This window comes from Aequorivita sp. Q41, from assembly GCF_039831855.1.
In the GTDB taxonomy this organism is placed as follows: Bacteria; Bacteroidota; Bacteroidia; order Flavobacteriales; family Flavobacteriaceae; genus Aequorivita.
The window spans coordinates 57,672-288,357 of record NZ_JBDPMS010000001.1; the positions used below are offsets into that span (position 1 = coordinate 57,672).

Here is a 230,686-nt window from a genome sequence, read left to right on the forward strand (position 1 = left end):
CCATACAACCCGCTCATTTTGATGGAAGAATAGAAAAATTATACGTGAAATCTTTAGGTGAAAAAGTAACTAAAGGGCAAGCTATTGCGCAAATATATGCTGCCAATTTGGTAGCTGCACAACAAGAGTTAATTACTACCTATAGCTTAAGAGAGTCACAACCACAGTTATACAAAGCGGTACAAAACAAATTTAAAAACTGGAAAATTCACGGAGCGCAGTTAGATGAAGTTATAAAATCGGGAAATGTAAAAACAAGTTTTACAATTTACTCACATGTTTCGGGTGTCGTTACTGAAATAGCAGTAAGTGAAGGCGCTCATATTATGGACGGGAAACCCATTTTTAAAGTTTCAGATCTATCAACAGTTTGGGCTAACTTTGATGTGTACGAAAATCAAATCAGCTTGTTTAAAAAAGGGCAAGATATTGCCATAACTACCAATGCATATCCAAACCAAGAATTTAAAGGGAACGTAAATTTTATTGACCCTATTTTAGACACCAAAACTAGAACCGTAAAATTAAGAGTAGTACTTACTAATAAAGAAAAAAAATTTAAACCAGGAATGTTTGTAGAAGGTAAAATTGAAGGAATTTCTTCAACCGAAAAGCAAGTGTTATCAATTCCTTCAACAGCTGTTTTATGGACCGGTGAACGCGCTGTGGTGTATGTAAAAACAAATCCTGAAGAAGCAATCTTCGAAATGCGTGAAATAAAACTAGGTGCTAAAATTGGTGAAAATTATCAGGTTTTAGAGGGTTTAAATAAGGATGATGTAATTGTAACCAACGGTACCTTTACAGTCGATGCAGCGGCACAACTGCAAGGTAAAAAATCGATGATGAATAAGGATGGTGGCAAAATTGCAACGGGGCATGAAGGCCATATTGGAATGGAGAATTCTACTCCTGCAAATAATAAAAAATCTTTTAACAGTAATAAAAGAGTACAAGTGTCGAATGATTTTCAATACCAATTGAAAAAAGTATTTAATGATTACATCAACCTAAAAGATGCTTTGGTTCAAGAAAATTCAAAAGATGCTGCTCAAATATCTAAAGCTCTCTTAAATAACCTAACCAAAGTAGATATGAAATTATTAACGGATACAGAAGTACATAACCACTGGATGAACATTGAAAAAGAAATAAAAACGGCGGCAACTTCTATTTTGAATACTTCAGAAATTACAAATCAAAGAAATCATTTTAAGCAACTTTCAGCTCACTTAGCAAATGCGATTGAAGTTTTTGGAATTAATGAAAAAGTATTTCATCAATTTTGTCCAATGGCAGATAATAACAAAGGCGCCTATTGGTTAAGCAGAGATAAAAAAGTACTCAATCCTTATTTTGGTGATGCTATGATTGCTTGTGGAGAGGTGAAACAGCTAATAGAATAATATAAACTACTTAGAGATTTTAACAAACAAAAAAAGACTGTTTAAAAAGACAGTCTTTTTTTGTTCTTGTAAAAGAAATTAAGATGGAGGCATGGTTGGACGAACCTCAATTTTACTAGGCAACGTACGCGGATTCATTTTTAATAAATCTATAACAAGCTTTCCAATATCTTCTTTTTGAATTTTCCAAGCATCGTTACCGTCTGGTTCATTTCCATTAAAATGTGTTGAAACGGAACCTGGCATAATGGTAGAAACTTTAATTCCGTAATTTCGCAAATCGAGCATTGCAGCTTGGGTGAACCCTGTAAGTCCAAACTTACTGGCATTATAAGCGCTTCCGCCTTTAAAAAAATTTGTTCCCGCCAAACTAGAAATACTTATAAAGTATCCTTTATTTTTTTTCAACTGATCTAAACTTGCTCTCAAAGAGTAAAATGGCCCCGAAAGATTTGTATCAATTGTTTCTTGCCATTGCTCAATACTAAGTTCTTCAACAGAACCAAAATGACCCAATCCAGCATTTGCAATTACAACATCTAAGCCTCCAAATTTCTCTATCGCAATATTTGCTGCATTTTGTTGGCTTTCATAATTACGAACATCTGCCTCCAACCCTATTGCAAACGCACTGTCGTTGCTATTTGCGTTTAATTGTTTCGCTGCTGCTTCGGCAGTTTCTTTTGTTCTTCCAGTAATGGCTACGTTGATGCCTTCTTTAAGCAAAGCAGCCGCTATTCCATAACCTATTCCTTTTGTTCCGCCAGTTACTAATGCGGATTTTGTTCCTAAATCATTCATTATTTTATTTTTTTTCAAAGTTACAAATAGCGATTCCTAATGTTATTAAATTCTACTTAAATTTGAAGTATGAAATTAATAGCAGTCCTTTTTTTTAGTTTGTTATTTTTTAATTTTTCTTCCGAAGAAAAAATTCAAGAACCCCTTGTAAGTCTTGAAGACCTTTCTACTGAATTTAGGTATGAAATTCGCTACGCAACGCCAAATAACTTTATTGGAGAAACACTTTATGACTGCGCAAAATGTTTACTCCGCCCCGAAGTAGCAGAAGCACTCTTGCAAGCCAACCAATACTTCTGTGAAAAAGGGTACCGTATAAAAATTTATGACTGTTATCGCCCCCTGGATGTTCAAAAAAAAATGTGGGAAAAAGTTCCACGCCCAACCTACGTAGGCAATCCTTACGGTAAAGGTTCCATCCACAATAAAGGCGCGGCAGTAGATATTAGTTTAGAAACGCTAGATGGTTGTTATGTAGAAATGGGGAGCGATTATGATTATTTTGGCAGGGAAGCACATATTGATAACTATAATTTTTCAAAAGAAATACTCGCAAACAGAAAACTTTTATTTGAAGGAATGCGAAACGTAGGCTTTAATACCATACGGACAGAATGGTGGCATTTTAGTTATAGAAAAAATTGGAGCTATAAAACATTAAATGTTCCCTTACCTTGCAATTAGAACTTCTCTTTTTATTAAACTAATCATTAAAAATTTTCCTAAAATATTTCATAAAAAATAGGCTTAAACAACGCATGGTGTATCTTTGCAAAAAAAATATGCTTGTGGAAATTTCAGTACGAATATTTAGATTAATTAGCACCTTGGAGGCCATTTCATTTCTTGTATTATTAGGAATAGCAATGCCTTTAAAGTATATTTGGGAGATGCCTCAAATGGTGGAAATTGTAGGAATGGCACATGGTGTGCTTTTTGTCTTATATGTTGGGGGCGCCATATATATGTACCGAAAATTAAAATGGTCCATTTTAGACCTTTTTATTGTTGTTATGTGTTCAATACTTCCTTTCGGACCTTTTTACGTAGAAAAAAAATACCTATAAATGAACGAAGATTTACTTCAAGCATATAGCTGCATATTACAAGAATACCTTGTTGGTGAAGGCATGCACTTGCAGTGGGCAATCTTTATAAATGTAGTTGTAAACTGCATTATTGTTCTTGTCTGTGTTTATATTCTTGATATAATTTTTAGAAAGTTTATAGTAGAAGCTTTTAAAGCTTTCAGCAACAAAACAAAAACTACATTCGATGATTATCTTGTGAAAAGTAATTTTCCAAGGTTTGTAGCCCATATTTTACCACTTGGAATTTTATGGCATTTAGTGCCAATCATTTTTATTGAATCGCCTTTTATGACCAATTTTTTATTGGTTGCAACTAAAGTTTTATCTGTAGTACTTTTTGTCTATATTTTTAGAAGTATTCTACGAAGCACGCGTAATTTCCTAGAAGAAAACGAACGGTTTAAAGACAAGCCAATGGAAAGCTATGTGCAAGTAATGATGATTTTTGCATGGGGAATTGGCGTCTTCTTGATCATTCAACTTCTTACCGGGTTTTCCATTGCTAGCCTAACAACTTTGGGAGCGGCTTCCGCCGTAATTCTTCTCATTTTTAAAGATACCATTCTTGGTTTTGTAGCGAGTATCCAAGTTTCGGTGAATGATATAGTTCGTATTGGCGATTGGATAACCTTTAGCAAATTTGGAGCAGATGGGTATGTTACTGAAATAAACCTCGCTACCGTTCGTGTTCAAAATTTTGATAATACTTTTACAACAATTCCTACCTATAGTTTGATTGCAGATTCCTTTCAAAACTGGCGTGGAATGCAAGAGAGTAAAGGGCGAAGAATTAAGCGTTCTATTTTTATTAAACAATCTTCAATCAAATTTCTAGCTGTAGAAGATGTTGAAAAACTTAAAGAAATACAGCTTATAAAACCTTATTTGGAGCACCGCCAAAGAGATGTAGATAAATTTAATCGAACTCATGAAGCAGATAAAGGTTTATTGATAAATGGAAGAAACCAAACAAATTTGGGCGTTTTTCGTCATTATGCTGATGCCTTTTTGAATGAAAATTCAGCAATAAACAAAGATTTATTTTTAATGGTTCGCCATTTGGCCCCAACTGAGAAAGGGATTCCTCTTGAAATTTTTTGTTTTAGTTATGATAAAAGATGGGAAAATTATGAACATATTCAAGCAGATATCTTCGATCATTTATTAGCTGCTATTCCTTATTTTGGCTTAGAAATTTTTGAACTACCTACAGGGAAAGATCTTCAAGCTTTGGCTTAATACTATTTTTCTAAACGGTCTTTAACGTACTCGGTTTCCGTTTTTCCATGTGCTGCTGGATTTCCATCACCATCCAAGCTCACCATTATAATTTTATCGATACTAATGATAACCTCACGCGTCATTTTGTTTCTAACTTCACAAGCGAGAGTTAATGACGTTCTACCAAAAGCAGATGGTTCAAGTCCAATTTCAATAATATCGCCTTTTTTTGCGGAGCTTCTAAAGTTTATTTCACTCATAAACTTTGTAACTGTTCGCGGATTTTCTAGCTGAATTATTGCATAAAGTGCTGCTTCTTCATCAATCCATTCTAATAACCTTCCTCCGAAAAGTGTTCCATTTGGGTTTAAATCTTCTGGTTTTATCCATTTACGTGTATGAAAGTTCATTTAAAATAGTGTATTTGGGTTATCCATTTGTGGAATATGAAGGTTGGTACCAAACCGTTCATTCGCTTTTTTTATAAAATGTGCTGAAAGCAAAGGGGATGCTTTTTCGAGGTTTTGATGAACAAAAAAATAAATGTTTTGCAACCCTTGCTCAATCCAAACTTCCAAACGATCTATCCAATCGTCAAGACGTGTATAATCTGATTTGTGATTTGCACCGTTGTAACGAATAAAAGCTGTTTGCGAAGTAAGCCGCATATGCAATAAATCTCTGCGTCCAGCAGAATCTACAATTGCATTTGTAATATTATACTTTTCAAGTATGTTATAAAGTTCATCTGCCACTTCCGTATTATTGAACCAATCTGTATGTCTAAATTCAATCGCAGGCTGTATATCTTGTGGCAACATTTTGAAAAAAGGCTCTAATCGATTCATATTTTTAGGCCCGAAATTACCCGGTAATTGCACAAAAGGCATTTCTAATTTTTCCTTTAAATTTGAAGAGTTTAGTATATATTCATTTAAAGTATCTTCACAATCTTGAAGCCTTTTCCAATGAGAAATTCCCTGAAAAAACTTTGGAAAAAACCTAAAATCAGCAGGTGTTTTTTCATACCAACCTGCAAAAACAGTTGCTGGAAAAATTCTATAAAAAGTAGCATTCAATTCAATGCTATTAAATTGTGTTGCATAATATTCCAACTCATCTTTGGTATCGCGAGGATAAAAACCTTTTAAATCTGTTTTGTTCCATTTTGCGCAACCAACATATAAGTTTGGCACTTCCACTTTTTTATACCTTGAAAGAACTTTTTTAGATCTTAAATGATCTTTGGGAAGTGTAAAGTCTATATTTTCAGGATTATCAACTTTTCCGAATTTCATAATGAATTATTCTTTCCTCGTAAAGATAATTTTAAAAGATGAAGCATAAAAAATATCGCCCATTAAAAAACCACTATTTATTGATATAAATTGTTTTTCGGTTTATAAATTCACGAATACCATGTTCACTCAACTCACGCCCATAACCGCTTTGTTTTATACCTCCAAAAGGTAATCGCGGGTCACTTTTAACAAGTTCATTTATAAAAACTGCGCCTTCATCAAACTGAAAAGCAAGCTTTTCAGCCGCTTCAATATTAGTTGTAAAAAGAGATACCCCCAATCCAAATTTTGAATTATTAGAAAGTGCCACCGCTTCTTCTATTGTTGTAAAGGTTGTTACGGATAATGCAGGTCCAAAAGTCTCTTCATTAAATACAGGCATTTTTTCAGTAACATTTGTGAGTACCGTTGGTTCAAAATAAGCCCCTTGTCGCTTACCTCCTATTTCAAGCTTAGCACCAGCTTTTATAGAGGCACTTACTTGCTTTTCAATTTCTTCTGCAAGGTCTTCGCGTGCCAAAACACCAACATAGGTTTCTTCATTCATTGGATCGCCAGCTTTTAGTTCCCGCACTTTTATAAGTAATTTCTTAATAAATTCTTCGGCAATAGCTGCGTCAACCAATACTCTTTTTCCTGCAATACAACTCTGTCCTGTATTTTGAAAACGAGCTTGAACACATGTATTAATTGTTTTGTCCATATCACAATCTTTCATCACCACCAACGCATTGCTTCCGCCCAATTCCAAAACTGTTTTTTTGAAATTTTTCCCCGCAATTGAAGCTACAGCTGCCCCTGCAGGACCACTTCCAGTTAATGTGACCGCTTTTATATTTTTATTTTCAATAATTCCTTCAATTGCGTTGCTTCCTACTAACAAAGTGGTAAAACAATTTTCAGGAAAACCTGCATCTTTAAAAACTTTTTCTATGTTTAAAGCACTTCCAAATACATTGGAAGCATGCTTTAAAACAGCTATATTACCGGCCATTAGTGCGGGTACTGCAAAACGAAATACTTGCCAAAACGGATAATTCCATGGCATAATTGCAAGAATAACACCCAAAGGCTCATAACTCACATAGCTTTTGTGCGCCGCTGTTTTAATGATTTCATGCTGAAGTTGCTTTTCTGAATTTTCAGCATAGTATTGGCATACCCACGCACATTTTTCTACTTCTGCAATTGCTTGAGAGATTGGCTTGCCCATCTCTAAAGTTATTGTTTTTGCATACTCCATTTTATTATCTTCAAGCGCTTTAGCCGCCGAAAGCATTAATTTTTTTCGTTTAGAAAATGATGTTTCGCGCCAGCTATAAAACCGTTTATTTGCCATGTTAATTAGCTGTGAGACTTCTTCCTCTGTGTGGTTTTTATAGGATTTCAATTTCGCGCTGGTATACGGATTAATTGAAGTGGTTACGGTCATTTTTTTCTTTTAAAAGTATTGAAAACATTAGGAACAACACAGTTGATTAAGATGATTTTAACGTGAAAATTGTTGAAAATAATCCCCCAAAACACTCGTTACCTTTATAAGTATTGTAATACATTTGTGAAAATTTTTAATGAAAGTCTGACAAAACTAATTATAAACTTATCTCTGAAATAACCACAGAGATTTCTGAATAAATAAAAATCATATGAAAAACACAGCACTTACACATATACACGAACAACTAGGCGCCAAAATGGTTCCTTTTGCAGGTTACAATATGCCTGTTTCATACGAAGGCGTTAATGCTGAACACGAAACAGTACGAAAAAGCGTTGGCGTTTTTGATGTTTCACATATGGGGGAGTTTTTAATAACGGGCCCTAATGCGCTCGACCTAATTCAGAAGGTATGTAGTAATGATGCTTCAAAACTTGTTGATGGACAAGCACAATACAGTTGTATTCCTAATGATACTGGTGGAATTGTTGACGATTTAATTATCTATAAACTAAAAGATGAAGAGTATTTACTGGTTGTAAATGCTTCAAATATTGATAAGGATTGGGGTTGGATTGAAAGTAAAAATACAATGAATGCCACTATGAGAAATCTTTCTGAAGATTATTCGCTGTTGGCAATACAAGGGCCAAAAGCTATTGAAGCAATGCAATCCTTAACCTCAGAAGATTTGAGCGCTATAAAATTTTACAATTTTAAAGTTTCAGATTTTGCAGGAATCGAGCATGTAATTATCAGCGCAACTGGATATACAGGAAGTGGTGGTTTTGAAATTTACTGTAAAAACAATGAAGTAGAACAAGTTTGGAATAAAGTTATGGAAGCTGGCAAAAAATTTGGAATTAAACCAATTGGACTTGCAGCACGTGACACACTTCGACTTGAAATGGGGTTTTGCCTATACGGAAATGATATAAACGATACTACTTCACCTCTAGAAGCTGGTCTGGGATGGATTACCAAATTCACTAAAGAGTTCACCAATTCAGAAAATTTGAAAAAACAGAAAGAAGAAGGTGTAAAAAGAAAACTTATTGGTTTTGAATTAAATGATCGTGGAATACCGCGTCATGATTATGAAATTGTAGATAAGGACGGTAAAAACATTGGTATCGTAACCAGCGGAACCATGGCGCCATCATTAAACAAAGGTATTGGAATGGGATATGTAACTATTGAAAATGCTACTACTGGGACTGAAATTTTTATCCAAATTAGAAACAAACCAGTAGCTGCAACGATTGTGAAAACTCCATTTTATAAAGGTTGATGCAGGAATACCAAGCTATTTTAGAGGAAATACATGCATCGCTTAAACGTATAGAAAATACAGGAGAAATTGCGAGCTATATTCCAGAATTGGCTACTATTTCTAAAGAAAAACTTGGAATTCATTTACAGCTAATTACTGGTGAAAACTATGCTGTTGGCGATGCTGCTGAAAAGTTTTCCATTCAAAGTATTTCAAAAGTATTTTCACTGGCGATGGCATTCCAGTTAGTAGGAAATAACCTGCTGGAGCGGGTAGACGTAGAACCTTCAGGGAACCCCTTTAATCATCTTTCGCTTTTAGAGCTAGAAAACGGAATTCCTAGAAACCCATTGATAAACTCGGGAGCCATTGTAATTGCTGATATTTTACTGTCAAACTTAAAAAACCCAAAAGAAGATTTTTTGGGCTTCGTGAGAAAATTAACGCATGATGATACCATTACCTACAATCAAAAAATAGCAGAATCGGAACGCATCACCGGTTTTAATAATTATGCTGCAGCAAATTTATTGAAGGCATACGGCAATCTTCACAATAAAGTTGAAGACGTTTTGGATTTTTATTTCCATCAATGTTCAATAATGATGGATTGTAAACAACTTACGAATGCATTTTTCGTATTTGCAAATAAAGGTAAGTGCTTAAAAAATATTCAACACTTAAATTCTAGCCAAGTAAAGCGTATAAACGCAATTATGCTTACTTGTGGCTTTTATGATGAAGCAGGCGAATTTGCATTTGAAGTCGGGTTACCAGGAAAAAGTGGTGTTGGTGGTGGTATTGTAGCACTTTTACCACATTGTTTTACAATTGCAACTTGGGCACCAGCTCTAAACCAAAAAGGAAATTCGTACTTAGGCATGCAGGCTTTGGAACAATTTACAACCAAAACAAAATTGTCCATTTTTTAAAATAGCAAGAAAGAGATTCATGGCGAAGAAAGAAGAAAAGCAGCGCGTTTTAATCTTGGGGGGCAGTGGCTTTATTGGCAATGCGCTTTATAAAGAGCTCCTCTCCTACTTTGAAACGCATTGTACATACTGCAAACAGCACGGAGCTTTTTCTGAAAATCAAGTATTTTATGATTACTCTGTTGAAGCAGATTCAATGCTTGTGTTATTGAATACGATAAAACCCACTGTTATAGTTTCTACCATAAATGGCGATTATAAAAATCTATTTGACGCACATCAACAACTGATAAATTATACGCTTCTCAACCCAAATTGTTCGGTTTTATACATATCTTCTTCAGAAGTATTTGACGGAAAAGTGAAGCATGCATCCTATGAAAATGATATAACTATCTCAAAAACTGCAGCGGGAAGGTTTAAAATTTCAATTGAAAAATTATTGCTGGAAACAATTCCTCAGCAAACCACAATTATAAGATTACCGATGGTTCTTGGTATAAATTCGCCTGAAATACTTCATCTACGTCAGTGTATTCGCCACAATGCAAATTTTGAAGTTTTCCCAAATTTGGTGCTTACAACCACCACAATAAGCAAAGTATGCCAACAAATACATTATATAATTAATAAATCACTTCGTGGAATTTTTCATTTGTCGAGTACAGATATGATTCACCACGAAGACCTTTTTCGGGAAATTGCTTCAAAAATGGGCGATAAAATGCCTATCTTTAAAAGTGTTTTTACAAGTAATGAAGACACTTATAACGCAATACTTACGAAAGAAAATAAATTACCAACTTCATATCAAATTTCTGTGATGGAGGTAATTGAGGCATCTAGCTTAAATGAGGAAATTGTATCAATTAAATAAAATAACTATGAAAGCTTTATCAGAAAAAGAAATAAACGAAAAATTAAAAGAAATTGAAGGTTGGGGGTATCATGAAGGCGCATTGCATACTGTTTTTGAATTTGATGATTTTAAGGAAGCTTTTTCAGCTATGACAAGAATTGCTTTTGAAGCCGAAAGACTTCAGCACCACCCAGAATGGAGCAATGTGTATAATTCATTAGAAATATATCTTTCTACGCACGATGCGGATGGTGTGACCGAGAAGGATTTTGAACTTGCAAAGATAATTGATACACTAATAGCGTAGAAATTACCGAGAAACGCTAGGTATTAAGTACTAAATTTTAAATAATTTAGGGTTTGGAATTTGGTTTTTTTTATATTTGATTCTTCTTTTAAAAAAGATACTAACAAATAGTAATAGACAATAATATATGGGAAGAGCTTTTGAATTCAGAAAAGCAAGAAAAATGAAGCGTTGGTCTGCAATGTCCAAGGCTTTTACACGCATTGGAAAAGATATTGTAATGGCTGTAAAAGAAGGCGGCCCCGATCCAGATGCAAACTCAAGGTTACGTGCCGTTATCCAAAATGCGAAGGCTGTAAACATGCCAAAAGACAATGTGGAACGTGCCATTAAGCGCGCAAGTGATAAAAGTTTAGGCGATTATAAAGAAGTGCTTTTTGAAGGCTATGCGCCACATGGTATCGCAATTTTAATAGAAACTGCAACCGATAACAACACCAGAACTGTTGCTAATATTCGCAGTTATTTCAATAAATGTGACGGCAGTATGGGTACTTCAGGCTCAGTATCTTTTATGTTCGACCATACGTGCAATTTCAGAATTAACCCTGAAGGTTTGGATATTGAGGAACTGGAACTTGAAATGATAGACCACGGAGTTGAGGAAATTTTTGAAGATGAAGATGGAATAATGATTTACGCTCCTTTTGAAAGTTTTGGTGCGATTCAGTCATATTTAGAAGAAAATAAAATTGAAATTCTTTCTTCTGGATTTGAACAAATTCCACAGGTTACAAAAAAATTGACTAAAGAAGAAGCTGCCGATGTTGAAAAACTCTTAGAAAAAATTGAAGAAGATGATGACGTGCAAAACGTATATCATACAATGGAGGAATCTTCGGAAGAGTAAAATTTACATATTTCATAAAAAAACGGCATCGTATTTACGATGCCGTTTTTTTATGAGTATTCAGATTTTTTCCCAACGACACCATCAAAATACGTGCGAAGAACTTTAGTGTCTATATCAATATTTCCTGTTGGAGAAAAAGCTTCATTAATTTTTATGGTCTTTTTTCCATAATCGAATGCTACGCAAATAATAGGTACATTGGCAGTCGTTGCGATATAGTAAAAACCCGTTTTCCATTTTAAAACTTTTTTTCGGGTGCCTTCGGGAGACATTGCCAAACGAAATTCTTTCTTATTTTTAAAAATTTCTGCAATTGCTTCTACTTTATTTTGCCCTGGCGTTCGGTCAAGTTTTTCTCCACCCGTCCAACGAAAATACCAACCAAAAGGCCATTTAAACAATTCCTTCTTGGCGATATAATTGATTTTCGTTTTTGTTAATCTACGCGTAAATAATCCAAGATAAAAATCGTGCCAACTGGTATGTGGCACAACGATAATCACTGCCTTTTTCACATTAGGATTAAAAGAGCCATCAATTTTCCAGCCCATCAATTTTTCAAAAACAAATTTTACAATTCCCATAAACCTGAATAGCTTTTAAACTACATTTTTAGATATAGCTCCTTTAGCTTTTCGTGTGTTATGATTGATTTCCAGTTGGCGCCTAGTGCATTTTCCCATAGTGGTACCATTCCTAAAGCCACACCTATCATTGTATCCATCTGTGTTTCTGAAATGTTTTTACAAATTTCTTGTGGAATTTCAATTTTATGTTTTAGCGTCATTTTTTTAAATAACAGCACATCTTTAGGATAAAATTCTTCCAAATGCTGAAAAACGATACAGTTACCAACACCGTGTTTCGTACCCAACACATACCCCAATCCATAACTCATAGCATGAGCAACCCCCACTTGGGAGTACGCGATGCTCATTCCGCCATGCCAGGAAGCCATCATTAATTTGGCACGTGATTCTTCTTCAGAAAGAGTGTCGTCTAAGAAAATTTCCATACATAGATCGTATGCTTTTTCGCCATAACTCTGACTAAAAGCATTTAAAAAAGTACCATTTAATGACTCTACGCAATGAATAAAGCAATCCATTCCTGTAAAAAACCATTGATTTTTTGAAACCCCTTTTGTCAGTTCTGGATCAAGAATTACTTGATCAAATGGTGTAAAGTCACTATTAATACCAAGTTTACGAACAGGACCTGTTAAAACGGTGGTCCGAGAAACTTCGGCACCAGTACCAGAAATTGTTGGAATACCTACGTGATAGACCGCTTTTTGTTTTACTAAATCCCAACCTTGATAATCGCTTGCACTACCCTTATTTGTAAGCATGATAGCCGTTGCTTTTGCCAAATCCATAACAGTGCCACCACCTATACCTATAATTCCAGCCGGTATAGTGGTAAATTCTGATTTTATACCTTTAACTAATGCATCTACTTGCGAGGTTCTTGGCTCATGAGCTGCTGAAATAAAAATTAACTTATCATTAAAACGAATTTTAATTCTATCAATGAACTCGGTATTTCCTTCAAAAACATCGTCTACCAAAAATATAAATGGCGCTTTTTCCTTTGCTTGTGAAGAAAGAATCGATGATAGTTGATTGAAACAGCCTTCACCAAACACTACTTTTGGCACCATTGGAAAATTCCGAAATTTATTATTTACAGTACTGTTAGGTGTATTTTGGGCTTTTAGTATTTCATTTGCTTTTGCAAGATCTTCTGGAGTATCAATCTCCACCCCAGTGGTATTAGAAATAGCCATCTTTATATTTTTGCCATATTCCAAATAACGAATGCATTCAATTTTTTCAACCGCTTCTAATGCGCGCATTGGCAAGCGGTAAAAATCCATAATAGCCTGCTTTCGAAACGCGTAAATTCCTTTGTGTTTATAATATTGAAGTGCTACATTTTTATCCCGTGGATATGGAATTGGAGAGCGCGAAAAATAAAGTGCAAAATTATCTTTATCAACAATTACCTTTACGGTATTGGGGTCATTAATTTCTTTCCAATCGTGAATTTCGGCCATTAAAGATGCTAAATCTATCTTTTCTGCATCAGGTTCATTAAAAACTGCCAATACTTTTTCCAAACCTTCGCGACTTGTAAATGGTTCGTCTCCTTGTACGTTTACCACTATATCTACATCCATATTTTCAACAGCTTCTGCAATACGGTCACTACCACAATCATGCTCCTTTAGGCTCATGATTGCCTTTCCGCCGTTTTGTTCTATTTCCTGAAAAATTACTTCACTATCTGTTACCACATATACTTCATCAAAAAGATTGGTGGCTTTTGCGGCTTCATAGGTTCGTACTATTACAGGTTTTCCTGCTAAATCCTGCATTAATTTTCCAGGAAATCTAGATGCGCCATAACGCGCGGGTATCATTGCTATTATTTTCAAGTCGTTTTTTTTATATGAATTCAAAAATAAGAAGATTAATTTCTTGGCAATCTTTTTTTCCGAAGCTTTTTATAAAATCTAAGTATCACAAAAAACAGAAAAATAACTAACACAAACGCTATAACGGGAACAAATATAGACGCAATTGCCATAACTATTGAGGTTCCAGTTTCCACCGTACTTATAACAGGATTAGCGATTCCGCCTGTTGTTACGGTAGATGTGAGTCGCGCAGCTGAAACATTCCCTTTTATTGCAGCCGCAGTTCCGCCCCCCGCTATTATAGCCAATGCCCAAGTTATAACTGGACTTAAATCTGTACTTGTAGCGACAACGACTGCCGTTCCAGCCACCGTTGCCAAGGGTAAAGCAATTGTATCCAGCATATTATCGAGCCAAGGAATATAATACCCAAAAATTTCGATGAGAGTGGCGACGCCCATCATTATAACTGCTGTAAGGCTTCCCACCCATTGCCAGCTTTCATTTAAAGGTATAATTTCATAATAACCCGCTAAACTTAAAATAAGTAATGGCAAAAAAACACGAAAACCTACTGCTGCAGCTAAGCCCACACCAAGAAATATACTTAGTATTATTTCAAATAGTTCCATATTTATTTATTGAGATGCTATAGTTGATGGTTATTTGATACTAATCTACAAAAAATTCATCCTTAAATCCTATTAAATAAAGTTTTTCCTGGGCTCGTGTTACCGCGGTATATAACCAACGAAGGTATTCTTTATCAATTCCGTTGGGAAGATAAGGTTGCTCCACAAAAACAGTATTCCATTGCCCTCCTTGCGATTTGTGGCATGTAATTGCATAGCTAAATTTTACCTGTAGTGCATTAAAATACTTATTGTTTTTTACAGCAAGAAACTTCTTATAGTTAGATTTTTCAGAAGCATAATCTTTCATTACTTCTTGATATAGGGTATTGGATTCTTCATATGAAAGTGAGGGGCTTTCAGAAGTAAGTGTATCTAAGAGTAGAACCGTTTCCAAGGGTTTCATAGTTGGGTAATCGACCATTCGTATTTTTACTTCTGCAAAACGAAACCCGTATAATTCCTTAAAAGCAAATATTTCTAAAACTTCCACTATATCACCATTAGCAATAAATCCAGCTTCGCTAAGATTATCCACCCAAAAATAATTGTTCTTTACTACCATTAAATAATCGCCTGCAGAAAGTTCCGATTCCTGAAAAAGAATACGTTGCCGGATGCTCTGGTTGTAAAGGTTGGCCCTTTTATTAGAACGCACTATAATAACAGTGTCTTCATTCCCTAAAGAAGAATAACAATCGTTGATGGCGTCCATAATTTCTTGTCCATCAGTAGGACGAATTATATCTGGAAAATGTATTCCTGAAAATTTAAAAGCTTCATAAAGCGCGTCGTCAAGGCGTTCCCGAATCCGCGTGGCATTTTCTAAAATACCACTGTCTTTTTGCTGCCTAACTACTTCATCCAATTCCAATGCTATTACATCCCGATTGTATTGCGTTTCTAGAAGTCTTGCGTCTAATGCTGGACTAATTGAAAGATGTACGGGTGGCAATTGCGCAGAATCTCCAATTAATAGTAACTTACAATTATGACCACTATAAACATACTGCATCAAATCGTCTAATAGGGAACCATTTTCAAAAAGCTTAGAATCCTGATTTATATCGGGAATCATCGAGGCTTCATCAACAATAAATATGGTGTCACGGTGTTTATTTACTTGAAGAGTAAAAGAAACAGTACCTGCTTTTCCGCTTTTTGGAAAATATATTTTTTTATGAATTGTATACGCTTGTTGCTTCGAATAATTGCTTATCACCTTTGCGGCTCTCCCTGTTGGGGCCAAAAGCACCGATTTTTTTTTTGCTTTTGAAAGGTTTTTAACCAAAGAACCTACGATAGTGGTTTTTCCAGTTCCCGCATATCCTTTGAGCAAAAAGGTTTCATTTTTGCTCGTACTTAGCGTAAATTTAGCCAATAATTGAAGGGCAATATCCTGCTTCGTAGTGGTGTTATGTGGAAAATCATTCTTTAAAAAACTGTAAAATTCTGATACATTCATCATTCGCTGCTGTCAATAAGGGTTTAAAGATAGGTATGATTTTTTCGCAATATACTTTTACGAACAAAAAAAAATTGTAGATTTGCGATAGACCTTTTAGTAAATCATCACTTAAATACAATTAATAATGAAATTAGTAATTCAGATTGTTCTTTGGATTGTCATAATCTTTTTAGGCTGGAAACTTTACAGCTCAGTTATGGGGCCAGTAAAATTTAACGAAATAAAAGAAGCGCGTTACGCCAAAGTAATTAAGAGTTTAAAAGATGTACAAGCTGCTGAACTTGCACATAAAGAAATTACCGGAAGTTTTACAGGTGATTGGGATAGCCTAGTGCGTTTTATTGACACTGCAAAATTTGCCATCACCCAAAGACGTGATACTAGCTACGCCGATGTTGCAAAAAATAAAGCCTATGGTATTGATCAAGGATATTTTATTGAAAAGTCTTTAATTGACACTTTAAGTTTTATGCCTGTTAAAGATTCGCTTTTCCAAGGTACCGATAGATACAAAAGAATGATGAATGTACCTATTGAAGGCATTGATGCAAAATTTGAACTTAAAGCAGGTAAAATTGAAAAGAACGATGCTGTTTATTCTGTTTTTGAAGCAAAAGTTTCTAAAGAAGCTATTCTTGGCGACTTAGACAAAGATCTTTTAGCGCAGGAAAAACAAGTGCAATCTGTAGATGGCGTTAACGGTCCAGATATTAAAGTAGGTTCTTTAGAGGACGTAAACACTACTGGAAACTGGCCAAAAATTTATGATTCTGCAAAAGACTAATAACATACACAATACTTTACAAAACAGACTGTCCGTTCAAGTTTCTTTGAACGGGCTTTCTTTTTTGGTAACAAATCCTGAAAAGACAGAAGTTCTATTCTTTATTGAAAAAAAATTAGATCACAGCACCACCCCAGAGGAGTTATTAATAGATGTTGAATCCATACTGGCAAATAACGAAATTCTAAACGAAAGCTTCTCAGTAGTATCCGTTATTTATGCTACACCAATTTACAGTCTTGTTCCAGCTCCAGTTTTCGATGAAACTAAAGCTAGTGAGTATTTAAAATTCAATTCAAAAATACTTGCAAACGATTATATTGCACACGATGTTTTACAACATTTAGACATTGTAGTGGTCTATGTTCCGTTTATGAACATCAATAATTTTTTCTTTGAAAAGTACGGTTCTTTTAATTACTACCATGCTACTTCAGTTTTACTAAAAACAATCCTGGAGCAAGAAAAATACTCACTTCCAAAAATGTATTTGCATTTTCAAAAGACCACCTTTGATTGTATTATTTTGAAAAATGGCACCTTAGAACTTTGCAACAGCTATACCTACAAAACTCCAGAAGATTTTATCTACTATACGCTTTTCTGTATGGAACAATTAAAACTGAACCCCGAGCACCTTCCTGTAGTACTTTGTGGAGAAATTGAAAAAGAAGATGCTAATTATAAAATTGCTTATAAATACATCCGAACTATAGAATTTGCAAATACAAATACTTCACAATTAAAAATTGATGCCGATGCTAATGCGCATTATCATTTTATTTTAAAAATGCACAAGTAATGCGAATAATTTCAGGAACATACAAAGGAAGACGATTAACTGCACCAAAAAACCTACCCGTTCGTCCCACAACAGATTTTGCAAAAGAAGCGCTTTTTAACATTCTGCGCGTGCGCTATTATTTTGATGAACTTACTGTTCTAGACCTTTTTAGTGGCACCGGAAATATTAGTTTTGAATTTGCCTCGCGCGGTGTTTCAAATATAACGTCGGTTGATGAAAATCACGGATGCATCCAATATATAAATAAAATTTCAGAAGAGTTTTCGTTTCCTATTCAAACAATAAAGGCAGATGTTTTTAAGTATTTAGAGAAGGCTTCAGGCGAATATGATGTGATTTTTGCTGACCCTCCGTATGATTTTGAAGTTGACCAACTTGAAAGTATTGTAAAAACTATTTTTGAAAAAAATATGTTGGAAGCAGAAGAAGGTGTCCTAGTAATTGAACATTCAAAAATGAATGACCTTTCGTCACTTGAACATTTTTCAGAAGCCAGAAAATACGGCGGCAATATTTTTAGTTTCTTTAGCTTGAAATAAAAATACTTCGCCTATACAAAGATCCATTTTAGGATTTTATACAATCATCCCAACTACTTCCTAAAAAAGTAATTCACAATTTTAGCTGCGAATTGGCAATAAATTTATAAAAAATGCAGGCCTATAAGCCGGGTTCTGTTACCGAAACTAGTTCGGCACCTTATCATTTATCTAGACGCTTTGTTGCCAAAACGCTCAATCTGCCTACCCTCCCGCATCGGGCGGGAACCCTCAAGCACAGGTTTACGTGGCATTTCACCGCATAGAGTTTACCTGGTTTCACTACAGCATTACCTGTACATTCTTTCTGTTGCACTTGTCCTAATTTCGAAACTAGTTCGAGACTGACGGCCGTTAGCCGCTATGCTTCCCTATGGTGCCCGGACTTTCCTTCCTAAAACTAGTTTAGAACGATAAGGCGGCCTGCTCTGCAAAAGTACTCCAATGTTAATAAATATGGGAAAATACAAACGTCTATTTTTTAAAAAACCATTGTACATCTTTATATTTGTTTCTACACTATGGAACACTTCATTGTATCTGCCAGAAAATATCGCCCCGCCGTTTTTAAAGACGTTGTAGGGCAACAGGCTATTACCAATACTTTGGAAAATGCTATAGAAAACAATCATCTTGCCCAAGCATTGCTTTTTACAGGCCCTCGTGGTGTCGGAAAAACCACATGTGCACGTATTCTTGCAAAAAAAATAAACCAAGATGGCAACGAAAAAGAAGGGGAGGATTTTGCGTTTAATATTTTTGAATTGGACGCAGCTTCTAATAACTCGGTTGATGATATTCGAAATTTAATCGATCAAGTTCGAATTCCACCACAGGTTGGAAAATACAAGGTTTATATTATTGATGAGGTACATATGCTCTCTTCTGCAGCTTTCAATGCATTTTTAAAAACCCTAGAAGAACCACCAAAACACGCCATTTTTATTTTAGCGACTACCGAAAAACACAAAATAATCCCAACCATACTTTCACGGTGCCAGATTTTTGATTTTAGAAGAATTGGGGTTCGTGATATTAAAGAGCATTTAGCTGAAGTTGCAAAAGCCGAAAACATTGAAGCCGAAGACGACGCCCTGCACATTATTGCTCAAAAAGCTGATGGTGCTTTGCGTGATGCCCTTTCCATTTTTGATCGAGTGGTTAGTTTTGCAGGAAAAAACCTTACCCGTGAAGCCGTTACCGAAAATCTTAATGTTTTAGACTATACTTGGTATTTTCAGCTTACAGATTTGCTTTTAGAAAACAACATTCCGCAAGTATTACTCACCTATAATGATATTCTTTCCAAAGGTTTTGATGGACATCATTTTATAATGGGGCTTGCCTCACATTTCAGGGATTTATTGGTTAGTAAAAATCAAGAAACCATTGCACTTTTAGAAGTCGGCGAACAAGTAAAGGCTATGTACTTTGAGCAATCACAGAAAACAAGTTCAGAGTTTTTAATTGATGGGATTGACATTGCAAACACAAGCGATTTAAGGTATAAAAACAGTCAAAACCAACGCCTGCTCGTCGAGCTTTGTTTAATGCAGCTTGCTTCCCTGACGTTTCAGGGCGAAAAAAAAAACTCCAATAGCGACGGGTATTTCGTAATACCCCCCTCCCATTTTAAAAGTGAAAAATATACTGTAGAAAAAATAACCTCTGCAGGAAGTGTGGAATCAAAACCTATCCTAAAGGTTGAAGAGTATAAGGTTAATAAACCTGCAGCACAAATTTCTACTGAAACTAGTTCTGGAGTAAATACTTTAACTGAAGAAAAGACAGTTAAAAAAATAGCGGCTGAAGTACCTCAAACACTCATTGAAAAGCCACAAATTCTTACGGAGCGAAATGCCAAAAAAGTTTCCGCACTCTCCATAAAAAGCATTCAAAAAAAGCAGGAAATAAAGCAAGAGTTGGTTGCAAATCAGCCGGATGTAGAAAACCTTCCTATGACTGAATTTTCTGAAAAAGAAATGCAAGCCGCTTGGAAAGAATACACTACGGCAATTGAAACGGACGGAAAATACAATCTACTTTCGCATTTAACGATGGGCGTTCCAAAATTGGAAGGTTCCATTATCCATTTAGAGTTTCCAAACCAAACCATCAAAACTGAAGTAGAACGCGCAAAGTATGAGCTACTTGGTTTTTTACGTGAAAAACTTCAAAATTACAACGTGGATTTAGACATAACCGTGAATGAAACCACCGAAAAACGATATGCATATACCACCCGTGAAAAATTTGAAAAAATGAAAGAAATGAATCCATTGATAGATAAGTTGCGAATGGAATTTGATTTAGATATATAGCCCCCCTAACTCCCAAAAAGGGAACGAAAATTTAAAAGAAGTTACACAATCAAAAATTTTTAATCTTTAATCGTTAATCAAAATGTTAGGCTTAAAACTACCTACAGACCCACGTTGGGTAAATATTGTTGAAAAAAACATAGAAGACATTCTTACCGATCACGCTTGGTGCGAGCAGAAAGCAGCTTCCACAGCGGTTTCTTTGATAGTTAGTTTTCCTGAATACACAGATTTAATACAAGAAATGATTGCTTTAGTGAAAGAAGAAATCAGTCATTTTAAGATGGTTCACGATAAAATTTTAGAAAACGGATGGGTTTTGGGGCGCGATAGAAAAGACGAATATGTATTACAAATTATACAGTTTTTTCCAAAAGGCGGAAGTAGAACGACACAACTTGTGCATAGATTATTATATGCAGCCTTAATTGAAGCCCGCAGCTGTGAGCGCTTTAGACTGCTTAGCGAGCAATTGGAAGATAAAGAACTTGCTGAATTTTATAGAAAACTAATGGTAAGTGAAGCAAATCATTACACCATGTTTCTCGGTTTTGCACGTCAATATGGCGATAGAAAAGAAGTGGATCAAAAATGGAGCGAACTACTTTCATTTGAAGCCAAAGTAATGAAAGACCTCGGTAAACACCAGTCTATACATGGCTAAGCTTGAAATTAATAAATACATCCTTTTTACTAGCAAATGCCCTAAATATACTTTTCAACTATTTTGTTATACTCATTAAAGTATTTTTGGCAGGATAAGTAAATTACTTCCTATAAAATACCTCAACAAACTTATAAGTACCGTTTTTTTTAAATTGAATCATATATACCTACATATAGGTATATGATTGATTATGCTATTAAAATACTTTTGCGAAAAATTATTTTAAACAAAAGCATAAACCAATGAAAAACACTTTGAAAGTCTTATGCCTACTAGTATTAATACTACTACTAGGATGTACAAAAGAGGATGAAAACCCAGATGAAACTATTTTAGGATCCACCGATTGCACAGAGTGGAACTATTTTAATTCAGGGTGTTTAAGCAGTTTACCTAATGGATCTGGTTCATTTGAGGCGGGCATAAGAAGTAATGCGTGTATTATTTCTGAAACAGATGATCTTATAACTGTAAAGGTAATAATTGAACCTACAAACGGAGGTATCAGTGATGATGAGGAGTATGAAGGAATTAAAATATTTTTCAGCAATGGAGAAAAAATCGAGCTCAGTAAAAGTGAGTTTAATAATGGGGGCGCGATTGAAAGAACAATTACTGCCATTAAAGTAACTTTAGATCCTTACCTTTTAAACAATTGGACTAGCGCAAGCGCTTCATTATTTGTTACCGCAGAATGTATAAAAACCGTTGTTCAAAATGAGAAAACAGTACAAGAATTAATTGATGAAGGAGTCTCTCTAGATGATATTAGAAAAGTATATGGATTTTATTATACAGATATCTATGGAAAAAAATATTTAGATGGCATCATAATACATTTAGGCATTAACACAAGTACTGGAGAAATTCTAGGAGGTACAGTTATGGCACCACAGGACCATTATGAAGAATTAAATTGGGATGATGCTATGGCAACATTTCCGGATTCAGCAGCACCTGGGTCACATGGAAAGTGGGCGATACCATGGTCAAAAGATTTTGAATATATGATTTTAAATATCGTGGCTAGTACTGAAACACATTCCATTTGGAATAGCCCAAGAGGTTATTATTGGACTCCAGAAATAGTTAATGACGGTTTTGGATCATCTGCAGTGGGATTCTATCCTGAGGGTGGAGGCCTTAGATTTGAAGCATTTAAATTCAGAGAACATAAAATTAGGCTAATAAAAACTTTCTAAAATAGTAAAGGATTTTTATATCCAATAAGCGATAGCACCTAAAAATAGCTGGATATGTTCCAGCTATTTTTAATATTCTATAGTACCTACGTAAAATGGGTACTTTATTTCAGATTTTTTTTAATTTATTTCGAGTTTCGCCGCAAGTTTTTCGTTATAAAGACTTTTAATTATTCCATCACTAAGTCCAATTTTAGGGACAAAAATGTTTTTGGCTTTACTCCATTTCATTGCAGAAAGATAAATACGCGTTGCGGGAACTACAACATCTGCGCGATCTGGATTCATATTTAGCTCGGTAATACGCTCATCGTAGCTAAAGGATTTTATGTATTCGTAATAAGAAGACAGGTAAAAATAGCTCAATGGTTTTCCTATTTTTTTTCCACTGCTTTTATAGATACTATTTATGTTACCACCACTACCAATCATAGAGATTTTATGATACTTCTTGGTCTCTTTTTTAATCCAAAGTTCCACATCTTGCCACATACTATCGCCCACACGATCTTCTAACAAACGTACTGTTCCAAGCTTAAAACTACGTGAAGCTACATTTTGACCGTTTGCGAACACAGTAAATTCCGTGCTTCCACCACCAACATCTACATATAGAAAAACTTTATCGTCCTGAATAAGGCTTTTTAAATCTGTAGAAGCAATAATAGCGGCCTCATCATTACCATCAATAATATTTATGGTTAGACCACTTTCTTTTTTAATTAACTCAGCTATTTCTTTTCCGTTGGAAGCCTCACGCATTGCTGAAGTAGCACATGCACGAAACCTTTTTATTCCATGGGTTTTCATTAATAATTTAAATGCCGTCATGGCATCAATCATACGCTTTGCATTACTTTCAGAAATTTTTCCTTCTAAAAAAACGTCTGCCCCCAAACGAATAGGAACACGTACCAAAGATGTTTTTTTAAACAAGGTGTCTTTTCCCTCTTCTTCAACCACCGTGGCAACAAGTAGACGAATGGCATTACTACCAATATCTACCGCACCGTATTTTTCAATATTCAACAAATTATTTTAGTTCTAGTTTATTTAAATAATAATCATACATTTTGAATTGCGATCTTACGGGTGGCTTGTTATTTTTTAAATAGGCATTATCATTTTTTATACTAAAAACACGTGCCTTTACATTATCACTCCATCCAATTTCAAAGTTTTCAAGAATCTCTTTTTTTATGTCTTCATCATAAATTGGACATGCAATTTCTACTCTATTGTCTAAATTTCTTCCCATAAAATCTGCGGAAGAAATATATATTTTTGGGTTTCCTGCATTTTCAAAAATATAGAGTCTAGGATGTTCTAGAAATTTACCTACAATACTAATTGCTTCAATGTTTTCACTCATTCCCTTTACTCCGGGAATCAGACAACAAATACCGCGAACAATCATTTTTATCTTTACCCCTGCGCGACTCGCTTCATATAGTTTATCAATCATTTTGAAATCGGATAGGCTATTTAATTTTAGCTTAATTCCGCTTGGAAGACCTGCTTTTTTATTCTTTATTTCCGTGTCAATTAATTGATAGAGTGCGTTACGAGTGTAATGTGGCGATACTATTAAATGATTGTACTTTTTTACGCGATAATTAACTTCAAAGAAATCAAAAACTTTATTAATTTCTTTACAAATTTTTTGGTTTGCCGTAAAAAGAGTGTAATCTGTATAAAGCCTTGCCGTAGATTCATTAAAGTTTCCAGTACTTAAAATTCCATAGCGTACCTTTTTATTATTTTCTATTCTTTCAACCAAACAAGTTTTACAGTGAACCTTTAGGCCTTTTACACCAAAAATTAGTCTGATATCTTCACTTTGCAGCAATTCTGCATATTCAATATTTGCTTCTTCGTCAAAACGTGCTTGCAGCTCTATTTGAACAGTAACATCTTTGCCATTTTTCTTCGCATTGATAAGCGAACTAGCAATATGCGATACTTCTGCCAAACGGTAAATGGTAATTTTAATTGATTTCACTTTTGGGTCTAGTGCCGCTTCACGTAAAAACTTAACCACATACATAAAAGTTTGATAAGGTGTGTGAAGCAAATAATCCTTTTCAGCAATCCTATCAAACAAACTTCCTTGTAAACTTAGACCTGCAATAGGCAAAGGTTCCTTTTTTTTATATTGAAGATCGGGTCTTCCCAAACGAGGGAAATTCATATAATCACGCCGATTGTGGTAACGGCCACCAGGAATAATACTATCGGTTTTGTCGATTCCCATTTTTTGAAGCAGGTATTGAAGCGTTCTTTTGTCGATACTTTTATCATATACAAAACGAACCGGATCGCCTGCACTTCTATTTTTTACACTTTTTGAAATTTTATCAATAAAACTTCGGCTTAAATCACTGTCAATATCTAGTTCGGCATCACGTGTAATTTTAATCATATGTGCCGAAATACTTTCATATTTAAATATGCTAAAAATATTATGCAAACAATGACGAATAAGGTCGTCTAAAATGATAACATATTGCTTTTCGCCCTCCTGTGGCAGTACCACAAAACGATCTATAGTACGCGGAATTTCTATAAGTGCATAGTTATGTTTTGCTTCAAAAGTATCGTCGTCATTACGCATTACCATTGTTACGGCCAGATAGGCAGCACTATCGCGCAAGTTGGGAAACTCATCCAATTCCCCAATCATAATCGTCATCATTGCAGGGCTAACTTGGCGCACAAAATATTCTGAAATAAACTTACTTTGCTCCCGAGTAATTTCAGTTTCGTTTATAATAAAAATATTTTCTTTACGAAGCTCTTTTTGAATATCGCTTAGAATGTTTAAGCTATATGCCTGCTGGTCAATAACTGTTTGAGTAATTTCTTCTAAAAGATCTTTTGCTGAAATACCACCCAAAAAATTACGTCCCAGCTTTCCAGCATCAACAATCCGTTTAATGGTTGCGTAGCGAACTTTAAAAAATTCATCAAGATTATTTGAGAAAATTCCTAAAAAGCGAAGTCGTTCCAATAAAGGCAATTTTTTATCTTTTGCCTCCTGTAACACACGCGCGTTAAACTGCAACCAGCTTAATTCCCGGTTGTTGTATTGGTTATGGACATGGGGATGGGCTACTATTTTTTCAGTCATTATTTAAGATCCCGTGGGAAAATTGTTTTTACGGTTTTACCCGTAGTTATAGAATTCCATTTTTTTTCGTCAAATTCAAGCATTACAAAGCCGCAAGTAGGAACATTTTCAATATAACGGTTTCCAAGCATATTTACAACAGAAGTAAGCGCATGATTATGCCCAACGATCATTATGCTTTCCAAATCATCATCCAAAGATTTAATAATTCGCATCACATTTTGCCCGCTAAAATCATATAAATCGTGGTTGGTTTCAAAATTTGCATCAGAAATATTTAATGTTTTTTTAAAAAATTGTGCGGTTTCAAAAGCACGTGTAGCATCACTACTTAGCATTTTTTGTGGGGGTTCTATCTCCGAATTTACTTTTTTCGAGACTAATCTTCCATCGCGTTCGCCTCTGTTTTTTAATGGGCGCTTATGGTCGTCAACATCGTGTTTCCAGGATGATTTTGCGTGTCTTACCAAGTAAAGTGTTTTCATTTTTTATCAATTGTTGTTTGACTTATAATTAGCTTATTATTTATGAAGCAGTAAATTCAATAAAAACATCAAGGTGCTAACCTTTCAATTAACCAATCATTGGTTTTTAAAGTATAACGAATCCTGTCGTGCAATCGATTGGGTCTTCCTTGCCAAAATTCAATTGAAATAGGTTTTACTAAAAACCCACCCCAATCATCGGGTTTTGGCACTTCTTTATTTTCGTATTTTTTTTCGAGTTCGGCTAAGTTTTTTTCTATAACTTCTCGAGAAGCTACAACTTCGCTCTGGTGCGAAACGGCTGCTCCCAACTGGCTTCCTTTTGGTCTGGAATGAAAATAATTGGTAGAATCTGCTTCTGAAGTTTTTTCTACAGTTCCTTTAATAATTATTTGGCGTTCCATATTTGGCCAAAAAAATGACAGCGACACCTTATTGTTATTAGCTATAGCCTTACCTTTTTCACTGTTGTAATTGGTGTAAAAATAAAAACCGTATTCATCATATTTTTTAAGAAGTACCACTCTTCCTTTCGGAAAACCATCTGTTCCAATTGTAGTGAGTGTCATTGCATTTACTTCATCCACACCCCCACTTTCTTTTACTTCAAAAAACCATTTCCGGAATTGTTGCATCGGGTTTTCATCTACAGAAACTTTAGAGAGTTCTCCTTTTTCGTAGGATTTTCGGTACTCATGGAGCTTTTCGGGCATAATTCATGTTTTACCGCAAGTTAAGTGTTTTAAATAATCTTTAAAACAGTGGATTATTAAATCTGTATTAAAATTTAAAAAGAAAAAACGGCACCATCTTCCGCTAATTTTACTGCATCAAAAACCTCTTGTGCTTCGTCTTTAAAGGGGTTTAGATTTCCATAACGTCCCGAATAATGGCCAAGAATCAAAGTACCTACTTTTGCTTTTCTAGCAATTACGGCCGCCTCTTTTGCGGTGCTATGCTTGGTTTTATCGCAAAGATGATGGTGCTCTTCCAAAAATGTAGCTTCATGATAAAGCACCGTAGCTCCTTCAATTTGAGGAACTATTTCAGGACTATATGCGGTATCGCTACAATAGGCGTAGGATTTTGCAGGAGGTGGATCGAAGGTTATTTCAGCATTCGAAATAAGTTTACCAGCATTGTTTTCAACATCAAAACCTTGTTTTATTTTATTGAAATAACTCAAATCGATATTGGCAGCTCGCGCAGCTTCAATATTTAATTTTCGGGCTTCTGGTTTTTCTCTAAAGAAAAAACCATTTGTATATACCCTATGCTTTAATGGAATGGTTGCTACCGTTAGTGTATCGTCTTCAAAAATAAGTTCAGGAGTTTTCTTTTCCAACTCATGAAAATACAACGGATAATTAGTGTACGCTTTTCCAAGTTTTAAAAGAAGTAAAATAGCTTCCTTTATCCCTTTTGGACCATATATATGAAGTTCTGCATCCCTTCCCAATAATAAAAAAGTTGAAATCAAGCCCGGCAAGCCAAAAAAGTGATCGCCATGCAAATGAGAGATAAATATATGTTTGATTCGAGAAAATTTGACTTTATACTTTCGTAGTTGCACCTGCGTACCTTCGCCACAATCTATCAAAAAAAGATGTCCTTTTATTTCCAAAACTTGTGCGGTAGGGTGTGCAGAAGCAGTTGGTGTAGCAGAATGACAACCTAAGATTGTTAGTTTCATAAATAAGTATTCAGTAAGCAGTTACAGTAGGCTGTATTTAAAAAATATGATTCCTGGACGTTTATTAAAAGCCCAGGTCTCTTTCTATTTCTTCCATTTCAATAATATCTTCCGCTTCTTGAAGGGTTGGCACTACAGTCATTTCAAAAGGAATATCATCAATTTCGATAGCATCATTCACGATAACAAAGGATTGTTTTGTTTTACGATGAAGGTTGGAAGTTTTTAAGAACATTAATAATTCTGGAAGTTCCATTGATTCGTAGTTTAAAAGGTTTAAAACTACATTTTGACCTTTATATTTTGAAGGCACTTGGGTTTCAATAAAGGAAGCAAAGTCCATTATATCGTTCTTTTCATCCTCAAGGACCACAAAATTGTTATGATTCTTAATCTTCATGATGTTTTATTTTAGAAGCCAATAAATAAATTACAGCCATCCGAATGGCCACCCCATTTTGTACTTGTTCTAAGATAATAGATTGTTTGCTGTCTGCGACATCACTTGTAATTTCAACACCACGGTTTATAGGGCCTGGGTGCATTACTACAATTTCTTTATTTAGCGAATCGAGCAAGTTTTTATTTAGGCCAAACTGCTGAGTGTATTCTCTAGTTGTGGGGAAATAACTAATATCCATCCGTTCGTTTTGAACGCGTAGCATATTCGCCACATCACACCATTCTAATGCTTTGCGAAGATTCGTTTCAACCGCCACATTTAATTTTTCTATGTGTTTTGGAAGAAGCGTTTTTGGGCCACATACTTTTACGGTAGCACCAAGTTTTTGAAGTGCAAAAATATTAGACAATGCTACACGCGAATGCAAAATATCTCCAACAATCACTACTTTCTTTCCAGCAACATCCCCTAATTTTTCACGTATGGAATAACTGTCTAGCAAGGCTTGGGTTGGGTGTTCGTGCGCCCCGTCTCCAGCATTAATTATACTTGCAGCAACATGTTTTGAAAGAAAAACGCCAGCTCCAGGATTGGGATGACGCATAACCACCATATCTACTTTCATTGAGAGAATGTTGTTTACCGTATCTATAAGCGTCTCGCCCTTAGTTACTGAAGAACTGGAGGAAGCAAAGTTTATAACATCTGCAGAAAGTCTTTTCTCTGCTAGTTCAAAAGATAATTTTGTTCGGGTACTATTTTCAAAAAAAAGATTGGCAATGGTAATATCGCGAAGTGAAGGGACTTTTTTAATTGGCCGATTAATAACTTCTTTGAAATGATCTGCCGTTTCGAAGATAAGTTGGATATCAGCTTCGGTTATATACTTTATTCCCAGTAAGTGGTTTACACTTAATTCGCTCATTTGTATTTCTTATATTTCCCCTTTTGACTTTGCCCTAGGCATAATCGCCGAGCAGAGTCGAAAGCGATATTAATTCTTGACTAAATATACAGCGTCTTCACCCTCATTTTCCTTCCAGCAAACTTTTACTTTTTCACCATTTATGGCATCTACTTGCCTTCCACGATAATCTGGTTGAATTGGTAAATGGCGACTAAAACGGCGGTCAATTAAGGTTAGAAGTTCAATTTCTAATGGTCTTCCAAAAGATTGCATTGCGGTTAAAGCAGACCGAATGCTTCGTCCTGTAAAAAGAACATCATCAATAAAAACCACTTTTTTATCTTCAACTATAAAATCGATATTGGTTTTATTAGCTTCAAGTGGTTTTTCACTTCTTCGGAAATCATCACGATAAAAAGTGATGTCTAAATATCCTAGCTTTATGTTTTTAATTTTATAATCCGTTTCCAGTAGGGTTTTCAGCCGTTTAGCCAAATAAACACCTCTAGGCTGAATGCCTATAAGAACAGTTTTTGAAAAGTCGTCGTGTTTTTCAATCAATTGGCAAGCCAAACGGTTAAGCGCAATGTTTATCTCGGTTGCGTTCAATAACACTTTTTGGCTCATAGAAGTTCTGAATTAGATTCAGAATACAAATTTAAAATAATTATTTTGAATTTACGATGCACGATGCACATATTACAGTATAAACATTAATCTTGCGTTAGAAAGTGCTATAATAGTGCATCATTTGAATTTCATCAATTTGGATATTAGAAACAAAAAAAACCTCTCCAAAAAAATGGAAAGGCTTCAAATTTAGGCTATTAAAAATATTATTCCTTTATTATCATTTTGTTGTAACTAGTTGTATCTCCTTTAAACACAACTTTTACAATATAGACACCATTTTTTAATGAGCTTATATCTACTAAAGGTGTCCCAGACAGACTGATATCTTTAATCAATCTTCCATCAAGACTATACACAGTTATTGTTTCCATAGCTAAATCTCCTTCATAGGAAATGGAAAGGATTCCATTTGTTGGATTGGGGTATAATGCAAATTTATTTGTGTTGAATGCTGTAATTGACATAGTTTCACATTCGCCCATTAATGCAAGTAGAGAGTTATTAAGATTGAGCCTTCCTCCAGTTGTTGTAATTCCTTCCAGTGAGGCATTGGGATCTACTCCCGCAAAAATATAGTCTCTAACATTCTTTGCGGCTTGTGCAGGATCTGATTTTGCTAAATCTGCAAAATTTTGGCAGGGTGCCGAATAGAGCAAAGCGATAGCTCCGGTTACGTGTGGGGTTGCACCAGAGGTACCTCCAAACCCGCCATAACTATTCCCGATTGCCGTAGTGTATGCTCCAGAACCATGTGCTCCCAGATCAATTGTCTCCAAACCATACCCTGCATTAGTGACTTTAGTATCTGTAATATCCATATTGGTTACGGTAATTAAATATTCACTCGGACATGCCGTTGGTAAATCGCCCACTTCGTCTATATTATAATTACCATTTGCGGTCGCAGCACAACTTAAAATTCCATTTTCCCCTAATGTATCGTATAAAGCACACCATAATGGCGCGTCATCCGGATTACCAAAATCGATACCCCAAGAAGCATTGGTAGACACAACAAAAGCTCCTTCTGCGCCATCAGTATTATTATAGAGCATTCTGGCTTCTAAGGCATAGCTATAGGCTTCAATTACTTTCGCTTCATTTGTATTGAAATCATTTTTAATAATCATGACCTTCACATCCCAATTAACACCTGTTACACCTATCTCGTTATTTCCTTTAGCCCCTATTATCCCCGCAACTGGGGTTCCATGTAACCCACCAGAAATATTATCATCGTTAGTAATGATACTCCACCCACGCGAATCATCTATATAATTATTGCCATCATCATCAATATTATTATTTGGAATTTCATTTTCATTAATCCAAAGATTGTCTTCAAAATCTTCATGATTTAAATCAATTCCATCATCTAAGACTGCTGCAACAATAACATCACCGTTCATTGTTGTTCCTCCAGTGGTTATATCCCAAGCTTCGTCTGCATCAATATCTTTATCATTATCTTGCCAGTATTGCCATTGATCTACAAACCCTTCATCGTTAGGGACAGTGATACGAGATTTTATTTTGTGATTTTTTTGTGCTACCAAAACATTTTCATTTCTATATAATTGAGCTATTGCCATACTTTCTGTCATTTCGGAAGGCACTAGCTGCAACAGCCAAATATTCATAGGTCGCGAAATAAGCTTTGCATCTGCAATAGCCACTTCAGGAATCTGATTTGTCAGTGATTCTATTGGAGCTTTTTCACGTAATTGAACAAGCACTTCATTTTGCTCAAACTCGGCTACTTGTGCATTGTTTATAAAAAAAGATGTCAGGGCAAGCGTAAATACGAATAATTTTTTCATGAGGTTTTAGTTTCTTAATTTAACATTTCTATTTTGTTGTGTTTCTTTTACCAAATCTGACTTTTTAAGCAATTCAATGAGTTCGATAGCTGTTATTTTTTCTGTACTAAACTCAAAAATGTAAATATGCATCGGTTTACTAACTACTTTTTTATAGTGTAAGCCATACATCGCATAATTTTCTTCCAAAGCCGACACTGAAGCATCATCAAACATCTGGACTAGAATCGTAGGAACTTCGCCGTCAAGAGTACTAGGGTTGCTTTTACAAGAAAATGTAAGAAAACTTAAAGGTATTATAAAAAAGAACGTGAATAAATAAAGCCTCATAAAGCACTGGATTCAAGTAAATTGAGGCTAAAGCTACAATAAAGTTTTTAAAAGATATATAAAAGCATTTAAATTATTATTTCTTTATTTCAGTTTTAATATTGGTAAGTTACATCCATAAAAAAAGCCTTTCGTTTCCGAAAGGCTTTTTTATAATTACAAATGAAGGGATTATTTTTTCCCGTCCATTTTATCTTTAAGCGCTTGTAGCGCAGAGTTAGCGTCCCCTAATGTTGGTTTTGCTTCTGCATCAGCTGCTTCTTGTTTTTTCACAGCTTCTTTTACAATTTTCGCTTCTTCTTCTTTATGAATACTCATGTGTGAAGCAACCACTTTCTTAAATTCTTTGTTGAATTCAATAATTTGGAATTCTGCTTCATCCCCTTTTTTCAACATAGAACCATCTTCTTTTTCAAGGTGACGGCTTGGTACGAAAGCAACGATATCGTCGTTGAATTTTATAGTAGCTCCTTTGTCTACTACTTCATCAATTGAAGCAGTGTGCTTAGTTCCTACAGCAAATTCCCCTTCGTATTTATCCCAAGGGTTTTCTTCAGTTTGTTTGTGACCTAAACTTAGTTTACGACCTTCAACATCCAATTCTAATACAATCACTTCTAGTTCATCACCAATGTTGGTAAATTCACTTGGGTGCTTGATTTTCTTAGTCCAAGAAAGATCGCTAATGTAGATAAGACCATCAATACCTTCTTCAAGCTCAACAAAAACACCGAAATTAGTGAAGTTGCGAACAATACCTTTATGGCGAGAGTTTACTGGGTATTTTTTAGTGATATCTGTCCATGGGTCTGGCGTCATTTGCTTGATACCTAAACTCATTTTACGCTCTTCTTTATCCATTGTAAGGATAATCGCTTCAACCTCATCCCCAACATTTACGAAATCTTGTGCGCTACGTAAGTGTGTAGACCAAGACATTTCGCTAACGTGGATAAGACCTTCAACACCTTCAGCAACTTCAATAAATGCACCGTAGTCTGCAATAACTACTACTTTACCTTTTACTTTATCACCAACTTTCAACTCTTCTCCAAGAGCTTCCCATGGGTGAGGGTTTAATTGCTTAAGGCCTAATTGGATACGTGTTTTATCTTCATCAAAATCAAGAATAACAACATTTAATTTCTGATCAAGTTCAACAATCTCATTTGGATGGTTGATACGCGACCACGAAAGGTCTGTAATATGAACAAGTCCATCAACGCCACCAAGATCAACAAATACTCCATATGAAGTGATGTTTTTAACAACACCTTCAAGTACTTGTCCTTTTTCAAGTTGCCCGATGATTTCTTTTTTCTGTTCTTCAATATCCGCTTCAATAAGTGCTTTATGTGAAACAACAACGTTTTTAAATTCGTGGTTAATTTTAACTACTTTGAATTCCATTGTTTTTCCAACGTAAACGTCGTAATCACGGATTGGCTTAACATCAATTTGCGAACCAGGTAAGAATGCTTCGATACCGAAAACATCTACGATCATACCACCTTTTGTACGGCATTTTACGTAACCATTTACGATTGTAGCTTCGTCATGGGCTGCATTTACGCGATCCCAAGCCTTAATCGTTCTCGCTTTACGGTGGCTTAGAATTAATTGACCTGTACTATCCTCACGAACATCGATCAATACTTCTACTTTGTCACCAACTTTTAAATCTGGATTGTAGCGGAATTCGTTTAAAGAAACAACACCTTCACTTTTTGCGTTAATGTCTATGATTGCATCACGATCTGTAATGTAAACCACTTTTCCTTCAACCACTTCGTCATCCAAAGTGTCTACGAAATTCGCAGCTACTAATTTTTCAAATTCTTCTAGCTTACCATCATCGATTGGGTCAATACCTTCCTCGTAATTGTGCCAGTTAAAATCTGCAAGAAATTTTTCAGGATTGCTTTCTTTAAGAGAAACTTCCTTTTGGGGTTTTGTAGCTTCCCCGTTTTGAGTTGCAGTATCTTCTACCTGCACTTCTTCTTTGTTTGCTTTATCAGCCATTTGTTTGTAAAAATTAATTTTCTAGACTCCAATTAATTGGAAGCTCAAAAATTAATACTTTGTATTCTGTGTTATTAAAAGAATTTTAAGCGACTATCCCACAGAAGGGTTTGTTTTTATTTTTTAATTCCTCTTATTCTTGACTCGTCGCTAAGAGGGGCGCAAAAATAAGGTTTTTCTTTTGAAAATCAAAAGGTTTGGAAACGGAAAGTATTTTTTTTTAGTTTTTCTAAAGAAATAAATTTACATAAGAATTTATTCCCCCTATTTTAAAACAAAAGTCCTTGCCCGCCATCATCCGTTTTAGCATTATCTTCGGGGTTTTCTTGGCTGGTGTTGTCTTTGTTTGAAGCTACATCTTCCTCATCAACCACATCCATTTGTTCTGCTTCAACTGCAGCTGGTGCTTCATAAGGCAGCGGTTCCATTGTGTTTATTTCTAAAACCTTTTCTTTAGTAAGTTGATTTCCCATCGCAGAAACACCCTTTATAGCAATAAACTCTTCTAAATTCAACTCCATATTTTCATCCCGATCTTGCCCTCTTTTCTTTGCGAAAACTACTTCTGCCATTGGGCGATACTCCGTAAAGATTTTTTCTAAATACGAATTTGGATGTTCTGTTATAATGGTTTCTTCTCGATCAGGATGTTCAATTAGAAAGCGTTTCACATAAAACAATTCTTTTTCACCTTCCCAATAAATGGCACTCAAGGGTTTTTTAGGGTCCCATTTTTCCAACACAATCATATCGTCATCAAAACGAAGTGCTAAATCTGGAATTACGGTCTTTACAACTCCTTTTTGGTTAACAATTAGCAGTCGGTCTTCTTTTCTAAATTCGCCTAAAAGCTCCCCTCTATCATCAACATTAAGACGTTGCACAGAATCGTCAAACCAAATTTTTCGCGGTTTTAAAGTGGAAAGCCCTTTTTCTTTTAATTCAATTTTCTTAATAGTGTATTTGGTAACGATATTTCCTTTAGAATTACGCCCTTTCACCAATTGATCCGCAAAATCAAGATCGAATTTTAGCTTTTTAATACTGCCGCTTTGGCGTAAATAAACCGTAACAACTTCTGCTTCCCCATTCTGGTTAGCAGTAAAATACAATACTTTAGAGCCTTTTGTTCCAGCAGACATATCATATTCCCGATCGCGCGTAGTTGATGTTACCGCAAAACGTTTTACATAATTTGCGCCACGAGCGCCATCGCGATAAATCATATTATAAATGGTGCGTTTGTCTTTTTTCTTAAAAACAGCTACGTGAATAATATTTTTACCAATAAAAGTCTTGGCATCTACTTTTGTAACCATCATTACTCCGTCTGCCGTGAAAACGATAATATCGTCAATATCACTACAATCGGTGACGTACTCATCACGTTTTAAACTTGTACCTACAAAGCCTTCCTCGCGGTTTACATATAATTTTGTGTTACGGATTACAACTTTTGTAGCTTCAATATCATCAAAGGTCCGTATTTCGGTTTTACGCTCTTTTCCTGTACCGTACTCTTTTTTTAGCCTTTTAAAGTAGTTGATTGCATATTCAATAAGATTTGCTAAATAATGTTTTACCGCTGCAATACTTTCTTCAAGCGAATCAATTTTTTGCTGTGCTTTATCAATGTCAAATTTTGAAATACGTTTGATTCTAATTTCAGTTAATCGAACAATATCCTCTTCAGTAACGGCGCGTTTCAGGTGTTTTATATGTGGCTGCAAGCCTTTATCGATTGCTGCAATTACACCTTCCCAGGTTTCCTGCTCTTCAATGTCGCGGTAAATTCTATTTTCAATAAAAATGCGTTCTAAGGAAGCAAAATGCCATTGTTCTTCCAGTTCATCTAGTTGAATTTGAAGTTCGTTTTTTAGCAACTCGACAGTTCGGTCGGTACTTCTTCGAAGCATTTCAGACACACCGATAAACAGCGGCCTGTTATTTTCAATTACACACCCTAGTGGCGAAATGGAAGATTCACAGGCAGTAAACGCATAAAGTGCATCAATGGTTTTATCTGGCGAAATACCGCTTGGCAAATGGATTTGAATTTCTACTTCGGCAGCCGTATTATCTTCAATTTTTTTAATTTTTATCTTCCCTTTATCATTGGCTTTCAAAATACTATCAATTAAAGAAGATGTATTTGTTCCGAAAGGGATTTCAGTAATTACAAGTGTATTTTTATCCAGTTGATTAATTCGTGCGCGGCTGCGGATTTTTCCCCCACGTAAACCATCATTATAATTGGCAACATCCATAATACCACCTGTAGGGAAATCAGGATAGATTTCAAATTTTTTGCCTTGCAAATGTTTTACTGAAGCGTCAAGTAATTCTATAAAATTATGCGGAAGAATTTTTGTTGAGAGTCCAACCGCAATTCCTTCCCCTCCTTGGTTTAAAAGCAATGGAAACTTAACCGGAAGATTAATGGGTTCTTTTCTACGGCCATCATACGAAGCTTGCCAGGTAGTAATTTTGGGATTGTAAACCACATCCAGTGCAAACTTAGAAAGTCGTGCTTCAATATATCGTGAAGCTGCAGCACTATCTCCTGTAAGAATATTCCCCCAGTTTCCTTGGGTATCAATTAACAAATCTTTTTGTCCAATCTGCACCATGGCATCTGCAATACTAGCATCCCCGTGTGGGTGATACTGCATGGTATGCCCAACAATATTTGCAACTTTATTGTAACGCCCATCATCCAAATCTTTTATAGACTGCATAATACGCCGCTGTACAGGCTTAAAACCATCCTCAATTGCAGGTACGGCACGCTCTAGAATTACATAACTAGCGTAATCCAAAAACCAGTCGCGGTACATGCCAGTTACCTTTTTTATAGTATCCCTAGAAGTATCGTCGTTTACGCCCAAATAATCTGGACCTTCGTTTTTTTGCTCTTCGTTAGTGTCAAGATCGTCACTCATTTGTTATCCTCTATTCAAAGTTTTTATTTTCTATTTTTTCACCTTTGCGACATATAGTTAAGTCAAAAAATTAGCAAAGACATAAAGTTATTTTTCAATCACATAAGCATAATTAGCGTCGCGCTGAATTTCCTTCCCATTTATATATAAAGCTTCAACCTCTAAAACATCATAACAGAATCCGTCATTATTTGCCAAAATTAGATTTAAAAAATCTATTTCTTGATCGGTTAGTTTCAATTGATAATCTTTATCAGACTCCATATCTGGATAGTAAAGCCTTATATAGGTTTCTTCATTGTTTTTAGGAAACAATAAATTAATTGTTTTATCACCTCGCGTTAAAGTTATTTCAGATGGGTTATAAATATTGTCTTCCCCAATCAAGGAATTCCCTGAAGCGTCCAAAATTCTAATATTAATAGCGGGTTCAGGCGGTTGGATTGTCTCGCAGTCATCATTTTTTTTTGAACATGATCCTAAAAAAAACAAACTAATAATTACGAAAAAGGTGCTTTTCATTATTTTATTTTTTTTATTTACATCCCTACTACCAACGGCTACTGAATACTCTTTTACTCCTCCACTCTATCCAACTCCACCTTCAAATTATCAATAATAAATTCTTGCCTATCGGGTGTGTTTTTCCCCATATAGAATGACAGCAGCTCTTCAATACTCATAGATTTATCGAGCATCACAGGATCTAAGCGAATGTCATTGCCAATAAAATGTACAAATTCATCTGGTGAAATTTCACCCAACCCTTTAAAACGAGTTATTTCTGGTTTTGGTTTTAATTTTTCTATGGCGCTTTTACGTTCTTCTTCGGAATAGCAATAAATAGTTTCCTTTTTATTCCGAACACGAAATAAAGGTGTTTGTAATATATACAAATGCCCTTCCTTAATTAATTCAGGGAAAAACTGAAGAAAAAATGTTATTAAAAGCAAGCGAATATGCATTCCATCTACATCGGCATCTGTTGCAATTACAATATTATTGTAACGTAAGTCCTCCATCGAATCCTCAATATTTAATGCTGCCTGCAAAAGATTGAATTCTTCATTTTCATAAACAATTTTCTTGGTCATACCATAGGTATTCAACGGTTTTCCACGCAATGAAAAAACAGCCTGTGTGTTTACATCGCGACTCTTGGTAATACTTCCACTCGCAGAATCTCCCTCAGTTATAAACAGCGTTGACTCCAGGTTTCGTTCATTTTTTATATCTGCCAAATGCACGCGACAATCGCGTAATTTTTTATTGTGAAGATTGGCTTTTTTAGCACGGTCTTTTGCTAGTTTGCGAATTCCACTTAACTCTTTTCGCTCGCGCTCCGCTTGAACAATTTTACGTTGAATAGCCTCTGCAGTTTCTGGATTTTTATGAAGGTAATTATCCAGTTGTGTTTTTACGAAGTCATTTATAAAAGTTCGAACCGTTGGCAAATCGCCTCCCATATCAGTTGAACCGAGTTTTGTTTTTGTTTGACTTTCAAAAACAGGCTCCGTAACCTTGATACTAATTGCGGTTACAATAGATTTTCGCACATCACTGGCGTCATAATTTTTATTGTAAAATTCACGTACAGTTTTCACCAAAGCTTCTCTAAAAGCAGCTAAATGCGTTCCTCCTTGGGTTGTATTTTGACCGTTTACAAAACTGTGATATTCCTCACTATATTGCGTTTTACTGTGCGTCATCGCTATTTCGATGTCTTCACCTCGAAGGTGAATTATTGGATACGCACTGTCTTCTTCCGTAATGGTTTCTTGTAAAAGGTCTTTTAAACCGTTTTCAGAATAGAACTTTTCACCGTTAAAATCTATGGTCAGCCCCGGATTGAGGTAAACATAATTTTTAAGCATTTTTTGTACATATTCTGTACGGAATTTAAAATTTTTGAAAATACTTTCGTCAGGAATAAAAACTACTTTCGTCCCTTTTCTTTTGGTAGTTTCTTCAATCGCTAAATCGTTTTTAAGCTCTCCAAGTGAAAACTCTGCGGCTTTCATTTGATTTTCACGAATCGATTCAACCTTAAAAAAAGAAGAAAGCGCATTCACGGCTTTTGTTCCAACCCCATTCAAACCCACAGATTTCTTAAAAGCACGACTGTCGTATTTTCCTCCTGTATTCATTTTTGAAACAACATCAATCACTTTCCCTAATGGAATTCCACGCCCATAATCGCGTACTTTTACCTCTTTATCTTTTATGCGTACCTCAATCGTCTTACCGGTACCCATAACAAATTCATCAATACAATTATCGATAATTTCTTTCAAAAGAATATAAATTCCATCGTCGGATGAAGAACCATCGCCTAGTTTTCCAATGTACATTCCAGGGCGCATCCGGATATGCTCTTTCCAGTCGAGCGAGCGTATGTTGTCTTCGGTATATTGCGTTTCTGCCATAAAAATCGGTGTAGGGTTGCTAATATAAAATAACGTGAGCACTTGTGAAAACAATACTTTGGAAAGTAATTAACAATAAAAAGGAGCGTATTGTTAGTAATTGTTTCTCCGTTACCTATATGCAAATATCACTACAATTTAAAGAAATGTCAAGTAATTAGTTTTAATAGTTAAAATCTTTTAAACTCCATTAATCAAAGCCATAATTCAAAACCTCATAAGGGAGTAAAATGAAAGAAATACAAACCTAAATGAACCCCTAAACTTTTTTGAATGAAGCGTTAAAACCCTTAAGAGACGGCTTCTTTTCCAATAAATTTATAAACTATGGAAAAAATAGCTTTATTATTCGCATTCATTTTTGGGGCGCATTTATATGCACAAAAAAAACACCAACCAACATTTTTTTAAGAGTCAAAACAATATCGATTCCGTGTCTTTCACACACACTGCTAAGAACCAAAATCAATTATTTTTAAATAAAAACACCTCCCCAACAAGCAATATAGTAGAAAAAAGAAATACCACGTTCACCGCCAAAACAGACTCGCCTTATGAATGGAAATGGGTTCGTGATGGTATTTGAACTGGTACTGGATTAGCAGGGGCAGCAATTGGCCTTGGTATTATAAAAAACAAAAACGATTTAACTGATGCGGAATTCGCAAAGTATCAAGGAGAAAACCTTCAAAAAACCATTGATGAAATAAATTTTGTTGATAGGTGGGCCGCAGGAAACCACTCTACAAAAGCTAGCAACCTAAGCGATATTCCATTTGCAGTTTCATTTGCCGCACCTTTTACACTTCTTATTGATGACAAAATTAATAATCACTCAGGACAGTTTTTAGGACTTTATCTAAAAACGCTCGCCACAACCGCAACCATGTACTCATTAACCGCAGGACTTCTAAACAGATCACGACCTTATGTATATGATGATAGCAGAGAAACAAGTATTGAAAAAAGAAAGAAAAATAACGGACAGCGCTCTTTTTATGCGGGCCATGTAGCAGCTTCTGCTTCAGCCACTTTTTTAACAGCTAAAATTTATAGTGATTACCACCCAGAAGCTTCTGCAAAAGCATGGATTTGGCCTGGCGCCGCTGCAATTCCAGCCAGGGTTTCCTATTTAAGAATTGAAGCCGAACAACATTTTTTAACAGATGTTACCATGGGTTATATAGTCGGGGCCGCCACAGGAATTATAATCCCTGAGCTTCACAAAAACGACAATGAAAACTTGCAAATATACCCAACCACAGGAATGAGCTTTAACGGTGATGAATATAACGCGATGGCTATAAGCTTACATTTTTAAAAGAAGTATTGACAAAAAATGTCCCTAACTATGGGACATTTTTTTATACATTAAATCTAAAATGCATTACATCTCCGTCATTAACGACGTATTCTTTACCTTCCACGCCCATCTTGCCTGCTTCTTTTACTTTAGCTTCGCTACCGTAGGTTTCGTAATCATTATATTTAATTACTTCAGCACGAATAAAACCTTTTTCAAAATCTGTATGAATAACCCCTGCTGCTTGTGGTGCTGTTGCCCCAACTGGAATAGTCCATGCACGCACTTCTTTTACCCCAGCGGTAAAATAAGTTTGAAGCTTAAGCAATTTGTATGCGCTTCGTATTAATTTTGCTGAACCAGCTTCTTCAAGACCTAAATCTTCAAGGAACATTTGGCGTTCTTCAAAAGTTTCTAGTTCAGTAATGTCAGCTTCTGTTCCCACTGCAAGCACCAAAACTTCTGCATTTTCACTAGCAACAGCTTCTTTAACTTTTTCTACGTAGGCATTTCCATTGGCGGCAGATCCTTCATCTACATTGCAAACATATAACACAGGTTTGTCTGTAATAAACTGTGCATTTACAATAAACTCTTCCCGCTCGCTTTCAGACAACTCTATAGCACGAACAGAAATCCCTGCCTCAAGACCAGCCTTAACCTTTAGTAAAGCCGCTTCTTCTTTTTGAGCTTCTTTATTTCCTGTTCTCGCGGCGCGTTTTACTTTCTCAAGCTTTTTGTCGACTGTTTCCAAATCTTTCAACTGAAGCTCAATATCGATAGTTTCTTTATCGCGGATTGGGTTTACATTACCATCCACATGCACTATATTGTCATTGTCAAAGCAACGTAATACATGAAGAATAGCATCTGTTTCACGTATATTACTCAAAAATTGATTTCCAAGCCCCTCCCCTTTACTTGCCCCTTTTACAAGACCAGCTATATCTACAATTTCAACTGTTGCAGGCAAAACACGCTCTGGTTTCACCAATTCCTCAAGTTTTAACAACCGTGGATCTGGAACATTTACAACACCTACATTAGGCTCGATTGTACAAAATGGAAAATTTGCGCTTTGCGCCTTTGCATTAGATAAACAATTGAAAAGAGTTGATTTCCCAACGTTTGGCAATCCTACAATACCTGCTTTCATTAAACTATTTTTTTTAGAGTGCAAATATACATCTTCAAAATTGACTTTTATTATTGATTTTACATGCTTTTTAGAAAAAAATTTGTGTTTTATTTCACTTAAAATTCACAATAACTTAACTATAATATTGTTAAATTTACACTTCAATCTATAAATATCCGATGATTATGAAAAAAATACTTATGAGTTTTGCTGTTATGATTTTTACAATCACAGGCTTTCAAGCCCAAGAAAGCAAAACAGTTAAAGAAGAGTCTACAATTAAACGTGTAGTTACAAAAGAAGGCAGCGATGTTAAAATCAAGGAAATTAAAAGCACCCTTACCGAAACTGGCGAGGTAATCGTAGCTGGAAACGATGAAACAAATCAAGAATTTAGTGAAACTACTTCACAAGACAGCAATGAAAAAGTTGTAGATGAAATAAATATTGATAAAAAAAATAAAGCCATGGTTGCTATTAAAAAAGAGCAACAACAAATGCAATTGGAAAGTTCCATAAAAGCTCAAAAAGAAGCAGCAGCTGCGGCGGCAGAAAAAATTCGTCAAGAAAAACTGCAACAACAACAAAAAGAACTTGAAGCGAGACGTGCTGCGTTAACTAAAAGGCCAGATGGAATGGCTAAATTAAAGAAAGAGTAAGCATACTTCTCCTCATAAATTTTAAAAATCCGTTCACTTAACAAGTGAGCGGATTTTTTTTTACAAAACAGAATTCTTAAAATAATATATTAAAGCAGTAACTTTAACAAAAAGTATAACACTAAAACCAAAAACAAATGAAAAAAATTACACTTTTATTAGTTCTGATTTGTGGGGTTTCTTTTTCGCAAATTACTGTAACAGGAAATATAACAGATGCTTCTGGCATTCCACTTTCTTTTGTTAATGTTGTAGAAAAAGGCACTACAAACGGAACAACATCATCTATCGATGGCGATTTTAAAATTGATGTTGCTGAAAACGCAACATTAACGTTTAGCTATGTAGGTTTCAATACGCAAGAAATTGAAGTAAATGGACAAACAACGATCTCTATAACACTTTCGGAAGGAGAATCATTAGAGGATGTAATGCTTGTTGGCTCGAGAAGCCCAAAAAGAACCGCTGTAAATACCGCCGTTCCTATTGATGTAATTGATGTGGAAGCCACAACATTGCAGTTAGGGAAAGTTGAAATAAACGAGCTTTTACAATATGCAGCACCTTCCTTTAACGCAAGCAAGCAATCTGGTTCTGATGGAGCAGACCATATTGACCCTGCATCCTTACGCGGTTTAGGACCCGACCAAACCTTAGTTTTAATAAATGGTAAAAGAAGGCATCAATCTTCCTTAATCAATGTTTTTGGCACACGTGGCCGCGGAAATACCGGTACAGACTTAAATGCAATTCCTGCAACTTCTATTAAAAGAATTGAAGTACTTCGCGATGGTGCTTCGGCACAATATGGTAGTGATGCAATTGCCGGTGTAATAAATATTGTATTAAAAGACAATATAGACAAGCTATCGGGAAGTGTTTCATACGGAGCATATAGTACCAATGCAGATGTAGATACAAGCGCATTTACCGATGATGCCTATGGATTATGGAATACAGACGGGTATCGCCTAGACACTAAAAAGGATGGAAACGCCATCGGAAAAGATAAAAGTTTTGATGGAGGGGCTGTTAAATTTGGAGCCAATTACGGTTTTGCGATTGGTGAAAACGGTGGTTATGCAAACTTTACAACCGAATATATTGCTAAAAACAAAACATTACGCCCTACGTTCGATTTTAGAAAAGGATTTGGGGAAGCCGCTATTGAAGGCTTCAATCTAATGGGAAATGTTGGAATCCCAGTTAACGAAAACACAGAAGTGTATGCTTTTGGAGGAAGAAACTACAGAGATACAGATGCCTACGCCTTTACTAGAAATGGCGGAAATAGAGTTGTTGAATCAATTTTTCCAAATGGCTACACGCCGCGTATAACTTCAATAATTACAGATAATTCAGTTGTTGCTGGGGTTAAAACCAAAACCGCTTCTGGTTGGAATGTAGATATTAGTAATGCGTATGGGATTAATAATTTTCACTACTATATTAAAGGAACTTTAAACGCTTCGTTAGTAGACCTTTCACCAACAGAATTTGACGCTGGCGGACACAGCCTTTCGCAAAACACTGTAAACCTAGATTTTTCGAAATACTATGAAAATGTTTTAAGCGGTATGAACTTAGCTTTTGGCGCCGAATACAGAACCGAAAACTTTATAATTTTTGCGGGTGAAGAGGGCTCCTATGCAACATACGATGTTAATGGCGTGCCCGTAAACGCAAATACTCCTGAAGAAGATATTGTAATCTATAGAGACTCGGACGGAAACCCTATATTAGATGATGGCAATACACAAATAAGACCAGGCGGTTCTCAAGGTTTTCCTGGATATGGCCCTGCAAATGAAGTTGACAGAAGCAGATCAAACATTTCTGTATATGCAGATGGCGAGCTAGATATTAGTGAAGCATTTTTAGTAAGTGCTGCTGCTCGTTTTGAAAATTACAGCGATTTTGGAAGTACACTAAATGGAAAACTAGCAATGCGCTACAAAGCAACCGACAATATAAATGTTAGAGGTTCTGTAAGTACTGGTTTTAGAGCTCCGTCATTGGCACAGATATATTATAATTTACGTTTCACCAATTTTATTGGCGGTGTAGCTAGCGATCAATTATTATCACCAAACAACAGCCCGGTGACTGCTGCTTTCGGAATTGGCGCTTTAAAAGAAGAAATTTCTACAAATGCAAGTTTTGGTTTTACCACAAATTTCTCAAAATTTACTGCAACCGCAGATTTGTACTATATAGATGTAAAAGACAGAATTGTTTTAACAGGAAATTTTCCTGCCCCACAGATAGAAAATGTAGATTCTGCACAGTTTTTTGCAAATGGTGTCGACACTGAAACCACTGGTCTTGATATCGTTTTAACCTATAAGGAAGATTTTAATGATAATAGTATTGGGGTTTCACTTTTGGGGAATTTCAACAATATGGTCATTAAAGAGGTGAAAAATGGTAATCTGGATGAACAAACATTTTTTGGGGAACGCGATAAAGCATTTTTATTGGCTTCTGCCCCAGAAAGCAAATTGGTTGGAAACTTAACTTATGAAAGAAAATGGTTTAGCACAGGGTTTACTGTAACCAGATTTAGCGAAGTTGCACTTCTAGATTTTCAAATGTTTGAAGATCCAGCAGATTACGGAGGGTTTGAAAACCAAGTAATCACAGCTACCGACACGTATACCGCTAAATATGTAACCGATTTAAATTTAGGTTTTGAACTTTCAGAAAACTTAAAATTAAATATTGGCTCAAACAACTTATTTAATGTTTATCCAGACCAACAAGACGACTGGACAGAAGGCGGTGGCTATTGGGATTCTGTACAAATGGGTTTTGGTGGATCCTTCTATTATGCACGAATAAATTATAATTTTTAAAAAGTTCTTTCATATTAAAAATCCTCCTACAAAAAATGTCTTGTAGGAGGATTTTTTATTTGTAGCATTTAATAAACACTACTCCGTATGCATAAATGCCTGTTTTCCTAATAACACCTCTTCTGTTTCTACATTATCTTCATCGGGCACACAACAGTCCACAGGGCATACAGCCGCACATTGGGGTTCTTCATGAAAACCTTTGCATTCAGTACATTTGTCTGCTACAATATAATAAATTTCATCACTTACAGGCTCTTGTGCTTCGTTTGCATCTACTGCTTTTCCGTTGGGAAGTATAACATTTCCATCTAGATCGGTCCCATCGGCATAACGCCAATCATCAGCACCTTCATAAATAGCAGTGTTTGGGCATTCAGGTTCACATGCGCCGCAGTTTATACATTCATCGGTTATAATAATTGCCATAGGTTATACTTTTTCTAACTTTGTGCAAATTTAATGCCTAGAAAGGGCAACACCAAAATAACTATGCAATTAAAACAAAGAATTAACGCTTTTACCCAATTAGGAAAGTTTCTCCTTGAAATCAATAACGAAAAAGACACTGAAATCAACTTGGTTTTAAAGCGCGCCGAAAATGAAAACGGTTGGTTTACTCAGGAAAATATAAATTTCGCATTAAATAGTTGGAGTAAAGCACTTACAGAAACGAACCTACAACACTGGTTTTCAAGCTACTCTTTTGCAGAATCGCAACCAAAAACCATTGCAGTTATTATGGCGGGAAATATTCCGTTGGTTGGTTTTCATGATTTTCTTTCAGTTTTAATTTCAGGAAATAAAATCTTGGCGAAGCTTTCTTCAAACGATAAAACGTTGCTTCCTTTTTTGGCCAGTCAATTAATAAAAATTGAACCTGAATTCAAAAATTATATTGAATTTACAGAAGGAAAACTCGAAAATTTTGATGCTGTTATCGCTACAGGAAGTAACAATACCGCTCGTTATTTTGAATATTATTTTGGAAAATACCCGAATATTATTCGGAAAAACAGAAATTCAGTGGCAGTTTTAACTGGAAATGAAACTAAAGAAGAGTTAAAAAATCTTGCTGACGATATTTTTAGGTATTTCGGGCTAGGCTGTAGAAATGTTTCAAAACTATACATTCCGGAGAAGTATGATTTTGAACCATTTTTTAAAGCAATGTTTCATTGGAAAGAAATAATCCACAACCACAAATACATCAATAATTACGATTACAACAAAGCGGTTTATTTAATGGATAGCTTTCCGCTTTTAGACAACGAATTTATGTTGCTAAAAGAAGACAATGGCTTCTCCTCGCCTATTTCAGTGGTTTTTCATGAAAGCTATACATCTTTGGAAGCTATTAAACAAGAAATTGAACATAAGTCAGGCAACATTCAATGTGTAGTTTCAAAAGCTGGAATTGCAGAGGAAATACCTTTCGGAAAAGCGCAAAACCCACAATTATGGGATTATGCCGATGGGGTAGATACGGTTGATTTCTTGTTGAAACTTAAATGATAAATTATTTATAATTGTTATCGTTTTAGAAGCATAATTTACATCTTTGTAAGATAAAATTCCACAAAAAATGAAGAAACATAATTTTAGTGCAGGCCCTTGCATTTTACCACAATCTGTTTTACAAAAATCTGCTGAAGCGGTATTAAATTTCAACAATTCAAACCTTTCGCTGATAGAAATTTCGCACCGAAGCAAAGATTTTGTTGAAGTAATGGAAACAGCAAAAAGTTTAGCGCTTGAACACTTAGGGCTTCAAAACAAAGGCTATCAAGCATTGTTTCTTCAAGGGGGTGCCAGTCTTCAGTTTTTAATGACAGCTTTCAATCTTTTGGAAAATAAAGCAGCTTATTTAAATACTGGAACTTGGAGTGATAAAGCAATAAAAGAAGCTAGATTATTAGGGGACGTTGTAGAAGTTGCTTCTTCAAAAAACGACAATTTTAACTTCATTCCTAAAAATTATACAATCCCAAGTGATGCAGATTATTTTCACTGCACCAGCAACAATACTATTTACGGCTCACAAATGCAGGATTTTCCAGAAACTGAAATCCCCTTGATTTGCGATATGAGTAGTGATATTTTTTCACGTCAGCTAGATTTTTCAAAGTTTAGTTTAATCTATGCTGGCGCACAAAAAAATATGGGTCCAGCAGGAACAACTTTGGTTATTATAAAAGAAGCTGTTCTTGGAAAAGTGTCTCGCACCATTCCATCTATGCTAAATTATAAAGTGCATATAGAAAAGGAGAGTATGTTTAATACTCCAGCGGTTTTCCCTGTATATGTTTCTATGTTAACACTGCAATGGCTAAAAGATCTAGGTGGAATTTCAGTAATTGAAAAAATAAACAATCAAAAAGCGGAACTGCTATACAATGAGATTGACAGAAACCCTTTATTTGAAGGATTTATAGCCAACAAAGAAGACCGTTCAAAAATGAATGCGACCTTTACCATTACTAATGACGAACTTAAAGCCAGTTTCGACGAACAATTAAAGCAGTCTGGAATAAATGGCCTTAATGGTCACCGCAGTGTTGGCGGTTACCGCGCTTCTATGTACAATGCATTGCCGCTTGAAAGCGTGCAGGTTTTGGTATCCATAATGCAAGCGGTAGAAAAAGGAGCATAAGCAAATTATACTAAAAATAACAATCAGTAAATTTTAAGATGAAAGTATTAGCAAACGACGGAATTTCAAACAGCGGAATAGAAAAGTTAGAGCAAGCAGGATTTGAAGTAATTACAGTGCACGTAGCACAGGAACAACTTCAAAACTATATAAACGAGCATAAAATTGAAGTGCTTTTGGTTCGAAGCGCAACTAAAGTTCGCAAAGATGTTATTGATAATTGTGCCTCACTAAAAATTATTGGTCGCGGCGGTGTCGGTATGGATAATATTGATGTTGAATATGCTCGAGAAAAAGGCTTAGAAGTAATAAACACACCTGCAGCTTCGTCTGCTTCAGTAGCTGAATTAGTATTTGCACACCTTTTTGGCGGTGTTCGTTTTCTTCATGACTCCAACAGAAATATGCCTTTGGAAGGTGATACAAGATTCAAAGAATTAAAGAAAAATTATGGCGGGGGCCGAGAATTACGAGGAAAAACCATTGGTATTATTGGTTTTGGAAGAATAGGTCGCGAAGTTGCTAAAATAGCTTTAGGCTGTGGAATGAAGGTAATTGCCAGCGATAGAAGTGTTGGCGAAGAAGCATTAACACTCGATTTTTACGACGGACAACAAGTAACTTTAAACATACAAAAAGAACCTGTTTCAGAATTAATAAAACACAGTGACTTTATTACACTGCATGTGCCTGCTCAAAATGGGTATGTAATTGGGGAAGCTGAAATCTCACAAATGAAAAAAGGCGTAGGTATTGTAAATGCAGCTCGAGGTGGGGTGCTTAATGAAAAAGCACTCTTAAATGGATTGGAAGATGGAAAAATATCATTTGCAGCATTAGATGTTTTTGAAAAAGAACCCACTCCTTCTTTAAAAGTACTTATGAACGATAGAATATCACTAACCCCACATATTGGTGCAGCTACAAATGAAGCCCAAGACAGAATTGGCACTGAGCTTGCTGAACAAATTATAAGTATTATGACGAATGCTTAACTTTTTTAACTACTTTGGTCACTTAACCGTAAATTTTTAACAAAATGGCTTCGATATTAGACTTATTAAATAGTGATCTTGGTAAACAATTAATTAGTGGTGCAAGTGCCCAAACTGGACAACCAGCAGATAAAACCGCAAATGTTTTAAGTATGGCACTACCCGTAATTTTGGGCGCAATGCAACGAAATGCCGCTACCCCTCAAGGGGCTAAAAGCTTAAATAATGCCCTGGAAGACACGCGTCATGATGGATCTATTTTAGGCCAATTAGGTGGGCTTTTAGGAGGTGGAAATGCAGATTCAAGCCTCCTTAATGATGGGGCTGGTATACTAAAGCATGTTCTGGGGGCTAACCAACAAAAAGTTGAACAAAACATAAGCAATACTAGTGGTGTAGACGCTGGGGCTGTTGCGCAAATTATAAAAATGGCCGCACCAATACTAATGGGGGTTCTAGGAAATCAAAAAAGAAAAGACAATGTTAGTGAAAATGGAATTGGTGATCTATTAGGCTCTGTATTGGGTAAAAACTCAAATCATGATCAGTCATTAATAGAAACACTTCTTGATGCTGACGGAGACGGAAGTATTATTGACGATGTAGCAGGAATGGTTTTGGGAGGAAACAAGAAAAAAGGTGGTATAGCAGGGATGCTAGGCGGATTATTTGGGAAATAAATTCTATAAACTATAAAATTCTTATAACCGCTTTATAAATTAAAAGCGGTTTTTTTTAAATGAAAGTTAAAAAATGTGCGCTTTCTTATACATTTCTTAACTTTGTTAAAATCCTTTGTATGAAATACTTCTTACTAGTTCTTTTTGCATCCTTTGCCATTTATAGCTGTGGTACTGGTACTACAGTAATTAATAGCAATTCCACTTCGGAAAACATAAAAAATGACACCATTAGAATTGCTAATGATAGTCTGGAGTATGAAATTATGATTATTGAACCAGGCTTTGAATCTTGGTTAATTTCACAACCCCCTCGCGGTTTTTATGGCCAGCCTAAATTGGAAGCTAAGAATAATATGTTTGTAACCGAATATAATTCCCGCGTTTTACAATCGAACCAGAGCGTTAAAAACTTATATACGGAACGGATAAATTATGATCCAACCGTAGATTATGGCTACGAAGTAAACTATTTACTCTACAATTACTTTGTATACTTTCAGGAGAAATACGATCAAAATTTTATTGGCGGAAGAAAGTGAAAAAACTAAAAAAACGTTGGAATATTGAAACCAACGGGCAACTTTTTATAATCTTATTAGTTTTTGCAATTACCGGAAGCTCTGCAGCAAAACTGGCCGTACCACTCACTGAATTTTTTGAAATAACAAAAGAGATGGGATGGTATATATATTGGCCATTTAGAATTTTAATTATTCTACCTATATATAAGTTGTTTTTGGTATTTTTCGGCTGGGTATTTGGAGAGTTTGCATTCTTTTGGGACTTTGAAAAAAAAATGCTCCGACGAATGGGTTTAGGGTTTTTGTTTAAAAAATGAACGTTTTAAAAAACGATATAATTAAAGGTATAAGTGCCACGATTTTTTCGCTTGCACTTTTATTCCCTATCTTCTTACAATTTTCTCATACCCTGGAAGGTCATGATCACGCAACTTGCACAGATTTTTCAACTCATATTCATGAGAAACAACTGGATTGCTCCGTTTGTGATTTTCATTTTTCAATTTTTAATTTTTCACCCGCACCATTACCAGAATTTTCGGGTATTGATGGTTTCAAAAACTCGGAAACCCACTATATCCTTCCTGAATTTGATCTAAGCGCTATATATCATTTCTTAAGAGGGCCTCCACAATTATCTTGATTTCGTAACATACATTTTAGCACACATTTTATTTCTAAATCAAGTACGCATGAAAAATATTCTATGTTTGTTTGCGGTATTGTCTCTATATACAGCAGCGAGCGCACAAAACTCCTTAATGGGAAAAATAACTTCAAATACTAATGAACCTATTTCTGCAACAATATATATTCCTCAATTAGAAAAAGGAACGGTAGCGGATTTTGATGGAAAGTATACATTAAACTCTATTCCCGATGGAAAATACAATGTGGTTGTTTCCTTATTAGGATACGCTACTTTTTCGAAAAAAATTAATTTTTTGAATAACCAAAACATTACAGAAAATTTTCAATTACAAGAAACCGCAGTAGAGATGGAGGAAGTAATTATTTCTACTCCATTTCATAAACTTCAGAGTGAAAATGTAATGAAAGTGGAACGTGTGTCTACCGAAAACCTAAATGCTTCTGGTGCAGTTACACTTGCGGATGGTATAAAAAATATTGCTGGTGTAGATCTTATTACAACAGGAACTGGAATTGGGAAACCAGTTATTCGTGGTTTAAGTTCCAACCGAGTTTTAACGTACACACAAGGAGTTCGTTTGGAAAACCAACAGTTTGGAGATGAACATGGGCTAGGAATTAATGAAGCAGGGGTTGAAAGTGTAGAGGTTATAAAAGGACCTGCATCCCTTTTATATGGAAGCGATGCTTTGGGTGGAGTCTTATACTTAAATCCTGAAAGATTTGCGCTTTCTGGGGAAACTCATGAAGATTTAAGCAGTAGTTATTTTTCAAATACCTTAGGAGCTTCTACTAATCTGGGAATTAAAACTTCGGGTGAAAAATTTAAGTTTTTAGCGCGTGGCGCCTATGCTGCTTTTAGCGACTATACTACTGGAGCAGATTATAGCGTAACTAATTCACGTTTTAATGAACGGGATCTAAAAACAGGGCTTCAATATGTAGGAACAAAATTTAAAACAACATTTCGGTATAATTACAATCGATCAAACATTGGTATTGCTGAAGAAGTTGGCGAACAAACCGATTCAAAGGATCTAGCACTTCCCTTTCAAGAGGTTGATAATCATATTTTAAGTCTTAATAATACGATTTTCTTTGATACAGCTAGTATAGACCTAAAAGTAGGGTATTTATACAATGACCGCCGTGAGTTTGAAGAGGAGGAAGATACTGCTGCCTTGCGTTTAAAATTAAGTACAATAAATTATGATGTAAAATATAATTTACCGCAATTAGGAAAATTCGAAACGATTATTGGTTTACAAGGTATGTTTCAGAACAATAAAAATGAAGGTGAAGAAATTTTAATTCCCGATGCAAATACTACTGATATTGGAATTTTAGCGACTTCACACTACCATTTAGAAAATGTAGCTTTACAAGCTGGAATACGTTTTGATTCACGAAAAATTGAAAGTGAAGCAGCTCGTGATCCTTTAGAAACAGATTTTATCCCTGCATTAAATAAAACTTTTACCAGCTTTACAGGAGCCATTGGTGCCAAATTAGATTTATTTGAAAATTTTTCAACAAGAATAAATTTAGCAAGTGGTTTTAGAGCACCCAACCTAGCAGAATTAACTTCAAATGGAGAACATGAAGGCACAAATAGGTATGAAAGAGGAAATCATGAACTTAAAAATGAACAGAACTTCCAAGCCGATGTATCCTTAGAATATAGAAATGAGCATGTTGAATTTTTCGCAAACGGTTTTTATAACTCTGTAAGCGATTATATTTTTATTTCACCAACAGCTGAAATAATAGATGGCTCACAAGTCTTTCAATACTTACAAGACAATGCTACACTTTATGGGGGCGAATTTGGTTTCCACCTACATCCGCATCCTATGGATTGGTTGCACATAGAAAGTAGTTTTGAAACGGTTACTGGAAAATTAAAAACTGATGAGTACCTACCGTTGATTCCTGCAAATTCTTTTAAAAATACATTTCGTGTGGAAGTAAAAGATGGAAAAACAAGAAAAAACAGCTTTGTTTTTGTGACTTTAGAAAACAAACTTAATCAAAAAAATGTGAGCAATTTTGAAACACCTACGGGAGGTTATTCACTATTAAGTGCTGGCATGGAAAGCACTTTTAATATTCAAAAACTACGTGTAAAGTTTGGTGTAAGCGGAACAAACCTTACCGATAAAGTATATATCTCACATTTATCACGATTTAAACCAGATGGTATTTTTAATATTGGTCGAAGTCTAAATGTAAATTTAAAACTGGAGATCTAAAAAAAGCCCCGATTGGGGCTTTTTTTTATTCATTAACTCTAATTTCAATGGTTTGTGGGTTTGGTTGTTTTTTCCAAACAAATGTATAGAGCCACATTAAAGTAAATGTTGGAATTACATCAGTAAAGGGTAAAATCTCTTCCATAAATACAAGAACTGAGGCTATTTTTCCTTCAGTACCTTTATACATATCGGTCATTTTTTTAGCAGCAAAAGGCGCCCATAGCATATCTAAAAATGGACCAACAACAGGTATTGCCATTGTTGCCATACCAACCACATCGTATATTATTCCTCGACGTAATAACTTATATTTTTCGTTTTTCATTTATTATCTTTTTAATTATAAACGCAAAAAACATTCCAAAAATTACGATAAGTCGCTGCTAATCAATTTAAGAAATTCATTTCTAGTCTCAATTGCTTCAAACTGACCTCGAAAGCCCGAAGTTGTTGTCACACTATTCTGCTTTTGTACACCCCGCATCATCATACACATATGCGAAGCTTCAATAACCACCGCTACTCCTTTTGGTTTTAATGTGGTATTTAAACATTCTAAAATATCATGTGTTAAGCGTTCCTGTACTTGCAATCTTCGGGCAAATACATCCACAACGCGCGGAATTTTACTCAACCCAACGATATGACCATCTGGAATATATGCTATATGCGCTTTTCCGAAGAAGGGCAAAATATGGTGTTCACAAAGGGAATAAAGTTCAATATCTTTAATAATAACCATATCGTTATACGATTCTGCAAACATTGCACTTTTTAAAATTTCAGCAGGATCTTGACTATGTCCAGATGTTAAAAATTGCATTGCTTTTGCAGCACGCTCAGGAGTTTTAACGATTCCCTCACGGGAAACATCTTCTCCTATAGAGCTTAAAATATTACTGTAATTAGCTATTAAATTGTCTGTTACAGGCTGATCGTATTCTTCAAAGTATCTAAATGACGCCATTATATTTCTATTTATTAATCTTAAAATTCAAAAATAAACACTTATCTATAAATAAAACAATATAACCAATTGGATTGTATTATAGCACTATAAATAGTATTTTCACGTTTTAAAATTTCGCTATGATCGAGGCACAAAACATCCACAAATATTATGACAATCTACATGTTTTAAAAGGTGTTGATCTTCATATAAAAAAAAGTGAAATTGTTTCAATTGTTGGTGCTTCAGGTGCTGGAAAGACTACATTACTTCAAATATTAGGAACTTTAGATTCTTTACACGATTCTAAAAGTAAATTACAAATAAATGAAGTGGATGTTGGTTCTCTTTCCGGAAAAAAATTGGCTAAATTTCGAAACGAAAATTTAGGCTTTATTTTTCAGTTTCACCAGTTATTACCAGAGTTTACTGCAATTGAAAATGTTTGCATTCCTGCTTTCATTAAAAACACACCCAAAGCTGAAGCGTTAAAAAGAGCAAAAGAGCTCCTCGCTTTTTTAGGGCTTTCTAGCCGTGAAAACCACAAACCAAACGAACTTTCTGGCGGAGAACAGCAGCGCGTGGCTGTTGCTAGAGCATTAATAAACAATCCTGCAATAATTCTAGCAGATGAACCAAGTGGAAATTTAGATACTGAAAGTGCTGAAAATCTTCATAATCTGTTTTTTAAGTTACGAAATGAGTTCGGACAAACTTTTGTCATTGTAACTCACAACGAAGATCTTGCAAATATGGCGGATCGGAAACTTGTGATGCAAGATGGAAAAATTGTGAAATAATTCATGAAGCAGTCTGAGCTAAAAGAATTCCTCGATGAAAAGGTTATACGTTACAATAACCCAAATTTTATTGAGTCCGACCCCATTCAAATTCCACATAAATTTTCGTTAAAAGAAGATATTGAAATTGCTGGTTTTCTAGTAGCTACTATTGCTTGGGGAAACAGAAAAAGTATTATAAAGAATGGGCATCGATTAATGGATGGTATGGATAATTCACCTTATGAGTATGTGATGAATTTTTCAGAAAACAATGCAACTGAATTGTTAGGTTTTGTACATCGTACTTTTAATAGTGATGATTTATTTTATTTTATAAAATCGCTTCAAAACATATACAGAAATCACGGTGGCTTGGAGGCCATTTTTGCTAAACAAGCAGAGAAGAATTCGATGCAGCCCGCAATTCATCAATTTAAGAAAATTTTTTTTGAGCTTCCCCACCTTCCTAGAACGCAAAAACACATTAGCGATCCGCTTAAAAATTCTGCAGCAAAAAGAATCAATATGTTTTTACGCTGGATGGTGCGTAACGACAACACAGGTGTCGATTTTGGCATTTGGAAAAGCATTTCACCATCGCAGCTTTCCTGCCCTTTAGATGTGCACAGTGGCAATGTGGCTCGAAAATTAAAATTACTTAATAGAAAACAAAACGACGGTAAAGCGTTAACAGAATTAGATGCATCATTACGGAAGTTTGACCCTAACGATCCTGTTAAATATGATTTTGCTCTTTTTGGTTTAGGTGTTTTTGAAGGCTTTTAAATACTATTTTAAAATGTCACATTTTTTTATCTTATTAATATTTATCTGGAAATTGTTGTACATTTACTCATAATTGTTAGACAAAAAGTTTAAATAAATCGATAATTTGATTAAACCAGCCCTCCCAATTGATGAAGAACAGCGTTTAGCAGCGGTGTATTCGTACAATTTACTGGATACTTTGCCTGAAAAAGATTTTGACAATATCACGCAATTAACTGCAAGTATATGTGATGTGCCAATATCTCTGGTGACTTTAATGGATGCCGATCGCAACTTTTTGAAATCACATTATGGTGTAAATTTTAGTGAAACCCCACGCGATATTTCTTTTTGTGGACATGCCATTTTGGATGAAAGTAATATTTTTATTATTGAAGATGCTAGAAAGGATCCTCGATTTAAAGACAATCCATTTGTTAAGGATATGCAAGCCGTATTTTATGCGGGCGTACGTTTGGTAAATGCTGATGGATATCCGCTAGGTACACTCTGCATATTCGACACAAAACCACGAACACTTTCTACTGCTCAGAAAAAAGCATTAGCAGCCTTGGCATATCAAGTTATTAATCTTTTTGAATCAAAAAAAAGAAATAGAATATTATTGGCTGTACAACAGGAATTAAAGGAACGCAACGAGGAACTTAAAAATTTCGCCGGGATTGTTTCCCATGATATGAAAATGCCTTTAGCAAATATGATTATTACTTCAGATATGCTTCGTTCAAAATATGGGCGCTTTTTAGATAAAGAAGGAAATGAATATTTAGATTATATAAAACAATCTTCTTTTACTTTAAGTGAATATATAACTGGGCTTTTAGAACATTATGAAAGCGACAATACCGCCTCACAGACTGTTGAGATTTTTGATAGCCACGACCTGCTGGAAGATATTATTGAATTGATGAACATCAATATTGATTGTGAAATAAACCTTCCCGATCAGAATATAGAAATGCATGCCAACAAAGCAGCATTAGAACAGATTTTCCTAAACTTAGTCGGTAATAGTTTAAAGTATAACGACAAAGAAAAAATTAAAATTGATATCGATTGTAGCGAAGAAAAAGGCTTCTATCATTTTAAAATCGCTGATAATGGTATGGGGATTCCAAAGGATAAAATGGAGCATGTTTTTAACCTTTTTACAACCTCGGGAACATTAGACCGAAATGGAAAAAAAGGAAATGGAATCGGTTTGTCTACCGTAAAAAAACTAATCAACAAACTCGATGGAGAAGTTGAGATTTCTTCAGAAGTAGGCAAAGGAACTACATTTCAGTTTTATATAAAAAAAGGGTAAACAATTACTATTACTCTACAATTACTTTTTTTCAATAAAAATGTACTAAAATTTGATTCATTTGGTTTTAAAGTTGGTGGTTACTATTTTTTAACCGCAGATTGCAAAAAAATTACATTTACGTTTACTGTCCAGAAATAGCTATTATTACGTTCCATTTTTTATCTTTGAAAAATATTTATAGGAATGCAGTTTAAACACCCAGAAATTCTTTACGCCCTTTTCCTGCTGCTCATCCCTATTTTTATTCATCTTTTTCAACTCCGGCGTTTCCAAAAAGTAGATTTTACCAATGTCGCTTTCCTAAAAAAAGTGATTATCCAGACTCGAAAGAGTTCCCAATTAAAAAAATGGCTCACCCTATTAATGCGTTTATTCGCGCTAGCGTGTATCATTTTTGCTTTTGCGCAACCTTTTACAGCTTCAAAAACAGCTTTAAATACTAAAAAAGAAACCGTTGTTTATATAGACAACTCTTTCAGTATGCAAGCCAAAGGTACTAAAGGCCCTATGTTGCAGCGGGTTTTGCAAGATTTATACGATAAAACTTCAAGTACTGAAAAATTAAGTTGGTTTACAAACAACGCTGAAAAGAAAAATGTTTCGGCACAAGATTTTAAAAATGAAGTGCTTTCCATTACATATACCCAAGAACAATTATCGCCAAGCCAAGTTTTATTGAAAGCCAATCAGCTGTTTTCAAAAGAAAAAGATGCTACAAAAAGGTTAATCTATTTATCTGATTTTCAACAGCAAGAAGCTTTTCCAAAAATCCCTAACGATTTACTTGTAGAAACAGTACAATTAAAACCTATAAAAGTTTCAAACATTGCAATAGATAGTGTCTCTATTGTGTCAAAAAAAGCTTCTACAACACAATTAAAAGTAAACTTTTCAAAATCTGGAGAGGTTAATACCGAAATCCCCATTTCGCTATTTAATAATAAAAAACTTGTTGCTAAAACTGCCGTAAATTTTTCAGAAAATACAAGCGGCACCATCACTTTTGATATAGATAACACGGAGGAGTTTATAGGAAAGTTGTCCTTAAACGAACCTAATTTACCTTATGACAATAGCTTGTTTTTTAGCATCAATAAGCCTGAAAAAATGAAAGTCTTGGCTATCAACGAAGCAGATGGTCGTTTTTTACAGCGTCTTTTTGAAAAAGAAGAATTTCAATTTACACAACAAACATTTAAAACACTAAACTACAATCAGATTCCAGAACAAAATTTTATTGTCCTTAATGAGCTAAAAGAAATTCCAGCCTCATTAATAACAGCTTTAAAATCTTTTAGCGATGAAGGCGGTAGCGTTTTTATTATTCCTGCTCAAGAAATAGATCTAAGTAGCTATAACAGTTTATTAGTAATAATGGGGCTTGGATCGCTTTCTGAGCCAACGATTCAAGAGAAAAAAATTACTAAAATCAATTTTTCTCATCCACTTTTTAAAGGTGTTTTTGAGCAAGAGGTAACAAATTTTCAATACCCGAAAGTAAATTCATTTTATTCAGTGCAAAGAAATGCAACACCTGCAATTAGTTTTGAAGACAATCAACCCTTTTTACTTCAAAAAAACAAAAGTTTCTTACTTACTGCCGCACTAAACACCGGAAACTCTAACTTTGTGAATTCGCCTTTGGTAGTTCCTACTATTTATAATATGGCGCTGCAAAGTTTAGCATTACCGCAATTGTATTATACAATTGGAGCACAAAACACCATTGCTATTCCTATAAAATTGGGACCTGATGAAATACTTACCATCAAGGATAGTACTTCGCAATTTATTCCGCTGCAACAAACAAAAGCAAATTATGTTTCCTTAACAACTATGGACTCCCCTAATCTATCTGGAAATTATCAAATAACGAAGGGAAATGAATTTCTTGAAAACATAAGTTTTAATTACAACCGAAACGAAAGTAAGCTGCACTATTTAAATTCAGAAGATTGGGAAGATGCGCAAGTGTATAAAAGCATAGACGATCTTTTTGAATCTATTGCAGAAGCCAATACCATCAATAGTTTTTGGAAATGGTTTGTTATTTTTGCATTGCTCTTTTTATTAATTGAAATGCTTATTTTAAAATTTCACAAATGAAGATATTACTGAAATCCGCCACCATTGTTGATGCTTCAAGCAAACACCATCTAAAGAAACGAGATGTTTTAATTGAAAATGGGAAAATTTCGAAGATTGCTGCAACCATTCCTTCATCAGAAAAGATAAAAGAGATTAAATTAAAAAACCTTCACATTTCTCAGGGTTGGTTTGACAGTAGCGTTTCCTTTGGTGAACCCGGTTTTGAAGAACGTGAAACCATTGAAAATGGATTAAAAACAGCTGCTCACAGTGGCTTTACGAGTGTAGCTGTAAACGCAAATAGTTTTCCAATTACAGACAGCAAAGGACATATTAAATTCATTAAAGCGAAAGCTGATGGCAATGCTGTAAACCTCTACCCTATTGGCGCGCTGACCGTTGGAAGTAAAAACACCGATTTAGCTGAATTATTTGATATGCAAAACGAAGGAGCTATATCATTTTACGATTATAAAAAACCGATTCAGAATGCTAATCTGCTGAAAATAGCCTTACAATACACCCAAAGTTTTAACGGTTTGGTACAATCCTTCCCTTTTGAAAAATCTGTAGCCACAAATGGAGTAGTTAACGAAGAAGCAAACAGCACACGATTGGGTTTAAAAGGAATTCCTGCACTTTCAGAAGAACTTCAAATAATACGAGATTTATATATTTTGGAATATACCGGCGGTAAACTTCATATTCCAACTATTTCAACAAAAAAATCTGTGGCGCTTATCCGTGACGCTAAGAAAAAAGGACTTAATATTACGTGTAGCGTTGCTATTTTCAACCTTGTGCTGACCGATAATGTTTTTGAAGGTTTTGATACAAATTATAAAATTCTTCCCCCCTTACGAACTCAAGAGGATGTAAAAGCATTGTTGAAAGGGCTAAAAGATGGAACTATAAACGGCGTTACCAGCGACCACAATCCAATTGATGTAGAAAATAAAAAAACTGAATTTGAGCATGCTCATTTTGGAAGTATTGGTCTGGAAAGCTGCTTTGGAGCTTTAAACAAGCTAGTGGGTTTTGAAGAATCGGTAAAAGCACTAACAGGGTTAAAAAATGCCTTTAATATTACTTCAGAAAAAATTGAAGAAGGCTCTACTGCCCAAATAACGCTTTTCAATCCTGATGAAAATTGGGAGTTTTCTGAAAAAGACATTGTATCTACTTCAAAAAACGCTGCCCTTTTAGGTACAAAACTTAAGGGAAAAGTGTACGGAATTATAGCAAACAACCAATTGGCATTAAATAAATAATGAAAAATTCTTCCCCAAGAAAATCTACCGCTTTAATAGCGTACACCCCATTTGTAGGCTTTTTGATAGCTTATTATATTAATAAGGATGAAAAGGAGCCTTTTACAACCTGGCATATAAAAAACATGTTTGGACTAACTATTTTATTTATTAGCTCGCTTATTGTGCAATCGCAAATAAGTTATATTGTTGGCGATATTTTATGGTTGCTTTGCTGTATTATATGGCTTTATTGTTGGGCAATGGCTTATTTCAGCAAAACGAAGGGGATTCCTTTTTTAAGTGAAAAATTCCAAGAATGGTTTACGTTTTTAGACTAAAGTATTGAGTATCTTTAACTGATTACAAAATACAAACCAAAATTTTAAACAAAATGGAAACAACAGACAATGGCAAATTAGTTGCTATCATCTCATATTTTAGTCTAATAGGCTGGATTATCGCCTTGATACTAAACAACGGAAACAAAACAGCATTAGGCTCTTTTCATATACGCCAAGCTTTAGGCATTATGTGTGTGGGTGTGCTTTTAACCATGCTAGCAAGCTTTGTTAGTATTCCACTTTTAAGCTGGATAGTTTGGGCTGGAGTTGTTGTACTTTGGATTTTAGGAATTATAAGCGCAATACAAGCTGAAATGAAGCCCGTTCCTGTATTGGGGGAGCAATTTCAAGAATGGTTTAAAGGACTTTAAATTTTAGAGAATTTTAACGAGACCTTTTATGCTGAAAATCGTTCAGTTTAAAAGGTCTTGTTTATTTTTGCAGACTATGGAAAAACAGACTTTGCTTTTAGAACATAATTACCGTCCAGCACACAATCCAACAGAAAATCCACCAGCTATAATTATGCTACATGGGTTTGGGAGTGATGAAAACGATTTGTTTTCTTTTGCAGCCGAATTGCCAAAAAAGTATGCAGTAATCTCACTAAAAGCTCCAATTAGGCTTGAACCCTACGGAAATGCTTGGTATAACATCTATTTTGATAATGATCAAGGCAAATTTAGTGATGATGAACAGGCAATTGCTTCAAGAGAACTGGTGTCTAAATGTATCGATGAAGTTATTGAAAAATATAAGGTAGCTAGCAACAACATTACACTTCTTGGGTTTAGTCAAGGTACAATTTTGAGTTTTTCAATAGCGCTTAGTTATCCTGAAAAAGTGAAAAATGTAATCGGCCTTAGTGGATATATAAATGAAGAAATATTAAAAGAAGGCTATTCTAACAACGATTTTAGTACGCTTAATATTTATACTTCTCACGGCAGTGTAGACCAAGTTATTCCAGTAGAATGGGCTAGAAAAACGAAACCTTTTCTTGATAATTTAAATATAAATTGCTCGTATTCAGAGTTTCCAGTTGGTCACGGTGTTGCCCCACAGAATTTTTTTGAACTAAAAGACTGGCTTGAAAAACACTAAAACAAAATACATTTAGCTTAAAAAGGCAAATTAGTTAGGATATAGAAATGAACTTATCGTTTTAAGCTCAAGCTTATTATTTTCAGTAAAATAATACTCCAAGATCATTTCTCCCCAATATTTTCCATCCGTAAATTCAGTAATAATCCATTTATGGTTTAAAAACTTCAACTTGTTTATTTTCATATCCCCTTCCATTCCTTCAAATGGCACTAATGGATTGTTTCCTTTCACAAAGTTGTATTCATAAATAGCATCAGAAACCATTGTTTCAACATCCTTAGCTTCATACCCCCTATTTTCTAAATACGTCATCGCATTATCGTTTCCTTGAAGTGTAAAATAATTTAAATCTGCAAGTGTAGTATGAAGCACTGCAATAGAATCACTTTCCTTTTGAACCGATTCTTGCAATCTTTCTATTTGATTTTCTTGCGCTTCAAAGATGCTCTTCTCGTTCATATATTGGTAAATTATAAAGAGTAAAGCGAAAAGAAACAGGTATAAAAATATTTTATTTCTCATAATTATATCGTTATTGTAAGTGTATCATAAGCCAAATGTACGTTTTTAGGAAGTCTTTTTTCTACTGCTTCATGAAACCCCATTACGTGGCTAATATGTGTAAAATAAGTTGTTTTAGGGCTAACTTTTTCAACAAAATCAAGTGCTTCAGAAATATTAAAATGCGAATAGTGCAATTTTTCGCGAAGGGCATTTATCACTAAAATTTTTGTGCCGCGTACTTTTTCAATTTCTTCTTCCGAAATTGTTTTTACATCTGTTAGATATGTAAAATCTTCTACTCGAAAACCTAAAACTGGAAGTTTATCGTGAAAAGCTTCAATAGGAATCACTTCTTTCCCCCCAATACTAAAAGGGGTGTTTTTATCAATTTCAATAGCTTCAATACTGGGGGCGCCAGGATATTTGTTTACAGTAGCAAAAATATACGCAAAACGCTCGCGAAGCGATTCAAAAACCCGCTTGTGCGCATAAAAAGGCATGTTTCCATGTTTAAAATTGAAGGGGCGAATATCGTCTAATCCTGCAGTATGGTCGCTGTGTTCATGGGTAAGCAGAATGCCGTCAACTTTTGATACATTTTCGCGTAACATCTGCTGGCGAAAATCGGGCCCACAATCAATTACAAAATTAAAACCATTCCAAGACAGTAAAACAGATACTCTTAAGCGTTTATCTTTAGGATCGGTGCTTTTACAGACCTCATGATCACTACCAATTACAGGGATTCCTTGAGAAGTTCCAGTGCCGAGAAAGGTAACGGTGAATGTTGATTTCATTCTTGCAAAAATACTGGTATTTTTTTTGTTTACCTATTGTATTTGCTACCTTTGTTACTAAGAAATTTATATAATTATTATGCCGGAAACCATATTAGGTGACAAGGAATTTGAAAATATTCCATCCATAAAAAGTAAGGCTTTACGAATCAACCTCAACGAAAACATTTACGGTACTTTTGCCGAAATTGGAGCTGGACAGGAAACTGTGCGTAATTTTTTTAGGGCTGGTGGTGCCTCAGGGACCATTGCAAAAACAATGTCTGCCTATGATAAAGACTTTAGCGATGCTATCTACGGCATTGAAGAAGACGGAAGGTATGTTACTGAAGCTAGGCTTATAAAAATGCTTTCGCATGAAATAAACTTGATTGAGGAACGTATAATTCGTAAAAAACACCCAAACAAACTTTTCTTTGCTTTTGCAAATACGGTAGCTACTATCGATTTTGCAAAACAGTATAAAGGCCATGGTTGGTTAGGTATTCGGTATCAAGTTGATCCAAAAGAACCGTATAATGAGATAACACTTCACGTTCGTTTTCATGAAAATGATGCGCAACTGCAACAAGTTACTTTGGGGATACTTGGAGTAAATTTAATTTATGGCGCATTTTATAAATACGATCAACCAAAAAAATTGCTTCGTTATTTGTATGACCACATCGATAAAGATAAAATTGAAATAGACACTGTAAATTTTTCTGGACCTCGTTTTCAAGGTGTCGACAACCGTTTAATGAGCCTTCAGCTTATTAAAAATGGAATGACGGATGCTGTTATGTTTGGTCCTGATGGCCATAATATACTTCCTGCACGAATTCTTTATAAGAAAAATATTCTTGCCCTTCGCGGAAGCTTTAGACCTGTAACCAAGGTAAATATTGACATGTTTGAACGTTCGTACGAAATGTTTCTCAATGAAAACAGAGTAGAAAAAGAACGTACTGAGGTTATTTTTGAAATTACCTTATCAAACCTTCGTGCAGAAGGAGAAATTGATGAAGAGGACTTTATGGATCGCGCAAAATTACTTTGCTCCCTTGGTCATACTGTAATGATTTCAAATTTTCAAGAATATTACAAACTGGTGGAATACTTTTCACGATATACAAAAATGCGAATGGGCTTAGCAATGGGCGTAAATAATCTCGTTGATGTTTTTGACGAAAAATATTACCGTCATTTAAGTGGTGGAATTCTTGAGGCTTTTGGAAAACTTTTCTTTAAAGATTTGAAGGTATATCTATACCCAATGAAAGACCCAGAAACTGGAGAATATACCAATAGTGAAAATCTTAAAGTTCATCCGCGTATGAAAGAGTTGTATAAATTCTTCAAATACAACGGCAAAGTGGTTGATATTGATGAATACAATCCAGCTATCATGGATATTTTTTCCAGAGAGGTACTTGCCAAAATTGAAAATGGTGAAGAAGGCTGGGAGGAAATGCTACCAGCTGGAGTATCTGAAATTATAAAAAGTAAACATCTATTTGGGTGTAAACCTAAAGAAACGAAAGTAGGCTAGTTAAGTATTTGAGCAGCGTGCTCTTTGGTTTTTACTTTATCGATTACACGATCTACAATTCCGTTTTCATTAATTATAAAGGTTTTTCTATGAATTCCATTGAACTCTCTGCCCATAAATTTTTTTGGCCCCCAAACGCCAAAAGCATTAATAACTTCTTTGTTTTCATCTGCCAATAAAGGGAACGGAAAACTATATTTTTCTTTAAAGTTTTTCTGTCTTTTTTCGCTATCAGCACTCACGCCCAGCAACTCATACCCTTGCTGCTGTAATTCTTCATAATTATCGCGTAGGTTACATGCTTCAGTTGTACAACCTGGTGTACTCGCTTTTGGATAGAAAAAAACAATCCATTTTTTCCCTTTAAAATCTTCTGAAGAAATACTATTTCCATCCTGATCGTTTGCTCTAAAAGATGGAGCCTTATCTCCTACCTGTAATGTTTTCATAATCCTTATTTTTGCATAAAAATACTTAAAAATGACCAAGCAAGAAAAGGTAGTTTTTGTAATTGATACTTTAAATGAAATTTATCCTCAAATTCCAATTCCATTAGATCATAAAGACCCATACACATTGCTTATTGCTGTGCTACTTTCTGCTCAAAGCACAGACGTAAGGGTAAATAAAATAACGCCTTTACTTTTTGAAGTTGCAGACAACCCCTACGATATGGTAAAACTTTCTGTAGAAGAAATTCGGGAAATCATAAAACCCGTTGGGCTATCACCTATGAAATCTAAAGGAATTCATGGGCTGTCAAAAATACTTATAGAAAAATACAATGGAATCGTACCTGCAGATTTTGAAGCTTTAGAATCATTTCCTGCCGTTGGCCATAAAACGGCAAGCGTGGTTATGAGTCAAGCATTTAATGTTCCAGCTTTCCCTGTAGATACGCACATTCATAGATTAATGTACCGTTGGGGATTTACAAATGGTAAAAACGTAGTACAAACAGAAAAAGATGCAAAACGTTTGTTTCCAAAAGATTTATGGAATAGGCTTCACCTTCAAATTATTTGGTATGGAAGGCAATATTCTCCAGCGCGAGGCTGGGATTTGGAAAAGGATATTATTACCAAAACTATTGGTAGAAAAACGATTATTAACGACTATTTAATGAAGAAAAAATGAATTTTAGACCGAAGGGTTTAAAAATAAAAAACCCTGAAACGTTAATTTCAGGGTCTTTCCAAAGTTTAGTTTAGAAGCGCTTCAAACTTCAATTTATTATAATCTATAACACTTAAAGCCATTGAGTAATCCAGAAGAAATTTTATAGTTTCCTCTTTTGGAACAAGTTTTTTATTCACGTCGTCCACACGTGATGTTTCAGAGTAAAATTTTTGCATAGAGTTTTGTTATTTCGAGGTTTATTTTCAAATAACGTCGCAAAAATTATTTTATTGTATTAGTTTGTTAATATAATATTATGTTTATCAATTACTTTACGCAAGTTAATAAGTGCATAGCGCATTCTGCCCAGTGCAGTATTGATACTAACCCCTGTTTGCTCACTAATTTCCTTAAAACTCATGTCTTTATAAATTCGCATCATTAAGACTTCTTTTTGGTCATCTGGCAGTTCTTGAATCAATCTTCTTACATCGTTTTCAACCTGCCCTTTTATCATTTGCTTTTCAATATTTAAGGCATTATCGCTCAACACTGAGAATATATTAAAATCAGTATTGTTTTCAAATTTGGGCATGCGGTTGTTTTTTCTGAAGTGATCTATCACCAAATTATGAGCGATACGCATAACCCAAGGTAGAAATTTTCCTTCCTCATTGTACGCACCTCTTTTTAAAGTTCGAATAACTTTAATGAAAGTGTCTTGAAAAATGTCTTCAGAGACATCTCTATCAAATACTTTGGAGTAAATAAAACTGTAGATTCGTTGCTTATGGCGTATAATAAGTTCACCAAGTGCAGATTCATCACCGTTAATATAGGCGTTTACTAGAAACGCATCAGAGCTATTGCTTTGCTTCATATCAATACTTTTTTAAAAAATAAACAACTAGAGACTAGGTTGCTTGATTAAAATGTTTATTTGTTAAAAGTAAAGATCAGCTATAGGCAATATTTTTTTTAAATGACGTTAAGAGCCGTAAATATAACAACAAAGAAATCACAAATGCAAAAAAAAGGTTAAATTTTTCTATAAATTAATAATAATAAGCCCAAATGTGCTTTGATGAAACTGATATAGTATCTTTGCAAAAGCTATTAGAAAGGAGAGAAAAAAATTGAATACGGAAACAGTAGATACCAAAAAAAGCATCCTCATTCAAGGAGCTAAACTTCATAATCTTAAAAATATTTCGGTTGCCATTCCTCGCAATAAATTGGTCGTTATTACCGGTCTTTCTGGGAGTGGAAAATCTAGCCTTGCTTTCGATACACTGTATGCAGAAGGCCAAAGACGCTATGTAGAAAGCCTTTCCAGCTATGCACGACAGTTTTTAGGAAGGCTAGATAAACCAAAAGTAGACTCCATAAAAGGTATTGCGCCAGCCATTGCAATAGAGCAAAAAGTAAATGCTACAAACCCCAGATCTACAGTAGGTACCGCTACGGAGTTATACGATTATTTGAAATTACTTTACGCCCGAATCGGAAAAACCATTTCACCAGTTTCTGGGAAAGAAGTAAAAAAAGATACCACAACTGATGTTATAAATTTCATAAAAAACTTTCCTGACGGCGAAAAACTCCTTCTCCTCGCTCCTATCCATTTGGAAGAAGGACGGACTATGGAAAACAAAATAAAGGCCTTGGCGCAACAAGGATATGCTAGAGTAAAAATTGATGGCGAAGTAGTACGAATAGATGAAATTAATAAGAAATCTCTTCCAAAGAAAATTGATTTGGTTGTAGATCGTATCATCACAAAAGATGAAGAAGATTTTTACAACCGCCTTGCCGATGCTATTGAAATAGCTTTTTTTGAAGGAAAAGGAGAATTGTATATTGAAACCCTTTCTTCAAAAACAATTACGGAATTCAACAACCGCTTTGAAGCAGATGGCATGTTGTTTATGGAGCCAAATGTGCATCTTTTTAGCTTTAATAATCCGTATGGAGCGTGCCCTGTTTGTGAAGGTTATGGCGATGTTATTGGTATTGATGAAGACTTAGTAATTCCAAATACAGCACTTTCCATTTATGAAAACGCTATATTTCCGTGGCGTGGAGATAGTATGAGTTGGTATAGAGATCAGCTTGTAAACAATGCTTATAAATTTGATTTCCCAATTCACAAACCTTGGTTTCAGCTTACCGATGTGCAAAAACAATTGGTTTGGGAAGGAAATAGTTATTTTGAGGGATTGAATTCATTCTTTTCGTTTTTAGAATCCAAAAGCTATAAAATTCAAAATCGCGTAATGCTTTCCCGCTATCGTGGAAAAACAAAATGTGCCACTTGCAAAGGGATACGACTTCGTCCTGAAGCTGCTTATGTAAAAATTAACGGCACCGCAATTCAAGAATTGGTAGCACTACCTTTAGATAAAGCGGCTATTTTCTTTAAAAACCTTGAACTTCCAGAATATGAAGCGAATGTTGCCAAACGCCTTTTGCTTGAAATTAACAACAGAATCAGGTTTTTAAGAGATGTTGGTTTGGGTTATTTAACACTCAACAGAAAATCAAATACCCTTTCTGGAGGAGAATCGCAGCGTATTAACCTTGCAACCTCACTAGGAAGCAGTCTTGTGGGCTCTATGTATATTTTAGACGAACCCAGTATTGGTCTTCACCCAAAGGACACAGAAAGGCTTATCGTGGTTTTAAAAGCATTGCGAGATTTAGGCAATACGGTAATTGTGGTTGAACACGATGAAGATATTATGAAAGCAGCCGATGAAATTATAGACATTGGCCCCGAAGCGGGAACTTTTGGTGGCGAAGTGGTGGCACAAGGAAATTATGCCGAAATATTGCGTTCTGAATCCCTTACCGCGAAATACTTAAATGGGGAAATGGAAATTGAAGTCCCAAAAAAGCGACGTACTTCAAAAAACAAAATTACCATATCTGGGGCGCGACAGAATAATCTTAAAAATATAAATGTAAGCTTTCCACTTAATGTTTTTACAGCAGTAACAGGTGTTTCTGGAAGTGGAAAGAGTACTTTAGTTAAAAAAATTCTTTATCCTGCACTGATGCGGGAAATTGGCGGTTATGGTGAAAAGCCTGGGCAGTTTTCAGAAATAAAAGGAGATTTTGGCACTATCAAAAGTATTGAGTTTATCGACCAAAATCCTATTGGTCGTTCCAGCCGAAGTAATCCTGTTACTTATATAAAGGCATACGATGATATTCGGAATTTGTATGCTTCACAGAAACTTTCAGACATTCGTGCCTACAAAGCGAAACATTTCAGTTTTAATGTAGATGGCGGTCGCTGTGAAACCTGCAAAGGCGAAGGTGAAGTAACCATAGAAATGCAGTTTATGGCCGATGTGCATTTGGTGTGCGATACTTGCAATGGCAAACGCTTTAAAAAAGAAGTACTTGAAGTTACTTTTCAAAATAAAAATATAGACGACATCCTAACAATGACCGTTGATGATGCCGTGGCTTTCTTTGGGGAGCACAAGCAAAATAAGATTGCTGCAAAATTGCAACCATTACAAGATGTTGGCCTTGGCTATGTACAACTGGGGCAAAGCTCATCTACCCTTTCAGGCGGTGAGGCACAGCGTATAAAGCTTGCTTCGTTTTTAGTAAAAGGGACTTCAAAAGAAAAAACCGTTTTTATATTTGACGAACCAACAACTGGGCTTCACTTTCACGATATTAAAAAATTGCTCGCTTCCTTTTATGCCTTGTTAGATAGAGGTCACACTGTTATTGTGGTAGAGCACAATTTAGATTTAATAAAGTGTGCAGATCATATTATTGATTTGGGCCCTGAAGGTGGTGAAAACGGTGGACAAGTAATTGCTGAAGGCACTCCAGAAGAAATAGCCAAGAACAAAGAATCTTTTACTGCCGAATATTTGAGAGAGAAAATTTAATTTTATTCTTTTTGGCACAGTAATTGAAAATACACTACCAGAAAACAGATTTTAGTTTTTTTTGGTTGGTTTTAAAAATCCGTTGTAAGTGATTAAACACTGCAGCGGATTTTTTGTTGGCATACTACTTCTTCGAATATAATTTTCAAAGGAAAACCCTTTTCCATTTGTAATAAAATAGAAATTAAATTTTTAGCCATTTAAGTTTTGAAGCTTGGGTTTTATTTGGGTTTTGGTAGTTATTTTTTAAACCTTAACACTGTTAATCAGCACTTTAAAATTATGGCACGGTCGTTGGTTATTTATAAGCGTACACAACTTACCAAAAAATTGTAAGGCAAGTACAAACCTTTAAAATTTGAAACTTATGAAAAACATAGCATTTATTTTCAGCATTCTCTTAATGGGATTTTCAGCAAATGCAACTTCCATTGAAAACGAAAACAACAACCGAAGAGGTTATGACGGTAACGCATACATCTTTGTTGAAGGCGACGTAGAATTCTCCATCTTTCCTGATGGTCAATTTGACTTTGTATATGTAGGACCGCAATCAGGTTCCCGTGTTGCAATCAGCTCTCCTAATGTAAACATAAGTTTCAATTCTGGGTACGATTATGAAGCCTATGTGCAATACGATGATTATGGCGCAGTAATACAAATAGAAAGTGTACCTATCTATTATGATGAATACGGGCGTATAGCGCAAGCAGGAAATGTTGATATTCAATATAATGATAGACGTATTGTTCGCGTGGGTGGGTTGCATGTAGTTTATAACCACTATGGGTATTTTTCACACGTAACTGGAGCAATAAACTTTTTCAACCCATATTATGTGTATCGTCCTTGGCATGTGTATTATGCAAGACCTATTTATAGCCACTGTGTAGTTTACGATACTCCTTATAGAAGATATTACAACCCTATTCGTTATAGCTATCACCAACATGTGGTTTACTATAAGAATAGAAATCGTACAGCGTATCATAACGGTAGAAGAGATTTCTACAGACCAGGAAGTCGTGTTTACGATAAAAATGGAAGGGTTTCAGTAAACAAAAATTACAACCCAAACCGTACAAACACCATGATTGCTTCAACAGGTCGTAACAATACTTCTGTTCGAACTAACAATACACGAAACACGGTAACTAGAAATAATAATACCGCTGCAACAAATGTTCGTAACTCGGTTAACACCCGAAATAACACAACAACTAGCGTGAAGAACACACGCAGTGAAAATGTAGTACGCACAAATACTAGAAACAATACTAACACCCGAACTGTTTCAACAGGAAGAAGTTCTCAGACACAGCAAGTACGAAGCACTCCTTCAAATCAAAGAAGCAGCTCTGCAACACGAAATACAACTCAATCTCCAAAAAGAGAAGTTACGAGCCGTAGTAGTACCGTAAAAAGGTCTAGTACACCTACACGAAGCAGTAGTAAAGTAAGTACAAGTTCCTCCCGAGCTAACTCTAGTAGTACGAGTAGCAGAACAAGAGGTTAAAAATAGTTTTTTGGTTGGTTGGTTAAACCTTCGTGATTCGCCTAGGCGAAGATCGGAGGTTTACCTTTTTAGGGTGTGTATTAAAGCAGCCATTTGTTTCGTTAATGCGCGACGGCTATACTTTTCAATCCCTTCAGAAGAAATAATCAACTCTCCCTTTTTGAAATTTTCATAATAGTGAAGAATTTCAGCCTTTAACTCATTATTATCCCAATAACTAAAAAACTTCCCAGAATTTGTTTCTGTAATAATCCCTTCAATATCACTTTCCTTTGGTCCCAAAGCAATAATTGGGCGTTTAGCAGCCAAATATTCAAAAAGCTTTCCCGGAATTATAGCGCGTGTTTCTGCACTATTTATTTCTACCAAAAGTAAAACTTGACTTTGCTTTTGAAGTTTTAATGCTTCGGAATGTGACACATATCCTAAAAAACTACAATTAGATAGTAACTGAAAATCTTCAAGACTTTTCTTTAATTCTTCACTAACAGCACCAGCAAATTTTAACTGTAAATCGTTTTTAAACAAAGGATTTTCGCTACATAGTTCCGACAATACTTTCCATAAAACCTCAGGGTTTCGTTCACTAAGCAACGAACCTATATGTGAAATTGAAAAGGTGGAATCCATCACAAAATCGAATGGCTCGCTAGCATCAAACCCGTTTGTAATCACCGCTATTGGAGTTTCTGAAATCATTTCAAACTCCTTTTTAGTGGTTGGGCTGGTTACTGTAATTAGGTCTGCCGTTTTTAAAACAGACGCTTCAAGCATTTTATGTTTGCGTTCCGAAGTTTTACTTAATCGGAGTGATTTGTGATAGTGAATCGTTGTCCATGGATCTCGAAAATCTGCAAGCCATTTTAAACCTAATTCTTTTTGAAGTTGCATCCCTATTAGGTGTAAACTGTGTGGCGGACCCGTTGTAATTACTACGTCTAATGGGTTGTCTATAATATATTTTGAAAGAAATTTAACTGAAGGTTTTACCCATCCAATACGTGCATCGGGAATAAAAAAGTTGCCGCGTACATAAAGCATTAATTTTTCAATTGCCGAGATTTCCTTTTTTGAAATAATCCCACTGCTAATCTGTTTTGTCTTCTTTTTTGAAAAAAGCTTCGCGAAACGATAGGGTTCTGAAATTGGTTGTTTTATAATTTGAATATCGAAAGGAATTTCAGATGAAAAATTTTCATCAACCAAAGGGTAATTAGGGTTTTCTGGTACGTAAACAATTGGTTCTATACCAAATTCCCTAAAATATTTTACAAATTTTAACCATCGCTGTACGCCTGGGCCACCCGCTGGAGGCCAATAATATGTGATGATTAGCGCTTTCTTCATTATTCTTTAACTTCTTTTTTCAAAAAAGCAAAATACAATCCGCTCAATAAAATAAGAAGAAAGATAATACTGCTCACTAAAGAAATGGTGCTTCCTGTTTCAATTACTTTGGGCTCAAATTTAAACTCAATCTTGTTGTTTCCAGAAGGAACAATCATCGCTCTTAACACATAATTAGCACGGAAATATTCCGCAGGTTTTCCATTTATATATGCGTTCCACCCTTGTGGGTAATACACTTCAGAAAAAACAACCAATTGTTCGGTTTTAGTGGCAGCTTCATATACCAAGTGATTCGGCTGATAGCTAAAAAGCTCAATAGTTGCGGTGCTATCGCGTGCTATGTTTTTATTTGGAATTTTTGAAAGAAACGCTGTATTAATTACAGCAGTTTTTTTTGTGTTTAAACTATCTAAAAGTTGTATTTCTTCGTCTGCATTTGAAGCAGGCTGTACATTTTCAACAAACCAAGCATCGCCATTGGCATACGGATTTCGTTGTGAAACTGCGCCCCCATTTTTAGATTGAGTGATGATGTAGCGCACATTCATCATATTTAGAATTCCGATGTCTCCTTTGCTTATGTAAAACTCAAACAAATCTTGCATTCTACCTGGTTTTGCAGCATGATACCCCCCCAAAGCGTTGTGATAATAACTTGCGCGACCACTGTTAAACGCGTTTGATGTAGCATCATAAACACGATAATGACCTTTGTCTTCTAAAATCTGGGCATCTGCACCGTTTTTCTGAAAAGGTTCTTCAATAACTCTTGCTTGCACAAAATCGTCTTCGTTTACATAACGTCTATTAACCCCAACTAAATCTATCAAAACCAAAACTGTAAGTGCAGCAATTGCAAACCCATTTTTAAGCTTACCTATCATATAAAGCCATAAAACGGCGGCGGTGAGTGCAACAAAAATCAACGAGCGAATGGCATCTGATGTAAAAAGTGCCATTCTATCTTCGCGTATTGCTTCCAAAAATGGCAAGCCCATTTCATCTCTAAAATAACTATCATACGGACTCGCAAAATCGAATAACGAAGCTTTAAAAAGAATAAAAATAAGTGTAAGCCCACCAACAATTCCAGTAGCCCAAAGCAAGGCTTTTTTCTTTTCTTCTTCTTTATCAAACTTATTAAAAAACTGATGTAAACCTACAATGGCAAGAATTGGGAGAATAAGTTCAATTATAACCTGTATGGATGAAACTGCTCTAAATTTATTGTACATCGGGAAGTAATCAATAAAAAACTCTGAAAGTCCGCTAAAATTTTTTCCCCATGATAAAAGCAGTGTTAAAACAAAAGTTGAAACCACCCACCATTTCAATCGTCCGCGAATTAAAAACAAGGCCAAAACCGAAAGAAATATAACAATTGCCCCAATATAGGCGGGAGCACCAACAAAAGTTTGGTCGCCCCAATACATCGGAATCTGGCTTAATACTTGATTTGCTTCTTGCGAAGAAGCTCCCATTCGCATTAAACTTTCTACAGTTTTTGAATCTTTCGGAAATTCTTCTGAAGAACTTCCTCCCATAAATCGCGGAATAAACAGGTTAAAACTTTCCAGTTTTCCGTAGCTATATTCCGTTATATAATCAAAATCTAATCCGGTGTTGTAATCTTTTGGCGTGCCATCTGCGTTGATAGTCAGCTCTGTTTTTCCTCGTGTGGAGAAATCTGCATATTCCTTGGTTGCTAAAATATTTGTGGCATTTAAGCCAACGGCAATTAAAACACCAACAGCCATGATGCCAACAGCTTTAAAGTAATGTGGCAAGAGTTTTTTCTTAAAAGCATCTATTAAATAAACGATGCCAATAATAAGGACTAAAAGCATCAAATAATACGTCATCTGGAAGTGATTTGCCACCAATTCCAACGCCATTGAGACTGTTAGTAATACGAATCCCCACAAATATTTTCTTTGAAATGTGAGAAATATACCACTTAATACAAAAGGCATATACGCTATTGCGTGCGCTTTTGCATTGTGCCCTACGCCTAAAATAATTATTAAATAGGTTGAAAAACCAAATGCTAATGCCCCGAGAAAAGCTAGTTTATAATCTACTTTTAATACTAAAAACAATATGTACATTCCAATAAAATAAAGAAATAGATAATCTGCTGGGCGTGGCAAAAACCGAATGGCTAAATCGAGTTGTTTTATGTAATTATTTGGGTATTTCGCACCCAACTGATAGGTTGGCATTCCTCCAAAAGCTGCGTCAGTCCAATATGTTTCTTCGCCTGTAGCTTTCCGGAAATCGTTTTGCTGTTTAGCCATTCCAGTATATTGCACAATATCACTTTGGAATATTTTTTTCCCTTGTAAAACTGGATTAAAATATGCCAGAGAAGCAATGATAAATAAAATAAAAACAATTAAATGAGGAAGAATTTTTTTGTAGCTGGGGTGCATAAATTGGACTTAAAATTATGAAGAGGGGAAATTATGAAAAATAATTTAGAAAACTTGGTAAACATGATTAAAGGAAAACCAAAGCCGTTTTACCTAAAGTATTCAAAATAAACCCTGTTTAAAAAGCAAGTAATTTTTATTAATCGACTTCTTCAAACTCCACGTATTCACCAACTTTTTTGCTCGTACGGGAATGGGCTGCAGGGTTTTTATCAATTGTTATACTTCCTTCTTTTTCGTGCGAAGTATTCATATTTGGGTTATTTCCGAAGAATTGCTCAAACTGCTGTCCTGCTTTTTTCGAAATATAGCGCATTAAATAAGGTGTAGCGAGCTTAATTAAAAATTTAAGCCCGAAATATACCAGAAGAACGATTAATATCGTTTTTAGGAATGTCATCATAATAGTCAAATTCTTTCCAAAAATAAGGATTGATGCAGAAAAAGACGAATATTGACTATTAAATTATTGGTAAAATCTTATATCTTTGAACTAAACCCAACATTTCATGAATAGCAAACTTCCTTTTTTATTTCTGTTCTTTTTTATACCGTTTTTAAATGCTTCGGCACAGTATACCGAAATGATAAACACCAACCGTCCAGGTGGCTCTCAAGGAGCATTTTCCGTTGGCACAAATGTACTTCAAATAGAGTCTGGAATTAACTACGGAAAGGAAAAACACACCCTGTTAGAAACTGAATCAGATGGGTTGGGGATTGACTACTCTGTGAGATACGGTTTTTGGAAAGAACGATTAGAAATTAGCCTTATGGGTGAGTTTCAATCAAACAAAGTTGTGGATAATCGCTCCTCTACAGCAAGAGAGTACAGCTTATCTAACTTTAAAAGTAATACCGTCGGAGCTAAATATTTAATTTATGATCCTTATAGAAAACGTGAACTAAAAGGCCCTAATCTGTATAGCTGGAAAGCGAATAATAGAATACAATGGGCAGATTTAATTCCTGCAATTTCAGTGTATGCAGGGGCAAATTTCGATTTTGCAGACAATCCATTTACACCTGAAGCAGACAGTAGTGTTAGCCCTAAATTTATTCTTGCTACACAAAATAATTTTATAGGCGGATGGGTTTTAGTTACAAATATAATTGTTGACCGTATAACAACCGATTTTCCAACGTATGGCTATATAGTTACATTAACGCATGCTACCAATCGCTATTTTTCAGTTTTTGTGGAAAATCAAGGATTGAAAAGTGATTTCTATTCAGACCAACTTCTTCGTGGGGGCGCCGCAGCATTACTCAATGAAAATTTTCAAGTAGATCTTTCTTTAACGGTTAATTTTAAGGATACCCCTTCAAAATTTTATGGACGCGTAGGTGTTGCATACCGTTTTGACATGCATAATAAAGACGAATACTTGGAGGATGAGGCTACAAAAGAGCAAAAAGATAAAAAGGAAAAAGTAAAAGATGAAGACAAAAAACAAGACCGGTTGGACGAACTGGAAATAGAAGATAATGGCGAACAATAGCATTTTGAATATGATTACTATAAAACAGATTTCCTCAAAAAGTGATCTTAAAAAGTTTATCACTTTTCCTTTTAAATTATATAAAAACAGTGAATATTGGGTTCCTTCATTGACTAAAGATGAAATGGAAACACTGGACACCAAAAAAAATCCAGTATTTAAAAATGCTGAAGCATGGTATTATTTAGCTTATAAAAAGGATGAAATAGTTGGACGTATCGCCGTAATTATTAATCATCTGGAAATAAATGAACAAGGAAAAAAGAAAGTTCGTTTTGGTTGGTTGGACATGGTTGACGATATTGAAGTAACCAAAGCCTTATTAGAAAAAGCTTATGAAAAAGGGCGTGAACACAACTTAGAATACGCCGAAGGTCCTGTAGGCTACAGTAATATGGAAAAAGCTGGCGTACTAACAATGGGCTTTGAAGAAATGAATACTATGATTACTTGGTATCATTATCCTTACTACGCACAACATTTAGAGCAATTAGGCTACGAAAAACAAGCTACTTGGGTTGAATATAGACTTAAAATACCAGATTCTATTTTTGAAAAAGTGGCGAAGTTTTCAAAAATTGTACGAGATCGCTATAAACTTTCTGTAATTCGTTTTAAGGATAAAAAAGAAATTCTACCCTATGTAGATGCAATGTTTGGTTTGTTAAACAAGACTTATAATACACTACAAACGTTTGTTCCTATTCAGCAATACCAAATTGATTATTACAAAGAAAAATATTTTAGCTTTATACACCCAGATTATATTTGTTGTATAAAAGACGAAACTGGAAAGTTGATTGCGTTTTCCATTGTAATGCCTTCATTTTCGAAAGCCTTAAAGAAAGCAAACGGAAAGCTTTTTCCTTTTGGATGGACACATATCTTAAAAGCACAGAAAAAGAACGACACAGCCGCTTTTTATTTAATAGGAATAGATCCAGAATACCAAGGAAAAGGGGTTACAGCAATTATTTTTGAAGAAATGCAAAACCTGTTTAACGCAAAAGGTATTCACACAGTGGAAACCAATCCAGAGTTAAAGGAAAATACTGCAGTGCAATTGCTTTGGAAAGATTACAATCCGGTGCAACATAAAGAACGGAGTACATTTAAGAAAGATATTTAAATAAAAAAACCACCTAAAAAGGTGGTTTTTTTATTTAGTAAGTAAGCTGTAAGCTAAACACTTATTCTCCCATCGCTGCCGAAACAGCGGCTGAAAGACGCTTGTAAGTCCCGTTTTCTAAGCGCTCCCGGATTGCGGAAAAAGCTTCTAATGTTTCTTCTATATCTTGCATCGTATGCGTAGCCGTTGGTATCATTCTTAAAAGTATCAATCCCTTAGGAATTACTGGATACACAACTATAGAACAGAAGATTCCGTGGTTTTCACGTAAATCTTTCACCAAAGCCATTGCTTCTGGAATACTTCCTTTTAAATATACTGGAGTTACGCAGCTTTGAGTTGTTCCTATATCAAAACCTCTCTTTTTAAGCCCGCCCTGAAGTGCATTTACATTTTCCCAAAGCTTGTTTTTAAGTTCTGGCATGCTTCTAAGCATATCTAAACGCTTTAAAGCTCCTTCAACCAAAACCATTTGCAATGACTTTGCAAACATTTGCGATCGTAGGTTGTATTTAAGGTAATTTATTATTTCTTCATCCGCTGCAATAAAAGCGCCTGTACTTGCCATAGATTTTGCGAAAGTCGCAAAATAAATATCTATTCCGTCTTGTACCCCTTGCTCCTCACCTGCGCCAGCACCTGTTTTACCAAGTGTTCCAAAACCGTGTGCATCATCAACAAAGAAACGGAAGTTATATTTTTGTTTAAGTGCTATAATTTCTTTCAATCTTCCTTGCTCGCCACGCATTCCAAAAACTCCTTCCGAAATAAGTAAAATTCCACCACCTGTTTTCTCAGCAACTTTTGTGGCACGTTGCAAGTTTTTTTCGATACTTTCCATATCGTTGTGCTTATACGTAAAGCGTTGCCCTAAATGAAGACGAACCCCATCAATAATACAAGCATGAGCATCTACATCATACACAATAACATCGTCTTTTGAAACAAGGGCGTCTATGGTAGAAACCATTCCCTGATATCCAAAGTTTAACAAATATGCAGCCTCTTTACTTACGAATTCAGCAAGTTCTCTTTGAAGTTGTTCGTGAAGATCTGTGTGCCCACTCATCATTCTCGCACCCATTGGGTATGCAGAGCCCCATTTTACACCTGCTTCAGCATCTACCTTCCTAACTTCTGGATGGTTTGCTAGACCTAAATAATCATTGATACTCCAAGTTATTACTTCCTTGCCTTTAAATTTCATTCTATTGGAAATTGGACCTTCCAATTTTGGGAATACAAAATAGCCTTCCGCTTGTTCCGCCCATTTTCCTAACGGACCTTTATCTTTATAGATTTTATCAAATAAATCTTTCATCAACGTTTATTGTTAAAATTTTGGACAAAATTAATTAAATTATAATTAGATTTTGGATTTTGGACATTAGATTTTAAAATGCTGCAATCTTATTAAGAAAAAATCCCGAAAGCATATTGCTATCGGGATTTTTTTAATGGTGTGATCACTATTTTATTTTATGTACTCTATCTGATGTATTTCAGCAGTTTCAGAATCAAAGAAACCTTGCTGGTTCATCCATTCATCATTATAAATTTTACTCATATATCTAGAACCGTGGTCTGGAAAGATAACAACAATATTGCTTTTTTCACCAAATTCACCTTCTTCTTCCAGTTGTTTTAAACCTTGCATAGCCGCACCACTAGTATACCCAACAAATAAACCTTCAGTTTTAGCAAGCTCACGAGCAGTGTGTGCACTACTTTCATCGGTTACTTTTTCAAACTTGTCTATTATATTAAAATCTGTTGCCGTTGGAATCAAATTTTTCCCCAAACCTTCAATTCGGTACGGATAAATTTCATTAGCGTCAAATTCTTTTGTTTGGTGATATTTCTGAAGTACAGAACCATACGCATCGATTCCTATAACTTTAATGGTTGGATTTTGCTCTTTTAAAAATCGAGCTGTCCCAGAAATTGTTCCTCCAGTTCCGCTACAGGCAACCAAATGTGTGATTTTTCCTGCGGTTTGTTCCCAAATTTCAGGACCAGTAGTCTGATAATGGGCATCAATATTCAATTCATTAAAATATTGATTGATATATACAGAACCTTTAATTTCGCTATGAAGTCTTTTTGCTACTTCATAATACGAGCGTGGATCGTCGGCGCTAACATGTGCTGGGCATACATATACTTTGGCGCCCATTGTTTTTAGCATGTCTATTTTATCGGCAGATGATTTTGAACTTACTGCCAAAATGCAATCGTATCCTTTTATGATACTAACCATAGCTATACTAAAACCCGTATTACCACTTGTAGTTTCAATAATAGTATCGCCAGGCTTCAATATTCCTTTTCGTTCAGCTTCTTCAATTATATAAAGAGCAATACGGTCTTTGGTAGAATGACCTGGATTGAACGCTTCAACCTTTGCGAAATAATTACCCTTCATTTTCTGGGTAATTTTGTTAAGCTTTATCAACGGTGTGTTACCTATAAGTTCTAACACGTTATTGTGGGCTTTTATTTCTTCTTTCATAAAGAGGGAGTTCGTTTTAAAATGCCTTCAGTTTTAAACTGAAAATTTTAACCGCACAAAGGTAAGGAAATATTTTTATTACTCCTTAATTCCTTCTAAATCCAACAAAAAGGCATAATCCATAGCCACTTCCTTTAATGCCTCAAAACGCCCGGAAGCCCCGCCATGGCCAGCATCCATGTTTGTTTGCATTAAAAGAATATTTGTGTCGGTTTTTAATTCGCGAAGCTTTGCAACCCATTTTGCGGGTTCCCAGTATTGCACCTGACTGTCGTGTAAGCCTGTTGTAACAAGCATATTCGGGTAGTTTTTACTTTCTACATTATCGTATGGTGAATAACTTTTAATATAATTATAATATACAACATCATTTGGATTTCCCCATTCGTCATATTCACCAGTAGTTAATGGGATTGAATCGTCTAACATTGTAGTTACAACATCGACAAAGGGCACCGACGCAATAATACCATTATACAGCTGGGGCGCCATGTTTGCTATTGCTCCCATTAAAAGACCACCCGCAGAACCGCCAGAAGCATAAAGATGCTCTGAGGAGGTATAACCTTGTTCTATTAGATATTTTGAAGCATCTATAAAATCAGTAAATGTATTTTTCTTTTTAAGAAGTTTTCCATCCTCATACCATTGTCTGCCCATATATTCTCCACCACGAACATGCGCAATTGCAAAAATAAACCCGCGATCTAAAAGACTTAATCGTACCGTTGAAAAATATGGATCTATAGTTGCTCCATAAGAACCATATCCATAAATAAGCAACGGGTTTTTACCGTTTTTTTGTATTCCTTTTTTATAAATAACCGACATAGGTATTTTAGTACCATCAGCAGCTGTTGCCCATAAACGTTCCGTTTCGTAATTATCCTTATCAAATTTCCCACCTAACACCTCTGTTTCTTTAAGCACGGTTTTGGCTTGAGTTTCCATATTAAAATCAACAACTGAAGCCGGTGTATTTAATGAGTTATAACCATACCGAAGTGTTTTTGTATCGAACTCAGGGTTTTGGGTTGTAAAAGCAGTATAGGTTTCGTTATCAAAAGGAAGGTAATAATCTTCTTTATTGTCCCATTTTTTTATTCTGATTTGTGAAAGTCCGTTGCTTCTTTCACTTACCACTAAGAAATCTTTAAAAATATCAATATCTTCAAGTAACACATCGTCTCGGTGTGCAATCATATCTACCCAATTTTCTTTGGAAGTTTCCCCTTCCGAAGTTTTCATTAGCTTAAAATTGAGCGCTTTGTCTTTATTTGTCAATACATACCAATCATTTCCAAAGTGGGAGATACTATACTCCAATCCTCTTTCGCGAGTTTGAAATACTTTAAACTCAGCTGTTGGGTTATTAGCTTCTAGTACACGATATTCTGATGTAAGTGTGCTATATGAACCAATTACAAGGTATTTTCGCGATTTAGTTTTATACACGTAGGTTCCAAAGGTTTCGTCTTCCTCAGTATAAACAAGTTCATCAGTAATGGGGTCGGTACCCAAAGTATGACGGTAAATTCTATCGGCGCGAAGTGTTTTTTCGTCTTTTCGGGTATAAAAAAGTGTTTTATTATCACTTCCCCAGGTAGCTCCTCCCGTTGTTAGCGGAATTCGTTCAGGATATATCTCCCCTGTTTTAAGATTTTTTATATAAATATCATATTTTCTTCTACTTAAAGTATCTACCCCAAAAGATATCAAATTGTTGTCTTCAGAAACATTTAATCCTGAAAGGTTGTAATATGAATAGTCTTTTGCCATTTCATTTACATCAAAAAGAATTTCTTCTTCTGCTTCCAATGATCCTTTTTTGCGGGTATAAATTGGGTAATCTTTCCCAGTTTCATAACGAGTAATATAATAATAGCCGTTCAATTTGTAGGGAACAGAAGCATCATCTTCTTTTATGCGCGATTTCATTTCTTCAAAAAGGGCTGCTTTAAACTTTTCCGTATGCGCAGTCATTTTGTCGTAATACGCATTCTCTTCGTTTAAATAATCAATCACTTTTTTATCTTCAGGATTGTTAAGCCAGTAATAATTATCGATTCGAACATCGCCATGAGCTTTTAATTCTTTATAAATTTTTTCGGCTTTCGGAAGGTTTATTTTCATAGTATTTTTTGAAGTGTCCTGCGCATTTATTGAAGCGGCAAAAGTAAAACAAGCAATTGAAAGGAGGATAATTTTTTTCATAAAGAAGAATTGATTAGTTGCGCTGCAAATTAGTAAATTTGCCGGAAACTAAAATAAAAAAAATATGTTTGGAGATTTAATGGGAATGATGGGGAAATTAAAGGAAACCCAAGAGAAAGTAGCAGCCACAAAAAAAAGGCTAGACACTGTTTTAATTGATGAAGCTAGCAACGATGGACTTCTAAAAGTTACGCTTACTGCAAACCGAGAAATAAAGATTATTACTATTGCCGACAGCTTATTAGAAGACAAAGAACAATTGGAAGATTATTTGGTTCTAACGCTAAATAAAGCCATTGAAAAAGCTTCCAATATTCACGAAACCGAAGTTGCAGCAGTTGCAAAAGAAGGAATGCCAAACATTCCAGGAATGGATATGTTTAAGTAAATTTATTTTAGAAATTTATTAATAAACTTAAAATGGTTTTGGGTATCGCGTAAAGGGCTATACCCTTCCATTTCTCCCTTTTCTCTTCCTTTATTATCTAAAAATAGTAGTTTCGGGAAAACCTTTTTTGTATTGTATTTAGCAACCAACTCTTTGTTATAAGCCATTTGCTCTTCAGAAATAAGATCGATACGACGTGGATAATCTACAAGCACTAAGACCATATTAGCTGCTTTTTCAGTAAACTTAGGGTTCTCAAAAAAATCTTCTTTTAACATCTTGCAGGGAGCACACCAATCACTTCCTGTAAAATATAGTAAAATTGGTTTGTTGGAATCTTTAGCTATTTTCCGTGCCTCTTCTAAATTTGTCAACCAATTTAAATCACTAGTTTCCTGTGCAAAAGAAAAAAATGAAAACATAAGAAAGAAACAGAGATGGTAAGGCTTCATAAGTATAAGATTGTATATTTTTTAAATAGCATAATTAATGCCAAAGGTGTTATAAAAAAATAGAACCCCCAAAATGTATGGGGATTCTATCCATTTTAGTCCACTAAAATTTAATTAATTAGCCTAAATTCAGTTCTTCTATTCACTGCGTGCTCACGTTCCGTACAAGAAACCCCGTCGGCACATCTGTTTTTTAATCTATTTTCACCATAGCCATTAGCCACAAGTAAGCTTGAATTGATGCCATTTGATTGTAAATAAACGACAACGGCTTGAGCTCTTCTTTCAGATAAATCTTGATTTGATGCACTAGTACCTCTAGCGTCTGTATGCGAAGCTATTTCAAGTTTTACACCAGGGTTTTGAGCAAGTACAGGCATTAAGCGAGTGTCTATCAAAGATTTTGCTGCCGCAGTTAATGTAGCACTTCCTAGATTCCAATTTATTGGTAATGCTTGATACTCTACCAAGGCGCACTCTACTTCTCTCCAGCTTGTTAAGCCCCCCTTGTCTTTTAATACTTCTTTTGAAACCGTTTTGTATTCAGCAGCAACAAGTTCTTCAACTACTTGCGCGTCTTTCACCATAACAGTTTTAGTAATGGTTTCATAAACAGCAGGAATACGAACCTCTTCAACTCGTGCAGCCTCAATTACCACCTTTTTTGTATAGGAAGCATCTTTAGCTTCAATCGGACTTTTATTTGTTGATGCATCATTCGCTAAACGGACTACTGGCACCGTAGTGTATTCTGCTGGATACCCTTTATAACACCAATAACGGCAATCGTCTGGATTTGAAGATGCACAGTCTGGTGCCGGCGAGCCAAGCTCCCATTGTGCAAAAGCTGGTTTTATTTCAATTGTTTCCGCATCGTTAGAAAAAGTTGCGGGATTCACACTTAAAGTTGAAGCCCCTTGTTTTTTTACATAGGTTACCGTTTCAGTGCCCCATTTTTCAGGAATTACAATAAGTTTTTTACCTTCCTCTTTTACTAAAACACGTTCCGTTACTGTCTCATATTGTGCTGGAATTGTCTTTAATTTTTTGTAGGCCGGCTTTGTCATAACCTGCACTGTTTCGTTTACATAAACAGCTGGAGTGGTACAGCGCACATAACACTTCCCGGGTTCTGGGTTTGCGGGTAAATCTTGTGCGTAAGTTAGGCTTGCAGTTGAAATAAAAAACAAGCTAATACATAATTTTAATTTCATATAAATAGTGTTAAATAATAATTAATAATGTGTTATAACCACTTATAAGACCCCAGAAACACTAACAAGTCACTTATTTAACTGATTATATATCACTTTTAAAAAAATAGTTTCGAATCCTTTTTAATGAGAATCATTTTTCCGATATTTAAGCATTAATGATTAAAAACTTAAAACAATAAACCTATGTTTGAACTTAAAAAAAGCGGTGATAAGTATCACTTTGTGTTAAAAGCTAGTAATGGTCAGGTAATCCTTTCAAGCCAGATGTATGCTACAAAAGCTTCAGCTATGAATGGTATTGAGTCTGTTCAGAAAAACTGTGGTAAAGACGATAGTTTTGAATTAAAAACCGCCAAAAACGGAAAAATTCATTTCAATATTAAAGCCAGTAACGGACAAATTATTGGTAGCAGCCAAATGTATGCTGCTGAAAGTGGTGCTAAAAACGGTATTGAATCTGTTCGTAAAAATGCGCCAGGGGCTTCTGTAAAAGAAGTTGAATAAATTACACTATTTTATTTTCTATTAAAGTCCTCGGGATTCCGGGGATTTTTTTTTATCTTATTAATCATTTATAATTCAACCATATTAATTTAATGAGCATACTAAACAACTGGCGTATTATAGTGCTTCTCTGCCTTACATTAGGTCCTGCACCTTTCTTTCCTGAACCACATATTTCAGGGAAAATTAATTGGATAATAGGCGGAGCTAATGGCATGAAAGCCGCAGATTGGTTTGATGTACTACTTCATGGTTTTCCATTTATTTTACTGGGTAGATTACTAATTATAAAATTAAATCTTTTTAAAAAAAACTGATTTCTATAAAAAGGAGTTTGATACCAATTAAGCATTGTGAAACACACCCGATTTCGCTATTTTTGTAGCTCTAAAATTTAAACTAATGCAAACAGACCCAAAGACCAACGGCGAAATTCACTTTGATGATTTTAAGGAAACTGTCCTAAATGATTATAAAATAGCTGTAACCAGCCGTGAATGTAGTTTGTTAGGTCGCCGTGAAGTACTTACCGGAAAAGCAAAATTCGGAATTTTTGGTGATGGAAAAGAGGTGCCACAGCTTGCCTGGGCCAAAGCTTTTAAGAATGGTGATTGGAGAAGCGGATACTACAGAGACCAAACATTTATGATGGCAATTGGCAAACTTACTATTGAACAGTTTTTTGCTGGCCTATATGCCCATACAGATATAAAAGCAGACCCAATGAGTGCCGGAAGGCAAATGGGAGGCCATTTTGCCACCCACAGTCTAAACGAAGATGGAAGCTGGAAAAATCTTACTGCACAAAAAAATAGTAGCGCAGATATATCACCTACCGCTGGCCAAATGCCTCGTTTATTGGGATTGGCACAAGCTTCAAAAATATTTAGAAACGTAAAAGGGATTGAAAATAAAACCAATTTCTCTATCAATGGCAATGAAGTTGCTTGGGGAACCATCGGGAACGCGAGTACCAGTGAAGGGCTTTTTTGGGAGACTATAAATGCCGCTGGAGTATTGCAAGTACCAATGGTGATGAGCGTTTGGGATGATGAATACGGAATTTCTGTTCACGCAAAATACCAAACTACTAAAGAAAATATTTCAGAAGTACTTAAAGGATTTCAACGTACAGAAGATGAAAATGGATATGAAATTATCCGTGTAAAAGGTTGGGATTATCCAGATCTTGTTGAAGCTTATAGCCGTGCTTCACAAATAGCGCGAGAAGAACACGTACCTGTTTTAATTCACGTGCAACAATTAACACAACCACAAGGTCATAGTACCAGTGGTTCGCACGAACGTTACAAAAGTAAAGATCGCTTAGAATGGGAAGCAAGTTATGACTGTAACGTAAAAATGCGTGAATGGATTATTGCTAGCGATATTGCTTCAGAAGAAACACTTGTCGAAATAGAAAAAGCTATTAAAAAACAAGTTCGTGATGGAAAAAAAGCAGCTTGGGAAGCCTTTCTTGCGCCACAGAAAAAAGAACAAGAAGAAGCCGTTTTACTTTTAGGAAATCTAGCCGAGAATAGTTCAAATAAAAATTTTATTGAAAAATTAAAAAATGAACTTGCATCCGAAAAAGAACCTTTGCGAAGAAATATTGCTGCCTCAGCACGAAAAGCTTTACGTTATGTAGTAGGTGAAGAATCCTCAGAAAAGAAACAATTGCAAGATTGGTTGACTAATTATTTTGATACGATTCAACCAAAATATAGCTCCCACCTTTATTCCGAAGCAAACGAAAATGCAAAAACCATTCAGGAAGTTCTTCCTTCATACACCGATGATGCAGAAGAAGTTGATGGCCGTGTAATTATTCGAGACAATTTTGATGCAATTTTCAGCAAGTATCCAGAAGCTTTAATTTTTGGAGAAGATGCAGGAGAAATTGGCGATGTAAATCAAGGTTTGGAAGGCATGCAAGAAAAGTACGGGAAGCTAAGAGTTGCCGATGCAGGAATTCGTGAAGCCACTATTTTAGGGCAAGGAATTGGGATGGCCATGCGTGGTTTACGCCCTATAGCAGAAATACAATACCTTGATTATATTTTGTATTGCCTTCAGATAATGAGTGACGATTTGGTGACGGTGCGTTACCGTACTAACGGTACACAAAAAGCGCCATTGATTGTTCGTACACGTGGCCATAGACTGGAAGGTATTTGGCATAGTGGCTCACAGATGGGTGGTTTAATTCACCTTTTGCGAGGTATGTATTTACTTGTTCCAAGAAATATGACCAAAGCTGCTGGTTTTTACAATACATTACTGGAAACCGATGAACCTGCACTAGTTGTGGAATGTTTAAATGGATACCGTTTAAAGGAAAAAATGCCAAACAACCTAGGTGCGCTAAAAACTCCAATTGGGGTTGTAGAAACTATAAAAGAAGGAACAGACATTACCTTGGTTTCCTACGGAAGTACGATTCGTATTGTGGAAGAAGCTGCAAAAGAGCTACAACAAGCCGGTATTAATGCCGAAATTATCGATGTACAATCCCTTCTTCCTTTAGACTTAAACCATGATATCGTTAAAAGTGTAGCTAAAACCAATAGACTTTTAGTTATTGACGAAGACGTTCCGGGTGGGGCTTCTGCTTATATACTTCAAAATATTGTAGATGTTCAAGGCGGTTACAAACATCTTGACAGCAAACCACAAACACTTGCAGCCAAAGAACACCGACCTGCTTATGGTACAGATGGCGATTACTTTAGCAAGCCAAGTGTAGAAGACGTGTATGAAAAAGTATATGAAATTATGCACGAAGCAAATCCTTCGGAATTTCCGAAACTTAGATAAATTGGATTTGTATTTCAGTTAATCTAAATTTATATTTTATTTAAAAAATAGTAGGAAACTTTAAATTATTTATATTAAATTAGCAATTCATTAAAAAGAAAACAAGTTTATGTCATTTTTTAGCCTTAATAACAATAACCAGCTACCGTAACAAAAACTTGTCGCGATATATGGCCTGTCAAGTTTTTCTTGGCAGGCTTTTTTTTGGCTTTAACTGAACTGATTATTCAGTGTAGTCGAACATTTAAAAAAAACGAAATTTTATAAAAATAACAAACCTAAATTATAAAAACATGTGTGGAATTGTATGTGCTTTCAAACTCAAAGAACCTGTAGAAGACCTCAGGGTTCAAGTATTAACAATGGCTAAAAACATCCGTCATCGCGGGCCCGATTGGAGCGGAATATTTAGTAATGAAAATGCAATAATGGCACACGAACGTCTTGCTATTGTAGACCCTACATCTGGAAAACAACCGCTTTTAAGCAGTGATGGCAACTTGGTTCTAGCCGCCAACGGTGAGATATACAACCATATGGAACTTCGGAAGCAGTTAAAACATTATAATTTTCAAACTAAAAGTGATTGCGAAGTAATTTTACCTTTATATAAAGAAAAAGGAGCTGATTTTTTAGATGACATGAACGGCATCTTTGGCTTTGCGTTGTATGATGTTGAAAACGACACATATTTTGTGGCGCGCGACCATATGGGAATCATTCCATTATACATTGGTTGGGACCAACACGGTACTTTTTATGTAGCATCTGAATTAAAAGCATTGGAAGGCGTTTGCACCAAAATTGAGCTCTTTCCTCCTGGACATTATTTAGACAGCCGTGAAGGTGAATTGAAACGTTGGTACACACGCGATTGGATGGATTATGAAAATGTAAAAAACAATGCTACTGAAATCGCTGAACTTCGCAAAGCATTAGAAGCCGCAGTACATCGCCAACTTATGAGCGACGTGCCTTACGGGGTATTACTTTCTGGCGGCCTCGATAGCAGCATCACTTCAGCAATTGCAAAAAAATATGCCGAAAAACGTATTGAAAGCGAAGATACCGAAGGCGCTTGGTGGCCGCAATTACACAGCTTTGCCATTGGACTGGAAGGCAGTCCTGATCTAGCAGCTGCAAAAAAAGTGGCAGCCCACTTAAAGACTGTTCACCATGAAATAAAATTCACTATACAAGAAGGCATAGACGCCATTCGAGATGTAATTTATCATTTAGAAACCTACGATATTACTACAATTCGTGCTAGTACACCAATGTATTTAATGGCGCGTGCTATTAAAGCAATGGGAATAAAAATGGTGCTTAGCGGCGAAGGTTCTGATGAAATTTTTGGTGGCTATCTTTACTTTCACAAAGCACCCAATGCAGAAGAACTCCATAAAGAAACAGTACGCAAGCTAGATAAACTACATATGTATGATTGCCTACGTGCCAACAAATCGCTTGCTAGTTGGGGTATTGAAGGGCGCGTTCCCTTCTTAGACAAAGAGTTTATGGATGTTGCTATGCGCATCAACCCACAAGATAAAATGATTAATGGCGAGCGAATGGAAAAATGGATTTTACGAAAAGCTTTTGAAGACATGCTTCCCGAAAGCGTATGCTGGCGCCAAAAAGAACAATTTAGTGACGGCGTGGGTTATAGCTGGATAGATACTTTAAAAGAAATGGTAAATGAAAAAGTAACTGATGAGCAGTTAGCAAATGCCAAGTATAAATTTCCATTGCAAACTCCTACCAGCAAGGAAGAGTTTTATTATCGAAGTATTTTCGCTGAACATTTTCCTAGTGATACTGCTGCACTTTGCGTGCCTTCAGTTCCTTCGGTGGCGTGTAGTAGCCCAATTGCATTGGAATGGGATGCAAGTTTTAAAAACATGAATGATCCCAGTGGGCGGGCAGTACAACAGGTACATACAGATGCCTATGAGAAATAAGCGGTATTTTAAAGAGTTATTTTAAAAGTGCAATTAGTTTTCTAAAATAGTTTCTTGGAAAAACCACTTTAAATCAATAGTAAATTATTTCAGAAGACATCAAAAAAATTAATTTCATTGATGTCTTCTGTATTAAAACCCAACAAGAACACTCAAAACAAATAAAGCAACACTAAACAGTATAGATAGAAATGTAATTATGATATTCCTGTGTTTTATATGTTTAGACCATTTTTCATAGAATTCAAAATGTTTTAAATAGATATTCTTTCTAAAGACATGGAAGTAACAAATTAAATATGCTGGTATCATTAATAAAAAAAAGTGAAAGCTATTGATTTCATACGCTAATTGGAAAGTTTTTTTAACTAAGAAAAATGTACTAATAAAAACACTCCAAACCATTGAAATAAGCACCCCGCCAGCTAAACCAATATTTTCACCATAGTATTTATTAGCAGCAATATTATCTATGAATTCTTTTGCAGTAACTCCTTCTTTTTCCCACCCTTTTTTCACAAAAGGCATATTTAATAAATGCTTAGACATAATAATTTTATGAAAGCTAAAATGTAGTTTATTATACATTTTATATAAGCAGTAATGAAGAATATTTAAACTGTTTTGCAACTAAGTATTTATTTTAAGGCAACCACTTTTTATTAAAATTAGGTTTTCTTTTTTCTAGAAAAGCATCGCGACCTTCTTTTGCTTCGTCCGTCATATAGGCAAGTCGTGTTGCTTCGCCTGCAAATACTTGTTGCCCCACCATACCGTCATCAGTAAGGTTCATTGCAAACTTCAACATTTTTATAGAGGTTGGTGATTTTGCAAGTATTTCCTGAGCCCATTCGTAAGCCGTATCTTCAAGTGCATGATGAGGGATTACAGCGTTTACCATCCCCATTTCATAAGCTTCTTGTGCAGAATAATTTCTTCCAAGGAAAAAGATTTCGCGAGCGCGCTTCTGCCCTACCATTTTGGCTAAATATGCACTTCCGTAACCGCCATCAAAACTGGTAACATCGGCATCGGTTTGTTTAAAAATCGCGTGTTCTTTACTTGCTAAAGTCAAATCGCAAACTACATGCAAACTATGGCCGCCACCCACAGCCCATCCAGGAACCACACAAATAACAGCTTTCGGCATAAAACGGATTAATCGCTGCACATCTAAAATATTCAAACGGTGATAGCCATCTTCCCCTACATATCCTTGATGACCACGTGCTTTTTGATCGCCCCCACTACAAAAACTATAAACACCATCTTTTGAGGAAGGGCCTTCAGCGGAAAGTAAAACCACGCCAACAGAGGTGTCTTCCTGTGCGTTGTGAAAAGCATCTAGTAATTCGGCAGTCGTTTTAGGGCGGAATGCATTGCGCACATCGGGCCTATTAAAAGCAATTCGGGCTACGCCATCACATTTTTTGTATGTTATATCTGTATATTCTTTGACAGTTTTCCAGTTGATTGAAGACATAATTGTTATTTTTGTTTTCAAAGATAGAAGATATTGTTTAGTATTATTTTCTATTTCTTTTTAAATAATACTTCAGACAAACAATAATATCAAAAAATAATCAATGCGCAGCCTACTTTTTTCCCTCGCAACTCTTTTTACAATAACACTTTCTGCACAGGAAGCATACCAATTTACAACAATTACAGACCTTGAGGCAACGCCAGTAATTAGCCAAGGAATTACAGGCACTTGTTGGAGTTTTAGCAGTACTTCTTTTCTAGAAAGTGAAATCATCCGCCTGACGGGAAAAAAAATTGATCTAAGTGAAATGTACCAAGTGCGAAATACCTATCCTTTAAAAGCTGAAAATTTTATTATGCGCCAAGGAAAATCACAATTTAGTGAAGGGGGGTTAGCACACGATGTGATGAATTCTGTAGCTAAAAACGGATTGGTTCCAGAAGAAGCTTTTAGTGGTCTTTTTGCTGGAGAAACAGTATACAATCACGCAGAGATGGTTGCTGTTTTGGAGGCAATGCTAAAAACATATGTTGACAATCCCGGAAGAAAATTGAGCTCGAAATGGAGAACTGCAATTGACGCTGTTTTAGATATTTATTTAGGTAAAAACGTGGCTAGTTTTACATATGAAGGCAAGCAGTACACACCTGAATCATTTCTAAAAATGACTAAAATTGAACCAGCAGATTATATAACTATTACAAGTTTTACACACGCGCCCTTTTATTCACAATTTATCTTAAACATTCCAGACAACTGGAGTAACGGTAGCTTTTATAATGTTCCTTTAAACGAAATGATAGCTACGATAGACAATGCCCTTGAAAAAGGTTTTACTATAGAATTGGATTGCGATGTAAGTGAAAAAACATTTTCATCAAAAGACGGTGTTGCAGTTATTCCAGAAAACGCTGTAAATACTATAAAAGCATTGCAAGGGGTGTATCCAGAAAAAACAATTACTCAAGACTATCGTCAAGAAGAATTTGAAAATTACGACACTACAGATGATCATTTAATGCATATTACAGGGATGCTGCAAGATCAAAATGGCACAAAATACTATAAAGTAAAAAATAGTTGGGGTACTGATGAAACACGTGTAGCCAATGGTGGTTATGTATATTTTAGTGAAGCCTATATGCGTTTAAAGGCTATTAGTATTACGGTTCATAAAGATGCAGTACCTAAAAACACAACTAATAAATTAAAATTATAAGAAACAACCTCCAACTATACATTGACTACAAAATAGTTGGCGTAAATTTTGATATATTTGCAACAATGAAAAAGTTGTTATTTCTTCTTTTATTTTTTCCACTGATGGCATCGGCACAGTTTGATTTTGAGACCAATAAACTTAAATTAAATTTTGCTATCCTTCCAGAAGTTGAAAGTTTAATGAGCACATCGCTATCATCAGATTCAGGTTTTTTAGCAAGTAACACAAACAAGCTACCTTCTTTTAAACTAAGTAAGGACAACTATCGAGAACCTGTAAGTATGTTTGATGCAATGGCGACTACTGAGAATTATGTAACATCTGACATTGAAATTTCACTAGACCCTAAAGAATACGGTATTTATGGAGGCAATAGTAGTTATTCTGCAGATGCCTCAACCTCGGTTAAAAACATTTCGTATAAAGAATCTAGAGGGTATTTAAGGCCCGATCTTATGCCTTACAACTATGGGTTTTATCCTCGAAATAATAGAAGAAGTGGTTTTTATGTTGGTTATGGCATGTACCAAACGCCATCACAGTAATTCAATACCGTCTTCCTTAATTGTAATTTGCTTGTCTTTGTAAAGCGTGCCAATTGCTTTTTTAAAACTTTTCTTACTCATCCCCAATAGGTTTTTTATCGAGTCTGGATCAGATTTATCATGCAATGGTAAAAAACCTCCTGCAGCTTCCAATTCTTCACGAATAAAGTTGGCATTTGGCTCTATACTCTTGTAACCAGGAGTTTGAAGAACAATATCAATTTTATTATCCGGACGAATATTTTTAACAAACGCCTTCATTCTATCTCCAGTACGAATGTCTTCAAAAATATTTTCAATGTATATTAACCCTTTGTGAACACCGTTTACAATTACATTCGCTCCTTTTTCGGTAAGATGGGTTACCAAAATATCTACTTCTTCAAAAGCTTCAACCGTTAGTGTTTCATTTTGCAGGAAATGATTTGTTTTACTCGATCCAACCAGCCGGTTTGTTTTTTCGTCTATATAAAGATAAACGATATACCAATTTCCTTTTTTCATAGGACGCGCCTGTTCTTTGAATGGAACAAACAACTGTTTTTCTAATCCCCAGTCCATAAACGCTCCGTATTCAGTAACATCGCTACAGTGTAAGTAACCAAAGGTATTTAACTGTAGGAAGGGGTCTAGCGTTGTGGCAATAGGTCGCTCCTCATTATCAAGATATATAAAAACAGAAATTGAATCGCCAATTTCATAGGTTTCAGGCTTGTATTTATGTGGTAAAAGCACCACATTTTCTTCATCATCGCCCAAATATAACCCCGGTTCGGTTTCCCGAAGGATTTCTAGTGTATTGTATTCGCCCAGTTTTATCATAGCTGCAAAGATAATGCATATTCCTTAAAATATGTGGCACTTATACGTAGAGGTGAAATGTAAATTGTAAGGGATAAGGACACGTATATTTCTTTAAAACTCCCTCCATACTTTCAAATAAAATTTTTATTTGAAAACAATCTAAATTCTGCTATAAAGCACCTAGCTTAAACGCAATAGGGATTATTATTATAATGAAGTTGCATATAAAAATACGAAGTGGGAGGCTATATTTCACATAAAACCATATACCGAGGAAAAGGTTTTTTATAAAATAAACTTGAAATAATTTAGCAATACTTTATCATTCACCGTCGCTGGTGTGAAAATTTCCAATAATTTTTGTCCCTCATTTACAGCAAAAAAACTTTTTAATGTGCTTTCTAAATTCTCAATCGCACTAACACTTTCATACTCGAAACCATACATTTTAGCAATATGGGTGGCACTTAGGTTGTGTTTTGTTTCAAAATAAGTATCAAAAAGTGTGGAGTCCTTTTCTCCTGGAAGAATCCTAAAAATACCGCCACCACCATTATTTACTACAATTATTTTAAAGTCCTTCGGAATGTAATTATTCCAAAGGGCATTGCTATCATAGAAAAAGCTAAGGTCGCCTGTTAAAAAAACTGTAGGAAGTTTTGATGCATACCCCGCCCCAATCGCGGTGCTCATACTTCCGTCAATTCCACTAGTTCCACGGTTACAAAATACTTCAGCTGAAGGATGTATATTAAAAAGCTGTGCGTAGCGAATGGTAGCACTATTACTTAATTGCAACTGAATATTTGGTGGTAACTGTTGAAAAATCTCGCAAAAAACCCTAAAATCAGAATATGGAATTTCATTAACATACGCTGCATGACGTTGCAATCGATGTTTTTTAACCTTCAGCCAAGTGTTTTGGTATTCACTATTTAAAGGTATCGTCTTCGGAAGAAATTCAATAAAAAAATTATTTATAGCTGTTTTAAAATGTTGATTCAGTACAAAAAAAGTGTCGTATGCCTTTTTAAAATCTACATGCCAATGTTCCTTAGGAGGATACGTTCGCAAAAAAGCTTTTATCTTTTTTGAAACCACCATTCCCCCAAAAGTGAGTAAAATTTCCGGTTGAAGTTTTTTAAATTCTTCAGCTGTTAATGGCGCTATCAACTGATCTATCGCTGAGATAAAATTATCATGACAAAGGTTTGAAGTTGTTTCGGTAAGCACCAAAACACTTTTATCTTTAGCAAGTTGTTTTATAAAATGTGCTTCCAAACTATTTGGCGGAAGCGTACCAACAAGTACCATTTTTTTAGTGCTCTTGTTCCATTTCTCAACAAAAGGAGTTAAATCTTGATTAAAATTTTCAGCTACCCGTGGCGCTACATTTTGAGGCCAAACTGACTGTTCATTTACCGTTTGGTATAGCGGCTCTGTAAAGGGAATATTAATATGTACTGGCCCCTTAAGTTCTATAGCAGTATTAAGCGCAACGTTTATTTCGGTTTCATTATGTATCTGAAATTCATTTCCTTCCTTACAATTGGCGCTATAGAGAATATGATTTTCAAAAACATTTTCCTGTCTAATTGTTTGTCCGTCGCCAATATCAATAAAATTAGCTGGTCTATCTGCTGAAATAACCACCAGTGGAATATCACTATAAAATGCTTCTGAAACAGCGGGATAATAATTTAACAATGCAGAGCCTGAAGTACAAACAACAGCAACTGGTTTGTTTAGTTGTTGTGCCATGCCTAAGGCAAAAAATGCAGCACAACGTTCATCAACGACACTAAAGCACTTAAAATCGTCATGTGCTCCAAAACCAATAGTAAGTGGGGCATTTCGCGAACCAGGAGATATAACAATATGTTCAATATGCTTATCCAGGCATAATTGAATAAGTGTTTGTGAAAGGATTTTATTTGAAAATTTCATGTGGTGCAAAGGTATAAAGACACTAAAAATATTACAGCATTGGCTGAAGTACTTGTAGCATGGTTTGCATTTTATTTTGTGTTTCTTCCCATTCCTCGATGGATTGGGAGTCGTGTGTTATACCACCTCCGGCAAATACACTTGCGATATTACCTTCAATTTTCATGCAGCGAAGGTTTACCATTAATAAAGTAGAAGTTCCATTATTTGTTATTGGTCCAATAAAACCTGTGTAAAACGCTCTATTATAACCTTCATTTTCATTTAAAAACTCCTTCGCAAATTTCTTTGGCGTACCACAAACTGCAGGAGTAGGATGAAGTGCAGACGTAATAGATGTTAAGGTAGCTTTATTGGTTTTTAGTATTCCACTGATATCGGTACGTAAATGCAGTAGTTGCCCAGCGCGATGTGTATATGGGTTTGACACCTTTAAAACAGAAGTAACCTTTTGTAAATTGGTTGTTATTGAATCAGTAACCAACTGTTGCTCCTCCTGTTCTTTTTGCCCCCAAGCTGTATATGATTTATTTTTAAAAACTTGTGTACCTGCCAATGCCATTGTTTTAAATGAGTTATTATCAATTTCAACTAATGTTTCTGGAGTAGCGCCACACCATAACCCTGTATTTGGATGGTACCATATGTATTTAAAAGCTGTGGGATAAACCGAGAATAATTGCCGTATCAGTTTTTCAAGGGAAAAATTTTCTAATTCAAAATCTTTAAAGCGAGAGAGTACAATTTTTTCTGCATTCTTATTATTTATTGTTTCAATCGTTTTATCGAGAAGTTTAATGTATTTATTTCGCTCCTTAATATCATTTGGTATTACAACTGGACTTACTTTTTTTTCTTCAATTGGTATTTGTGTGTCAAAAATTTCTGAGTTTTTTTCAGGAATATAAAACGCTATATCTTTATAATCATAAGGAGCCAATATAAACCCATTTTCTGAAAGTTTTACAACCGTATGAACTGTATCGTCTTTTTGTAAAAAGAATTTCACACATTCACTTTGAGGCATAGAAAAAATTACAAAAGGCATTTTTTTTGCATAATGCTTCGAAACTTTTTTTATAATTAGCTCACAGTCCATTATTTTTTTCTTGGTAAAGAGAGTGTGGTAAGTTTTACAAGTGAAACAAGTTCATCTGCTTCATTTGTTATTTTTATTTGCCATAACTGTGTTGTTCTTCCCTTATGAACAATAGATGCATGGGCGTACACATAGCCCTCGGTAACACTCTTTACATGGTTTGCGGCTATTTCAATACCTCGGATACTAATTTCTTTTGAGTTTAGAAAAAAATAAGCCCCCGCGCTTCCAACGCTTTCTGCAAGTGCTACAGAAGCACCGCCATGCAACACACCATCAGGCTGGTGAACCCTTGGAGTTACCGGCATTCGTGCAATTAAAAAATCATCCCCAACTTCGGTAAATTCTATCTCTAGCGTTTCCATTAATGTGTTTTTACACATTTTTTTTGAAAGGGCTAAAATTTCATCTTTGGTATACTTCATTGTATTAATTTACATTTGTAAAAATACAAAATTGAAACCAACAAATGAGTACTGAAAAAGAAGCTTCCTACAAAACAATTAACAGCTATTCTACCCTTAATGATTTTACTGAAAAAACAAAAAATATCTGGATGGTTTTTCATGGCATGGGGTATTTAAGCAACTATTTTATCAGGTATTTTTCAGAATTAAATCCAGAAGAAAATTATATAATTGCCCCACAAGCACCCTCAAAATACTATCAAGACAAAGCGTTTAAGTATGTTGGTGCTTCTTGGTTAACACGTGAAAACACTAAGACTGAAATCCAAAATGTGCTACGGTATGTTGATGAAGTTTTTAAGAAAGAAACTTCTAAAGCCATGCCAAAACTCATTGTTTTAGGGTATTCGCAAGGAGTCTCCATTGCTACACGTTGGGTGGCAAGCAGGAAAATACAATGTGATACATTAATCCTTCATTCGGGTGGAATCCCCAATGAATTAAAACCTTCAGATTTTGAATTTTTAAAACAATCAACCTCAGTAATTTATAGTTATGGAGATAAAGACCAATACATTACAGAAGCTCGTAAAACCGAAGAACAATTAAAAGGCAGCAAACTCTTCAAAGACCGTCTAAACATTGAAGTTTTTGATGGTGTTCATGAAGTTAACAAAGAGTTTCTGATGCGTATTTCAAAAGAAAGTTAATGATACTATTCTCTCACTAACTTTTTACTTTTTTAGATAAAGTATTTTTTCGAACTAGGTCTAGTTACATATTCTTAATCTCTTTTCACTATATTTATAGCAATGGTATCACTTTCAACATATGCAACAGCAAAATTAGCAAACTATACATTACTATTATTTCTGCTGGTTGCCTGCCAGGATAACCCAACTCCTCAAAAAAAAGGTAAAGAGAAAACAAATACCGTAGGTACTTCACTTGTACTTTTAGGAACCATTCAGGATGCTGGCTCACCACATATTGGGTGCAATAAAAAATGTTGTAAAAATTTATTTCAACATCCCGACACCAATAGACAGGTAATTGCACTAGGGTTGTTTGACAATTCAACCAAAAAAAAATATTTATTTGATGCTACACCAGATATAACAACTCAGTTAAAAACATTAAAAACATTTGGGGCTCAAAGTGAAAATGAACTTGTGAGCGGTATTTTTTTAACCCACGCACATATTGGTCATTATACCGGCTTGATGTATTTAGGAAAAGAAGCAACAAATGCTAAAGAAACACCAGTGTATGCAATGCCTAAAATGAAGTTTTTTCTTGAAAATAATGGCCCGTGGAACCAACTTGTTACACTCAATAATATTGCTATAAATTCTTTAGAAAACGAAAAACCCGTACAACTTTCTAATGAATTACAGCTTACTCCTTTTCTTGTCCCGCATAGAGATGAATATTCTGAAACCGTTGGTTACCTTATAAAGGGACCAAATAAAAGTGCGTTATTTATTCCAGATATTGACAAGTGGGACAAATGGGACAAAAACATTAACGAAGAAATAAAAAAAGTAGATTATGCTTTTTTAGATGCTACCTTTTATAGTGGTGAAGAAATAAACAATCGTGATATTTCACAAATCCCGCATCCGTTTGTAATTGAAAGCTTAGAGCTTTTTAAAAATTTAGCTGCAAAAGAGAAAGATAAAATAATCTTTATTCATTTTAATCATACCAATCCATTGATTAATAGCAATAGTACTGAAGCAAAATCAGTTATTGAAAAAGGATTTAAGGTTGGTCGAATAGGTGACGTTTTTGAACTTTAAGCAAAATATACTGCTTATTATATGTTTAAGTAATTGTAAGAACCTAAAAAGTTAAAGTTTATTTACAGAAGGAAATTCATTTTTGAAACAAATAAAAAAACCGCAATCCATTAAGGTTGCGGTTTTTACATTATGCATGTGATACAACTTATTTCACTTCTTCGAAATCTACGTCTTCCACATCGCTGTTTTCTGCGCTGCCGCCTGTGCTTCCTTGCGCTGCTCCTGCTCCGGCATCACCCGTTGGGGCACCTTGCTGCTCTGCTTGGGCTTTGTACATTTCTTCAGAAGCCGTTTTCCAAGCTTCGTTTAGTTTATCTAAAGCGGGTTGAATTGTTTCAACTTCTTTAGTTTCATACGCTTTTTTCAATTCTTCCAAAGCTTCTTCAATTGGTTTCTTTTTATCATCAGATAATTTTTCACCAAATTCTTTAAGTTGCTTTTCTGTCTGGAAGATCATTCCATCCGCTTCGTTTAGTTTATCAACTTTTTCTTTCGCATTTTTATCGGTTTCAGCATTTGCTTCAGCATCTGCTTTCATCTTTTTAATTTCTTCTTCTGTAAGCCCAGAAGAAGCTTCAATACGAATGTCTTGCGTTTTGTTTGTAGCCTTATCGGTAGCACTTACTTTAATGATACCGTTGGCATCAATATCGAAGGTTACTTCAATTTGTGGCGTACCACGCTGCGCTGGTGGAATTCCGTCTAAATGGAAACGACCAATTGTTTTATTGTCGGTTGCCATTGGCCGTTCTCCTTGCAATACGTGAATTTCAACACTTGGTTGGTTATCTGCTGCAGTAGAGAATACCTGACTTTTCTTAGTAGGAATGGTTGTGTTTGCCTCAATCAATTTGGTCATTACACCGCCCATGGTTTCAATACCAAGGGAAAGTGGCGTTACATCTAAAAGCAATACATCTTTTACATCACCCGTTAATACACCACCTTGAATTGCAGCACCTACTGCCACAACTTCATCAGGGTTTACACCTTTACTAGGTTTTTTTCCGAAGAAATTTTCCACAGCTTCCTGAACTGCAGGAATACGTGTAGAACCTCCTACAAGAATTACTTCATCGATATCGTTTTTGCTTAATCCAGCAGCTTTCATTGCTTTTTCGCAAGGTGCGATTGTTCTTTTAACAAGGTCTTCAATCAATTGCTCAAATTTAGCACGTGTTAACGTTTTTACTAAGTGTTTTGGTCCGCTAGCAGTAGCTGTAACGTATGGCAAGTTGATCTCGGTTTGTGCAGAAGAAGACAATTCAATTTTTGCTTTTTCAGCAGCTTCTTTTAAACGTTGCAAGGCCATTGGGTCTTTGCGAAGATCAAAATCTTCTTCCGCTTTAAATTCGTCTGCCAACCAGTTGATTATTTTCTGATCTACATCATCACCTCCTAAGTGTGTATCTCCATCTGTTGAAAGCACTTCAAAAACACCATCACCCAATTCAAGAATACTAACATCATGCGTACCCCCACCAAAATCGAATACTACAATTTTCTGGTCAGTCCCTTTTTTATCAAGGCCGTATGCAAGTGCTGCTGCAGTAGGCTCGTTTATAATTCTTTCTACTTTAAGGCCTGCAATTTCACCAGCTTCTTTAGTTGCGTGACGCTGACTATCGTTAAAATAAGCAGGAACGGTAATTACCGCACGAGTAACGTCTTGTCCTAGATAATCTTCAGCAGTTTTCTTCATTTTTTGAAGAATCATCGCGCTTAATTCTTGTGGTGTGTACAAACGGCCGTCAATATCTACACGAGCGGTATCGTTATCGCCTTTTACAACTTTGTATGCCGCGTGTTCCGCTTCATTTTTAGATTCGGAATATTTATTTCCCATAAATCTTTTAATGGAGCTAATTGTTTTTGTAGGGTTTGTAACCGCTTGACGCTTTGCAGGATCACCTACTTTAATTTCGCCACCTTCCACAAATGCAATTACAGAAGGGGTTGTTCTTTTTCCTTCGGCATTAGGAATAACCGTTGGCTCGCTACCTTCCATTACGGCAACACAGGAGTTGGTTGTACCTAAGTCGATTCCAATTATTTTACTCATATCTATTGTTTATTGTTATTATTTATTTCTAAATTTTTTATTTACGGACTGTATAAGACAATGATTGTGCCAGCGAAAAGATTATGACATGATGGCAGAGATTCATTAAAAAGTAGCAATAGCAATAGTCAAGCACTAAATTTCAAATATCAATGCTCCTTCAATTATTTTTAGAATTTATCTTTAGAAGCTCCCCCCACTGCGTAGTATAGCGTGAGCTTCGTTCTTTTTTAATAAGTTCCCACTCACTAACGCGTGTTCCAACCAACCCTGAAGAAATAGTGGCTTTTCCAAACTTCTGATTGATGGCATCAAAGGTTTCTATAAGTCTGGGATTGTTCAACTTTGAAGGTTGATGAAACAGATTGCCTTGTATGTAATCCTGTGGAATAATTCCTGTAAGGTTCACCCCTACTTTTTTATAGCGATATCCCGGTTTATAAATTGCTATTAAAGCCTTTCGCGCAGCAGAAATAAGCTTAAACGTATCATTTGTTGGAATGTCCAGGGTAATTGTCAGGCTGTTTGAATATTGCTTATCTACGTTGCTATGATAATTGGTTACAATAAAAACCTGAATATGGGTAGCACAGGATTTTTGAGCACGTAGCACTTCACTTACTTCACTAATGTAATAGGCGCAAGCCTCTTCAATACGCTCTAAATCGGGCAATTTTATTCCGAAGGATTTTGCAGTTCCAATTCCCTTTTTGGGAGGTGGCTGGGTTACAAATTCAGTACACGATTCGCCTTTAAGCTCACGCCATGTACGCTCCCCTACCACAGTCATTTCTTTTCGAACCCATTGTAGCGGTAATTCCGTAAACTGAAAAGCATCAAAAACGCCTATATTTTTTAAGCGTTTAGCATGCTTGCTACCAATACCCCAAACATCACCAATTTTACACCATTTTAATGCTTCTATCCTTTTTTCTTCGGAGTCAATTACAAAGACATGATTGCTTTTTGCTATTTTCTTTGCCATTTTATTAGCAAGCTTAGACAGTCCCTTTGTCGGGGCAATTCCCACTCCGACTGGCAATCCTGTATTTTTAAAAATAGTATCCTTTATTTGATGTCCGTACTCTTCTAAAGCAATATTTTTAATTCCAGATACATCTGCAAAAGCCTCATCGATACTATACACTTCTACATTAGGAGAAAATGTCTCTAAAATATTCATTACTCGCTGCGACATTTCGCCATAGAGTGTATAATTGGAAGAAAAAAAATTCACTTTATGTGCTATTAACTGTTCTTTAATTTTAAAAACAGACTCAAACATGGGGATATCTGCAATGGCTTTAGCCTCTTTATTGGCGGCAATTACACAACCATCGTTATTACTGAGTACCACCACAGGTTTTCCCAAAAGATCGGGGCGAAAAACTTGCTCGCAGCAAGCGTAAAAACTATTACAATCTACCAAAGCAATCATCAAGCGTGATGAATTATATAAGTGATAATTCCCCATACAGTAAATTCTTCTTCAGAAAAACCACGTGGAATACGCTGTATTTTAAATTCTCCATCCTGAATAACCAACGCTAAAGCATCAAAGTTACGAGCTAAAGAGCGGTCAATAATCAACACATCTTTATCTAGAATAGTATGCTCTTTAAAAGCATCTCCATCAATCCTTACAAAAAATGTAGCATCCCTATTTACTATCAACTCTTGGTTTAAATCGATTGTTGGCTCTAAATAATGTGTAGCGGGGCTTGCAAAACCAGTTTGTTTTGAAACACCAGGTTTATGCCTGCTTTTTACCTTTGTGAGTTTCCCAGATGTGACTATTTCCATGATTCAAAAATAGGAATATTTCCTATTTTATGGAATAATTCCAGTAATAATTATTAACAATTAATCTATTCCGTTTAGCAGATTATCTTAAATTTTCTTAGGTTTGAGTCAAGATTGAATTTATGGAAAGTATTAGTGTTTTTGACATGTTAAAAATAGGTGTGGGCCCGTCAAGTTCGCACACATTAGGGCCTTGGCGCGCTGCATTAAGATGGATTGAAGAGCTTAAAGAAAAAAACCAGTTTGAAGATGTCGTGGGAATATCCGTAGACCTTTACGGTTCGTTATCGCTTACCGGAAAAGGGCATGCTACAGATATTGCTGTAATGCTAGGCCTTTCTGGTTTCGACCCAGTAACATTTCCTATTGAAAATATTGAAAAAGAAATTGAGTATATCAATTCTAAAAATACAATAAAACTAAACGGTGAATTGGAGGTTTCCTTTTTTCCGAAGGAAAACATTATTTTCAATCGCAAGTTTTTAGAGTTTCATCCCAACGGAATGACTTTTAGAGCAAGGCTAAAAGACGGTTCTAAAAAATCTTCTTCATTTTATTCTATTGGAGGTGGATTTACAGTAAAAAAAGAACGAAAACGCAAAAAAATAAAGCAAGAGAAATTTGCAAGATTTCCATTTCCTGTGGAAAAAGGCACAGAACTTCTTGCCTATTGCAAAGCGGAAGGAAAATCAATTTCAGAGCTAGTACTTGAAAACGAAAAATCGCTTAGAACCGAAGCTGAAATAAACGACAGTTTAAAGAAAATATGGGATGTAATGCTAGATTCTATGTACGTGGGGGCACATACCGAAGGCACTTTACCAGGAGGACTCAACGTAACGCGGAGAGCATTTGAGATGAATAAAAACCTTATAGGCAGCACTCAATACACAAATGCTGAAGAATGGACGGCTGCAATTAGAAATACAGAAGTTAAGTTTCGTCAGATTCTTAAATGGGTTTCCTGTTTTGCACTTGCCGTAAATGAAGTAAATGCATCCTTAGGCCGTGTAGTTACTGCCCCAACAAATGGAAGCGCAGGTGTAATTCCTGCTGTTATGATGTATTATATGGTAATTGAAAACCACGATGCAAACTTTGATGATGTCAAGAAGTTTTTACTCACAGCTGGCGAGATAGGAAGTATTTTCAAGAAAGGCGCAACTATTTCAGCAGCAATGGGTGGCTGTCAAGCAGAAATTGGCGTTTCATCCTCAATGGCTGCAGGCGCCCTCTGTGAATTAATGGGCGGTACTCCCGAACAATGCTTAATGGCTAGTGAAATAGCAATGGAACATCATCTTGGACTAACCTGCGATCCAATTGCTGGTTTGGTACAAATTCCGTGTATAGAACGCAACGCAATGGGCGCCATAAAAGCTATTAACGCCTGTGAAATGGCACTAGATAGCGATCCAAGCAAAGCGAAGGTTCCTTTAGATAAAGTGATAGCCACTATGTGGGAAACCGCAAAAGATATGACTTCTAAATATAAAGAAACCAGTGAAGGTGGCTTGGCGGTTCAAGTGAATATTAGTGATTGCTAACCCTTAATTACAACCATCTTTTCTTCGAGAATCGATGATGTGGATTATTTTCCAACCATCATCAAGTTTTGCCAATGTGAAGGAATTAGCACCACAATGCATTAAACTTCCATTGAACCAAAATTCATAAGGAATCCATATATGCGCTAAATTCCCATCAATTTCTACTTTATAACTTAACAAACGCTCTTCCCATTTCTGGTCTGCTGGGCGATTTGCTATATTATTTACAAAACCATCTGGATCATCGTTATTTATTTTATGGGTTCCTTTTTTATCTGTATATGCAGTTTGCATAACCATACCTTTTGCCATTACAGATTTCATTACAAGCGTATCTCCACTATGAAATCCTTCAAAAAAAGTATTGATTATATTCTTGGCATCTTCTTCAGAAAAAGCGTTTTGTGAAAATGAATTTATAGAAACAGTGAACAATAATAAAAAAACAAAAAACTTCATAAGTATATATTAAAAGTGTGAACTTCAAAATTAGTACTTTTATCCTTCAATTGTTACATATATGTCAACTGCAAAAAAAGAATATAAGCGTATCACCACGAAAACCTTGGTAGATATGAAGAAAAAAGGGGAAAAAATTTCCATGCTTACTGCCTATGATTTTACAATGGCGAAAATTGTAGATAGCGCCGGAATAGACGTAATTTTAGTAGGAGACTCCGCCAGTAATGTGATGGCTGGCCACGAAACTACGCTCCCAATAACCTTAGATCAAATGATTTATCATGCGGCTTCCGTAGTTCGTGCTATTGACCGTAGTTTGGTGGTGGTAGATTTACCCTTCGGAAGTTACCAAAGTGATCCTAAAGAAGCACTACGTTCTGCAATTAGAATTATGAAAGAAAGCGGGGGGCATGCCGTAAAACTTGAAGGTGGAAAAGAGATAAAAGAGTCTATAAAACGCATCTTAAACGCTGGAATTCCTGTGATGGGGCATTTGGGATTAACCCCGCAATCCATCTATAAATTTGGAACATACACCGTTCGCGCTAAAGAAGAAGAAGAAGCTGAAAAACTAATTGAAGATGCGCTTTTGCTTGAAAAAGCAGGGTGTTTTGCAATTGTTTTAGAAAAAGTACCCGCCAAACTTGCTAAAGAAGTTGCAGAAAAAATAAGCATTCCCGTGATTGGTATTGGCGCTGGAAGTGGCGTAGATGGTCAAGTTTTGGTAACACACGATATGCTTGGAATGACACATGAATTCAACCCGCGTTTTCTCCGTAGGTATCTAGACTTATATACTGACATGAAAAATGCGTTTAGTAAGTATAGCGAGGATATAAAACGTGGCGATTTTCCTAATGAAAGTGAACAATACTAAAGATATCAAGCACCAAACTCCAAATAAAACTCAAAAAGCAAATCCGCTATTAAGATGGACCGTCTTATAGACTTATAGACTTCTAAACTTTAATTTTTTAGCTTATTAATTCAAAAGCACATAGCACCAAAGACAATCTTCAGGTTTTATTTGAAGACAATCACCTAATTGTTATTAATAAACGTCCAGGCGATATTGTACAAGGCGATAAAACAGGCGACGCCCCACTTTCTGAAGTTGTAAAAGAATATATAGCTGAAAAATACAACAAGCCTGGCGCCGTTTTTTTGGGTGTGGTTCATCGTTTGGACCGTCCTACAAGTGGGATTGTTATGTTCGCAAGAACTTCTAAAGCCTTGACACGTTTAAACAAAATGTTTTCAGAAAGAGAAACAGAAAAAATATATTGGGCTGTTGTTAAAAATATCCCTCCCAAAACGGAAGATACGCTAGAACATTTTTTAAAGAGGAATACAAAACAAAACAAATCGTATGCGCATAGTAAAGAAGTACCAGATAGCAAAAAAGCAGTGCTTCATTACAAGCTTCTAAAAAAACTGGATAATTATTATTTAGTAGAAATTACTTTAGAAACCGGAAGGCATCATCAAATTCGCTCACAATTATCGGCAATTGGTTGTGCTATAAAAGGAGATTTAAAATATGGCTTTGACCGCAGTAATGCCGACGGAAGTATTCACCTTCACGCAAGAAAATTGACCCTACTTCACCCAGTACAAAAAGAGAAAATTAGCATTAAAGCTCCTACCCCCGAAGATGCCATTTGGAATGCATGTAATTAAGTTTTTACACCTTTAAAAGACAGCTATTTTTCGTGCAGTGCATTCAAGGCATATATTGCAAAGCTCCCTAACCAGTGACCGCCTTCATAACTATCACCCACTAGGTTTGGGTACGAATATGCTAGGTGTTCGTTAGCAGTATTTTTAAGATGATTGTATTTTGGAAACTCTTTTGCCAAGCCATAAAAAACCCATGCGCGACTAAAATTCAAACCATCCAAATGCACTAGTTTTCCATCGGTACGATCGCTAACCTCTCCTACATTTAAATGATAGTTTTTAGCTGCAAGTTGTGGTAAAAAAGTATCCATCCAAGTTAAAAATTCTTCCGAAGAGAGTACGCGACGCATAATATCTATTTCTTCCAAACAAGGAGAAAGGAAATCATAACCACTCGGTTCCCAATCAATTGGGCAGTTTACATCTGTAAAATAAAAATCGCGTGCCCGTTCATTAATTAATTGCTTTAACTCTATATCGTTTACAGCATTCGCATAATCGTATGCAAATGTGAGTCCGAAAGCAGTATTTGTATGTTCCCCAACGCGGATTGGATAGTTTAATTTTGGAAGGAATTCTTTATACCGAAACACAATAATGTCTGTTAATGGTTTTAGATTTTGTTCCAACTCTTTGGCCAGGGGGTCATCCCAGTTGTGAAGTGTTTCTGAAAGCTTCAATAACCACGCCCAACCATAGGTTCTTTCAAATGATTTATTTATGGGTTTTTCAAAATAAGCTACTTCAATTGCGACATTTTCGGCTGTAATTTTCTCTTTTAATATCTGCCGAACCGCTTCAGCCTTCTCCATATCTGGAAATTGCTGCACTAAGGTTACCATAGACCAATAGCCATGTACGGCGCTATGCCAATCAAAACATCCATAAAAAATAGGGTGTACCGAAGCTGGCTCCACTAGATCTGCTTTACTCTCTAAAGTTTCTCCTGGCTTATATGGATACGCTGTGCCCACACAATGTAATGGAAGCTCAATTAACTTATTTGCTGCTGCCAAGGTGAAGGTTGGTTCAGCAAAAGTTTTTATAGCAAGCTCCTCATTATTAATTGGTGTTTTAGATGTTTCAATTTGATTGTTGTTGCAACTAAAAAAAAGAAATGCAACACTAAAAAGCAAATAGTATTTAACCATAACATATAATTTCAACTAAAGGTAAAAATATAAAACTACGAATGCACGAATTAAATAATCAATTCGTGCATTCATGGTTAATTTTATAAGACAATTAAAATCTTATAATTTCACATCTTTAAGTTTTACTTCTTCCCCATTTTTATCGAGAAGTTTTACTTCATCAAAGCCCATTTTTTTGAATTGCGCATATTGAGTTGCAGCATCACCAACAACCACATAAGCCATTTTAGAGGCATCCAAATATTTATTTGCCAAAGCTTTATGCTGCTCTAGAGTCATGTTTTTAACTATTGCCTCTTCGTTTTCAATATAATTAGAAGGTAAATTATATTCATTTATTTCTTGTAACATTCCTAAAAGGGAACCTTGAGTTTCAAAGCGACGTGCATTCGATTTTATAAGTGCATTTTTAGTGAATTCAAGATCTTCAGGTGAAATTCCTTCTTTATACTTTGAAATTTCGTCTCTAAAAATCTGAACAGATTCGCCTGTTGTATTGGTTCTAACGCTTGAAGAAGCAGTAAAAGTTCCGGGTATTTTACTTCCGCTGAAATTAGTTCGTGCACCATAGGTATATCCTTTTTCTTCACGAAGAATTAAGTTTACATTTCCTGAAAAGGAACCTCCTAGTTTATAATTCATCACTTCTGCAGGATAGAAATCTTTATCCGTACGTGGCAATGCAATATACCCTATATCGATAACAGACTGCTTGGCGTTTGGGATATCTACAAAATATAAGGAAGCTTTATCGCGGTTATTTGCAACTGGATATTCTGGGATTATAACTTCTTTTGCAGCCCACTTTTCTTCCAAGCTCTTTAAATCTTTCAGTACATTATCTTTATCAATTTTTCCAACAACTTGGAATGTGCTTATTGAAGGTGAAAAGTTTTTGTTATAAAATGACTTTAAATCTTCCATTGAAATTTCTTTTACAGAATCAACGGTTCCATAGGTTGGATAGCTAAAAATATGATCTTCACCATAGAGCAATTTGCTGAAAACTCTATTTGCAACCACATTCGGGTTCGCATCTGAACGCTCTATTTCATTAATCGTTTTTGTTTTAATTCGCGCTAGTTCAGCTTCATCCCATCGTGGTTCCAGAAGTATTTCAGTAACCAAATCCATTGTTTTATTGAAATTTCGAGTTAAAGTATTTCCGCGAATTACAATAGATTCATCAGTTGTGTACATGCGTATACTTGCCCCCAAAAGGTCAATTGCTTCTTCTAATTGCTCTGGCGTTTTATTGGCGGTACCTTCCATCAGGATATCGCTCATTAAATTTGCAACCCCATTTTTTTTCATATCGTCTAGCAAGTGACCGCCTTCAACTACGAAACTAAAGTTTACTGTTGGAATTTCGTTTTGCTCAATTCCAGAAACTTTCAATCCGTTTGCTAAAGTTGCACTCCACATTTCAGGAATTTTCAATGCTGGTGTTTCCCCTTGAACTGGTGGTTTAGAACGGTCAAACTTAGAAGGCGTTTTAACTATTTCCGTTTTTGCTTCTTCCACCTTTTTAGTTACATTTTCTTTAATTTCTTCTTCAACAACTGCGGCTTTTTCAGAATTTTCAGCAATAAGTTCAACTTGTCCTTTAGGAACAAAGCTTGTCATTACATATGGCTTACCTTTTATGTATTTATTGTAAACCCGCAGTACATCGCCTTTTGTGACTTTTTTAATATTTTCAATATCTTGAGTAATAAAATCTGGATCGCCAGCAAAAACATTGTAATTAGCAAGTTGGAATGATTTTCCTAAAACACTGCTTATCCCGTTGTAAAATTGCGTTTCTAAGCCAGCTTTAATCCTTTCAATATCACGTTCGGTAACGCCATCTTTTTCAAACAGGGTAAAAGCTTCAGAAATACCTTTTTCAACCTCATCAAGATCAACACCATTGTTTGCAGTAACTTTTATTTGAAAATCGCCAGCCAATTCACTTGAATTATTATAAGCACGTGGCCCAGCGGTAAGGTCTTTTTCTTTTACTAATACTTTGTAAAGTGGGGCTTTTTTTCCTTCGGAAAGAATTTCCCCCAAGAAATCTAAGGCATACGCATCATCGGTGTATTGCTGTACAGTTGGCCAAACCATATTTAACTGTGGCGCAGTTGCAAAGTTATCTTCATGATACAATCTTTTTGTTTCTGTAAGTGTAACCAGTTGAGGTTTTAGCGGTTCCACTTCTTGACGACGTTGTATTTCACCAAAATATTTTTCAATCATTTTTTTGGCTTCGTCTGTATCAAAATCTCCAGCCAGAACTAAAGTGGCATTATTTGGACCATAAAATTGATCGTAAAACTCTTTTACATCTTCCACTGTTGCGTTTTGAAGATCTTCTAATTCACCTATAACCTGCCAGTTATATGGATGGCCTTCTGGATAAAGACTTTTGTCTATCACCCAACTCGTGTGCCCATATGGATTATTATCTACCCGTTGACGCTTTTCGTTTTGTACCACTTCCTGCTGGTTTTCAAAAGCTGCTTCTGTTACTGTATTTATTAGATACCCCATTCTGTCGCTTTCCAGCCACATTACAGTTTCCATTGCATTTTTTGGGACTATTTCGTAATAAACGGTACCATCTTTCCAAGTGCCACCATTCAACGTTCCTCCAGCATCTTGAATTGTTTTGAAGAATTGATCCTGTGGTACATTTTCAGATTCTTGAAAAAGCATGTGTTCAAACAAATGTGCGAATCCAGTTCTTCCTGTTTTTTCACGATTAGAACCAACACCATATTGAATGGCAAGTGAAACAATTGGGTCACTTTTATCTAGATGAAGAATAACATCGAGTCCGTTTTCGAGTTCATATTTTTCAAAGGGAACAGAGAGTTTTGCATTTTCATCTGCGCTGGCAGTTTTTTCTTTTTTGCATGAAACAGCAAATAGAGCAATGGAGATCAAGGCTACAAAGCTCACTTTAAGAGATTTTTTAAACATAATGGAATTTATTTTTAGAAAGCTTTAAAGATACTATGCGAAGCTGCTTTTATTCTTAAAAATAAGTTAAAACGACTTGGGGCTTCTGAAAATGAAACATTAACCAAACCACCCATCCCGATCCAAGCTTCTATATTGAATGGCTTCCGCAATGTGAGTGCCGTTTATTTTTTCGGAAACTTCCAAATCTGCAATGGTTCTAGATACTTTTAATATACGGTCATAAGCACGAGCGGAAAGATTTAAACGTTCCATGGCGGTTTTTAAAAGTTGAAGTGAAGTTTCGTCTAGCTTACAAAATTCACGAATCTGCTTTACCCCCATTTGAGCATTGTAATGCACATTTTCAAACATTAAGAAACGTTCAGTTTGAATTTTTCGAGCATTGGTTACTCGCTTACGAATAATAATACTAGATTCTCCACGACGTTCTTCGCTTAATTTTTCAAAAGGAACTGGTGTTACTTCTATATGAATATCAATACGATCCAATAACGGTCCTGAAATCTTACTTAGATACCGTTGCATTTCTGCAGGGGAAGACATTACTGGCGCATTTGGATCATTAAAGTAACCACCAGGACTTGGGTTCATACTAGCTACCAACATAAAACTGGAAGGATAAGTAACTGTAAATTTTGCACGCGAAATGGTTACATCTCGATCTTCAAGGGGCTGCCGTAATACCTCCAAAACACCACGTTTAAATTCAGGCAACTCATCTAAAAATAAAACCCCATTATGTGCCAAACTAATTTCGCCTGGCTGTGGGTATTGTCCCCCGCCAACAAGTGCCACGTCGCTAATAGTATGATGTGGACTTCTAAAAGGCCTTGAAGTCATAACCCCACTACGTTGCATAGTGCGACCAGCAACACTATGAATTTTGGTTGTTTCAAGACTTTCTTGTAGCGTCATTGGTGGCAAAATACTGGGCAAACGCTTAGCGAGCATTGTTTTTCCAGAACCAGGCGGACCTATTAAAATAATATTATGGCCACCTGCAGCTGCAATTTCCATGCATCTTTTTATGGACTCCTGCCCTTTTACATCTGCAAAATCAAATTCTGGATGCTCCAAATGGTTGTAAAATTCGGCTTCTATATCTACTTGGGTTTGTTCGAGCGCACTGTTTTCATTAAAAAAATTGATTACTTCTTTAATGTTATCAATTCCAAAAACTTCAATTCCTTCAACAATAGCTGCTTCTTTTGCATTTTGCTTCGGAAGTATAAAACCTTTAAAACCTTCTGCTTTTGCTTTTATAGAAATTGATAACGCGCCACGGATGGGTTGCAAGTTTCCGTCTAAAGACAATTCCCCCATAATAATATACTCAGAAAGTGGGTTTTGTTCTTTAATCTGACCCGTAGCCACAAGAATTCCCATTGCCAAAGTAAGGTCGTATGCAGAGCCTTCTTTTCGAAGGTCGGCAGGAGACATATTGAGAATCAATTTCTTCCCAGGAATTTTATACCCATTATTTTGAAGGGCGGCGGCTATCCGAAAATTGCTTTCGCGAATGGCATTGTCTGGCAATCCAACCAGGTGATATCCAATTCCATTATCAACATTTACTTCCACAGTAATTGTTGTGGCTTCTACCCCAAATACAGCACTTCCATAAACTTTTGTAAGCATAGAATTGAATATTTTAAAATGAGGGAGTCTAGTTTAAGAAAGGTACTACTTTTTATTAAAACAACACCCTCAAAACACAACTTAACAGACTAAAATACAATTATCTACAACAAATTCTTACAGATTCGACTTCACTAAACAAGCTAAAAAAAACTGCTCTTAAGGGTATAAAAATGATAAACTGCCTCCCTTTAATTTAGTTCATTTAGTAGCGGTTGAAATTAAAAGGTAAACAAAAAAATGTGAAATACTTATAATTTATATAAATTCAAAATAACGCTAAACTCTTCTTTTTAAGGAAACAAACGACTGTTCATCAATTGAAAACAACTATCCATAAATTTAGCGACAATAGATTCTCAAATAATATACTTATTTTGCTAACATGATAAAAGCAATTTTAATAGACGATGAGGAAAGAGCGCGTCGTGTGTTAAAAAATTTAATCGAAACCTATTGCACAGATATTCAAGTAGTAGCTGTATGTAGTAATATACCTGAAGCTGTTTTAAAAATAAATGAGTACCAGCCTGATGTTGTTTTCTGCGATATAGAAATGCCTGAATACACTGGTCTTGAATTACTTAATTTTTTCAATGAAATAAATTTTGAACTTATTTTTGCAACGGGTTATAGCGAGTTTGCCCTACAAGCATTTGAAGTTTCTGCTATCGATTATTTACTAAAGCCTATACAAATTGACAAGTTGGAGAATGCGGTTAAAAAATTAAAAGAGAAACTGCATAGCGCCACTATGCATGACCGTCTTGAGACTCTTAAGGAAAATTTAAAAGAGAATGTAATTCAACGCATTGCACTTCCTGTTTCTGATGGACTTATTTTTGTAGAACTCACCAAAATTTCATTACTAGATGCAGACGGAGCTTATACTAAAGTATGGCTTAAAGATGGCACCAATATACTAGTAAGTAAAAATTTAAAGTTTTTTGAAAACCTTCTTGGAAACCGAGAACAGTTCTTTAGAATACACCGTTCATCAATTGTAAATCTAAACTCCATAAAAAAATACAGTAAAGCTGAAAGTTATATCCTAATGGATAATAATACGGCAGTAAAAATTGCCCGCGACAAAAAATCTGAATTTGAAGACTACCTTACTGTTTTAAGACTTCGCTAAAAATGTAATAAATGACCAAACCTAACCTACCTACAAAATTATTCGTCCTACTTACATTAGTAGGATTTTATTTTTCCAACGCTCAGCAAATACCGACAGCTAAAATGTATTTCGGTAAAAAACTACAATTAGATAGCATTCCAAAAGACCAGTTACAAACAATTGATTCCATTCTAACTTTATATCATCAAGAAAAAAATGATACAATTAGGCTTACTATGTTTGATGAATTGCTTGGTAATAAGTTAAACGGAAAGCATTGGGTATTATTAAACGAAGCGCTGTATGATGAAGCTGAAAAGTTTGAGAAAAAAGCAATTACTAAAACATTACAAGATAAGGTTGATTATTACAAAGGAAATTCAATCTGGAATAGAGCTTATATTCATTATTTAAATGCTGAAAATGATGAAGCCAGAGAAAAATTGGCAAAAGCAGAGAAAATATTTTTAAGAATAGATGACAACTATGGTCTTTCCTATACCTACTACAACTATGGCATCATAGAAGCCGGGGAAGGAAATATAGATGAAGCCTTAATAAACTATAAGAAAGCTGCTACATATTTTAAAAAAAACAATGATTACGATGGCTTATCTACCGCATACACATTAATTGCTGGAGTAATGTCCGATCAAGAATATTATGATGCTGCCGAAAAAAATTATGACTTAGCAAATGAATATGCAGTTAGAGACGGAAGCGACATTCGCATTGGAAACATTCATGCCAATAAAGGTGGGTTGTATGTTTCACAAGAGTGTTTTGAAAAAGCTATTGCCAGTTATGATAGCGCAATAGTATATTTTAAAAAAGCAAATGAATATGTTGGAATAGCCTACGTGAACAGCCGCATATGTGATTTATATGGCGATAAGTTGAAAGATGATGAGAAAGCGCTTCCGTATTGCGAACATTCATTAGAGGAATCGGAACGTCTTGGCCACAATATCTTAGCGCTGATTAATAGCACATTGCTTGCTGAAATTTATCGAAAAAAGAAAGATTTTAAACAGGCTACTAAATTTGCAAATAAAGGGCTCGCTTTACTTCCTAAAACCAATGACATTAGGTATTCAAAAAACTTTTATAAAGTACTTGCCAATATATATAAAGATAAGGGAGATTATAAAAACGCACTAATCGCTAATCAAGAATATCATACTTTAAAAGACAGCATCTATAATGATGAAACTCGAAAAGTTTCGGTACAAACAAGTGTGGAACTTGAATATAAAAAGCAAAAAGAAATAGACGATTTAAAAAATCAACAAGAGCTAGCCTTAGCCGAAGCCGAAAAAAACCGAAGCCAGCTTATTTTATTATTCGGAGGTATTATTACACTTTTAATTCTTGGCTTTTCAATGTATACCTTTAAAAAACTACAAATAATTAAAACACAAAAACTAAAACTAGATGAAGCATATTCGCGGTTAGAAATAAGTAAGAAAAATGAGCTTGCCGTTTCAAGTTTAAAAGTTTTACAGTCTCAAATGAATCCCCATTTTATATTTAACGCGCTTAACTCGGTTCAAGATTTGGTTTTACTAAAAGACATTCGAAACTCGAATCGTTATTTAGGTAAGTTTAGTGATTTAATTCGAAAAATATTACTTTCTTCAAAAGAGCAATTTATTTCACTTACTGAAGAAATTGAAATCCTAAGCCTTTATCTCGATCTTGAAAAGCTTCGTTTTGGCGATGAGTTTTTAATTGATTTTAAGAATGAAATTTCAGAAGAAGAAAGCGAATTAATTAAACTTCCAGCGATGTTTATTCAACCTTATATTGAAAATGCAATTAAACACGGCCTTTTTCATAAACAAGGAACAAAAAAACTAGGGGTTTATTTTCTAAAAAAAGGTGCGAATATGCTAGAATGTACTATTGAAGATAATGGTATAGGGCAAGAGAAAGCCAAAATTATGAAGGAAAAAAACCTACACCTACACACCGGTTTTTCCACTGAAGCCATAAACGAGCGTATTCGACTCCTTAATGAGACCTTAGAACATAAAATAATCTTATCGATAACTGATTTATACAATGGCAAAGAACCTATAGGAACAAAAGTTACACTTCTATTTCCAATATAAATGAAGAGGATCTAATTTAAAAGCCAATGCATAAAGCATTGGCTTTTTTGTTTTATACCATTCATAAACTGAAACCTACGTTTCACAAAACTACTATTTCAGAAGCTTTTATGTTGCAGCATATTTGCCCCATCAATAACACGTAATTTAATTTTTTAAAAACAACAACAATGAAAACAAATGTAAAATTATCTGCAATCTTAGTAGTACTATGCCTCGGCTTCTCTTTCAATGCAAATGCGCAATTTTTAAAGAAATTGAAAAACAAAATTAACGAAGCCACGGCTACTTCAAAAACCAATAATAAAAAAGAAACTGCAGCTGCAGTTGTAGACAATCATACACACAGTGCTTGGCATGGAGAAAATGTGGGGCAGGTTAAATTTTATGGAAAAAGAATGGAAAAATCTTCAAGTGGTGATAGCGCTTCAGGTTTAGTAACCGAACACGTAGTAGGAGGACCAAACCCATTAAGTATGCGAGCGTATTTAGATAAGGATTTTAAAGCTTTATGTACTAGTTGCGATAATATGGATATCCGCTATACGATAGATGGTGTATCGTTCACTACCCGTCAATTACGTGAAGAAAATCCAGCAATTTATACAAGAATGGCTAGTGCTTTATCGTATTACGATTCAAAAAACTATGTATTAGGGAGTCCGCTTATTTCAGCCACAGGCTATTATCAGCAAGACTATACATTGCAAGAAGACACCTTTAGAATTTTACTAAACAAAGTTTCAGCAAAACTTATACCTGGAGCAACCATCCCTATGACAGTTGAAGTATTAGGCGAAAGCAGTAAAGTAACCCAACAAGAAGTTATGGCAAAAGGAACTATCAACTTAAAAGTTACAAGCCAATCAAATACACTTCAAGGCCCTGACTGCCGATGTGGAAAACAAGGGATGACAGACCCTAAATTAGTAAAAGATGTAAAAGAAGCATTTATGTTTCAATTTGATGATGTAAAGAAAGTACACGATGTAGTATTGTTAGAACGTAGTTTTAGACAAAATTATGACAACAGTTACCCTACAAAAAATGTAATTGCAAAAGGAATGGACGCAAACATCATTTATGAAGGAAACAACGGTATCATCATGAACATAAAGCGGTATATCTTTTTTAATAAAGAAGGAAACGGTTTTTCAGATAAAGTAAGCATTGGAAAACACACCTTTTTTGTTCCTATCTCACCCACATGTGTGAAATAATAAAAATATAACCTCTTAGTAAGTGTGGGATGTTTGGCCGGCTCTGTAACAAAATGTTGTTGTTACGGAGTTCGGTCTTTTTAATTTAGTATTAAAACGTACTAATTTTTGTTAGTAGATTAGCAGTTGAGGTATTTTTAATAGTATCAAAAGCAGTTGTTTCAAGTGCGGTTAAAGTTCCTTTAGCGACTGTTTTTCCTAGCTCTACACCCCACTGATCATAACTAAAGATATTCCAAATGATACCTTGTACAAAAAGCTTATGCTCATACATCGCAATTAAACTTCCAAGATTTTCTGGAGTCAATTTTTTTATTAAAATTGAATTTGTAGGTTTATTTCCTTCGAAATATTTAAATGAATTTTCTATCGGTTTAGAATGCGTGCCTTCCCATAATGCTTCTGTTTGAGCAACAAAATTTGCCATCAAAATTTGATGATTTTCTATAGTTCCGTATAAAGATTCACTAAATCCTACAAAATCGGTTGGAATCAACTTTGTTCCTTGATGCATCAATTGAAAATAGGCATGTTGCGAATTACTACCCACATTTCCCCATACAATTGTACCGGTCTCATAAGTTATTTTTGCCCCATTTCTATCAACACTTTTACCATTACTTTCCATCACAGCCTGTTGCAAATAGGGAACTAGTTTGTCTAAATATTGTGAATAAGCAACCACAGCTTCACTCTCTGCTTTAAAAAAATTATTATACCAAATGGAAAGTAACGCAAGAATTACGGGGATGTTTTTATCAAAATCGGTATTGTTAAAATGCTTATCCATTTCAAAAGCACCTTTTAGCATTTTTTCAAAATTATCAAAACCCACTGCACAGCAAATAGAAAGCCCCACGGAACTCCAAAGTGAAAACCTACCTCCTACCCAATCTTTCATCGGAAAAATGTTTTCTTTGGAAATACCAAATTCAATTGCCCCACTTTCATTGGCAGCTACTGCTACAAAGTGTTTTTGAATATCTTTTTCTCCCGTTTTTTTAAAAAACCAGTTTCTAATAAACGAGGCATTTGTAATGGTTTCCTGAGTTGTAAAGCTTTTAGATACAATTATAAAAAGTGTAGTTTCAGGATTTAAGCACTTTAAAGTTTCATGAACATGATCTCCATCAATATTCGCAACAAAATGCGTTTTTATATGATTTCGATAGTATTGAAGTGCTTCCACAACCATATCTGGCCCCAAATGACTTCCACCAATACCGATGTTTACAACATCTGTAATCGCTTTTCCAGAATATCCTTTATGTGCCCCACCGCTAATTGCTTCGGAAAAAACTTTCATTCTCTGAAGTGTAGTTTTTACCTCAGGTTTCATGTTTTCGAAATCACGCAGTGCAGTGTGTAGTACTGCTCTGTCTTCTGTTTTATTTATTTTTTTACCGGCAAATTGCTGTGTAATTGCCTCTTTTAATTTTACATCGTCAGCAAGTTTTAATAACAGCGAAATAGTTTTGTCTGTAATTCGATTTTTAGAATAATCTAAATAAAAATCCTGCCACGCAATACACAAGCGATTCGCTCTATCTGAGTCTTCTAAAAAAACACCCTGCATTTTTTGAGCTTTAATATCTTGAAAATGATTTTCAAGTGCTTTCCAAGCTTCGGTTTTTGTAGGATTAATTGAAGGTAAAGACATTTTTTAATTTACGATTTTAGATTTTGGAAATTTATTTTATAATGTTCAATTAGCCCATCAATGGGGCGTTGTACTATTTTCCCCAGTTGTAAATTGTTTTCCTTTAAACATTCTTTTACTATCGCTTCTGAAAAATGTGCGATTGAACCAATAAAATGAACTGGAACTTGATGTGCTTTTTCATAACAAAGTACCCTACATTTAATAAATGTTGAAATCCCTTCTTTTATGAGAGCGTAAAAATATGGGTTTATTTTTTCTTGGGTAAATATGAATTGCGCAAATGATGCCAAATATGCATTTGGATTTGGTTTTGTGTATAAATTCATTTTAACTTCATCAGCTTTCAAATTGAAAGATTTCTGAAATTCTAATGCAATTTCAGAAGGCATTTTACCGTAATAAAAATCGAGAAGCAATCTTTTTCCGTAGTAATTACCACTGGCTTCATCCATTAAAACATAACCTAAAGATGGAATTGGCGTATGTATTTTGGTTCCATCAAAATAGCAACTATTGCTACCCGTGCCCAAAATGCATACAATCCCTGGATTGGTGGTAACGGCATAAACTGCAGCTGACAAATCTTCAAAAACTTCTATTGTAGCATTCGGGAAAAGTGCTTCCAAAACTTCTTTCAAAATGACACGAGGCGTTTCAGTGCCACAGCCAGCTCCATAAAAATCTAATAGTTTAACTTCCTGAAAAACCCCTTTCAATTTTTCATTTGAAGCGATTCGAAAAATTAATTCTTCCCTCGGAACCACCGTCGGGTTCAAGCCTGAGGTATTGGTTTTAAAAACAATAGTACCCGAAGAATCCAACAATACCCAATCACATTTGGTGGAACCGCCATCGGTTATTAGAATCATATATTATAGTGTTGCGAAATGTGAGGCCAAATCTACTAATTTTGCAGAATAGCCATATTCATTATCATACCAAGCCACTAACTTAAAGAAATTATTATTAAGCGCCATACCAGCATTGGCATCAAAGGTACATGTATGCGGGTCTGACACAAAATCCTGCGAAACCACTTCGGCTTCAGTGTAGTTTACAATTCCTTTATATTCTTTTTCGGAAGCGTTCTTAAAAAGTTTTTTTATTTCATCATAAGTTGTAGGTTTTTCTGTGCGAACTGTTAAATCTACCACTGAAACATCTGTAGTTGGTACGCGAAAAGCCATTCCTGTTAACTTATCTTTCAACGCTGGAATTACTTTGGTGACAGCAACCGCCGCCCCCGTTGTAGTAGGAATGATATTGCTGAGTGCACTCCTACCTAATCTATAGTTTTTACGTGAAGGCTGATCAACAGTAGACTGCGTAGCTGTTACGGAGTGAACCGTTGTCATTAACCCTTCAACGATTCCGAGTTCATCATTTATAATTTTTGCTAAGGGTGCGAGGCAATTTGTAGTACACGATGCATTTGAAATTATGGTATCTGTAGCTTTTAGCTGTTTGTGGTTTACACCCATTACAAACATTGGGATTGTTTTTGAAGGAGCAGAAACTACTACCTTTTTAGCACCTGCTTTTAAGTGTGCTGACGCAGAATCCATTTCTTTGAAAATCCCAGTGCAATCAATTATAATAGTTGCTTGGACGGCCTCCCATTTCAAATTTTCAGGATTTTTTTCTGAAGTAACCCTTATTATAGTGCCATCTACAATTAAATTACCATCCTTAACTTCTATTGTTCCTGAATATTTTCCGTGTACGGAATCATATTCTAATAAATATGCCAGGTGTGCTACATCTAGTAAATCGTTTATGGCAACTACTTCTATATCTTTTCGTTGTAAAGCAATTCTAAAAGCTATTCGCCCGATGCGTCCAAAACCGTTTATCCCTATTCTCGTTTTCATATTTTTTTCTTTTAAATTGAAATGATATCCGCCACGCGAATTAAATCTACATCAATTTCGTTAGTTCCTTTCATCGTTTCAGAAAAAGGTACGGAGGTTACTTTGTTGTGAACAATCCCAATCATAACATTTTTTTCGTCCCCCAATAACGCATCGATAGCGCCAACTCCCAATCTGCTTGCAAGAACACGATCGTAACAACTAGGGGAACCGCCACGTTGAATATGACCTAAAACGGTGACTCTTACTTCATATTCTTTTAAATTCTCTTCAATATATGTAGCAAGTTCAAAAATATTTTTTCCAATTTGATCGCCCTCTGAAACAACAACTATACTCGAAGTTTTACCAGATTTTTTACTTCTACTTAAAGATTCTAACAAACGTTCACGCCCCATATTTTGCTCCGGAATTAATATTTCCTCTGCTCCTGCTCCTATGCCAGCATTTAAAGCAATATCACCCGCATCACGCCCCATAACTTCTACCAAAAAGAGTCGATTATGAGAATTTGCAGTATCGCGAATTTTATCGATGGCTTCAACGACTGTATTTAAAGCCGTATCATACCCAATGGTGAAATCTGTACCATTAATATCATTATCAATTGTTCCGGGAAGCCCAACAATTGGAAAATCAAATTCATTTATAAACACTGAAGCACCAGCAAAAGTACCATCCCCACCAATTACAACCATAGCATCAATGTTTTCATTAGTAAGGTTATCAAAGGCTTTTTTTCTACCTTGAGCAGTCATAAATTCTTTAGAACGTGCAGATTTTAAAAATGTGCCACCTCTGTTTATAATGTTTTTTACCGACCGCGCATCAAGTTTCTTAAAATCTCCTTCTATTAAACCCTGATAACCACGATAAATACCCACACATTCAACTGTGTGATATACACATGCACGCACCACAGCTCGAATCGCTGCATTCATTCCAGGGGCATCACCTCCACTAGTTAAAACACCTATTTTTTTTATTGATTTCATCTGTAGGAAATTATTAATGTTTTTTTAGCTGATAAATACAGTTTTTAGGTAAAAATACGTGTTAGTACGTATAGTATGGACCGTTTTCATGAGTTATATTTGAAAAATAGAATTAGTGGATAATGCATCTGAGTTTATTTTTTGTGGGGATAAAGAATATTCTATATGCACATTAAAGTTTACTAAGTTAGGTTTGTTAAAGGAATCCCGGCCATTGGTCGGGGTTTTATTTTATATCTATACTATTTTTTTTTCAAAACTGTAAATTCAATTGACGAATCATTATAAACGCGATGCGTTTGCTTTTTAAAGTCTGTTGCTTTCGCTTCAAAAATATTTGGCACAAAAGTTTGTGGGTTTAAATCAATCAATGGAAACCAGGTACTCTGCACTTGAACCTGAATTTTATGTCCTTTTTTAAATGTGTGATTTACATCTTGAAGCTTAATTGAAACGGCTGTTTTTTCATTTGGAATAAAGGCTTCAGGAATACTAAAACTATTTCTAAAACGCCCTCGCATTACTTCACTTCGAACCATCATAAAATAATTATCCATTTTTAAATATGCTTGGGTTTCAGGAAAATCTGCTGCATCACTTGGAAAAACATCTATCACTTTTACAACCCAATCCGCATCTGTTCCAGTTGTTGAAACCTTAAGCTTGGCTAAAATAGGACCTGCCATTGTTATATCTTCAGTTAGAATAGGAGTTTCAAAAACCAAAACATCTGGGCGACGTGCGGCAAAACGCTGATCGTCGGTCATATATTTTCGTGGTGTGAAGACCATTTTTATGTCTTCAGAATACGGGACTGGTTTTTTAGGATCGCTAACAAATTCTTCAAAAGTGAAGCTTTTTTCAGCATGCGTATTTAGACGTTGGTTATTTTGTAGGAAATAGCTTTTCTTTTCGGTGTTTTTTGGCGGCCATTGTTCGTATTGTTCCCATTGGTTTAAGCCTGTATCAAACATATAAGCTTCGGGTAATTTTACTGTAACCTGTGTATTGTTTTTTAAAAAATTATTAAAAAAAGTAGTCTCTATATTTTTTTGATATGTATGTGAAATACTATCTCCAAAGTACACATTTCCTATTGACTGCCGTTCACTATTTCTTGCCCAATCTCCATGGCTCCATGGCCCAAAAACTATAGTGTTATAATTAGAGCTATTCTTTTCTACAGCTTGATAGCTGTTAAATGGTCCATACAAATCTTCGGCATCAAAAAAACCACCAACAAACATTACTGCAGGTTTTACATTTTTTAAATGTTGAATTATTCCACGTGATTTCCAGAAATCATCATAATTAGGGTGGTCTTTTAACTGTTGCCAAAAAACATTGTCTTCTTTATAATAGGCGTCGAGGTTAGACAGTGGTCCTGCATCTAGGAAAAATTGATACTGATCTTCTGTTCCTAAATCAGGGAAATTAAACCAAGGCTTAGCTGTTGGCTGTGTTTTTTCATGACCAAACAAAGGTGTTACGCGCCAATAACTTAGCAAATAAGCGCCATTATGATGGAAATCATCAAAAAAGAAATCGCCAATACTCGCTTGTGGAGAAACTGCTTTTAAAGCGGGATGCGAATCTAAAAGCGAATACGTTGCATAAAAACCAGGATAACTAATACCCCAAATTCCGACATTTCCATTGTTATTAGGAATGTTTTTTACAAGCCAATCAATACTATCGTACGTATCACTTGCTTCATCGATTTGTTTTCCCTTTTTATTTGGAATATAAGCGCGCATATTATCATACACCCCTTCACTCATCCAGCGACCACGCACATCTTGATAAACCACGATATTTCCTTCCTTCATTAAAAATTCATTAGGAGCTATTTTTGTTCGAAAAGCATCTTCTCCATAAGGTTGGCAACTATAGGGTGTTCTCTGCAAAAGAATTGGGTATTCCTTTGAAGTATCTTTTGGTGCGTAAATTACCGTAAAAAGTTTGATGCCATCCCGCATTGTTATGGTAGTTTCTGTTTTATTGTAGTTTTCTTTTACGTAGTCTTCATTTTGTGCAAATGAAAAAAAGCTAATAAAAAACAAAACCCTTACTATTTTAAATACTTTCATCGTATTACATTTTCTTTATTGCTATTACTTAAAACTTGTTATTTTCAATATATTTTTTGTGCTGTCTGTTACTTTAAAACGATCATCCATTCGGTAGCCGAGTATCCAAACAATTTTTTCATTGCTTAAAAGTATCCAGATTTTATTTTTTTCACTTAAAGGGATTTTTTCATCTTTAAAAAATTTGCTTAATTTTTTTTTGCCTTTCATTCCAAATGGCTGAAAACGATCACCTTCTTTCCATTTTCTAAGCTTTAAGGGAAAGGTTAATTTTTCTAAAGCAACATAAATCAGGTTTTTTTCTGTTTCCCCGATACCTTCTGAAGGCTCTATTTTTAATGAAATTGGAGTTGAAATTCCTGCTTCGGAAACTAAAATTTCTTCCGCAGTATTTGGAGTTTTAATTTCAGAAAGTAATAATTGATCACGATTTTTTAGAAGTTGATGTGTTTTTGAAAACACCTGTTTCCCCGTTTGCGCATTAAGCAAACTTGAAATATCCTCCCACTCAGTAAATCCAAAACCATTTAAAAGCTCATACAGCAAAGCATCTGTATGCGGAAGTTCTTTAAGTTTTGGAATATTAATTATATAGAAGTCTGTTTCTTCCACAACCACAAGATTGTATACCAATGCCATATAATCTTCAATAAGATTATGAGAGGCTTGCAAGTGATTCTGTGTTTTTTGAAAATTCTTTAACAGCGATTCATTCGTTTCTTTGAATTTTGGAAGTACTTCCAAACGCAATTTATTCCTAAGATACTCTGTTTTTTTGTTACTACTATCTTCCCGCCATTTTAATTTATTATTATTGGCATATCTTAAAATTTGTTCTCTTGAAAAATTTAAAATAGGTCTAATTATGTTGTCATTTTTCTTAGGAATACCTGTTAAACCATTTAAACCTGTTCCCCGCGAAAGGTTGATAAAAAATGTTTCCAAATCGTCATCCTGATGATGCCCAGTTACCAAATAATCGTACCCAAAATTTTTTAAAACCTCATCAAACCAACTATATCGAAGTGTTCGCGCTGCCATTTGGGTAGATATTTTATGTTCTTCAGCAAATTTATAGGTATTGAATGTTTCTGCATAAACAGGAACCTCCATTTGTTTTGCCAATCCAATTACAAACATTTCATCGCCATCGCTTTCTTTTGCTCGGAGTGAAAAATTGCAATGTGCCAGCGCAATCTCATAACCAGTTTGTTTTAATAAGTGCGTCAACACAACACTGTCAACACCTCCACTACAAGCTACCAGTAGTTTTTTTCCGATGAGGAAGGGAAAATTATTTTCAATATTTTTTTTAAATGAAGAAATCAATTTAGTAATACTTTTATGAAAGATTAATTAAAATTCCAGCAATTACGGCAATCCCAAAGCTGAGCATGGTGCCTATCAAAACATATTCAGTTTTTAAAGTTTCATCATTTCTATACCGGAGAATCGATTTTGCTGCAATCAAAAAACCAACCGCAGCATATTGTAGGACAATTATAAAAGTTAGGGTTAAAATGCGTTCCAAAACACCGATTACCTTTCCGGCGTTTGGCATTTCATTATCACTACTAACATGTATTTCTGTGGCTTTAAACACTTCTTTTATAAAAATATTTGCAGGTTTTAAACAAATTAAATAGCCTGTAATAATCAGTGCGTATTTGAAATTAATGGCTATAGCCACCGATGGATCAATGCCTTGCCATTTGTTAAAAAGAAAAACCACCACTACCATTATACCTATATGAATGGCTTGATCTATAAAAAAAGCATATCGACCAAAATACTTGTTAGTGTTAAGATACTGTTTAAATCCATCTAAAATAAAATGAGTAATTGCTATGATTAATGCACCCACAAAAAAGTTTAACTGTAAGGAAAACAACCACGACAACAAAAAACAAGCCAACGCATGCCAATACAAAAAAGGACTTTTAAACCCAATTGTATTTTTCTGTTTTGCCAATTTATCGGTTTGAAAAAAGTAGTCTAAACAGAGGTGTGCAATAAACTGGAGCAGCAAAAATTCCTTTATTCCCATAACGTTAATTTGAAATTATAAATTTAAAATAGTTAACAGCCTCTTCAATGGCGTTCCAGCCTACACTTGTGGAATGTTGATTTACCGCCGATTGACCAATACCGAGTTGTTTTGCTATTCCCTCTTCTTGGTTGTTTAATAATTTAAGATATAAAACCTCGCATTGCCTTGAAGTTGCCTTACTCATTAAGACATCTAACAATGCCAGTAAAGGTTGAAAATTTTTATTTAATTCTTCCTTGTTTGAAGCAAAAAACAAGGTGTTTTTTATCACAATACGTTCTTTATTGTACGTAGTTTCGCCACTAATTTCACGCCCTGAAAAATAAATTGCCTCGCCATCAATTATGCCTTCATCAGGTTTGTAACGTGTAAGTTCGCCATAGCCAATAGCGAGCCGTATTCCATGAGTTTTAAACTGTTTAATTCTACTATCTGCTGTTTTGTAGGCTTTGGTTTTAATAGGAATCGCTTTCACAAAACTCTTTATAGCCAAGGCCACTTGTAGTCCTTCGGAAGGATTTGGCACAACACATTCCAAATAATCTCCTTTTATTACACGACCATACACATTAAACTCATGCTCTAAGTCGCTAAGTAAACTTTTTAATTTTTCCTCAACAAATTTTCTATCTTCACTTGTAAGACTAGTAGAAGAAACAATATCGCCAGATATAACTGAATAATTCATTTTACTTCAAGTTTATTCAAATGTACAAATTTATCAGCTTAAACACTAATAAATACAAAATATTAGCTTAAACACTAATAAAATAATTTTATAAGCTTAAAAACTAATATTTTGAATTCAATACTTCTCGCATTGCTTTTGCCTTAAGCAAACATTCTTCATATTCTTTTTCGGGAATGGAGTTAATGGTAATGGCGCTTCCCACGGAAAAACTGATATACCTTTTTTGGGCATTATACAAAATACTACGGATAACTACATTAAAGTCAAAATCGCCAGAAGGCGAAAAATAGCCGATTGCACCACTGTATAATCCGCGTTTCGCATCTTCTATATTTTCAATAATTTGCATTGCAGAAACTTTTGGCGCACCAGTCATACTTCCCATTGGGAATGTTTTTTTTAAAATAGTTACGCTAGAAATATCTTCAGGAACTGTGCACGAAATAGTAGAAATCATTTGGTGTACTTGCGCAAAAGAGTAAATACCGCAAAGTTCTTCAACCTTTACAGTTCCTTTTTCAGCAACTCGAGAAAGATCGTTTCGCACTAAATCTGAAATCATAATATTCTCGCTACGTTCTTTAGGGTCTGCGGCCAATTGCTGTGCCATTTTCACATCTTCTTCTTTATTTTCAAGACGTTTTGCGGTGCCTTTTATGGGTTGAGAAATAACAGTTTTGCCTAATTTTTTTAGATATCGTTCCGGGGAGGCGGAAAGTGCAAAGCAATTATTCAGCTTCAAAAAAACAGAAAAAGGTGGCTTTGAAATTTCATTAAGATGAAAAAAAGCATCCAAAGGATTGATTGATTCCGTTTCCGAATAAAACTCCTGACAAATATTTGCTTCGTAAATATCCCCGCGTTTTATATGTTCAAGCGTTTCGTTTACTTTTTGAATATAGCTGTCTTTTGAAGTGCGACTATGAATTTTTATGTGTTTCGTATCTTCATTTGAGTTTGACTGGCAAATCTGTTCTGAAATTAATTTCCAGTCTTCTTCAAGTTCATCTGCAATGAAGTTTAAATAATGAATTTCGATATGTGTTTCAGAAAACAGAAACAATCGCTTGGGTTGAAAGAAATATAAATCCGGAAAGTTTAAACCATCAAAATTATTAGATTGGAGCTGCTCTACATCATTTTTAAGATCGTAGGAAAGATACCCAAAAAGCCAATCTGCAGTTGTTTTTTGATATTCCTCCAATTTATTAAAAGCATTATGAGCATCCGTTTTTAATGCTGTAAATGCATCAACAGCTAGAATTGCTTGATAGGTTTGATGTGTTTGCGAATAGTTATTACCATCTAGCCACACAACCTCATCAAACTGCTGCGCCCAATGAAGGAAACGTTTTTTAGAGTCTTCGGTTAAAGAAAAAGGATATTTCTTTACCGTACGCATTATTGTTCTATTTGATGTGCAAAATTCTGAAGTACATCGGTAAAGCCAATTAATAAAACTTCATCCGTTATTGATTGGGTTTCTTCTGAATAATTTTCATAAAAAGAAGGAATACTGAAGCTTTCCACTACATTACCTCCATATCGAGGAAGGGTGTTTTTTGTATATTCTAAAGCAGAAGCGGCACCTCGTTTTCCTGGAGAGGTACTCATCAGTAATATTTTTTTGCCTTCTAAAAAGTTGCGATCTAAACGGGAAAGCCAGTCTAAGGTATTCTTAAAAAAAGCGGAAACCATACCATTGTGTTCGTTTACAGAAATAACAAGTGCATCGGCTTCGGTAATTTTATTATAAAGCATTTTAAGGTTTACGGAGAATCCTTTTTCGCGCTCTATGTCTTCGCTAAAAATGGGTAAATCGTAGTCTGTTAGTTTAATGGTTTGAGTGTTATACCCAACAAGTTGGAGTGCAGCAAAACTTACAAGCTTATGATTTATAGAGGTGCTGCTGTTGCTTCCAGCAAAGAATAGAATTTTTTTCATCGTTCAAAGTTATTGAAAAGGAAAGTATAAAAAAACCCGTATCAATTAATTTGATACGGGTTTTTTAAAAAATAGGTAGTTTATAGTTTTACTATACGTTTTACTATACTTGTGTTTTCAGTATTTATTTTGATAAAATACATTCCAGCAGCAAGGTTATTTAAAGAGAAGTTTGTTTCAACTCCAGCCTTATCAAGGTTTATTGTTTTAATGGTTCTACCGTTTATATCAGTTATAATAGCATTTTTTAATTGGATAGCTGTTTTGTTAGCCAATGTAATTTCTCCAGTTGTTGGGTTTGGATAAAGAGCTATACTGTTATAGAAATCATTAGTATCAACGCCTAATAGTTCATCCACTGTAACTATAAAGGTACATGAATTTTCATTTCCTTGATCATCAGTTGTAGTCAACGTAATAATTGTATCACCAACATCAACTAGTGTTCCTGCTATAGGATCTTGAGTAACACCAATAGAGGTTGTACATCTATTTGTTACTGTTGCATCTGCTGTATAATCTAGCAATGCATATTGTTCCCCTTGATTAACTTCTACTATAATATCTGCAGGACAGGTAATATCTGGCGCAGGCAAATCAAAAGCTTCAGTTCCATCATTTCTATTATTACTAGAACCTTGGCTTGCGCTATACCCCAAACCTCTTTTGGCAAATGCTTCCCAAATAATACATTCATTTGCACCTCCATAAATCGCTTGATCTGCAGCAAGAATAGCATCTCTTCCATCTACAAATCCTGGGCTCCCTGGTTGTAATTTTAATCCTTCTGTAATAATAGCTACAGCCATTGTGTTTCCTTTGTCTTGAGCTATATCGCCTGTAAACTCATAAGGGTTATCATTATACCCATGCACATCTATTAAGCCCCAGGCAACTTCCCAAAGCATTCCAGCCCAAACGGCACCTACAGCATGTGGCCCGATTGTGTTTTTTATAGAGTTATAGGTTTGAGGATTAATTGTCATGTCTGTACTGTAAGGAAAAGCTCTAATTCCATCACCATCAATTCCTTGTCCAAAAAGATAAGTTGCAACCCCACGTTTAGTAGCACCAGTATCGCCAGCCTTAATAGTAAATAGTGCTCCATAAAAATCGCCCCAGCCTTCGCCCATTTGTTCATTATTAAGCAATACATTTACATTTAATGCCCCTCCTGTTAATCTTTTAGAAGTACCATGTGAGTATTCATGAAATACCACCAATGCATCAAAATCACCATCTTTATCACCACATACATACATTTGCATTGTAGGGTTTCCACCATCTGCTGGTGTGCCAAAAAAGGCATTACATACTAAGCCCATTTGCGCTTGTGCATTCACAGAATCACTTCCATTGCCTCCGCTTCCATAATTATTTTCTTGAAAGTTACCTGCTGCTGCATCAAAGCCATAAAAATGCATAATATCATGGTAAACATTATTTAAATAAAACAAATTGGTTATTGATGCAGACTCATATTGATTTGCATTTGTATAAGTTTGTGAAAATGGGTAGCCTGAAAAATCTAAATCAGCCCCGCCATCAGGTTGAAAATTTGTGATATAATCAAAAGCGTTAACGTTATTACCTTTAGTTACCGTAAATTCTGCTCCAGGAGCACCATTAGTATCATGCCATCCAAAAGGTGAGGCAGTAGGGTTTGCAGGAGAGGTTACGATTGTTCTATCACCATAATAAGGACTTTCTAAAGGCAACTCAAACACCTCATAGCAAGTTGTACACGCAGCTGGTTTATTAGCTACAGTCTCTTTATAATTTGGAATATCGTATAAGTTATCATTAAAATTAGGTGTTTTAACATCTTCATTATGGTCGTGATCATGCCCTGTACTACAGTTTAATATCCAATTAACTTTATTAATAATAGTTCCCGTAGCAGCATCTACTTTTAAACTCCACCATTCGCCACTTTCGGGTTCAATATTTTTAATTGAAATATCCCAAGCTAGTACTACACTGTTATCTTCTGTAACAGCATACATTAGTTTTGCAGGAATAGGTAATGATGATATTCCACCATCACTTAATACAAACTCTTTCTTATTTCCTTTTATATTTTCTAACACAGTAATAGGTTTCACAATTTTATATCCTAACTGAGTTGCTGCAGAACGAATTGCTTGTTCAGGAGTTAATCCTGGACTAGCAGAACCAGATACTTTTTGTGCTACATTCTTTATAAAACTATTGTTTTTAGAAATTACCTGTCCATTAGGAAGGTAATGCACACCAGATGCGGTGCCGTATATTTCAAGGCCATTGAATTTTTGACTATAATACACATGCTCCACTCCACTAATAGCACTAGTATGATTAGAGCTTATTATCCAATTAGCATCTTGGGAAACCAGTTTATCTTGGACAGTAAGGTCATTTAATTGTTTATCAATTACTTTTGAATAGTTTTGAGCAACTACATTGCTACAAAAAAAGCATAGGAGTGTTATGGATAAAATCCATTTGGTTTGTTTCATGATTTTTAGTTTTTATCGCGCAAAGCGCATTTAATATGAGGTTTTGATTAATGTAAAAATAAATAAAAAAACGCTAAAAATATCATTTCAAACCATTCCTACAAAGCTTTAATGCTTGAAAAACAATTATTTACAACTCAAAGTCCAAAAGAAACATGTGTACAACCACCTATATATCTATAAATAAATAAAATGAAGTTTTATTCGAAAAAAAATGATATAAATATTAATTTCCTACAAATCAAACAATCATTTAAAAAAATTTAGCTATTAATATAGTACTTTTACTTTCGAAGAATATACCTATGGAACAACCCAACGACCTCATCGTAGCGATGCAAAACGGGAATGAGAAAGCCTTTTCCCGCTTATATACCATGTATAGTGAAGCTATTTATGGAATAATATACAGCATTGTATTAGATGAAAATGTTGCGGAAGAAGTGCTACAAGATGTATTTATAAAAGTATGGAATAATGCGAGTTCCTATACGGTAAACAAAGGGCGGTTTTTTACATGGTTATTAAACATTGCCAGAAATACAGCTATAGATCAAACCAGATCAAAAGCGTATAAAAACACTAAAAAAAACCTAAGTACCACAAACTTCGTAGATATACTATCGTCCTCGGATAGCTTAAACACAAAAACAAATGCAATTGGTCTCAAAAAATTTGTAGATGCCCTAAAACCTGCATGTATAAAAATAATTGACCTTTTATATTTTAAAGGGTACACACAAGCTGAAGCATCTAAAACTCTTGAAATACCCTTAGGAACTTTAAAAACAAGAAACCGAACCTGTATAAATGAATTACGGGTAATGGTACTAGGATAAAATTATGAATACTGAAGAAATTATAGCGTCAGGAAAACTAGAAATGTACGTCTGTGGAGCATTACCACATGAAGAAGCTATTGAAGTGGAAGCTGCGATTGCCAACAACGAAGCCGTAAGACGAGAAGTTGAGCAAATTGAAAAATCACTTATTCACTTAGCTGAAAATGTGGCGCCTCCCATGCACGCAATGACATGGACACAGATTTTAAACGCAATCAGAAACTATAAGAATATAGGCGATACTAAGGTAAAAACCCTTAATTGGGCAGCCATTACAGGTTGGGCAGCCGCTATATTATTTATGGGTGGTATATTATGGATGTTACAGCAGAATAATGATTTAAATAATTCACTACAAATAACTTCAACAGAAAACACCGTTTTAAAAGAAGATAAAAATGTTATTGAAAATCAATTAGTAGCTAACACTAAAATACTGGATGTATTAAGGTCTAAAGAATACCAAACCTATACACTTCCCGGAAATCAAGCCGTTGCTCCTGAAGCTTTTGCAAAAGTGTATCTAGATAAAAAAAACAACATAGCTTATATAGATGTTAAAGGTTTACCTACGCCACCTCCTGGAAAAGTTTACCAAGTATGGTCGTTAAAAATGGAGCCTCTTACACCAACAAGTGTAGGTTTAATTGCTGCCGAAAATGAAGCCGGCGAAAACGGAATTTATAAATTCGAAAATTTCCCAGACCCTGAAGCTTTTGGAATAACTTTAGAACCTGCCGGAGGAAGTAAAACACCTACCTTATCACAATTATATACCTTAGGAACAATAACCATTTAAAGAAAAGGTGTCTTAAAAGGCTTGAGCGTAAACTCATGTTTTTTAGTTAAACTCATTCATAAAATATTGAAAAAAAGTAACGCCCATCAAAATTATGACAGGCGCTCCAACTAACAAAAAAACTCTAAAAACCGGGGCTCCCGGTTTTAAAATATCTATCAATTATTTGATAGACACCCAACCTCATTAACACTTACGGAAAAAATAGCAGTTTGGTTTTCATTTTGTTATAACATTTCTATTTCTTTTGCTTTTAAAGGTCCCAATTCATAAAATGCTTCTAACAGTTCAGCTTTTAATGAATTTACCTCAGCATTCATACCATTTGCTTTATATATTAAAGCTGAATGAAAAAGCGCATTAGGCTCTGAAGTTTTTCCTGCAACAAACGTTTCAATTGTATTACGTGCAGCTTCTTTATTGCCAGATTTTAATTGAGCATATGCAAGCAATTGATACGTTTCTGGTGTAGCGCGATTTACAAGTTCTTTTTCGGCTAATTCAACTGCTTTTTTGGGATCCTTTTCTGCATAAATTGATATAAGGTAGGTAGTATACATTCCACCATAGGCCACATTGTCTGTAGCTTTTATAAATTTTTCATATTCATTGTTTGCTTTAGAAATATCGCCATCATATTCAGCCATTTCAGCTTTCAATAAATGATAATCAGGCACATTATGATTTACCTGTACGGAATCTAAAATACGATTTGCTTCCTTGGTATTTTTTTCAAGAGAATAAACCATCCATGCAAGTTGTTTTTTTACATAATGGTTGTCTGGTTGAATTGCCAATGTATTCAAATAATTTTTATACGAATCGTGAATACGCCCAGCATGACCATAAAAATCGCCAATATTGCTATAAACCCAAACCATTAAACTTTTGTCTTTTCGTGCTTCAGCAATTGTTTTAGCTTGTTCCATATATTTTATGGCTGCATCAAGATTTCCATTATGGTCGCTCCATTTTGCCAAACGAATTAAATAATTAAAATCTTTTGGAGCCTTTACTTTTCCCAACAGCGTATCTGCAAGCTGATAGTCGCCCAATTCCATCGCCACATCAAAAAGCATCATCTCCGTTTCTTTGTGATTATCTGGATAGGTATAAGCGCTATCCAATAAAACTTTTGCTTCCTTAAAACGGTGTTGTGAAATATAATTATGTGCTAAACTGCGCAAATAGGTATCTTTATTACGTGCTGAAACAGCGTATACCTTTTTAATTAATTGTTCTGAAGTTTTTAATTCTGAAATAGTTCCGCTAATTTCAAACATTCTTGCATGAAGGCTAGACATACGGGTCATTTCCATCAAGTTAGTTGAATCGTTATTGAATCTTTTCTCCCAAAATTCAAACTCAGATAAAAGGGCATCTTTTGAAGGATTGTTAGTGGTAATTAAATATGGGTTATAATCTTTACTATCGGTTATTTTTTCAGTCTTTTCTTGACATCCAATAAAAACAGCAAAAAATAATAAGAGTATTAAATTTTTCATTTTGAAGGTATTTGTGTTGGTCAAATTTTTCGTTTAAATATATTTTAAACAAAAAAAGAGAACGAAACGCTCTCTTTTTTGTATTAAAATTTTACGTATTAAAATGGTCCAGCCATATATGGGAATGACGCAGAGAACGAAGCATCATTGCCTGGCACTCCATCATTTGTTAAATTTGGATTTTCAGAGCCGTCAGGACCCCCAAAAATTAAAAGTAAGGATACATCGATCACATCATCACTTAAGGTTCTACCAGTCAATATTTCGGTTCCGTTAAAGTAAGTAGTTATCCCTGTTTCAGCTAACCATAATACATCGTTAGAAAGTACTGTTGTGAATTGTGCTGCAGTTAAACCTAAAGCATTGGTAGTATATCCAGAATTCAAAGCCAATAATTTTGCTTCAAATTTTTCTTGGAAAGCTACTTGCATTGCAGAAGGCACAGTAACATTAAATGCATCTTTAAATCCTTCTGATCCAAACACGGTATTTATACCAGGACGCCCCATTTGGTCTTCCTGTATGTAAGTTCCGCTAAAATCTAGCACTTCTCCACAAGGTGCACAAGCTGTGCCGCCGCAGTCAATTTCTGTTTCATCACCGTTTAAAATTCCATCGGTACAAGTTGGGTTCGTAATTATATTATCGTCATCATCGGTACATTGCACAAACAATACTGACGTAGTTATTGCAGCAAAAAGGTATATATATTTAAATGTTTTCATCTTTTTAAATTTTTAGTGTTAGCAATTTTATTGTTTTCTTTTAGCCTCTACCCATACATTATAGATAGGTGTACTTGCTGCAAACGGGTTTACACCTACAGTGCCCCCTGGCAGCATAGCCTTTGGAAATTCCACAACAATACTCAATACGTTTGTTCCTGCAAAAGTATCATCCCCAGGATTGTTAAAGCCTGTTGCGGTACCAGAAAGCACTGCGTTGTATTGGTTAAAGTCAAAGAAAAAAGGATCTTCTCTTGGTCCAGCAAAAAATTTCATGCCATTTAGTTCTGTTATTTGAACATCATCTTTTGTTGAAATCTTCACACTAATAGGATCAGTTGTAGCAATAGTGCTTTGTGTCCCTGTCATAGCTGGCGCCGATGGCCCGAAAAAATACATAGAATCACCACGCTTTATTGCCTGAATAACAAAATCTTCTTTAAGGTCATTATTCCTGTCAATATTGAATTCTATCAAAACCGTTTCATCAAATTCGGCTTGGTCTGTAGGTGTACCCGGAGGCAAAAGTCCTTGTACATTTGCTGCTAGCACAAAGTTATTACTGTTCTCGCCTTGAAAGGCGTAAAAGTCTGTAATATCTGCTGTTGTACCTGCAATTGCTGGGGCGTCAATGTGATCCGCAGATATTAAAAATACCGATAGTGCGGCTATGCCCAGTCCACCGATTAGTGCAAAAAGTTTTGAATTTTTCATCTTTTTTGTTAGTTTTTATTAATTATTTTTGTTTGTTCGCTATACTTACGTTTAAATGTAAGTGCATGGTTTTTCTATAAACGTTAATCTTTTGTTAATGCGGCTAAACCAGCGTTTGAACGCCTAAAATAATCATAAATATTTCAATGAACCCCTCTGCAGCCGATTGGATTTTAAAGTTTTTAAATCTTTTTGAAAAGAATGAATTAATTGATTCTTTTCAAACTAATTTAAAATTCTATGAAGCGCTTAAAAACACTGGGTTTATTTATGGTGTTTCCGTTGCTGCCTTACCAAAAAAATCGCTTGGCAACTTAAAACTTACTAAAGAAGAACTCACAAAAATAAATCTTTTTCATTCCTTACTTTTTCAATTTTATCAGCAAAATCCCGAATCCAGCACTACGGAAGCTATAACAGATATTCTTTCTTTTTACAGACATATAGAAAAAGGTAAAACAGGCTTTTTTCAAAAATTTACACTTTCACAAAGTCCTTCAAATACTTTAGAGCATATTCTATCGGCGCGCTTGCAAGAAACAAATTCGTTATTAAAGAAAAATACAATTTCACTGCTTACGCATGCACTTTTATATTTGGATGTTCTTGCTTATAAACAGTGGCAAAAAGAACCAAGCAATGCCAAAAACTATTACAAACAACAAGAAACAATTGTACTTACAGCTTGTTTTTATACATTAAAATCTAAAAAGAAAAAATCTAAATACGATAAGTTACTAATTGAGCTTTTCGAAACCTCATCTGAATATATAGTTGCCAAAACCGATGGTAGTTTTTCTACTTTTTTAGAGAGTTTAAACTATTTAAATATTACTGAAAACTCCTTGGAAAGAAAGTATATCTTAGATTTATGCTGTCTTACCATTTGGGAAGATTTAAAGCTTGATGATACCGAACATCAGTTTTTACAGCAATTAGTATTAACATTAAACTATTCCGAAGCAGATTTAAGCAAGAGTCTCGAAGGGCTTGCTGATTTTTCAAAAAAATATACTGAAAAGATACTCCTTTTTGAATATTCGCATCCCGTAAAGCAGTTTTACAAGCAATCTGCTTCGACTGTAAAATTATTAATTTTAAGAAATAAAGACCGTTTAGCACGCGAGCTGGAAGAAAGTGGCGAGCTGCTGGTGCTTTTAGGGCAATCTACGTTACGAGATTTATCGCCAGAAGAAAAAAACAAAGTTAAAGAGCAACTGTTGGACGTGTGTAAAAGCATTCCGTCGTTGACTATTTTTTTACTTCCTGGCGGGAGTGTTTTGCTTCCTTTATTAGTAAAATTTATTCCAAGATTACTGCCTTCTTCGTTTCAAGATAATAGAATTGAAATTAATAAGGAAAAAAAATAGTGCTATTCTAGCCACAGTTTAAAATCTTTCACCCGTTCACGTGCCACGATTACTTCTTGCTCCTTATAGCTATTCAATTTTAATTGAAGACGTGAGTTGGTATAAGAAATAATATCTTTTATAGCTTCAATATTTATATAGTATTTTCTGCTAATTCTAAAAAACAATTCTGGAGAGAGCTCCTGCTCTAATTGCTCTAAGGTAGTTTCTAACAAATAGTTACGCCCGTCTACAGTGTGTGCATAGGTGCCTTTATTTTCAGAATAAAAACACTCAATTTCATCTACAGAAATCATTTTTATATGCTGTCCAATTTTTGTTGTAAAACGTTTTTTATACGCTCTTTCTACAGGGTTTACTAGCAATTTTTTAATGTCCTCAAAATTAAACTGAACATTTTGAGTTGATGGGTTAAACGATTTATATTTTTCAACCGCGCTATATAATTCGTCCTCATCAATAGGTTTCAATAAATAATCAATACTATTCAATTTAAATGCTTGCAAAGCATATTCATCAAATGCAGTTGTAAATATAATGGCGCTATTAACTTCAACGGTGTCAAAAATTTCGAAAGAAAGTCCATCACTCAATTGAATGTCTAAAAAAATAAGGTCTGGATGTGGGTTATTTTGAAACCAATTTACAGCTTCTTCAACACTGTGGAGCATTTGGCTTACGCTAACATCTTGCTTTTCTAGCATACGTTGTAAATAACGCGCAGATGGTTTTTCGTCTTCAATTATTAATACATTCATTAATTGATGGTTACTGGTAAATTATTTTATGATTGATCTTCTTCTAAAAACTGCTTTAGCTTTTTCTCCTCCCAGTTTTTAAAAATATTATTTTTAAAATTCATAACAAAGAGCACATAGAGTGCGTGTGAAGCCAAACCTATACCCCAAAACATTGCGGTAATGTACATACTCCAGCGTGAAAAATGCAATGCTTTGTCATTAAAAACATTCGCAGAAACAAGAATGATTGCGGTATTGATTAGTAAATAAACCACCAAATGACTATAAAAACTTTTAAGGGTTTCTACTTTTTTCTTTGCTCTTAAATAAGCCAAACTTTTTTTGGTATCCATTTTTAGCGTTCGTTTTGTTCTTTAGTTGTGAATTTTTATAGTTGGTTTTCTTCCCAGTTTTTTATAAACTTCAACTTATATTTAAATGTTCTTGCAGCGTGAAATAACAAACCAATTCCCCAAAAAATAGGAACTATTAAGATGTTCCAATCTATCCATTCTATAAAGTTTTTATCTGTTGATTCGCTTATAAAAAACTCAAGCACCTGTCCTCTAACAATGAAAAGTGCAAAGTTTACTATACCGTAAACCAGTACATGCTTATAAAAACGTTTTAATGCTTCAACCCTTTTTTGAGCGCTCTCAAATTTTATGTTTTTTGAATAATTCATCTTAATTGGAGTTATTGTTGTTTTCTTCTTCTTCCATAAACTGCTTCATCTTTCTTTCTTCCCAATTTTTTCCTATAAAAGGTGTCCATCGAAAAGCTTTTAATGCTTGAAAAAAGATTCCGATTCCCCAACCAAATGCTGCCCATAAAAACCAAGGATGGCGAAGTTCATTTACATAATAATTTAATCCTGCCAAAGCACAAATAAATACTACATAAAAGATAAGGCTGGTGTAAAATTTCTTAATTTCAGCTACACGTTCTTTAGCTTTTAGATACTTATTTTCTTTATTTTCAAATTCCATTTTTCGGTTGTTTTTAAATTATAGGATAAAAATAATACAGCTTAGTTTCTTTTTAAAAATGAAGTCTCCCAATCGTAATTTGAAAGGGATGAACTGTAATTTAATCTTCCTTATCCATTAATTCACGGATTTTACGCTCCTCCCAATCTTTTCCAAAAAAAGGATTGTAATTAAATGTTTCAGCTGCATGGCCCATTACACCAAATCCCCATCCAACAATAGGAAACAATGCCCAAGGAAACCCAGCATTTGAAATGTAATTTAAGTAAATAAAGACAGGTACAAATAGTAAGTATATTGTAAGGTGAACATAAAATGCTTTTAATTTTTCCACCTTGGTTTTCGCTAGCGTATATTTTTTTTCTGAAATAAAAGTTTCTTGTGTATTCATAAACTTTATGTTTTGAGTCAAAACAGGAATCGTTACACTAAACTCCTTTCTGTTTTCTCGAATAAGTACGGGCTGGCTTGTTAATAGTGCATATCTATCACGAATATTCCGTAAACCTACCCCGGTACTTTCTTTTAAAACCTGTTTTGGCTGACTGTTATTGGTTATAATTAAGTTTCCATTTTCTTCAGTAATGGTAATATGAAGTTTTCTTGAAGGAGTAACTTGATTGTGTTTTACAGCATTTTCTAGCAAAAGCTGCAGCGATAAAGGCACTACCTTCGCTTGCGAATCTTTTAAAGTTGCAGGTGGAGTGTAAATAATACTATCCTCAAACCGAACTGTTAAAAGCGACATATACAACTCAGCAAATTTCAATTCTTCCTCCAATGTCACTAATTCTTTGTTTTTCTGCTCCAGCACATAGCGATATACTTTTGAAAGTGACGTAGTAAATCGCGTTGCTGCTTGAGGGTTTTCTTCAATTAAACTAACAAGTACATTCAAGCTATTAAAGAGAAAATGTGGATCGAGCTGATTTTTAAGCGCATCAAATTTAGCTGAAGCAGTACCAGCAATTATTTTTTGCTCTGTTACCTTACTTTCCTGCTTATTTCTATAATAATAAACCGAATAAAAAATAATGGTGACAACTATAGAAATGATAAACGATATATAATAATATTGGATCTTTTCTGAAGCTATAAACGTGGAAAAATCGCTGCCTTCAATAAGTACTTCCGTAAAAACGCGAATAAAAAATAGGCCTATAAGCGTAACTATAATTCCGCCAAAAAGTCCTTTTGTAAGGTTTTTCGCTTTAAAAACTTGGTTTGGAAACTGCTTCAACAAAAACCCAAAGTAATTTGCATTTAGCATATAAAGCACAACAGAATACAGTTGATTATAAAGAAAAAACGTAAGGAGTTCGCTCCCACTCTGAAACTCATAACCGTTAACATACTGAATTAAGCCCAGCACAATAAACACAAGTATTCCTACAAAAAAAGCTTTTCCTAAATCTTTTAAAATACGCATTACCATCGTTTAAATTATTGTTAATTAAGCATCAAGAATTTACTTTAAATAAATTCTTAAACTCATCTCAAAAAGGGACTATTTACAGCTTTCTGCCTGCACCTGTTTCGCTCTTTCTTCCCCATAGGTTGGGTAAAATTCTCCCGCTGGTTTAAAGGTAGCAAAAAGATCTATGGCACGCTGGATATCCTCACAGAAGGGGTCTAATGGCTGTCCAAAATATTTTGCGCCCCCCATATCCCATTCAGCTTTTGCCAAAATAATACGTGGGTTATTTGGAGCTAAGGCATTTGCTTTATTGTGAAGTGCAGCTGCTTTTGCAGAATATTTCATGCCGTATTGCTGCCCATCAAAAACAATCCAAGCGGTGTACCATTGTGCTTGAAGCACTAATAATTCAGGGTTGTCTTTTGAAATTGTTGTGGCATCGTTTATAAAATCCTGCGCCTTATCTAATTGTGCTTTTAATTTTACAGCATCTTTTTCAGAAAAACTATACATAATATTAATTTGAGCTACGTAATATGGTGGCAACCAATTATCAGGTTCAGCAGTGGCGATTCTTTCAAAAACATTTGCTGCCTCCCAAGGTTTGTTTTCTTCCCATAATTTGAAAGCTTTTTGCATTTCTATTTGGTATTTTGTAGGAACAGAATCTGTACTAGTAGCGGAAATTTCGGTTTGTGCTTGTAGCACCAAAGCAGTAAAAAACAAACTAAAATATGTAAGTATATGTTGCATGATTATTGTTTTATTGATTATTATTTTTAAAAATTTATGTTTTAGATCTGTATAAAGAATCACAGTATTTTAATTTCAATTGTTTTAATTTCACCTCCCCTTACTTCAAATTTTGCATCACTCCATTCTGGCGGACCAAATCTTGGCGGTACATTATTTGAATTTCCATAATCTTCTCTTGGGATAAACCCCATAAACATATCAAATTCATTATCATCATCTTCATCATGAAAAACAGAAATGGCATAAACTCCGTCTGGAATTCCGGTAAAAGAAACTTTTGATTGTTTATTAAGTATTGCTGGTGTTGCATATTTATATTCGTTTTCTAGAAAGTCATTTTCTGAATTATAAAGACCAATCATTGCTTTTCCTTTATCATTTGTGAAACCAGAGATGGAAACTTCAATAGTATTCTGTGCCTGAAGAACCATTGTAGCTGAAAAAATTAGTACTAAAGTGAGTATTGTTTTCATTTTATATAGTATTAAGTTTTATAATTATTCAAATTTCACCAAAGTTAGGCATACTTATAAAAGCAATGAACCCAACTGTTGCATTTAGCAACTGAATTGTAATTTTATAAATTATGCAATTGATTGTCTTTTCCGTCGTCGCTAATGGTCCAAAAGAATCCTACAAAAAAGAATTGATCAGCAGCTGGCTGAAGCGCTCGTCTCGCAAAATTTCCATTTACATCGGGTGTGTTTGCATATTGGTACCCATTAATATTATTAAAAGCGAAAGCGTTGTTTATTGAAAAATAAAGGATTTTCTGTTGTGAAAGCAAATACGCCCAGTTTAAACTTACATTATTATATCCTCTTGTTTTTTTCTGAAGAAATCCTGGTTCGTTTGCGTCGGTATAGGTTCTGCCGCTACCATATTGATAGCTAAAACCTACTTGACTTTTCCAATCGTCTATCCAATACTTCGCTACAGCTGAAAAATTATGTGTACTTGCAAAGCTAGGCGTGGCTTCCGTTGGATAGTTTTTATATTTTCGTTCGGTATCCAAATAGGAATAGCTCAGCCAATAATCTACATTTTTAATGCTTTTATTATCCCGCCAAAATAAATCAAGACCTTGGGCGTATCCATTTCCGTCATTCGAAAAAATAGAGGCTTCATTAGGTAACGCTTCCGAATATGTTACAAGATTATTATACTGCTTGCTATAAACTTCAGCTCGAAAAATTCGGTTGTTTGCAGCATATTGATAGTTCATAATGTAATGTTGGGTGTTTTGTGCTTTTAAGCTATTGGTGAACTTCAACACTTCCCTATTAGGTTGTTGGTAAAAATCTCCATATGCCAATGAAAGCTGGCTATTTTTTCCTGTTTTATATGCAAATGAAGCGCGTGGAGAAATTGTAAATTCGCTAAATAATTCGCTGTACTCTCCTCGAACACCAAGTTTTAAAGCTAGTTTTCTTGAGAAAATAATATCTGCTTCCGCAAAAGTTGCAGAAATAGCATTATTGAAACCTAATTCTGCTTGAAAGCTAGGCTCGTTATAGTTTTCGTTGAAATCAGTTAAAAACTGTTCTGCTCCAAAATTTAATTTAAAGTAATTACTAAAGCGTTTTTTTAATTTGAATTTAAGGTGGGCTGAATTTTCAACATCTTTAATTGTTGCTTCATCAATTCCAATTTTTGTTCGGCCGTACGTATAACTTCCTCCTACAAAAATTGTCCAATCTTTTTCAAGCATTTCACTAAAGCTGGCGTTTGTATAAAAGTTTTGGTTTTTAAGACTAAAAGTTACGCCTTCCGCTTGGTTGATGTCTTCTTGAGTTAATGAAAAGTTGGAAGTATCAAAAGCACCGTATACTTTTAGTAATCCATCGCCTATTTTTTGACGAAACACCGCTTCGCCTGAAGCTGTTTCAAAAGGCGTATGCCACTCATTTCTATCCGGAAAAATAGCATTGTAAGGAGCTAAGTTTATATAGGAAGTGTTTAAACTCAAAGAACTTTTCTCCCATTTTTTAGTATGCCCTAAACTCCCCCCTACGCTCATAATACCGATATCCGTTTTTTCTTGATCAGGCTCATTAATTGTATTTAAAAGCAAAACAGAAGATAGCGCCTGTCCGTATTCTGCTGAATACCCCCCCGTAGAAAATGTAATTCCATCAAACAAAAAAGGACTGTAGCGACCGCGTGTAGGAATGTTGTTTGTTGAGGGTGTATAAGGCGTAAAAACACGAATACCGTCAATAAAAATTTGGGTTTCATCAGCATCGCCTCCGCGAACAAAAAGGCGGCCGTCTTCAGCAACGGTTGTTGTACCTGGCAGCGTTTGTAATGCCCCCACAAAATCGCCCAAAGCGCTTGCCGTTGTTACAATATCTAAAGGTTTTAAAACTGAAATTTTACTATTATCGCCTGCAGAAAATGAGCCCGCAGCAATAGTTACTGTTTCTAACGAATTTACGTCTTCACGAAGTACAATTGTTAGCTTCTTCATTTCGGAAACTTCTTTGATAATTAACCTTGTTTCAAAAGAAACGTATGAAATGGTTAAGGTTTGTGTACCCGTTTCTGAGGTTTCAAATGTAAAAGTTCCGTTGTCAGTGGTTGAAGTTCCGTCGTAAGTGCCATCTAAATATACATTAGCACCAATAATCGGAATGCCTTTATTGTCTGTAACCGTTCCTGAAACTGTGTTTTGACCAAAAAAGAAAAAGGGTGAAAAAAGTGTGAAAAAAGTAATTGTAAAAATTTTCATTGATAGGTTGATTTTTAATTTCAATTCAAAGGTGCTCCGCTATGGTCTTTTTTCAGAAAAATAAAAACTGAATTGTCAGTATTTGCTTCTCAACTGTAAAAAATTAAGCAAAACCTCGTTTTCAAAAAAATCTGAAAAATTGTATCTTCGATAGTAAACAACCTACTATGACCGATTCTGAAAAAATAGATGCTTTTATAACAAAGCAAACAAAGTGGAAAGAAAAGCTGCAGTTGCTTCGCGAAGTTTTTCAAAAAACGGAATTAAAAGAAGAAGTAAAATGGGGAAAACCAACATACACCCTAAATGGAAAAATGGTTGCTGCTATGTCCGATTTTAAAAATCATATTGCCATTTGGTTTCATCAAGGCGTTTTTTTAAAGGACAAGAGTAATAAACTTATCAATGCACAAGAAGGGGTTACAAAAGCACTACGGCAGTGGCGATTTGAAGAAAGTGATGCCATAGATTCTAAACTTGTATTGGAGTATGTAGAAGAAGCAATAGCAAATTCGATAGCTGGAAAAGAATTAAAAAAAATGGTGAAAAAAGATATTTCCATTCCTGAAATTTTTAATAAAGCACTTTCAAAAGACCAAAACTTAAAGGAGCAATTTTATAAACTTACTCCAGGTAAGCAGCGTGAATATGCAGAACATATTGGAAATGCCAAACGTGAAATTACACAACAAAATCGCCTTGAAAAATGCACAGAAATGATTAAAAAAGGAATTGGACTTTATGATAAATATAAAAACTGTTAAGCTAAATATTGCTTTAAAATGCAGTCATTATTTTTTAAACGGTCGGATAATTAATCGTGCGGCTCGGTCATAATTTATATAGCTGTACGTCCAATTAAAAAAGGTAATCACTCTATTTCTAAAACCTACCAAAAACCAAAGGTGTACAAACATCCATAGAAACCAGGCAATAGCACCTCCAAAATGCATATTACCAATATCGACCACAGCTTTATTTCTTCCTACAGTGGCCATGGTTCCTTTATCAAAATATTTAAAGGCTTCCATTTTAGAACCTTTCAACATTTTAGCAAAATTTTTCCCTAGGTTTTTCCCTTGCTGAATTGCGGGTTGCGCCACTTGTGGATGTCCTTTAGGGTATTTTTCTGATTGCATTAAAGCAATATCGCCTAAGGCATAAATATTTTTAAACCCTTTTACTTTGTTGTATTCATCAACACGATATCGATTTGCACGTTCTATTAAAGCTTCGCCATTAATACCTTCAATTGGGGCGCCCGTTACTCCTGCTGCCCAAATAAAAGTAGCGGTTTCAAACTTTTTACCATCGTTGGTTGTTACCGTTTTCCCGTCATAATCGCTTATAAATGTTTTAAGGTGAACTTGCACGCCTAGGTTTTCAAGAAAACTTTGTGCCTTTTTAGAAACCTTTTCGCTCATTGGCGGTAATACTCTATCTAACCCTTCAATTAAATGAACGTTCATTTCAGTTTCATTAAGCGCTGGATAATCGTTTTCAAGAATTCCTTTTCTAAATTCCGCCAAAGCACCAGCAAGTTCCACACCCGTTGGACCTGCCCCAGCGATTACAAAATTTAAAAGCCTTTTACGTTCCGTTTCATTTGTTGTAATATCAGCTTTTTCGATATTTTGCAAAATCAAACTACGAATATTTAAAGCCTGAGGCACCGTTTTCATTGGCATGCTATTTTCTGCTATACTTTTGTTTCCAAAAAAGTTTGTCCGCGTACCAGTTGCAATAACCAAATAATCGTATGCTACCCCTCCAATCGATGTTGTAATGGTATTACTATCCGTATTGATATGCTCCACTTCCGCCATCCTAAAGTGAAAATCTTTGTTTTTTCTGAAAATTTTCCGAAGGGGATATGCTATGGAATCTGGCTCCAGTCCTGCTGTAGAAACTTGGTATAACAAAGGTTGAAAGGTGTGGTAATTATGCCTGTCAAAAAGCACTATTTGCGCTTTTTCCTTCTGAAGTTGTTTTATAAAGGAAATACCGGCAAATCCACCGCCGACAACAACTATTCGTGGGACACCAGTTTTAGGGATATTCATCTTTTAAAATTTATATAACAAAATTAGTCTTTGTAAAGGAAGTACACTTATTTTTTAGGATTTTTGTAACAAAGGGTTTGAATAGAACACTAATAAAAAAGCCAACAAAAAACCATTGAATAAAGAACTGGAACATAGTTTTGTAACCCAATTAGAGGAAAATCAAAACATTGTACATAAAATCTGTAGGTTATATACCAACGACAGTGACGCTCACAACGATCTGTTTCAGGAAATAACCATTCAGCTTTGGCGTGCATTTCCAAAATTTAGGGGAGATTCTAAGTTTAGCACTTGGATGTATCGCGTGGCTTTAAACACAGCCATTACACTTTATAGAAAGTCGAAGCGAAGTATAAAAACTCAAGATTTTGAAGGGGTAAGTTTTAAAATTTCTTCAGAAGATTATGACGATACGGTAGAGCAGCAACTAAAACTGATGTACAGTGCCGTAAAAGATTTAAACGATATAGACAAAGCCTTAGTTTTTCTTTATTTGGAAGATAAAAATTACAGGGAGATTTCTGAAACACTAGGTATTTCTGAAGTAAATGCAAGAGTAAAAATGAACAGGATAAAGGAAAAATTACGAACAATTTTAAATCCGTAACTCACTATGGATGAATTAGATTTATTAAAAAAGCAATGGCAAAGCCGGGAACAAGATCTCCCGAAACTTTCCTATGACGACATCTATAAAATGCTATTGAAAAAATCCTCTTCTATAGTAAAATGGATATTTTATATTAGCATAGCAGAGATACTATTCTGGACTATCCTTTCTTTTTTAGTGCCAGAATCTAGTACTAAATTTAGCGATGATATAGGTCTCCACGATATATTGATAGGTGTTAATATTATAAACTACACTGTTTTTGGTATTTTTATCATACTTTTTTACATAAACTATAGAAAAATATCCCTTACTGATTCTATAAAAGAATTAATGGCAAACATTATACGTACACGTAAAACAGTAAAATACTTTGTGATTTACAATATTACGACCTCTTTTTTAATAATCATTGGCATTAATTTGTATTACTTTTTAAACCAAGATATCGTATTTAAGTATATGTCTGAAGACTATGGGATAGCAAACATATCTCAAGATCAGTTTATGAGGTTGTTCTTTGTAATTCAAATCCTTTTTGGACTTGTTATGATAGCATTCATACTACTATTTTACAGACTTGTTTACGGAATCTTATTACGAAGACTTCATAAAAACTATAAAGAATTGGAGAAAATTGAAGGATAAAATAAGTAGTGAGTATAATACTATTTAATATTGAATATATATTAAAAGAAGCTATTTATGAGAAATACATGCAGAATACGGAATAATTAGTAGTGCCATTGTCGTTGTTTATTTAATTCTTCCTCACTTTGAATTTCTGTAGCTGGAATAACTTTTAAGAAAGATGGATGTTGCTCAATAGCATATTCCAACTTTTCTACAATTTGATCCATGGTGTCATTTTCGTAATCAATTTCTAAAGGAGGCTTAATTTCCATTGTTTGAAGAATCCCGCGTTTTTTAATTCGGATTCCTTTTTTATCGAAAGACCTTCTAAAGCCATCAATAACGATTGGCACTACCAAGGGTTTATTCATTTTTATAATATGCGCCGTTCCCCGTCTAATTGGCTTCCAAGGTTTTGTAGTTCCCTGCGGAAAAGTGATAACCCAACCATCATTCAACGCATTGGTAATATTGCTAACATCGCTCATTTTCACTTGTTTGTTAACTTCTTTCCCTTTTTCACGCCACGTACGTTCTATACTTACAGAACCTGCATAAGCTAGAATTTTAGGCAATAGCCCAGACTTCATTGTTTCTTTTGCAGCAACAAAATAAATATTAAGCTTTGGACGCCATAGATAGCCTACGTTTTTTATACTATCATCCCTCCCACTCAAACTAGCATTAAATACATGGAGCATAGCAGCAACATCTGCAAAATAGGTTTGGTGGTTGCTAACAAATAGCACATTTTTTTCAGGCAAGGTTTTCAAAATATCACTACCATGAATTTGTAGTTCGTTAAACCCCTTAAAACGTCTATGCGTTAAAACTCCAGCAATTCGAATTAACCAAAGCTTTAAAAAAAGTATATGTCCAAATGGATTTTTTTTGAAGAGATTCATTTATTAATGTTCAATTATCAATTGTAGTAAAGCCTTCATAATTATTCCAAATTTCCTATTTTGACTTTTAATTTTTCAGAAATTGGATTTTATTTTTTTTGAAATTTATGTGTTATTTAAAACCTACTGTCTAAATTTCTTACTAAGCAAATATAGTAAAATATGGTTTCAAAGTACTATTTTCAGTAATTCCCGCACTTCATTGAGCATCATCGCAGTAGCGCCCCAAACGATATGACCGTTCAAATTAAAAGCAGGTACTTCTATATTTGTAGCGTAGGAAGTAGTAAGTGTCTGTGTGGTAATATTAGCAGCATCCATAAAATCATCCAAATCAACTTCTATCAATGCTTCCACCTCTGCTTCTTGTGGTATAAATTGGGGGTTCGTTGTCGTAATTCCCAAAAAAGGGTGCACGAAAAAATTACTTGGTGGAATGTATATTTCTGTTAGTTTTTTTAAAACCGAAATAGTTTCTCTAGCCACACCTACCTCCTCTTCGGTTTCTCGTAAGGCAGCATCCTGAATGGAATCGTCATCATCTTCTAACTTCCCGCCAGGAAAACCAACTTGTGCAGAATGAACTCCTTTATAGGTTTTACGAAGAATTAAAATGAGCTGTGTTTTAGATGCTTCCGAAGGATAAAAAAGTACCATAACACCTGCTTGTTTTGCCGTGTTTTTTTCTCTGGCTTTGTTTTTAAGTTCCTGTAAACGCTCAATTGGCGCCATTTTATGCTGAATAGACTCCCCAGGAAGTTCCATTTTTGTTACTTTTACAATTCGTTTTTCAAAATCGTGAAAATTCATTTATGGGAAAATTGTTTATTTATTGCTTCGGAATTATTTTTCTCTTTGGAAGCTGTGAAGATAAGAAAAAGGAGAGCGAAACAGAAGGTAACACTTCAACAATACAAAGCAGCCAAAAAATTAAAAGTGATACTTTAACTCCAGCTACAAATCAAAAAAAAGATTCAACAAAATACCCAAAGCTTACAAACGAGAATTTAGTTTCTTTTTTAACCGAATACGGCAAAAATAACCCTGAAACAAAGGTTTTAATAACAACGCGTTTTGGTGCGATTGAAATAGAACTATACAAAGACACGCCACTGCATCGTGCAAATTTTATTTATTTAGTGAAGCAAGCATATTTTGAAGAAACTTTTTTTCATCGTGTGGTTCCAAACTTTATAATCCAAGCTGGCACAAGCGATTTGGTTTCAACTCCTAGAAAACGCGCCGCCCTCGGAAATGATTACTTACTTCCTGCCGAAATTATTCCAGGACGCGTTCATAAATATGGCAGCGTTTCGGGGGCAAAGGAATATCGAGAAAATCCCGATAATAGAACAGCTCCGTATGAATTTTTTATTTTCGTAGGCCCAAAAACGGCTACAACTCATTTAAACGGAAAATATACCATTTTCGGGAAAGTAACCAAAGGCATGGATGTGGTTGAAGAAATTTCGAAAGTAAAGGCAGACGCTGGCGATTGGCCTTTGAGTAATATTTATATTTCTGCCAAAGTAATTGAATAAACCGATTACTCCATTTCTTGCTTTGTATAAATATTAGGCAACGAAAGCCTAAATGAAACTGCCAACAAACGAACTATAATTACTATAGCCCCAGAAATTATTACAATAAAGTCTTCTTTTAAAGGCGTATTATGAAGTAGAAAATAAGCCGTAGCGCCTAAAATACAAGCTGTGGCATAAATCTCTTTCCTAAAAATAATTGGAATTTCATTACATAAAATATCGCGAAGCACCCCTCCAAAACAAGCAGTCATCGTTCCTAAAGCTACACAAATAACAGGTGGGAACCCCGAAGCTATTCCTTTTTCTACCCCCACAATAGTATAAAGCGCAATCCCAATAGTATCGAACAAAAAAAGTGATTTACGTATATACCCCAAACGTTTTCTAAAAACTACCGCAAAAATTGCCGACCCAACTATTACATACACATAGGTTAAGTTTCGCATCCAAGCTACAGGCACATCAATGAGGATATCACGCAAGGTTCCGCCACCAACAGCGGTTACAAAAGCAATTATTAAAATCCCAAACGGATCCAAACGTTTGTTAAGTGCTGTAAGTACTCCTGAAATTGCAAATGCAACGGTTCCTAAAATATCTATTAATAGAATTAACTTCACATGTTCTGGGTATAAAAATTATAATCTTTAATTACTTTATCGATAAATTTAATCGGAGTTTCTTCCAACTTCACTTCCATAACGTTCGAAACTCGATTGGCTAGTTTCAAAATAACATTATGGTTTCCATTGTAGCGAGCTTCCATAAATACATTTTTTATGGTTTGCATTTCTGAATCCGTAAAAACGGTAACCTGCGGATAGCGAGCCTCATAACCTTCAGGAATATCCATCAAAATGGTTTGCGAAAAACTTACGTTCTGTTTTTCAGTAATCACCGTGGTTGAAGCTGCCAAATCGCCTATACGCTGCCCTTTTCCATTTAATAAAATAGTAACTAGCGCCAAAGCACCGCTAGTGCCCGTAACATCTATAATTCGCAATAACCAGCGAAGCATAAAGTTTGAAAAAGCAGCTTTTGAGCCATCCGTTTTAACAACTCTCAATTTCATAACTGCTTTTCCTGGGCTTCTTCCCTGCCACAATGTTTCCCAAAGTAAATGATATAAAAAAATTGGCAAGCCAACTGTCATTCCAACAATCATATTAAAATCGTTAGACAGATTAATGTTTGTAAAAACTAGAATAATAAGGAAAACATAAACTCCCATTATCAATACATCAATAAGAAATGCAAGTATACGTTCGCCCACCCCCGCCACATTCTGAAGAATGTTCACATTTTGGGCGGTTTCTATTTGAAAATTATCCATTAAATATGTTTCTTTGAGCAAAAGTACTGCACATTATGCGTGAAGCCGCTTTTGCGAAGCAAAATAAAGATAAATGGTTGCAATTTGAAAATGTTCTTCGGAATAATATTCAAATGAATCCCGATGACCTCAGCTCGCTTTATATTGAAGTAACGGATCACCTAAGCTACGCCCGTACTTTTTACCCCAACAGCAACACGCTGAAATACTTAAACGGCCTATCTGTTTTAGCGCATCAAAAAATTTATAAAAGTAAACGCGAATCTCGAACACGTTTTATAACTTTTTATACAAAGGAATTCCCTTTATTTTTTGCGCAATACCACAAACAATTGCTAATTGCATTTATCGTATTTCTATTATTCTCAGTGGTTGGCGCTTATTCTGCAGCTACCGATGGAAACTTTGTTCGCTTAATTTTAGGCGATGCGTATGTAAACATGACCTTGGCAAATATTGACAAAGGCGACCCAATGGCGGTTTATAAAGAAATGGGAGCATTAAACATGTTTCTGGGCATTACAATAAACAATATTACGGTTGCACTTTATGCCTTTGTTTATGGCCTTTTTTTGAGTCTTGGCACACTTTACATTATCATGCGAAATGCAATTATGCTTGGCTCTTTTCAATATTTCTTTTATGAAAAAGGATTGCTTTGGGAATCTGCCCGAACCATTTGGATTCACGGTACTATTGAAATTTCTGTAATTATCATCGCGGCCTGTGCAGGGCTCGTTTTAGGAAATAGTATATTGTTTCCAGGTACCTATACGCGGCTGCAATCATTTGTGCGAGGCGCAAAAGATGGCCTTAAAATAATGCTGAGTACCGTTCCATTTTTTATAATCGCAGGTTTTCTTGAAGGTTTTGTAACCCGCCATACCGAAATGCCCGATTGGCTAGCAATACTAATTATAGGAAGCACGCTCTTTTTTATTATTTATTATTATGTGTTATTGCCTTTGAAATTGAAAAGAGAATTGAAAAAATTAGAAATTTAAAAACCCGATAGAAACACTATCCTCCATAGTATTACTAGAACCCATAAAATCAAAATATTAGCAAACAATGAACGAAACAATAAATTTTAAAAAACAACGCGAGCTTGGAAGCATACTAACAGATATTTTTAAGTTTATTCGTTTAAACTGGAAGCCCCTTTTTGGGATGATTTTTAAAGTTGCCGGTCCAGCCTTATTAATTATGATTTGCGCGTATGTGTACTATATGCAATCCATTATGGGTGGTTTGGGGCTTATGGAAAGCTTAGGCTCTGTAAGTATTTTTACAGCAAATGTTACCATTGCGATTTTTATTTTATTTATATCTGGAATTATTTTTTATGCACTTTTAAATGGCGTAGTACTGCATTTTATAAAATCGTATATCGCTAATTATGGTGTTGTTGTAAAAGAAGAAGTTAGTACAGGTGTCAAAAACGATTTTTGGAAATTAATCGGAACTAGTCTCCTAGTAGGTATTATTGTTGCTGTTGGCACCCTGTTTTGTGTTATTCCTGGTATCTATTTTGGTGTTGTCCTTTCCACAGCCTATACAATTGTGGTCTTTAATGAAAAAGGAGTCACTGATGCAATTAGTGATTGCTTCAACCTAATTAAAAACGAATGGTGGATTACCTTTGCTACTTTTTTGGTCGTTTTTCTTCTTTATTACTTTATAATGATCATTTTTCAAATACCTCAATACATCTATTTCTTTATAAAAGCAATATCAATGGGGGAAGAAATTTCAGCAGATCCGAGCCATATATTCGATTGGGTATATGTTAGTTTAACATCCATCGGGATGATTTTTCAATACTTGTTATATTCTATGATTGTTATTGCTAGCGCCTTTGTTTTTTTTAATTTAAACGAAAAGAAAAACTTTACAGGTACAATGGAAACCATAGAATCCATTGGGAAAAAGGAAAAATAATATGCTAAAAACATTTTTTCTTTTGTTGTTTTTATTTCGTGCGGGCTTAGGACATGCTATGCCTTTTCTGCAAGACAGTATTCCTGCGCACAAAATTGAAGAAATCCAATACGACAAAACGGAAAATCTAAATTCGCCTATTTTTGACCAACAAACTATTGAAGGTTTTAAAAAAGAAAAGGCTTTTGATTATTATGAAAAACCCGTAGAAGAAAACTGGTGGTCGCAATTTCAAAACTGGGTTTGGGAGCTCTGGTTAAAATTTTGGCACTGGCTTGTGGGCGATTTTGAAGCCGGAGGGTTTATCTCTTTTTTAGTTCACGTTGTACCGTATGCCATTCTTTTTGCTATTGTAGTATTTGTAGTTTGGCTATTTTACAAATTAAATCCCGGCGCAACTTTTTTTAAATCGAAAGAAAAACCCGCCGTTTTCTTTTCCGAAGAAGAGGAAATAATTAAATCAAAAAACATCAGAGAATTAATTGAAAAAGCATTGGAACAAAAAGAATATCGACTCGCTGTTCGGTATTATTATTTGTTGATACTAAAAAAATTAACAGATGCCGAGCTTATAAATTATGAATTTGATAAAACCAATAGCGATTATTTTGCCGAAATAACTTCAGAAAACATCAATACCGGTTTTCGCAAAGTTACGACGCTTTACGATTATATTTGGTATGGAAGCTTTACCGTTACCGAAACCGATTTTATAAAAGCACAACACACTTTCACCTCATTAGAAAATCAAATTCCAAAAACCGTTGACTAAACTTCAAAAAATATTTCTCTTCGGTTTCCTGCTTGTGCTGGCGGCATTGGTCTATACAGAAGCCTCCAAACCACAGCCTGTTAGTTGGTTTCCCAGTTATAGCAAAGAGGATAAAATTCCTTTGGGAACGTATGTTCTCAATGATTTGGTGAAGAAATCATTCAACGAAAACCTTTCTGAAAAAAACATACCTCCTTTTGAAGCTTTACAGGATAGCACCTTAAAAGGAACTTATTTCTTTGTAAATAACACCATTAATTTTGATAAAACCGAACTCGATTCATTGATTAGTTGGGCTAAAAAAGGAAATACCGTTTTTATAGCTGCAAATTATTTGGGAGGAAAACTTCTTGACACATTAAATTTAGAAACAAGCACCGAAGTAACTATTGAAAAAATTGGCAGCGAACCATTGCTGAAATTAGTAAATAAAAAATTCGCTTTGCAAAAACCTTTCCACATAAAAAAGGACCTTTCTGTTCGTTATTTTTCAAAAATAGATACAATTGCACAAACAGTATTGGGTGTTTCTGGCCGATTTATTGATTCATTAAAAATTAAAGAGCCTCGCATTAATTTTATAAAAGCCCCCTTGGGCGAAGGGCAATTTTTTATTCATTTACAACCCGAAATTTTTTCAAACTTTTTTCTGCTTTCTGAAGAAAATACCACACATACAACGCAGGTTCTCTCCTATCTTAACGACGGTAAAACTATTTATTGGGACAATCATTACAAATCTGGAAAGCGTGTAAATATTTCGCCTTTGCGGGTTTTGCTAAGTAATAAGAATTTTAAATGGGCGTATTATTTTCTGCTGATTGGCGCTTTGCTTTTTATCATTTTTGAAGGAAGAAGAAAGCAACGAAGCATCCCAATTGTACACCCCCTCACCAATAAAACATACGAATATACGCAGACGATTGCAGGGATGTATTTAGACAAAAAAGAGAATCATCTAATTGCCAAAAAACAAATTACGCTTTTTTTAGAGTTTATTCGTACCCGATTGCGTGTTCCCACCGAAAATAGCAACGAGCGCTTTTATAAAACGGTTGCCGAACGCAGTGGAAATACACCCGAAGACACCTTAAAACTGTTTACTTTTATTGAAAAAATAAACAATCAAAACAACACAAGCAAAGAAGAATTGTTGAAATTGTATCAAGAAATTAAAGAATTTAAAAAGAAAACCGATGGAAAATCCTGAAGAGCACAATGACGATTTACACTTTAACAACCGTATTCCACTAGACGAACTTAAACTTGCGGTTGACAGCATAAAAAAACAACTTGCCAAGATAATTATTGGGCAAGAAGATTTTGTAGAACTTCTTATTGTAAGTCTTTTGGCAAATGGCCACGTACTTATTGAAGGCGTTCCTGGAATTGCAAAAACCATAACCGCAAAACTTTTTGCAAAGACGTTGAAAACAGATTTTAGTCGCATTCAATTTACCCCCGATTTAATGCCGAGTGATGTTTTGGGAACTTCAGTGTTGAATATGAAAACTTCAGAATTTGAATTTAAAAAAGGGCCCATTTTTTCGAATGTAATCTTGATTGACGAAATAAACCGTGCTCCCGCAAAAACGCAAGCTGCACTTTTTGAAGTTATGGAGGAACGCCAAATCACAATGGATGGCGAACGACATATTATGGAATACCCTTTTGTTGTGCTTGCCACCCAAAACCCCGTTGAGCAAGAAGGAACTTATGCTTTACCTGAAGCACAATTGGATCGTTTTCTCTTTAAAATAAAAGTTGGCTACCCAAATTTAGAACAGGAAATAACCATCTTAAAAACCCATCACCAGCGTAAACAAGCAATTCCAGAAAACGTAATTGAAGGCGTATTAACTCCAGAGGCATTAAAAAAATTCCGCGCACAAGTACAGGATATTTTAATTGAAGATAAAATTTTTACTTATATCGCACAATTGGTAGATAAAACCCGAAACCATCCTCATTTATTTTTGGGTGGGTCTCCAAGAGCTTCGCTTGCTATTATGAATGCTTCAAAAGCATATGCAGCTATTAACGGGAGAGATTTTGTAACCCCAGATGATGTTAAAAAAACATTGGCTCCAGTTTTAAGACACCGAATTATCCTTTCGCCAGAACGCGAAATGGAAGGAATGACGCCCGAATCTGTGATAGATCTAATTTCACAATCCATCGAAATTCCAAGATAAGTGATTAAATTCCTAAAATCCTTCTACCTAACGCCACGGTTTTTTTACGTGATGGCGCTGCTATCAGTATTATTTTTATTTTCCTATTGGTGGGAATGGCTTTATGGAATTATTTGGATTTTGGTTATGGGGTTTGCTCTGTTTATCCTTCTTGAAATTACAATGCTTTTCAGTAAAAATGCATTGGAAGGCGAGCGGATTTTACCTGAAAAATTTTCAAATAGCGACATCAATCCTGTTTCTATACTTTTAGTAAATAAGTATCCTTTTAATATTCATGTGGGAATTATTGATGAATTGCCCATTCAGTTTCAAAAAAGAGATTTTTTAAAAAGTATTTTCATCACAGGAAAAAATAAAAATACGCTTCAGTATGAAGTAAGACCTGTGGAACGCGGCGAATATATTTTTGGAAATTTAAATTGTTACGTCTCTTCACTAATTGGATTGATACAAAGAAGATACACCTTCAACAATCAGCAGATGGTAAAGGTGTACCCATCATTTATTCAAATGAAAAAATATGATTTTTTGGCTATCGATAACAGGCTTTCACATATTGGTTTAAAGAAAATACGTCGCATAGGCCACACCATGGAATTTGAACAAATAAAAGAATATGTGGCTGGCGATGATGTGCGGACAGTGAATTGGAAAGCAACGGGAAAACATGCCCGGCTTATGGTAAACCAATATCAGGACGAAAAAATGCAGCCGGTATATTCAATTATCGATACAAGCCGTGTGATGAAAATGCCTTTCAACGGACTTAAATTATTAGATTATGCGCTAAACAGTTCGCTTGCTTTTTCAAACATTGCTTTAAAGAAAAACGATAAAGTTGGCTTATTAGATTTTTCAAATAAAGCGGAAAAATTTCTTCCAGCGCAAGCAAAAAAAACATATCTGAACAATATTCTTGAAACACTTTATAATATTGACACCAAGTTTTTAGATGCAGATTACGGCGTATTACAAGCAGTAGTAAAACGAAAAATTACACATAGAAGTTTATTAATGCTTTATACAAATTTTGAGCATATTGCTGCGCTTCATAGGCAGTTACCCTACTTACAAGCCATTGCAAAAAAACATGTTTTGGTTGTTATCTTTTTTGAAAACTCCGAATTAAAAGCCTTAACCAATTCTGAAGCGAAAAGTCTCCCAGAAATTGTAGACCAAACCATTGCCCAACAATTTGAGTTTGACAAAAAGCTCATGGTTCGTGAATTACAGCAACGCGGTATTCAAACCATCTTAACTGCACCAGAAGATTTAACCGTAAACACAATAAATAAATATCTGGAAATAAAGGCGAGAGGGCTTTTGTAACATTTCAGCGTAAAAAATCAACAGTTGAGGAATTCTTATTTAGTTTAGAAACGACATTTTAAGACATTTGATTTATAATAATAACCAAAAACTTAAAATCATGAAAACAATCATTATCTCAATTGGCCTTAGTTTTTTCTCCATTCTTTTAAATGCACAATCTGATAGTTCAACCGCTGAAACCGGAACAACAATTACTGTTTCTGTTCCATGTAAAAGTGACGAAGGAAATGTATTAATAGGTTTGTATAACGAAAACACTTTTTTAAAAGCTGCTCCAATAATGAGCTCTAGTGCTGAAATTATTGACGGAAAAGCCACCGCAACATTTAAAAACGTTACGCCTGGAAGCTACGGCATTTCTCTTTTTCAGGATAAGAATAATAATAAACGAATGGATTTTGATACAAATGGAATGCCTACCGAACCTTACGGTGTGTCAAATAATAACATGAGTTATGGACCACCTATGTGGCAAGATGCTAAATTTGAAGTAAGCAACCAGCCAGTTGAAATGGAGATTAGAATGTAAATATTACTGAAAATATATAGTTAAGAAATCCGGTTTTAAACCGGATTTCCTTTTTTTGAGATAAATTCATACAAAATATCAATAAATTTTTCTGATTAAAATTTACCTTTGCATAAATATAACTTACAATGACAATTACACAATTGAAATATGTTTTGGCTGTAGCTGAGCATCAAAATTTCACCAAGGCTGCTGAAAAAACATTTGTAACACAACCCACACTCAGTATGCAAATTCAAAAACTGGAAGACGAGCTTGAAATCTTGATTTTTGATAGAAGTAAAAAACCAATTGAACTTACTGGAGTTGGAAGAAAAATCGTGGAGCAAGCTAGAAATATTGTCAATGAATCGGAACGGATGCAGGATGTTGTAGATCAGGAAAAAGGATTTATAGGCGGTACCTTTAAGCTTGGAATAATCCCTACGGTGATGCCTACTTTATTACCTATGTTTTTAAAAAACTTCTCTAATCGGTACCCAAAAGTACAATTGAAAATTGAAGAATTAAATACGGATGAGATAATTGCTAAGATAAACGATGGCTATTTAGATGCAGCCATTGCTGCAACGCCTTTACAACACGAAAAAATTAAAGAACGCCCTTTATATTATGAACCTTTTGTAGGTTATATTCCATCAAACCATCGTTTGCATTCCAAAGAGAAGCTTGAATTAATGGATCTTGATATTGAAGATATACTTTTATTGGAAGACGGTCATTGTTTTCGAGATGGAATAATTAATCTTTGTAAGGCTACAAAAAATAGTGGAAGTGATAAATTTCAACTTGAAAGTGGCAGTTTTGAAACTCTTATAAAACTTTCAAACGAAGGAATGGGAATGACACTACTACCCTATTTACATACACTGGACATTCTTCCGTCGCAAACAGAGAACTTAAAATATTTTAAAGAACCTTCTCCAGCGCGAGAAGTAAGCCTTATTTACAGTAAAAGTGAACTTAAAATGCAAATTATAACTGCGCTACACGATATTATTTCAGGAGTAATACGTGGTGCTATTGCTTTTCAGGATGTAAAAATAATAAGTCCGATTAAAAAATAAATAACTATAAAACAACTAGTTATTAAAAATCCCTCTGATTTCTCAGAGGGATTTTTTTATGGATTTAAATAAATTAAACATTGATTTAATTGTGGTTTTTGCTTGATAAGTGAGTCTATCCACAGTTTAAGTTCCTCTATTTCATAAGGAAGTAATCTGGTTAACGCTTTTTTCAATTCTTTACAAAACAAATTGACGTCAAAACTTACTTTTGCAAGTACAGCTTTGGTATAATCAAACATTGCTCTTGCCATAGCTAATTGAGATTTAAATAAATTAGAATAACGTAGCTTTTTTCAATAGGCGAAGATTTTTTATTATTTTGAAATTTAAATATAATGAATAATTGTGAATAAACTCCAATTAAAGGAAGCTATAAGCTTGTTAAATATTTGTTAATGACCAGGTTGCCACCTTTTAAAAACATCTTAAATTATTGACAGTAATTCACTTAAGCTTTAGCGTCCATTCAAATTCAAACAAAGAAACCACTTCTCCAGCTGTATTTTTACCTTCTGCTTTTAGATTTACAGTTTGCCCATCTTTTGTTTTAATTGCAGTTTCAATTACCTTTTTTATTAGAACACCATCATTGCATTCAAAGGTAATTCTACCTCTCGCTTTCTTTAAAAATGTTGCTTTATTAGAGGCAACGAGCATTGATATATTTTGGTTACTCTCTTTAATACAAGACATTACCATTGCACCTGTGCTTAATTCGGCGGCCATACCTTGCACTGCCCAAAACATAGATTTAAACGGGTTTTGATTAATCCATCTATGTTTAACTGTTGTGGTACAAGTTTGCGCTGAGATGGTTTTTAACCGTACGCCAGTTAAATAAGCAGAGGGAAGTTTGAAAAATAAAAAAAGATTGATTTTACGTGGGCTGAGCTTCATTTTGAATATATAAACTACGAATATATTCAATAAATTGCTTACTTCCTAGTTGTTAAAAATATGTTAATTTTAGTACTATGCGTAACACACTACTATCTTTTAGACATATATTTGCATAAGAAAATAATAAGTTATGGAAACTACAGTCACACAAAATCAAAAAAACACAAGTGCATTTATTCATTTATCAACTTTTTTGAAATATTTTTTCCCGTTTTCTAATTATATAGCGCCCCTATTAATTTGGACTTTTAACAAGGACAAAGATTTTGTGGATGAGCATGGAAAGGAAGCAATCAACTTTCAATTAAGTATATTAATCTACTTTTTAGTATTAGGATTAATTTGCCTTCCCTTTTTCATTGTTTTCATCACAGATTTTATTTCAATAATTGAAACATTGGATCGTACTGGAGGAGATTTTTCAATAAGTAGCATTCAAAACATTTCCGGATATATGCTTCTGTTTGGGCTAGCAATTTTGCTGCTATTGGGATTGTTTATTTTTGAACTTTACGCAGTAATAAATGCATCGATTCACGCTTCACGCGGACAATTATATCAATATCCATTTTGCATACCTTTTATAAAAACCAACCTTAAAAACCCTATCAAAAATGAGCACATTAGTTAGTTACCTATTAGCTGCCATTTTACAGTTTATAGGCGTAAGCATGCCGAAGGAACAGGAAACTGTTAGCGCAATGACTCATCACCAATGCGAAGAAACCACAAACGTGCTTCCTTATTCATTTATCATCAATCACGAACAGGAATCAAAAACAAGTAAAAACGAATTATGAAAATCGAAAACACAAAAGCGCAAATGCGAAAAGGGGTTTTGGAGTTCTGTATCCTTTCCGTTCTAAAAGACGGTGAAGCTTATACTTCAGACATTCTTGAAACCTTAAAAGACGCAAAAATGCTTGTCGTGGAAGGTACAATCTACCCATTGCTTACAAGGCTTAAAAATGCGGGATTGCTTTCTTACCGTTGGGAAGAATCTACCAGCGGACCACCACGAAAGTATTATGAACTTACCGAAACAGGTAAATTATTTTTAACCGAATTGAACGATACCTGGGCAGAATTGCAACAGGCCGTTAACAAAGTAACCAGCGAAAAAAACACAAAATGAACAAGACAGTAAACATAAATTTGGCAGGCACTTCCTTTCATATAGACGAAGACGCCTTTGGGAAACTTTCGCGCTACCTAGACGCCATTCGCAAATCGCTAAAAGGTGCTGACGGAAGTGAAGAAATAATGCAGGACATTGAAGCCCGTATTGGCGAACTTTTTTCTGAGAAAATTGAAAACCCTACGCAAGTCGTAACACTAAAAACCCTAGACGAAGTAATTGCAGTTATGGGGCAGCCAGAAGACTACGAAGTAGATGATAAAATTTTTGAAGACGCACCTCCAAGTTCAAAAAAACAGGCACAATCACGTGGAAATGCTTCACATAAACAACTTTTTCGTGATATCGACACTAAATATATTGCAGGAGTTTCCTCTGGTTTAGGGCATTATGTAGGCGTAGACGCTATATGGATTCGTTTGTTATGGGTGCTGCTAGTTGTTGCCGGAATGGGATCGCCAGTGGTAGTTTATATATTACTTTGGATTTTGGTACCCGCTGCTGTAACAACTTCAGACAAATTGAAAATGACGGGCGAACCTGTAAATATTTCAAACATTGAACGAAAATTTAAAGAAGGTTTTGACAATGTTGCAGACCGCGTAAAAAATGTAGATTACGATAAATATGGTAACAAAATTAAAACTGGAGCTTCAGGTTTTTTTGACAGCTTGGGAAACGTAATCGTAAGCCTATTTAAAATATTTGCGAAGTTTATTGGAGTATTTATAATCATCGTTTCACTACTTACCATTATTGGACTTGTAGTTGGGTTTTTCACATTTGGCTCCATAGATTTTTGGGGAAATAATGAAATAGTTGAAAACTTTGCGATGATAGACACTACCAATGTACCTATGTGGGTATTGGCATTATTAGGACTTTTTGCAATAGGAATTCCTTTTTTCGCACTCTTTATCCTAGGGTTAAAGCTTCTGATTAGCAATTTGAAACCAATGAGCTCCACCCTAAAAATTTTATTGATTGTAGTTTGGGCTTTATCAATAATTGGGTTGACGGTTTTAGGAATTAAACAAGCAACAGAGCAAGCGTACGATGGTAACTTTATTGAAGAACGCGCTTTAAATGTACATACGGGCGATACTTTACAAATTTCAATGCGAGCAGACAAGCAATATACTTATGAAGTAAGCCGAAGAAACGGTTTAAAAATAAAGTATAACGCGGAGGATAAAAAGGTAATTTACTCGAATGATATTATTTTAAGAATTAAATCTACAAAGGATGCTATCGGTAAAATACTTATTGAAAAATCTGCTGAAGGCAACAATCATCTCGATGCAAAAAAACGCTCTGAAGCCATTGAATACAACTATTCATTTGAAAACAATAAATTAGATTTAGATGGATTTTTCATCACAGATACATCAAATAAATACCGTGCGCAGCAAATTGAAATAACAGTATATGTACCTGAAGGAACTATTATTCATTCAGAAGAAAGCACTACTTCTTATTACGGTTTCAACTCAGATTTTGCTGCATTGAGCGATTGGGATAATGATGCGCATCATTACAGAATTTTGAAAAATAATATTGAATGTCTTGATTGTAAAGTAAAAGAAGAGAACACTGAAGAAGTTGATTCCATAGAATCAATGGAATCTGAAACAACCTTAGACACTTTAAATACAATTAAAAACAAAAACTGGGAAGAAAAAGTAAAAGATGAATTCAAAAATAAAAATGCTTTTACAGAAACTTCTGATGAAATAATTACAGTAACCATTAATTAACAACCAAAATTATACACTATGAAAACAGTAAATATTATTGTACTATTTTGCCTTACTATATCTTTAAGTGCATGTCATTTCAACATTAATACAGGTGAAAATGGCAATGGCAATGTGGTAACAGAAGAGCGTAATGTAACTGAAGATTTCAACACTGTTAGAGGAAGTGCTGGGCTGGATGTATACCTAACGCAAGGCGACGAAAACAAAATTGTTGTGGAAGCTGATGAAAATCTTCTTCCCTATATTGAAACAAATATTGAAGCGGGTAAACTACATATTACTACTTCAGAAAATATTAGAAACTCAAAATCAAAAAAAGTATATGTAACCTATAAGGAACTTACTACTATTGAAGCTAGCAGCGGAGCAGATGTAACTGGAAATTCAGTTATAAAAAGTGAATTATTATCACTAAAAAGCAGCAGTGGTGCAGACTTACAAGTTGAAATTTTTGCAAGAGAAGTAATCGCAAAATGTAGTAGTGGGGCAGATATAGAAGTTAGCGGAAAAGCATCTTTATTAAACGCAGATGCATCTAGCGGAAGCGAAATTGATGCTGAGGATCTTTTGGTTATTAATTGCAATGCAGAAGCTTCTAGTGGCGCTGAAGTAACCGTCAATGTGAAGGAAAAGCTAGAATCTCACGTTAGTAGTGGTGGGCACATAAATTATTATGGTAATCCAATATCGGTAAATGCTAATGAAAGCCATTCGGGAAGTGTAAAGAAAATGTAAAGCTATCGACACTCTTTTTATTTTTAGTGAACCACCGAATTGCCAAAAAGGCTTAACAGAATCATAAACTTCTGTTAGGTCTTTTCTTATTTATAATAATTTTAAGAGTGTTTTTGCGTTATTCTTACAACTTTGAAGCAAACCCTTTAACAATTTAAACTATGAAAAAGATTTTATTATTATTTACAGCATTTGCATTTATAGCATGTAGTTCTGATGATGACGCTGGTGATGCAAACACAAATGAATTTCAACAAATAGAAACGACCCTCCCACAAGGAGAATGGAAAATAACTAGGTTGATTGATGGTGATTCTGATCATACCTCAGATTTTAATAGTTTCACCTTTACTTTTAAAGAAGATGGAACAGTAAATGCCACAAACGATCTTTATACAGAGCCAGGAACTTGGGCTTATGATAACTCTTCAAACAGTGGAGAAGAATTGGTATTACAATTTTCAGAAACGGAGCCGTTTGATGAAATTAATGATGATTGGGATATTGTTTCAATCAGTAGTTCAAAAATTGAGCTTACTGATATAAGTGGCGGCGATGGTGATGTTGAATTATTAACCTTTACGAAGCAATAAAAATTTAATTTTATAATAAACTAAAAGCCCCTCTCAAAATTTTGAGAGGGGCTTTCTAACTTCTTAAAAAGCATTATGCTGTAACTTCTGTTTCAATAGTAGCTAAGTAACGTTCTGCATCTAGCGCAGCCATACAACCGGTACCTGCTGCGGTTACTGCTTGGCGGTATTCTTTATCTTGAACATCCCCACTTGCAAAAACACCTGGCATATTTGTTTTGGTACTTTTTCCTTTGGTTATCAAATACCCGGTATCGTCCATATCTAACTGCCCTTTAAATATGTCTGTGTTTGGTTTATGGCCAATAGCAATAAATAGCCCTGTAATGGCTATTTCTTCTTTTTCACCTGTTTGGTTGTTCACCATTCTAAGCCCCTCAACAACTTGGTCACCTAAAACCTCATCAACTTCCGTATTGTAACGAACTTCCAAATTTTTAGTATTGTTTACTCTATGCTGCATTGCTTTAGAAGCTTTCATAAAATCTTTACGAACAAGCATGGTTACTTTATTACATATATTTGCTAAATAAGTAGCTTCTTCAGCTGCAGTATCTCCTGCTCCAACTATTGCAACATCTTGGTTTTTATAGAAAAATCCATCACAAACAGCGCACGCAGAAACACCCCCACCGCGTAACTTTTGTTCACTCGGTAAACCTAAATATTTGGCTGTTGCTCCTGTTGAAATAATAACCGTTTCAGCTTCAATTTGTGTGGTATTGTCTACGGTTATTTTGTGTAATCCTCCTACTACATCGCTAAACGCAACACTTGTAACCATTCCAATACGTACTTCTGTGCCAAAACGTTCGGCTTGTTGTTGCAATTGCACCATCATTGTAGGACCGTCAATTCCTTCAGGATATCCAGGGAAATTGTCAACTTCTGTAGTTGTTGTCAACTGTCCACCAGGCTCCATTCCTGTGTACATAATTGGTTTTAAATCTGCTCTTGCTGCATAAATTGCTGCAGTATACCCAGCAGGTCCTGAACCTATAATAAGGCATTTTATTCTTTCAATAGTTTCGCTCATGATATTTTGTTCAATAGTTTTTTTCGAATGGTAAAAATAATAACTTTCAAAGTAATGAAACTCTAAAAGTTATGAAGATTTATTATTGTTCTATTCTAATTTCTTATTTCAGACTTAAATTAATGTCTTTTCATAAAATTCTTTCTTGCTTAACTTTATAAATTGCTTATTTTTGATGTGCAATTTTTCGCATTGAATTTGCAACGAAATGCAGTCTAAAATTTACTTTTAGGATGTCGGAAAAAAGGTAAACTCTTACAATAAAAAAATATCGGGATGTGGCGCAGTCTGGTAGCGTACACGTCTGGGGGGCGTGGGGTCGCAAGTTCAAATCTTGTCATCCCGACATAAATAAAAAGTGATTCATAAAATTGAATCACTTTTTTATTAAGAAGAGCTAAGTTTTGATATAAAAAGATGTAAAAGGGTTAACTGAGACCCTGAATTTTAAGCTGAATTGCGACTTGCATTAATATTTCCATACAAAGACCTTACGACCAGTTTTTCATAAATTTGATTATTATCAGTATCTACATCCAAGTTTAACATTTGTAAGGCGTATTGTTGAATTAATAACAATGGTCTCACAATTTCTTCCCTAATCTCAATTGACGTTTTAGACCTTGACTCTGTTTCCATTAAAACAGTCAATTTTGTAATTTTTAAAATCGTCTCGATACTTAGCGAGTATTCATTATAAAGCAGTTGCCAAAACGCTCCATATTCTTTGTTTGATTGCATATAGCGTGTCAAATCAAAAAAACATTTTGTAAGAGACATCATGCAATTATCAATTAAGGTCTTAAATAAAGGGACTTCTGAATATAAATTTTGAAGTTCATTAATTCTTCCTTCTTCAATTATTTTTTTAAATGCTGTGCCAACACCAAAATATCCAGGAACGTTTTGTTTTAACTGAGACCAAGAACCTACATATGAAATTGCTCTTAAATCATTAAGCGTAAGCTTATTGAACTGATTTCTTTTTCCGGGACGACTACCTATTTTTGTTTTATCATAAAATTTTAAAGTAGTCATACTTTCTAAGTAGTCTAAAAACTTAGGATGCTGTTTCAATTTAAGATATTTATCATAACTCAATTCACTTAATTCTTCAAATAAGGCATAATTCTTTTCTGAAATTCGTGTTTTTTCATCCTTATTGAGACTGCTTAAACCAGATGAAATCATTTGTTCTGCGTTAAATGAAAATTTATCAGATGTGCCGTAGGTGCTCGTAATGGTTTGCCCTTGAATAGTTAATTGAATATCATTGTTGGCCATTTCAGGGCTTCGAGCAGCATAAAAGTTAAAAGTCTTCCCACCACCACGGGCTGGTGGCCCACCTCTACCGTCAAAGAAAGCTACTCTTAAATTGTATTTTTTGGTCAAAATAGATAGTTTTTGATTACACTTATAAATTGACCAATTCGCTTTTAAATAACCTCCATCTTTAGTGCCATCAGAAAAACCTAACATAACAGTCTGTTTCTTGCTTCTAGATTTTAAATGATCGAGGTAAGGTTTTAATTCATATAGCTCTTGCATCACTGCTTCACTTCCAGCCATCCCTTTCATTGTTTCAAAAAGAGGAACAAAATCAAACTTAATTTTTTCTGTTTTATGAATCCACCTAAACAGTCCATAAATATTCAATATGGCAAACAAATCTTCTGAGTTGCTAACAATATATCTGTGGCAGCCTAATTCACCATTTAGTTTTTGCAAATCTGGCAATTGCTTTATATTAAGTAGCGTATCCAGAATTACCCCATCAAACCTGCTGTAATCCGGTATTTCTACAAACTCTTTGGTGAGTAAACCAATCAACTCTTTTTCTTCCAGTTCTTCTATAGAATTATTGATTAGGCCATTTGCAATTAAAATTTGTCTTATACATGCTGTATGCACACTGCTGTCTTGCCTGATATCCAAGGAAGCAAAGTGATTTTTAAAGACTTTTACTTTTGTGATTATTTTTTGAAGTTCATCGAGATAGAGTCCCTCGTATTTAGCAATAAGAATGACCCGTATCTTTTCAAAAGTATTTAAGAGTATCTTGTAGTCTACAATTTCCTCTGGATTAAACATTGCCTTGTATAGGGACCCTAGTATTTCGGACAGTTCGTTTTCTATCTCCCTGAAAGTAAGCATGGACGCAAGCGACTTTACATCATGGTAGTAACATTTCATCAATGATATTCTCAATTCATCCACCACTTGCTTGGTATGTTTATGTGAAATATTTGGATTTCCATCCCTATCACCACAGGGCCAAAAACCAAGCATAACCAAATCATAATTATCAAGTCCCTGATATTTAGAGCTTAGCTTATACATAAGTCCACCAATGGCTTCGTAATATTCATACCTACAAATGTGAATGATACTTTTAGCTTCTTCGAAAGGAGTTGGAGAACTAGTGTTGATAAGGCTTGTAAGTCCCAATTGATGGAGCAAAGAATCTACTTTTTCAATATTATTGTTTTTTATTTGTTTTCTCAATTTTACAATTATATCTAAAACAGGGGGTCTGTAAAATTGGGTAGGATGAGCAGTTAGCACTATTCTTACAGAAATATCATTAAGTTTTTGTATCAACTTTTGGAATTCCTCATCCGTATTGCACTTTTTAACCAGTGTAGCTACTAAGACAGAGTCTTGATCTTCCAATTCATAAGGGGAAATGCAATCTTCAATACTGTCAAACAATACAATTTGCCGTTCCACATATTGTATGACTTTAAACATAAAATCGAACTTGTCAACAGCAATTAAATTTTTATAATCCTCATAAAACTGATCGACTATTGTAATCGGATCCTTCCCACTTTCTAAATGAATTTTTGCTGATTTTTCCAATATTGGTATTAAATCCCCAATTTGGTTTGCACCTTCATAACTTAGATTTAGGAAAAGTGCATTATAAATTTGGAACTGTTTTCTCAAATTAAAATTCATAAAAAAGTTTTTTTAATTGATTTTTGCCTCGTCTGAAATTTTCGTTTTTCAGAGTATGCTCAATATAAAAGGTGAAGGAAATGGAAAATTAAATTTCTTGAACCAAGCGAATCATCTGATTGGTAAAGCCCCATTCATTATCATACCAGGCCATTACTTTTACCAGATCTCCATCAACCACTCTGGTCATTTCTAAATCGACTGTTGCCGCAAATGTGCTCTTTATAATATCACTAGACACTAGCGGCTCTGAAGTAACTGCAACAACTTCATGATACCTTTGCGTTTTTGACTCTTCCGTAAGTATTGCATTTATTTCTGCTATTGAAGTTGGCCGTTCTGTTACAATAGTGATATCTGAAATTGAACCCACAGGTACAGGAACCCTAACGGCAACTCCGTCGAATTTCCCTTCGTATTGGGGTAATGCTTTGGTAGTAGCAATAGCTGCTCCAGTTGAGGATGGCGAAAGATTCATAGCCCCTGCCCTTCCCATTCTAAAATCTCTATTGGAAGGTCCATCCACAAGTGATTGTGAAGTAGTGTAGGCGTGAATGGTATTCAAAATTGCTTTTTTAATACCCACGCGGCGACCTAAAATCTCCATAATAGGACTGGTATTATTCGTAGTACAACTGGCACAAGAAAAGACGGTCATTTTTTCTTTGCTGTTATTTACTCCGTGAACAATCATAGGCGTGTCTTTTGTAGGACCTGAAATAATAACAAATTTAGATCCCGCTTGTATGTGTTTTTGCGCCCCTGCCATATTAGTAAAAAATCCTGTACTTTCTATAGTAACATCAATTTCCAACTCGGCCCAAGGCAATGACTCAGGATCTTTGATTGAAGTGTATTTTATTTTAACTCCATCAATAATAAGGGTATCGGCATCGTGAGTGATGGTTTTATCATACGTACCATAGATACTGTCATATTTTAAAGTATATGCTGCATTTTCAATACTCATTAAATCATTTATACCAACCACTTTTAAAGCTGGATTATCTGCGATTACTTTAAATGCTGCTCTACCTATTCTACCAAAACCGTTAATTGCAATTTTTTTCATTTTTTTCATTTTTTTCATTTTTTTTACATGACTCGTTGAAATAATGTTTTGAAAAACAAAACATCTATTAGATATTTAAAAATTTAACGATTGGGAATTCTAAAATTTATTCTTTTAATTCTGAAATTATTTTTAGGGAGAATTTAGTAAGCTCTTCAATACGTTGCAAGTCGTAATTACCATCCGCATCTTTTACAATCAGTTTTGACCCCATGCCAACACAGCTTACACCTGCACTAAACCATGCTGTTAAATTTTCTTTCGTTGGTGAAACACCACCGGTAGGCATAATACTTGTCCATTGACAGGGTCCTTTTATTGCTTTTACAAAATCAGGTCCATAGATACCTCCCGGGAATAATTTTACAATTTCACAACCAAGTTCTTCGGCTTTTGCAATTTCGCTTAACGATCCACAGCCTGGTGACCATAGCACTTTCCTTCGATTACAAACCAATGCAACATCTTCTCTTAAAACGGGGGTTATAATAAAACTGGCTCCTAAAGACATATATCTTGATGCAGATGCTGCATCTGTTATAGAACCAACTCCTAAAATCATATCTGGTAATTTCGAAATCGCGTATTTGTTTAATTCGCTAAAAACTTCTTCCGCAAAATCACCTCGGGCTGTAAATTCCAATAATCGTGCTCCGCTAGCATATAGAGTCTCTAATATTTTTTTACAATTGGAAATATCACTGTTATAAAACAAGGGGACTAACCCTGTTTTATTCATAGTGTTTACGACTTCAATTCTTGAGTATTTTGCCATTCTTTTTAGTTTATCTTGAGACTTCACCAAATGTGTCTCCACTTAATAATTTTTCAATTTCATTGAGCGTAATCAAATTGTAATCACCAGAAATTGTGTGTTTTAAACAACAAGCTGCAACAGCAATATTTAAAGCTTTTTGCTTGTCATTTTTATCATTTAATATTCCATAAATTAATCCACTCATAAATGCATCACCACTACCAACCCTGTCCACAACAGGGGTTACTTCCTTTACATCTGCACTATATAAGGTTTTGCGATCGTATAAGACACCTCCAATCCGTTGATGTGAAGCACTTACGGAATATCGCAATGTTGTAGCCACAATTTTCAGATTAGGACACAACTTAAAAAGTTGATCGTATAAAATTGGCAATGACGTTTCATTTTGATAGTTAGGGTTAACTTTATCTTTCCCTAACATAAAAAAGGCCGTGTCAATATCTCCTAAAATAATATTGCTATATTTTAAAAGCTCTGGCATTACTTGATTTGGCTCCTTACCGTATTGCCATAATTTATATCTATAATTTAAATCGGAAGAAATTGTAATCCCTAGTTTGTGTGCAACTTTCAATGCTTCTAAACACTCTTCTGCTGCAGTTTCTGAAATTGCAGGAGTAATTCCACTCCAGTGAAACCAATTAACGTCTTTTAAAACAGATTTCCAGTCTATAGACCCTTTTTGTATCGTTGCCATCGAGCTGTTTGCTCTATCATATACAACATTACTACTACGAGTTCCTGCTCCTGTTTCAAAATAATAGATTCCAAGCCGATCTCCGCCATAAATAACGTTTTTAGATTCAACGTTAAATTTACGCATCTCTTTTAAGGCACAGGCTCCGATTTCGTTATTCGGTAACCTCGTTACGAATTCTACAGGAATGCCATAATTTGCAAGGGATACAGCTACATTAAACTCACCTCCTCCATATGAGGCGGCAAAAGTTTTGGCTTGGGAAAACCTTAAATGACGCTCTGTAGAAAGTCTTAACATTATTTCGCCAAAGGTGACAACTTTATTCATTTTTTGAATTTTAGTACTATTATTCACTTTTTAAGAAGCCAAATAGGTTATTGTCCTTAGTGAATTAAAGACCTTATATCTATAACTATTTAAACTTTAAAATATAATTTTTAAATTCCGAGGGCTTGTCCGCCCCCCACTTGAATAGTTTCAGCTGTTATAAAACTTGCATCCGTACTCGCTAAAAATGAAACTACTGAAGCTACGTCTTCGGGTTGACCTAAACGTCCCAGCATTATACTATTTGCCCATGAAGCAAAAACCTCTGGTTTGGTTTCTTTTATTTGCGCGTGAAATGGGGTATCAATGGTACCGGGTGAAACTGCATTTACTCTAATCCCATATTCTGCTAAATCCTTTGCTAAAGCTCTAGTTATAGTATGAACACCTGCTTTGGATGTCCCGTAAACTCCAGCTCCTGGACCTCCTGCAGTCCATGCTGCATTTGAAGTATAATTAATTATAGAAGGATGTTCTCCTTTTTTAAGAAAGGGAATTGCAGTTCTTGAAGCAAAAAACACTGAATCAAGATTTAGTGCCATTACATTTCTATAAAATTCAGTCGTCATATCCTCAAATCTAGATCTTCCACCTAATCCTCCAGCATTGTTAACTAGCACATCTATTCTTCCATATTTTTCTCCTATTTCTTTTATGTTAGTTGTCACTTGTTCTTCATTTGTAACATCAAAGCCATAGTATTCAGCTGAAATTTCTTCAGCTTTAAGCTCTTCTACTCTTTTTGCACCAGCTTCGTTGTTAATACCGTTTAAAATTACAGTGTATCCATCTTTTCCTAATCTCTTCGCAACTTCAAAACCAATACCTCCTGTTGCTCCAGTTATTATTGCTACTTTTTTTCCCGTTTTATTCATAATTATTTTTTTTAATCGTGTTTTATAATTTTAATTTTCTTTATGCTCTACAATTTTTATTTTTCTAATTAAAATAAAAATAGCTAACACAGCGAGTACCACAGACACAGTAATAGCTATAAATGCAGAGGTATATGACCCTCCAGTTGTTATTCTACCAATAAACCAATTCATTATTATAGGGGAGAATGCAGCTATTGTTCCTGCTAATCCAGCTAGTGTTCCTACCGATGGTCCTTTAAATAAATCGCTTGACAAGGTTTGAATATTACCTATTGCAAATTGAAATCCAAAAAGAGCTATTCCTGCTAGATAAATAAATGTCATGTAGTTAGAATTATTTACAAATAGTATAATTGACACAAAACCAACTACAATCAAAAGGCTTCCTATAACTATACTAGCTTTTCTTCCTGCATCTACTGAAAAGCGTTTTATAATTTCTGCAGTAAAAAAGCCTCCTAATATTCCGCCAGCAGCAGCCATTAAATAAGAAACCCACATAGTCTTTCCTATTTCTTCAATGCCTAAACCAAATTTGTTGTGTAAATATATTGGCATCCAACCAGCAAAAAACCACCAAATAGGCTCAATGAAAAATCTACACAATAGAACTCCCCATGATTGCTTATAACTCAATACCTTTTTTACGCTTAAACTTTTTGCTCCTTCAACTTCAATATCATTATTTTTAATACGGTCATTTAATAATAAATTTCTTTCTTCTTCTGTAATCCAAGGATGTTTCTTTGGTTTAGATTTATTAATAATAAGCCAAGGTATTATCCAAAGTAACCCTATAACCCCTAATATTATATAGGTAGATTTCCAACCAAATTGCGCATACAAATAAACTATTACAACAGGCGCTATAACATTACCTATAGAAGCACCCGCATTAAATATGCCCTGCGCCAAAGCTCTTTGTTTTACAGGAAACCACTCTCCATTACTTTTCACTGCGCCAGGCCACAGTCCTGCTTCCCCAAGCCCAAGCAATCCCCGGAATATTGATAATGTAATTACGCCTCTTGCCAATGCATGAAATGCAGATGCAGCAGACCATACTACAATAGATACCACAAAACCTATTCTGGTTCCAATTTGATCGTATAATCTGCCGGATAAAAATTTACTTGCAGCATAAGTTATCATAAAGATATTCAGCATTAATGCGTAGTCAGATTTATCCATTCCTAAATCCTTCCCCATTTCTGGCCATAATAAAGCAAAAGCTGTCCTATCTATGTAATTTAATATGGTTGCAATAAAGATTAAACTAATAATCCACCATCTAAGTCCTTTTATTTTCATGTTTTTATTTAATTTGCCTCTCTAAATTATTATAATTGAGAAATTTATAAGACTAATAAACAATTAATAAAGTTTACTTGTGCTATAAAGTATAGGCAATTAGAAGCTTGTGTAGAAATTTGCATCTACTACATCTATATTAACCCTCCCTCCGATTTTTTATGATTAGAAAAAAGCGTGCAACTTAATTATCTAACCTTGTAATTATATATTGTAACAATATTTATATAGTTCCTTAAAATGTTCCTTCATTTTTTGTTTGGCCAATTGCGGGTTTTTATCCTTTATGGCTTCATAAATAAGGCGATGCTCTTCAATTCCTAAAATTGCTAATTCCTTATCGCAAACATGATATTTTCCAAAATTTGTAATAATTTCAGGGGTGATAGTTAACATAAATGTGTTCATGGTACTATTGCCACTGGCTTTTGCTATTGCCAAATGGAAAAGCAAATCTTCCTGAACTGCATCTTCACCCTTTACAACTTTCGCCGCATAGGCTTCCCAAGAATTCTTCATACTAACAAGGTCTTCTTCAGTCCTCCTCAATGCCGCTAATCTTGCAGTTTTTAACTCTAAAAGAATTCTCGTTTCAACTAATGATTTAAAATCAGGTGCTTCTAGCCGTAAAATTTCATCTATCATCCCGTTCAATGCAACAACACCTATGTTTGCAACGAAAGTTCCACTTTGTGGAATTGACTTTAATAATCCGTAAAACTCCAATTTTTGAATAGCAGCACGGATGGTACTTCTTTTAACTTCAAATTTATCTGAAAGCATACGCTCTGAAGGCAATTTATCTCCAGGTTCTAGATTTTTGTAATTGATAAGGTTTCTAATCTTATCGATAACCTTTTTCTGTACCGTAGGGTTATCTGCTAAATTTTGAATTTCAACGTTCATAATTTTTTATTTCAATAATTGGTTAACCACGTAAATGTTTTTAAAGTTATATAAAACTTTTAAAATACAGTATTATTAATCTATTACTTATTTTGCGAATCTTGGTTTTCAATTTTTAGAAAATTTAATAGCTAATTAAACAATTATTAATTGGAAACTCCTGAATTTTTTCAGTATTCTCTTTTTAAAACATTTGAGCTTCAACTAATGGTGGCAATTAATCACAAAATTTTAATATCCTGGATTTTGAGTAATTACCCCATCACTCGCAAGAATTTCTGAAATTGGAATTGGAAAAAAATAATAATTAGAATTTACAGTTTCTCCCATTTCGGTTTCTACAGTTCCTGTTCTTACCAAATCAAACCATCTATGGCCTTCAAAAGCCAACTCTAATCTTCTTTCATTATAAATAGCCTGTCTTACTAAAGCTTGAGTGTTAATAGTATTGGGATCTAATTTATCTAAGCCTGCTCTTTCTCTAATAGCGTCTAATAAAGGAAGTACTGTAGTTGCGGGAACACCATTTTCATTTAATGTTTCTGCATACAAAAGGATAACATCTGCCAACCTTATTTCTATCCAATCGTGTTCAGGGCCACCGACTTGAGGATATTTTGGAGAATTTAAAGCTACGTCATCCATATTTATGGCTCTTCGTAAATCTCCAGGACTTGCATCAAAAGCAGATATTAAACGAGAGTCTAATGGCTTAGGAGATTTCGTGTCATTACCTAAAAACCAAGACCAAAAATCAGAAAAGCCATATTCATCTTCTACAGAACTAGATACTTGATTAGCAAAAATAATTTCTGAATTCAAATCAGTAACAAAAATGTCTGCATAGTTTGCCTGTAAACTAATCCCGCCAGCAGCAGCACCATTTACAGCAGCAGCTAAATGTGGTTCTGCGCTAGCAAAATTACCCATATGCACATACACTTTACCCAATAAGCTTTGTGCTGCTAGTTTTGATGCCCTCCCATTTACATTTGTAACACCCAATGCACTTATTGCAGCTTGCAAATCTGGAACGATCACGTTGTTATAAACTTCCGTCATCGGTTTTCTTGTTAAATCAAACGTAGGGATATCGCCAATATCCGGTGAAGTTAGAATCACCGTAACATCGCCAAACGCCTGCACTAGTTTAAAATAAGACAGACCTCTTAGAAATTTAGCTTCACCAATTTGAGTAGGATCTTCTGAATTTTCAATTACGTTGTTCGCGCTTAATATCGATCTGTATAAAGCAGTATAAAAGGGACCAAAAAATTGATCTTCCATTGCCGTTAAACCTGGATCGTATTCATCAAATTCAGTATATGGAGATTCCAACATTAAAGCATTATCTGCCCTAAAGTCACCCATTATTGCCATTGGTGTAACAGCTCCTAGCTGATAGTAATATGCCGCATTCAAAACTCCCTCAAAATCTGTCAAAGAATCTGAACTGGCAATGTTTGGCGGAACTTCATCCAAATCAGTGCTACACGATATGTTTAACAACAATGATCCTAGAAATAATAGATATATATTTTTCATTTTTTCTTAATTTAAAAATTAACACTTAAACCAAACGTATAGCTTCGAACTATTGGACTTGCGCCTATCTGAGTACCATAGGTAGTAGGTCCTAAATAATCACTTTGCGAAGTGTTTACACCCTCTGGGTTATAGGAAGTATAATCATCACCCCAGAAATACAACAAATTAGTGGCCGCAACATATACCCTCGCCGAACTAATTCCAACTTTACCGGTCAATTCTGGATTAAGGCTATACCCTATTGTTAAGTTTCTTAAAGCTAAATAGGACGCATCTTGTAGCTGCGCATCAAGTTGATTATTTGAATCTAAATAGTGTTCTCCATTATGGTCTGCAATACCATCATTATTGAGATCAAAACTGTCTCTTAGTCTTCCGCCAAATTCTGAATTATAGTAAATAGGATCAACATTCCAAACATCACCCCCATAGGCTCCTTGAAATTGGAATGACATATCGAAGGCATTATATTTTATTGTACTATTGAAACCATAGTAAAAATCTGGTGTATTTTGTCCTATCTTCACTAAATCACCACCCTCTTCAACTGTTTTTGTCTTATCAATTATACCATCCCCGTTTTGATCTACAACATAATACGCTGAACTATTGATGCCAATGGCTCTAGTAGGATCTTCTATGTATTCATCTTCAACCATTCTAATGGTTTCTAATCCCCACATTTCACCAATTTCTCCACCTACATAATTTCTATACACGGGGCCTCTACCACTCTGTCCGTAAATTACTTGAGGCAATTCATCCAGACCACCTAAATCCGTAATTTCTGTTTTCACTGTAGATAGGTTAGCCCCAAAATCCCAAGTGAAATTTTCTTTTCTCAATATAGCTGCAGCAAGCTCAACTTCTAAACCAGAACTTCTTACATCTCCAGAATTAAGTCTTATTGAAGGGGTGCCAAAAACTTCAGATACACTTTGATTAATTAAGATGTCTTCAATATCAGATGTGTAATAATCTGCACTTAGCTTAAACCTATTCTTTATAAAACCTAAATCAATTCCATAATTAGTCTCTGTATTGGTTTGCCAAGTTAAATCTGAGTTTGCTATATCATCAGGGATTAGAAATCCTGTACCTAAAATCGTGGGTTGAGGATTCAAAAGACTCAATGAATTGTATGCCCCCAAATCTGAAGTAGATCCTAATGCCCCATAACTAAACCTTGGTTTTAAGGTGCTCAAGACGTCAAAGTCGTAAAAAGATTCTTTGTGTACATTCCATCCTAATGAAATGGCCGGGAAAGTTGCGTATCTTTTATTAGCTCCAAAACGAGAATCACCATCTCTTCTCAGTGAAGCTGATAGCAAATAACGATTGTCAAAGGCATAGCTAATTCTTCCAAAAAGGCTCCATCTATTAATAGTCTCATCTCTTTCCCTTACAATGATATCTTCTGGCTTTAAGAGGTTAAAATTTACAATATCGCTATACGGTACATTTGTACCTGCCAAAGCGGTACCTTTGAAATATATCTTTTGAAATTCAATTCCAGCTACTGCAGATATGGAGTGTTTACCTATTTCTTTAGTATAATTCAAAGTAGTTTCACTTAATGTTGAAGTTTGTTGCACAGTGGTTTCATCTAATGCAGTTTGATTACTACGTGCTTGGGAATCAAACTCAAGCCCTCTATAGAAATAGTCTTTGGTGTCTCTAATATCTGCTCCTAACACCGCTTTAATAGTTAACCCTTCTATGATTTTATATTGTAAAAAGGTAGTTACGTTTGCGAAATACGTTTTTTGATACCTGTCCGTATTGTCAAGCTTGGTTGCAGGGCCCGCATCACCAGTACCGCCTATACCATTCCCGCTTCTTCCGTAATGCCAGTCTTGCGCTGTATCGCCAGGTTGTAATGTGTAGATACTACTATTAAAAGGTGCATCCCCTCCTCTATAACCGTTGTCAAAAGGATCAAGACCTAATGCCTGTGCTTGTTGATCTAATGCTTGAACGAATGCAATAGACGCTGCTGTATGGTAAATAGGACTAATATTGTATGCTCTTAGAAGATCTCGCTGATCATGTCCTGCGATATCCCTATCGGCTGAAAACCCATTAAAACTTAATCCTGTTTTGAATCTTTCTCCTAGTTTAGCATCAATATTTAAACGCGCATTAAACCTTTCATAACCTTCAGTCCTTACTATACCTTCTGTGTTTTGATATCCCAATGAAGCAAAATAATTTGCATTTTCGGTACCTCCGCTATAGCTAAAGTCATGATTTGTACTATACCCATTTCCATAAAGCCAATCTTCCACCGCCAAAACATCTGGTGTATTTTTATAAGCATTTATCTTATAACTTACCATTTTTGGGTCTAAATCAGAAACATCAAACCTACCATTTGCTATACCAGTTTCCAATGCATCTCCCCATTCTCCTGCTGTCATATTTATTCTATCGCGTTTATATTTACTCGATATGCTTGCGTACGTATTATAGCTAAAACTAGACGTACCTTGGGTTCCTTTTTTTGTTGTAACCAAAATAACACCATTGGCACCCCTAGAACCATAAATAGCTGCTGAAGCGGCATCCTTTAGCACCTCTACACTTTGAATATCGTTTGGGTTAACAGTTGCCAAACTTCCAGAAATAGGATAACCATCAACAACAATAAGTGGATTTGAATTTCCATTAATTGATGAAGCAGCTCTAACTTGTATTTTAGGGTCAGCGCCAGGAGATCCATCTTGATTTTGAATTAATACACCCGCCAATTTACCTGCCAATGCCTCATCCACACGACTAGCTTGAATTGCTGCAAGATCGCCTCCTCCTACTTTAGCAACCGAACCTGTAACATGGCTCTTTTTTTGGGTTCCGTATCCCACAACAACAATTTCATCAAGTGTATTTTCATCTGCTGCTAAAGCAATATTTAAAGTAGTTTGATTCGTTATCCTTACCTCTTGTGTAACAAAACCTATATAAGAAATAGATAATACATCTCCATTTGAGACATTAAGTGTAAACAAGCCATCAAAATCTGTTATTGCACCTGTTGAAGTTCCGTTTACAATGACATTGGCTCCGGGAATGCCCATTTGATCGGCTGCTGAAACTACAGTCCCGGAGAGGGTGTAGTTATCTTGCGCAAAGATTACAATGCTACTGAAAAGCATTATAATCATGGTTAGCTTCGTTTTTAAGTTCATAATGAAATGTTTAAGTTTTAGATTGTTGATAAATCATAGGAACTTAAAAAAATAGAGCCTTTATAATAAACAAATTACTATTTTTGCGGCTCATGTTTTAGTTAGCTACTACGTGAAATATTACTTCCCTCCAAAGAAGTGATTTGTAAAAAAGGATAGGCGTGCACCTGTCCTTTTTTTTTGCTTATTGTGGGTTAACCGAACTGGTTAACCAAACTGGTTTACCAAATATATTAAACTTTTGCTAATACACAAAAAAAAAATCCCTTATTTTTTAATTACGACATAAAATCTTCACGGATTGGACTAAAGACATCTATTAAAATGCCTTTCTCCGTACAGATAGCTCCGTGCATTACGTGTGGGGGAATATAAACAGAGTCTCCTCCTTTTACTGTTTTGGTTATATCTCCTATGGAAAAATCAAATGAGCCACTCTCAACATAGGTTACTTGTGAGTGATGGTGTTCATGCTTATAGCCAATTCCCCCTTTGTCAAATTCTACTTTTACAAGCATAATCGTATCATCATAACCCATTATTTTTCTTTTTACACCTTCACCAACAACTTCCCATTCTTGGTTTTTGTCCAATAAGAATTCTTTACTTGATCCAAATGATTTCATAGTATTTTATATATTTAAGATTAGTCTATTTATAGATTTGTATATGCTTTTTACGAAATTTATTGCTGTGGCACACCTGGACCAACTGTTGCTTCCCTAAACCAAACTTCTGCGTAACAGCCATTTTCATATTGCTTAGCTATATCACCTCCATACGTTTCTGCACCTGCGCACCAAACCATATTTGCTTTCGGGTCTTTTCCATTGGTTTGGTTGTAAGCCCCTTGTTTAAAATAACCCAACTCCCCACTATAAGCAGTAGCACTTTCGGTTCCATCTTGCCCAATAGGCACGAATAATCTCCTCACCTGAGTTGGCAGGTCTGATTGATTTACATAGTCAGATTTTATTAGATTTTTAGTAAATGTTTTTGTTTGGTGATTTTCACTTTTAAAAGTGAGATACATAATACCTTTATATACATTTACTTCATAACTAAATTCTTCCCCTAATGCTATTCCATCTTTGGGTTCAGCGGGGTAGTCATTTTTACTTTTTCCAATCACAGACATATCGTGCCCCCATACTGCAGTTGAATAATCCCATCTACCAGAATTATCATTACCTGCTGTATTAATTTCATAGTTCCAAAATACCGATCCCTTATCCTGGCCAGGAAATTTCTTATAGAAAATTTTTAAGGGTTCATTTTCATGACCTTCTCCACTATGTATCTGCCCAACAACCACAGCGTAAGAAGCAGCTACTCTTGCATCACCAGATATAGATACTTGCATGACCTTGCAAGTGCCAGTTAGCCGCCCCCCTTCTTCTGGCGTCCATTCGCTTTTTTCTTGTAACTCTGTTCTTGTATTGCTAGAATTTGGAGAAGTTACGCCTGAATTTGGTGTTTTATATACCACCCACCGCCTTGTACCATCAATTACCGTATAAAAGAAGTCTTTGTCTTCAAATTCCGTAAGTTCTTCTACCGTCGTTCCATTACCCATTAGTATTTTAAATTTATCCATAAAAGAAATTACTTCATTTGGATAAACAATTTTCTGACTTAAGCCATCATTTGCTTCAAAATAACCTGCATTCGATATGGCGTGATCACTAATTTCGATACTTGCAGATTTAAACCAAACTTCAGCATAATTACCATCAGCATATTGCTTTTGAATATCACCACCATGGGTTTCGGCACCAGAACACCAAACCTTGTTTACTTTAGGGTCTTTACCGTTTGTTTGATTGTAACATCCTAGTTTGAAAAATAGACCTTCATTAGCATATCCATCTTCACGTTCTACCCCATCCTGACCAATAGGAACAAACAAATGTTGGGTTTGTTGCGGTATGCTTGAGCTCTTGGTGTATTCAGATTTGGTTAAGTTTTTAGTAAAAGTTTTAGTCTCATGCCCTTCACTAGTAAAGGTTAAATGCATTATGCCATCCTTAATTGCTACTTCATAACTAAATTCTTCCCCCAAAGTAATCCCATCATTTGGTTCGGGCGGATAAGTATCTTTAGTTGTGCCAACCACAGAAAAATCGTAGCCCCAAATAGGATACGAATAATCCCATCTTTTCGAATTATCATCCCCCGCAGTATTGATTTCATAATTCCAAAAGACAGAGCCTTTATCATGGCCCGGAAATTTCTTGTAAAAAATCTTTAAGGGCTCATTCTCATGACCGTCTGCACTATGAATCTGCCCTACAACTACAGCGTATGTTGATGCAACACTTGCATCGCCAGTGTTTGAAACATTCATAACTTTAAGGGTAGCATTCATTTTGGCATCGTTAGTTGGCAACCATTTTTTAAGTTGCGCCAGTTCGGTTCTAGTGTTGTTTGAAGTGCCATGGGTATTTCCGGCATTGGGTGTTTTATATACCACCCAATTTTCTTTACCCTCTTTAGTGGTATAAAAGAAATTTTTGTTTTCGTAGTTTATAGCCTGACCTGCATTTGTACCGTCACCTAAGATTAAGTTCCAATGCTGAAAAAATGGTATGACGTCATTTGCATTAGTCCCTATTACTGAATTTTCAGTGTTGTCTACAGAAGATTTTTTTTTGTTTTCAGCACAGCTCGAAATAAATAACAAGGCAACCATCACAAAAGGATAAAGGCTGAGGGAAGATTTATATATATTAGAATTCATAAGATAATAAGATATTAAAATATTTGGTTAACCAGATTGGTTTACCAAATATATGTGATTTTTAATTAAATCTCCAAATTTTTAGAATTAATCTTTTATAGAAAATTGAAATACCAAGCTTATGACACCTCACAAAACAAATAAAGGTTTTAGATTAAAACTATCTATGAGTAGTCATTGTTGTATATAGTAGAAAGGGATTATTTTTATTTAAAAAATAATTCAAAAATTAACAACTATTATAATGTGGTTAACAAAAAAAATTAGTATTAACATCAACAGAATAGCAAGTTAATATCTAGAATTTATTTACAGGCTTTAAAACCACGTAAACTCCTAATTACTCAGCAGTTTGACCAGCATCGTGGTTTTTGTGCGTTTCTTTTTCCTTCTTTAAAACCACCGTTCTATACGGAAATGGAATTTCTATTCCTTCATTATCAAATCGTTTTTTAATAGCTTCCAATAATTCGCAGCGCATATCGAAAGCTTCTGAATAATTACGTGCCCATGCCCAAGCACGAATTGTAACTGAAGAATCATTTAACGACGTAACAGAAACGCGAACTACTGGGTTTCCGTTTAAAATATCTGTAGGAGAACGGTTATCTAAAATCAATGGATGCTTTTGGGCTTCTTCTTGCATAATTTTTTTTGCAAGATCAATATTGCTATCATAAGCAACACCTATTTCAATTCGCTCACAGATTTTTAATTCCCCAAGGTTGTAATTAACCAATTTCTCTTTGTTAATGATAGCATTGGGAATAACAATCATTTTATTTTCAAAATTTCTAATTACTGTATGCCGAAGCGTAATATCTACAACCGTCCCAACCATGGTGTCTGTTACTTTAATAATATCGCCGATAATAAAAGGTTTGAATGAAATAATAAACACACCACCTACTAGATTTGACAAGGCTTCTTGTGAAGCAACACCTGCAATTAAAGCAATTACTCCCGCTCCCCCGAGTGCTGTTTTTGCAATTCCTTCTAAAGAAGGAAAAGCCAAAAGCGCAAAAAGAATTCCTGTTATATAAATTCCAAATACAGCGATATAACGCAAAAATTTAAAACTTGTAGGGTCTTCCGCGTTTTGAATTTTTCGATTTATACTTACTCGAAACCATAAGTTTGCCGAAGCGGCGCCAACGATCGTTACTATTGAAAGTATCCCCAAATAAAGTATCAGCTTAAAATTGTGCTTAAGTATATCATATTTATCTTCATTTACAATTAGTGAACTTAAGGCTATAACACCTAAAACTAACCATAAGGCATTCAAAATTCGTTTCACCCAATTTACTGCTTTAGGCTTCTCGTTTGGGTATTTTTTTAATTCTTGCTTAAGCAACCATTTATACAACAGATTGGTCAGAAACCGCAATAGAAGAACAGAAAGCACCACAATAAGTGCATAAATAAGCTGCGGACGATATGTTTCAAAAAATTCTCCCATAGTTTAATATATTACTACTGCATCAGTGTCGCTAATCAGTATAACATTCATATAAAAGCGCTGCTATTTCACCTAGAAAAAACAATCGCGTCTTGGTTCAAAAGTACTAAATGAAAACATCCAAATCCAAAATAACTTAACAGCTTCATGATACAAAGTTTATAGCCTGCTAATATTTTGCTACTTTGAATTTCCAGTTCCTTAAATTAATGATTATTCTTGTAAAGAATTTAATTCAAAAAAAACAATGACGATTGGAATCTATTGAAATTTTGGGATTCATAGGCGCACTTTTTGTTGGCGTTGTATTGGGTTTAATAGGCGGTGGCGGCTCTATTTTAACTGTTCCAGTAATGGTTTATCTATTTTCGCTAAACCCTGTTGTCGCAACTGCATATTCCCTTTTTGTTGTAGGAACTGCCGCATTGGTAGGTGCCATTAGAAATATTCCAAAAAAACGTGTGGATTTTAAAACCGCGCTTATTTTTGCTACTCCTGCATTTATTTCAGTTTATTTAACAAGGCGCTTTATAATTCCTGCCGTGCCTAATGAGTTATTTATAATCAATGATTTTGTGGTAACCAAAAACATTGGAATTATGATTTTCTTTGCTCTTGTGATGCTTTTAGCATCCATAACAATGATCCGCAACAAAAAACCAGAGCCCGAAATAAAGACACCCATTTCCTATAACTACCCAGAAATTATTATTCAAGCTATTATGCTTGGTTTTGTAACCGGTTCAATTGGTGCTGGAGGTGGTTTTTTAATTATTCCTGCCTTGGTGCTTTTAGCAAAATTACCCATGAAAAAAGCAGTTGCAACTTCGCTGCTTATTATTGCAATAAACTCCTTAGTTGGTTTTATAGGCGACGTTGAAACCTTAACAATTCAATGGGGTTTTCTATTGAAATTCACTGCGCTATCCGTAGCAGGTATCTTCCTTGGTATTTGGCTTAACAACTTTATTGATGGCAAAAAACTCAAAAAAGCATTTGGTTGGTTTGTCTTATTAATGGGAATTTATATCATTTTTAAAGAATTTTACGGCTAGTATCTTTTACAGCGGAATATTTCCATGCTTTCGGTTCGGTCTTGAAATGTCTTTTGTCTCTAGCATGCTAAATGCTTTCATTAGCTTTCTTCGTGTTTCCCGCGGTTGAATTACTTCATCTATAAATCCACGTTGTGCTGCTTTAAAAGGATTGGCAAATTTTTCAGCATATTCTGCTTCTTTTTCTGAAAGTTTTAAGGCTGAATCTGCTGCTGCTGCAATTTCTTTTCTAAAAATAATTTCACTCGCTCCCTTCGCTCCCATAACTGCTATTTCGGCAGTAGGCCAAGCATAATTAATATCTGCACCAATGTGCTTGCTATTCATAACATCGTAAGCACCACCATATGCTTTTCGGGTAATTACGGTAACCCGTGGCACAGTTGCTTCACTTAAAGCATATAGTAATTTTGCCCCATTCAAAATAATTCCATTCCATTCTTGATCGGTGCCTGGTAAAAACCCTGGAACGTCAACTAATACCAATAGTGGTATATTAAAACAATCGCAAAAACGTGTAAAACGTGCCGCCTTTTTTGAACTATCAACATCCAAAACCCCAGCCAAACTCATGGGTTGATTTGCAACAATCCCAATACTTCTACCTCCTAAACGCGCAAAACCAACAATAATATTATCGGCATAATCTCTATGCACTTCAAAAAAGGAATTTTCATCAATAATACCCCTTATAACTTCGTGCATATCATACGGTTTGTTAGCAGCATCTGGAATAATAGCCTCCAATGCATCACGAAATTCATCTTTTGCTTCAAAAGGAAGTTTCTCAGGTACAGCCTTATTATTCTGTGGCAGATAACTCAACAATGTTTTAATCTGTTCTAAACAAACAATATCGTTTGATGCCGTAAAATGTGTTACACCACTTTTAGTAGCGTGGGTTCGTGCACCACCCAATTCTTCTGAAGTTACGTTTTCATTGGTCACTGTTTTTACCACATTTGGCCCTGTAACAAACATATAGCTACTGTCTTGTACCATCAAGGTAAAATCTGTCATCGCTGGAGAATAAACTGCTCCACCAGCACAAGGCCCCATAATTGCAGAGATCTGCGGAACTACACCTGAAGCTTGTACGTTTCTATAAAAAATATCTGCATAACCACCCAAAGAGCGCACGCCTTCTTGTATTCGAGCACCACCAGAGTCGTTTAGCCCAATTACTGGCGCGCCAACACGAACTGCATGGTCCATAATTTTACATATTTTTTCGGCGTGAGTTTCAGAAAGTGCGCCTCCAAAAACAGTAAAGTCCTGTGCAAAAATGTATACCAAACGTCCGTTTATCGTTCCATAACCCGTAACCACACCATCGCCATAATACACCTCGTCTTGCATATTAAAATCGGTGGTACGGTGTGTGACCAAGATTCCCATTTCTTCAAAAGAACCTTCATCTAGTAAATATTCTACACGTTCGCGGGCAGTAAGTTTTTTCTTTTCGTGTTGTTTTGCAATTCGTTTTTCACCTCCGCCTTTTTTTGCTTCGGAAATTATTTCTTGCAGTTTTTTATTAGTATCGGTCATAGGTGTATCTGCTTTTTCTATGTGTTTCTGTGTCGTTGTGGTTACTTTTTCACCACGGAGACAGAGCGAACACGAAGGTTTTATTTTGGTAATCGTAGTTTTTTGGAATCTTTTAAATATTCTTTCAATGCGAAAAGTGCAGCTAACTTAGCTTCTTCTTGATTGATTGCTTTTAATTTTTCTTCGGAATAATATTTCTTTACAAAGTTGGTGTCAAAATTTCCACTTCGGAAAGTTTCATGCTCAAACACAAATTTCCCAAAAGGAAGCGTGGTGCTTACACCTTCAATTTCATATTCAGCAATGGCTTCAAGCATCAGCTGCATTGCTTCATTTCTATTTTTGCCGTAGGTAATCAATTTTGAAAGCATCGGGTCATACTGAATTGGCACGTCCATTCCTTCAGTAAACCCGTCGTCCACTCGAATATTTTTTCCACTCGGAGCGCGATACACCTCCAAAGTCCCAACGCTTGGCATAAAATTGTTTAACGGATCTTCTGCATATACACGCAGCTCAAAGGCATGTCCTGATATTTTCAAATCTTCCTGGCTGAAGGAAAGTTTTTCGTTATTTGCAATATTTATTTGCTGCTCCACCAAATCGAGCCCCGTTATCATTTCAGTCACCGGATGCTCCACTTGCAAGCGGGTATTCATTTCTAAGAAATAAAAATTGTGCTTTTCGTCCAAAAGAAACTCTACTGTTCCTGCGCCCACATAATCACAAGCTTTTGCCACTTTTACAGCTGCTTCCCCCATTTTTTTGCGCAATTCAGGTGTTAAAACAGCTGAGGGTGCTTCTTCAACAACTTTTTGATGCCGTCGTTGAATGCTACATTCTCTTTCAAAAAGATATACGGTATTCCCAAAATTATCAGCTAAAACTTGAATTTCTATATGTCTTGGAGAGCTGACAAATTTTTCAATAAACACCGAACCGTCACCAAATGCGTTTTCTGCTTCACTGATTGCACGTTTCATTTGGTCTTCAAATTCGTTGGCGTTTTCTACAATACGCATTCCTTTTCCGCCACCGCCAGCAGAGGCTTTTATTAAAATAGGGAAACCTATTTCTTTGGCAATTTCCTTTGCTGCACTTACATCTGTAATAGCTTCATCGGTTCCAGGAACCATTGGAATATCGTATTTTTTTACCGCATCTTTAGCCGCAAGTTTACTTCCCATAACGCGAATAGCGTATGATTTTGGCCCAATAAAAATCATTCCACTTTTTTCAACCTGTTCTCCAAAATCAGCGTTTTCACTTAAAAACCCATACCCAGGATGAATGGCGTCCACGTTCAATTGCTTAGCTACTTTTATTATTTTATCCCCAAGCAAGTACGACTCGTTTGAAGGTGGTGGTCCGAGACAAACAGCCTCATCTGCAAATTTTACATGCGGTGCATTTCTATCAGCTTCTGAATACACAGCAACTGTCTTAACCCCCATATTTCGGGCAGTTTTCATTATTCGTAATGCTATTTCACCACGATTGGCAATCAATATTTTTTTAATCATTTTTCTCGAATTCAATTAGCAATTTTCCTTTTTCCACCGTTTCGCCTTTGGCGACAGTAATAGATTTTACAATTCCATCACGAGGTGCAGTAAGTGTATTTTCCATTTTCATAGCTTCTAACACACAAAGAAAATCGCCTTTTTTAACTTCTTTTCCTTCGGAAACATTTACTTCTAAAATAATCCCCGGCATTGGCGCATGGATTTCATCTGCAACTGAAGCATTGCCCAATGAAAGCCCCATCTTCTTAATCAGCTGATCGAGCACAGTTTCAATTGCTACCTTATAAAGGTTGCCATTTACTTTTATTGTGTAGTTTCTATTGGGAAAATCATTTTCCAAAACCTCCACAGAAAAAGACTTTTGATTGTGAAGCAAATGTATTTTTGCCTCGGAAAGATTGGTTTGGTCAATAATATTGGCATCTTCTGGCTTGAATTGAAACTCATAACCTTCGTTCACCAAAAGGTGATAACTGTCTTCCATAAATTAAAATTTTGGTTAAAGATAAGGTTTGTTTAAGGTTTCGGCAAAAAGGAATTATGCTTGATTTAAGAAAATTTAATTCAAGTTAAGTATCTTTAGGCAGAAAGGAAATAGAATGAATAAACACATTTTTATAATTAGCACATTGGTCTTTTACATGTCTTGTGCGCAACCAAAAAAGAAAGAAGACATTGCGCTAAAAGCAGAACCACAATCGTATAAAATTGAAGCTGTTGTAAAAGGCTTGATCAATCCCTGGGGTATGGCCTGGCTTCCAGACGGAAGTATTTTGATTACTGAAAAAGATGGAAGATTAATCCATTTTAATGCAGGAGAACAAACCGAGATTGCAAATGCGCCAAACGTTTTTAATAGTGGTCAAGGGGGCTTATTGGATATTGAATTGCATCCCAATTACGCTAAAAATGGCTGGCTTTATATTACCTACGCTTCTGAAGAAGGAGCTGAAAATGGAGGGCATACCGCACTTATTCGCTGTAAACTAAAAAACAATTCGCTTACAAATATTGAAACGCTATACAAAGCGCAACCAAATACCGAAGCTGGGCAACATTTTGGTTCGCGCATTGAATTTGATAATGATGGGTATGTATATTTTTCCATAGGCGAAAGAGGCGAACGCGACCTAAATCCTCAAAATACAAAACGTGACGGCGGAAAAATTTACAGATTAAATGACGATGGCAGCATCCCTCCAGACAATCCATTTTACAACGAAGCAAACGCAAAAAAAGCAATTTTCACCTACGGAAATAGAAACCCACAAGGAATGGCAAAACATCCCGATACTGGAGAAATTTGGATGCATGAGCACGGCCCAAAAGGAGGTGATGAAATAAATATTATAAAAAAAGGTGCTAATTATGGCTGGCCATTAGTAACCTATGGTGTTAATTATAGCGGCACAAAAATCACTGATGAAGCTACAAGGGAAGGGATAGTATCGCCTATCTATTATTGGACTCCATCTATAGCTCCTTGTGGAATGGCATTTGTTACAGGCGATAAATATCCTAAATGGAAAGGAAAATTATTGGTAGGTTCTTTAAAGTTTGGATACGTAGAATTGCTTAGTCTAGAAGGCAACAAAGTAATTGGGCGTCAAAAAATAGCACAGGATATTGGGCGTGTTCGAAACGTAAAAATGGGACTAGATGGTTTGATTTATATTGCCGTTGAAGGGCAAGGAATTTTTAGATTAATTCCTGAGTAAATATAGCCACGAATACATGAAATAGTATAAAATAAACATTCATGTATTCGTGGGTAAGCTATTATTTTTTAGCTGCTTTTTTCTTTTTTCTAAAGAAATCGAATGCAAACCAACCTACTACAGCAATAATAAAATATAGTAGGTATGAAACTGGTTTTCCGCTTCCGCCAACAGTTGTAAAAAGACGTTCCCAACGTACTTTTTTATTAATTCCATCCCAACTCATCCAGACAAATACAGGTTTTCCAACAACATGATTAAACGGCACAAACCCCCATGTTCGGGCATCTTCACTGTTATTTCTGTTGTCCCCCATCATCCAGTAATAATCCATCTTGAAAGTATAATCTGTAATAACTTCCCCATTTAATAAAACTTCGGTGCCAGATTGAGTAATTTCATTTGTAATTCCAAGTTCGCTACCTTCATAAACTTCAATAACACGCTTGTATAGCGGTAATGTTTCTGGGGTAATAGAAACCGTTGCACCTTTCTTAGGGATGTATAAAGGACCAAAAAAGTCGTTATTCCAAGGATAATTCTGATTGTTTGGAAAAATCCCACGATCCCACTCACCTTTTCCGTTGTGTACGCGCGTAATTTCAACCACATTGGGGTTGTTTTTAAGCATATTTAATGATTCTTCTGAAATCGCGGAAAATCTATAAGAACTTGTTTTTGAATTATAACCATATCTATCAGTAATATCATAACGGTTATAAAGCATATCAGGATTTAAAGCACCATTCACTTTCACATCATACGAAAATTGAACTCTAGCTCGTTCTGGCAATTCGTTCTTTTTTCCATTTATAAAAACATAACCATCACGCACTTCCAAAGAATCACCAGGCAAGGCTACGCAACGTTTTACATAGTTCGATTTTTTATCGATTGGTTTGTAGTAATATTTTCCATCTCCATATTGCTGAAAAGCGTTCACTGTATCCACTGGCCAGTTAAAAACTACAATATCGTTGTGTTTTATATCTTGAAAACCAGGTATTCTAAAATATGGAATTTGAGGTTCAGTAAGATATGATTTTGCTTTTACCACAGGAATTGTATCATGCACCATCGGGAAAGCAACCGGTGTCATTGGTGTTCGTGCCCCGTAATGAAATTTGCTTACAAAAAGAAAATCGCCCACCAATAAGGTTTTTTCTAACGAAGAAGTTGGAATCGTAAACGGCTGCATAACATAGGTATGCACAATGGTTGCTGCAACCACAGCAAAAAGAATAGAGCTTACCCACTCCCCTGTTGAAGTGCGTGGTTTTAGGCTTCTATCTTTTATATGTGTAACGTTTTGGGTGTAGTTAATGTAATAGATATAAAGTCCAAGTGTTACAATTCCGAGGATGGTATCTGTCGTTGAATTTCGACCAAAACTCCGCAGGGTTTCCACCCAAATAACAGGAAACATAATAAGGTTTACAATTGGTATAAAGAGTAAAATAGTCCACCAACTTGGGCGGTTAATTATCTTCATTAATACAACGGAATTATAAACTGGCACCGCAGCTTCCCAAGTTTTTCTACCAGCAATTTGGTATAACTTCCATGTTCCTGCAAAATGGATTACCTGAACTATCAAAAAAAATATTAACCAACCTGTCCAACTCATATCCTTAATTTTCTATTGTTATTTTTTATTCTTTTATTGAAAGGAAATCTTCAATTCTTATTTTTTAATCCTCGATTCCTAAAACATCTTTCATTGTAAACACCCCTTTTTTGTTCTGCAACCATGCTGCGGCCAAGATTGCGCCTTTTGCAAAACCTTCGCGTGAATGTGCTTCGTGTGTAAAGGAAATAGTATCTATCGCAGAAGTATATGAAACTGTATGCGTTCCTTTTACGTCTTCTTCTCTTTTTGCGACGATGTTTAAACTATTTTCTTCGGAAGTGTTTAGCTTCCAGTCTTGTTTATCAATGTGTTTTAAAATGCCTTCTGCAATGGTAATTGCCGTTCCACTTGGTGCATCTTTCTTTTCAAGATGATGTATTTCTTCAACCGAAACATCAAATTCTTTCCAAGGCTTCATCAATTTTGCAGCGTATTCATTTATGCTAAAAAACAAATTTACTCCAACACTAAAATTGGACGCATAGATAAAACTTCCGTTACGCTTTTCACATAAGTTTAGCATTTCATCAAAATTTTCCAACCAGCCAGTTGTCCCGCAAACAATAGGGATTTCAGCATTTAATGCTTTTGAAATATTTTCAACTGCAACCTCAGGAGAAGAAAATTCTATTGCCACATCGGCATCTGCAAGAGTTCCTTCGGCTCCATTACTCATACTTTTATACACTACGGAATGACCACTTTCTACCGCCAGCTTTTCAATGATTTTACCCATTTTTCCGTAACCAAGTAAGGCTATTTTCATTTTAAAATTATTTAAAACGGTACGTTAGCGACATACCGTATTGTGGTTTTGCATTAAATTGATTATAATCGAAATTTGGTTGAAGTGAAAGGTCGTCACTAACCTCATACTGCTGTAAGTGCGCATCTACATTGGCATCAACAACATTTAAAAGATAAAAAGCTATTGTAACAATTATGCTAACATCTTTATTTCTCTGGGCAGATTTTTGGGCATTGATCAACCGATCATCAGAAATTCCTTGAAACTCATCATCCTCATAGCCGGCAAGTCTTCTTTTGTAGGCATTTCTAAAACGGTCATATTCCTCATCTTGTTGTTTATAAAAATAAACACCAGCAGCCATTCCAGCATAAATTATAGGGATTTTCCAGTATTTTTTATTGTATGCTTGTCCTAAACCAGGAACCACAGCAGAATAAAATGCAGCACGGGCGGGCGCCAACGGATTGTATTCTACTTTTGGCTTTAAGGAATCGTTCACCACAATAACTTTTACGTCTTTTTTTACGGTAAGCGAATCGGTTGTTTGCGCAAACAAAGGTATGGCAAAAATTAACAGAAAGATATATATGAAATTATTTTTCACTCTTGATTAGCTTCAAAATACGTTCGAAGTCTTCTTTATTTTTAAAAGGAACTACTAATTGTCCTTTACCAGATTTTGAAACTTTTACTTCCACAGAGGATTCAAAAAGATCTATCAACTCTTTTGTTGCTTTTTTTGCAAAAGGTGGTGTTTCATTTTTTTTAGGTGTAGCCTTTGGGTCTGGATTTTTAAAACTTCTCACTAAAGCTTCTGTATCTCGCACAGAAAGGTTTTGGCTTAAAATCTTTTCATAAATATCCAATTGGTCGCTTAAATCGTCAATATTAATTAAGGCACGACCGTGGCCCATACTTATAAAACCGTCACGCATTCCTGTTTGGATAATTGGATCCAGTTTTAATAAACGCAGGTAATTAGCGATTGTTGAACGATTTTTCCCTACTCTATCGCTTAATTCTTCTTGAGTTACGTTTATTTCTTCAATTAAACGTTGGTAGGAAAGGGCAATTTCAATAGGGTCTAAGTCTTGGCGTTGGATATTTTCAACCAAAGCCATTTCAAGTGATTCCTGATCATTTGCAATACGAATGTATGCAGGAATCGTTTCAAGACCTACCAATTTTGAAGCACGAAAACGACGTTCTCCACTTACCAATTGATATTTTCCAAAATCAAGCTTACGAACCGTTATTGGCTGAATTACACCAAGTTCTTTTATGGATGAAGCCAATTCGCGAAGCGAATCCTCATTAAAACTAGTACGTGGTTGAAAAGGGTTTACTTCAATACTTCCTAATTCCAGCTCCACAATACTACCAACTACTTTATCGGCATTTTTGTCTGCAACAGATTTTATATCATTTGAAGGGTCTTTCAACAGTGCTGAAAGTCCTCGTCCCAAGGCTTGTTTTTTGGTCGCTTTCGCCATTTATTTCTTTTCGTTTTTCTGAATTAATTCGTGCGCCAAACTTAAATAATTATCGGCTCCTTTGCTAGCAGCGTCATAACTGATAATGCTTTCCCCATAGCTAGGCGCTTCACTTAAACGTACATTCCGCTGAATGATTGTTTCAAAAACCATTTCATCAAAATGCTTTTTCACCTCATCAACCACTTGGTTTGAAAGGCGCAAACGTTGATCGTACATTGTTAGTAAAAGTCCTTCAATATCTAAGTTTTTATTATGGATTTTCTGAACACTTTTAATGGTGTTTAATAATTTTCCAAGCCCTTCTAAAGCAAAATATTCACATTGTATCGGGATGATTACAGAATCTGCTGCTGTTAACGCGTTTAAAGTTAATAAACCTAACGATGGCGCACAATCTATAAGAATATAATCGTAATCCTTTTTAAGATCTTCAATCGCTTTTTTGAGCATATACTCCCGGTTCTCCATATCTACCAATTCAATCTCAATAGCAACAAGGTCTATATGGGATGGAATTAAATCTAGGTTTGGTGAATTTGTAGCAACAATGGCGTCTTTTGCTGTTGCACTATGCTCAAGCAACTGATAGGTGCCTACCTCCACACTTTCTACATCTATGCCTAGGCCAGACGTAGCATTAGCCTGAGGATCAGCATCTATGAGTAAAACTTTTTTTTCCAACACACCCAGAGATGCGGCCAGATTAACTGAGGTCGTAGTCTTGCCTACGCCTCCTTTTTGATTTGCAATTGCAATAATTTTACCCATTAATTTACTTGGAATTTTAGCAGTTAAAAGTACGATTAATTATGTGGATAGAAAATGATTTTTGTTAACATCAAGTCAATAATTCCGCTTCATGGAAATCCTAATTTTCAAAATTTAAAACTCAAAGATAGAAACACTCCTTATTTATTAAAATTTCAAAATATATTTCTTATTGAATTATGGTGGCTTTTTAGTTTTTATTATTTAGACTTTTTTTCGCGAATCATCGCTTCCAACATATCCCACATTTGTTGTGGAACTTCTTCTAAGAGATTCATTTGCCCAGCTCCTTTTAGCCATTCGCCACCGTCTATAACAACAACTTCACCATTAATATACGATGAAAAATCAGAAACCAAATAGGCTGCCAAATTTGCCAATTCTTGATGTACTCCAACACGTTTAACAGGAACTTTTTTTGCTGGATTAAATTTTTCTTTTAACTCGCCTGGCAACAATCTATCCCATGCGCCTTTTGTAGGAAATGGCCCTGGTGCAATTGCGTTAAAGCGCATTCCGTATTTAGCCCATTCAACAGCCAAAGAGCGCGTCATTGCTAATACTCCCGCTTTTGCCGTAGCACTAGGCACTACATAAGCCGAGCCTGTAAATGCATAGGTAGTTACTATATTTAGCACCGTTTTATTGGTTTCTTTTTTCTCGATCCAATGTTTTCCAAAGGCAAGTGTGCAATTTTTTGTTCCCTTTAAAACAATATCTATAATGGTATCAAAAGCATTGGCAGAAAGCCTTTCTGTAGGAGATATAAAATTTCCCGCAGCGTTATTAAGCAGTACATCGACAGTTCCAAATTCAGCTATGGAAGCATTTACCATTGCTTCTACTTCTTCATAATTACGAACATCACATTGCACAGGAAGTACCTTCCCGCCAGTTGCACTTTCAAGTTCTTCTTTTACAGCTTGAAGTTTTTCAATATTTCTTGAAGTAATTACCACATTTGCACCTAGTTCTAAAAAATAGGTGGTCATTGCTTTACCGAGGCCGCTTCCTCCGCCAGTTACAACTATTGTTTTTCCTTTTAGCGCATCATCGCGGAGCATTTTTGAAGTGTAATTCATGGTTTTAATTTGAAATGTAAAAATACATATAATTAAACAAAATAATAATTGAATTAATAAACCTAATACTATTCATACTGCCACAACAATTTCTGTGCAGTGCCGTGATCACCGAGTTGATAAACACCTAAGGTTGCGGCTTTAAAGTTAATTGGTTTAAAAACGTTTTGCTTTAAACTGTCTAATAGTTTCAGGTGCGCAACACCGAGGCTTAGGTGTGGGTCGTAGTTTTTAAAACTGTATTTTTCAACAAATTCCGGAACATAACTCACTGTAAATTCACTGATAGGACTTCCGTCTGGGTTTTGCACAAAAGCAGCTTCCGAACCATTTTTAACAATAAACGGACTTAAAAGCTCAAGCGTTTTTTTGTGGAGTTGCATCAATGCTTCGGTTTTTGCCAATCTTAGCATAGCGAAACTCGCTTCTTGTTCTTCAGCATAATAAAAACTCTCTACCATAAGTGAATCTTGAGCTATGGTATTAAACAAGCCTGCTAAGACTTTACTAATTTCAGGTAAATCATTTTCATTAATAAAACATTGAAGAAGTGTAATATGTGGAATATGATTTTTATCAAGCTTGATTGTAGTTGTATTATTATTAAATATTGCTGTATTTAACTGAATAGCCTGAGCATACATTTCTTCTGAAGGAGTAAGAAGGACATCAACTGCAATTACTTTTTCTTTCTTCGGGGAACAAGCGAAAATCATTATACTAAGTAGTATAAAGCAATATACTGACTGGTAATTTCCAGAATAAATATCTTTTGTAGCGTGGGTAGTTAAGAGATTATGCTCCACGTTCATGATTTGGCCCATAGGATCAATTTTTAGTGAAAATAGGCTAAATGGAAATAGGTTGCAGATAAAAAAACAGTAAAAAACATTATTTATCCCTATTCAAAATCTTGTATTCTTCATAACAACCGCTAATGGCATCAAGGATTTGCAAATCGTTTGCAGTTCGAATAAAATCTTTTGAATAACTACATTTATTTAATATTTCGTCTATATCTATACGTTCCAGTTGCAACACCGCCATCAGTGTTTCACGATCATATTTGCTTTGAAGTAAGTTTCGTATTTCGTCATCTTCCTTCATTTTACGAAGTTTTTTCATCTGCCTCGGTCGTTTTCCGAAAACATGATATAAAAAATCTGCTGGGTTAAAAATAGAACTTAGCACCTTACTAACAGCCCCGGGTTGATTGCTTCCGCCTTCATAGCCTGTACTTAAGCCTGAAATCCTGTACCGATAATTATCATAAATAGGAATCAATTTTGCGTCAATTTCTACATAACCTGTTAATTCAACAGGTTTAATCACGACTTCTTCCAATGCAATACCCAGTTCGGTCATTTTTACCTTAATATCTCCAAATCGAAGCCAGTCATTTGTTACACGAACACGCAAAGATTTAAACCCTAAGTATGAAAAAAACAAGGTGTCATTTACCGCTGCACTTAATGTAAATTCCCCTTTTTCGTTAGTGGTTGTCCCTATAACTTGGTTCAGGTTTACAATGTTTACATTTTCTAGCAATTTATCGTCCGCATCATTCATTACGGTTCCCTTGATTATGTTTTGATCTTGAGCAAAGGAATTTAATGCGATAAAAAGAAAGGCAATAAGTAGGATACTATTTTTCATACAAGGTTTTAATATAAGGAAAAATTTCAGTGAAGTGAAAAGTTCCTTGCATTTTCAATTTTATTTAGGTTATTGTGTGTAGTTTAAGCATCAAATTCTCCTTTACACCACCAAACCACTCTTCTTTTAATATACTTAAAACGATACTGTCTCTTCTGCCATTTAATGCTGCGCAATTGCTTCGTAATATACCTTCAACAGTACAACCAATACTTTTCATAGCGGCGATACTGCGTGCATTGGTGGCATCTGCGCGAAACTCTACACGATCCAAACCTAGGGTTTCAAAAGCAAACTCTAACATCAATAACTTGCATTGTTTATTGAGACCTGTCGCTTGAAATTTCTTGCCATACCAAGTATAACCAAGTTGAACAGTATTGTGTTTTTTCTGAAAATCATAAAAACGGGTACTACCAGCAATTTCCTGTGTACGTTTATCAAAAACAATAAAAGGATAGGAAGTTTCTTCTTTTCTACTCTGAAGCGCAAAGGCTACATAGGTTTTTAGGTTTTCTAACCCATTGGCAGGTTGCAGTGAATATTTCCAAAGCTCAGGCTCATGCTCTGAAAAAAGGAGCAATTTATCAATATCTTGATGGTGCAACGGGCTGAGCCGAACACTATCGTTTTCTAATGTATATTCCTGCAGAAAGTTGAAGGTTTGCATATGCTTAAAAAAATACGGGCCTCTTTACTAAAGGCCCGTAAATATAATTATATAGACGTTAAAGTGATGCTAAAGTTTAAAAGGAGTATTCATTTTCTTTAAACAAAAGCGCTTTTAACTAAAAAAAAGTTAATCCCTTCTTCTACGTCTTCCCCCAGTTCCTTTTGTATCTGGACGGTCGCCACTTCTTCGGCTTTTACCTTTAAAAGCAGGTTTATCGCCACCAGTTGAACTACTGCTTCGTTTTTTGAAACCACCTTTTCGGTCCCCGCGATCCCCACGATCTCCTTTAAAGCCTCCACGATCACTTCTATCCCCTCTTCTTTTACCACGATCGCGTCCGCCGCCACCGCCGCCTCTATTTTTACGGCCAGTGTCTTTTGAAATTTCAATATTAATTTGTCTGCCATCAAGCTTAAAGTCTTTAAATATACCCATCACCAATTCTTGGTGGGTAGTATCTGTATTAAAGAATGAAAAGCTGTCTTTTACATCCACTTTATAAACATCATCTTTTCCTAATTGAAGTAAATCACGAAGGAAATCTTTTAAACTCATCCAGTCGAAATCGTCCTTATTACCAATGTTCACAAAATAACGCGTGCTATCTTTTGAATCTTCTTCTGAAAAATTACGTTCTCCAGAAATATTAAGATCTTTACTATTTTTATAGTAATTTAAGAAGCGTGTAAATTCAACTGAAAATACTTTTTTAATAAGTTCCTCTTTTGTGAAACCTTCTAAAACTTCATTGATATTTGGAAGATATGCGTCAATTTCGTGGTTTATCGGTGTGTCTTTTATATTATTTGCTAAGTGAAACATTTGCACTTCACAAATTTCCATTCCCGAAGGAATTTCTTTTGCAACGAATTGCTTTTGAATAATTTTTTCAATGCTTCTTATCTTTCTAACTTCACTTTTAGAAACAATAACTATTGAAACCCCAGTTTTACCAGCACGTCCAGTACGTCCGCTTCGGTGTGTGTAGGTTTCAATTTCGTCTGGTAATTGGTAATTTATAACGTGTGTAATATCGTCTACATCAATACCACGAGCCGCTACATCTGTTGCAACTAGCATTTGTATTTGGCGTGCACGGAATGATTTCATCACCAAATCTCGTTGGTTTTGACTTAAATCTCCGTGAATTGCTGCTGCATTATAGCCATCTTCAATAAGTTGTTCGGCAACTTTCTGGGTATCCCGTTTTGTTCTACAGAAAATTACTGAGAAAATATTTGGATTTGCATCTGCCAAACGCTTTAAGGCATTGTAACGGTCACGTGCGTTCACTAAATAATATTCATGCGTAACTTGGTCTGAACCCACGTTTTTAGTACCCACAGTAATTTCTACAGGCGTATGCATAAACTTTTTAGCTATTGTAGAAACCTCTTTCGGCATGGTAGCGCTAAATAGCCAGGTGCTTTTATCCTTTGGCGAATGAGAAAGAATTTCAGTAATATCTTCATAAAACCCCATGTTAAGCATTTCATCGGCTTCATCTAAAACGCAGTATTCAATTTTAGAAATATCTACCAACCCTCGGCCAATCATATCTTTCATTCGCCCCGGGGTAGCCACTATGATCTGTGACCCTTTTTTAATTTGGCGCGCTTGATCTGTAATACTTGCACCACCATAAATAGCAGTAACATTAAGCCCTGGCATATATTTACCGTAGCTTATCATTTCATTTGTAATTTGAAGACAAAGTTCGCGCGTTGGAGAAAGGATTAGCCCTTGAGTAGTGCGACTGTTTACGTCTATTTTTTGCAACATTGGAAAACCAAATGCTGCGGTTTTTCCAGTTCCTGTCTGTGCTAAGGAAACCATATCGGTTTCACGCTCTAAAAGAATTGGAATTGCTTTTTCTTGTACTTCCGAAGGAGTTTCAAAACCCATATCGGCGATGGCTTTAAGAAGATTTTCTTCTAAGCCGAGTGCTTTAAATGCTGTCATTTTATTTAATAAAGTTTTTATATGTGTGCTAATGGGAAGCTACTGGACATATAATAAACGGACAGCTTCACTATAACACTCCTCACCCTGAGGATTTTTCTTAAAAAAACCAAGTTATAAACTATGGCTTTTTCAAGGGCGCAAAAGTAAGCTAAAGTTTTCAGTTAGCAGCGGTTGTTGGCAGTTTTTTGTGAAATGTTTAAAAAGTTACCGTTTGCAGTGGCAGTCAGTAGTTTTGGTAATTAGTGAAAACCGCTAAGGAAACCTGCAATATGAAACCACACAAGCCTCAATAATCCGTGTTACCTTTAGCTATAAACTGCAGCTGAATACTGCCAACTTATTTAGAGAGATAATCGATCAACTTGCGCATAGCTTTTCCGCGATGGCCTATTTCACTTTTTTGCTGAAGTGTCATTTCTGCAAACGTTTTATCGAAACCTTTGGGTTGAAAAATTGGATCGTAGCCAAAACCTGAGTCGCCACGCAATTCTTTAATTATTTCCCCTTCACAAATACCTAAAAACATAACTTCTTCGTGGTCCAATGAAAGTGCAATGGCTGTTTTAAATCTTGCAGAACGATTTTCTTTATTTTCTAAATTAGAAAGTAATTTTTTAATATTTGCATTTGAATCGTGAGAAACACCCGCATATCGCGCACTATAAACCCCCGGCTCGTTGTTTAAAGATTGTACTTCTAAACCTGTATCGTCCGCAAAACAGTTTAAATTATAGGTATCACGCACGTAATTTGCCTTCAAAATAGCATTGTCTTCAATCGTTTCTCCAGTTTCTTCAATATCTTCATTACAGCCAATATCATCCAAACTCAACAATTCAATATGGTGTGGAAGCATTGCTTTTACTTCCGTAAATTTATTTTTATTATGGGTAGCGAAGACGAGTTTCATAATTGAGTATTGAGTATTAAAAATTTAGTCATTGGCTGTTTTTTCAGCAATATATCTTTCAATAATTTCACCTGAAGCTTTAATGGTTTTTTGAAGCCATTGCATTTCAATTTCAAATTTTTCTGTTTCGGAAAGTTGCCAATCAATATTTGTTTGCTTCATTCGTGAAACCACACTTTGCAGTATAATTGCCGCAGAAACGGAAATATTTAAACTTTCGGTAAAACCATACATCGGGATTTTTAAAAATCCGTCTGCTGCATTCATCACTGTATCACTCAATCCATCGGTTTCTTTTCCGAAGAAAAAAGCACTTTTTTTGGTAACATCAAAATCATGCAACATCGTAGAATTGGTGTGTGGCGTAGTCGCAATAATCTGATAACCTGAATTTTTTAAGTTTGAAATACAATCTTTTATGGAACTATATCTTTTAAAATCGACCCATTTTTGTGCGCCCATTGCAATTTCTTTATCAATCCGTTTGCTTACCTTTTCTTCAACCACATGCAAATCCTGGATTCCAAAAACATCGCAGGTTCGCATTACTGCACTGGTGTTATGAAGTTGATATACATCTTCTGTAACCACTGTAAAATGGCGTGTTCTATCTAAAAGCACTTTTTGAAAAAGATTTTTTCTACGCTCCGTCAGGTACGTTTGTAGGTATTGTAACAATGCTAAATCCAAAGAAAATAGTTAATTTTAAGCGAAGATAATCAATCGTACGCAGTTGGCAGTAATGGGTAGCAATGCAATGTTTAAAATATAAAAATGAAAATCGCAGTATTAACAGGCGCTGGCGTGAGCGCAGAAAGTGGTATAAATACTTTTAGAGATAGTAATGGCTTATGGGAAGGGCATGATGTTATGGAAGTTGCTTCTCCTGAAGGCTTTCAACGCAATCCTGCTTTGGTACTGGATTTTTACAACCAAAGAAGAAAACAACTCTTAACAGTGCAACCAAATTTAGCACATAAATCTTTAGCAGCACTTGAAAAAACACACGATGTAACAATTATCACACAAAATGTAGACGATTTGCATGAACGCGCTGGTAGCACTAACGTTATCCATCTTCACGGAGAATTACTAAAAGTACGGAGCACCTTTAATGAAGATCTGGTTTTAGATTGGAATAAAGATTTAAACATAGGCGATTGCTGTGAAAACAACCATCAGCTGCGTCCCCATATTGTTTGGTTTGGTGAAATGGTGCCGATGATTGAAAAAGCTGCTGAAATTGTGGCACAAGCAGATAGTATTATCATTGTGGGAACTTCCATGCAAGTATATCCTGCGGCTGGGTTGGTACAATATTCAAAAGAGAATACGCATATTTATTTTGTAGACCCAAAACCGTCAATTTCAGAAACCAAAAGAATCACTGTTTTTCCTGAAAATGCTTCAACTGGGGTTCCAAAAGTTGTAAAATTGATAGCTGAAATTGAGTAAAATGGCTCCGGAAAAATTATTTGAAAAACTAAACTACTTAAAAGCTTACCGAAAAAACCGCTTGGAAGCTGCACATTGGGTGCTTTCTAATCCAAAATGTTTACCCGCACTACTTGAATTTTGTTTTAAAAACGACGGCGATATAAATTTTAAAGCGGCTTGGGTTTTAGAGTTTGTATGCATTGATAAGATTCAATTATTACTTCCGCATCTTGATTATTTTTTTGAAAACCTTCCAAGAGTAACGCATGAATCTGCATTGCGTTCCTTGGCAAAAATATGTGAGCTATTGACTATTCGGTGTTACAAAAACAAAGATACTTTGGTGATAAACTCTTTAAATGAAAGTCATAAAAACATCATGACAGAGTGTTCTTTTGATTGGTTAATTACCAACAAAAAAGTAGCTTGCCAAGCACATGCTATGTTATCCCTTTATTATTTAGGAAATGAAATTAAATGGATTCACCCAGAACTAAAAGTAATACTACAGCAGCATATTCACCATCAAAGTGCTGGATATAAAGCTAGAGCAAAAAACATCTTAAAACATCTTTAATAGAAACATTTTCTACTTAGTTTAAGCACTCAAATTTTAAGCTGTAAAGACAAGTAAATTTGAAACAGCTAAAAGGTTCATTCATTTTTTTAAAATGAAAAAAAACACCTTAAGTGTTGATCGTAAAAACGTGAGATATTGACTACTTGAAGTTTTAGCTATTTTATTGCGTTACATCTTTAAGCAACCAATTTTCAAGCTCAACAGAAGTATCTTTAGTATGAAGCACACTGATATCGCCTGTAGTTTCGAATATTACAGCACGCACTTCTGAAAGTTTTAAAACATTTGCCTCCCGAAGTTTAGATCGTAAATCTGTTTCAGCAACACGTGCTTTTTTAAGATTTTGATAAAGAATTTTTTCACCATCCATTAAAAGCAAGGGTGTATTATCCACTAGTTTTTGAACAAAATCATACCTTCTCAACATTGCTACCGAAATCTGAAGTATATATACTATTGCCAAACCCACCACTCCCTGCAGCAAGCTAATTGATTGCGTCAAGGCTGTAGAAGCAATAATGGAGCCAATAGCTACAGTCATTGCAAAGTCAAAACTGCTCATTTTTGAAAAACTTCGTTTGCCGGCAAATCGTGTAAAAAATATAGTTGCCACATAAATACCCAGAACAGAGAGTACAATTAAAATTAATGAATTAGGGGATGCTTCAAATAGTTTTTCCATAGTTTTATATTTTTATTTTCATCTATTAAATTTATAGTATTCTAAAAAAGGGTGGGGGGTACCATCTATAGAACTTAATAGCGCCTCCATCCCCATTACACTGAAAGTAATTCCATTACCTCCAAAACCAAGTATATAATGTTCCTTAATTTCAGGCTTTGGCTTTCCAAAATAAGGCAATCCATCTTTAGTTTCACCAAAAGTACCCGCCCAAGAGTAATCAACTATAAAAGGTATGTCTGGAAAGCATTTTTCAAACCTTTTTTGCAGTTCTTTTTCCTTTTTAGGAAGCAGCGCATCCCTACGAATTGCATTTTTAAAATCGCGATCACCACCCCCCATTACAATTCGTCCATCTTCCGTACTTCGGAAGTATAAATACGGAGAATCTGTATTCCAATAAATTCTGTTTTTAAAAGCATTTGGTAATTTAGTAAATGCTTCTGAAGCCAATGCATATGTGCTTTTTAAGGATACAACAGCTTCTTTTAGTGTTGTTGTACTTTCATATCCAGTGCAGTGAACCACATCAATCGCTTGTATTGTATAATCATTTCGGGTAGATGCGATTATACTATCACCTTTAGATTTCACTTCTTTAATCTCGGTACGATCATAAATCTCCAATCCCTTTTCACTACAATATTTTAATATGTCGTTTGTTAATGTATATACATCCATTACAGCGCCAGAGTTAGATTCTATTGCTGCAAATGCCTTTAAACCAAGCTTTTCTAACGCATCTTTAGTTAACCATTTTACATCAAAACCATGGCTACGTCTTACTTCAAATTCATTTTTAAGAAACGAAATATCCTTCTTTGTTGAAGTGAAATACACACTTTTTTTAAATTCAAATCCACAGTTACTTTTCACTTTATCACAGATACTTTTTAGGTCGTTAATTGCTTTTTCACAATTTTGATAACTAGAAACTGCAGATGTTAAACCCACTTGTTTAATTAATTCGTGTAGAGGGATGTCAATTTCATATTGAAGCATGGAAGTACTCGCAGCGGTGCTACCGTTTGCTACATCACGACGATCTACCATAATAACCTTTTTCCCACTTTCTATAAGCTTAAAAGCCATAAGTGCCCCCGTGATTCCAGCTCCAATAATTAAAACATCAGTTGCGAGTGATTTTTGCAGAGATGGATAGCTTTCTAAAAGAGAATTTTTAACAAGCCAAAAGGGTTCATTTGAACGTATATCCATATTTTTTTTATTGAAAGTTAAGCAATATGTTAGTGGAGAAATATCATTTTAATAATATTTTATTACTTCAAACTTTAAAATGAAAAAAAATTAACAACTCCCGTTAAACCCTTCTTAATTAAGAATTTTATAAGAACTTTTCGCTGTTATGAAAAGTATCTTTATAACAAATAAAAAAACACAAACTATGAAAACTACAATTGAAAAAGCAAAAGAAAAAAACCATGATCAGCTGGTTAATAATCTTCAAGAGCTTTTAGAAAAAAATTATGACGCTGAAAAAGGGTTTTCTAAAGCTATGAAAGATGCTAAAAATCCTAGATTAAAAACCTTTTTACAACAACAGGCAGCGCAAAGAAGCCGTTTTACAAATGAGTTAACTCAAACTATTCGCAATCTTAATGAACACCCTAAAGAAAGCGGAAGTTTAACGGGAGATCTTCACCGAACTTGGATAGATATAAAAAGCGCTGTGTCAGGGAATGAAGACGAAGCTGTGCTCGAAGAATGTATTCGTGGTGAAAAAGCAAGTTGGGAAGAATATACCAATAAATTGAAAAATGAAAACTTCCCTCCAAATATCTCAGAGGTTGTACAAAGACACGCTTCTGAAATACACAATACATTAAGTAGGGTAAAAACGCTTGAAGATCTTGCCGAAGCAGAATAGTAGCAGAATGCAATGAAGAAGAAGATGAAGATGAAGATGAAGAAGAAGAAGAAGAAGGCAAAAAAAGCCCCAAAGTATTATGCTTTGGGGCTTTTTAAATTTTATAAATATACTATGCTACAACAGGGATCCCCGCATTTTTAATTGCTGCAAACCCACCTGCTACATCCGCCAAATTATGGATTCCACGACTTTTTAATATTGAGGCTGCTATAACTGAACGATATCCTCCAGCACAATGGATGTAAAATTTTTCATCACTTGGAAATTCATTTAAATAATCATTCAAAAACCCAAGCGGTGTATGTACTGCCTCAGAAAGATGCGCATTAGAGAATTCGCCATCATTACGAACATCAAAAACAGGAACATGATGCTCCAATTGTGCTTTTAAAACCTCAGCATTAACAGATTCTAAGGAGTCTATTTCTCTACCACTATTTTTCCAAGCTTCCACTCCCCCCTTTAAATACCCAAGGGTATTATCGAAACCTACTCTAGACAATCTTGTAACAGCTTCTTCTTCACGCCCTGGAGAAACCACCAAAAGAATTTTTTGGGATACATCTGCCAATAAAGCGCCCACCCATGGGGCAAAACCACCGTCCAAACCTATAAAAATAGATCGCGGAATATGGTTTTCTATAAACTCTGATTGATGGCGTACATCCAAAACAATTGCGCCAGTTTCATTCGCAATTTTCTCAAAAGTTTCTGGAGCTAAAGGTTTTGTGCCTTCCGTGATAACTTCATCAAAATTCGTGTAACCTTCACGATTCATTTTCACATTCATAGGAAAATAGGAAGGTGGAGGCGCCAAACCATCGGTAACTTCATTTATAAATTCTTCACGCGTCATGGTTGCTCGTAACGCATAGTTCATTTGCTTTTGGTTGCCCAAGGTGTCTACCGTTTCTTTCATCATGTTTTTTCCGCAGGCAGAACCAGCACCGTGCGCTGGATATACAACAACATCATCAGCTAAAACCATTATTTTATTCCGAAGGCTATCAAACAAAATACCCGCTAGGTCTTCTTGAGTGATTTCGTTAGATTTCTGTGCAAGATCTGGGCGGCCAACATCTCCTAAAAAAAGCGTGTCGCCACTAAAAATTGCATGATCCTTACCGTTTTCGTCTTTTAATAAATAGGTCGTACTTTCCATAGTATGCCCTGGTGTGTGTAGCGCGGTAATTGTAATAGCGCCAAGTTTAAACACCTGATTATCCTCTGCTATTATAGCTTTAAAGGTAGGATTTGCCTTTGGCCCATAAATTATGGGAGCCCCTGTTTGCTCTGACAGTGTAATATGCCCACTTACAAAATCTGCATGAAAATGAGTTTCAAAAATATATTTAATTGCTGCATTATCTTTTTGTGCACGCTCTAAATAAGGTTTGGTTTCTCGCAAAGGATCAATAATTGCTACTTCTCCATTGCTTTCTATATAATATGCGCCTTGTGAAAGGCATCCGGTATAAATTTGTTCTACCTTCATTGTTTGTCTGTTTTTAGCAAATATAAGAATTGTAATTTCTAATAATTCAAACTAACCACCCAAACCTGTTTTTTCACAAAACTTTTACATTAAGCCTTACAAGTTGTTTTATCTTTACACATTAACCACTAAAATTTTAATTATGAAAAAGATAGCTTTTATATTGGTTGCACTTTTAGTAGTTGCATCTTGTACTACCGAAAACAAGCAAGAAGATGTAGTTCGCGAGATTGCAAAAAAAGATGCCATTGAAAAATTACAGCTTCCCGAAGGAACAACTTTCAATAATGAAACTATTGAAGTTGTAGAAACTGAATCTGGAGATGCTTCAATTGGAGTACGTTATTTGGTGAAATTAACCATAAAATCACAAGATCGGGAAGGGAATGAAATTATAAATACACATATTTTCAATTATGAAAAAATTGGTGATCGTGGATTGAACCCTGAAGATTACGAACTTATCTCATTTGAATAACCTTATCTATTTTACTATATGAAGCTTTTATTATTAGTACTTTTTTCAAACTTTATTATTTCTTGCAACAGCACGCAAAACACAACGAAGCCCAAAAAAACAAATGTAGATTACGCCAATACAATAACCGCCCAAGAACTTAAAAAGCATTTATACATTTATGCAGGCGATGAAATGGAAGGCAGAATGACTGGAACAAAAGGACAGCAAATGGCTGCGGATTATATTCGTAATTTTTATAAAGCCGAAGGTATTTTGCCAGCACCTGGCACCACTAATTATTATCAAGAAATTCCGGGAAGTTTTTTCGATAGAAGAAAAAACGCACAGCCTTCTGAGAATGTTGCCGCATATATTAAAGGTTCCGAAAAACCGGACGAAGTTATTGTAATTTCTGCACATTTAGACCATGTAGGCATGGATGAGGATGGCAACGTTTTTAATGGAGCGGATGATGATGGCAGCGGAACAGTTTCTATTCTTGAAATTGCCCAAGCTTTTCAGCAAGCAGTAAAAGAAGGTAATGGGCCAAAACGTTCTATCCTATTTTTAAACGTTACTGGAGAAGAAATCGGGCTTTATGGGTCTCGTTATTATACCGAAAACCCTTTATTTCCATTAGAGAATACGGTTTGTAATTTAAATATTGATATGATTGGGAGAATAGACCCAGAGAAGAAAGACACCCCAAACTATCTTTATTTAATTGGAAGTAACAAATTAAGCCAAGAGCTTCAAGATGTTTCTACTGAGGTAAACAATACCTACACAAATTTAGAGTTGGATTATAAATTTGATGACCCTAATGATCCCAACCGTTTTTATTATCGAAGTGATCATTATAATTTCGCCAAAAATAATATTCCAATTATATTTTATTTCAACGGTGTCCATGCGGACTATCACAAAATAACGGATACCCCAGATAAAATTGAATACGATTTAATGGCAAAACGCGCTCAGTTAATATTTCTAACTGCTTGGGAAATTTCAAATCGTGACCAACGAATCTCATTAAACAAGTAATCCTCTCTCAAAAAAAATAGTCTTGGTTAACTAAAAATCCTTCTTGTGAAGGTTTTTTAGTTAAAACCACAAAAAAAGCCCCTCATTTCTGAGGGGCTTCTGCTTTTGGGTGGAAGACCGGGTTCGAACCGGCGACCTCTTGAACCACAATCAAGCGCTCTAACCAACTGAGCTACAACCACCATTTAATTTCAAAACAAAAATCGCTTTGAAAGCGGATGCAAATATAATTCAATTATTAAGGATGCGCAACAGTCAACTATACTTTTTAAATAAGATCAAACAAAGATTTTACAGCGAGGTATCTTTCCACGGTAAAACCTTCAGCATATTCAGTGCCAATCAGCCTTCCCAAGTCTTGTGCCCTATAGGTAATACTATCTCTAAAATTTGTTGAAGAGATAGGTGTAGCGGGTTCATTTGCTTCTTTTTTATGAAACTGACTCTCGTAAGCAAAAACAGCTTCCAGTTTTTTATCCATAAAGCCGGTTACGTCAACCACAAAATCTGGTTCAATATTTTTCCATTGAATGTAATGGTATACAAATTTAGGACGCCATGATTTTTGATTATTCCCTTCATAAATGGTTTCAATCTTTTGCAAGCCACTTAAAAAACAAGCATCACTTGCTAACTTGCTGCCTTTGCCATGGTCAATATGCCTATCGTCTATAGCATTACAAAGCACCACATCTGGGCGATACTTTCGCAGTATTTTAATTATTTCCAGCTGTGAAGCGGGGTTATTAACCAAAAAACCATCAGAAAACCCAAGGTTATGCCGAAACGCTACGCCTAAAATCTTGGCTGCATTTGCAGCTTCTTGATCTCGAATTTCAGCGGTCCCACGAGTTCCCAGCTCGCCACGGGTAAGATCTAGAATTCCTACCTTTTTACCATTGTTAATTTCCTTTGCCAAAGTTGCAGCACAGCCTAACTCTATATCATCCGGATGTGCGCCAATGGCGAGAATATCAATTTTCATACACTAAATTTTATGCTTTTTTTAATTTTGAAACTTTTTGAAAAGCTTCTTCTATATCTGTAATAATATCTTCCGACTCTTCTATTCCTAAAGAAAAACGTAGTAATCCATCACTAATATTTTGTCGTTTACGTTCTTCCACAGAAAGCAATGCATGTGACGTTTTGGCTGGCGAAAGAATCGTAGATTCCACTCCAGCCAAGCTCATAGATGGCTTTATGATTTTTAAAGCTTTCAAAAAACCATCCACATCCACCGCCTCTTTTAATTCAAAAGAAAGCATTCCTGTAAAGCCTTTCATTTGTTTTTTTGCAAGTTTATAATCTGGGTGATTTTTAAGTCCTGGATAATAGACTTTTGCAACCAAAGGATGTTGCGCTAACCACGTTGCTAGTTTTTTTGCGTTTTTATTCTGTGCTTTTACACGAAGCACCATTGTTTTCATACTTCGTTCTAACAGCCAAACGGTGTAATCGCTTAGACTTCCTCCTAGGTTTTTAGCGAGGTTCCAAATAATTTTAATATGCGCTTCACTAGCGGCAACAGCACCTGCCAAAATATCGCTATGTCCGCCCATATATTTTGTAGCGCTATGAATTATAATATCAATACCAAAATCTGCCGGTGTTTGATTTACAGGAGAGGCAAATGTATTGTCGATCATAGTTACAACACCATGTTGCTTCGCCAGTTTTGAAATCATCGCCAAATCAGTAATTCGCATTAACGGATTGGAAGGTGTTTCAATAAAAATAACTTTGGTATTTGACTGCATTTCTTTAGAAAAATCTTTTTCAGAAAACCCTTTAGCGAATGAATATTCTATTCCAAATTTATGAAATTCTTCAACCACAAAATTATACGTTCCACCATATAAAGTCTGTGGCAATACAACATGGTCGCCTTTATGCAAAAATGCAAGCATGGTGGTGCTTATTGCAGCCATCCCACTTCCAAAAATAAGTGCTGCATCACACTTTTCTAAGCGTGCAATTTTCTTAGAAAGCGCCTCTTGGTTTGGCGTATTAAAATACCGCGGATATCGTTTTACTGCAACCGCTTCATATGCATAACTACTAGACATAAATAGAGGAGATACTGCGCCTTTAAACTGTGTGTCCTCAACTTCGCCAACGTGAGTGCATATGGTGTTAATCCCTAATTTACCAGATTTCATAATTGCTTTTTTTGGAAGGACTAAGGTATAAATTATATTTAAGACGTTGGGAGTTTTAATCGCTACAACGCTTCTTTTTTCTATCTTTATAAAAAAAATAGCTATAAAATTTTTACAATGAAATTACTGCTTACCAACATAAAAGAATTACTCCAAGTTCGCGAAAATTGTCCCATAAAATTGAGTGGTGCACAAATGAAAGAACTCCCTACGCTTAAAAATGCATGGATTTATATAAATCAAGGCGTGATTGAAGATTATGGAACGATGGATAAAATGGGGCCTCACCAAGGCTTTAAAACTATTGATTGTAGCGGAAAAATAGTGCTTCCTACTTGGTGCGACAGCCACACACACCTTGTATATGCTGGAAACCGAGAGCAGGAATTTGTAGATAGAATAAACGGATTGAGTTATCAGGAAATCGCTGAAAAAGGAGGGGGAATAGTGAATAGCGCAAAAAAACTACAAGAAACTTCTGAAACAGATCTATACAATCAATCTGCTACACGATTAGAAGAAGTAATGCGCCTTGGTACTGGGGCCATAGAAATTAAAAGCGGTTATGGACTCACTACCGAAGCCGAACTAAAAATGCTTCGCGTGGCAAAAAAACTTTCTGAAAATTACCCAATCCCTATTAAAACTACTTTTCTAGGCGCGCATGCAATCCCGACAGCATACAAAAATAATAAAGACGGGTATCTCGATTTAATTTGCAATGAAATGCTTCCGAAAGTAGCGAAAGAAAACCTCGCTGAATATGTAGATATTTTTTGTGAAGATGGTTATTTTTCGGTAGCGGATATGGAGCGGATTCTTTCCGAAGGAAAAAAGCACAAACTCATTCCAAAGGTTCATGTAAACCAATTTAATAGTATTGGTGGAATTGCTTCCGCAATAAAACATAATGCATTGAGCGTGGACCATCTAGAAGTTTTAACTGATGCAGACCTTGAGGCATTAAAAAATACAGAAACCATGCCAGTTGCACTTCCCTCCTGCTCTTACTTTTTAAGTATTCCCTATACACCGGGCAGAAAAATGATAGATGCTGGATTGCCATTGGCACTTGCTACAGATTATAATCCAGGTTCTACACCCAGTGGAAACATGAATTTTGTTGTTGCCACAGCCTGTATAAAAATGAAATTAACACCTGAAGAGGCAATAAATGCCGCCACCATAAATGGTGCCTATGCAATGGGGTTAAGCAGTACCTATGGTAGTATTACCAAAGGAAAAATAGCCAACCTCATCATTACAAAACCGATTCCTTCGTATGGGTATTTGCCATATGCATTTGGCAGCAATTTGATTGATTCTGTAATTATTAAAGGCGAAGAAGTAAAATGAGTTTTGTAAAAGTATATTCTAAAGAAGATATTCTTCCATTGCTAAAAAAACGCGCTGGGGAAACCAAGTTTGGTGAAGAAATAGGCTTTGTAAAAACAGTTAAAGACTTAAAAAATCATCCTGCAAAATACGTACTTCTGGGAATTCCTGAAGATATTGGCGTTCGTGCAAATCATGGAAATCAAGGGACTTCAAAAGCATGGAAAGCTTCTTTAGGAAGTATTCTGAATATACAACACAACCCATTAACGGATGCTCAAAACATGCTTATATTGGGTGAAATTGATTGTGAAACTCAAATGAAGCAAGCCGAAAGTATTTCAAAAGAAGAAAACCATTATGTTGAAAAACTTGGCGAACTTGTTAGTCAGATTGATCATAAAGTCTGCGAAGTTATTAAAACAATCGTAGAAGCTAAAAAATTTCCAATAATTATTGGCGGTGGTCATAACAATAGTTACGGCATTATAAAAGGGGTTTCGCAAGCGCTACAAAACCCAATAAACTGTATCAATTTTGATGCACATACAGATTTTCGTTCTTTAGAACATCGGCATAGTGGCAACGGTTTTTCATATGCTTTTGAGGAAGGGTTTTTAGGTAACTATTTTATTTTTGGGCTTCATAGAAATTATACTTCTAAAGCGGTTTTTAACTCCATAGAAGAGCACTCTAAAAGAATAAAATTCAACCTTTTTGAAACGATTTCAATACGCAAAGAACTATCTTTTTTTGATGCATTACAAGAAGCAGAAAAGTGCTGCAGCAATGAGAATTTTGGCATTGAACTAGATCTAGATGCAATAGAATGTATGGGCAGCAGTGCAATTTCTCCCAGCGGATTTTCATTAAATGAAGCCCGGAATTTTGTTGCATATTTTTCAAAAAATTCAAATGCATCGTATCTTCATATTTGTGAAGGTTCACCAGAAGCAGAAATTTTTCCAAATCAAGTAGGGAAAGCAATTGCATATTTGGTGAGTGATGTTATTTCAGAAAAATATAATTTGTAAATGAAATTTTTTCTAAAAAATAATTTAAAAACAATCGAGTTAACTTGGCGAGTTTTTACTGCTTTCTACATGTTTCGATATGCGATGGTAAAACTAACTGGCGAGCAGTTTACATATGGTAAAAGCCTTTACAGCAAAACCATCAATGAATTATCTGGCTTAGATTTAACTTGGGTATTTTTTAGTTATTCGCAAGCATTTATAAGCATTATCGCTTTTTTTCAAATTATTGGAGGAATTCTACTATTGTTTAATAAAACAAAGTTAGTTGCCATTGTAATATTACTCCCTATTCTTGTAAATATCCTCTTAATCGATATATTCTATGCAGGTTACACAATACTAGAAGCAATACTAAACCTTTCTTTTTATATTTTAGTTTTGCTATTTGTTGGGTATAACGAACGCACACAAATCTCAAAAGCACTGAATATATTGCTTTTACCTTCAAAAAAAGCGTTAAACATCAAGACAAAAATCTATCAATTATTTTTTATTACTGTCGGTTGTATTCTAACATATATAATTATAAATTTTGTTATAAAAAAACTTCTCTTGGGAATTCAATTTCAATCAGAAATCTTTAATTAATTTATTTCTCTGATAAAATTTTAAAAATCACCTGGATGCGTTTGTAAAATTGAGCTTGTATTCTATTAATTATTCACGATATTTACAATCAGTGAATTACAATCTTTACTTAATAGTACAAACTTTTAAAATCTCCATGATGAAAAATTACACACTCCCTCCCCCAAAAATCACACTTTTACTCATCTTTTCCTTTTTTTTAATTCTGAGTTGTAAAAACAATTCAGAAGAAAAAACTATTAAAAAAGAGACTGGAAAAATGGAATACCCAGCAGAATGGATGTACAATCAACGCGCATATCCAAACAATTATATTAATAAGGATGCCTATAAAGAAGCGGTGCTTCAAACAAAACAAATTCTTGCCAACAGAGCTACTAAAGTTGCTGGGGAATGGGTGCTTGCAGGGCCCATAAATACAGGCGGAAGAATTACAGATGTAGCCATCGCACCAGATAACGACGATCATCTATATTTGGCCACTGCTTCTGGTGGTATTTATAGAAGTTATGACCGCGGGGTTAATTGGACACCTATTTTCGACGAAGTAACAAAACCTTCTATTGGTGATATTGCCATAGCTCCTTCAAATTCTCAAATAATCTATGCTGGGACAGGTGAAGCCAACGCAAGTGCTACCGATGGTGCTTTTTTTGGTGATGGAGTTTATAGAAGTGACGATGCGGGTGACACCTGGACAAATATCGGTCTCCCAGAAAGCAATCATATTGGTCGTATTGTAGTTGACCCCACGAATCCGGATCGGGTTTTTGTAGCTGCAGCTGGACAGTTGTATGGAAAAAATGTAGAACGAGGAGTTTATAGAACAACCAACGCAGGTACTAGTTGGGAACGTGTGCTCTTTGTAACCGACTCCACTGCTGCAATTGATGTCGCTATGAATACCGCAAATACAAACATACTATACGCAGCAATGTGGGAACGTACGCGTAAGCCATGGCAACGTGATTATGGCGGACTTTCTTCAGCAATTCATCGCTCTATGGATGGTGGAACTACTTGGACAGAGCTTGGAGCCGCTCATGGTTTACCTGCACCAAATGCTCAAACAGGTAGAATCGGTATTGCTGTTTCAGAATCTGAACCTTCAACAGTTTATGCGCGTTTTACAACAAATGAAATTACAAATGAATTTAATGGCCTTTATAAGTCCACTGATAATGGTAATAACTGGTCGCAAGTAACTTCCGCCGGAGCATTAAGTGGTATTGATTCAAGTTTTGGTTGGTATTTTGGAAATGTTCGTGTTAATCCGGAAGATGCAAATGAAGTATATGTTATTGGGTTTGAAGCGGTAAAATCTACCAATAGCGGAGCTACATGGCAAACACTTCCAGGAATGCACGTAGACCATCACGCTTTAGATTTTTCTCGAATTAACAATGACTTTATGTTGGCTGGAAATGATGGGGGTGCTTATTATTCTGTAAACGGAGGAACTAGTTGGACACACTTTAGGAATCTTCCTATTACACAATTTTATAATATTGAAGTAGATTACCAACACCCTGAACGACTTTACGGCGGCACACAAGACAATAACACAATACGAACAATCACAGGAGGCTTAGATGACTGGAATTCTATTTTGGGAGGTGATGGTTTTCATGTAAATGTAGACCCCATAGACAATAGATATGTCTATGCTGAATCTCAAAACGGAAACTTACGTCGCTCCACTAATGGCGGAACATCTTTTCAAAATGGAACAAATGGAATTAGCGGAGCAGACCGTGTTAACTGGAATACTCCTGTAATACTTTCGCCTTTTAACTCAGAAAAAATGTTTTACGGAAGTAATAGACTATACACCTCAACAAGAGCTGTTTCTTGGACGGCAATTAGCCCAGATTTAACGGATGGCCCTCACTCGAGCGGGGCTTTATCTTTCGGCACACTAACGGCAATTGCTGCTTCCTATAACAACCTAGATGTAATATATACAGGTAGTGATGACGGAAACGTAAACGTAACTTTTAATGGGGGTACTACTTGGACAAATATAAGTGCAGGACTACCTGATCAGTACATTACTTCAATAGCAATGGTTCCTAGTGACGATATGATTGCTTATGTAACTGTTTCTGGTTTTAGGTATTTAGACTATACGCCACGAGTTTTTAAAACGGAAGATGGTGGCCAAAATTGGACCGATATTTCTTCTAATCTTCCTAATATTCCAGTGAATGATATAATCACTTATCCAGCAGAAAACATGCTTTTTGTAGCTACCGATTTAAATGTTTGGTATTCTAAAGATGATGGTGCTAATTGGACGATATTAGGAGATAATCTCCCACTTACAACTGTGATGGACATTAAGCTGCATGAGCCTACCAAAACTATTTATGCAGGAACTTTTGGAAGGTCAATGCACAAATACGACCTAACTGACTTGTTGAGTGTTAAAGATAATGAACTAGCTGAAAATAGCATTAAAATGTATCCAAATCCAGCGACTTCAGAATTTACAATCTCCCACACACTTTCTTCGGAAGGAACGGTACAGTTGTTTGATATAACTGGAAAAAAGATAAAAGATTTATTTAATGGAGATTTTAGAAATTCTAAAAACATCAACGTAAAAACTGATGGAATTACGGCTGGCACTTACTTAGTGAAAGTAAGTAGCGGCAGCCAAGCTATTACTAAGAAATTAATAATTAAAAAATAAGGAATATTTATTGAACACAGTCGAAAATCAAATTCATTTCGACTGTGTTTATATAAATAGTTTACTGCTTTTCACAGATTACACCCCAAATTGGCAGAGCATTTTTAGAGGTGTTTATTTTTACATTTTCTTTGTCAAGAACCATAAAATGTGAGCTATCACCATAAGTAGCATCAAAAATAGCTGCAAGTGAAAATTTTGGGTTTTTAAAATTTAATGTTTTCCAGTTCCCCTCAGAAATATAAGTTCCTTTTTCTGAAACAATCACTGCTTTTTCATCTGTTTCTGGTTGTGGGATGCTTTTAAAATTAAAGTTGAAGGTATTATTTTTATATAATTCCAACGAAATTGCCGCTACGCCATTCCCCAAACTTTTATAGGAAACGACTTGATTTTCACCCAAAACAATTTCCGTAGCTTCCTTTGAAGATTTCATTGTCGTCTGTTTACTTCCACAAGACGAAATAGTAATTAGTAGCCCAATTATAATGATGCTTTTCCACATAAATTAGCGTATTAATTTTTTATATTTTATCCTTTTCGGCATTAAATCTCCCCCCAAACGCTTCTTTTTATTTTCTTCATAATCACTAAAACCACCTTCAAAATAATATACTTCACTATTGCCTTCAAAAGCGAGAATGTGTGTGCAAATTCTATCTAAAAACCAACGGTCGTGACTAATTACTACTGCACAACCAGCAAAATTCTCTAAACCTTCTTCAAGGGCGCGAAGTGTGTTTACATCCAAATCGTTTGTAGGCTCATCCAGCAATAAAACGTTCCCTTCTTCTTTAAGCGTCATCGCCAAATGAAGTCTGTTACGTTCCCCACCCGAAAGCATAGAAACCTTCTTGTTTTGCTCACTTCCACTAAAATTAAAACGACTTAAATAGGCGCGAGAATTTACTTGCCTTCCTCCCATCATAATCAATTCTTGACTATCGCTAAAGTTTTCCCAGATAGTTTTTTCAGCATCAATATTACTATGTGCTTGATCTACATAAGCAATTTGAGCGGTTTCCCCCACTTCAAAAGTACCTTTATCGGGTGTTTCTTCCCCCATTATCATTTTAAAAATAGTGGTTTTACCAGCACCATTCGGCCCTATAATTCCTACAATTCCAGCTTGAGGTAATTTGAAGTTTAAGTCCTCATAAAGTAACTTATCGCCAAAAGCTTTTGAAACCCCTTTAGCTTCAATAACATTTGTTCCCAATCGCGGCCCATTCGGGATGTATATTTCAAGTTTTTCGTCAAGTTGTTTTTGGTCTTGACTTAATAGTTTATCGTAATTTTGCAAACGTGCTTTTTGTTTTGTTTGTCGGCCTTTTGCTCCTTGACGAACCCATTCAAGCTCCCGTTCTAAAGTTTTTTGACGTTTTCCTGCTTGCTTCTGCTCTTGTGCCAAACGCTTTGATTTCTGATCCAACCAAGAAGAATAGTTTCCTTTCCACGGAATACCTTCCCCTCTATCTAATTCTAAAATCCAACCCGCTACATTATCTAAAAAATAACGGTCGTGTGTTACCGCAATCACTGTTCCTTTATACTCGGAAAGGTGGTGCTCTAACCAATGAACACTTTCCGCATCCAGATGGTTTGTTGGCTCATCAAGCAATAAAACATCTGGTTCTTTTAGTAAAAGCCTGCAAAGTGCAACTCTTCTTTTTTCCCCTCCAGAAAGTACACTTATCAGTTTATCTGGATCTGGCGTTCGCAATGCATCCATTGCAATTTCAAGTTTGGTGTCTAACTCCCAGGCATTGGTAGCGTCTATTTTATCCTGAAGTTTTGCTTGCTTATCCATCAATTCATCCATTTTTGCTGGATTTTCATAAACTTCTGGCAAGCCAAACATATCGTTTATTTTGTTGTATTCATCAAGCACATCAACCACTTCTTGAACCCCTTCTTTTACAACCTCAAGTACGGTTTTTGATTCGTCCAGTTTTGGCTCTTGCTCTAAGTAACCTACGGTATATCCGGGTGCAAAGACCACATCGCCTTGATAGTTTTTTTCTTCCCCCGCAATGATTCGTAAGAGTGTGGATTTACCACTTCCGTTAAGTCCAAGAATACCAATTTTGGCACCATAAAAGAAACTTAGATATATATTTTTAAGAACAGGAGTCTGAGCATTTTGGTAGGTTTTAGTCAACCCAGACATTGAGAAAATTACTTTTTTATCGTCAGCCATATTATTTTGATTTGTTTGTTTATGAAAGTAAGTGTGAAATAAATACCACTTATAGTAGGTAGAAAAGTTGGTCTTATACTATTAAACCCTTCCTTTTAGCGCATTAAAAACCCAAGCAATGGCAAAGAAGCCAATACCAACAGCTGCAAAACCCCAACCAGCTACATCATCATAGCGAAAAGCGCCCAATGCAATTAGCACACACCCCATCAAGATCATTATAAAAGTGGCCCAAGCCAATACTGTATTTTTATTCATTCCCATATGTTTTATTTCGTTGTTTATTTTTTTGAAATGCAAATTTACGTGTAAAAACAAATATCGGTAATATAAAATAGATTTTCGTTAACAAAATGTCATAGTTTCTTACAAAATAGGAAGGAAAAACACAAAGCAGTAAGCTGTTGCTAGGCTGAAATATGTAGAATATTTTTGAATAGTTATGGAATTGAGTTGTCTGCATTTCGTATTTTAGCGCAAACTTATTTTCTCAATGGATTTAAACTTCAACAAAAACGAAGATCACAATAAACTTCTAGTTTCAGATTTAAAAAACAAGCTTGCACACCTAAAACTTGGCGGAGGTCAAAAAAGAATAGACAAGCAGCATGCCCAAGGCAAACTAACGGCTCGCGAGCGTATTGAATATTTGCTGGACACAAACAAACCAAGTATTGAAATTGGTGCTTTTGCTGGCGAGGGCATGTACGCGGAACACGGTGGTGCGCCAAGTGCAGGAGTAGTTGTAAAAATTGGGTATATAAAAGGCAAACAATGCATTGTTGTTGCTAACGATGCGACGGTAAAAGCGGGCGCTTGGTTTCCTATTACCGCTAAAAAAAATCTACGTGCGCAAGAAATTTCCATTGAAAACCGACTCCCAATAATTTATCTTGTAGATAGCGCAGGTGTTTATTTACCGATGCAAGATGAAATTTTTCCAGACAAAGAACACTTTGGAAGAATATTTAGAAACAATGCTGTAATGAGCAGCATGGGTATTACCCAGATTGCTGCGGTTATGGGCAGTTGTGTGGCTGGTGGCGCCTACCTTCCAATTATGAGTGATGAAGCTATGATTGTCGATAAAACCGGAAGTATTTTTCTAGCAGGAAGTTATCTAGTGAAAGCCGCCATCGGCGAATCCATCGATAACGAAACACTTGGTGGAGCAACCACGCATTGTGAAGTAAGCGGGGTAACAGATTATAAAGCTAAAGACGACAAAGACGCCCTCGATAAAATTAAAAATATAGTTTCTAAAATTGGTGATTTCGACAAAGCAGGTTTCAACCGTGAAAAAGCTTTGAAGCCAAAAGAAAAGCAAGAAGATATTTATGGTATTCTACCAAAATCACGTTCGGAACAATACGATATGCGTGAAATAATAAAACGCTTGGTTGATAATAGTGATTTTGATGAATATAAAGAAGGTTATGGACAAACAATTATAACAGCCTATGCACGCATTGATGGCTGGGCAGTTGGTATTGTTGCAAACCAACGCACTTTGGTAAAAACAACAAAGGCAAAAACCAAACCGAGTGAAATGCAATTTGGAGGCGTAATTTATAGTGATAGCGCAGATAAAGCCACACGTTTTATTGCAAATTGCAACCAAAAGAAAATACCACTTGTGTTTTTACAGGATGTTACTGGATTTATGGTAGGTAGTAAAAGCGAGCATGGCGGAATTATTAAAGATGGTGCCAAAATGGTAAATGCTGTGAGTAATAGTGTTGTACCTAAATTTACCATCGTTATAGGAAATAGTTATGGCGCAGGAAACTATGCAATGTGTGGAAAAGCCTATGACCCAAGATTGATAGTTGCTTGGCCAAGTGCAGAACTTGCCGTAATGAGTGGAAACAGTGCTGCCAAAGTTTTGCTTCAAATTGAAACAGCTTCATTAAAAAAGAAAGGTGAAGAAATTACCCCTGAAGTTGAAAAAGAATTATTCGATAAAATTAAAGCGCGTTATGACAAACAAATTTCTCCGTTTTATGCGGCTTCAAGAATATGGACAGATGCCGTTATTGACCCCTTAGATACTCGTAAATGGATTTCTATGGGGATTGAAGCTGCCAATCATGCCCCTATTGAAAAACCTTTTAATCTGGGAATTATTCAGGTGTAATGCTAATTGAGAATATGATTATAGAAATTAAAAAAAGGGCACTTTCGTGCCCTTCTCTCAAAAAAACCAAACCACCTCAAAAATATAGTTTAGAAAATTATTTACTGCTTTTTACCAAGCGTATAAATTCGGCTCTATAACCATCACTATCGCTTCCTTTTCCTGCTTCAGCAAGCGCAAGTACGTCTTCCTTCTTTTTTGTATTTATAAATTCCGATTTGCGTAATTGCATACCAAAAAGAGCGACTGCTGCTGAAAATTTTAAATCGTCAGTAGCATCATCAATTGATTCACCGCCATCTTTTAATGTTTTTACAATCAGTTTGCTTACATCGCCAGTTGGCTCTTTGTATCTAAATTTTACCGTAAGCAGTTCATCTGTAAAAACTTGCCCACTTTGCTTGGTGTATTTTAGGTTGTCTATATCTTTTACATATTTACTTTTTACGCCTACAGGAATAATTTCATACAACGCTGTAACTGTATGTCCGCTTCCTAATTCACCCGCATCTTTGGTGTCATCTTTAAAATCTTCATCGTTCAGTAAACGGTTTTCATACCCAATCAATCGGTATGCTTGCACCTTTGTAGGGTTGAATTCCACTTGTATTTTCACATCTTTTGCAATGGTATAAAGCGTCCCAAAAAACTCTGTTCCCAATACTTTTTGTGCTTCTTGCATGGTATCGATATACGCGTGATTTCCGTTGCCTTTAGCTGCTAATGTTTCTAGTTTACTATCTTTATAATTCCCCATTCCGAAACCAAGACAAGTAAGAAACACACCCGATTTACGTTTTTCTTCTATTAAGTTTTCCATGGAACGATCACTGGAAGCACCTACATTAAAATCGCCATCAGTTGCAAGAATCACACGATTGTTTCCTTTTTTACTGAAGTTTTCCTCCGCAATTTTATAAGCCAATTCAATTCCAGCACCACCTGCTGTTGAGCCACCAGCGCTTAGATTGTTTATAGCTGCTAAAATTTTATTTTTCTCTGCTCCAGAAGTAGGTGAAAGTACCAAGCCAGCAGCTCCGGCATACACTACAATTGAAACTTTATCCTTTTCTCTTAATTTATCCACCAATACATTTAGAGCAGCTTTTAGCAAAGGCAATTTATTTGGGTTTTCCATAGACCCTGAAACATCCAGTAAAAAAACAAGGTTTGAAGGCGGTACATTTTCTAAGGAGATGTCTTTTCCTTTAAGCCCAATCCGAACCAGTTTTGAATCTTGATTCCAAGGACTATTTACAACATCTGCAGTTATGGAAAACGGATCATTAGCTGTAGGCTGCGGATAGTTATATGCGAAATAATTTATCATTTCTTCAATTTTCACGGCGTCTTGCGGAACTTTTTGTCCGTTGTTTAGCATCCTACGAATGTTGCTATACCCTGCTTTATCCACATCTATAGAAAATGTAGAAAGGGGTGCAGTAGTTACACTTTTGAAAATATTTTCATTAATACGCCCGTAAGATTCGTTATCAGATACGGGATTTGAATGATTTGACGATGTTCCTCGAATTAAAACTTTTTGTTCGGATCTAGAATTTCCATTAATTGAACTTATTTGAACCCCTGCAGCTTTACCTTGCAATGATTTATTAAGAGATTTTGAATTTTTAGTAGTAACAGAATATCCTAAAAAATTCTTTTCCCTTTTTGTTGCATATGCTGTTACAACAACTTCATCTAAAGATGCACTAGGTTCTAAACTCACGTTTATCTTTTCGGAGTTTTTCACCTTTATTTCTTTGGTTTTAAACCCTACATACGAAAAGACTAATTTCTGTCCAATTTCTGCTGCTATACTATAATTACCATCAAAATCGGATTGTGTACCAGAGAAAGTGCCTTTTACACTAATATTTACTCCTGGCAATGGAAGTCCTGTATCTTCAGTTGTCGTTCCAGAAATTATAATTGACTGTGCTTGCAGCTGAAAACTCAGCAATGCAGCTGCTAAAAATGTTATTATTTTTTTCATAATACGTGGGTTTAGGGTTTAACTTAAAGTAAAACTACCCTACAGGATGAAAACATAAAATAACGAATGAGGGAACGCGGGTTTTGGATGAGGGAAAGTTGGATACTTTTAACAAAAAAACTACATTTGATAACTTTTTATTCTTTTTTTATTAAAATAAATGAAAATGTAAACTCCTAACCTCCCTGAATTATGCAAAAAAAAACGCCTCTTCTTACACCAAAATCTTTTTTTAGAACATACGCTCTTATTCATTTATCTATGGTAGGTGGTGTGCTACTATTTGCCTTAATTATTTTTTTACAAACAAAAGAACACGCATTAATATTAAGCTACAATGGAGATAAATTATTCTTTATTGTGCCTATAATGGCAATTTTAGGAATAGTAGCTGGAAATTATATATACCAAAACATTTTAAAAAAACTGGCTTCAAAAAACACATTAACAGAAAAGTTGAGCGGCATACAAACTGCAGCTCTTATAAAATATGCTCTTATTGAAGCGCCTGCATTATTAAGTGTAACAGCATTTATGCATGACGGAAATCTCTATTTTTTAATAATCACATTAGTACTAGCGGGATGGTTAATACTTCAAAAACCTACACGCGATAAAATAGTACAAGATTTAAAACTGGAAGGAAATTTGAAAAATCAATTTCAACAGCAAGATCAACCTGTAACATAAAAGCCTTGGCCTATATAAGTTAGCGTACTTCTATATCTTCGTCAATGGATTGGCTATCAAAAAATATACTAAAATAGGTCTTTCATGCTCTAGAAAGTTTTAAAGAGCTATTTTATAATTTCTGTTTTTTCTATAATTGCCCCTCTTTTTATTTTTCCTGTATCTGTATAAATAAACTGAGCCGTTTTATAGATTTTTTTAGGTATTTCATATTTTGAAAGTACTTTAAAAGCTTCCGAAAAATCTTCTAACTTCAAATTTTCACTACGTTCTACTATTAAAATCAATTGATCGCCTAAAGCTTCATTTTTTTCAGAAGCAACAATAAAAGGAGAATGAATATGTTGCGAAAGTTTTTCCTCTACCAACTCCGGATGCACTTTTACACCTCCTGTATTTATTACAGTATCGATTCTTCCTAAAAATTTAAAGGAAGTTGGTGAAAGGAGCTCAACAACATCATTTGTAACCACCGTTTCTTCCGAAATTTCTGAGGCATGAATTTGCAAACAATCATTTTCAGTTTGTGAAAAAATTACTTTTGGAAGTGCCGAAAAAACAGGCGATTTTTCAGCACCATTTATAGGGCGCACAGCAATGTGGCTGATGGTTTCAGTCATTCCATAGGTAGCAAATACGGCGGTTTTAATATGTTGCAGTTCTTTTTCAAGCACATTTGACAGCGCACCACCACCAATAATCAGTTTTTTTACTTTGGGCAAATCAGCTAATGAATAAAACGCTTGATACGGAACCATTGCTGTAAAATCGAATTCATCCTTACTTTTTTTAAGTGGATTTTTTTTAGGAGCAACAGCATGTAAATTCCAGCCTCCTATCATTGCACGAACAAGCATCATTTTGCCAGCTATATATTCTGCAGAAAGACATAAAAGCGCCTTTGTATCTTCTTTTAAATCGAAATACATATTTGTAGCATTGGCGCTATTAAATACGTGGATTTTTTTAAGTAAAACCTCTTTTGGCACTCCTGTAGAGCCAGAAGTACGAACCTTTATAAAATCATTTCCATTTAGCCATTCTACAATAAAACGTCCTATTGATGCCTCGTAGTTATTTCCGTTTTCAACTAATTTTAACGCATAAGTATTTAGTGCTTCAGCCGAAAGGAATGCATTCTCGTTAAGCTTAAATTTGGTGTGTACTAACGGTTCCACTATTCTATAGCTGTTGCCTTTGAAGCGTTTTCTTCAACCATCTCGAGAGGTTCATCAACTTTTCCAAAAAGCTTTCCTCCCCAATCACTCCATTTATAACGCCAAGCCATGATTAATAAAAAGATTGGATATAAAATTAAAACTGGTGCGATAACATCTATACCAGCGGAGGGCTCTGAAATATCTTTTAAAATGGAATGAGTTTTAAATACAGTCCAATCGGAGGTTACCAAAAGCGCCGCTATTAAATTATTTCCTGCATGAAAACCTAATGCAAGCTCCATTCCTTCATCCATAAGCGTCATAATACCAAGGAAAAAACCTGTCCCAATATAGTAAACCATCACTATGTTTCCTAACTTACCTACTTCTGGGTTTGAAATGTGGAGTGCCCCAAAGACCACTGAAGTTATTAATAAGGGAAGCCATCTATTTTTTGCTAAAACACCGATTCCCTGCATTAAATAACCGCGAAATACATACTCTTCAAAACTTGTTTGCATGGGGATCATAACTATAACAATTACAGCTAAAATGAGGAATGGAACTAAATCAAACTGCACCACATAATTTTCTGGATTATTGTAATAATCTAATAATGTAAACCCGAGTGTTGTGAGAACAATAAGTCCGAATGAAAAAAAGATACGACCCCAATCAATTTTTTTACGAGAAGTAGTTAATTTTAAAAGTGGTTGTTTATGAAAGTGTTTCACTATCAAAAATAGTCCAGCCAAGCCAATTGCAAAACTAAGAAGCATCAAAAACAGCGTTAGGTTAGAGTCCAAAATAGTCATCAGCGTATTTTGGTCTTGTAATGAAGTTATATCTTTCCCTTCTGAAAACATTTTAAGCGCAGCAACAATAATAAAAGGTAGTGCCCCAATTTGACTTACAATAAAAACAATTGTAAATCCAACTAAATAACGCCACCATTCGTTTTTATATCTAAAAGCTTGTTGAATATACATATATAATGATTTATAAAAAATTTACTTTACTGAGGTATTTTAAAATTCCACTGTGCATTTACAAGATAGCATAAAGTTCCTTTTGATACCTCCAATGGACTCTCAATATTATTAGTATATAGGCTTCCTGTGCCTAAACCTTGAGGCAATTTACTATTTTTTGTGAATGTATATTGTGAAATCGCGTTTAATCCGACATTACTCTCCAAAGCAGAAGTAATCCACCACCCTGCTTTATGGTTTTCAGCAAGGTTTATCCAGCTATCGCTCCCGCCAAAACCTCCTATTAATGAGGGCTTTATAATTATATATTGAGGACCTATGGTATCGATCAACTTATTTTTTTCTTCATCTAAAAAAATGCCTATCAATTCCTCATCCAAGGCAATTGGTAGGGGTGTCTCTTCACAAAGACGTGCCATTTCTTGCCACTGTCCTTGTTTTATGGGTTGCTCAATGGAATGTAATTGTAGGTCTGAAAGAATTTTTAATTTTTCTAAAGCTTCTCTGTATAAAAAAGCACCATTTGCATCTACGCGAAGTTCAACTTCCAAAGCTGAAAATTCTTTTCGGATGGCTTTTAGCAATCCCAATTCAGTTTTGAAATCTATTGCCCCAATCTTCATTTTAATGCAGGTAAAACCTTGCTTTAACTTTTCCGAAATTTGTGCTTTCATAAAAGCTTTATCGCCCATCCAAACTAAACCATTTATTGGAATTGTAGCTTCACCACGTGTAAATTGTGAAGGAAAAATTTCAAATGGATTTTTAGAATTTAAAGATTTAAAAGCGGTTTCAATCCCGAATTGTATTGAAGGAAATTCTTGTAATTCTTCAAGTATTTTTTCTTCTTTTACACCTTGGCTAATAGCTTCGCAAGCTCTTTTAAGGGTTGCTTCATAATCTATGCGATCGTCTATGCTTAAACCTCGTAACAGACCACATTCCCCTACTCCAAAACTTTCTTTCGTTTTTAAAATAAGAAAAAATGTTTCTTTAGTTTTCATCACCCCCCGAGAAGTCCCGCTAGGACGCTTGAAATTTAGAATATGCTTATGAAATGTTGCTTTCACTTAGGATTATTAGGTTGATTAAGAGTCGATTTAAATTTTGAAGTTATTTTTTTTTGCAATAATGCAAAATTGACTTATTGTAGGCGCGTGATTAATCGCGTCCCTACTCGGTGTTCCCTTTTTATAATTCTATACTCTCTCCTATTTCAAGAAGCATTAAATCTTTATTAGCATCATAAAATTTACGTTTTGCTTCTTCGTGGTCAATCTCAACATAGCCAAAAGTATCGTAATGGACACCCAATACTTTATCGCACTGCACAAAATCGCTAGCAATAATTGCATCTTCAATTCCCATAGTAAAGTTATCGCCTATAGGTAAAATTGCCAAATCTAACTTTGTTTGTAGCGGTATCAATTTCATATCCATTGTTAGCGCAGTATCGCCCGCAATATATATATTTTTATGTTCGCCTTCAATCACAAAACCCCCAGGTTGACCACCGTAGCTTCCATCTGCAAAAGAGCTTGTGTGGATGGCGTTTACATATTTTACTTTTCCGAATTCAAATTTCCAGCTTCCTCCATGATTCATTGGGTGTACTTCAATACCTTTTGTTTCGTAATGTGTCGCTATCTCAAAATTACTGACAATTACAGCTGCTGTATTTTTAGCTATTGCCTCAGCATCAAGTGTATGATCTTGATGTGCATGGGTTAACAGAATATAATCTGCCTTAAGAGTCGTAATGTCAATTTTATCTTTTGCAAGGTCGTTTCCGGTAATAAAAGGATCTACCAAAATGTTTTTACCTTTTATCTCAATACCCAAGCAATTATGCCCGTAGAATGTAATTTTCATATTATTTTTTTAAATAAATATACTAAACAAGATTGCAAACAAAAAAGTGCTTAACGCAACTTTTTTCAATTCACCATCAAGTAACATAGGTATCTTGTTGTTAAAAACAGTTTTAATGTTTAGTAAAAAAGGAATAAAAGCAAGAATATATACAAACTGCAAGGGTTCGCGATAATTGATTATGGTGTAAATTAGTGCACATAACATTCCAAAAAGCAATAAGAAAGCGTGATATTGCTTTGCTTTTTTAATCCCCAATTTAACAACTAACGTATTTTTTCCTGCGGTGGCGTCATTTTCAATATCGCGCATATTGTTTAAATTTAATACTGCGGTACTAAAACAACCTATTGCTGTAGCTGGCAACACCAACCCCCAATTTAAGCTGTGTGTAAAAAGATAGTAGCTTCCTAAAACGCTCAATAATCCGAAAAACAGAAATACAAAAACATCGCCTAAGCCAGAATAACCGTAAGCTTTTTTACCCACAGTATATTTTACAGCCGCAATAATGGAAACAATTGTAAGATTAAAAAACACAAAAGAAATGATGAAATTTTGATTTCCAAAAGCTTTGAAAATTAAAATTGTAGCTAAGAAAAAAGTAATGATTCCGGTACTAATCATTCCAATTTTCATCTGTTTTGGTGAAATTATCCCCGAAGCAACCATTCGTTTTTCGCCTTTTCTTTTGGCGTCTGTTCCGCGTATGCCATCTCCATAATCGTTTGCAAAATTAGAAAGCACTTGAAAACCGATGGTGACTATTATTGCTAACCAAAACGTAAGTGATTCAATTATTGATGAACCAGATAAGCAAACTACTCCACCAAACTCTATATCAGCTTGTTCTTGAAAAAAAATATTTTTTTGAACTATTCCAGCACTCGCCCCAACAATAATCCCTGAAACCGAAAGTGGCAATGTGCGTAATCTTGCGGCTGCAAACCAAGCTTTAATTTTTGTCATTCAAGATATTTTTTGAAACACAAAAATACATTTAAAAAGTAAAAACCGCTTCTAATTAAAGAAGCGGTTTAAAGCTTAACAATTCAAAATATAAAAAATAAACAACTACTTAATAATCAATTTTTGTGAAACCCCTGCCTCATTTTTAATAATGTACGTTCCAGCATTAAGGCTAGAAACATTCAAGGATGCCGTTTCATTTGTTGAAATAATTTTACGTCCCAACATATCAAAAACAGTATAAAAATCTGGTTTACTTAAAAACACATTCTCATTCGCTGGGTTTGGATACACTTTAAAGCTTTCAACTGCGTCAAGTTCATTGTCATTCACAGAAAGAAAAACATTATCTAACGAATAAATACTTAGGGTAGCGCTCACTTCATTTGAAAGAATCACCAAAGCTTTCCCCGTTGGGCTATCTGCAGCAGCAATATACACAACTCCTTCTGGCCCTAAATCTCCACTTTCAGGTGCTCCAGGAGCTGTTCCTCTACTATTTACATACTGAAGGAATGCTGGATTTGCGGGATCGGTAACATTATAAACCATCATTCCACCAACACGTTCTAATAGTATAAAAGCATACGCTTGATCGCCAATTTGTTTCACCACCACGCCTTCTGGCTCTGGCCCTTTGTTATCACTTCTGTTTTTGAATGTATTATTATCATTACTCGCATTAAATATGCCCCCCAATGTTGGGTCTGCAGCAGTAATTACTTCAAAATCGTTGCCACTATCGTAAACTAAGTTTCCTGTTTCTGCTTCAAAAATGCTAAAAGAACGTCCTCCAAAAACGTGTATTTCTTCATATAAGCCATCGCCATCTGCATCCCCAGAAGCAGCGCTTACATTTATATCGCCTAGGTTGGTTTTTAATTCTAATATAGCTGCATCAGAAAAAATAGCTGGATCTAAAATATAATCTGCATCGCCAATCTTTTTTTCTTCTTCGTACCCAGAATAATCACGTGAATCTCCTTCATTGGCAGTAACAATATACCCTGTACCGTTTACCGAGTAATAAGAAACCGCATCTGGCATGTACAACCCGTGAACGGGCCAAGAAGCGTTGAAAATAAAATCAGTTTCATCTGAAGTATCCAAAGAGTGCTGCGGTAAACTATGGTCTTTTTTTCCGAAGGAAATAATTTCAGTAATTTCCAAAGTAGTTAAATCAATTATTGCATACGCATTATTCTCTTGAAGAACTACGTAAGCCATTTGCGAATCGTCTGAAACCGCAATATATTCTGGTTCCATATCCTGTGAAACTGTTGCATTTGGACCAAAAACACGAACTCCAGCAGCTTTTAAAACAGCTTCTTGTGAATCAAAAGCATTAAAATTTAAAGTAGTTACATCTGCTTGTGTAATATTTCCCAAACCAGCGGTAACATCAATTACAGAAACAGAACCTTCCGGATCTATTGTATAATCGTTACTCGGTTGGCCTTCATTTGCTACCAAAAGCTTTGTGCCATCTGGAGAAAAGGTAAGCATATCTGGTAAAGAACCTACTTCCAATACGGTGGTATTATTTCCATCTGTATCTGCAAGGACTACAAAACCGTTATCAAGAGGATTGTTGGCTGCAATTGCTGCGGCAACCATTCCATTGTTTACTGCTACACTTTGCACAGAACTTCCAAAAGAAGTAATAGCAACTGTAGCTATAGAAGTAATATTTTCTGGATCAGAAAAGTCTAAAGCTTCAATAGCACCTACTGTAGTTACAAAAAGACGCTGAGAAGCAGGATCATAAGCTGTAATTTCTGCAGTTCCACCAGCATCAACTAAATAACTTGTTAGATAGTTTACATCAAGTTCTGAAGTGTTTGCTGAAGGTACTTCTGTATCATCATCAAGTATATATACTGAAAATAAAGCTGTAGTTCCTATGGTTACATTTGATTCGTTTGCAAGTGAAAGAACGAAGAACAAATCACTCCCATCTTCAGTATTGTTTAGAATAGGAATTGTCACCGATTGTGAAGCAGTACTCCCTGCGTTAAAACTTAAAGCCTGCGTAGAAGCAAATGTAAAATCTGTGCCTTCAACAGCAGTTCCACCCTGATGCAAACTTACCTCAACTGTTCCATTAACGGTTGGTGCTTGTGAAACCTGAACATGTATCGTTACAGAATTTCCATCTTCAGGAACTGAAATATAAGACGTCTCAAACTGAACACTAACTGTATTAACAGCGGTTCCATTTCCAGGAGACCCGATATTAGGAACATCTGCATTACTCCCTCCTAAATCAATCGTTTCCACAGCACCATTGGCATTTCCCACCATACTAAAAGCAGCAAGCTCTACATCAAAAGACTGACCATCGTTTGCGGAAGTATCTGGATATGAAGCAGTATTTACTGGCAAAGTTGCCATTGGGTCGCTTGCCCAAATATTCACTGCATCACCACCAGCACCAAGGCCAGCGCCATCAGTATAGCCTATTTGAACAGTAGACAAATCTATTACTTGGCTCCAAACAGCAGTAAAAGTTGCAACATCGCTTGCATCTCCTATTAATACAACCGCAAAACCATTTGGTTGAATTTCTGAAATACCATGAATAATATCTGCAGTAGTAGGATCAGCAGATTCATCGTCATAATACAAATTGTCATCAACGCCAGAAACCCAAGCGGCGGTACCAGTGTTTTTAATTTCAAACCAGTCTGCAGTTAAATCTGTCCCGTCTTGACCTGAGAATATTTCAGTAATAATAAGTTTAAAAGCACCTGCTACATTTCCAGGAGAACCAATATTAGGCACAGCTGCACTTCCGCCTCCCATAGCCTTAGTTGCAACAGCGTTATTAATATTACCAACAACACTAAAAGTAGCAAGATCAATATCGTAAGTTTGACCATCGTTTGCAGATGTATCGGGATATGAAGCAGAAGCAATAACCGCAGTCGTTAGTGGATCGCCCAGCCATAAATTTACTGCATCACCACCAGCACCAAGGCCAGCGCCATCTGTGTAACCAATTTGAATCCCTGTAAAGTCTATAACTTCACTCCAAACCGTAGTAAAAGTTGCAACATCGCTTGCGTCACCTAGTATTACAATTGCAAAACTATTTGGTTGAATTTCTGAAATACCTTGAATGATATCTGCAGTGGTAGGATCGGCAGATTCATCGTCATAATACAAGTTACCATCCACGGCAACTTGATACACTGAAGCTCCGGTATTCTTAATTTCGAACCAATCAGCGGTTAAATCTGTTCCATCTTGACCAGAAAAAATTTCAGTAATCTCAAAAGATGTAGCCAATCCTTTTTCTATACTTAAAGAATTTTGTGAGAATGAAAATGTGCTTAAAAGCAAAAATGCAAAAAGTGTGGTTTTTTTCATTAGTATTTATAATTATAAATTTTCCGCTAAAATAAGCTGTGCAGAAGCGAATTGTTTTAAGCCAACTTTAAGCTTAAATGAAGAATTATTTAAAAAAATAAGTAGGACACAGCATTGATTTTACGGAATTGTAAACTGGGAGTTACCAAACCTTTTTCATAAAAATAAATTGATTATTTTCGTTTTATAATTTTTTAAAAATTAGAATGATGAACAGCACAAACTTTTCAAATATTGGATTGCTTATACTCCGAGTAGGTTTTAGTGGAATGATGCTTACCCACGGAATTCCAAAACTTCTAAAAATGTTTTCTGGAGATTTTTCATTTGGAAATCCAATAGGCATAGGCGAAACAGCTACATTAGTCTTGGCGGTTCTTTGCGAAGTATTTTTCCCTATTCTCGTGCTTATAGGCTTTAAAACCCGATTGGCTGCCATCCCAGTTATAATTACAATGGCTGTTGCAGCTTTTATTGTTCACGGAGCAGATCCATTAGGAACAAAAGAAATGGCGCTACTTTATTTAATGGCATTTAGCGCAATTGCACTTTTAGGAGCTGGAAAGTATGCAGTTGATAGAAAATAGTTGATAGAAATAAAAAATTATTTTCAATTAAAAATTTTTACCAACAATTCTTTTAATAAATCGGCTTGTGGAAGATTGGCGGCTCCTACACCTTTACTTTTCATATCCACTTCGCGAATTGCACTTATAATAGCGCTCACTTTTTTCATGGGGTAATTTCGTGCTGCAGTTTGATAATCTTTTATAAAAAACGGATTAACACCCAACGCTTTTGCGGCATCTCCTTTATTAGTCAATGCGTGATATTTTAGTAGTTTTGAAAAGAAACTGTAAAGCAAAGCTACCGTCATTACCAAGGGATTATTTTTTTGGTTTTGTGAAAAGTATTGAATAATCGCAAAAGCCTTTTTTATATCCTTCGCGCCAATGGCATTTTGTAACTCAAAATTATTGAAATCCTTACTAATCCCAATATTTTCTTCAATAAGCTGCGGTGTAATTTGCTCCCCAGCTTTTATAATAAGTTGCAGTTTTTCAAGCTCATTATTTATTTTATTTAAATCATTTCCTAAAAACTCCACCAGCATTTGAGCAGCTTTTGGGGTAATAGTATAGCCTTTTCCTGCAAGCACCCGTATTATCCAATCTGGAACTTGATTATCGTACAGTTTTTTACTTTCAAAAAGCACCCCTGTTTTAGCAACTGTTTTTGCTAATTTCTTCCGCTTATCTAAAGTTTTATATTTGTAACAAAGCACCAAAACTGTTGTAGGCTGTGGGTTATCAGCATACCCCGCCAAATTTTCAATAGTTCTAGAAAGGTCTTGCGCTTCTTTA

At 35.2% G+C, this 230,686-nt stretch carries 216 protein-coding genes, 2 tRNA genes, 1 other RNA gene and 1 pseudogene (2 of these 220 only partly in view); 92 read left to right on the plus strand and 128 right to left on the minus strand.

Annotation, left to right across the window (positions count from 1 at the left end; genetic code table 11):
- On the plus strand, positions 1–1,406 hold the 3' portion of the coding sequence (locus ABJ955_RS00245) for an efflux RND transporter periplasmic adaptor subunit (protein WP_347372598.1). 367 nt of this gene lie to the left of the window's left edge; 1,406 of the gene's 1,773 nt are visible here — the last part of the coding sequence; the start codon falls outside the window, past its left edge; it ends in the stop codon at positions 1,404–1,406.
- A 78-nt stretch (positions 1,407–1,484) separates the two neighbouring features.
- On the opposite strand, the gene ABJ955_RS00250 is transcribed toward ABJ955_RS00245, so the two are convergent.
- Complete coding sequence (locus ABJ955_RS00250; protein ID WP_347372599.1) at positions 1,485–2,207, minus strand: SDR family oxidoreductase; 723 nt, start codon at positions 2,205–2,207, stop codon at positions 1,485–1,487.
- Between the two features lie 69 nt (positions 2,208–2,276).
- Between ABJ955_RS00250 and ABJ955_RS00255 the strand changes: the two genes are divergently transcribed.
- The 3 genes from ABJ955_RS00255 to ABJ955_RS00265 all read left to right on the plus strand — a co-directional run bounded on the left by ABJ955_RS00255 (position 2,277) and on the right by ABJ955_RS00265 (position 4,537).
- Positions 2,277–2,891, plus strand: a complete 615-nt coding sequence (locus tag ABJ955_RS00255; protein ID WP_347372600.1) for a M15 family metallopeptidase — start codon at positions 2,277–2,279, stop codon at positions 2,889–2,891.
- 98 nt (positions 2,892–2,989) lie between these two features.
- Positions 2,990–3,274, plus strand: a complete 285-nt coding sequence (locus ABJ955_RS00260) for a DUF3817 domain-containing protein (RefSeq protein ID WP_347372601.1) — start codon at positions 2,990–2,992, stop codon at positions 3,272–3,274.
- Entirely contained in the window at positions 3,275–4,537 is a 1,263-nt protein-coding gene (locus ABJ955_RS00265) for a mechanosensitive ion channel domain-containing protein (RefSeq protein WP_347372602.1), read from the plus strand.
- 2 nt (positions 4,538–4,539) lie between these two features.
- Here the strand turns inward: ABJ955_RS00265 and ABJ955_RS00270 are convergent, their stop codons facing one another.
- From ABJ955_RS00270 to ABJ955_RS00280, 3 genes are all read right to left on the minus strand, one after another.
- Positions 4,540–4,929, minus strand: a complete 390-nt coding sequence (locus ABJ955_RS00270; RefSeq protein WP_347372603.1) for a hotdog domain-containing protein — start codon at positions 4,927–4,929, stop codon at positions 4,540–4,542.
- Positions 4,930–5,817: a DUF72 domain-containing protein gene (locus tag ABJ955_RS00275; RefSeq protein ID WP_347372604.1), complete on the minus strand. Its 888-nt coding sequence runs from the start codon at positions 5,815–5,817 to the stop codon at positions 4,930–4,932. It abuts the gene before it with no gap.
- Between the two features lie 73 nt (positions 5,818–5,890).
- Positions 5,891–7,252, minus strand: coding sequence for an NAD-dependent succinate-semialdehyde dehydrogenase (locus ABJ955_RS00280; protein WP_347372605.1), 1,362 nt, complete (start codon positions 7,250–7,252; stop codon positions 5,891–5,893).
- A gap of 214 nt (positions 7,253–7,466) precedes the next feature.
- Here ABJ955_RS00280 and gcvT point away from each other — a divergent pair, with 214 nt between their 5' ends.
- The 5 genes from gcvT to ABJ955_RS00305 all read left to right on the plus strand — a co-directional run bounded on the left by gcvT (position 7,467) and on the right by ABJ955_RS00305 (position 11,479).
- A complete protein-coding gene (gene gcvT, locus ABJ955_RS00285; RefSeq protein WP_347372606.1) occupies positions 7,467–8,549 on the plus strand; it encodes a glycine cleavage system aminomethyltransferase GcvT in 1,083 nt (360 codons plus the stop codon).
- Positions 8,549–9,463, plus strand: coding sequence for a glutaminase (locus ABJ955_RS00290; RefSeq protein ID WP_347372607.1), 915 nt, complete (start codon positions 8,549–8,551; stop codon positions 9,461–9,463). Before gcvT ends, ABJ955_RS00290 begins: the two co-directional genes overlap by 1 nt.
- A gap of 19 nt (positions 9,464–9,482) precedes the next feature.
- Positions 9,483–10,340, plus strand: a complete 858-nt coding sequence (locus ABJ955_RS00295) for a sugar nucleotide-binding protein (protein ID WP_347372608.1) — start codon at positions 9,483–9,485, stop codon at positions 10,338–10,340.
- Positions 10,341–10,347: 7 nt separating this feature from the next.
- Positions 10,348–10,629, plus strand: a complete 282-nt coding sequence (locus ABJ955_RS00300; RefSeq protein ID WP_347372609.1) for a 4a-hydroxytetrahydrobiopterin dehydratase — start codon at positions 10,348–10,350, stop codon at positions 10,627–10,629.
- Between the two features lie 127 nt (positions 10,630–10,756).
- Entirely contained in the window at positions 10,757–11,479 is a 723-nt protein-coding gene (locus ABJ955_RS00305; RefSeq protein ID WP_347372610.1) for a YebC/PmpR family DNA-binding transcriptional regulator, read from the plus strand.
- A 50-nt stretch (positions 11,480–11,529) separates the two neighbouring features.
- Here ABJ955_RS00305 and ABJ955_RS00310 read toward each other — a convergent pair whose 3' ends face one another.
- The 5 genes and pseudogenes from ABJ955_RS00310 to ABJ955_RS00330 all read right to left on the minus strand — a co-directional run bounded on the left by ABJ955_RS00310 (position 11,530) and on the right by ABJ955_RS00330 (position 16,001).
- Positions 11,530–12,066, minus strand: a complete 537-nt coding sequence (locus ABJ955_RS00310) for a 1-acyl-sn-glycerol-3-phosphate acyltransferase (RefSeq protein WP_347372611.1) — start codon at positions 12,064–12,066, stop codon at positions 11,530–11,532.
- A 20-nt stretch (positions 12,067–12,086) separates the two neighbouring features.
- Positions 12,087–13,145: an iron-containing alcohol dehydrogenase family protein gene (locus ABJ955_RS00315; protein ID WP_347374338.1), complete on the minus strand. Its 1,059-nt coding sequence runs from the start codon at positions 13,143–13,145 to the stop codon at positions 12,087–12,089.
- 51 nt (positions 13,146–13,196) lie between these two features.
- Positions 13,197–13,907: pseudogene (kdsB, locus tag ABJ955_RS00320) on the minus strand (3-deoxy-manno-octulosonate cytidylyltransferase); the annotation flags it as partial.
- Positions 13,908–13,957: 50 nt separating this feature from the next.
- A complete protein-coding gene (locus ABJ955_RS00325; RefSeq protein ID WP_347372612.1) occupies positions 13,958–14,536 on the minus strand; it encodes a DUF4126 domain-containing protein in 579 nt (192 codons plus the stop codon).
- 40 nt (positions 14,537–14,576) lie between these two features.
- Complete coding sequence (locus ABJ955_RS00330; RefSeq protein WP_347374339.1) at positions 14,577–16,001, minus strand: AAA family ATPase; 1,425 nt, start codon at positions 15,999–16,001, stop codon at positions 14,577–14,579.
- A 127-nt stretch (positions 16,002–16,128) separates the two neighbouring features.
- Here ABJ955_RS00330 and ABJ955_RS00335 point away from each other — a divergent pair, with 127 nt between their 5' ends.
- From ABJ955_RS00335 to ABJ955_RS00345, 3 genes are read left to right on the plus strand one after another with little or no spacing between them, the layout of a single operon-like run.
- Entirely contained in the window at positions 16,129–16,788 is a 660-nt protein-coding gene (locus ABJ955_RS00335) for a hypothetical protein (RefSeq protein ID WP_347372613.1), read from the plus strand.
- Positions 16,769–17,590: a DUF3822 family protein gene (locus ABJ955_RS00340; RefSeq protein ID WP_347372614.1), complete on the plus strand. Its 822-nt coding sequence runs from the start codon at positions 16,769–16,771 to the stop codon at positions 17,588–17,590. The genes ABJ955_RS00335 and ABJ955_RS00340 overlap by 20 nt, the downstream gene beginning before the upstream one ends.
- Positions 17,590–18,132: an RsmD family RNA methyltransferase gene (locus ABJ955_RS00345; protein ID WP_347372615.1), complete on the plus strand. Its 543-nt coding sequence runs from the start codon at positions 17,590–17,592 to the stop codon at positions 18,130–18,132. The genes ABJ955_RS00340 and ABJ955_RS00345 overlap by 1 nt, the downstream gene beginning before the upstream one ends.
- A gap of 108 nt (positions 18,133–18,240) precedes the next feature.
- On the opposite strand, the gene rnpB is transcribed toward ABJ955_RS00345, so the two are convergent.
- Positions 18,241–18,562, minus strand: an RNA gene (gene rnpB / locus ABJ955_RS00350) — RNase P RNA component class A.
- Positions 18,563–18,653: 91 nt separating this feature from the next.
- Between rnpB and ABJ955_RS00355 the strand changes: the two genes are divergently transcribed.
- From ABJ955_RS00355 to ABJ955_RS00365, 3 genes are all read left to right on the plus strand, one after another.
- Positions 18,654–20,453 (plus strand): DNA polymerase III subunit gamma/tau, encoded by a 1,800-nt coding sequence (locus tag ABJ955_RS00355; RefSeq protein WP_347372616.1) that lies wholly within the window; start codon positions 18,654–18,656, stop codon positions 20,451–20,453.
- Between the two features lie 82 nt (positions 20,454–20,535).
- Positions 20,536–21,117, plus strand: coding sequence for a tRNA-(ms[2]io[6]A)-hydroxylase (locus tag ABJ955_RS00360; RefSeq protein WP_347372617.1), 582 nt, complete (start codon positions 20,536–20,538; stop codon positions 21,115–21,117).
- A 245-nt stretch (positions 21,118–21,362) separates the two neighbouring features.
- Positions 21,363–22,322 (plus strand): hypothetical protein, encoded by a 960-nt coding sequence (locus ABJ955_RS00365; RefSeq protein WP_347372618.1) that lies wholly within the window; start codon positions 21,363–21,365, stop codon positions 22,320–22,322.
- A gap of 120 nt (positions 22,323–22,442) precedes the next feature.
- Here the strand turns inward: ABJ955_RS00365 and ABJ955_RS00370 are convergent, their stop codons facing one another.
- From ABJ955_RS00370 to ABJ955_RS00435, 14 genes are all read right to left on the minus strand, one after another.
- The gene (locus tag ABJ955_RS00370; protein ID WP_347372619.1) at positions 22,443–23,354 is read right to left on the minus strand and encodes an exopolyphosphatase; all 912 of its coding nucleotides are present in this window, start codon (positions 23,352–23,354) and stop codon (positions 22,443–22,445) included.
- A gap of 1 nt (position 23,355) precedes the next feature.
- A complete protein-coding gene (gene ppk1, locus ABJ955_RS00375; protein ID WP_347372620.1) occupies positions 23,356–25,452 on the minus strand; it encodes a polyphosphate kinase 1 in 2,097 nt (698 codons plus the stop codon).
- Positions 25,452–25,937, minus strand: a complete 486-nt coding sequence (locus tag ABJ955_RS00380; RefSeq protein WP_347372621.1) for a histidine phosphatase family protein — start codon at positions 25,935–25,937, stop codon at positions 25,452–25,454. The genes ppk1 and ABJ955_RS00380 overlap by 1 nt, the downstream gene beginning before the upstream one ends.
- A 68-nt stretch (positions 25,938–26,005) precedes the next feature.
- Positions 26,006–26,650 carry a pyridoxamine 5'-phosphate oxidase gene (pdxH, locus tag ABJ955_RS00385; RefSeq protein ID WP_347372622.1) on the minus strand — a complete coding sequence of 215 codons (645 nt, stop codon included), beginning with the start codon at positions 26,648–26,650 and terminating at the stop codon, positions 26,006–26,008.
- 74 nt (positions 26,651–26,724) lie between these two features.
- Positions 26,725–27,630 carry a ribonuclease Z gene (locus ABJ955_RS00390; protein WP_347372623.1) on the minus strand — a complete coding sequence of 302 codons (906 nt, stop codon included), beginning with the start codon at positions 27,628–27,630 and terminating at the stop codon, positions 26,725–26,727.
- 64 nt (positions 27,631–27,694) lie between these two features.
- On the minus strand, positions 27,695–28,030 hold the full coding sequence (locus tag ABJ955_RS00395) for a ribonuclease Z (protein WP_347372624.1): 336 nt from the start codon (positions 28,028–28,030) through the stop codon (positions 27,695–27,697).
- The gene (locus ABJ955_RS00400; protein WP_347372625.1) at positions 28,020–28,958 is read right to left on the minus strand and encodes an aspartate carbamoyltransferase catalytic subunit; all 939 of its coding nucleotides are present in this window, start codon (positions 28,956–28,958) and stop codon (positions 28,020–28,022) included. Before ABJ955_RS00400 ends, ABJ955_RS00395 begins: the two co-directional genes overlap by 11 nt.
- Before the next feature lie 69 nt (positions 28,959–29,027).
- Positions 29,028–29,567 carry a bifunctional pyr operon transcriptional regulator/uracil phosphoribosyltransferase PyrR gene (gene pyrR, locus ABJ955_RS00405; protein ID WP_347372626.1) on the minus strand — a complete coding sequence of 180 codons (540 nt, stop codon included), beginning with the start codon at positions 29,565–29,567 and terminating at the stop codon, positions 29,028–29,030.
- A 209-nt stretch (positions 29,568–29,776) separates the two neighbouring features.
- The gene (locus ABJ955_RS00410) at positions 29,777–31,393 is read right to left on the minus strand and encodes a S8 family serine peptidase (protein WP_347372627.1); all 1,617 of its coding nucleotides are present in this window, start codon (positions 31,391–31,393) and stop codon (positions 29,777–29,779) included.
- 6 nt (positions 31,394–31,399) lie between these two features.
- Positions 31,400–31,723, minus strand: a complete 324-nt coding sequence (locus ABJ955_RS00415; RefSeq protein ID WP_347372628.1) for a hypothetical protein — start codon at positions 31,721–31,723, stop codon at positions 31,400–31,402.
- Positions 31,724–31,894: 171 nt separating this feature from the next.
- A complete protein-coding gene (rpsA, locus tag ABJ955_RS00420; protein WP_347372629.1) occupies positions 31,895–33,745 on the minus strand; it encodes a 30S ribosomal protein S1 in 1,851 nt (616 codons plus the stop codon).
- Between the two features lie 269 nt (positions 33,746–34,014).
- Entirely contained in the window at positions 34,015–36,687 is a 2,673-nt protein-coding gene (locus tag ABJ955_RS00425; RefSeq protein WP_347372630.1) for a DNA gyrase/topoisomerase IV subunit A, read from the minus strand.
- Between the two features lie 87 nt (positions 36,688–36,774).
- A complete protein-coding gene (locus tag ABJ955_RS00430; protein WP_347372631.1) occupies positions 36,775–37,209 on the minus strand; it encodes a hypothetical protein in 435 nt (144 codons plus the stop codon).
- A gap of 53 nt (positions 37,210–37,262) precedes the next feature.
- Positions 37,263–39,113 carry a DNA topoisomerase IV subunit B gene (locus ABJ955_RS00435; RefSeq protein WP_347372632.1) on the minus strand — a complete coding sequence of 617 codons (1,851 nt, stop codon included), beginning with the start codon at positions 39,111–39,113 and terminating at the stop codon, positions 37,263–37,265.
- 433 nt (positions 39,114–39,546) lie between these two features.
- Here ABJ955_RS00435 and ABJ955_RS00440 point away from each other — a divergent pair, with 433 nt between their 5' ends.
- Together ABJ955_RS00440 and ABJ955_RS00445 are read left to right on the plus strand one after the other, a co-directional pair.
- Positions 39,547–39,699, plus strand: a complete 153-nt coding sequence (locus tag ABJ955_RS00440; protein ID WP_347372633.1) for a hypothetical protein — start codon at positions 39,547–39,549, stop codon at positions 39,697–39,699.
- 237 nt (positions 39,700–39,936) lie between these two features.
- The gene (locus ABJ955_RS00445) at positions 39,937–40,434 is read left to right on the plus strand and encodes a phosphatase PAP2 family protein (protein ID WP_347374340.1); all 498 of its coding nucleotides are present in this window, start codon (positions 39,937–39,939) and stop codon (positions 40,432–40,434) included.
- 43 nt (positions 40,435–40,477) lie between these two features.
- Here the strand turns inward: ABJ955_RS00445 and ychF are convergent, their stop codons facing one another.
- Complete coding sequence (ychF, locus tag ABJ955_RS00450) at positions 40,478–41,572, minus strand: redox-regulated ATPase YchF (RefSeq protein ID WP_347372634.1); 1,095 nt, start codon at positions 41,570–41,572, stop codon at positions 40,478–40,480.
- 167 nt (positions 41,573–41,739) lie between these two features.
- On the opposite strand from ychF, the gene ABJ955_RS00455 reads away from it, so the two are divergent.
- Positions 41,740–42,213: a hypothetical protein gene (locus ABJ955_RS00455; RefSeq protein ID WP_347372635.1), complete on the plus strand. Its 474-nt coding sequence runs from the start codon at positions 41,740–41,742 to the stop codon at positions 42,211–42,213.
- 137 nt (positions 42,214–42,350) lie between these two features.
- The gene (locus ABJ955_RS00460; RefSeq protein WP_347372636.1) at positions 42,351–45,068 is read left to right on the plus strand and encodes a TonB-dependent receptor; all 2,718 of its coding nucleotides are present in this window, start codon (positions 42,351–42,353) and stop codon (positions 45,066–45,068) included.
- 78 nt (positions 45,069–45,146) lie between these two features.
- Here ABJ955_RS00460 and ABJ955_RS00465 read toward each other — a convergent pair whose 3' ends face one another.
- Entirely contained in the window at positions 45,147–45,497 is a 351-nt protein-coding gene (locus tag ABJ955_RS00465; RefSeq protein WP_347372637.1) for a 4Fe-4S dicluster domain-containing protein, read from the minus strand.
- A gap of 63 nt (positions 45,498–45,560) precedes the next feature.
- On the opposite strand from ABJ955_RS00465, the gene ABJ955_RS00470 reads away from it, so the two are divergent.
- The 8 genes from ABJ955_RS00470 to ABJ955_RS00505 all read left to right on the plus strand — a co-directional run bounded on the left by ABJ955_RS00470 (position 45,561) and on the right by ABJ955_RS00505 (position 52,823).
- Positions 45,561–46,583, plus strand: a complete 1,023-nt coding sequence (locus ABJ955_RS00470; RefSeq protein WP_347372638.1) for an acyl-CoA reductase — start codon at positions 45,561–45,563, stop codon at positions 46,581–46,583.
- Between the two features lie 70 nt (positions 46,584–46,653).
- On the plus strand, positions 46,654–47,721 hold the full coding sequence (serC, locus tag ABJ955_RS00475; RefSeq protein ID WP_347372639.1) for a 3-phosphoserine/phosphohydroxythreonine transaminase: 1,068 nt from the start codon (positions 46,654–46,656) through the stop codon (positions 47,719–47,721).
- A gap of 38 nt (positions 47,722–47,759) precedes the next feature.
- A complete protein-coding gene (locus ABJ955_RS00480) occupies positions 47,760–48,716 on the plus strand; it encodes a D-2-hydroxyacid dehydrogenase (protein WP_347372640.1) in 957 nt (318 codons plus the stop codon).
- Positions 48,717–48,760: 44 nt separating this feature from the next.
- Complete coding sequence (locus tag ABJ955_RS00485; protein WP_347372641.1) at positions 48,761–49,396, plus strand: DUF937 domain-containing protein; 636 nt, start codon at positions 48,761–48,763, stop codon at positions 49,394–49,396.
- A 119-nt stretch (positions 49,397–49,515) separates the two neighbouring features.
- Positions 49,516–49,938, plus strand: a complete 423-nt coding sequence (locus tag ABJ955_RS00490; protein ID WP_347372642.1) for a DUF6146 family protein — start codon at positions 49,516–49,518, stop codon at positions 49,936–49,938.
- A complete protein-coding gene (locus ABJ955_RS00495; RefSeq protein ID WP_347372643.1) occupies positions 49,935–50,237 on the plus strand; it encodes a DUF6787 family protein in 303 nt (100 codons plus the stop codon). Before ABJ955_RS00490 ends, ABJ955_RS00495 begins: the two co-directional genes overlap by 4 nt.
- Positions 50,234–50,563, plus strand: coding sequence for a hypothetical protein (locus ABJ955_RS00500; protein WP_347372644.1), 330 nt, complete (start codon positions 50,234–50,236; stop codon positions 50,561–50,563). The genes ABJ955_RS00495 and ABJ955_RS00500 overlap by 4 nt, the downstream gene beginning before the upstream one ends.
- 49 nt (positions 50,564–50,612) lie before the next feature.
- Positions 50,613–52,823 (plus strand): TonB-dependent receptor, encoded by a 2,211-nt coding sequence (locus ABJ955_RS00505; RefSeq protein WP_347372645.1) that lies wholly within the window; start codon positions 50,613–50,615, stop codon positions 52,821–52,823.
- A 25-nt stretch (positions 52,824–52,848) separates the two neighbouring features.
- Here ABJ955_RS00505 and ABJ955_RS00510 read toward each other — a convergent pair whose 3' ends face one another.
- Together ABJ955_RS00510 and folE are read right to left on the minus strand one after the other, a co-directional pair.
- Complete coding sequence (locus tag ABJ955_RS00510; RefSeq protein WP_347372646.1) at positions 52,849–53,151, minus strand: hypothetical protein; 303 nt, start codon at positions 53,149–53,151, stop codon at positions 52,849–52,851.
- Positions 53,152–53,193: 42 nt separating this feature from the next.
- The gene (folE, locus tag ABJ955_RS00515) at positions 53,194–53,793 is read right to left on the minus strand and encodes a GTP cyclohydrolase I FolE (protein ID WP_347372647.1); all 600 of its coding nucleotides are present in this window, start codon (positions 53,791–53,793) and stop codon (positions 53,194–53,196) included.
- 122 nt (positions 53,794–53,915) lie between these two features.
- Here folE and ABJ955_RS00520 point away from each other — a divergent pair, with 122 nt between their 5' ends.
- The 8 genes from ABJ955_RS00520 to ABJ955_RS00555 all read left to right on the plus strand — a co-directional run bounded on the left by ABJ955_RS00520 (position 53,916) and on the right by ABJ955_RS00555 (position 61,441).
- Positions 53,916–54,575 (plus strand): ABC transporter ATP-binding protein, encoded by a 660-nt coding sequence (locus ABJ955_RS00520; RefSeq protein ID WP_347372648.1) that lies wholly within the window; start codon positions 53,916–53,918, stop codon positions 54,573–54,575.
- A gap of 3 nt (positions 54,576–54,578) precedes the next feature.
- Complete coding sequence (locus ABJ955_RS00525) at positions 54,579–55,343, plus strand: TIGR02757 family protein (protein ID WP_347372649.1); 765 nt, start codon at positions 54,579–54,581, stop codon at positions 55,341–55,343.
- Between the two features lie 106 nt (positions 55,344–55,449).
- Positions 55,450–56,652 carry a GAF domain-containing sensor histidine kinase gene (locus ABJ955_RS00530; protein WP_347372650.1) on the plus strand — a complete coding sequence of 401 codons (1,203 nt, stop codon included), beginning with the start codon at positions 55,450–55,452 and terminating at the stop codon, positions 56,650–56,652.
- A 186-nt stretch (positions 56,653–56,838) separates the two neighbouring features.
- Entirely contained in the window at positions 56,839–58,761 is a 1,923-nt protein-coding gene (locus ABJ955_RS00535; protein WP_347372651.1) for a BatA domain-containing protein, read from the plus strand.
- The gene (locus ABJ955_RS00540; RefSeq protein ID WP_347372652.1) at positions 58,758–60,014 is read left to right on the plus strand and encodes a dihydroorotase; all 1,257 of its coding nucleotides are present in this window, start codon (positions 58,758–58,760) and stop codon (positions 60,012–60,014) included. Before ABJ955_RS00535 ends, ABJ955_RS00540 begins: the two co-directional genes overlap by 4 nt.
- On the plus strand, positions 60,014–60,334 hold the full coding sequence (locus tag ABJ955_RS00545) for a hypothetical protein (RefSeq protein WP_347372653.1): 321 nt from the start codon (positions 60,014–60,016) through the stop codon (positions 60,332–60,334). The genes ABJ955_RS00540 and ABJ955_RS00545 overlap by 1 nt, the downstream gene beginning before the upstream one ends.
- A 53-nt stretch (positions 60,335–60,387) precedes the next feature.
- A complete protein-coding gene (locus tag ABJ955_RS00550) occupies positions 60,388–60,708 on the plus strand; it encodes a hypothetical protein (protein ID WP_347372654.1) in 321 nt (106 codons plus the stop codon).
- A 76-nt stretch (positions 60,709–60,784) separates the two neighbouring features.
- A complete protein-coding gene (locus tag ABJ955_RS00555) occupies positions 60,785–61,441 on the plus strand; it encodes an alpha/beta hydrolase-fold protein (RefSeq protein ID WP_347372655.1) in 657 nt (218 codons plus the stop codon).
- 30 nt (positions 61,442–61,471) lie between these two features.
- On the opposite strand, the gene ABJ955_RS00560 is transcribed toward ABJ955_RS00555, so the two are convergent.
- Entirely contained in the window at positions 61,472–61,966 is a 495-nt protein-coding gene (locus ABJ955_RS00560; RefSeq protein WP_347372656.1) for a hypothetical protein, read from the minus strand.
- 2 nt (positions 61,967–61,968) lie between these two features.
- The gene (locus ABJ955_RS00565; RefSeq protein WP_347372657.1) at positions 61,969–62,745 is read right to left on the minus strand and encodes an MBL fold metallo-hydrolase; all 777 of its coding nucleotides are present in this window, start codon (positions 62,743–62,745) and stop codon (positions 61,969–61,971) included.
- A 79-nt stretch (positions 62,746–62,824) separates the two neighbouring features.
- On the opposite strand from ABJ955_RS00565, the gene ABJ955_RS00570 reads away from it, so the two are divergent.
- Positions 62,825–64,276: a TonB-dependent receptor gene (locus tag ABJ955_RS00570; RefSeq protein ID WP_347372658.1), complete on the plus strand. Its 1,452-nt coding sequence runs from the start codon at positions 62,825–62,827 to the stop codon at positions 64,274–64,276.
- Here ABJ955_RS00570 and bcp read toward each other — a convergent pair.
- A complete protein-coding gene (gene bcp / locus ABJ955_RS00575) occupies positions 64,273–64,725 on the minus strand; it encodes a thioredoxin-dependent thiol peroxidase (protein ID WP_347372659.1) in 453 nt (150 codons plus the stop codon). The two genes, ABJ955_RS00570 and bcp, sit on opposite strands and share 4 nt — an antisense overlap.
- A 31-nt stretch (positions 64,726–64,756) precedes the next feature.
- Between bcp and nth the strand changes: the two genes are divergently transcribed.
- Positions 64,757–65,413, plus strand: a complete 657-nt coding sequence (nth, locus tag ABJ955_RS00580) for an endonuclease III (protein WP_347372660.1) — start codon at positions 64,757–64,759, stop codon at positions 65,411–65,413.
- A 65-nt stretch (positions 65,414–65,478) separates the two neighbouring features.
- On the opposite strand, the gene ABJ955_RS00585 is transcribed toward nth, so the two are convergent.
- Together ABJ955_RS00585 and ABJ955_RS00590 are read right to left on the minus strand one after the other, a co-directional pair.
- Positions 65,479–65,631, minus strand: a complete 153-nt coding sequence (locus ABJ955_RS00585; RefSeq protein ID WP_347372661.1) for a hypothetical protein — start codon at positions 65,629–65,631, stop codon at positions 65,479–65,481.
- Between the two features lie 59 nt (positions 65,632–65,690).
- A complete protein-coding gene (locus ABJ955_RS00590) occupies positions 65,691–66,275 on the minus strand; it encodes a sigma-70 family RNA polymerase sigma factor (RefSeq protein WP_347372662.1) in 585 nt (194 codons plus the stop codon).
- A 256-nt stretch (positions 66,276–66,531) separates the two neighbouring features.
- Here ABJ955_RS00590 and uvrA point away from each other — a divergent pair, with 256 nt between their 5' ends.
- On the plus strand, positions 66,532–69,309 hold the full coding sequence (gene uvrA / locus ABJ955_RS00595) for an excinuclease ABC subunit UvrA (protein ID WP_347372663.1): 2,778 nt from the start codon (positions 66,532–66,534) through the stop codon (positions 69,307–69,309).
- A gap of 367 nt (positions 69,310–69,676) precedes the next feature.
- Entirely contained in the window at positions 69,677–70,825 is a 1,149-nt protein-coding gene (locus ABJ955_RS00600) for a hypothetical protein (protein WP_347372664.1), read from the plus strand.
- Positions 70,826–70,885: 60 nt separating this feature from the next.
- On the opposite strand, the gene ABJ955_RS00605 is transcribed toward ABJ955_RS00600, so the two are convergent.
- The 3 genes from ABJ955_RS00605 to ABJ955_RS00615 form a co-directional block, all read right to left on the minus strand.
- A complete protein-coding gene (locus ABJ955_RS00605; RefSeq protein ID WP_347372665.1) occupies positions 70,886–72,172 on the minus strand; it encodes a glycosyltransferase family 4 protein in 1,287 nt (428 codons plus the stop codon).
- The gene (locus tag ABJ955_RS00610) at positions 72,172–74,607 is read right to left on the minus strand and encodes a YfhO family protein (protein WP_347372666.1); all 2,436 of its coding nucleotides are present in this window, start codon (positions 74,605–74,607) and stop codon (positions 72,172–72,174) included. The genes ABJ955_RS00605 and ABJ955_RS00610 overlap by 1 nt, the downstream gene beginning before the upstream one ends.
- 139 nt (positions 74,608–74,746) lie before the next feature.
- Positions 74,747–75,010 (minus strand): DUF4834 family protein, encoded by a 264-nt coding sequence (locus ABJ955_RS00615; RefSeq protein WP_347372667.1) that lies wholly within the window; start codon positions 75,008–75,010, stop codon positions 74,747–74,749.
- Between the two features lie 106 nt (positions 75,011–75,116).
- Between ABJ955_RS00615 and ABJ955_RS00620 the strand changes: the two genes are divergently transcribed.
- Positions 75,117–76,109 carry a transporter gene (locus ABJ955_RS00620; protein ID WP_347372668.1) on the plus strand — a complete coding sequence of 331 codons (993 nt, stop codon included), beginning with the start codon at positions 75,117–75,119 and terminating at the stop codon, positions 76,107–76,109.
- A 10-nt stretch (positions 76,110–76,119) separates the two neighbouring features.
- Positions 76,120–77,238 carry a GNAT family N-acetyltransferase gene (locus tag ABJ955_RS00625; RefSeq protein ID WP_347374341.1) on the plus strand — a complete coding sequence of 373 codons (1,119 nt, stop codon included), beginning with the start codon at positions 76,120–76,122 and terminating at the stop codon, positions 77,236–77,238.
- A gap of 61 nt (positions 77,239–77,299) precedes the next feature.
- Here ABJ955_RS00625 and ABJ955_RS00630 read toward each other — a convergent pair whose 3' ends face one another.
- From ABJ955_RS00630 to ABJ955_RS00640, 3 genes are all read right to left on the minus strand, one after another.
- Positions 77,300–78,559, minus strand: a complete 1,260-nt coding sequence (locus tag ABJ955_RS00630) for an aminotransferase class I/II-fold pyridoxal phosphate-dependent enzyme (RefSeq protein ID WP_347372669.1) — start codon at positions 78,557–78,559, stop codon at positions 77,300–77,302.
- Positions 78,560–78,712: 153 nt separating this feature from the next.
- Positions 78,713–79,750 carry a pyridoxal-phosphate dependent enzyme gene (locus tag ABJ955_RS00635; RefSeq protein ID WP_347372670.1) on the minus strand — a complete coding sequence of 346 codons (1,038 nt, stop codon included), beginning with the start codon at positions 79,748–79,750 and terminating at the stop codon, positions 78,713–78,715.
- A 78-nt stretch (positions 79,751–79,828) separates the two neighbouring features.
- Entirely contained in the window at positions 79,829–81,964 is a 2,136-nt protein-coding gene (locus ABJ955_RS00640; RefSeq protein ID WP_347372671.1) for a S9 family peptidase, read from the minus strand.
- A 64-nt stretch (positions 81,965–82,028) separates the two neighbouring features.
- Here ABJ955_RS00640 and ABJ955_RS00645 point away from each other — a divergent pair, with 64 nt between their 5' ends.
- The gene (locus tag ABJ955_RS00645; protein WP_347372672.1) at positions 82,029–82,352 is read left to right on the plus strand and encodes a YbaB/EbfC family nucleoid-associated protein; all 324 of its coding nucleotides are present in this window, start codon (positions 82,029–82,031) and stop codon (positions 82,350–82,352) included.
- 2 nt (positions 82,353–82,354) lie between these two features.
- Here the strand turns inward: ABJ955_RS00645 and ABJ955_RS00650 are convergent, their stop codons facing one another.
- Positions 82,355–82,804, minus strand: a complete 450-nt coding sequence (locus tag ABJ955_RS00650) for a thioredoxin family protein (RefSeq protein WP_347372673.1) — start codon at positions 82,802–82,804, stop codon at positions 82,355–82,357.
- 110 nt (positions 82,805–82,914) lie between these two features.
- Complete coding sequence (locus tag ABJ955_RS00655) at positions 82,915–84,018, minus strand: OmpA family protein (RefSeq protein WP_347372674.1); 1,104 nt, start codon at positions 84,016–84,018, stop codon at positions 82,915–82,917.
- 186 nt (positions 84,019–84,204) lie between these two features.
- Here ABJ955_RS00655 and ABJ955_RS00660 point away from each other — a divergent pair, with 186 nt between their 5' ends.
- From ABJ955_RS00660 to asnB, 4 genes are all read left to right on the plus strand, one after another.
- Positions 84,205–84,525 carry a YegP family protein gene (locus ABJ955_RS00660; protein WP_347372675.1) on the plus strand — a complete coding sequence of 107 codons (321 nt, stop codon included), beginning with the start codon at positions 84,205–84,207 and terminating at the stop codon, positions 84,523–84,525.
- 92 nt (positions 84,526–84,617) lie between these two features.
- Entirely contained in the window at positions 84,618–84,842 is a 225-nt protein-coding gene (locus tag ABJ955_RS00665; protein WP_347372676.1) for a hypothetical protein, read from the plus strand.
- A gap of 85 nt (positions 84,843–84,927) precedes the next feature.
- Positions 84,928–87,342, plus strand: coding sequence for a thiamine pyrophosphate-dependent enzyme (locus tag ABJ955_RS00670; protein WP_347372677.1), 2,415 nt, complete (start codon positions 84,928–84,930; stop codon positions 87,340–87,342).
- Between the two features lie 293 nt (positions 87,343–87,635).
- Complete coding sequence (asnB, locus tag ABJ955_RS00675) at positions 87,636–89,303, plus strand: asparagine synthase B (protein WP_347372678.1); 1,668 nt, start codon at positions 87,636–87,638, stop codon at positions 89,301–89,303.
- Positions 89,304–89,435: 132 nt separating this feature from the next.
- Here asnB and ABJ955_RS00680 read toward each other — a convergent pair whose 3' ends face one another.
- Both ABJ955_RS00680 and ABJ955_RS00685 read right to left on the minus strand, forming a co-directional pair.
- Positions 89,436–89,852 (minus strand): hypothetical protein, encoded by a 417-nt coding sequence (locus ABJ955_RS00680; protein WP_347372679.1) that lies wholly within the window; start codon positions 89,850–89,852, stop codon positions 89,436–89,438.
- Positions 89,853–89,946: 94 nt separating this feature from the next.
- Positions 89,947–90,786, minus strand: a complete 840-nt coding sequence (locus ABJ955_RS00685) for a 1,4-dihydroxy-2-naphthoyl-CoA synthase (protein ID WP_347372680.1) — start codon at positions 90,784–90,786, stop codon at positions 89,947–89,949.
- A 103-nt stretch (positions 90,787–90,889) separates the two neighbouring features.
- Between ABJ955_RS00685 and ABJ955_RS00690 the strand changes: the two genes are divergently transcribed.
- Both ABJ955_RS00690 and ABJ955_RS00695 read left to right on the plus strand, forming a co-directional pair.
- Entirely contained in the window at positions 90,890–92,008 is a 1,119-nt protein-coding gene (locus ABJ955_RS00690) for a C1 family peptidase (RefSeq protein WP_347372681.1), read from the plus strand.
- A 65-nt stretch (positions 92,009–92,073) separates the two neighbouring features.
- Entirely contained in the window at positions 92,074–92,556 is a 483-nt protein-coding gene (locus tag ABJ955_RS00695) for a hypothetical protein (RefSeq protein WP_347372682.1), read from the plus strand.
- On the opposite strand, the gene ABJ955_RS00700 is transcribed toward ABJ955_RS00695, so the two are convergent.
- The 4 genes from ABJ955_RS00700 to ABJ955_RS00715 all read right to left on the minus strand — a co-directional run bounded on the left by ABJ955_RS00700 (position 92,548) and on the right by ABJ955_RS00715 (position 96,831).
- Positions 92,548–93,378 carry a S1-like domain-containing RNA-binding protein gene (locus tag ABJ955_RS00700; protein ID WP_347372683.1) on the minus strand — a complete coding sequence of 277 codons (831 nt, stop codon included), beginning with the start codon at positions 93,376–93,378 and terminating at the stop codon, positions 92,548–92,550. The two genes, ABJ955_RS00695 and ABJ955_RS00700, sit on opposite strands and share 9 nt — an antisense overlap.
- A gap of 267 nt (positions 93,379–93,645) precedes the next feature.
- Complete coding sequence (gene menD / locus ABJ955_RS00705) at positions 93,646–95,307, minus strand: 2-succinyl-5-enolpyruvyl-6-hydroxy-3-cyclohexene-1-carboxylic-acid synthase (protein WP_347372684.1); 1,662 nt, start codon at positions 95,305–95,307, stop codon at positions 93,646–93,648.
- 31 nt (positions 95,308–95,338) lie between these two features.
- Positions 95,339–96,355 (minus strand): isochorismate synthase, encoded by a 1,017-nt coding sequence (locus tag ABJ955_RS00710; RefSeq protein ID WP_347372685.1) that lies wholly within the window; start codon positions 96,353–96,355, stop codon positions 95,339–95,341.
- A gap of 50 nt (positions 96,356–96,405) precedes the next feature.
- Positions 96,406–96,831 carry a hotdog fold thioesterase gene (locus ABJ955_RS00715; RefSeq protein ID WP_347372686.1) on the minus strand — a complete coding sequence of 142 codons (426 nt, stop codon included), beginning with the start codon at positions 96,829–96,831 and terminating at the stop codon, positions 96,406–96,408.
- Between the two features lie 44 nt (positions 96,832–96,875).
- Between ABJ955_RS00715 and ABJ955_RS00720 the strand changes: the two genes are divergently transcribed.
- Complete coding sequence (locus ABJ955_RS00720) at positions 96,876–97,523, plus strand: esterase (protein ID WP_347372687.1); 648 nt, start codon at positions 96,876–96,878, stop codon at positions 97,521–97,523.
- Positions 97,524–97,625: 102 nt separating this feature from the next.
- The gene (locus tag ABJ955_RS00725) at positions 97,626–98,615 is read left to right on the plus strand and encodes an MBL fold metallo-hydrolase (protein ID WP_347372688.1); all 990 of its coding nucleotides are present in this window, start codon (positions 97,626–97,628) and stop codon (positions 98,613–98,615) included.
- A gap of 148 nt (positions 98,616–98,763) precedes the next feature.
- Here ABJ955_RS00725 and dnaK read toward each other — a convergent pair whose 3' ends face one another.
- The 3 genes from dnaK to ABJ955_RS00740 all read right to left on the minus strand — a co-directional run bounded on the left by dnaK (position 98,764) and on the right by ABJ955_RS00740 (position 102,483).
- Positions 98,764–100,680, minus strand: coding sequence for a molecular chaperone DnaK (gene dnaK / locus ABJ955_RS00730; RefSeq protein WP_347372689.1), 1,917 nt, complete (start codon positions 100,678–100,680; stop codon positions 98,764–98,766).
- 160 nt (positions 100,681–100,840) lie between these two features.
- Entirely contained in the window at positions 100,841–102,154 is a 1,314-nt protein-coding gene (locus ABJ955_RS00735) for a Y-family DNA polymerase (RefSeq protein ID WP_347372690.1), read from the minus strand.
- Positions 102,118–102,483, minus strand: a complete 366-nt coding sequence (locus ABJ955_RS00740) for a S24 family peptidase (RefSeq protein WP_347372691.1) — start codon at positions 102,481–102,483, stop codon at positions 102,118–102,120. The genes ABJ955_RS00735 and ABJ955_RS00740 overlap by 37 nt, the downstream gene beginning before the upstream one ends.
- A 122-nt stretch (positions 102,484–102,605) precedes the next feature.
- Here ABJ955_RS00740 and ABJ955_RS00745 point away from each other — a divergent pair, with 122 nt between their 5' ends.
- Positions 102,606–104,030: an L-serine ammonia-lyase gene (locus tag ABJ955_RS00745; protein ID WP_347372692.1), complete on the plus strand. Its 1,425-nt coding sequence runs from the start codon at positions 102,606–102,608 to the stop codon at positions 104,028–104,030.
- Between the two features lie 3 nt (positions 104,031–104,033).
- Here ABJ955_RS00745 and ABJ955_RS00750 read toward each other — a convergent pair whose 3' ends face one another.
- Complete coding sequence (locus tag ABJ955_RS00750) at positions 104,034–104,492, minus strand: nuclear transport factor 2 family protein (RefSeq protein WP_347372693.1); 459 nt, start codon at positions 104,490–104,492, stop codon at positions 104,034–104,036.
- Between the two features lie 61 nt (positions 104,493–104,553).
- Between ABJ955_RS00750 and panB the strand changes: the two genes are divergently transcribed.
- Positions 104,554–105,372: a 3-methyl-2-oxobutanoate hydroxymethyltransferase gene (gene panB, locus ABJ955_RS00755; RefSeq protein ID WP_347372694.1), complete on the plus strand. Its 819-nt coding sequence runs from the start codon at positions 104,554–104,556 to the stop codon at positions 105,370–105,372.
- A 104-nt stretch (positions 105,373–105,476) separates the two neighbouring features.
- Positions 105,477–106,175 carry an RNA pseudouridine synthase gene (locus tag ABJ955_RS00760; protein WP_347374342.1) on the plus strand — a complete coding sequence of 233 codons (699 nt, stop codon included), beginning with the start codon at positions 105,477–105,479 and terminating at the stop codon, positions 106,173–106,175.
- A 23-nt stretch (positions 106,176–106,198) separates the two neighbouring features.
- Here the strand turns inward: ABJ955_RS00760 and ABJ955_RS00765 are convergent, their stop codons facing one another.
- The 3 genes from ABJ955_RS00765 to ABJ955_RS00775 all read right to left on the minus strand — a co-directional run bounded on the left by ABJ955_RS00765 (position 106,199) and on the right by ABJ955_RS00775 (position 111,937).
- Positions 106,199–107,326: a DUF2891 domain-containing protein gene (locus ABJ955_RS00765; protein ID WP_347372695.1), complete on the minus strand. Its 1,128-nt coding sequence runs from the start codon at positions 107,324–107,326 to the stop codon at positions 106,199–106,201.
- Positions 107,327–107,428: 102 nt separating this feature from the next.
- The gene (locus ABJ955_RS00770) at positions 107,429–110,296 is read right to left on the minus strand and encodes a pitrilysin family protein (protein ID WP_347372696.1); all 2,868 of its coding nucleotides are present in this window, start codon (positions 110,294–110,296) and stop codon (positions 107,429–107,431) included.
- A 99-nt stretch (positions 110,297–110,395) separates the two neighbouring features.
- Entirely contained in the window at positions 110,396–111,937 is a 1,542-nt protein-coding gene (locus ABJ955_RS00775) for a YifB family Mg chelatase-like AAA ATPase (RefSeq protein ID WP_347372697.1), read from the minus strand.
- 385 nt (positions 111,938–112,322) lie between these two features.
- Here ABJ955_RS00775 and ABJ955_RS00780 point away from each other — a divergent pair, with 385 nt between their 5' ends.
- The 3 genes from ABJ955_RS00780 (at position 112,323) to ABJ955_RS00790 (ending at position 116,391) form a co-directional block, all read left to right on the plus strand.
- The gene (locus ABJ955_RS00780; RefSeq protein ID WP_347372698.1) at positions 112,323–113,075 is read left to right on the plus strand and encodes a LytTR family DNA-binding domain-containing protein; all 753 of its coding nucleotides are present in this window, start codon (positions 112,323–112,325) and stop codon (positions 113,073–113,075) included.
- An 11-nt stretch (positions 113,076–113,086) separates the two neighbouring features.
- On the plus strand, positions 113,087–115,171 hold the full coding sequence (locus tag ABJ955_RS00785; RefSeq protein ID WP_347372699.1) for a histidine kinase: 2,085 nt from the start codon (positions 113,087–113,089) through the stop codon (positions 115,169–115,171).
- A 170-nt stretch (positions 115,172–115,341) separates the two neighbouring features.
- A complete protein-coding gene (locus tag ABJ955_RS00790) occupies positions 115,342–116,391 on the plus strand; it encodes a hypothetical protein (protein ID WP_347372700.1) in 1,050 nt (349 codons plus the stop codon).
- 91 nt (positions 116,392–116,482) lie between these two features.
- Here the strand turns inward: ABJ955_RS00790 and pgi are convergent, their stop codons facing one another.
- The 11 genes from pgi to ABJ955_RS00845 all read right to left on the minus strand — a co-directional run bounded on the left by pgi (position 116,483) and on the right by ABJ955_RS00845 (position 130,193).
- Positions 116,483–118,051, minus strand: a complete 1,569-nt coding sequence (gene pgi, locus ABJ955_RS00795; protein WP_347372701.1) for a glucose-6-phosphate isomerase — start codon at positions 118,049–118,051, stop codon at positions 116,483–116,485.
- Positions 118,052–118,059: 8 nt separating this feature from the next.
- Positions 118,060–118,923 (minus strand): N-acetylglucosamine kinase, encoded by an 864-nt coding sequence (locus ABJ955_RS00800; protein ID WP_347372702.1) that lies wholly within the window; start codon positions 118,921–118,923, stop codon positions 118,060–118,062.
- Between the two features lie 3 nt (positions 118,924–118,926).
- Complete coding sequence (gap, locus tag ABJ955_RS00805) at positions 118,927–119,925, minus strand: type I glyceraldehyde-3-phosphate dehydrogenase (RefSeq protein WP_347372703.1); 999 nt, start codon at positions 119,923–119,925, stop codon at positions 118,927–118,929.
- An 11-nt stretch (positions 119,926–119,936) separates the two neighbouring features.
- Positions 119,937–120,920, minus strand: coding sequence for a 6-phosphofructokinase (pfkA, locus tag ABJ955_RS00810; RefSeq protein ID WP_347372704.1), 984 nt, complete (start codon positions 120,918–120,920; stop codon positions 119,937–119,939).
- Positions 120,921–121,162: 242 nt separating this feature from the next.
- A complete protein-coding gene (locus ABJ955_RS00815; protein ID WP_347372705.1) occupies positions 121,163–123,010 on the minus strand; it encodes a CocE/NonD family hydrolase in 1,848 nt (615 codons plus the stop codon).
- 24 nt (positions 123,011–123,034) lie between these two features.
- Positions 123,035–124,339 carry a tRNA lysidine(34) synthetase TilS gene (gene tilS, locus ABJ955_RS00820; protein WP_347372706.1) on the minus strand — a complete coding sequence of 435 codons (1,305 nt, stop codon included), beginning with the start codon at positions 124,337–124,339 and terminating at the stop codon, positions 123,035–123,037.
- 13 nt (positions 124,340–124,352) lie between these two features.
- On the minus strand, positions 124,353–125,057 hold the full coding sequence (locus tag ABJ955_RS00825; RefSeq protein WP_347372707.1) for a DUF3307 domain-containing protein: 705 nt from the start codon (positions 125,055–125,057) through the stop codon (positions 124,353–124,355).
- A 4-nt stretch (positions 125,058–125,061) separates the two neighbouring features.
- Positions 125,062–125,748 (minus strand): fumarate hydratase, encoded by a 687-nt coding sequence (locus ABJ955_RS00830; protein ID WP_347372708.1) that lies wholly within the window; start codon positions 125,746–125,748, stop codon positions 125,062–125,064.
- A 103-nt stretch (positions 125,749–125,851) separates the two neighbouring features.
- Positions 125,852–127,153 carry an anthranilate synthase component I family protein gene (locus ABJ955_RS00835; RefSeq protein ID WP_347372709.1) on the minus strand — a complete coding sequence of 434 codons (1,302 nt, stop codon included), beginning with the start codon at positions 127,151–127,153 and terminating at the stop codon, positions 125,852–125,854.
- Positions 127,153–127,695: an NAD(P)H-dependent oxidoreductase gene (locus ABJ955_RS00840; RefSeq protein ID WP_347372710.1), complete on the minus strand. Its 543-nt coding sequence runs from the start codon at positions 127,693–127,695 to the stop codon at positions 127,153–127,155. Before ABJ955_RS00840 ends, ABJ955_RS00835 begins: the two co-directional genes overlap by 1 nt.
- Positions 127,696–127,775: 80 nt before the next feature.
- The gene (locus tag ABJ955_RS00845) at positions 127,776–130,193 is read right to left on the minus strand and encodes a M36 family metallopeptidase (protein ID WP_347372711.1); all 2,418 of its coding nucleotides are present in this window, start codon (positions 130,191–130,193) and stop codon (positions 127,776–127,778) included.
- 305 nt (positions 130,194–130,498) lie between these two features.
- Between ABJ955_RS00845 and ABJ955_RS00850 the strand changes: the two genes are divergently transcribed.
- Together ABJ955_RS00850 and ABJ955_RS00855 are read left to right on the plus strand one after the other, a co-directional pair.
- A complete protein-coding gene (locus ABJ955_RS00850) occupies positions 130,499–131,032 on the plus strand; it encodes a sigma-70 family RNA polymerase sigma factor (RefSeq protein WP_347372712.1) in 534 nt (177 codons plus the stop codon).
- A 4-nt stretch (positions 131,033–131,036) separates the two neighbouring features.
- Positions 131,037–131,834: an anti-sigma factor gene (locus ABJ955_RS00855; RefSeq protein WP_347372713.1), complete on the plus strand. Its 798-nt coding sequence runs from the start codon at positions 131,037–131,039 to the stop codon at positions 131,832–131,834.
- Between the two features lie 227 nt (positions 131,835–132,061).
- On the opposite strand, the gene ABJ955_RS00860 is transcribed toward ABJ955_RS00855, so the two are convergent.
- The 3 genes from ABJ955_RS00860 to ABJ955_RS00870 form a co-directional block, all read right to left on the minus strand.
- Positions 132,062–133,339: a hypothetical protein gene (locus tag ABJ955_RS00860; RefSeq protein WP_347372714.1), complete on the minus strand. Its 1,278-nt coding sequence runs from the start codon at positions 133,337–133,339 to the stop codon at positions 132,062–132,064.
- 98 nt (positions 133,340–133,437) lie between these two features.
- Positions 133,438–134,064: a DUF4331 family protein gene (locus ABJ955_RS00865; protein ID WP_347372715.1), complete on the minus strand. Its 627-nt coding sequence runs from the start codon at positions 134,062–134,064 to the stop codon at positions 133,438–133,440.
- Between the two features lie 27 nt (positions 134,065–134,091).
- On the minus strand, positions 134,092–134,778 hold the full coding sequence (locus ABJ955_RS00870) for a DUF4331 family protein (RefSeq protein WP_347372716.1): 687 nt from the start codon (positions 134,776–134,778) through the stop codon (positions 134,092–134,094).
- 146 nt (positions 134,779–134,924) lie between these two features.
- Between ABJ955_RS00870 and ABJ955_RS00875 the strand changes: the two genes are divergently transcribed.
- Positions 134,925–136,148, plus strand: a complete 1,224-nt coding sequence (locus ABJ955_RS00875; RefSeq protein ID WP_347372717.1) for an LETM1-related biofilm-associated protein — start codon at positions 134,925–134,927, stop codon at positions 136,146–136,148.
- A gap of 2 nt (positions 136,149–136,150) precedes the next feature.
- Here ABJ955_RS00875 and ABJ955_RS00880 read toward each other — a convergent pair whose 3' ends face one another.
- From ABJ955_RS00880 to ABJ955_RS00915, 8 genes are all read right to left on the minus strand, one after another.
- On the minus strand, positions 136,151–136,906 hold the full coding sequence (locus ABJ955_RS00880; protein WP_347372718.1) for a LytTR family DNA-binding domain-containing protein: 756 nt from the start codon (positions 136,904–136,906) through the stop codon (positions 136,151–136,153).
- A gap of 26 nt (positions 136,907–136,932) precedes the next feature.
- Entirely contained in the window at positions 136,933–137,241 is a 309-nt protein-coding gene (locus ABJ955_RS00885; RefSeq protein WP_347372719.1) for a 2TM domain-containing protein, read from the minus strand.
- Between the two features lie 35 nt (positions 137,242–137,276).
- A complete protein-coding gene (locus tag ABJ955_RS00890) occupies positions 137,277–137,573 on the minus strand; it encodes a 2TM domain-containing protein (RefSeq protein ID WP_347372720.1) in 297 nt (98 codons plus the stop codon).
- A 1-nt stretch (position 137,574) separates the two neighbouring features.
- Positions 137,575–137,877 carry a 2TM domain-containing protein gene (locus tag ABJ955_RS00895; RefSeq protein ID WP_347372721.1) on the minus strand — a complete coding sequence of 101 codons (303 nt, stop codon included), beginning with the start codon at positions 137,875–137,877 and terminating at the stop codon, positions 137,575–137,577.
- A gap of 100 nt (positions 137,878–137,977) precedes the next feature.
- A complete protein-coding gene (locus ABJ955_RS00900; protein ID WP_347372722.1) occupies positions 137,978–139,306 on the minus strand; it encodes a 2TM domain-containing protein in 1,329 nt (442 codons plus the stop codon).
- A 78-nt stretch (positions 139,307–139,384) separates the two neighbouring features.
- The gene (locus tag ABJ955_RS00905) at positions 139,385–140,047 is read right to left on the minus strand and encodes a hypothetical protein (RefSeq protein WP_347372723.1); all 663 of its coding nucleotides are present in this window, start codon (positions 140,045–140,047) and stop codon (positions 139,385–139,387) included.
- Between the two features lie 59 nt (positions 140,048–140,106).
- Positions 140,107–140,523 carry a DUF2141 domain-containing protein gene (locus ABJ955_RS00910; protein WP_347372724.1) on the minus strand — a complete coding sequence of 139 codons (417 nt, stop codon included), beginning with the start codon at positions 140,521–140,523 and terminating at the stop codon, positions 140,107–140,109.
- Positions 140,524–140,627: 104 nt separating this feature from the next.
- A complete protein-coding gene (locus ABJ955_RS00915; RefSeq protein WP_347372725.1) occupies positions 140,628–142,781 on the minus strand; it encodes a TonB-dependent receptor in 2,154 nt (717 codons plus the stop codon).
- Between the two features lie 167 nt (positions 142,782–142,948).
- On the opposite strand from ABJ955_RS00915, the gene ABJ955_RS00920 reads away from it, so the two are divergent.
- Positions 142,949–143,545, plus strand: a complete 597-nt coding sequence (locus ABJ955_RS00920) for a DUF1801 domain-containing protein (RefSeq protein WP_347372726.1) — start codon at positions 142,949–142,951, stop codon at positions 143,543–143,545.
- A 27-nt stretch (positions 143,546–143,572) separates the two neighbouring features.
- On the opposite strand, the gene ABJ955_RS00925 is transcribed toward ABJ955_RS00920, so the two are convergent.
- Positions 143,573–144,844, minus strand: a complete 1,272-nt coding sequence (locus tag ABJ955_RS00925) for an NAD(P)/FAD-dependent oxidoreductase (RefSeq protein WP_347372727.1) — start codon at positions 144,842–144,844, stop codon at positions 143,573–143,575.
- 115 nt (positions 144,845–144,959) lie between these two features.
- On the opposite strand from ABJ955_RS00925, the gene ABJ955_RS00930 reads away from it, so the two are divergent.
- Both ABJ955_RS00930 and ABJ955_RS00935 read left to right on the plus strand, forming a co-directional pair.
- The gene (locus tag ABJ955_RS00930; RefSeq protein ID WP_347372728.1) at positions 144,960–145,454 is read left to right on the plus strand and encodes a sigma-70 family RNA polymerase sigma factor; all 495 of its coding nucleotides are present in this window, start codon (positions 144,960–144,962) and stop codon (positions 145,452–145,454) included.
- A gap of 90 nt (positions 145,455–145,544) precedes the next feature.
- Complete coding sequence (locus ABJ955_RS00935) at positions 145,545–146,105, plus strand: hypothetical protein (RefSeq protein ID WP_347374343.1); 561 nt, start codon at positions 145,545–145,547, stop codon at positions 146,103–146,105.
- Positions 146,106–146,191: 86 nt separating this feature from the next.
- Here ABJ955_RS00935 and ABJ955_RS00940 read toward each other — a convergent pair whose 3' ends face one another.
- Together ABJ955_RS00940 and ABJ955_RS00945 are read right to left on the minus strand one after the other, a co-directional pair.
- Positions 146,192–146,995 (minus strand): lysophospholipid acyltransferase family protein, encoded by an 804-nt coding sequence (locus ABJ955_RS00940; protein ID WP_347372729.1) that lies wholly within the window; start codon positions 146,993–146,995, stop codon positions 146,192–146,194.
- A gap of 168 nt (positions 146,996–147,163) precedes the next feature.
- Positions 147,164–147,805: a CoA pyrophosphatase gene (locus ABJ955_RS00945; RefSeq protein ID WP_347372730.1), complete on the minus strand. Its 642-nt coding sequence runs from the start codon at positions 147,803–147,805 to the stop codon at positions 147,164–147,166.
- Positions 147,806–147,807: 2 nt separating this feature from the next.
- Between ABJ955_RS00945 and ABJ955_RS00950 the strand changes: the two genes are divergently transcribed.
- On the plus strand, positions 147,808–148,536 hold the full coding sequence (locus ABJ955_RS00950) for a peptidylprolyl isomerase (RefSeq protein ID WP_347372731.1): 729 nt from the start codon (positions 147,808–147,810) through the stop codon (positions 148,534–148,536).
- Positions 148,537–148,541: 5 nt separating this feature from the next.
- Here ABJ955_RS00950 and ABJ955_RS00955 read toward each other — a convergent pair whose 3' ends face one another.
- Both ABJ955_RS00955 and ABJ955_RS00960 read right to left on the minus strand, forming a co-directional pair.
- Positions 148,542–149,159 (minus strand): trimeric intracellular cation channel family protein, encoded by a 618-nt coding sequence (locus ABJ955_RS00955; RefSeq protein ID WP_347372732.1) that lies wholly within the window; start codon positions 149,157–149,159, stop codon positions 148,542–148,544.
- Positions 149,156–149,872 carry an RDD family protein gene (locus tag ABJ955_RS00960; protein WP_347372733.1) on the minus strand — a complete coding sequence of 239 codons (717 nt, stop codon included), beginning with the start codon at positions 149,870–149,872 and terminating at the stop codon, positions 149,156–149,158. The genes ABJ955_RS00955 and ABJ955_RS00960 overlap by 4 nt, the downstream gene beginning before the upstream one ends.
- A gap of 35 nt (positions 149,873–149,907) precedes the next feature.
- Here ABJ955_RS00960 and ABJ955_RS00965 point away from each other — a divergent pair, with 35 nt between their 5' ends.
- From ABJ955_RS00965 to ABJ955_RS01000, 8 genes are all read left to right on the plus strand, one after another.
- A complete protein-coding gene (locus ABJ955_RS00965; protein ID WP_347372734.1) occupies positions 149,908–150,876 on the plus strand; it encodes a stage II sporulation protein M in 969 nt (322 codons plus the stop codon).
- Between the two features lie 67 nt (positions 150,877–150,943).
- Entirely contained in the window at positions 150,944–151,813 is an 870-nt protein-coding gene (locus ABJ955_RS00970; RefSeq protein WP_347372735.1) for a hypothetical protein, read from the plus strand.
- A 1-nt stretch (position 151,814) separates the two neighbouring features.
- On the plus strand, positions 151,815–152,585 hold the full coding sequence (locus tag ABJ955_RS00975; protein WP_347372736.1) for a DUF4129 domain-containing protein: 771 nt from the start codon (positions 151,815–151,817) through the stop codon (positions 152,583–152,585).
- Entirely contained in the window at positions 152,578–153,795 is a 1,218-nt protein-coding gene (locus ABJ955_RS00980; RefSeq protein WP_347372737.1) for a DUF4350 domain-containing protein, read from the plus strand. The genes ABJ955_RS00975 and ABJ955_RS00980 overlap by 8 nt, the downstream gene beginning before the upstream one ends.
- A complete protein-coding gene (locus tag ABJ955_RS00985) occupies positions 153,782–154,780 on the plus strand; it encodes a MoxR family ATPase (RefSeq protein ID WP_347372738.1) in 999 nt (332 codons plus the stop codon). The genes ABJ955_RS00980 and ABJ955_RS00985 overlap by 14 nt, the downstream gene beginning before the upstream one ends.
- On the plus strand, positions 154,781–156,112 hold the full coding sequence (locus tag ABJ955_RS00990) for a DUF58 domain-containing protein (protein WP_347372739.1): 1,332 nt from the start codon (positions 154,781–154,783) through the stop codon (positions 156,110–156,112).
- 100 nt (positions 156,113–156,212) lie between these two features.
- Positions 156,213–156,644, plus strand: coding sequence for a DUF2141 domain-containing protein (locus tag ABJ955_RS00995; RefSeq protein ID WP_347372740.1), 432 nt, complete (start codon positions 156,213–156,215; stop codon positions 156,642–156,644).
- Between the two features lie 128 nt (positions 156,645–156,772).
- Positions 156,773–157,711, plus strand: a complete 939-nt coding sequence (locus ABJ955_RS01000; protein WP_347372741.1) for a LysR substrate-binding domain-containing protein — start codon at positions 156,773–156,775, stop codon at positions 157,709–157,711.
- 56 nt (positions 157,712–157,767) lie between these two features.
- On the opposite strand, the gene ABJ955_RS01005 is transcribed toward ABJ955_RS01000, so the two are convergent.
- The gene (locus ABJ955_RS01005) at positions 157,768–157,965 is read right to left on the minus strand and encodes a hypothetical protein (RefSeq protein WP_347372742.1); all 198 of its coding nucleotides are present in this window, start codon (positions 157,963–157,965) and stop codon (positions 157,768–157,770) included.
- A gap of 193 nt (positions 157,966–158,158) precedes the next feature.
- The gene (locus ABJ955_RS01010) at positions 158,159–158,611 is read right to left on the minus strand and encodes a DUF4442 domain-containing protein (protein ID WP_347374344.1); all 453 of its coding nucleotides are present in this window, start codon (positions 158,609–158,611) and stop codon (positions 158,159–158,161) included.
- A gap of 133 nt (positions 158,612–158,744) precedes the next feature.
- Here ABJ955_RS01010 and ABJ955_RS01015 point away from each other — a divergent pair, with 133 nt between their 5' ends.
- From ABJ955_RS01015 to ABJ955_RS01040, 6 genes are all read left to right on the plus strand, one after another.
- Positions 158,745–159,245, plus strand: a complete 501-nt coding sequence (locus ABJ955_RS01015; protein ID WP_347372743.1) for a DUF4870 domain-containing protein — start codon at positions 158,745–158,747, stop codon at positions 159,243–159,245.
- On the plus strand, positions 159,229–159,414 hold the full coding sequence (locus tag ABJ955_RS01020; protein ID WP_347372744.1) for a hypothetical protein: 186 nt from the start codon (positions 159,229–159,231) through the stop codon (positions 159,412–159,414). Before ABJ955_RS01015 ends, ABJ955_RS01020 begins: the two co-directional genes overlap by 17 nt.
- Complete coding sequence (locus ABJ955_RS01025) at positions 159,411–159,749, plus strand: PadR family transcriptional regulator (protein ID WP_347372745.1); 339 nt, start codon at positions 159,411–159,413, stop codon at positions 159,747–159,749. The genes ABJ955_RS01020 and ABJ955_RS01025 overlap by 4 nt, the downstream gene beginning before the upstream one ends.
- Positions 159,746–161,509, plus strand: a complete 1,764-nt coding sequence (locus ABJ955_RS01030; RefSeq protein WP_347372746.1) for a PspC domain-containing protein — start codon at positions 159,746–159,748, stop codon at positions 161,507–161,509. The genes ABJ955_RS01025 and ABJ955_RS01030 overlap by 4 nt, the downstream gene beginning before the upstream one ends.
- A gap of 18 nt (positions 161,510–161,527) precedes the next feature.
- On the plus strand, positions 161,528–162,247 hold the full coding sequence (locus tag ABJ955_RS01035) for a head GIN domain-containing protein (RefSeq protein WP_347372747.1): 720 nt from the start codon (positions 161,528–161,530) through the stop codon (positions 162,245–162,247).
- Between the two features lie 161 nt (positions 162,248–162,408).
- A complete protein-coding gene (locus tag ABJ955_RS01040; RefSeq protein ID WP_347372748.1) occupies positions 162,409–162,840 on the plus strand; it encodes a hypothetical protein in 432 nt (143 codons plus the stop codon).
- Between the two features lie 73 nt (positions 162,841–162,913).
- Here the strand turns inward: ABJ955_RS01040 and trxB are convergent, their stop codons facing one another.
- Entirely contained in the window at positions 162,914–163,876 is a 963-nt protein-coding gene (trxB, locus tag ABJ955_RS01045; RefSeq protein WP_347372749.1) for a thioredoxin-disulfide reductase, read from the minus strand.
- Between the two features lie 272 nt (positions 163,877–164,148).
- On the opposite strand from trxB, the gene ABJ955_RS01050 reads away from it, so the two are divergent.
- Positions 164,149–164,222 (plus strand) — tRNA-Pro (locus ABJ955_RS01050).
- Between the two features lie 101 nt (positions 164,223–164,323).
- Here the strand turns inward: ABJ955_RS01050 and ABJ955_RS01055 are convergent.
- The 12 genes from ABJ955_RS01055 to ABJ955_RS01110 form a co-directional block, all read right to left on the minus strand.
- Positions 164,324–166,837, minus strand: a complete 2,514-nt coding sequence (locus tag ABJ955_RS01055) for a phosphoenolpyruvate carboxylase (protein WP_347372750.1) — start codon at positions 166,835–166,837, stop codon at positions 164,324–164,326.
- 88 nt (positions 166,838–166,925) lie between these two features.
- Entirely contained in the window at positions 166,926–167,909 is a 984-nt protein-coding gene (locus tag ABJ955_RS01060) for a glyceraldehyde 3-phosphate dehydrogenase NAD-binding domain-containing protein (protein ID WP_347372751.1), read from the minus strand.
- A 106-nt stretch (positions 167,910–168,015) separates the two neighbouring features.
- Entirely contained in the window at positions 168,016–168,684 is a 669-nt protein-coding gene (locus tag ABJ955_RS01065; RefSeq protein WP_347372752.1) for a bifunctional 4-hydroxy-2-oxoglutarate aldolase/2-dehydro-3-deoxy-phosphogluconate aldolase, read from the minus strand.
- Positions 168,685–168,694: 10 nt separating this feature from the next.
- Positions 168,695–169,717 carry a sugar kinase gene (locus ABJ955_RS01070; protein ID WP_347372753.1) on the minus strand — a complete coding sequence of 341 codons (1,023 nt, stop codon included), beginning with the start codon at positions 169,715–169,717 and terminating at the stop codon, positions 168,695–168,697.
- A gap of 110 nt (positions 169,718–169,827) precedes the next feature.
- Positions 169,828–170,592 carry an SDR family NAD(P)-dependent oxidoreductase gene (locus ABJ955_RS01075; protein ID WP_347372754.1) on the minus strand — a complete coding sequence of 255 codons (765 nt, stop codon included), beginning with the start codon at positions 170,590–170,592 and terminating at the stop codon, positions 169,828–169,830.
- A gap of 30 nt (positions 170,593–170,622) precedes the next feature.
- Positions 170,623–171,906: an MFS transporter gene (locus ABJ955_RS01080; RefSeq protein WP_347372755.1), complete on the minus strand. Its 1,284-nt coding sequence runs from the start codon at positions 171,904–171,906 to the stop codon at positions 170,623–170,625.
- Positions 171,907–172,110: 204 nt separating this feature from the next.
- On the minus strand, positions 172,111–172,812 hold the full coding sequence (locus ABJ955_RS01085; RefSeq protein WP_347372756.1) for a FadR/GntR family transcriptional regulator: 702 nt from the start codon (positions 172,810–172,812) through the stop codon (positions 172,111–172,113).
- A 231-nt stretch (positions 172,813–173,043) separates the two neighbouring features.
- Positions 173,044–174,357 (minus strand): RagB/SusD family nutrient uptake outer membrane protein, encoded by a 1,314-nt coding sequence (locus ABJ955_RS01090; protein WP_347372757.1) that lies wholly within the window; start codon positions 174,355–174,357, stop codon positions 173,044–173,046.
- 11 nt (positions 174,358–174,368) lie between these two features.
- A complete protein-coding gene (locus ABJ955_RS01095) occupies positions 174,369–177,548 on the minus strand; it encodes a TonB-dependent receptor (protein WP_347372758.1) in 3,180 nt (1,059 codons plus the stop codon).
- A 278-nt stretch (positions 177,549–177,826) separates the two neighbouring features.
- Positions 177,827–178,174, minus strand: coding sequence for a cupin domain-containing protein (locus ABJ955_RS01100; protein ID WP_347372759.1), 348 nt, complete (start codon positions 178,172–178,174; stop codon positions 177,827–177,829).
- 59 nt (positions 178,175–178,233) lie between these two features.
- Complete coding sequence (locus ABJ955_RS01105) at positions 178,234–180,288, minus strand: polysaccharide lyase family 7 protein (protein WP_347372760.1); 2,055 nt, start codon at positions 180,286–180,288, stop codon at positions 178,234–178,236.
- 340 nt (positions 180,289–180,628) lie between these two features.
- A complete protein-coding gene (locus ABJ955_RS01110; RefSeq protein ID WP_347372761.1) occupies positions 180,629–181,750 on the minus strand; it encodes a mechanosensitive ion channel family protein in 1,122 nt (373 codons plus the stop codon).
- A 254-nt stretch (positions 181,751–182,004) separates the two neighbouring features.
- Here ABJ955_RS01110 and ABJ955_RS01115 point away from each other — a divergent pair, with 254 nt between their 5' ends.
- Entirely contained in the window at positions 182,005–182,805 is an 801-nt protein-coding gene (locus ABJ955_RS01115; RefSeq protein WP_347372762.1) for a sulfite exporter TauE/SafE family protein, read from the plus strand.
- Between the two features lie 6 nt (positions 182,806–182,811).
- Here the strand turns inward: ABJ955_RS01115 and ABJ955_RS01120 are convergent, their stop codons facing one another.
- The 3 genes from ABJ955_RS01120 to ABJ955_RS01130 form a co-directional block, all read right to left on the minus strand.
- Positions 182,812–184,353 carry an acyl-CoA carboxylase subunit beta gene (locus tag ABJ955_RS01120; protein WP_347372763.1) on the minus strand — a complete coding sequence of 514 codons (1,542 nt, stop codon included), beginning with the start codon at positions 184,351–184,353 and terminating at the stop codon, positions 182,812–182,814.
- 80 nt (positions 184,354–184,433) lie between these two features.
- On the minus strand, positions 184,434–185,873 hold the full coding sequence (accC, locus tag ABJ955_RS01125; RefSeq protein ID WP_347374345.1) for an acetyl-CoA carboxylase biotin carboxylase subunit: 1,440 nt from the start codon (positions 185,871–185,873) through the stop codon (positions 184,434–184,436).
- A complete protein-coding gene (locus ABJ955_RS01130; protein WP_347372764.1) occupies positions 185,869–186,363 on the minus strand; it encodes an acetyl-CoA carboxylase biotin carboxyl carrier protein subunit in 495 nt (164 codons plus the stop codon). The genes accC and ABJ955_RS01130 overlap by 5 nt, the downstream gene beginning before the upstream one ends.
- A gap of 115 nt (positions 186,364–186,478) precedes the next feature.
- On the opposite strand from ABJ955_RS01130, the gene ABJ955_RS01135 reads away from it, so the two are divergent.
- Positions 186,479–187,597: a PQQ-dependent sugar dehydrogenase gene (locus tag ABJ955_RS01135; RefSeq protein WP_347372765.1), complete on the plus strand. Its 1,119-nt coding sequence runs from the start codon at positions 186,479–186,481 to the stop codon at positions 187,595–187,597.
- A gap of 61 nt (positions 187,598–187,658) precedes the next feature.
- Here the strand turns inward: ABJ955_RS01135 and lepB are convergent, their stop codons facing one another.
- The 12 genes from lepB to ABJ955_RS01195 form a co-directional block, all read right to left on the minus strand.
- Positions 187,659–189,224, minus strand: a complete 1,566-nt coding sequence (gene lepB / locus ABJ955_RS01140) for a signal peptidase I (RefSeq protein WP_347372766.1) — start codon at positions 189,222–189,224, stop codon at positions 187,659–187,661.
- 64 nt (positions 189,225–189,288) lie between these two features.
- The gene (gene dapB / locus ABJ955_RS01145) at positions 189,289–189,993 is read right to left on the minus strand and encodes a 4-hydroxy-tetrahydrodipicolinate reductase (RefSeq protein WP_347372767.1); all 705 of its coding nucleotides are present in this window, start codon (positions 189,991–189,993) and stop codon (positions 189,289–189,291) included.
- Positions 189,994–190,000: 7 nt separating this feature from the next.
- Positions 190,001–190,582, minus strand: a complete 582-nt coding sequence (locus tag ABJ955_RS01150; RefSeq protein WP_347372768.1) for a DUF5683 domain-containing protein — start codon at positions 190,580–190,582, stop codon at positions 190,001–190,003.
- The gene (locus ABJ955_RS01155; RefSeq protein ID WP_347372769.1) at positions 190,572–191,471 is read right to left on the minus strand and encodes a ParB/RepB/Spo0J family partition protein; all 900 of its coding nucleotides are present in this window, start codon (positions 191,469–191,471) and stop codon (positions 190,572–190,574) included. The genes ABJ955_RS01150 and ABJ955_RS01155 overlap by 11 nt, the downstream gene beginning before the upstream one ends.
- On the minus strand, positions 191,472–192,242 hold the full coding sequence (locus ABJ955_RS01160; protein ID WP_347372770.1) for an AAA family ATPase: 771 nt from the start codon (positions 192,240–192,242) through the stop codon (positions 191,472–191,474). It abuts the gene before it with no gap.
- Positions 192,243–192,442: 200 nt separating this feature from the next.
- Positions 192,443–193,324 carry an SDR family oxidoreductase gene (locus ABJ955_RS01165; protein ID WP_347372771.1) on the minus strand — a complete coding sequence of 294 codons (882 nt, stop codon included), beginning with the start codon at positions 193,322–193,324 and terminating at the stop codon, positions 192,443–192,445.
- A 68-nt stretch (positions 193,325–193,392) separates the two neighbouring features.
- Positions 193,393–194,148, minus strand: a complete 756-nt coding sequence (locus ABJ955_RS01170; RefSeq protein WP_347372772.1) for a 2'-5' RNA ligase family protein — start codon at positions 194,146–194,148, stop codon at positions 193,393–193,395.
- A gap of 67 nt (positions 194,149–194,215) precedes the next feature.
- Positions 194,216–194,980 (minus strand): carboxypeptidase-like regulatory domain-containing protein, encoded by a 765-nt coding sequence (locus ABJ955_RS01175; protein ID WP_347372773.1) that lies wholly within the window; start codon positions 194,978–194,980, stop codon positions 194,216–194,218.
- 64 nt (positions 194,981–195,044) lie between these two features.
- Positions 195,045–195,650 carry a GNAT family protein gene (locus ABJ955_RS01180; protein ID WP_347372774.1) on the minus strand — a complete coding sequence of 202 codons (606 nt, stop codon included), beginning with the start codon at positions 195,648–195,650 and terminating at the stop codon, positions 195,045–195,047.
- A 129-nt stretch (positions 195,651–195,779) separates the two neighbouring features.
- The gene (locus tag ABJ955_RS01185) at positions 195,780–197,615 is read right to left on the minus strand and encodes a DEAD/DEAH box helicase (RefSeq protein WP_347372775.1); all 1,836 of its coding nucleotides are present in this window, start codon (positions 197,613–197,615) and stop codon (positions 195,780–195,782) included.
- Between the two features lie 340 nt (positions 197,616–197,955).
- Entirely contained in the window at positions 197,956–198,528 is a 573-nt protein-coding gene (locus ABJ955_RS01190) for a non-canonical purine NTP diphosphatase (protein ID WP_347372776.1), read from the minus strand.
- A 24-nt stretch (positions 198,529–198,552) separates the two neighbouring features.
- A complete protein-coding gene (locus ABJ955_RS01195; RefSeq protein ID WP_347372777.1) occupies positions 198,553–199,218 on the minus strand; it encodes an RNA methyltransferase in 666 nt (221 codons plus the stop codon).
- Between the two features lie 84 nt (positions 199,219–199,302).
- Here ABJ955_RS01195 and ABJ955_RS01200 point away from each other — a divergent pair, with 84 nt between their 5' ends.
- Both ABJ955_RS01200 and ABJ955_RS01205 read left to right on the plus strand, forming a co-directional pair.
- The gene (locus ABJ955_RS01200) at positions 199,303–199,983 is read left to right on the plus strand and encodes an NAD-dependent deacylase (RefSeq protein ID WP_347372778.1); all 681 of its coding nucleotides are present in this window, start codon (positions 199,303–199,305) and stop codon (positions 199,981–199,983) included.
- Between the two features lies 1 nt (position 199,984).
- On the plus strand, positions 199,985–200,542 hold the full coding sequence (locus tag ABJ955_RS01205) for an adenylosuccinate lyase (protein ID WP_347372779.1): 558 nt from the start codon (positions 199,985–199,987) through the stop codon (positions 200,540–200,542).
- A 163-nt stretch (positions 200,543–200,705) separates the two neighbouring features.
- Here the strand turns inward: ABJ955_RS01205 and ABJ955_RS01210 are convergent, their stop codons facing one another.
- A complete protein-coding gene (locus ABJ955_RS01210; RefSeq protein ID WP_347372780.1) occupies positions 200,706–201,227 on the minus strand; it encodes a YetF domain-containing protein in 522 nt (173 codons plus the stop codon).
- An 18-nt stretch (positions 201,228–201,245) separates the two neighbouring features.
- Positions 201,246–202,445: an FAD-dependent oxidoreductase gene (locus tag ABJ955_RS01215; RefSeq protein WP_347372781.1), complete on the minus strand. Its 1,200-nt coding sequence runs from the start codon at positions 202,443–202,445 to the stop codon at positions 201,246–201,248.
- 187 nt (positions 202,446–202,632) lie between these two features.
- Between ABJ955_RS01215 and ABJ955_RS01220 the strand changes: the two genes are divergently transcribed.
- Positions 202,633–203,115, plus strand: a complete 483-nt coding sequence (locus ABJ955_RS01220) for a PA2169 family four-helix-bundle protein (protein ID WP_347372782.1) — start codon at positions 202,633–202,635, stop codon at positions 203,113–203,115.
- A gap of 112 nt (positions 203,116–203,227) precedes the next feature.
- On the opposite strand, the gene ABJ955_RS01225 is transcribed toward ABJ955_RS01220, so the two are convergent.
- Positions 203,228–204,613, minus strand: a complete 1,386-nt coding sequence (locus ABJ955_RS01225; protein WP_347372783.1) for a rhodanese-like domain-containing protein — start codon at positions 204,611–204,613, stop codon at positions 203,228–203,230.
- A gap of 142 nt (positions 204,614–204,755) precedes the next feature.
- On the opposite strand from ABJ955_RS01225, the gene ABJ955_RS01230 reads away from it, so the two are divergent.
- Positions 204,756–205,091: a membrane lipoprotein lipid attachment site-containing protein gene (locus ABJ955_RS01230; protein ID WP_347372784.1), complete on the plus strand. Its 336-nt coding sequence runs from the start codon at positions 204,756–204,758 to the stop codon at positions 205,089–205,091.
- Between the two features lie 18 nt (positions 205,092–205,109).
- Positions 205,110–206,117, plus strand: a complete 1,008-nt coding sequence (locus ABJ955_RS01235; protein WP_347372785.1) for a M28 family metallopeptidase — start codon at positions 205,110–205,112, stop codon at positions 206,115–206,117.
- Positions 206,118–206,224: 107 nt separating this feature from the next.
- On the opposite strand, the gene ABJ955_RS01240 is transcribed toward ABJ955_RS01235, so the two are convergent.
- The 3 genes from ABJ955_RS01240 to ABJ955_RS01250 form a co-directional block, all read right to left on the minus strand.
- Positions 206,225–206,300 (minus strand) — tRNA-His (locus ABJ955_RS01240).
- 85 nt (positions 206,301–206,385) lie between these two features.
- Positions 206,386–207,102 carry a bacillithiol biosynthesis deacetylase BshB1 gene (gene bshB1 / locus ABJ955_RS01245; RefSeq protein WP_347372786.1) on the minus strand — a complete coding sequence of 239 codons (717 nt, stop codon included), beginning with the start codon at positions 207,100–207,102 and terminating at the stop codon, positions 206,386–206,388.
- Between the two features lie 10 nt (positions 207,103–207,112).
- Complete coding sequence (locus tag ABJ955_RS01250; protein ID WP_347372787.1) at positions 207,113–208,279, minus strand: PLP-dependent aspartate aminotransferase family protein; 1,167 nt, start codon at positions 208,277–208,279, stop codon at positions 207,113–207,115.
- A gap of 117 nt (positions 208,280–208,396) precedes the next feature.
- Between ABJ955_RS01250 and hutI the strand changes: the two genes are divergently transcribed.
- From hutI to ABJ955_RS01270, 4 genes are all read left to right on the plus strand, one after another.
- Positions 208,397–209,635: an imidazolonepropionase gene (gene hutI, locus ABJ955_RS01255; protein ID WP_347372788.1), complete on the plus strand. Its 1,239-nt coding sequence runs from the start codon at positions 208,397–208,399 to the stop codon at positions 209,633–209,635.
- On the plus strand, positions 209,632–210,648 hold the full coding sequence (locus ABJ955_RS01260) for a formimidoylglutamase (protein ID WP_347372789.1): 1,017 nt from the start codon (positions 209,632–209,634) through the stop codon (positions 210,646–210,648). The genes hutI and ABJ955_RS01260 overlap by 4 nt, the downstream gene beginning before the upstream one ends.
- Entirely contained in the window at positions 210,649–211,239 is a 591-nt protein-coding gene (locus ABJ955_RS01265) for a hypothetical protein (protein WP_347372790.1), read from the plus strand.
- Positions 211,240–211,375: 136 nt separating this feature from the next.
- Positions 211,376–213,934, plus strand: coding sequence for a T9SS type A sorting domain-containing protein (locus tag ABJ955_RS01270; protein WP_347372791.1), 2,559 nt, complete (start codon positions 211,376–211,378; stop codon positions 213,932–213,934).
- Between the two features lie 61 nt (positions 213,935–213,995).
- Here ABJ955_RS01270 and ABJ955_RS01275 read toward each other — a convergent pair whose 3' ends face one another.
- The 3 genes from ABJ955_RS01275 to ABJ955_RS01285 all read right to left on the minus strand — a co-directional run bounded on the left by ABJ955_RS01275 (position 213,996) and on the right by ABJ955_RS01285 (position 216,398).
- Positions 213,996–214,439: a hypothetical protein gene (locus ABJ955_RS01275; RefSeq protein ID WP_347372792.1), complete on the minus strand. Its 444-nt coding sequence runs from the start codon at positions 214,437–214,439 to the stop codon at positions 213,996–213,998.
- A gap of 3 nt (positions 214,440–214,442) precedes the next feature.
- A complete protein-coding gene (gene ettA, locus ABJ955_RS01280) occupies positions 214,443–216,134 on the minus strand; it encodes an energy-dependent translational throttle protein EttA (RefSeq protein ID WP_347372793.1) in 1,692 nt (563 codons plus the stop codon).
- An 81-nt stretch (positions 216,135–216,215) separates the two neighbouring features.
- A complete protein-coding gene (locus ABJ955_RS01285) occupies positions 216,216–216,398 on the minus strand; it encodes a CAL67264 family membrane protein (RefSeq protein ID WP_279447434.1) in 183 nt (60 codons plus the stop codon).
- 229 nt (positions 216,399–216,627) lie between these two features.
- Between ABJ955_RS01285 and ABJ955_RS01290 the strand changes: the two genes are divergently transcribed.
- Positions 216,628–218,271 carry a carboxyl transferase domain-containing protein gene (locus ABJ955_RS01290; RefSeq protein WP_347372794.1) on the plus strand — a complete coding sequence of 548 codons (1,644 nt, stop codon included), beginning with the start codon at positions 216,628–216,630 and terminating at the stop codon, positions 218,269–218,271.
- A gap of 97 nt (positions 218,272–218,368) precedes the next feature.
- Here ABJ955_RS01290 and ABJ955_RS01295 read toward each other — a convergent pair whose 3' ends face one another.
- Entirely contained in the window at positions 218,369–220,267 is a 1,899-nt protein-coding gene (locus ABJ955_RS01295; protein ID WP_347372795.1) for a von Willebrand factor type A domain-containing protein, read from the minus strand.
- A gap of 192 nt (positions 220,268–220,459) precedes the next feature.
- On the opposite strand from ABJ955_RS01295, the gene ABJ955_RS01300 reads away from it, so the two are divergent.
- Positions 220,460–220,957, plus strand: coding sequence for a hypothetical protein (locus ABJ955_RS01300; RefSeq protein WP_347372796.1), 498 nt, complete (start codon positions 220,460–220,462; stop codon positions 220,955–220,957).
- A gap of 107 nt (positions 220,958–221,064) precedes the next feature.
- On the opposite strand, the gene ABJ955_RS01305 is transcribed toward ABJ955_RS01300, so the two are convergent.
- From ABJ955_RS01305 to ABJ955_RS01330, 6 genes are all read right to left on the minus strand, one after another.
- Positions 221,065–222,135, minus strand: coding sequence for an AMP-binding protein (locus ABJ955_RS01305; protein ID WP_347372797.1), 1,071 nt, complete (start codon positions 222,133–222,135; stop codon positions 221,065–221,067).
- Entirely contained in the window at positions 222,135–223,106 is a 972-nt protein-coding gene (locus ABJ955_RS01310) for a lysostaphin resistance A-like protein (RefSeq protein ID WP_347372798.1), read from the minus strand. The genes ABJ955_RS01305 and ABJ955_RS01310 overlap by 1 nt, the downstream gene beginning before the upstream one ends.
- Positions 223,107–223,132: 26 nt before the next feature.
- Positions 223,133–224,179, minus strand: coding sequence for an o-succinylbenzoate synthase (locus ABJ955_RS01315; RefSeq protein ID WP_347372799.1), 1,047 nt, complete (start codon positions 224,177–224,179; stop codon positions 223,133–223,135).
- Positions 224,180–224,300: 121 nt separating this feature from the next.
- Positions 224,301–224,981 (minus strand): metal-dependent hydrolase, encoded by a 681-nt coding sequence (locus ABJ955_RS01320; RefSeq protein ID WP_347372800.1) that lies wholly within the window; start codon positions 224,979–224,981, stop codon positions 224,301–224,303.
- Between the two features lie 9 nt (positions 224,982–224,990).
- Complete coding sequence (gene menA, locus ABJ955_RS01325) at positions 224,991–225,950, minus strand: 1,4-dihydroxy-2-naphthoate octaprenyltransferase (protein ID WP_347372801.1); 960 nt, start codon at positions 225,948–225,950, stop codon at positions 224,991–224,993.
- Positions 225,951–226,055: 105 nt separating this feature from the next.
- Positions 226,056–229,322 carry a choice-of-anchor I family protein gene (locus ABJ955_RS01330; protein WP_347372802.1) on the minus strand — a complete coding sequence of 1,089 codons (3,267 nt, stop codon included), beginning with the start codon at positions 229,320–229,322 and terminating at the stop codon, positions 226,056–226,058.
- A 206-nt stretch (positions 229,323–229,528) separates the two neighbouring features.
- Here ABJ955_RS01330 and ABJ955_RS01335 point away from each other — a divergent pair, with 206 nt between their 5' ends.
- Positions 229,529–229,909, plus strand: coding sequence for a DoxX family protein (locus ABJ955_RS01335; RefSeq protein ID WP_347372803.1), 381 nt, complete (start codon positions 229,529–229,531; stop codon positions 229,907–229,909).
- Positions 229,910–229,932: 23 nt separating this feature from the next.
- Here the strand turns inward: ABJ955_RS01335 and holA are convergent, their stop codons facing one another.
- Positions 229,933–230,686: the 3' portion of a DNA polymerase III subunit delta gene (gene holA, locus ABJ955_RS01340; protein WP_347372804.1), read on the minus strand. It continues 251 nt past the right edge of the window; the window shows 754 of its 1,005 coding nt (coding positions 252–1,005); its start codon lies off the right edge, out of view; its stop codon occupies positions 229,933–229,935.

Excerpts from the sequence above, each read along its gene's own strand:
- ABJ955_RS00250 (WP_347372599.1), bottom strand. The coding sequence starts at position 2,207 with ATGAATGATTTAGGAACAAAATCCGCATTAGTAACTGGCGGAACAAAA.
- ABJ955_RS00255 (WP_347372600.1), top strand. The coding sequence starts at position 2,277 with ATGAAATTAATAGCAGTCCTTTTTTTTAGTTTGTTATTTTTTAATTTT.
- ABJ955_RS00260 (WP_347372601.1), top strand. The coding sequence starts at position 2,990 with ATGCTTGTGGAAATTTCAGTACGAATATTTAGATTAATTAGCACCTTG.
- ABJ955_RS00265 (WP_347372602.1), top strand. The coding sequence starts at position 3,275 with ATGAACGAAGATTTACTTCAAGCATATAGCTGCATATTACAAGAATAC.
- ABJ955_RS00270 (WP_347372603.1), bottom strand. The coding sequence starts at position 4,929 with ATGAACTTTCATACACGTAAATGGATAAAACCAGAAGATTTAAACCCA.
- ABJ955_RS00275 (WP_347372604.1), bottom strand. The coding sequence starts at position 5,817 with ATGAAATTCGGAAAAGTTGATAATCCTGAAAATATAGACTTTACACTT.
- ABJ955_RS00280 (WP_347372605.1), bottom strand. The coding sequence starts at position 7,252 with ATGACCGTAACCACTTCAATTAATCCGTATACCAGCGCGAAATTGAAA.
- gcvT (WP_347372606.1), top strand. The coding sequence starts at position 7,467 with ATGAAAAACACAGCACTTACACATATACACGAACAACTAGGCGCCAAA.
- ABJ955_RS00290 (WP_347372607.1), top strand. The coding sequence starts at position 8,549 with ATGCAGGAATACCAAGCTATTTTAGAGGAAATACATGCATCGCTTAAA.
- ABJ955_RS00295 (WP_347372608.1), top strand. The coding sequence starts at position 9,483 with ATGGCGAAGAAAGAAGAAAAGCAGCGCGTTTTAATCTTGGGGGGCAGT.
- ABJ955_RS00300 (WP_347372609.1), top strand. The coding sequence starts at position 10,348 with ATGAAAGCTTTATCAGAAAAAGAAATAAACGAAAAATTAAAAGAAATT.
- ABJ955_RS00305 (WP_347372610.1), top strand. The coding sequence starts at position 10,757 with ATGGGAAGAGCTTTTGAATTCAGAAAAGCAAGAAAAATGAAGCGTTGG.
- ABJ955_RS00310 (WP_347372611.1), bottom strand. The coding sequence starts at position 12,066 with ATGGGAATTGTAAAATTTGTTTTTGAAAAATTGATGGGCTGGAAAATT.
- ABJ955_RS00315 (WP_347374338.1), bottom strand. The coding sequence starts at position 13,145 with ATGGTGCCAAAAGTAGTGTTTGGTGAAGGCTGTTTCAATCAACTATCA.
- ABJ955_RS00325 (WP_347372612.1), bottom strand. The coding sequence starts at position 14,536 with ATGGAACTATTTGAAATAATACTAAGTATATTTCTTGGTGTGGGCTTA.
- ABJ955_RS00330 (WP_347374339.1), bottom strand. The coding sequence starts at position 16,001 with ATGAATGTATCAGAATTTTACAGTTTTTTAAAGAATGATTTTCCACAT.
- ABJ955_RS00335 (WP_347372613.1), top strand. The coding sequence starts at position 16,129 with ATGAAATTAGTAATTCAGATTGTTCTTTGGATTGTCATAATCTTTTTA.
- ABJ955_RS00340 (WP_347372614.1), top strand. The coding sequence starts at position 16,769 with ATGATTCTGCAAAAGACTAATAACATACACAATACTTTACAAAACAGA.
- ABJ955_RS00345 (WP_347372615.1), top strand. The coding sequence starts at position 17,590 with ATGCGAATAATTTCAGGAACATACAAAGGAAGACGATTAACTGCACCA.
- ABJ955_RS00355 (WP_347372616.1), top strand. The coding sequence starts at position 18,654 with ATGGAACACTTCATTGTATCTGCCAGAAAATATCGCCCCGCCGTTTTT.
- ABJ955_RS00360 (WP_347372617.1), top strand. The coding sequence starts at position 20,536 with ATGTTAGGCTTAAAACTACCTACAGACCCACGTTGGGTAAATATTGTT.
- ABJ955_RS00365 (WP_347372618.1), top strand. The coding sequence starts at position 21,363 with ATGAAAAACACTTTGAAAGTCTTATGCCTACTAGTATTAATACTACTA.
- ppk1 (WP_347372620.1), bottom strand. The coding sequence starts at position 25,452 with ATGACTGAAAAAATAGTAGCCCATCCCCATGTCCATAACCAATACAAC.
- ABJ955_RS00380 (WP_347372621.1), bottom strand. The coding sequence starts at position 25,937 with ATGAAAACACTTTACTTGGTAAGACACGCAAAATCATCCTGGAAACAC.
- pdxH (WP_347372622.1), bottom strand. The coding sequence starts at position 26,650 with ATGCCCGAAAAGCTCCATGAGTACCGAAAATCCTACGAAAAAGGAGAA.
- ABJ955_RS00390 (WP_347372623.1), bottom strand. The coding sequence starts at position 27,630 with ATGAAACTAACAATCTTAGGTTGTCATTCTGCTACACCAACTGCTTCT.
- ABJ955_RS00395 (WP_347372624.1), bottom strand. The coding sequence starts at position 28,030 with ATGAAGATTAAGAATCATAACAATTTTGTGGTCCTTGAGGATGAAAAG.
- ABJ955_RS00400 (WP_347372625.1), bottom strand. The coding sequence starts at position 28,958 with ATGAGCGAATTAAGTGTAAACCACTTACTGGGAATAAAGTATATAACC.
- pyrR (WP_347372626.1), bottom strand. The coding sequence starts at position 29,567 with ATGAGCCAAAAAGTGTTATTGAACGCAACCGAGATAAACATTGCGCTT.
- ABJ955_RS00410 (WP_347372627.1), bottom strand. The coding sequence starts at position 31,393 with ATGAAAAAATTATTCGTATTTACGCTTGCCCTGACATCTTTTTTTATA.
- ABJ955_RS00415 (WP_347372628.1), bottom strand. The coding sequence starts at position 31,723 with ATGAGGCTTTATTTATTCACGTTCTTTTTTATAATACCTTTAAGTTTT.
- rpsA (WP_347372629.1), bottom strand. The coding sequence starts at position 33,745 with ATGGCTGATAAAGCAAACAAAGAAGAAGTGCAGGTAGAAGATACTGCA.
- ABJ955_RS00425 (WP_347372630.1), bottom strand. The coding sequence starts at position 36,687 with ATGAGTGACGATCTTGACACTAACGAAGAGCAAAAAAACGAAGGTCCA.
- ABJ955_RS00430 (WP_347372631.1), bottom strand. The coding sequence starts at position 37,209 with ATGAAAAGCACCTTTTTCGTAATTATTAGTTTGTTTTTTTTAGGATCA.
- ABJ955_RS00435 (WP_347372632.1), bottom strand. The coding sequence starts at position 39,113 with ATGGCAGAAACGCAATATACCGAAGACAACATACGCTCGCTCGACTGG.
- ychF (WP_347372634.1), bottom strand. The coding sequence starts at position 41,572 with ATGAAAGCAGGTATTGTAGGATTGCCAAACGTTGGGAAATCAACTCTT.
- ABJ955_RS00455 (WP_347372635.1), top strand. The coding sequence starts at position 41,740 with ATGAAAAAAATACTTATGAGTTTTGCTGTTATGATTTTTACAATCACA.
- ABJ955_RS00460 (WP_347372636.1), top strand. The coding sequence starts at position 42,351 with ATGAAAAAAATTACACTTTTATTAGTTCTGATTTGTGGGGTTTCTTTT.
- ABJ955_RS00465 (WP_347372637.1), bottom strand. The coding sequence starts at position 45,497 with ATGGCAATTATTATAACCGATGAATGTATAAACTGCGGCGCATGTGAA.
- ABJ955_RS00470 (WP_347372638.1), top strand. The coding sequence starts at position 45,561 with ATGCAATTAAAACAAAGAATTAACGCTTTTACCCAATTAGGAAAGTTT.
- serC (WP_347372639.1), top strand. The coding sequence starts at position 46,654 with ATGAAGAAACATAATTTTAGTGCAGGCCCTTGCATTTTACCACAATCT.
- ABJ955_RS00480 (WP_347372640.1), top strand. The coding sequence starts at position 47,760 with ATGAAAGTATTAGCAAACGACGGAATTTCAAACAGCGGAATAGAAAAG.
- ABJ955_RS00485 (WP_347372641.1), top strand. The coding sequence starts at position 48,761 with ATGGCTTCGATATTAGACTTATTAAATAGTGATCTTGGTAAACAATTA.
- ABJ955_RS00490 (WP_347372642.1), top strand. The coding sequence starts at position 49,516 with ATGAAATACTTCTTACTAGTTCTTTTTGCATCCTTTGCCATTTATAGC.
- ABJ955_RS00500 (WP_347372644.1), top strand. The coding sequence starts at position 50,234 with ATGAACGTTTTAAAAAACGATATAATTAAAGGTATAAGTGCCACGATT.
- ABJ955_RS00505 (WP_347372645.1), top strand. The coding sequence starts at position 50,613 with ATGAAAAATATTCTATGTTTGTTTGCGGTATTGTCTCTATATACAGCA.
- ABJ955_RS00510 (WP_347372646.1), bottom strand. The coding sequence starts at position 53,151 with ATGAAAAACGAAAAATATAAGTTATTACGTCGAGGAATAATATACGAT.
- folE (WP_347372647.1), bottom strand. The coding sequence starts at position 53,793 with ATGGCGTCATTTAGATACTTTGAAGAATACGATCAGCCTGTAACAGAC.
- ABJ955_RS00520 (WP_347372648.1), top strand. The coding sequence starts at position 53,916 with ATGATCGAGGCACAAAACATCCACAAATATTATGACAATCTACATGTT.
- ABJ955_RS00525 (WP_347372649.1), top strand. The coding sequence starts at position 54,579 with ATGAAGCAGTCTGAGCTAAAAGAATTCCTCGATGAAAAGGTTATACGT.
- ABJ955_RS00535 (WP_347372651.1), top strand. The coding sequence starts at position 56,839 with ATGCAGTTTAAACACCCAGAAATTCTTTACGCCCTTTTCCTGCTGCTC.
- ABJ955_RS00540 (WP_347372652.1), top strand. The coding sequence starts at position 58,758 with ATGAAGATATTACTGAAATCCGCCACCATTGTTGATGCTTCAAGCAAA.
- ABJ955_RS00545 (WP_347372653.1), top strand. The coding sequence starts at position 60,014 with ATGAAAAATTCTTCCCCAAGAAAATCTACCGCTTTAATAGCGTACACC.
- ABJ955_RS00550 (WP_347372654.1), top strand. The coding sequence starts at position 60,388 with ATGGAAACAACAGACAATGGCAAATTAGTTGCTATCATCTCATATTTT.
- ABJ955_RS00555 (WP_347372655.1), top strand. The coding sequence starts at position 60,785 with ATGGAAAAACAGACTTTGCTTTTAGAACATAATTACCGTCCAGCACAC.
- ABJ955_RS00560 (WP_347372656.1), bottom strand. The coding sequence starts at position 61,966 with ATGAGAAATAAAATATTTTTATACCTGTTTCTTTTCGCTTTACTCTTT.
- ABJ955_RS00565 (WP_347372657.1), bottom strand. The coding sequence starts at position 62,745 with ATGAAATCAACATTCACCGTTACCTTTCTCGGCACTGGAACTTCTCAA.
- ABJ955_RS00570 (WP_347372658.1), top strand. The coding sequence starts at position 62,825 with ATGCCGGAAACCATATTAGGTGACAAGGAATTTGAAAATATTCCATCC.
- bcp (WP_347372659.1), bottom strand. The coding sequence starts at position 64,725 with ATGAAAACATTACAGGTAGGAGATAAGGCTCCATCTTTTAGAGCAAAC.
- nth (WP_347372660.1), top strand. The coding sequence starts at position 64,757 with ATGACCAAGCAAGAAAAGGTAGTTTTTGTAATTGATACTTTAAATGAA.
- ABJ955_RS00585 (WP_347372661.1), bottom strand. The coding sequence starts at position 65,631 with ATGCAAAAATTTTACTCTGAAACATCACGTGTGGACGACGTGAATAAA.
- ABJ955_RS00590 (WP_347372662.1), bottom strand. The coding sequence starts at position 66,275 with ATGAAGCAAAGCAATAGCTCTGATGCGTTTCTAGTAAACGCCTATATT.
- ABJ955_RS00600 (WP_347372664.1), top strand. The coding sequence starts at position 69,677 with ATGAAAAACATAGCATTTATTTTCAGCATTCTCTTAATGGGATTTTCA.
- ABJ955_RS00605 (WP_347372665.1), bottom strand. The coding sequence starts at position 72,172 with ATGAAGAAAGCGCTAATCATCACATATTATTGGCCTCCAGCGGGTGGC.
- ABJ955_RS00610 (WP_347372666.1), bottom strand. The coding sequence starts at position 74,607 with ATGCACCCCAGCTACAAAAAAATTCTTCCTCATTTAATTGTTTTTATT.
- ABJ955_RS00615 (WP_347372667.1), bottom strand. The coding sequence starts at position 75,010 with ATGATGACATTCCTAAAAACGATATTAATCGTTCTTCTGGTATATTTC.
- ABJ955_RS00620 (WP_347372668.1), top strand. The coding sequence starts at position 75,117 with ATGAATAGCAAACTTCCTTTTTTATTTCTGTTCTTTTTTATACCGTTT.
- ABJ955_RS00625 (WP_347374341.1), top strand. The coding sequence starts at position 76,120 with ATGATTACTATAAAACAGATTTCCTCAAAAAGTGATCTTAAAAAGTTT.
- ABJ955_RS00630 (WP_347372669.1), bottom strand. The coding sequence starts at position 78,559 with ATGAAAGATTTATTTGATAAAATCTATAAAGATAAAGGTCCGTTAGGA.
- ABJ955_RS00635 (WP_347372670.1), bottom strand. The coding sequence starts at position 79,750 with ATGAAAGAAGAAATAAAAGCCCACAATAACGTGTTAGAACTTATAGGT.
- ABJ955_RS00640 (WP_347372671.1), bottom strand. The coding sequence starts at position 81,964 with ATGAAAAAAATTATCCTCCTTTCAATTGCTTGTTTTACTTTTGCCGCT.
- ABJ955_RS00645 (WP_347372672.1), top strand. The coding sequence starts at position 82,029 with ATGTTTGGAGATTTAATGGGAATGATGGGGAAATTAAAGGAAACCCAA.
- ABJ955_RS00650 (WP_347372673.1), bottom strand. The coding sequence starts at position 82,804 with ATGAAGCCTTACCATCTCTGTTTCTTTCTTATGTTTTCATTTTTTTCT.
- ABJ955_RS00655 (WP_347372674.1), bottom strand. The coding sequence starts at position 84,018 with ATGAAATTAAAATTATGTATTAGCTTGTTTTTTATTTCAACTGCAAGC.
- ABJ955_RS00660 (WP_347372675.1), top strand. The coding sequence starts at position 84,205 with ATGTTTGAACTTAAAAAAAGCGGTGATAAGTATCACTTTGTGTTAAAA.
- ABJ955_RS00665 (WP_347372676.1), top strand. The coding sequence starts at position 84,618 with ATGAGCATACTAAACAACTGGCGTATTATAGTGCTTCTCTGCCTTACA.
- ABJ955_RS00670 (WP_347372677.1), top strand. The coding sequence starts at position 84,928 with ATGCAAACAGACCCAAAGACCAACGGCGAAATTCACTTTGATGATTTT.
- asnB (WP_347372678.1), top strand. The coding sequence starts at position 87,636 with ATGTGTGGAATTGTATGTGCTTTCAAACTCAAAGAACCTGTAGAAGAC.
- ABJ955_RS00680 (WP_347372679.1), bottom strand. The coding sequence starts at position 89,852 with ATGTCTAAGCATTTATTAAATATGCCTTTTGTGAAAAAAGGGTGGGAA.
- ABJ955_RS00685 (WP_347372680.1), bottom strand. The coding sequence starts at position 90,786 with ATGTCTTCAATCAACTGGAAAACTGTCAAAGAATATACAGATATAACA.
- ABJ955_RS00690 (WP_347372681.1), top strand. The coding sequence starts at position 90,890 with ATGCGCAGCCTACTTTTTTCCCTCGCAACTCTTTTTACAATAACACTT.
- ABJ955_RS00695 (WP_347372682.1), top strand. The coding sequence starts at position 92,074 with ATGAAAAAGTTGTTATTTCTTCTTTTATTTTTTCCACTGATGGCATCG.
- ABJ955_RS00700 (WP_347372683.1), bottom strand. The coding sequence starts at position 93,378 with ATGATAAAACTGGGCGAATACAATACACTAGAAATCCTTCGGGAAACC.
- menD (WP_347372684.1), bottom strand. The coding sequence starts at position 95,307 with ATGAAATTTTCAAATAAAATCCTTTCACAAACACTTATTCAATTATGC.
- ABJ955_RS00710 (WP_347372685.1), bottom strand. The coding sequence starts at position 96,355 with ATGCCTTTTGTAATTTTTTCTATGCCTCAAAGTGAATGTGTGAAATTC.
- ABJ955_RS00715 (WP_347372686.1), bottom strand. The coding sequence starts at position 96,831 with ATGAAGTATACCAAAGATGAAATTTTAGCCCTTTCAAAAAAAATGTGT.
- ABJ955_RS00720 (WP_347372687.1), top strand. The coding sequence starts at position 96,876 with ATGAGTACTGAAAAAGAAGCTTCCTACAAAACAATTAACAGCTATTCT.
- ABJ955_RS00725 (WP_347372688.1), top strand. The coding sequence starts at position 97,626 with ATGGTATCACTTTCAACATATGCAACAGCAAAATTAGCAAACTATACA.
- dnaK (WP_347372689.1), bottom strand. The coding sequence starts at position 100,680 with ATGAGTAAAATAATTGGAATCGACTTAGGTACAACCAACTCCTGTGTT.
- ABJ955_RS00735 (WP_347372690.1), bottom strand. The coding sequence starts at position 102,154 with ATGGGGAATTATCACTTATATAATTCATCACGCTTGATGATTGCTTTG.
- ABJ955_RS00740 (WP_347372691.1), bottom strand. The coding sequence starts at position 102,483 with ATGGAAATAGTCACATCTGGGAAACTCACAAAGGTAAAAAGCAGGCAT.
- ABJ955_RS00745 (WP_347372692.1), top strand. The coding sequence starts at position 102,606 with ATGGAAAGTATTAGTGTTTTTGACATGTTAAAAATAGGTGTGGGCCCG.
- ABJ955_RS00750 (WP_347372693.1), bottom strand. The coding sequence starts at position 104,492 with ATGAAGTTTTTTGTTTTTTTATTATTGTTCACTGTTTCTATAAATTCA.
- panB (WP_347372694.1), top strand. The coding sequence starts at position 104,554 with ATGTCAACTGCAAAAAAAGAATATAAGCGTATCACCACGAAAACCTTG.
- ABJ955_RS00765 (WP_347372695.1), bottom strand. The coding sequence starts at position 107,326 with ATGGTTAAATACTATTTGCTTTTTAGTGTTGCATTTCTTTTTTTTAGT.
- ABJ955_RS00770 (WP_347372696.1), bottom strand. The coding sequence starts at position 110,296 with ATGTTTAAAAAATCTCTTAAAGTGAGCTTTGTAGCCTTGATCTCCATT.
- ABJ955_RS00775 (WP_347372697.1), bottom strand. The coding sequence starts at position 111,937 with ATGCTTACAAAAGTTTATGGAAGTGCTGTATTTGGGGTAGAAGCCACA.
- ABJ955_RS00780 (WP_347372698.1), top strand. The coding sequence starts at position 112,323 with ATGATAAAAGCAATTTTAATAGACGATGAGGAAAGAGCGCGTCGTGTG.
- ABJ955_RS00785 (WP_347372699.1), top strand. The coding sequence starts at position 113,087 with ATGACCAAACCTAACCTACCTACAAAATTATTCGTCCTACTTACATTA.
- ABJ955_RS00790 (WP_347372700.1), top strand. The coding sequence starts at position 115,342 with ATGAAAACAAATGTAAAATTATCTGCAATCTTAGTAGTACTATGCCTC.
- pgi (WP_347372701.1), bottom strand. The coding sequence starts at position 118,051 with ATGTCTTTACCTTCAATTAATCCTACAAAAACCGAAGCTTGGAAAGCA.
- ABJ955_RS00800 (WP_347372702.1), bottom strand. The coding sequence starts at position 118,923 with ATGATTCTAATAACCGATGGCGGTTCCACCAAATGTGATTGGGTATTG.
- gap (WP_347372703.1), bottom strand. The coding sequence starts at position 119,925 with ATGAAAACGAGAATAGGGATAAACGGTTTTGGACGCATCGGGCGAATA.
- pfkA (WP_347372704.1), bottom strand. The coding sequence starts at position 120,920 with ATGAAATCAATAAAAAAAATAGGTGTTTTAACTAGTGGAGGTGATGCC.
- ABJ955_RS00815 (WP_347372705.1), bottom strand. The coding sequence starts at position 123,010 with ATGAAAGTATTTAAAATAGTAAGGGTTTTGTTTTTTATTAGCTTTTTT.
- ABJ955_RS00825 (WP_347372707.1), bottom strand. The coding sequence starts at position 125,057 with ATGGGAATAAAGGAATTTTTGCTGCTCCAGTTTATTGCACACCTCTGT.
- ABJ955_RS00830 (WP_347372708.1), bottom strand. The coding sequence starts at position 125,748 with ATGAATTATTCAGTTATATCTGGCGATATTGTTTCTTCTACTAGTCTT.
- ABJ955_RS00835 (WP_347372709.1), bottom strand. The coding sequence starts at position 127,153 with ATGCGTACGGTAAAGAAATATCCTTTTTCTTTAACCGAAGACTCTAAA.
- ABJ955_RS00840 (WP_347372710.1), bottom strand. The coding sequence starts at position 127,695 with ATGAAAAAAATTCTATTCTTTGCTGGAAGCAACAGCAGCACCTCTATA.
- ABJ955_RS00845 (WP_347372711.1), bottom strand. The coding sequence starts at position 130,193 with ATGAAACAAACCAAATGGATTTTATCCATAACACTCCTATGCTTTTTT.
- ABJ955_RS00850 (WP_347372712.1), top strand. The coding sequence starts at position 130,499 with ATGGAACAACCCAACGACCTCATCGTAGCGATGCAAAACGGGAATGAG.
- ABJ955_RS00855 (WP_347372713.1), top strand. The coding sequence starts at position 131,037 with ATGAATACTGAAGAAATTATAGCGTCAGGAAAACTAGAAATGTACGTC.
- ABJ955_RS00860 (WP_347372714.1), bottom strand. The coding sequence starts at position 133,339 with ATGAAAAATTTAATACTCTTATTATTTTTTGCTGTTTTTATTGGATGT.
- ABJ955_RS00865 (WP_347372715.1), bottom strand. The coding sequence starts at position 134,064 with ATGAAAACATTTAAATATATATACCTTTTTGCTGCAATAACTACGTCA.
- ABJ955_RS00870 (WP_347372716.1), bottom strand. The coding sequence starts at position 134,778 with ATGAAAAATTCAAAACTTTTTGCACTAATCGGTGGACTGGGCATAGCC.
- ABJ955_RS00875 (WP_347372717.1), top strand. The coding sequence starts at position 134,925 with ATGAACCCCTCTGCAGCCGATTGGATTTTAAAGTTTTTAAATCTTTTT.
- ABJ955_RS00880 (WP_347372718.1), bottom strand. The coding sequence starts at position 136,906 with ATGAATGTATTAATAATTGAAGACGAAAAACCATCTGCGCGTTATTTA.
- ABJ955_RS00885 (WP_347372719.1), bottom strand. The coding sequence starts at position 137,241 with ATGGATACCAAAAAAAGTTTGGCTTATTTAAGAGCAAAGAAAAAAGTA.
- ABJ955_RS00890 (WP_347372720.1), bottom strand. The coding sequence starts at position 137,573 with ATGAATTATTCAAAAAACATAAAATTTGAGAGCGCTCAAAAAAGGGTT.
- ABJ955_RS00895 (WP_347372721.1), bottom strand. The coding sequence starts at position 137,877 with ATGGAATTTGAAAATAAAGAAAATAAGTATCTAAAAGCTAAAGAACGT.
- ABJ955_RS00900 (WP_347372722.1), bottom strand. The coding sequence starts at position 139,306 with ATGCGTATTTTAAAAGATTTAGGAAAAGCTTTTTTTGTAGGAATACTT.
- ABJ955_RS00905 (WP_347372723.1), bottom strand. The coding sequence starts at position 140,047 with ATGCAACATATACTTACATATTTTAGTTTGTTTTTTACTGCTTTGGTG.
- ABJ955_RS00910 (WP_347372724.1), bottom strand. The coding sequence starts at position 140,523 with ATGAAAACAATACTCACTTTAGTACTAATTTTTTCAGCTACAATGGTT.
- ABJ955_RS00915 (WP_347372725.1), bottom strand. The coding sequence starts at position 142,781 with ATGAAAATTTTTACAATTACTTTTTTCACACTTTTTTCACCCTTTTTC.
- ABJ955_RS00920 (WP_347372726.1), top strand. The coding sequence starts at position 142,949 with ATGACCGATTCTGAAAAAATAGATGCTTTTATAACAAAGCAAACAAAG.
- ABJ955_RS00925 (WP_347372727.1), bottom strand. The coding sequence starts at position 144,844 with ATGAATATCCCTAAAACTGGTGTCCCACGAATAGTTGTTGTCGGCGGT.
- ABJ955_RS00935 (WP_347374343.1), top strand. The coding sequence starts at position 145,545 with ATGCTATTGAAAAAATCCTCTTCTATAGTAAAATGGATATTTTATATT.
- ABJ955_RS00940 (WP_347372729.1), bottom strand. The coding sequence starts at position 146,995 with ATGAATCTCTTCAAAAAAAATCCATTTGGACATATACTTTTTTTAAAG.
- ABJ955_RS00945 (WP_347372730.1), bottom strand. The coding sequence starts at position 147,805 with ATGAATTTTCACGATTTTGAAAAACGAATTGTAAAAGTAACAAAAATG.
- ABJ955_RS00950 (WP_347372731.1), top strand. The coding sequence starts at position 147,808 with ATGGGAAAATTGTTTATTTATTGCTTCGGAATTATTTTTCTCTTTGGA.
- ABJ955_RS00960 (WP_347372733.1), bottom strand. The coding sequence starts at position 149,872 with ATGGATAATTTTCAAATAGAAACCGCCCAAAATGTGAACATTCTTCAG.
- ABJ955_RS00965 (WP_347372734.1), top strand. The coding sequence starts at position 149,908 with ATGCGTGAAGCCGCTTTTGCGAAGCAAAATAAAGATAAATGGTTGCAA.
- ABJ955_RS00970 (WP_347372735.1), top strand. The coding sequence starts at position 150,944 with ATGAACGAAACAATAAATTTTAAAAAACAACGCGAGCTTGGAAGCATA.
- ABJ955_RS00975 (WP_347372736.1), top strand. The coding sequence starts at position 151,815 with ATGCTAAAAACATTTTTTCTTTTGTTGTTTTTATTTCGTGCGGGCTTA.
- ABJ955_RS00985 (WP_347372738.1), top strand. The coding sequence starts at position 153,782 with ATGGAAAATCCTGAAGAGCACAATGACGATTTACACTTTAACAACCGT.
- ABJ955_RS00995 (WP_347372740.1), top strand. The coding sequence starts at position 156,213 with ATGAAAACAATCATTATCTCAATTGGCCTTAGTTTTTTCTCCATTCTT.
- ABJ955_RS01000 (WP_347372741.1), top strand. The coding sequence starts at position 156,773 with ATGACAATTACACAATTGAAATATGTTTTGGCTGTAGCTGAGCATCAA.
- ABJ955_RS01005 (WP_347372742.1), bottom strand. The coding sequence starts at position 157,965 with ATGGCAAGAGCAATGTTTGATTATACCAAAGCTGTACTTGCAAAAGTA.
- ABJ955_RS01010 (WP_347374344.1), bottom strand. The coding sequence starts at position 158,611 with ATGAAGCTCAGCCCACGTAAAATCAATCTTTTTTTATTTTTCAAACTT.
- ABJ955_RS01015 (WP_347372743.1), top strand. The coding sequence starts at position 158,745 with ATGGAAACTACAGTCACACAAAATCAAAAAAACACAAGTGCATTTATT.
- ABJ955_RS01020 (WP_347372744.1), top strand. The coding sequence starts at position 159,229 with ATGAGCACATTAGTTAGTTACCTATTAGCTGCCATTTTACAGTTTATA.
- ABJ955_RS01025 (WP_347372745.1), top strand. The coding sequence starts at position 159,411 with ATGAAAATCGAAAACACAAAAGCGCAAATGCGAAAAGGGGTTTTGGAG.
- ABJ955_RS01030 (WP_347372746.1), top strand. The coding sequence starts at position 159,746 with ATGAACAAGACAGTAAACATAAATTTGGCAGGCACTTCCTTTCATATA.
- ABJ955_RS01035 (WP_347372747.1), top strand. The coding sequence starts at position 161,528 with ATGAAAACAGTAAATATTATTGTACTATTTTGCCTTACTATATCTTTA.
- ABJ955_RS01040 (WP_347372748.1), top strand. The coding sequence starts at position 162,409 with ATGAAAAAGATTTTATTATTATTTACAGCATTTGCATTTATAGCATGT.
- trxB (WP_347372749.1), bottom strand. The coding sequence starts at position 163,876 with ATGAGCGAAACTATTGAAAGAATAAAATGCCTTATTATAGGTTCAGGA.
- ABJ955_RS01055 (WP_347372750.1), bottom strand. The coding sequence starts at position 166,837 with ATGAATTTTAATTTGAGAAAACAGTTCCAAATTTATAATGCACTTTTC.
- ABJ955_RS01060 (WP_347372751.1), bottom strand. The coding sequence starts at position 167,909 with ATGAAAAAAATTGCAATTAACGGTTTTGGTAGAATAGGTAGAGCAGCA.
- ABJ955_RS01065 (WP_347372752.1), bottom strand. The coding sequence starts at position 168,684 with ATGGCAAAATACTCAAGAATTGAAGTCGTAAACACTATGAATAAAACA.
- ABJ955_RS01070 (WP_347372753.1), bottom strand. The coding sequence starts at position 169,717 with ATGAATAAAGTTGTCACCTTTGGCGAAATAATGTTAAGACTTTCTACA.
- ABJ955_RS01075 (WP_347372754.1), bottom strand. The coding sequence starts at position 170,592 with ATGAATAAAACGGGAAAAAAAGTAGCAATAATAACTGGAGCAACAGGA.
- ABJ955_RS01080 (WP_347372755.1), bottom strand. The coding sequence starts at position 171,906 with ATGAAAATAAAAGGACTTAGATGGTGGATTATTAGTTTAATCTTTATT.
- ABJ955_RS01085 (WP_347372756.1), bottom strand. The coding sequence starts at position 172,812 with ATGAACGTTGAAATTCAAAATTTAGCAGATAACCCTACGGTACAGAAA.
- ABJ955_RS01090 (WP_347372757.1), bottom strand. The coding sequence starts at position 174,357 with ATGAAAAATATATATCTATTATTTCTAGGATCATTGTTGTTAAACATA.
- ABJ955_RS01095 (WP_347372758.1), bottom strand. The coding sequence starts at position 177,548 with ATGAACTTAAAAACGAAGCTAACCATGATTATAATGCTTTTCAGTAGC.
- ABJ955_RS01100 (WP_347372759.1), bottom strand. The coding sequence starts at position 178,174 with ATGAAATCATTTGGATCAAGTAAAGAATTCTTATTGGACAAAAACCAA.
- ABJ955_RS01105 (WP_347372760.1), bottom strand. The coding sequence starts at position 180,288 with ATGAATTCTAATATATATAAATCTTCCCTCAGCCTTTATCCTTTTGTG.
- ABJ955_RS01110 (WP_347372761.1), bottom strand. The coding sequence starts at position 181,750 with ATGGGAGAATTTTTTGAAACATATCGTCCGCAGCTTATTTATGCACTT.
- ABJ955_RS01120 (WP_347372763.1), bottom strand. The coding sequence starts at position 184,353 with ATGACCGATACTAATAAAAAACTGCAAGAAATAATTTCCGAAGCAAAA.
- ABJ955_RS01130 (WP_347372764.1), bottom strand. The coding sequence starts at position 186,363 with ATGGAAGACAGTTATCACCTTTTGGTGAACGAAGGTTATGAGTTTCAA.
- ABJ955_RS01135 (WP_347372765.1), top strand. The coding sequence starts at position 186,479 with ATGAATAAACACATTTTTATAATTAGCACATTGGTCTTTTACATGTCT.
- lepB (WP_347372766.1), bottom strand. The coding sequence starts at position 189,224 with ATGAGTTGGACAGGTTGGTTAATATTTTTTTTGATAGTTCAGGTAATC.
- dapB (WP_347372767.1), bottom strand. The coding sequence starts at position 189,993 with ATGAAAATAGCCTTACTTGGTTACGGAAAAATGGGTAAAATCATTGAA.
- ABJ955_RS01155 (WP_347372769.1), bottom strand. The coding sequence starts at position 191,471 with ATGGCGAAAGCGACCAAAAAACAAGCCTTGGGACGAGGACTTTCAGCA.
- ABJ955_RS01160 (WP_347372770.1), bottom strand. The coding sequence starts at position 192,242 with ATGGGTAAAATTATTGCAATTGCAAATCAAAAAGGAGGCGTAGGCAAG.
- ABJ955_RS01165 (WP_347372771.1), bottom strand. The coding sequence starts at position 193,324 with ATGAATTACACTTCAAAAATGCTCCGCGATGATGCGCTAAAAGGAAAA.
- ABJ955_RS01170 (WP_347372772.1), bottom strand. The coding sequence starts at position 194,148 with ATGGGCCAAATCATGAACGTGGAGCATAATCTCTTAACTACCCACGCT.
- ABJ955_RS01175 (WP_347372773.1), bottom strand. The coding sequence starts at position 194,980 with ATGAAAAATAGTATCCTACTTATTGCCTTTCTTTTTATCGCATTAAAT.
- ABJ955_RS01180 (WP_347372774.1), bottom strand. The coding sequence starts at position 195,650 with ATGCAAACCTTCAACTTTCTGCAGGAATATACATTAGAAAACGATAGT.
- ABJ955_RS01185 (WP_347372775.1), bottom strand. The coding sequence starts at position 197,615 with ATGACAGCATTTAAAGCACTCGGCTTAGAAGAAAATCTTCTTAAAGCC.
- ABJ955_RS01190 (WP_347372776.1), bottom strand. The coding sequence starts at position 198,528 with ATGAAACTCGTCTTCGCTACCCATAATAAAAATAAATTTACGGAAGTA.
- ABJ955_RS01200 (WP_347372778.1), top strand. The coding sequence starts at position 199,303 with ATGAAAATCGCAGTATTAACAGGCGCTGGCGTGAGCGCAGAAAGTGGT.
- ABJ955_RS01205 (WP_347372779.1), top strand. The coding sequence starts at position 199,985 with ATGGCTCCGGAAAAATTATTTGAAAAACTAAACTACTTAAAAGCTTAC.
- ABJ955_RS01210 (WP_347372780.1), bottom strand. The coding sequence starts at position 201,227 with ATGGAAAAACTATTTGAAGCATCCCCTAATTCATTAATTTTAATTGTA.
- ABJ955_RS01215 (WP_347372781.1), bottom strand. The coding sequence starts at position 202,445 with ATGGATATACGTTCAAATGAACCCTTTTGGCTTGTTAAAAATTCTCTT.
- ABJ955_RS01220 (WP_347372782.1), top strand. The coding sequence starts at position 202,633 with ATGAAAACTACAATTGAAAAAGCAAAAGAAAAAAACCATGATCAGCTG.
- ABJ955_RS01225 (WP_347372783.1), bottom strand. The coding sequence starts at position 204,613 with ATGAAGGTAGAACAAATTTATACCGGATGCCTTTCACAAGGCGCATAT.
- ABJ955_RS01230 (WP_347372784.1), top strand. The coding sequence starts at position 204,756 with ATGAAAAAGATAGCTTTTATATTGGTTGCACTTTTAGTAGTTGCATCT.
- ABJ955_RS01235 (WP_347372785.1), top strand. The coding sequence starts at position 205,110 with ATGAAGCTTTTATTATTAGTACTTTTTTCAAACTTTATTATTTCTTGC.
- bshB1 (WP_347372786.1), bottom strand. The coding sequence starts at position 207,102 with ATGAAAATTGATATTCTCGCCATTGGCGCACATCCGGATGATATAGAG.
- ABJ955_RS01250 (WP_347372787.1), bottom strand. The coding sequence starts at position 208,279 with ATGAAATCTGGTAAATTAGGGATTAACACCATATGCACTCACGTTGGC.
- hutI (WP_347372788.1), top strand. The coding sequence starts at position 208,397 with ATGAAATTACTGCTTACCAACATAAAAGAATTACTCCAAGTTCGCGAA.
- ABJ955_RS01260 (WP_347372789.1), top strand. The coding sequence starts at position 209,632 with ATGAGTTTTGTAAAAGTATATTCTAAAGAAGATATTCTTCCATTGCTA.
- ABJ955_RS01265 (WP_347372790.1), top strand. The coding sequence starts at position 210,649 with ATGAAATTTTTTCTAAAAAATAATTTAAAAACAATCGAGTTAACTTGG.
- ABJ955_RS01270 (WP_347372791.1), top strand. The coding sequence starts at position 211,376 with ATGATGAAAAATTACACACTCCCTCCCCCAAAAATCACACTTTTACTC.
- ABJ955_RS01275 (WP_347372792.1), bottom strand. The coding sequence starts at position 214,439 with ATGTGGAAAAGCATCATTATAATTGGGCTACTAATTACTATTTCGTCT.
- ettA (WP_347372793.1), bottom strand. The coding sequence starts at position 216,134 with ATGGCTGACGATAAAAAAGTAATTTTCTCAATGTCTGGGTTGACTAAA.
- ABJ955_RS01285 (WP_279447434.1), bottom strand. The coding sequence starts at position 216,398 with ATGGGAATGAATAAAAATACAGTATTGGCTTGGGCCACTTTTATAATG.
- ABJ955_RS01290 (WP_347372794.1), top strand. The coding sequence starts at position 216,628 with ATGGATTTAAACTTCAACAAAAACGAAGATCACAATAAACTTCTAGTT.
- ABJ955_RS01295 (WP_347372795.1), bottom strand. The coding sequence starts at position 220,267 with ATGAAAAAAATAATAACATTTTTAGCAGCTGCATTGCTGAGTTTTCAG.
- ABJ955_RS01300 (WP_347372796.1), top strand. The coding sequence starts at position 220,460 with ATGCAAAAAAAAACGCCTCTTCTTACACCAAAATCTTTTTTTAGAACA.
- ABJ955_RS01310 (WP_347372798.1), bottom strand. The coding sequence starts at position 223,106 with ATGTATATTCAACAAGCTTTTAGATATAAAAACGAATGGTGGCGTTAT.
- ABJ955_RS01320 (WP_347372800.1), bottom strand. The coding sequence starts at position 224,981 with ATGAAAATTACATTCTACGGGCATAATTGCTTGGGTATTGAGATAAAA.
- menA (WP_347372801.1), bottom strand. The coding sequence starts at position 225,950 with ATGACAAAAATTAAAGCTTGGTTTGCAGCCGCAAGATTACGCACATTG.
- ABJ955_RS01330 (WP_347372802.1), bottom strand. The coding sequence starts at position 229,322 with ATGAAAAAAACCACACTTTTTGCATTTTTGCTTTTAAGCACATTTTCA.
- ABJ955_RS01335 (WP_347372803.1), top strand. The coding sequence starts at position 229,529 with ATGATGAACAGCACAAACTTTTCAAATATTGGATTGCTTATACTCCGA.